The 229,695-nt window shown below is 65.0% G+C and carries 192 protein-coding genes, 1 tRNA gene, 3 pseudogenes and 1 riboswitch (2 of these 197 cut by a window edge); of the genes and pseudogenes, 105 read left to right on the forward strand and 91 right to left on the reverse strand.

Annotated features, from left to right (window positions below):
• The 3 genes from PJW05_RS01695 to ahcY form a co-directional block, all read right to left on the reverse strand.
• A protein-coding gene (locus tag PJW05_RS01695; RefSeq protein WP_271410219.1) for a substrate-binding periplasmic protein crosses the window boundary here: on the reverse strand, positions 1-314 show its 5' end (the start). Its footprint begins 439 nt before the window's first position; only the first 314 of its 753 coding nucleotides appear in the window; the start codon lies at positions 312-314; its stop codon lies off the left edge, out of view.
• Positions 315-425: 111 nt separating this feature from the next.
• A complete protein-coding gene (metF, locus tag PJW05_RS01700; RefSeq protein WP_271410220.1) occupies positions 426-1,271 on the reverse strand; it encodes a methylenetetrahydrofolate reductase [NAD(P)H] in 846 nt (281 codons plus the stop codon).
• 98 nt (positions 1,272-1,369) lie between these two features.
• Positions 1,370-2,779, reverse strand: coding sequence for an adenosylhomocysteinase (ahcY, locus tag PJW05_RS01705; RefSeq protein ID WP_271410221.1), 1,410 nt, complete (start codon positions 2,777-2,779; stop codon positions 1,370-1,372).
• A 22-nt stretch (positions 2,780-2,801) separates the two neighbouring features.
• A riboswitch (S-adenosyl-L-homocysteine riboswitch) is annotated at positions 2,802-2,891 on the reverse strand.
• Between the two features lie 184 nt (positions 2,892-3,075).
• On the opposite strand from ahcY, the gene PJW05_RS01710 reads away from it, so the two are divergent.
• The 3 genes from PJW05_RS01710 to PJW05_RS01720 all read left to right on the forward strand — a co-directional run bounded on the left by PJW05_RS01710 (position 3,076) and on the right by PJW05_RS01720 (position 5,834).
• A complete protein-coding gene (locus tag PJW05_RS01710) occupies positions 3,076-3,465 on the forward strand; it encodes an acyl-CoA thioesterase (RefSeq protein ID WP_333908716.1) in 390 nt (129 codons plus the stop codon).
• Between the two features lie 179 nt (positions 3,466-3,644).
• On the forward strand, positions 3,645-5,231 hold the full coding sequence (locus PJW05_RS01715) for a methyl-accepting chemotaxis protein (RefSeq protein ID WP_271410222.1): 1,587 nt from the start codon (positions 3,645-3,647) through the stop codon (positions 5,229-5,231).
• 150 nt (positions 5,232-5,381) lie between these two features.
• The gene (locus PJW05_RS01720) at positions 5,382-5,834 is read left to right on the forward strand and encodes a c-type cytochrome (RefSeq protein WP_271410223.1); all 453 of its coding nucleotides are present in this window, start codon (positions 5,382-5,384) and stop codon (positions 5,832-5,834) included.
• Here the strand turns inward: PJW05_RS01720 and ligB are convergent.
• The 4 genes from ligB to PJW05_RS01740 form a co-directional block, all read right to left on the reverse strand.
• Entirely contained in the window at positions 5,828-7,501 is a 1,674-nt protein-coding gene (ligB, locus tag PJW05_RS01725; RefSeq protein ID WP_271410224.1) for an NAD-dependent DNA ligase LigB, read from the reverse strand. The two genes, PJW05_RS01720 and ligB, sit on opposite strands and share 7 nt — an antisense overlap.
• A gap of 475 nt (positions 7,502-7,976) precedes the next feature.
• The gene (metK, locus tag PJW05_RS01730) at positions 7,977-9,167 is read right to left on the reverse strand and encodes a methionine adenosyltransferase (protein WP_271410225.1); all 1,191 of its coding nucleotides are present in this window, start codon (positions 9,165-9,167) and stop codon (positions 7,977-7,979) included.
• Between the two features lie 19 nt (positions 9,168-9,186).
• On the reverse strand, positions 9,187-10,188 hold the full coding sequence (locus PJW05_RS01735; RefSeq protein WP_271410226.1) for an ArsR/SmtB family transcription factor: 1,002 nt from the start codon (positions 10,186-10,188) through the stop codon (positions 9,187-9,189).
• A 77-nt stretch (positions 10,189-10,265) separates the two neighbouring features.
• The gene (locus tag PJW05_RS01740; protein WP_271410227.1) at positions 10,266-11,147 is read right to left on the reverse strand and encodes a LysR family transcriptional regulator; all 882 of its coding nucleotides are present in this window, start codon (positions 11,145-11,147) and stop codon (positions 10,266-10,268) included.
• Positions 11,148-11,257: 110 nt separating this feature from the next.
• Between PJW05_RS01740 and PJW05_RS01745 the strand changes: the two genes are divergently transcribed.
• The 12 genes from PJW05_RS01745 to PJW05_RS26650 all read left to right on the forward strand — a co-directional run bounded on the left by PJW05_RS01745 (position 11,258) and on the right by PJW05_RS26650 (position 23,771).
• Complete coding sequence (locus PJW05_RS01745; RefSeq protein ID WP_271410228.1) at positions 11,258-12,391, forward strand: C4-dicarboxylate ABC transporter; 1,134 nt, start codon at positions 11,258-11,260, stop codon at positions 12,389-12,391.
• A 105-nt stretch (positions 12,392-12,496) separates the two neighbouring features.
• Entirely contained in the window at positions 12,497-14,497 is a 2,001-nt protein-coding gene (gene tkt / locus PJW05_RS01750; RefSeq protein ID WP_271410229.1) for a transketolase, read from the forward strand.
• Positions 14,498-14,595: 98 nt separating this feature from the next.
• Positions 14,596-15,666: an erythrose-4-phosphate dehydrogenase gene (gene epd, locus PJW05_RS01755; RefSeq protein WP_271410230.1), complete on the forward strand. Its 1,071-nt coding sequence runs from the start codon at positions 14,596-14,598 to the stop codon at positions 15,664-15,666.
• Between the two features lie 4 nt (positions 15,667-15,670).
• Positions 15,671-16,834, forward strand: a complete 1,164-nt coding sequence (locus tag PJW05_RS01760) for a phosphoglycerate kinase (protein ID WP_271410231.1) — start codon at positions 15,671-15,673, stop codon at positions 16,832-16,834.
• A gap of 76 nt (positions 16,835-16,910) precedes the next feature.
• Positions 16,911-17,105, forward strand: coding sequence for a hypothetical protein (locus PJW05_RS01765; protein ID WP_271410232.1), 195 nt, complete (start codon positions 16,911-16,913; stop codon positions 17,103-17,105).
• Between the two features lie 45 nt (positions 17,106-17,150).
• Positions 17,151-17,468 (forward strand): MliC family protein, encoded by a 318-nt coding sequence (locus PJW05_RS01770; protein ID WP_271410233.1) that lies wholly within the window; start codon positions 17,151-17,153, stop codon positions 17,466-17,468.
• Positions 17,469-17,618: 150 nt separating this feature from the next.
• Entirely contained in the window at positions 17,619-18,683 is a 1,065-nt protein-coding gene (fba, locus tag PJW05_RS01775; RefSeq protein WP_271410234.1) for a class II fructose-bisphosphate aldolase, read from the forward strand.
• 64 nt (positions 18,684-18,747) lie between these two features.
• Positions 18,748-19,191: a hypothetical protein gene (locus PJW05_RS01780; RefSeq protein WP_271410235.1), complete on the forward strand. Its 444-nt coding sequence runs from the start codon at positions 18,748-18,750 to the stop codon at positions 19,189-19,191.
• An 85-nt stretch (positions 19,192-19,276) separates the two neighbouring features.
• On the forward strand, positions 19,277-19,765 hold the full coding sequence (locus PJW05_RS01785; protein WP_271410236.1) for a YgjP-like metallopeptidase domain-containing protein: 489 nt from the start codon (positions 19,277-19,279) through the stop codon (positions 19,763-19,765).
• A 50-nt stretch (positions 19,766-19,815) separates the two neighbouring features.
• A complete protein-coding gene (locus PJW05_RS01790) occupies positions 19,816-20,571 on the forward strand; it encodes a substrate-binding periplasmic protein (RefSeq protein ID WP_271410237.1) in 756 nt (251 codons plus the stop codon).
• Positions 20,572-20,664: 93 nt separating this feature from the next.
• Entirely contained in the window at positions 20,665-21,666 is a 1,002-nt protein-coding gene (locus PJW05_RS01795; RefSeq protein WP_271410238.1) for a hypothetical protein, read from the forward strand.
• 1,514 nt (positions 21,667-23,180) lie between these two features.
• The gene (locus tag PJW05_RS26650; RefSeq protein ID WP_442969236.1) at positions 23,181-23,771 is read left to right on the forward strand and encodes a methyl-accepting chemotaxis protein; all 591 of its coding nucleotides are present in this window, start codon (positions 23,181-23,183) and stop codon (positions 23,769-23,771) included.
• A gap of 16 nt (positions 23,772-23,787) precedes the next feature.
• Here PJW05_RS26650 and PJW05_RS01805 read toward each other — a convergent pair whose 3' ends face one another.
• Positions 23,788-24,021 carry a DUF1127 domain-containing protein gene (locus tag PJW05_RS01805; protein WP_271410240.1) on the reverse strand — a complete coding sequence of 78 codons (234 nt, stop codon included), beginning with the start codon at positions 24,019-24,021 and terminating at the stop codon, positions 23,788-23,790.
• Positions 24,022-24,208: 187 nt separating this feature from the next.
• On the opposite strand from PJW05_RS01805, the gene PJW05_RS01810 reads away from it, so the two are divergent.
• Positions 24,209-25,624 carry an aminotransferase-like domain-containing protein gene (locus PJW05_RS01810; protein WP_271410241.1) on the forward strand — a complete coding sequence of 472 codons (1,416 nt, stop codon included), beginning with the start codon at positions 24,209-24,211 and terminating at the stop codon, positions 25,622-25,624.
• A 121-nt stretch (positions 25,625-25,745) separates the two neighbouring features.
• Here PJW05_RS01810 and PJW05_RS01815 read toward each other — a convergent pair whose 3' ends face one another.
• Complete coding sequence (locus tag PJW05_RS01815; RefSeq protein ID WP_271410242.1) at positions 25,746-26,201, reverse strand: REP-associated tyrosine transposase; 456 nt, start codon at positions 26,199-26,201, stop codon at positions 25,746-25,748.
• A 144-nt stretch (positions 26,202-26,345) separates the two neighbouring features.
• Positions 26,346-28,523, reverse strand: coding sequence for a YccS family putative transporter (gene yccS / locus PJW05_RS01820; protein ID WP_271410243.1), 2,178 nt, complete (start codon positions 28,521-28,523; stop codon positions 26,346-26,348).
• A 228-nt stretch (positions 28,524-28,751) separates the two neighbouring features.
• On the opposite strand from yccS, the gene PJW05_RS01825 reads away from it, so the two are divergent.
• Complete coding sequence (locus PJW05_RS01825; RefSeq protein ID WP_271410244.1) at positions 28,752-29,495, forward strand: substrate-binding periplasmic protein; 744 nt, start codon at positions 28,752-28,754, stop codon at positions 29,493-29,495.
• 46 nt (positions 29,496-29,541) lie between these two features.
• Here PJW05_RS01825 and dbpA read toward each other — a convergent pair whose 3' ends face one another.
• On the reverse strand, positions 29,542-30,921 hold the full coding sequence (gene dbpA / locus PJW05_RS01830) for an ATP-dependent RNA helicase DbpA (protein ID WP_271410245.1): 1,380 nt from the start codon (positions 30,919-30,921) through the stop codon (positions 29,542-29,544).
• Positions 30,922-31,123: 202 nt separating this feature from the next.
• On the opposite strand from dbpA, the gene torT reads away from it, so the two are divergent.
• The gene (torT, locus tag PJW05_RS01835; RefSeq protein ID WP_271410246.1) at positions 31,124-32,155 is read left to right on the forward strand and encodes a TMAO reductase system periplasmic protein TorT; all 1,032 of its coding nucleotides are present in this window, start codon (positions 31,124-31,126) and stop codon (positions 32,153-32,155) included.
• 677 nt (positions 32,156-32,832) lie between these two features.
• Here the strand turns inward: torT and betA are convergent.
• The 3 genes from betA to betI (PJW05_RS01850) form a co-directional block, all read right to left on the reverse strand.
• The gene (gene betA, locus PJW05_RS01840; protein ID WP_271410247.1) at positions 32,833-34,521 is read right to left on the reverse strand and encodes a choline dehydrogenase; all 1,689 of its coding nucleotides are present in this window, start codon (positions 34,519-34,521) and stop codon (positions 32,833-32,835) included.
• 129 nt (positions 34,522-34,650) lie between these two features.
• Entirely contained in the window at positions 34,651-36,123 is a 1,473-nt protein-coding gene (gene betB, locus PJW05_RS01845) for a betaine-aldehyde dehydrogenase (RefSeq protein ID WP_271410248.1), read from the reverse strand.
• Between the two features lie 46 nt (positions 36,124-36,169).
• Positions 36,170-36,763, reverse strand: coding sequence for a transcriptional regulator BetI (gene betI, locus PJW05_RS01850; protein ID WP_271410249.1), 594 nt, complete (start codon positions 36,761-36,763; stop codon positions 36,170-36,172).
• 286 nt (positions 36,764-37,049) lie between these two features.
• Between betI (PJW05_RS01850) and PJW05_RS01855 the strand changes: the two genes are divergently transcribed.
• Positions 37,050-38,594, forward strand: coding sequence for a BCCT family transporter (locus PJW05_RS01855; RefSeq protein WP_271412161.1), 1,545 nt, complete (start codon positions 37,050-37,052; stop codon positions 38,592-38,594).
• Between the two features lie 103 nt (positions 38,595-38,697).
• Here the strand turns inward: PJW05_RS01855 and betI (PJW05_RS01860) are convergent, their stop codons facing one another.
• The 6 genes from betI (PJW05_RS01860) to choX (PJW05_RS01885) all read right to left on the reverse strand — a co-directional run bounded on the left by betI (PJW05_RS01860) (position 38,698) and on the right by choX (PJW05_RS01885) (position 44,997).
• Entirely contained in the window at positions 38,698-39,291 is a 594-nt protein-coding gene (gene betI / locus PJW05_RS01860) for a transcriptional regulator BetI (RefSeq protein WP_271410250.1), read from the reverse strand.
• Positions 39,292-39,550: 259 nt separating this feature from the next.
• Positions 39,551-40,408, reverse strand: coding sequence for a glycine betaine ABC transporter substrate-binding protein (locus tag PJW05_RS01865; protein WP_271410251.1), 858 nt, complete (start codon positions 40,406-40,408; stop codon positions 39,551-39,553).
• A gap of 149 nt (positions 40,409-40,557) precedes the next feature.
• A complete protein-coding gene (locus PJW05_RS01870) occupies positions 40,558-41,502 on the reverse strand; it encodes a choline ABC transporter substrate-binding protein (protein ID WP_271410252.1) in 945 nt (314 codons plus the stop codon).
• A gap of 36 nt (positions 41,503-41,538) precedes the next feature.
• Positions 41,539-42,426 (reverse strand): ABC transporter permease, encoded by an 888-nt coding sequence (locus tag PJW05_RS01875; RefSeq protein ID WP_271410253.1) that lies wholly within the window; start codon positions 42,424-42,426, stop codon positions 41,539-41,541.
• Between the two features lie 2 nt (positions 42,427-42,428).
• Positions 42,429-43,625, reverse strand: coding sequence for a quaternary amine ABC transporter ATP-binding protein (locus tag PJW05_RS01880; protein WP_271410254.1), 1,197 nt, complete (start codon positions 43,623-43,625; stop codon positions 42,429-42,431).
• Between the two features lie 415 nt (positions 43,626-44,040).
• The gene (gene choX / locus PJW05_RS01885) at positions 44,041-44,997 is read right to left on the reverse strand and encodes a choline ABC transporter substrate-binding protein (protein ID WP_442969202.1); all 957 of its coding nucleotides are present in this window, start codon (positions 44,995-44,997) and stop codon (positions 44,041-44,043) included.
• 318 nt (positions 44,998-45,315) lie between these two features.
• Between choX (PJW05_RS01885) and PJW05_RS01890 the strand changes: the two genes are divergently transcribed.
• Positions 45,316-46,692: an L-serine ammonia-lyase gene (locus PJW05_RS01890; RefSeq protein ID WP_271410255.1), complete on the forward strand. Its 1,377-nt coding sequence runs from the start codon at positions 45,316-45,318 to the stop codon at positions 46,690-46,692.
• A gap of 392 nt (positions 46,693-47,084) precedes the next feature.
• The gene (locus tag PJW05_RS01895; RefSeq protein WP_271410256.1) at positions 47,085-48,182 is read left to right on the forward strand and encodes a GlxA family transcriptional regulator; all 1,098 of its coding nucleotides are present in this window, start codon (positions 47,085-47,087) and stop codon (positions 48,180-48,182) included.
• A gap of 259 nt (positions 48,183-48,441) precedes the next feature.
• On the opposite strand, the gene PJW05_RS01900 is transcribed toward PJW05_RS01895, so the two are convergent.
• The 7 genes from PJW05_RS01900 to PJW05_RS01930 all read right to left on the reverse strand — a co-directional run bounded on the left by PJW05_RS01900 (position 48,442) and on the right by PJW05_RS01930 (position 56,779).
• Positions 48,442-48,687, reverse strand: a complete 246-nt coding sequence (locus tag PJW05_RS01900; protein WP_271410257.1) for a hypothetical protein — start codon at positions 48,685-48,687, stop codon at positions 48,442-48,444.
• Positions 48,688-48,718: 31 nt separating this feature from the next.
• Positions 48,719-49,498 carry an electron transfer flavoprotein subunit beta gene (etfB, locus tag PJW05_RS01905; protein WP_271410258.1) on the reverse strand — a complete coding sequence of 260 codons (780 nt, stop codon included), beginning with the start codon at positions 49,496-49,498 and terminating at the stop codon, positions 48,719-48,721.
• Complete coding sequence (gene etfA, locus PJW05_RS01910; RefSeq protein WP_271410259.1) at positions 49,488-50,720, reverse strand: electron transfer flavoprotein subunit alpha; 1,233 nt, start codon at positions 50,718-50,720, stop codon at positions 49,488-49,490. The genes etfB and etfA overlap by 11 nt, the downstream gene beginning before the upstream one ends.
• A 166-nt stretch (positions 50,721-50,886) precedes the next feature.
• Positions 50,887-52,845, reverse strand: a complete 1,959-nt coding sequence (dgcB, locus tag PJW05_RS01915) for a dimethylglycine demethylation protein DgcB (protein ID WP_271410260.1) — start codon at positions 52,843-52,845, stop codon at positions 50,887-50,889.
• Positions 52,846-53,013: 168 nt separating this feature from the next.
• A complete protein-coding gene (gene dgcA / locus PJW05_RS01920) occupies positions 53,014-55,074 on the reverse strand; it encodes a dimethylglycine demethylation protein DgcA (RefSeq protein WP_271410261.1) in 2,061 nt (686 codons plus the stop codon).
• A 15-nt stretch (positions 55,075-55,089) separates the two neighbouring features.
• Positions 55,090-55,620 carry a DUF5943 domain-containing protein gene (locus PJW05_RS01925; RefSeq protein WP_271410262.1) on the reverse strand — a complete coding sequence of 177 codons (531 nt, stop codon included), beginning with the start codon at positions 55,618-55,620 and terminating at the stop codon, positions 55,090-55,092.
• A gap of 181 nt (positions 55,621-55,801) precedes the next feature.
• On the reverse strand, positions 55,802-56,779 hold the full coding sequence (locus PJW05_RS01930) for a dipeptidase (protein ID WP_271410263.1): 978 nt from the start codon (positions 56,777-56,779) through the stop codon (positions 55,802-55,804).
• Positions 56,780-57,381: 602 nt separating this feature from the next.
• On the opposite strand from PJW05_RS01930, the gene PJW05_RS01935 reads away from it, so the two are divergent.
• Genes PJW05_RS01935 through PJW05_RS01950 form a run of 4 tightly spaced genes read left to right on the forward strand, consistent with a single transcriptional unit; the run spans position 57,382 to position 62,508 of the window.
• Positions 57,382-57,864 (forward strand): formate dehydrogenase subunit gamma, encoded by a 483-nt coding sequence (locus PJW05_RS01935; RefSeq protein ID WP_271410264.1) that lies wholly within the window; start codon positions 57,382-57,384, stop codon positions 57,862-57,864.
• Positions 57,858-59,417: a formate dehydrogenase beta subunit gene (locus PJW05_RS01940; RefSeq protein WP_271410265.1), complete on the forward strand. Its 1,560-nt coding sequence runs from the start codon at positions 57,858-57,860 to the stop codon at positions 59,415-59,417. Before PJW05_RS01935 ends, PJW05_RS01940 begins: the two co-directional genes overlap by 7 nt.
• Positions 59,414-62,290, forward strand: a complete 2,877-nt coding sequence (gene fdhF, locus PJW05_RS01945; protein WP_271410266.1) for a formate dehydrogenase subunit alpha — start codon at positions 59,414-59,416, stop codon at positions 62,288-62,290. Before PJW05_RS01940 ends, fdhF begins: the two co-directional genes overlap by 4 nt.
• Positions 62,287-62,508 carry a formate dehydrogenase subunit delta gene (locus PJW05_RS01950; protein ID WP_271410267.1) on the forward strand — a complete coding sequence of 74 codons (222 nt, stop codon included), beginning with the start codon at positions 62,287-62,289 and terminating at the stop codon, positions 62,506-62,508. Before fdhF ends, PJW05_RS01950 begins: the two co-directional genes overlap by 4 nt.
• Positions 62,509-62,629: 121 nt before the next feature.
• On the opposite strand, the gene PJW05_RS01955 is transcribed toward PJW05_RS01950, so the two are convergent.
• Positions 62,630-63,598, reverse strand: coding sequence for a GlxA family transcriptional regulator (locus PJW05_RS01955; RefSeq protein WP_271410268.1), 969 nt, complete (start codon positions 63,596-63,598; stop codon positions 62,630-62,632).
• Between the two features lie 222 nt (positions 63,599-63,820).
• Between PJW05_RS01955 and choX (PJW05_RS01960) the strand changes: the two genes are divergently transcribed.
• The 4 genes from choX (PJW05_RS01960) to PJW05_RS01975 all read left to right on the forward strand — a co-directional run bounded on the left by choX (PJW05_RS01960) (position 63,821) and on the right by PJW05_RS01975 (position 67,347).
• Positions 63,821-64,759, forward strand: coding sequence for a choline ABC transporter substrate-binding protein (gene choX / locus PJW05_RS01960; RefSeq protein ID WP_271410269.1), 939 nt, complete (start codon positions 63,821-63,823; stop codon positions 64,757-64,759).
• A gap of 73 nt (positions 64,760-64,832) precedes the next feature.
• Complete coding sequence (locus PJW05_RS01965; protein WP_271410270.1) at positions 64,833-65,717, forward strand: 3-keto-5-aminohexanoate cleavage protein; 885 nt, start codon at positions 64,833-64,835, stop codon at positions 65,715-65,717.
• A 125-nt stretch (positions 65,718-65,842) separates the two neighbouring features.
• On the forward strand, positions 65,843-66,808 hold the full coding sequence (locus PJW05_RS01970; protein WP_271410271.1) for an L-carnitine dehydrogenase: 966 nt from the start codon (positions 65,843-65,845) through the stop codon (positions 66,806-66,808).
• A gap of 59 nt (positions 66,809-66,867) precedes the next feature.
• Complete coding sequence (locus PJW05_RS01975; protein WP_271410272.1) at positions 66,868-67,347, forward strand: thioesterase family protein; 480 nt, start codon at positions 66,868-66,870, stop codon at positions 67,345-67,347.
• A gap of 30 nt (positions 67,348-67,377) precedes the next feature.
• Here the strand turns inward: PJW05_RS01975 and PJW05_RS01980 are convergent, their stop codons facing one another.
• Entirely contained in the window at positions 67,378-68,010 is a 633-nt protein-coding gene (locus PJW05_RS01980; RefSeq protein WP_271410273.1) for a response regulator transcription factor, read from the reverse strand.
• Positions 68,011-68,572: 562 nt separating this feature from the next.
• On the opposite strand from PJW05_RS01980, the gene PJW05_RS01985 reads away from it, so the two are divergent.
• Positions 68,573-72,097 (forward strand): ATP-binding protein, encoded by a 3,525-nt coding sequence (locus tag PJW05_RS01985; RefSeq protein WP_442969238.1) that lies wholly within the window; start codon positions 68,573-68,575, stop codon positions 72,095-72,097.
• Here PJW05_RS01985 and PJW05_RS01990 read toward each other — a convergent pair.
• Positions 72,094-73,287, reverse strand: a complete 1,194-nt coding sequence (locus PJW05_RS01990) for an EAL domain-containing response regulator (protein ID WP_271410275.1) — start codon at positions 73,285-73,287, stop codon at positions 72,094-72,096. The genes PJW05_RS01985 and PJW05_RS01990 overlap by 4 nt on opposite strands.
• A gap of 166 nt (positions 73,288-73,453) precedes the next feature.
• Between PJW05_RS01990 and PJW05_RS01995 the strand changes: the two genes are divergently transcribed.
• The gene (locus tag PJW05_RS01995; RefSeq protein WP_271412163.1) at positions 73,454-74,113 is read left to right on the forward strand and encodes a response regulator transcription factor; all 660 of its coding nucleotides are present in this window, start codon (positions 73,454-73,456) and stop codon (positions 74,111-74,113) included.
• Between the two features lie 42 nt (positions 74,114-74,155).
• Here the strand turns inward: PJW05_RS01995 and PJW05_RS02000 are convergent, their stop codons facing one another.
• Positions 74,156-74,476 carry a hypothetical protein gene (locus PJW05_RS02000; protein WP_271410276.1) on the reverse strand — a complete coding sequence of 107 codons (321 nt, stop codon included), beginning with the start codon at positions 74,474-74,476 and terminating at the stop codon, positions 74,156-74,158.
• A 599-nt stretch (positions 74,477-75,075) separates the two neighbouring features.
• Entirely contained in the window at positions 75,076-76,368 is a 1,293-nt protein-coding gene (gene gbcA, locus PJW05_RS02005) for a glycine-betaine demethylase subunit GbcA (RefSeq protein ID WP_271410277.1), read from the reverse strand.
• Between the two features lie 366 nt (positions 76,369-76,734).
• Here gbcA and gbcB point away from each other — a divergent pair, with 366 nt between their 5' ends.
• On the forward strand, positions 76,735-77,838 hold the full coding sequence (gbcB, locus tag PJW05_RS02010; RefSeq protein ID WP_271410278.1) for a glycine-betaine demethylase subunit GbcB: 1,104 nt from the start codon (positions 76,735-76,737) through the stop codon (positions 77,836-77,838).
• Between the two features lie 286 nt (positions 77,839-78,124).
• On the forward strand, positions 78,125-78,730 hold the full coding sequence (gene gstA / locus PJW05_RS02015) for a glutathione transferase GstA (RefSeq protein ID WP_271410279.1): 606 nt from the start codon (positions 78,125-78,127) through the stop codon (positions 78,728-78,730).
• Between the two features lie 159 nt (positions 78,731-78,889).
• Here gstA and fusA read toward each other — a convergent pair whose 3' ends face one another.
• Together fusA and PJW05_RS02025 are read right to left on the reverse strand one after the other, a co-directional pair.
• Positions 78,890-80,935 carry an elongation factor G gene (gene fusA, locus PJW05_RS02020; protein ID WP_271410280.1) on the reverse strand — a complete coding sequence of 682 codons (2,046 nt, stop codon included), beginning with the start codon at positions 80,933-80,935 and terminating at the stop codon, positions 78,890-78,892.
• An 864-nt stretch (positions 80,936-81,799) separates the two neighbouring features.
• Positions 81,800-82,840, reverse strand: coding sequence for a threonine aldolase family protein (locus tag PJW05_RS02025; protein ID WP_271410281.1), 1,041 nt, complete (start codon positions 82,838-82,840; stop codon positions 81,800-81,802).
• Between the two features lie 190 nt (positions 82,841-83,030).
• Here PJW05_RS02025 and PJW05_RS02030 point away from each other — a divergent pair, with 190 nt between their 5' ends.
• Positions 83,031-83,336, forward strand: coding sequence for a hypothetical protein (locus PJW05_RS02030; protein WP_271410282.1), 306 nt, complete (start codon positions 83,031-83,033; stop codon positions 83,334-83,336).
• A 100-nt stretch (positions 83,337-83,436) separates the two neighbouring features.
• On the opposite strand, the gene PJW05_RS02035 is transcribed toward PJW05_RS02030, so the two are convergent.
• From PJW05_RS02035 to PJW05_RS02050, 4 genes are all read right to left on the reverse strand, one after another.
• Positions 83,437-83,856, reverse strand: coding sequence for an acyl-CoA thioesterase (locus PJW05_RS02035; protein ID WP_271410283.1), 420 nt, complete (start codon positions 83,854-83,856; stop codon positions 83,437-83,439).
• Complete coding sequence (locus tag PJW05_RS02040) at positions 83,853-84,416, reverse strand: alpha/beta fold hydrolase (protein WP_271410284.1); 564 nt, start codon at positions 84,414-84,416, stop codon at positions 83,853-83,855. Before PJW05_RS02040 ends, PJW05_RS02035 begins: the two co-directional genes overlap by 4 nt.
• Before the next feature lie 9 nt (positions 84,417-84,425).
• Positions 84,426-84,761: an alpha/beta fold hydrolase gene (locus PJW05_RS02045; RefSeq protein WP_271410285.1), complete on the reverse strand. Its 336-nt coding sequence runs from the start codon at positions 84,759-84,761 to the stop codon at positions 84,426-84,428.
• 75 nt (positions 84,762-84,836) lie between these two features.
• Entirely contained in the window at positions 84,837-84,977 is a 141-nt protein-coding gene (locus PJW05_RS02050; RefSeq protein ID WP_271410286.1) for a hypothetical protein, read from the reverse strand.
• Positions 84,978-85,355: 378 nt separating this feature from the next.
• Here PJW05_RS02050 and glyA point away from each other — a divergent pair, with 378 nt between their 5' ends.
• The 9 genes from glyA (at position 85,356) to PJW05_RS02095 (ending at position 96,344) form a co-directional block, all read left to right on the forward strand.
• Complete coding sequence (gene glyA, locus PJW05_RS02055; RefSeq protein WP_271410287.1) at positions 85,356-86,609, forward strand: serine hydroxymethyltransferase; 1,254 nt, start codon at positions 85,356-85,358, stop codon at positions 86,607-86,609.
• Between the two features lie 68 nt (positions 86,610-86,677).
• Positions 86,678-87,928 (forward strand): sarcosine oxidase subunit beta, encoded by a 1,251-nt coding sequence (locus PJW05_RS02060; protein ID WP_271410288.1) that lies wholly within the window; start codon positions 86,678-86,680, stop codon positions 87,926-87,928.
• Between the two features lie 11 nt (positions 87,929-87,939).
• Positions 87,940-88,266 (forward strand): sarcosine oxidase subunit delta, encoded by a 327-nt coding sequence (locus PJW05_RS02065; protein ID WP_271410289.1) that lies wholly within the window; start codon positions 87,940-87,942, stop codon positions 88,264-88,266.
• Positions 88,263-91,283: a sarcosine oxidase subunit alpha gene (locus PJW05_RS02070; protein ID WP_271410290.1), complete on the forward strand. Its 3,021-nt coding sequence runs from the start codon at positions 88,263-88,265 to the stop codon at positions 91,281-91,283. The genes PJW05_RS02065 and PJW05_RS02070 overlap by 4 nt, the downstream gene beginning before the upstream one ends.
• On the forward strand, positions 91,276-91,905 hold the full coding sequence (locus tag PJW05_RS02075; RefSeq protein WP_271410291.1) for a sarcosine oxidase subunit gamma: 630 nt from the start codon (positions 91,276-91,278) through the stop codon (positions 91,903-91,905). The genes PJW05_RS02070 and PJW05_RS02075 overlap by 8 nt, the downstream gene beginning before the upstream one ends.
• 205 nt (positions 91,906-92,110) lie before the next feature.
• Positions 92,111-92,974 carry a formyltetrahydrofolate deformylase gene (purU, locus tag PJW05_RS02080; RefSeq protein WP_271410292.1) on the forward strand — a complete coding sequence of 288 codons (864 nt, stop codon included), beginning with the start codon at positions 92,111-92,113 and terminating at the stop codon, positions 92,972-92,974.
• Between the two features lie 197 nt (positions 92,975-93,171).
• Positions 93,172-94,371: a formaldehyde dehydrogenase, glutathione-independent gene (fdhA, locus tag PJW05_RS02085; RefSeq protein ID WP_271410293.1), complete on the forward strand. Its 1,200-nt coding sequence runs from the start codon at positions 93,172-93,174 to the stop codon at positions 94,369-94,371.
• Positions 94,372-94,783: 412 nt separating this feature from the next.
• On the forward strand, positions 94,784-95,443 hold the full coding sequence (locus PJW05_RS02090; RefSeq protein ID WP_271410294.1) for a glutathione S-transferase family protein: 660 nt from the start codon (positions 94,784-94,786) through the stop codon (positions 95,441-95,443).
• A 259-nt stretch (positions 95,444-95,702) separates the two neighbouring features.
• On the forward strand, positions 95,703-96,344 hold the full coding sequence (locus tag PJW05_RS02095; RefSeq protein ID WP_271410295.1) for a DUF2780 domain-containing protein: 642 nt from the start codon (positions 95,703-95,705) through the stop codon (positions 96,342-96,344).
• An 18-nt stretch (positions 96,345-96,362) separates the two neighbouring features.
• Here the strand turns inward: PJW05_RS02095 and PJW05_RS02100 are convergent, their stop codons facing one another.
• Positions 96,363-97,262: an acyltransferase gene (locus tag PJW05_RS02100; RefSeq protein ID WP_271410296.1), complete on the reverse strand. Its 900-nt coding sequence runs from the start codon at positions 97,260-97,262 to the stop codon at positions 96,363-96,365.
• A 153-nt stretch (positions 97,263-97,415) separates the two neighbouring features.
• Here PJW05_RS02100 and PJW05_RS02105 point away from each other — a divergent pair, with 153 nt between their 5' ends.
• The 7 genes from PJW05_RS02105 to PJW05_RS02135 all read left to right on the forward strand — a co-directional run bounded on the left by PJW05_RS02105 (position 97,416) and on the right by PJW05_RS02135 (position 103,938).
• Entirely contained in the window at positions 97,416-98,657 is a 1,242-nt protein-coding gene (locus PJW05_RS02105; protein WP_271410297.1) for an HD-GYP domain-containing protein, read from the forward strand.
• A 62-nt stretch (positions 98,658-98,719) separates the two neighbouring features.
• Positions 98,720-99,232 carry a retropepsin-like aspartic peptidase RloA2 gene (gene rloA2, locus PJW05_RS02110; RefSeq protein WP_271410298.1) on the forward strand — a complete coding sequence of 171 codons (513 nt, stop codon included), beginning with the start codon at positions 98,720-98,722 and terminating at the stop codon, positions 99,230-99,232.
• A 59-nt stretch (positions 99,233-99,291) separates the two neighbouring features.
• Positions 99,292-99,975 (forward strand): two-component system response regulator CreB, encoded by a 684-nt coding sequence (gene creB / locus PJW05_RS02115; RefSeq protein WP_271410299.1) that lies wholly within the window; start codon positions 99,292-99,294, stop codon positions 99,973-99,975.
• On the forward strand, positions 99,975-101,405 hold the full coding sequence (gene creC / locus PJW05_RS02120) for a two-component system sensor histidine kinase CreC (RefSeq protein WP_271410300.1): 1,431 nt from the start codon (positions 99,975-99,977) through the stop codon (positions 101,403-101,405). Before creB ends, creC begins: the two co-directional genes overlap by 1 nt.
• A 187-nt stretch (positions 101,406-101,592) precedes the next feature.
• Positions 101,593-102,027 (forward strand): CBS domain-containing protein, encoded by a 435-nt coding sequence (locus PJW05_RS02125; protein ID WP_271410301.1) that lies wholly within the window; start codon positions 101,593-101,595, stop codon positions 102,025-102,027.
• A 231-nt stretch (positions 102,028-102,258) separates the two neighbouring features.
• Complete coding sequence (gene creD, locus PJW05_RS02130) at positions 102,259-103,608, forward strand: cell envelope integrity protein CreD (RefSeq protein ID WP_271410302.1); 1,350 nt, start codon at positions 102,259-102,261, stop codon at positions 103,606-103,608.
• A 12-nt stretch (positions 103,609-103,620) separates the two neighbouring features.
• Positions 103,621-103,938, forward strand: a complete 318-nt coding sequence (locus tag PJW05_RS02135) for a hypothetical protein (protein ID WP_271410303.1) — start codon at positions 103,621-103,623, stop codon at positions 103,936-103,938.
• A 125-nt stretch (positions 103,939-104,063) separates the two neighbouring features.
• On the opposite strand, the gene PJW05_RS02140 is transcribed toward PJW05_RS02135, so the two are convergent.
• The 3 genes from PJW05_RS02140 to PJW05_RS02150 all read right to left on the reverse strand — a co-directional run bounded on the left by PJW05_RS02140 (position 104,064) and on the right by PJW05_RS02150 (position 107,419).
• Complete coding sequence (locus PJW05_RS02140) at positions 104,064-104,687, reverse strand: glutathione S-transferase family protein (protein WP_271410304.1); 624 nt, start codon at positions 104,685-104,687, stop codon at positions 104,064-104,066.
• Positions 104,688-104,783: 96 nt separating this feature from the next.
• Positions 104,784-105,488 carry a 3'-5' exonuclease gene (locus PJW05_RS02145; protein ID WP_271410305.1) on the reverse strand — a complete coding sequence of 235 codons (705 nt, stop codon included), beginning with the start codon at positions 105,486-105,488 and terminating at the stop codon, positions 104,784-104,786.
• Positions 105,485-107,419, reverse strand: a complete 1,935-nt coding sequence (locus tag PJW05_RS02150) for a putative nucleotidyltransferase substrate binding domain-containing protein (RefSeq protein WP_271410306.1) — start codon at positions 107,417-107,419, stop codon at positions 105,485-105,487. The genes PJW05_RS02145 and PJW05_RS02150 overlap by 4 nt, the downstream gene beginning before the upstream one ends.
• Positions 107,420-107,710: 291 nt before the next feature.
• Between PJW05_RS02150 and PJW05_RS02155 the strand changes: the two are divergent.
• Positions 107,711-108,142 (forward strand): annotated as a pseudogene (locus PJW05_RS02155) (response regulator); the annotation flags it as partial.
• A gap of 232 nt (positions 108,143-108,374) precedes the next feature.
• On the opposite strand, the gene PJW05_RS02160 reads toward PJW05_RS02155, so the two are convergent.
• Positions 108,375-110,552, reverse strand: coding sequence for a malate synthase G (locus tag PJW05_RS02160; protein WP_271410307.1), 2,178 nt, complete (start codon positions 110,550-110,552; stop codon positions 108,375-108,377).
• A gap of 307 nt (positions 110,553-110,859) precedes the next feature.
• On the opposite strand from PJW05_RS02160, the gene PJW05_RS02165 reads away from it, so the two are divergent.
• Positions 110,860-111,306: a GNAT family N-acetyltransferase gene (locus PJW05_RS02165; protein ID WP_271410308.1), complete on the forward strand. Its 447-nt coding sequence runs from the start codon at positions 110,860-110,862 to the stop codon at positions 111,304-111,306.
• A gap of 33 nt (positions 111,307-111,339) precedes the next feature.
• Positions 111,340-111,858 carry a glycine cleavage system protein R gene (locus tag PJW05_RS02170; protein WP_271410309.1) on the forward strand — a complete coding sequence of 173 codons (519 nt, stop codon included), beginning with the start codon at positions 111,340-111,342 and terminating at the stop codon, positions 111,856-111,858.
• A 48-nt stretch (positions 111,859-111,906) separates the two neighbouring features.
• On the opposite strand, the gene rarD is transcribed toward PJW05_RS02170, so the two are convergent.
• The 5 genes from rarD to PJW05_RS02195 all read right to left on the reverse strand — a co-directional run bounded on the left by rarD (position 111,907) and on the right by PJW05_RS02195 (position 115,951).
• Complete coding sequence (gene rarD / locus PJW05_RS02175; RefSeq protein WP_271410310.1) at positions 111,907-112,794, reverse strand: EamA family transporter RarD; 888 nt, start codon at positions 112,792-112,794, stop codon at positions 111,907-111,909.
• A 190-nt stretch (positions 112,795-112,984) separates the two neighbouring features.
• Complete coding sequence (locus PJW05_RS02180; RefSeq protein WP_271410311.1) at positions 112,985-113,959, reverse strand: serine/threonine protein kinase; 975 nt, start codon at positions 113,957-113,959, stop codon at positions 112,985-112,987.
• 118 nt (positions 113,960-114,077) lie between these two features.
• The gene (locus PJW05_RS02185) at positions 114,078-114,842 is read right to left on the reverse strand and encodes a TOBE domain-containing protein (protein ID WP_271410312.1); all 765 of its coding nucleotides are present in this window, start codon (positions 114,840-114,842) and stop codon (positions 114,078-114,080) included.
• 64 nt (positions 114,843-114,906) lie between these two features.
• Positions 114,907-115,635 (reverse strand): ComF family protein, encoded by a 729-nt coding sequence (locus PJW05_RS02190; protein WP_271410313.1) that lies wholly within the window; start codon positions 115,633-115,635, stop codon positions 114,907-114,909.
• Positions 115,636-115,657: 22 nt separating this feature from the next.
• On the reverse strand, positions 115,658-115,951 hold the full coding sequence (locus tag PJW05_RS02195; protein WP_271410314.1) for a hypothetical protein: 294 nt from the start codon (positions 115,949-115,951) through the stop codon (positions 115,658-115,660).
• Positions 115,952-116,177: 226 nt separating this feature from the next.
• Here PJW05_RS02195 and bioB point away from each other — a divergent pair, with 226 nt between their 5' ends.
• From bioB to PJW05_RS02260, 13 genes are all read left to right on the forward strand, one after another.
• Positions 116,178-117,236 carry a biotin synthase BioB gene (gene bioB, locus PJW05_RS02200; protein WP_271410315.1) on the forward strand — a complete coding sequence of 353 codons (1,059 nt, stop codon included), beginning with the start codon at positions 116,178-116,180 and terminating at the stop codon, positions 117,234-117,236.
• A 112-nt stretch (positions 117,237-117,348) separates the two neighbouring features.
• Complete coding sequence (gene bioF / locus PJW05_RS02205) at positions 117,349-118,530, forward strand: 8-amino-7-oxononanoate synthase (protein WP_271410316.1); 1,182 nt, start codon at positions 117,349-117,351, stop codon at positions 118,528-118,530.
• Positions 118,523-119,248, forward strand: coding sequence for an alpha/beta fold hydrolase (locus tag PJW05_RS02210; RefSeq protein WP_271410317.1), 726 nt, complete (start codon positions 118,523-118,525; stop codon positions 119,246-119,248). The genes bioF and PJW05_RS02210 overlap by 8 nt, the downstream gene beginning before the upstream one ends.
• Positions 119,241-120,047, forward strand: a complete 807-nt coding sequence (bioC, locus tag PJW05_RS02215; protein WP_271410318.1) for a malonyl-ACP O-methyltransferase BioC — start codon at positions 119,241-119,243, stop codon at positions 120,045-120,047. The genes PJW05_RS02210 and bioC overlap by 8 nt, the downstream gene beginning before the upstream one ends.
• 1 nt (position 120,048) lies before the next feature.
• Positions 120,049-120,744, forward strand: coding sequence for a dethiobiotin synthase (gene bioD / locus PJW05_RS02220; RefSeq protein ID WP_271410319.1), 696 nt, complete (start codon positions 120,049-120,051; stop codon positions 120,742-120,744).
• Positions 120,745-120,807: 63 nt separating this feature from the next.
• Positions 120,808-121,059, forward strand: a complete 252-nt coding sequence (locus PJW05_RS02225; RefSeq protein ID WP_271410320.1) for a hypothetical protein — start codon at positions 120,808-120,810, stop codon at positions 121,057-121,059.
• A gap of 277 nt (positions 121,060-121,336) precedes the next feature.
• Positions 121,337-123,142 carry a phenylacyl-CoA dehydrogenase gene (locus PJW05_RS02230; protein WP_271410321.1) on the forward strand — a complete coding sequence of 602 codons (1,806 nt, stop codon included), beginning with the start codon at positions 121,337-121,339 and terminating at the stop codon, positions 123,140-123,142.
• 164 nt (positions 123,143-123,306) lie between these two features.
• Positions 123,307-124,599 (forward strand): GGDEF domain-containing protein, encoded by a 1,293-nt coding sequence (locus tag PJW05_RS02235; RefSeq protein ID WP_271410322.1) that lies wholly within the window; start codon positions 123,307-123,309, stop codon positions 124,597-124,599.
• A 98-nt stretch (positions 124,600-124,697) separates the two neighbouring features.
• Positions 124,698-126,491: an acyl-CoA dehydrogenase C-terminal domain-containing protein gene (locus PJW05_RS02240; protein WP_271410323.1), complete on the forward strand. Its 1,794-nt coding sequence runs from the start codon at positions 124,698-124,700 to the stop codon at positions 126,489-126,491.
• A gap of 184 nt (positions 126,492-126,675) precedes the next feature.
• Positions 126,676-128,454, forward strand: a complete 1,779-nt coding sequence (locus PJW05_RS02245; protein WP_271410324.1) for an acyl-CoA dehydrogenase C-terminal domain-containing protein — start codon at positions 126,676-126,678, stop codon at positions 128,452-128,454.
• A 125-nt stretch (positions 128,455-128,579) separates the two neighbouring features.
• Complete coding sequence (locus PJW05_RS02250; protein ID WP_271410325.1) at positions 128,580-129,704, forward strand: saccharopine dehydrogenase family protein; 1,125 nt, start codon at positions 128,580-128,582, stop codon at positions 129,702-129,704.
• On the forward strand, positions 129,701-130,171 hold the full coding sequence (locus PJW05_RS02255; RefSeq protein WP_271410326.1) for a DUF2269 family protein: 471 nt from the start codon (positions 129,701-129,703) through the stop codon (positions 130,169-130,171). The genes PJW05_RS02250 and PJW05_RS02255 overlap by 4 nt, the downstream gene beginning before the upstream one ends.
• A 4-nt stretch (positions 130,172-130,175) precedes the next feature.
• Positions 130,176-130,577 carry a DoxX-like family protein gene (locus tag PJW05_RS02260; RefSeq protein WP_271410327.1) on the forward strand — a complete coding sequence of 134 codons (402 nt, stop codon included), beginning with the start codon at positions 130,176-130,178 and terminating at the stop codon, positions 130,575-130,577.
• Here the strand turns inward: PJW05_RS02260 and PJW05_RS02265 are convergent.
• On the reverse strand, positions 130,537-131,187 hold the full coding sequence (locus PJW05_RS02265; RefSeq protein ID WP_271410328.1) for an endonuclease I family protein: 651 nt from the start codon (positions 131,185-131,187) through the stop codon (positions 130,537-130,539). The two genes, PJW05_RS02260 and PJW05_RS02265, sit on opposite strands and share 41 nt — an antisense overlap.
• Before the next feature lie 405 nt (positions 131,188-131,592).
• Here PJW05_RS02265 and PJW05_RS02270 point away from each other — a divergent pair.
• Positions 131,593-131,706, forward strand: a pseudogene (locus PJW05_RS02270) (MOSC domain-containing protein); the annotation flags it as partial.
• A 153-nt stretch (positions 131,707-131,859) separates the two neighbouring features.
• Here PJW05_RS02270 and PJW05_RS02275 read toward each other — a convergent pair.
• Together PJW05_RS02275 and PJW05_RS02280 are read right to left on the reverse strand one after the other, a co-directional pair.
• Positions 131,860-132,654, reverse strand: coding sequence for a carbon-nitrogen hydrolase family protein (locus PJW05_RS02275; protein WP_271410329.1), 795 nt, complete (start codon positions 132,652-132,654; stop codon positions 131,860-131,862).
• 14 nt (positions 132,655-132,668) lie between these two features.
• Positions 132,669-134,351, reverse strand: coding sequence for a flavin monoamine oxidase family protein (locus PJW05_RS02280; RefSeq protein WP_271410330.1), 1,683 nt, complete (start codon positions 134,349-134,351; stop codon positions 132,669-132,671).
• A gap of 370 nt (positions 134,352-134,721) precedes the next feature.
• Here PJW05_RS02280 and PJW05_RS02285 point away from each other — a divergent pair, with 370 nt between their 5' ends.
• The 6 genes from PJW05_RS02285 to PJW05_RS02310 all read left to right on the forward strand — a co-directional run bounded on the left by PJW05_RS02285 (position 134,722) and on the right by PJW05_RS02310 (position 142,300).
• On the forward strand, positions 134,722-136,350 hold the full coding sequence (locus PJW05_RS02285; protein ID WP_271410331.1) for an APC family permease: 1,629 nt from the start codon (positions 134,722-134,724) through the stop codon (positions 136,348-136,350).
• Positions 136,351-136,365: 15 nt separating this feature from the next.
• The gene (locus PJW05_RS02290; RefSeq protein ID WP_271410332.1) at positions 136,366-137,379 is read left to right on the forward strand and encodes an Ldh family oxidoreductase; all 1,014 of its coding nucleotides are present in this window, start codon (positions 136,366-136,368) and stop codon (positions 137,377-137,379) included.
• 47 nt (positions 137,380-137,426) lie between these two features.
• On the forward strand, positions 137,427-138,353 hold the full coding sequence (locus PJW05_RS02295) for a 4-hydroxyproline epimerase (RefSeq protein ID WP_271410333.1): 927 nt from the start codon (positions 137,427-137,429) through the stop codon (positions 138,351-138,353).
• A gap of 58 nt (positions 138,354-138,411) precedes the next feature.
• Positions 138,412-139,359 (forward strand): dihydrodipicolinate synthase family protein, encoded by a 948-nt coding sequence (locus PJW05_RS02300; protein WP_271410334.1) that lies wholly within the window; start codon positions 138,412-138,414, stop codon positions 139,357-139,359.
• Positions 139,360-139,429: 70 nt separating this feature from the next.
• Positions 139,430-141,007 (forward strand): aldehyde dehydrogenase (NADP(+)), encoded by a 1,578-nt coding sequence (locus PJW05_RS02305; RefSeq protein WP_271410335.1) that lies wholly within the window; start codon positions 139,430-139,432, stop codon positions 141,005-141,007.
• Between the two features lie 3 nt (positions 141,008-141,010).
• On the forward strand, positions 141,011-142,300 hold the full coding sequence (locus PJW05_RS02310; protein WP_271410336.1) for an NAD(P)/FAD-dependent oxidoreductase: 1,290 nt from the start codon (positions 141,011-141,013) through the stop codon (positions 142,298-142,300).
• Positions 142,301-142,378: 78 nt separating this feature from the next.
• Here PJW05_RS02310 and PJW05_RS02315 read toward each other — a convergent pair whose 3' ends face one another.
• A complete protein-coding gene (locus tag PJW05_RS02315; protein ID WP_271410337.1) occupies positions 142,379-142,843 on the reverse strand; it encodes an Lrp/AsnC family transcriptional regulator in 465 nt (154 codons plus the stop codon).
• Positions 142,844-143,009: 166 nt separating this feature from the next.
• Here PJW05_RS02315 and PJW05_RS02320 point away from each other — a divergent pair, with 166 nt between their 5' ends.
• Positions 143,010-143,462 carry a hypothetical protein gene (locus PJW05_RS02320; protein WP_271410338.1) on the forward strand — a complete coding sequence of 151 codons (453 nt, stop codon included), beginning with the start codon at positions 143,010-143,012 and terminating at the stop codon, positions 143,460-143,462.
• A 1-nt stretch (position 143,463) separates the two neighbouring features.
• Here PJW05_RS02320 and PJW05_RS02325 read toward each other — a convergent pair whose 3' ends face one another.
• On the reverse strand, positions 143,464-144,576 hold the full coding sequence (locus PJW05_RS02325) for a CapA family protein (RefSeq protein WP_271410339.1): 1,113 nt from the start codon (positions 144,574-144,576) through the stop codon (positions 143,464-143,466).
• Positions 144,577-144,847: 271 nt separating this feature from the next.
• Between PJW05_RS02325 and PJW05_RS02330 the strand changes: the two genes are divergently transcribed.
• Together PJW05_RS02330 and PJW05_RS02335 are read left to right on the forward strand one after the other, a co-directional pair.
• A complete protein-coding gene (locus PJW05_RS02330; protein ID WP_271410340.1) occupies positions 144,848-145,105 on the forward strand; it encodes a DUF2790 domain-containing protein in 258 nt (85 codons plus the stop codon).
• Positions 145,106-145,339: 234 nt separating this feature from the next.
• Positions 145,340-145,540, forward strand: a pseudogene (locus PJW05_RS02335) (alkaline phosphatase PhoX); the annotation flags it as partial.
• Here the strand turns inward: PJW05_RS02335 and PJW05_RS02340 are convergent.
• Complete coding sequence (locus tag PJW05_RS02340) at positions 145,503-146,066, reverse strand: tetratricopeptide repeat protein (RefSeq protein WP_271410341.1); 564 nt, start codon at positions 146,064-146,066, stop codon at positions 145,503-145,505. The pseudogene PJW05_RS02335 and the gene PJW05_RS02340 overlap by 38 nt on opposite strands.
• A gap of 204 nt (positions 146,067-146,270) precedes the next feature.
• On the opposite strand from PJW05_RS02340, the gene PJW05_RS02345 reads away from it, so the two are divergent.
• The 4 genes from PJW05_RS02345 (at position 146,271) to PJW05_RS02360 (ending at position 150,711) form a co-directional block, all read left to right on the forward strand.
• A complete protein-coding gene (locus tag PJW05_RS02345) occupies positions 146,271-147,182 on the forward strand; it encodes a LysR family transcriptional regulator (protein ID WP_271410342.1) in 912 nt (303 codons plus the stop codon).
• Positions 147,183-147,435: 253 nt separating this feature from the next.
• Entirely contained in the window at positions 147,436-148,725 is a 1,290-nt protein-coding gene (locus PJW05_RS02350) for an NAD(P)/FAD-dependent oxidoreductase (RefSeq protein ID WP_271410343.1), read from the forward strand.
• Between the two features lie 53 nt (positions 148,726-148,778).
• Positions 148,779-149,336 (forward strand): helix-turn-helix domain-containing protein, encoded by a 558-nt coding sequence (locus PJW05_RS02355; protein ID WP_271410344.1) that lies wholly within the window; start codon positions 148,779-148,781, stop codon positions 149,334-149,336.
• A gap of 22 nt (positions 149,337-149,358) precedes the next feature.
• Positions 149,359-150,711, forward strand: coding sequence for a glutamine synthetase family protein (locus PJW05_RS02360; RefSeq protein ID WP_271410345.1), 1,353 nt, complete (start codon positions 149,359-149,361; stop codon positions 150,709-150,711).
• A gap of 1,028 nt (positions 150,712-151,739) precedes the next feature.
• On the opposite strand, the gene PJW05_RS02365 is transcribed toward PJW05_RS02360, so the two are convergent.
• Positions 151,740-152,636 (reverse strand): LysR family transcriptional regulator, encoded by an 897-nt coding sequence (locus tag PJW05_RS02365; RefSeq protein ID WP_271410346.1) that lies wholly within the window; start codon positions 152,634-152,636, stop codon positions 151,740-151,742.
• Positions 152,637-152,747: 111 nt separating this feature from the next.
• Between PJW05_RS02365 and PJW05_RS02370 the strand changes: the two genes are divergently transcribed.
• Positions 152,748-153,824 (forward strand): extracellular solute-binding protein, encoded by a 1,077-nt coding sequence (locus PJW05_RS02370; protein ID WP_271410347.1) that lies wholly within the window; start codon positions 152,748-152,750, stop codon positions 153,822-153,824.
• Positions 153,825-153,882: 58 nt separating this feature from the next.
• Positions 153,883-154,845, forward strand: a complete 963-nt coding sequence (gene speB, locus PJW05_RS02375) for an agmatinase (RefSeq protein WP_271410348.1) — start codon at positions 153,883-153,885, stop codon at positions 154,843-154,845.
• Between the two features lie 643 nt (positions 154,846-155,488).
• Here speB and PJW05_RS02380 read toward each other — a convergent pair.
• From PJW05_RS02380 to PJW05_RS02395, 4 genes are all read right to left on the reverse strand, one after another.
• Entirely contained in the window at positions 155,489-156,748 is a 1,260-nt protein-coding gene (locus PJW05_RS02380) for an OprD family porin (RefSeq protein WP_271410349.1), read from the reverse strand.
• A gap of 125 nt (positions 156,749-156,873) precedes the next feature.
• Entirely contained in the window at positions 156,874-158,430 is a 1,557-nt protein-coding gene (locus PJW05_RS02385; RefSeq protein WP_271410350.1) for an acyl CoA:acetate/3-ketoacid CoA transferase, read from the reverse strand.
• Positions 158,431-158,591: 161 nt separating this feature from the next.
• Complete coding sequence (locus PJW05_RS02390) at positions 158,592-159,977, reverse strand: GntP family permease (RefSeq protein ID WP_271410351.1); 1,386 nt, start codon at positions 159,975-159,977, stop codon at positions 158,592-158,594.
• 344 nt (positions 159,978-160,321) lie between these two features.
• Positions 160,322-161,782, reverse strand: a complete 1,461-nt coding sequence (locus PJW05_RS02395; RefSeq protein ID WP_271410352.1) for a sigma-54 interaction domain-containing protein — start codon at positions 161,780-161,782, stop codon at positions 160,322-160,324.
• A 116-nt stretch (positions 161,783-161,898) separates the two neighbouring features.
• Between PJW05_RS02395 and PJW05_RS02400 the strand changes: the two genes are divergently transcribed.
• Complete coding sequence (locus tag PJW05_RS02400) at positions 161,899-162,057, forward strand: YqaE/Pmp3 family membrane protein (RefSeq protein ID WP_003084988.1); 159 nt, start codon at positions 161,899-161,901, stop codon at positions 162,055-162,057.
• Positions 162,058-162,183: 126 nt separating this feature from the next.
• Here PJW05_RS02400 and PJW05_RS02405 read toward each other — a convergent pair whose 3' ends face one another.
• Complete coding sequence (locus PJW05_RS02405; RefSeq protein ID WP_271410353.1) at positions 162,184-163,032, reverse strand: EamA family transporter; 849 nt, start codon at positions 163,030-163,032, stop codon at positions 162,184-162,186.
• A 116-nt stretch (positions 163,033-163,148) separates the two neighbouring features.
• On the opposite strand from PJW05_RS02405, the gene PJW05_RS02410 reads away from it, so the two are divergent.
• Positions 163,149-164,024, forward strand: a complete 876-nt coding sequence (locus PJW05_RS02410; RefSeq protein ID WP_271410354.1) for a LysR substrate-binding domain-containing protein — start codon at positions 163,149-163,151, stop codon at positions 164,022-164,024.
• A 194-nt stretch (positions 164,025-164,218) separates the two neighbouring features.
• Here PJW05_RS02410 and PJW05_RS02415 read toward each other — a convergent pair whose 3' ends face one another.
• The gene (locus tag PJW05_RS02415; protein WP_271410355.1) at positions 164,219-164,677 is read right to left on the reverse strand and encodes a phage antirepressor; all 459 of its coding nucleotides are present in this window, start codon (positions 164,675-164,677) and stop codon (positions 164,219-164,221) included.
• 406 nt (positions 164,678-165,083) lie between these two features.
• On the opposite strand from PJW05_RS02415, the gene PJW05_RS02420 reads away from it, so the two are divergent.
• On the forward strand, positions 165,084-165,581 hold the full coding sequence (locus tag PJW05_RS02420; protein WP_271410356.1) for a DUF1543 domain-containing protein: 498 nt from the start codon (positions 165,084-165,086) through the stop codon (positions 165,579-165,581).
• A gap of 318 nt (positions 165,582-165,899) precedes the next feature.
• On the opposite strand, the gene PJW05_RS02425 is transcribed toward PJW05_RS02420, so the two are convergent.
• From PJW05_RS02425 to PJW05_RS02445, 5 genes are all read right to left on the reverse strand, one after another.
• Positions 165,900-168,440 carry a hypothetical protein gene (locus tag PJW05_RS02425; protein WP_271410357.1) on the reverse strand — a complete coding sequence of 847 codons (2,541 nt, stop codon included), beginning with the start codon at positions 168,438-168,440 and terminating at the stop codon, positions 165,900-165,902.
• Positions 168,437-171,094: a P-loop NTPase fold protein gene (locus PJW05_RS02430; RefSeq protein WP_271410358.1), complete on the reverse strand. Its 2,658-nt coding sequence runs from the start codon at positions 171,092-171,094 to the stop codon at positions 168,437-168,439. The genes PJW05_RS02425 and PJW05_RS02430 overlap by 4 nt, the downstream gene beginning before the upstream one ends.
• 66 nt (positions 171,095-171,160) lie before the next feature.
• A complete protein-coding gene (locus PJW05_RS02435) occupies positions 171,161-171,931 on the reverse strand; it encodes a nuclease-related domain-containing protein (RefSeq protein WP_271410359.1) in 771 nt (256 codons plus the stop codon).
• 167 nt (positions 171,932-172,098) lie between these two features.
• Positions 172,099-173,220: a Fic family protein gene (locus PJW05_RS02440; RefSeq protein WP_271410360.1), complete on the reverse strand. Its 1,122-nt coding sequence runs from the start codon at positions 173,218-173,220 to the stop codon at positions 172,099-172,101.
• Positions 173,221-174,098: 878 nt separating this feature from the next.
• Positions 174,099-175,321, reverse strand: a protein-coding gene (locus PJW05_RS02445) for an IS3 family transposase (RefSeq protein ID WP_271408042.1) whose coding sequence is annotated in 2 segments (ribosomal slippage) — positions 174,099-174,976 and positions 174,976-175,321 — 1,224 coding nt in all. Because the reading frame shifts where the segments join, the coding sequence is not laid out codon by codon here.
• A gap of 618 nt (positions 175,322-175,939) precedes the next feature.
• On the opposite strand from PJW05_RS02445, the gene PJW05_RS02450 reads away from it, so the two are divergent.
• From PJW05_RS02450 to PJW05_RS02465, 4 genes are all read left to right on the forward strand, one after another.
• Positions 175,940-176,983: a hypothetical protein gene (locus PJW05_RS02450; protein ID WP_271410361.1), complete on the forward strand. Its 1,044-nt coding sequence runs from the start codon at positions 175,940-175,942 to the stop codon at positions 176,981-176,983.
• A 7-nt stretch (positions 176,984-176,990) separates the two neighbouring features.
• Complete coding sequence (locus tag PJW05_RS02455) at positions 176,991-178,154, forward strand: hypothetical protein (protein ID WP_271410362.1); 1,164 nt, start codon at positions 176,991-176,993, stop codon at positions 178,152-178,154.
• On the forward strand, positions 178,151-178,837 hold the full coding sequence (locus tag PJW05_RS02460; RefSeq protein ID WP_271410363.1) for a hypothetical protein: 687 nt from the start codon (positions 178,151-178,153) through the stop codon (positions 178,835-178,837). Before PJW05_RS02455 ends, PJW05_RS02460 begins: the two co-directional genes overlap by 4 nt.
• 406 nt (positions 178,838-179,243) lie before the next feature.
• A complete protein-coding gene (locus tag PJW05_RS02465; RefSeq protein ID WP_271410364.1) occupies positions 179,244-184,517 on the forward strand; it encodes a hypothetical protein in 5,274 nt (1,757 codons plus the stop codon).
• 39 nt (positions 184,518-184,556) lie between these two features.
• On the opposite strand, the gene PJW05_RS02470 is transcribed toward PJW05_RS02465, so the two are convergent.
• The 5 genes from PJW05_RS02470 to PJW05_RS02490 form a co-directional block, all read right to left on the reverse strand.
• Positions 184,557-186,221 (reverse strand): hypothetical protein, encoded by a 1,665-nt coding sequence (locus PJW05_RS02470; protein WP_271410365.1) that lies wholly within the window; start codon positions 186,219-186,221, stop codon positions 184,557-184,559.
• 459 nt (positions 186,222-186,680) lie between these two features.
• Positions 186,681-186,977, reverse strand: a complete 297-nt coding sequence (locus PJW05_RS02475) for a LasR-specific antiactivator QslA (protein WP_271410366.1) — start codon at positions 186,975-186,977, stop codon at positions 186,681-186,683.
• A complete protein-coding gene (locus PJW05_RS02480; protein WP_055985363.1) occupies positions 186,974-187,243 on the reverse strand; it encodes a hypothetical protein in 270 nt (89 codons plus the stop codon). The genes PJW05_RS02475 and PJW05_RS02480 overlap by 4 nt, the downstream gene beginning before the upstream one ends.
• 479 nt (positions 187,244-187,722) lie before the next feature.
• Entirely contained in the window at positions 187,723-188,514 is a 792-nt protein-coding gene (locus PJW05_RS02485; RefSeq protein ID WP_271410367.1) for a helix-turn-helix domain-containing protein, read from the reverse strand.
• A 5-nt stretch (positions 188,515-188,519) separates the two neighbouring features.
• Positions 188,520-188,738, reverse strand: coding sequence for a hypothetical protein (locus tag PJW05_RS02490; protein ID WP_017363018.1), 219 nt, complete (start codon positions 188,736-188,738; stop codon positions 188,520-188,522).
• 126 nt (positions 188,739-188,864) lie between these two features.
• Between PJW05_RS02490 and PJW05_RS02495 the strand changes: the two genes are divergently transcribed.
• Complete coding sequence (locus tag PJW05_RS02495) at positions 188,865-189,623, forward strand: hypothetical protein (RefSeq protein WP_271410368.1); 759 nt, start codon at positions 188,865-188,867, stop codon at positions 189,621-189,623.
• Positions 189,624-189,701: 78 nt separating this feature from the next.
• Here PJW05_RS02495 and PJW05_RS02500 read toward each other — a convergent pair whose 3' ends face one another.
• The 6 genes from PJW05_RS02500 to rpsU form a co-directional block, all read right to left on the reverse strand.
• Entirely contained in the window at positions 189,702-190,796 is a 1,095-nt protein-coding gene (locus PJW05_RS02500) for a tyrosine-type recombinase/integrase (RefSeq protein WP_271410369.1), read from the reverse strand.
• A gap of 127 nt (positions 190,797-190,923) precedes the next feature.
• Positions 190,924-191,000 (reverse strand) — tRNA-Ile (locus PJW05_RS02505).
• A gap of 15 nt (positions 191,001-191,015) precedes the next feature.
• A complete protein-coding gene (locus PJW05_RS02510; RefSeq protein ID WP_271410370.1) occupies positions 191,016-194,753 on the reverse strand; it encodes a bifunctional diguanylate cyclase/phosphodiesterase in 3,738 nt (1,245 codons plus the stop codon).
• A 140-nt stretch (positions 194,754-194,893) separates the two neighbouring features.
• Positions 194,894-196,747: an RNA polymerase sigma factor RpoD gene (gene rpoD, locus PJW05_RS02515; RefSeq protein ID WP_271410371.1), complete on the reverse strand. Its 1,854-nt coding sequence runs from the start codon at positions 196,745-196,747 to the stop codon at positions 194,894-194,896.
• A gap of 66 nt (positions 196,748-196,813) precedes the next feature.
• Complete coding sequence (gene dnaG / locus PJW05_RS02520; RefSeq protein ID WP_271410372.1) at positions 196,814-198,790, reverse strand: DNA primase; 1,977 nt, start codon at positions 198,788-198,790, stop codon at positions 196,814-196,816.
• Positions 198,791-198,978: 188 nt separating this feature from the next.
• Complete coding sequence (gene rpsU, locus PJW05_RS02525) at positions 198,979-199,194, reverse strand: 30S ribosomal protein S21 (protein WP_003085057.1); 216 nt, start codon at positions 199,192-199,194, stop codon at positions 198,979-198,981.
• A 206-nt stretch (positions 199,195-199,400) separates the two neighbouring features.
• Between rpsU and tsaD the strand changes: the two genes are divergently transcribed.
• The gene (gene tsaD, locus PJW05_RS02530) at positions 199,401-200,426 is read left to right on the forward strand and encodes a tRNA (adenosine(37)-N6)-threonylcarbamoyltransferase complex transferase subunit TsaD (protein WP_271410373.1); all 1,026 of its coding nucleotides are present in this window, start codon (positions 199,401-199,403) and stop codon (positions 200,424-200,426) included.
• 30 nt (positions 200,427-200,456) lie between these two features.
• On the opposite strand, the gene plsY is transcribed toward tsaD, so the two are convergent.
• Positions 200,457-201,026, reverse strand: coding sequence for a glycerol-3-phosphate 1-O-acyltransferase PlsY (plsY, locus tag PJW05_RS02535; RefSeq protein WP_271410374.1), 570 nt, complete (start codon positions 201,024-201,026; stop codon positions 200,457-200,459).
• A gap of 51 nt (positions 201,027-201,077) precedes the next feature.
• On the opposite strand from plsY, the gene folB reads away from it, so the two are divergent.
• Both folB and folK read left to right on the forward strand, forming a co-directional pair.
• Positions 201,078-201,431, forward strand: a complete 354-nt coding sequence (folB, locus tag PJW05_RS02540) for a dihydroneopterin aldolase (protein WP_271410375.1) — start codon at positions 201,078-201,080, stop codon at positions 201,429-201,431.
• Positions 201,422-201,964 (forward strand): 2-amino-4-hydroxy-6-hydroxymethyldihydropteridine diphosphokinase, encoded by a 543-nt coding sequence (gene folK / locus PJW05_RS02545; protein ID WP_271410376.1) that lies wholly within the window; start codon positions 201,422-201,424, stop codon positions 201,962-201,964. Before folB ends, folK begins: the two co-directional genes overlap by 10 nt.
• Here the strand turns inward: folK and PJW05_RS02550 are convergent.
• The 12 genes from PJW05_RS02550 to PJW05_RS02605 form a co-directional block, all read right to left on the reverse strand.
• Complete coding sequence (locus PJW05_RS02550; protein WP_271410377.1) at positions 201,937-203,169, reverse strand: multifunctional CCA addition/repair protein; 1,233 nt, start codon at positions 203,167-203,169, stop codon at positions 201,937-201,939. The genes folK and PJW05_RS02550 overlap by 28 nt on opposite strands.
• Positions 203,170-203,201: 32 nt before the next feature.
• Positions 203,202-203,711: a hypothetical protein gene (locus tag PJW05_RS02555; protein ID WP_271410378.1), complete on the reverse strand. Its 510-nt coding sequence runs from the start codon at positions 203,709-203,711 to the stop codon at positions 203,202-203,204.
• Positions 203,712-203,775: 64 nt separating this feature from the next.
• A complete protein-coding gene (locus tag PJW05_RS02560; RefSeq protein WP_271410379.1) occupies positions 203,776-205,341 on the reverse strand; it encodes a SpoVR family protein in 1,566 nt (521 codons plus the stop codon).
• Between the two features lie 12 nt (positions 205,342-205,353).
• Complete coding sequence (locus PJW05_RS02565; RefSeq protein ID WP_271410380.1) at positions 205,354-206,625, reverse strand: YeaH/YhbH family protein; 1,272 nt, start codon at positions 206,623-206,625, stop codon at positions 205,354-205,356.
• Positions 206,626-206,720: 95 nt separating this feature from the next.
• Positions 206,721-208,643, reverse strand: a complete 1,923-nt coding sequence (locus PJW05_RS02570) for a PrkA family serine protein kinase (protein WP_271410381.1) — start codon at positions 208,641-208,643, stop codon at positions 206,721-206,723.
• A 287-nt stretch (positions 208,644-208,930) separates the two neighbouring features.
• Entirely contained in the window at positions 208,931-209,260 is a 330-nt protein-coding gene (gene glpE / locus PJW05_RS02575; protein ID WP_271410382.1) for a thiosulfate sulfurtransferase GlpE, read from the reverse strand.
• On the reverse strand, positions 209,253-210,080 hold the full coding sequence (locus PJW05_RS02580; protein ID WP_271410383.1) for a symmetrical bis(5'-nucleosyl)-tetraphosphatase: 828 nt from the start codon (positions 210,078-210,080) through the stop codon (positions 209,253-209,255). Before PJW05_RS02580 ends, glpE begins: the two co-directional genes overlap by 8 nt.
• A 10-nt stretch (positions 210,081-210,090) precedes the next feature.
• Entirely contained in the window at positions 210,091-210,471 is a 381-nt protein-coding gene (apaG, locus tag PJW05_RS02585; RefSeq protein ID WP_271410384.1) for a Co2+/Mg2+ efflux protein ApaG, read from the reverse strand.
• 31 nt (positions 210,472-210,502) lie between these two features.
• A complete protein-coding gene (gene rsmA, locus PJW05_RS02590; RefSeq protein ID WP_271410385.1) occupies positions 210,503-211,309 on the reverse strand; it encodes a 16S rRNA (adenine(1518)-N(6)/adenine(1519)-N(6))-dimethyltransferase RsmA in 807 nt (268 codons plus the stop codon).
• Between the two features lie 114 nt (positions 211,310-211,423).
• A complete protein-coding gene (pdxA, locus tag PJW05_RS02595) occupies positions 211,424-212,422 on the reverse strand; it encodes a 4-hydroxythreonine-4-phosphate dehydrogenase PdxA (RefSeq protein ID WP_271410386.1) in 999 nt (332 codons plus the stop codon).
• Positions 212,423-212,494: 72 nt separating this feature from the next.
• Positions 212,495-213,787 carry a peptidylprolyl isomerase gene (locus PJW05_RS02600; RefSeq protein ID WP_271410387.1) on the reverse strand — a complete coding sequence of 431 codons (1,293 nt, stop codon included), beginning with the start codon at positions 213,785-213,787 and terminating at the stop codon, positions 212,495-212,497.
• Positions 213,768-216,554, reverse strand: coding sequence for an LPS-assembly protein LptD (locus PJW05_RS02605; protein WP_271410388.1), 2,787 nt, complete (start codon positions 216,552-216,554; stop codon positions 213,768-213,770). The genes PJW05_RS02600 and PJW05_RS02605 overlap by 20 nt, the downstream gene beginning before the upstream one ends.
• A gap of 126 nt (positions 216,555-216,680) precedes the next feature.
• On the opposite strand from PJW05_RS02605, the gene PJW05_RS02610 reads away from it, so the two are divergent.
• Genes PJW05_RS02610 through djlA form a run of 3 tightly spaced genes read left to right on the forward strand, consistent with a single transcriptional unit; the run spans position 216,681 to position 219,143 of the window.
• Positions 216,681-217,706, forward strand: coding sequence for an aminoglycoside phosphotransferase family protein (locus tag PJW05_RS02610; RefSeq protein WP_271410389.1), 1,026 nt, complete (start codon positions 216,681-216,683; stop codon positions 217,704-217,706).
• On the forward strand, positions 217,703-218,374 hold the full coding sequence (gene murU / locus PJW05_RS02615; protein ID WP_271410390.1) for an N-acetylmuramate alpha-1-phosphate uridylyltransferase MurU: 672 nt from the start codon (positions 217,703-217,705) through the stop codon (positions 218,372-218,374). Before PJW05_RS02610 ends, murU begins: the two co-directional genes overlap by 4 nt.
• 1 nt (position 218,375) lies before the next feature.
• Positions 218,376-219,143, forward strand: a complete 768-nt coding sequence (gene djlA / locus PJW05_RS02620) for a co-chaperone DjlA (protein WP_271410391.1) — start codon at positions 218,376-218,378, stop codon at positions 219,141-219,143.
• Positions 219,144-219,147: 4 nt separating this feature from the next.
• Here djlA and PJW05_RS02625 read toward each other — a convergent pair whose 3' ends face one another.
• On the reverse strand, positions 219,148-220,161 hold the full coding sequence (locus tag PJW05_RS02625) for an alpha/beta hydrolase family protein (RefSeq protein WP_271410392.1): 1,014 nt from the start codon (positions 220,159-220,161) through the stop codon (positions 219,148-219,150).
• A 136-nt stretch (positions 220,162-220,297) separates the two neighbouring features.
• Here PJW05_RS02625 and PJW05_RS02630 point away from each other — a divergent pair, with 136 nt between their 5' ends.
• The 9 genes from PJW05_RS02630 to trpE all read left to right on the forward strand — a co-directional run.
• Positions 220,298-222,688, forward strand: coding sequence for a PAS domain-containing sensor histidine kinase (locus PJW05_RS02630; RefSeq protein ID WP_271410393.1), 2,391 nt, complete (start codon positions 220,298-220,300; stop codon positions 222,686-222,688).
• Positions 222,685-223,314: a response regulator gene (locus tag PJW05_RS02635; RefSeq protein ID WP_271410394.1), complete on the forward strand. Its 630-nt coding sequence runs from the start codon at positions 222,685-222,687 to the stop codon at positions 223,312-223,314. Before PJW05_RS02630 ends, PJW05_RS02635 begins: the two co-directional genes overlap by 4 nt.
• Before the next feature lie 151 nt (positions 223,315-223,465).
• Positions 223,466-224,575 carry an ABC transporter ATP-binding protein gene (locus PJW05_RS02640; protein WP_271410395.1) on the forward strand — a complete coding sequence of 370 codons (1,110 nt, stop codon included), beginning with the start codon at positions 223,466-223,468 and terminating at the stop codon, positions 224,573-224,575.
• A 49-nt stretch (positions 224,576-224,624) separates the two neighbouring features.
• On the forward strand, positions 224,625-225,656 hold the full coding sequence (locus PJW05_RS02645; protein WP_271410396.1) for an ABC transporter substrate-binding protein: 1,032 nt from the start codon (positions 224,625-224,627) through the stop codon (positions 225,654-225,656).
• A gap of 110 nt (positions 225,657-225,766) precedes the next feature.
• Entirely contained in the window at positions 225,767-227,014 is a 1,248-nt protein-coding gene (locus tag PJW05_RS02650) for an ABC transporter permease (RefSeq protein WP_271410397.1), read from the forward strand.
• Positions 227,015-227,027: 13 nt separating this feature from the next.
• Positions 227,028-227,855 carry an ABC transporter permease gene (locus tag PJW05_RS02655; RefSeq protein ID WP_271410398.1) on the forward strand — a complete coding sequence of 276 codons (828 nt, stop codon included), beginning with the start codon at positions 227,028-227,030 and terminating at the stop codon, positions 227,853-227,855.
• 136 nt (positions 227,856-227,991) lie between these two features.
• On the forward strand, positions 227,992-228,660 hold the full coding sequence (gene rpe, locus PJW05_RS02660; protein ID WP_271410399.1) for a ribulose-phosphate 3-epimerase: 669 nt from the start codon (positions 227,992-227,994) through the stop codon (positions 228,658-228,660).
• Between the two features lies 1 nt (position 228,661).
• Positions 228,662-229,501: a phosphoglycolate phosphatase gene (locus PJW05_RS02665; protein WP_271410400.1), complete on the forward strand. Its 840-nt coding sequence runs from the start codon at positions 228,662-228,664 to the stop codon at positions 229,499-229,501.
• 91 nt (positions 229,502-229,592) lie between these two features.
• Positions 229,593-229,695, forward strand: partial view of an anthranilate synthase component I gene (gene trpE, locus PJW05_RS02670; RefSeq protein WP_271410401.1) — the beginning only. It continues 1,385 nt past the right edge of the window; the window shows 103 of its 1,488 coding nt (coding positions 1-103); it begins with the start codon at positions 229,593-229,595; its stop codon lies beyond the right edge, outside the window.

Raw genomic sequence — 229,695 nt, forward strand, 5'->3', positions numbered from 1 at the left:
AATTCCACCTCCGACAGCGGTTCGCCGGGAAAGGCCATCTGCGTTTCGCGTTCGCGGGTGTGGAAGATGTCCAGCACCGCGTCGGCCTGGCCACTCTCCAGTTCTACCAGGCAGCGCTTCCAGGGCATCAGGTCCCATTGCACGTCGACGCCGAGGCGCTGGAAGACGATGGCGCTGGTCTCGTAGTCCAGGCCCCGTGGCTGGCCGTCTTGCTCATAGATATAGGGCGCCCAGGGCTCGCTGACGATGCGCAGGGGCTCGGCACGGGCGGCCGCGGCGAGGCAGGCGAGGAGGATGAGTAGGAGTGCTGGCATGTGGCCAGATTACGTGGCCGCGCGCGCGATGGGTAGTGAGTCGAAGGTCCAAGGGCCGAAAAGGAAAAAGGCCGGGACACTCTCCGGCCTTTTTCGCCTTCCACACAGGCCTCAACGCGGCAGGTTGAGGTTCTTCCAGATTGCCAGGCTGGGTTCGGCCTGGTTCAGGGTGTAGAAGTGCAGGCCGGGGGCGCCGCCCTGCAGCAGGTCTTCGCACATCTCGGTGATCACCTGCTCGCCGAAGGCCTGGATGCTCTGCACGTCATCGGCGTAGGCCTCCAGTTGCTTGCGGATCCAGCGCGGGATTTCCGCGCCGCAGGCGTCGGAGAAGCGCGCCAGCTTGCTGTAGTTGGTGATCGGCATGATGCCCGGTACCACCGGGATGTCCACGCCCAGCTTGCGCACGCGCTCGACGAAGTAGAAGTAACTGTCGGCGTTGAAGAAGTACTGGGTGATGGCACTGCTGGCGCCGGCCTTGACCTTGCGCACGAAGTTGGCGAGGTCGGACTCGTAGCTGCGTGCCTGGGGGTGCACTTCCGGGTAGGCGGCGACTTCGATGTGGAAGTGGTCGCCGGTTTCCGCGCGAATGAATTCCACCAGTTCGTTGGCGAAGCGCAGTTCACCGCTGGCCATGCCCATGCCCGACGGCAGGTCGCCGCGCAGGGCAACGATGCGCTGGATGCCGGCATCCTTGTAGTGCGCCAACAGGGCGCGCAGTTCGGCCTTGCTGTCGCCAACGCAGGACAGGTGCGGCGCGGTGGGCACCTTCACCTCGCCATCCAGCTGCAGCACGGTCTGCAGGGTGCGATCGCGGGTGGAGCCGCCGGCTCCGTAGGTGCAGGAGAAGAAGTCCGGCTGGTAGCTGGCCAGGTTGCGGGCGGTGGCCATGAGTTTTTCGTGCCCGGCTTCGGTCTTGGCGGGGAAGAACTCGAAGCTGTAACGGCGTTCTTGCGACATGGGTCTTTCCAGGCTCGGGAGCTGTAGGTGGAGGCACTCGTCCATCCACGGCAAAGGACCAGACGGTGGACGGCCCGGAGGGCCGTCCACCGCGCTCATCAGTAGCGGTAGGTGTCCGGCTTGAACGGACCTTCCACGGTCACACCGATGTAGTCGGCCTGCTGCCTGGTCAGTTGGGTGACCACGCCACCGAAGCCCTTGACCATTTCCAGCGCCACTTCTTCGTCCAGTTTCTTCGGCAGGACTTCCACGGTCAGGCGCTTGGCCTTCTCGTCGGCCGGCAGAGCGGCGAATTTCTGCTCGTAGAGGTGGATCTGCGCCAGCACCTGGTTGGCGAAGGAGCCGTCCATGATCCGGCTCGGGTGACCGGTGGCGTTGCCCAGGTTCACCAGGCGGCCTTCGGCCAGCAGGATCAGGTAGTCGTCGTTCAGCGGGTCGAAGCCGTCCTTGCCGGTGCGGTGGATCTTGTGCACCTGCGGCTTCACTTCTTCCCAGGCCCAGTTCTTGCGCATGAAGGCGGTGTCGATCTCATTGTCGAAGTGGCCGATGTTGCAGACCACGGCGCGCTTCTTCAGGGCCTTCAGCATGTTGGCGTCGCAGACGTTGACGTTGCCGGTGGTGGTGACGATCAGGTCGATCTTGCCCAGCAGCGCGGCGTCGACGCTGGCTTCGGTGCCATCGTTCAGCCCGTTCTTGTACGGGGAAACCACTTCGAAGCCGTCCATGCAGGCTTGCATGGCGCAGATCGGGTCGACTTCGGAAACCTTCACGATCATGCCTTCCTGGCGCAGGGACTGGGCCGAGCCCTTGCCCACGTCGCCGTAGCCGATCACCAGGGCCTGCTTGCCGGACAGCAGGTGGTCGGTGCCGCGCTTGATGGCGTCGTTCAGGCTGTGGCGGCAGCCGTACTTGTTGTCGTTCTTGCTCTTGGTCACCGAGTCGTTGACGTTGATCGCCGGGACTTTCAGGGTGCCGGCCTTGAGCATGTCGAGCAGGCGATGCACGCCGGTGGTGGTTTCCTCGGTGATGCCGTGGATGTTCTCCAGCATCTGCGGGTATTTCTTGTGCAGGATCTCGGTCAGGTCACCACCGTCGTCCAGCACCATGTTGGCGTCCCAGGGCTGGCCGTCCTTGAGGATGGTCTGCTCGATGCACCACTCGTACTCCTCCTCGGTCTCGCCCTTCCAGGCGAACACCGGGATGCCGGCGGCGGCGATGGCGGCGGCGGCCTGGTCCTGGGTGGAGAAGATGTTGCAGGAGGACCAGCGCACTTCGGCGCCCAGGGCGGTCAGGGTCTCGATGAGCACGCCGGTCTGGATGGTCATGTGGATGCAACCAAGGATCTTCGCGCCTTTCAGGGGCTGCTGGCCGGCGTACTTGCGGCGCAGGCCCATCAGGGCGGGCATTTCGGATTCGGCGATGATCAGCTCGCGGCGGCCCCAGGCGGCCAGGGAAATATCGGCGACCTTGAAGTCGGTGAAACCGGCAGGCGTCATGACAGCGCTCATGTATGAGTCTCCATTCGTAATGTGCGAATGGGCGCCGTTGATGCGTTGTGGCAACGCCCCATCCGAGCCTGACAGACCTGGCGGCAGGTCTGCTGCAGCGCCCCTCGGACGGGTGGCGGGAACGACCGGACTGCGCCGGCCGCTTGAAAAGCCTGCGGATTATAGCGATGCCGAAGGGTAAGCCCAAGGTTTTCCGTCGCCCGCCCGGGGCCCTATGGCGGTCATTGAAAGTCTTGTCGCGACAGGCCGCGTTCGGGCGGCCATGATGCGGGCATCCGACAGCAGGAGGACACCGTATGAATTTCCACACGCGCAAATGGATCAAACCCGAAGACCTCAACCCCAACGGCACGCTGTTCGGCGGCAGCCTGCTGAAGTGGATCGACGAAGAAGCCGCGATCTACGCCATCATTCAGCTCGGCAACCAGCGCGTGGTCACCAAGTTCATCTCCGAGATCAACTTCGTCAGTTCGGCGCGTCAGAGCGACATCATCGAGCTGGGCATCACCGCCACCGAATTCGGCCGCACCTCCATCACCCTGCGCTGCGAAGTGCGCAACAAGATCACCCGCAAGAGCATCCTCACCATCGACAAGATGGTCTTCGTCAACATTGGTGAGGACGGCCTGCCGGCGCCCCACGGCAAGACCGAGATCACCTATATCAAGGACCGCTTCAGGGAGTAGACCCCTCGCGGGCTTCGCGCCCCGCCATGGTGCGCCCGGGCGGGGCTGACGCCCCGCGGCGGGGCGTCGGGGTCGGGGAATTCGCCTGGCAGGCGCTCAGTAGCGGGCTTGGCCGCCTTCTTGCTGGGCACCGGGCAGCCCCGTGTGATGTTCGGGGCGGGTCCGGCCAGGAGGCACCCATGTCCGCCACATCCCTTTTCGATTCGCTGCTCCGCTCCGTGGGGCTGCGCACCCTCAACCAGCAATTTCTCTTCTCCTACGCACTGATGTTCCTGCTCGCGGTTACCGCCTCGGTGGCGCTGTACCTGAGCATGTCGGTGTCGCCGGAGACCATCAACGTCGCGGGCGCCCAGCGCATGCTCAGCCAGAAGATGACCAAGGAGGCGCTGCTGCTGCGCCAGGGCGCCATCGACAAGGCCAGCCTGGACACCACCTTCGCCCAGTTCGACCAGGCCCATCGCGACCTGCTGCAGGGCAACCCGGCGCGCAACATCAGCGCCATCCAGGTGCCGGCGGTGATGGAGCAGATGCGCCTGGTGGGCCAGCTCTGGGCCGGCTTCCGGCCGCAACTGGAGCGTGCCGCCCAGGGTGCCGACAGCGATCTCGCCGCCCTGGAGCGCGCCTCGCTCGAACTGCTGAAGGAAATGAACAAGGCGGTCGGCCTGATGGCGGCCCATGCGGAGAGTTCGCAGCGCCGGCAGATGTGGCTGGCCTTCGGCTGCGTGCTCGCCATTCTCCTGCTGGTGGTGCTGGGGCGGCAGTTCGGCTTGCGCCCGCTGACCCACCGATTGACGGAGCTGGAAGGCGCGCTGACCCGCGTCGGCCAGGGTGACTTCACCCTGGCATTGGCCGGCCAGCGGCAGGATAACGAGATCGGGCGCATCGTCGCCGGCTACAACCGGATGCGCGAACAGGTGCGCGAGCTGCTGGGCCTGGTCAAGGAGACCGGCGGCCATACCCGCCAGCATGTGGATCAGGCAGTGGCTGCCGCCCATGCCGCCAGCGACGGTGTGCGCCGGCAGCACGAGAACCTGGACCAGATGGCCACCGCGATGAACGAGATGAGCGCCACCGTGGCCGAGGTGGCTCGTCACGCCGCCCACGCCGCGGAGTCGGCGCGCAATGCCGACGGTTGTGCCAAGGCCGGGCAGCGGGCGGTGCAGCGCAGCGCCGACCTGATCGGCGCTCTGTCGAACCAGATGACCGCGAGCGCCGGGCAGATGAATGTCCTGCGCAACGAAACCGAAGGCGTGGGCAAGGTGCTGGAGGTCATTACCGGCATCGCCGAACAGACCAACCTGCTGGCGCTGAATGCCGCCATCGAAGCGGCGCGCGCCGGAGAGGCCGGGCGCGGCTTCGCGGTGGTGGCCGACGAGGTGCGGACTTTGGCCAGCCGTACCCAGCAGTCCACCGGCGAAATCCAGGCGATGATCCAGCGCCTCCAGGGCGGCGCCCAGCAGGCCGTCGCCGCATTGCAGGACAGCAACCAACTGGTGCAGGAGAACCTCAGCCATATCGAGGAAGCCAGCGCGGTGCTTGAGAGCATCGTGGTCGCCGTGGACAGCATCAGCGCCATGAACATCCAGATCGCCACCGCCGCCGAGCAGCAGAGCCAGGTGGCCCAGGATATCGACCAACGGGTGACGGAGATTTCCGGCCTGGCCGAACACAGCCATCACGATGCCCGCAGCGTGATGCAGGCCAGCGAGCGTATCCAGGGGGAGGTGCAGGCGCTGAACGGCCACCTCGACCGTTTCCGCACGTGAGGGGCGACGCCGGCTGCTCGTCCGGCCTCGCCTGCGCCGCCGGTCGGCGGCGCGGCCTGGGCAGTGCGGCAAACTGTCGCCAGGCGCTTGGTATTTGCCGGGCGGGTGGGGATACTGTCGCCCGCCTTCAGCCCTACCCCGTGATTTCCGATGAATGTGAAGAAGCTGCTGATTCTCGCCGCCGCCTGCCTGACGCTGGCCGCCTGCGGCGGGGTGGACCCCAACTCGCCGCTGGGCAAGCGCCAGGCGATCTTCAAGGAAATGCTGCGCACCAGCGAAGACCTCGGCGGCATGCTGCGTGGCCGCATCGGTTTCGACGAACAGCGCTTCGCCACCGGCGCGAGCAAGCTCGACCAACTGTCGCGCCAGCCCTGGCAGCATTTCCCGCAGGTCCAGGAGGGCGACGCCGACAGCGCCGCCCGTGATGACGTCTGGCAGCGCCAGGCGCGTTTCCAGGCGCTGGTGCGCGAGCTGGAGGCCAGCACCGGCCGACTGGCCAGCGCCGCCCAGTCCCGTCCGCTGACTGCCCAGGGCGTTGCCCCCCTGGTGCAGAAGGTGGAAGACAACTGCGAAGCCTGCCACAAGGAATTCCGCGCCTACTGAGGCGCGGTGAAGCCCTCTACACCCTCGGCGCCGAGGCGCTCGGCCAGCTCGCGCACGTCCGGATTCTGGAAGAAGGCCACCAGCCGGCCGGCCCGCGTCGGGCCGATGCCAGTATGCGCCTGCCAGTCCGCCGCGGTCCGCACGCTCAATGACGCCCAGTCTCCCACGAGGACAGCTGGCGTCGTGGCCGGGACGCCCAGTGCCCGCAACCACTGGTCGAAGGGCCGGTGGCGGGCCTCGTCAAAGCGCTGCAGGAGTTGTGCGGCACGGCGGTCGCCGATGCCAGGCCTCCGCGTCAGGGCGCGGGCGTCCAGTTCCAGCCACTCCAGCAGGTTGTCCAGCCCGAGCCGGTCCCAGGTGCCGCGTCCCAGGCCCTTCAGGGCCAGTCCCTTGGGTCCGCTCAACCAGGCCAGGCGGGCGAGGAATTGTTCCGTGCAACCTTCGGTCGGACGGAAGCAGCTGAGGGTGTGATAGCGGCCCGGCTCGGGCGCCAGGACCTCGGGGCGCTGGGTGGCGCGCAGCACCACCGAGTCCAGCCGTGGGATGGTCAGTCCGGCGAGGGCGATGGCGACCTGATCGCCGGGGCGGATATCCAGGCTCCGCCAGCGATCAAGCGAGCCCAGGCCGAGGCGTTGGATGCGCCGGCCGTCGAGCTCCACCGGCGCCAGGCGCAGCAGGGGTGTGACGCGGCCGGTGCGGCCGACCTTGAATTCCACGGCCCGCACTTCCGCCAGCGCCTTGGCGAAGGGGTATTTCCAGGCGATGGCCCAGTTCGGCGGTTCCGCCCTCCAGCGCCGCGCATCCGGCCGTTTGTCCTGGCGGATGACGATGCCATCGCTGGCAAAGGGGAGGGGCGAGCGGTACCAGTGGGCGCGCCAGGCCGCAATGTCCTCGGCACTGCGCACCGGACGGGTCAACGCGGCGGCGCTGTCGAAGCCCATGGCTTGCAGGCCCCGCAGGCGCGCGTCCATCTGGGCGGGTCCGTCCGGCCAGTCCCACACGAACAGGCCGATTCCGGCTGCATCGTGGGGGGCGAGGTCCTGGCGATTGAGCAGGCCTGCGACCTTGCCACGGGCACCGCGGCCACCCTGGGTGGCCTGCACATGAGCGTCCAGCCGCCAGTAGAGCTCCCCTTGCAGCACGCCATCACCGAGGGTCGGGAGCAGGTCGGGAATCGCGGCGATCCGGCGGACGTTACGCGTCCAGTCCTGTCCCTGGTTGCCATCGCCCCGGCTGATGGCCTGTTCCAGCCGTCCCTGCCGGTAGATCAGCGTGACCGCCACGCCATCCACCTTCGGCTGGACCCAGAGGTTGCGCCGTTCGCCCATCCAGCCGCGCAGGTCGTCGATGTCCCGCAGCTTGTCGAGGCCGGTCTGGGCCACGGGATGACGAAGCTTTCCCGGGCTGGCTGCCAGTGGGTCGCGAAGGGCTGGCGCCGCCTGCGGGAAACAGGCGCGCAGACGTTCCAGGCGTGCGCGGGCCTGGTCGTAGAGCTCGTCATCCACCGCCGAGCGCCCCTGGGCGTGATAGGCGAGGTCCCATTCGGCGATCTGCTGATCGAGGCTCGCGAGTTCGGCGCTGGCGCGGTCGATCGGCCAGTCCGGGCAGTCGTCGGCCCGTGCGGCGAGGGCGAGGAAGAGTAGCGAAAGGAAGGTCCAGGTCTTCATGGCGAGCCTCCGTGCTCAGGGGGAAGGCGGCCAGTCTAGGAGCGGGGCTATTGGGCGAGCGCTGAGCGTTTTGTGCGTATCGGCGCTGGGTGCTGTAGGAGGATTGTCGGCGCCTAATGCAAGGCTTGCGGGGTAGGGCATGCGCGCGGGGTTGGAAAGCGTGTGTGAGGCAGCGTGCGACTGGGTGCCACTCTATTCCCAGACCTCTTACCCGCCCGGCGCTGCTAATGAGCGCCGTGCCCCGGGAACAGCGATGGAGCGAGGGAACCCGACGAAGTCGGGCCGAATGTCGGGGCAAGCGTTTTTGGTTACTTTTGCCGCGACTGGCAAAAGTGACTCGCCCGGGAGGGCGAAACAGAAGCCTGAAGCCTACTCGGCAATGAGCCAGAAAACAGAGCCCCGACTCCCCGCACTTCCGAAAGGCGACCAACAAAAAGCCCCGCGCTGGGCGGGGCTTCTTGCATTGCGGCAGGGCTTACAGGCCGGCGGCGGCGCGCAGGGCTTCGGCCTTGTCGGTCCTTTCCCAGGTGAACGCGGTGAAGGTGTCTTCGCCGTAGGTCATCTCGAAGGGGTTGCGGCCGAAGTGGCCGTAGGCCGCGGTCGGCTGGTACATCGGGTGCAGCAGGTCGAGCATCCGGGTGATGGCGTACGGGCGCAGGTCGAAGTGCTCGCGGACCAGTTGGACGATCTTCTCGTCGCTGATCTTGCCGGTGCCGAAGGTGTTGATCGCGATGGAGGTCGGCAGGGCCACGCCGATGGCGTAGGACACCTGGATCTCACAGCGCTCGGCCAGGCCGGCGGCGACGATGTTCTTGGCCACGTAGCGGCCGGCGTAGGCGGCGGAACGGTCGACCTTGGACGGGTCCTTGCCGGAGAAGGCGCCGCCACCGTGGCGGGCCATGCCGCCGTAGGTGTCGACGATGATCTTGCGGCCGGTCAGGCCGCAGTCGCCCACCGGGCCGCCGATCACGAAGGAGCCGGTCGGGTTGATGTGGAACTGGGTGTCCTTGTGCAGCAGCTCGGCCGGAATGGCGTGCTTGACGATCAGCTCCATCACGCCTTCGCGCAGGTCGGAGTACTTCACTTCGGGGTTGTGCTGGGTGGACAGCACGATGGCGTCGATGCCGACCACCTTGCCGTTCTCGTAGCGGCAGGTGACCTGGCTCTTGGCGTCCGGACGCAGCCACGGCAGCAGGCCGGACTTGCGGGCTTCAGCCTGGCGCTCCACCAGACGGTGGGAGAAGCAGATCGGCGCGGGCATCAGCACGTCGGTTTCGTTGCTGGCGTAGCCGAACATCAGGCCCTGGTCGCCGGCGCCCTGGTCTTCCGGCTTGGCGCGGTCGACGCCCTGGTTGATGTCCGGGGACTGCTTGCCAATGATGTTCAGGATGCCGCAGGTGGCGCCGTCGAAGCCGACGTCGGAGCTGTCGTAGCCGATGTCGATGATGACCTTGCGCACCAGCTCTTCCAGGTCGACCCAGGCGGAGGTAGTGACTTCGCCGGCGATGATGGCGACGCCGGTCTTGACCAGGGTTTCGCAGGCGACGCGGGCGTGCTTGTCCTGGGCGATGATGGCGTCGAGGACGGCATCGGAAATCTGGTCGGCGATCTTGTCCGGATGGCCTTCGGACACGGATTCGGAGGTAAACAGGGAATATTCGCTCATCTATCGGTTTTCCTATTCGTTACCGGTGGGTGAGTTCGCTTCTTGAATCCGGCTTGGCGAAGTGCCGAACCTGAATCTGAAAGCCGTTTCGCAAGCCAATGTAGAGGCTCTCGCCGGGCGTGAGCCCCGCGGCATTGGCCCAACGGGCCAGGTCGTCCTGTTCGAAGCCCAACCATAGATCGCCGCAGGCCTCCCTGGCCCAACTCTGGTTGTGGCTGCACAACTCGGTTACCAGCAGGGCGCCGCCTGGCTGCACCCGCTGGGCCAACTGTTTCATCGCGTCGGCCGGCGCGGCGAAATGGTGCAGGACCATGTTCAACACCACGCAGTCGGCGGCCGCCAGTTCGTCGTTCAAGGCGTCGGCCAGTCGCAGCTCGACATTGCCGAGGCCTTCCGTGTGACAGCGCACCCGCGCCAGCTCCAGCATGGCCGGGCTGTTGTCCAGGGCCATGACCCGGCTGAAGCGCCGCGCCAGGTCCGGCAGGAAAGCGCCATCGCCCGGGCCGACTTCCAGCGCCGTGGCGTCGGGTCCGAAGCCCAGGGCGTCGAGCAATGCCAGCACACTGTCACGGTATTGCGGCAATCCTGCGATCAGGTCCTGCTGCGCCTGGAATTTTTCCGCCGAGCGGGCGAAGAAGTCGCGGCTGGCGGCTTCGCGCTGGGCATGCACTTCGGCAATGCGCCCGCCGATCTCGGCCGGCAGCTCCAGTTCGTCCACCTCAGCCAGCAGAGCCGCGTGCAGCGTGCCGCCGACCCGCTCGTTCTGCGCCAGGGCGCGCCGGTAGAAGATCGCGTTGCCTTCACGCCGGGTCGCCACCAGTCCTGCCTGGGCCAGCACCTTGAGGTGGTGGCTCATGCCCGACTGGCCGGTGGCGAAGATCTGCGCCAGCTCCAGTACGCCGAAGGAGTCGTTGGCCAGTACCCGCAGTACGTTCAGGCGCAGCGGATCGCCGCCAGCCTTGCACAGGGCAGCCAGCTCGTCGCTGTCGTCATGGCGGATCTGGGGTACGCGCAAGCTCATAGGGGGCGCAGTCTAGCCCCCGTCACCGGGCGTCGCAATGCCAATATCAAAAAGTTTTGATATTGGCTGATCGGTGGTCAGGCGGGCTGCCGCGCCAGTTCGAGGAAGGCGGCGGGCGCCGGACTGAGGTTCGGACCTGGCCGCCACAGCGCGTGGAGTTCGCGTTCGATGCGCAGATCGCTCACCTCCAGATGCACCAGGCGGCCGCTGGACAGCTCCTCGCGGACCATGTGCGGCGACAGCCAGGCGATGCCGCGACCGTCCCGTACCAGCCGCTTCAACGCCTCGGTGCTGCCGATGGACATGCGCGTGCGCAACGCGACACCCCGCTCGCGGTAGGCCTGCTCGACACTGGCGCGGGTGGCCGAGCCCGGTTCGCGCAGGTAATGGTCCTGGTCGGCCAGGTCCCGCGCTTCCAGGACTCCGCGCCCGGCCAGCGGGTGGCCCGGGCCGGCCACCGGCAGCAGGCGGTCTCGGTCCAGCAGGTGGCTGGCGAAGATGCGGCTGTCGAAGGCGCCTTCGACGAAGCCCAGGCTGATGCGACCGTCCTCCAACTGCGCCGTCACGTCGCGGGTATTGCTGACGATGAGGTCCACCGCCACGGCGGGAAATCGCCGATGGAAGCGCTCGATCAGCGCCGGCAGCAGGTAGCTGCCGAGGGTGGCGCTGGCGCCCAGGCGCAATTCGCCGTCGGCGAGGCTGGCGAACCCGCGCAGGTCGCGTTCGGCGGCCGCTTCCAGGGCAAAGATGCGCTCGGCGTACTGCAGCAGGCGCCGGCCGCCTTCGGTCAGCACGACGCCGCGGGGCTGGCGATCGAACAGGGTGATGCCGATGTTGGCTTCCAGGTCGCGGATTTCCCGCGTCACCGCCGGCTGGCTGATGAACAGCCGGTTGGCGCCGGCGCTGATGCTGCCGCTCTCGGCGACGGCGAGAAAGACCTTGAGGTGATGAAGATTCATAAAGGAAAGGCATGCAATGGATGCTGATTATGTATTTTTCATATAGCACGCCGAGGCCTAGCCTGGCGCTGTCTTTCCCGTCACGGGACCGCCCGACCGGAGCCTCGTTCATGCCGCGCCCCTTCACCCGCCTCGCCGAACCCTTCGCCTTCGTCCGCCAGTTCACCCCGAGTTGGTTCGCGCTGACCATGGGCACCGGCGCCCTGGCCCTGGTGGTGGCCGTGCTGCCCTGGGGCGGCACGCTGGCGCGACGTCTGGGCGAAGGGCTGTGGTTGTTCAATGCGGTGCTCTTCGCCGGTTTCGCCCTGCTGTTCGCCGCGCGGCTCCTGTTGTTCCGCGACACCGTGCGCCCCATGCTGCTGCATCCGGTGCAATCGATGTTCCTCGGCGCCATCCCCATGGGGCTGGCCACCCTGATCAACGGCCTGGTGCTGTTCGGCGAGGCGCGTTGGGGGGAGGGCGCGCTCGCCCTGGCCCACTGGCTCTGGTGGCTGGACGTGGCCCTGGCCCTGGGGGTGGCGCTGCTGGTGCCTTATCTGATGTTCACTCGCCAGGACCATGCCTTGGAAAAGCTCACGGCAGTCTGGCTGTTGCCCATCGTCGCGCCCGAGGTCGCGGCCGCCGCCGCAGGCGTGCTGGCGCCGCGGCTGTTGCCGGAAGCCGCCCAGCCAATGCTGGTGACCGGCTACCTGCTCTGGGGCCTGTCCCTCGCCCTGGCCTTCTCCCTGATCACCCTGGTGTTGCTGCGCCTGGCCCTGCACAAACTGCCGGGCAGCGAGTTCGCCGCCACCAGTTGGTTGCCGGTCGGGCCGCTGGCCACCGGCTGCCTGGGGTTGCTGAGCCTCGGCAAGGCGATGCCAGCGGCCTTCGCGGGAACCCCGCTGGCCGGCGTCGCTGGGGTCGCACGCGATGTCGGTCTGCTTGGCAGCCTGCTGCTGTGGGGCGCGGCGGCCTGGTGGCTGGCGATGGCGCTGTGCTGCACCCGCCGCCACCTGCGCCAGGAGATGCGCTTCAACCTCGGTTGGTGGGGGTTCACCTTCCCGCTGGCGGTGTTCACCCTGGCCACCTTCGAGCTGCAATGGCGCACCGGCCTGGCATTCTTCGGCCCGCTGGGGGCGGCACTGGCCCTGGGGCTGGCACTGATCTGGCTGCAGGTGATGGCGCGCACCCTGGCCGGACTCTGGCACGGCGAATTGTTCCAGGCGCCCTGTCTCGCGGCTGCGACGGGTGTCTCGCGCAGTTGAACGGTGATGCCGCGACCATCTGTGATTGCCCGCGACCTGCCGGCTGGGCGAAAATAGCCGCCTTTTTTCGATTAGCCGTCTATTCAGACCTGCAGGAGATAAGCGATGCCCAGCCGTCGTGAGCGTGCCAATGCCATTCGTGCCCTGAGCATGGATGCGGTGCAGAAAGCCAACAGCGGCCACCCCGGCGCCCCCATGGGAATGGCCGATATCGCCGAAGTGCTCTGGCGGGATTACCTGCAGCACAACCCGAACAACCCCGAATGGCCCAACCGCGACCGCTTCGTGCTGTCCAACGGCCACGGCTCGATGCTGAACTACTCGCTGCTGCACCTCACCGGCTACGACCTCACCATCGACGACCTGAAGAACTTCCGCCAGCTCGGCAGCCGTACCCCGGGCCACCCGGAATACGGTTACACCGCCGGCGTCGAGACCACCACCGGTCCGCTGGGCCAGGGCATCGCCAACGCCGTGGGTTTCGCCATCGCCGAGAAGACCCTGGCCGCCCAGTTCAACCGTGACGGCCACGCCATCGTCGACCACAACACCTACGTGTTCCTCGGCGACGGCTGCATGATGGAAGGCATCTCCCACGAAGTCTGCGCCCTGGCCGGCACCCTGGGCCTGGGCAAGCTGATCGCCTTCTACGACGACAACGGCATTTCCATCGACGGCGAAGTCCACGGCTGGTTCACCGACGACACGCCGAAGCGCTTCGAAGCCTACGGCTGGCAGGTGATCCGCAATGTCGACGGCCATGACGCCGACGAGATCAAGACCGCCATCGAGACCGCGCGCAAGTCCAGCGACCGCCCGACCCTGATCTGCTGCAAGACCGTGATCGGCTTCGGTTCGCCGAACAAGCAGGGCAAGGAAGAGTGCCACGGCGCGCCGCTCGGCAATGACGAGATCGCCCTGACCCGCGCCGCCCTGGGCTGGAACCACGCGCCGTTCGAAGTCCCCGCCGAGATCTACGCCGAGTGGGACGCCAAGGCCGCCGGCGCCGCCCGCGAGGCCGAGTGGAACGAGCGCTTTGCCGCCTACGCCGCCGCCCACCCGGAACTGGCCGCCGAATTCCAGCGCCGCATCAAGGGCCAACTGCCGGCCGACTTCGTCGCCAAGGCTGACGCCTACATCGCCGAAGTCGCCGCCAAGGGTGAGACCATCGCCAGCCGCAAGGCCAGCCAGAACGCCCTCAACGCCTTCGGTCCGCTGCTGCCGGAATTCCTCGGCGGTTCGGCCGACCTCGCCGGCTCCAACCTGACCCTGTGGAAAGGCTGCAAGGGCGTGTCCGCCGAGGACGCGTCCGGCAACTACCTGTTCTACGGCGTTCGCGAGTTCGGCATGAGCGCCATCATGAACGGCATCGCCCTGCATGGCGGCTTCATTCCCTATGGCGCCACCTTCCTGGTGTTCATGGAATACGCCTGCAACGCCGTGCGCATGGCTGCGCTGATGAAGAAGCGCGTGCTCTTCGTCTACACCCACGACTCCATCGGCCTGGGCGAAGACGGTCCGACCCACCAGCCGGTGGAGCAACTCGCCAGCCTGCGCTGCACCCCGAACCTGAACACCTGGCGTCCGGCCGACGCGGTGGAATCCGCCGTGGCCTGGAAGGCCGCCATCGAGCGTAACGATGGTCCGAGCGCGCTGATCTTCTCCCGCCAGAACCTGCCCCACCAGGCTCGCGATGCCGGCCAGATCGCCAACATTGCCCGCGGCGGCTATGTGCTCAAGGACAGCGACGGCGAGCCGGAGCTGATCCTCATCGCCACCGGCTCCGAAGTCGGCCTGGCGGTGCAGGCCTTCGAGCAACTGACCGCCGCCGGCCGCAAGGTGCGCGTGGTGTCCATGCCGTCCACCAGCCTGTTCGATCAGCAGGACGCCGCCTACAAGCAGGCCGTGCTGCCGGTGCAGGTCGGCGCGCGCATCGCCATCGAGGCCGCCCATGCCGACTTCTGGTACAAGTACGTCGGCCTGGAAGGCCGTGTGATCGGCATGACCAGCTTCGGCGAGTCGGCCCCGGCCGCCGCGCTGTTCGAGCACTTCGGCTTCACCGTCGACAACATCGTCGCCACTGCCGAAGAGCTTCTGGAAGACTGAGTAGGATGGGTTGAGCGCAGCGATACCCATGCTGCGTTTCGATGGGTATCGCAGGCTCGACCCATCCTACGGTCCTTCGTTCCTATCGAGAGCGCCCCATGGCCAATCGCCCTTTCAAAGTTGCCTTGAACGGTTACGGCCGCATCGGCCGCTGCGTGCTGCGCGCGTTGCATGAGCGCAGTGGCGGGGCGAGCTTCGAGATCGTTGCGCTGAACGACCTGGCCGACCAGGCCAGCATCGAGTACCTGACCCGCTTCGACTCCACCCACGGTCGCTTCCCCGGCGAAGTGCGGGTGGATGGCGATTGCCTGCACATCAACGGCGATTGCGTGAAGGTGCTGCGCAGCGCGGAACCGGAGGGCATCGACTGGGCTGCCCTGGGCGTGGACCTGGTGCTGGAGTGTTCCGGCCAGTACACCCACCGTCAGCAGGCCGAGCGCTTCCTGGCCGCCGGTGCGCCTCGGGTGCTGTTCTCCCAGCCGATGTCCAGCGAGGCCGACATCGACGCCACCATCGTCTACGGGGTCAACCAGGACAGCCTGAGCGGCGCCGAGAAGCTCGTGTCCAACGCCTCCTGCACCACCAACTGCGGTGTGCCGCTGCTGAAACTGCTCAACGAGTCGGTGGGACTGGAGTACGTCTCCATCACCACCATCCACTCGGCGATGAACGACCAGCCCGTGATCGACGCCTACCACCATGAAGACCTGCGCCGCACCCGCTCCGCCTTCCAGTCGGTGATCCCGGTGTCCACCGGCCTGGCCCGGGGCATCGAGCGCCTGCTGCCGGAGCTGGCCGGGCGCATCCAGGCCAAGGCCATCCGCGTGCCCACGGTGAACGTCTCTTGCCTCGACATCACCCTGCAGACCGCCCGCGACACCTCGGCCGCCGAGATCAACCGCGTGCTCCGCGAGGCCGCCGAGAGCGGTGCCCTGAAAGGCCTGCTGGCCTACACCGAGCTGCCCCACGCCAGCTGCGATTTCAACCACGATCCCCATTCCGCCATCGTCGACGGCAGCCAGACCCGCGTGTCCGGCCCGCGCCTGGTCAACCTGCTGGCCTGGTTCGACAACGAATGGGGCTTCGCCAACCGCATGCTCGACACCGCAGACCACTACCTGCGGGTTTCCGCTGCTTCTCGTCAACATCCAGCCCCCGTGAAGGACTGACCCCATGACCGTGTTGAAAATGACCGACCTCGACCTCCAGGGTAAGCGCGTGCTGATCCGTGAGGATCTCAACGTGCCGGTGAAGGACGGCGTCGTCAAAAGTGATGCGCGCATCCTCGCTTCCCTGCCGACCATCAAGCTGGCACTGGAGAAGGGCGCGGCGGTGATGGTCTGTTCCCATCTGGGCCGCCCCACCGAGGGCGAGTTCTCCGAAGAGAACAGCCTCGAGCCGGTGGCCGACTACCTGTCCAGGGCCCTGGGTCGCGAAGTACCGCTGGTGGCCGACTACCTGGGTGGCGTGGACGTTGCTCCCGGCCAGGTGGTGCTGTTCGAGAACGTGCGTTTCAACAAGGGCGAGAAGAAGAACGTCGACGAGCTGGCCCAGCAGTACGCTGCCCTGTGCGACGTGTTCGTGATGGACGCCTTCGGCACCGCCCACCGCGCCGAGGGCTCCACCCATGGCGTGGCCAAGTTCGCCAAGGTCGCTGCCGCCGGCCCGCTGCTGGCCGCCGAACTGGACGCCCTGGGCAAGGCCCTGGGCAACCCGGCCCGTCCGATGGCCGCCATCGTCGCCGGCTCCAAGGTTTCCACCAAGCTGGACGTGCTGAACTCCCTGTCGCAGATCTGCGACCAACTGATCGTCGGCGGCGGCATCGCCAACACCTTCCTCGCCGCGGCCGGCTACAAGGTCGGCAAGTCCCTCTACGAGGCCGACCTGGTGGACACCGCCAAGGCCATCGCCGCGAAAGTCAGCGTGCCGCTGCCGGTGGACGTGGTGGTCGCCAAGGAATTCGCCGAAAGCGCCGCCGCCACCGTCAAGCTCATCGCCGACGTGGCGGACGACGACATGATTCTCGACATCGGCCCGCAGACCGCCGCCCAGTTCGCCGAGCTGCTGAAGTCGTCGAAGACCATCCTGTGGAACGGCCCGGTGGGTGTGTTCGAGTTCGACCAGTTCGGCAATGGCACCAAGGCCCTGGCCCTGGCCATCGCCGAGAGCCCGGCCTTCTCCATCGCCGGTGGTGGCGACACCCTGGCGGCGATCGACAAGTACGGCGTGGGCGAGCAGATCTCCTACATCTCCACCGGCGGTGGCGCTTTCCTCGAGTTCGTCGAGGGCAAGGTCCTGCCCGCCGTGGAGATCCTGGAGAAGCGCGCCAGCGTGTGACCGTTGGTGGAATCCGCCTAAACCCTGGCAGGCGCCTGCGGTCCCTTTATTGGGGGTGCGAAAAGGAGAGCCTGCCATGCGCTACGCTGCGATTCTGCTGATTGTGAGTGCCACCCTCTGGGGCTGTTCCGGCAAGAGGCCGAGCAGCACCTGCGAGGTGATGAGTCCGCCCCAGGTCATAGTCCCGAGCAACCAGGACGACCAGCGGGTGGAGGCCCAGAGTACGGGTGACCCGACTTTGAGCCGCGAAGGACAACAGCACTGCCCGTGATGGAGCGGTGCCAGGACGGCCGGGGGCATCGGCCAGGAGATGGACATGAAAGGATGGATCGCCCTCGCCGGCATGGCGCTGCTGACCGGTTGTGCCGGCCAGGATGCGCCGCGTGAAGATTGGACCCGCTGGGTCTGCGACAGCCAGGCCGAAGTGCTCTGGCGTCTCGCCGATGCAAACGGGGACAGCGTCGACCTGCGTCTGGGGGGTGGTGATATCGTCCACCGCCTCAAGCGCGAGCCCTCCGGTTCCGGCGCGCTGTACAGCGACGGCAACCTGGCCTTCCACACCAAGGGTGACGAAGGCCTGGTCTACTGGGTGGCAACTGATGACCTGATCGGCCGCGGCTGCAAGGCGCCCTGAACGATCTGCTCGCGAGATCGTTGTTGCGTTTAGGAAAGCATTGATTCTTCCGGAGAGGGCGACCGCTCCTCCCCGGAAACTTGAACCCGGCCTGCCCCTGCGGCAGGCTTTGCAATTTGACAGCCCACCCAATCGGGAGACTGAAACACCATGGCACTCATCAGCATGCGCCAGATGCTGGACCACGCCGCCGAATACGGCTACGGCGTTCCGGCTTTCAACGTCAACAACCTGGAACAGATGCGCGCCATCATGGAAGCGGCCGACAAGACCGATTCCCCGGTGATCGTGCAGGCCTCTGCCGGTGCCCGCAAATACGCCGGTGCCCCCTTCCTGCGCCACCTGATCCTGGCTGCCATCGAAGAATTCCCGCACATCCCGGTGTGCATGCACCAGGACCATGGCACCAGCCCCGACGTGTGCCAGCGCTCCATCCAGCTGGGCTTTTCCTCGGTGATGATGGACGGCTCCTTGCGTGAAGACGGCAAGACCCCGTCCGACTACGAGTACAACGTGCGCGTCACCCAGCAGACCGTCGCCTTCGCCCACGCCTGTGGCGTGTCCGTGGAAGGCGAACTGGGCTGCCTGGGCTCCCTGGAAACCGGCCAGGCCGGCGAGGAAGACGGCGTGGGCGCCGAAGGCATCCTGGACCACAGCCAGATGCTGACCGATCCGGAAGAGGCCGCCGACTTCGTCAAGAAGACCCAGGTGGATGCCCTGGCCATCGCCATCGGCACCAGCCACGGCGCCTACAAGTTCACCAAGCCGCCGACCGGCGACATCCTCGCCATCGATCGCATCAAGGAAATCCACAAGCGCATCCCCAACACCCACCTGGTGATGCACGGTTCCTCCTCGGTCCCGCAGGACTGGCTGGCGATCATCAACGAGTTCGGCGGCGACATTAAGGAAACCTACGGCGTGCCGGTCGAGGAAATCGTCGAAGGCATCAAGTACGGCGTGCGCAAGGTCAACATCGACACCGACCTGCGCCTGGCCTCCACCGGTGCCATCCGCAGCTTCCTGGCCAAGAACCCGGCCGAGTTCGACCCGCGCAAGTACTTCGCCAAGACCATCGAGGCCATGCGCGATATCTGTATCGCCCGTTACGAAGCCTTCGGCACCGCCGGCAACGCCTCCAAGATCAAACCGATCTCCCTGGAAGGCATGTTCCAGCGCTACGCCAAGGGTGAGCTGGTCGCCAAGGTCAACTGATCCTGGCCCTCACGAGGAGCCCCGCCATGCGGGGCTCTTTCGTATCCGGCAGAAGGAGTTTCCGATGCGTCTGTCCCTGATCACGGCTTCGCTGCTGCTCCTCGCCGGTTGCGCGGGCCAGCCGCCGGTGGCGCCCGCACCGCCGCCCGAACCGGCGTCCAGCGATCCGCAGCGATGCCTGGACCGGAGTGACTGCACCACCAAGACTTCGCGCACGTTGATGTTCGTCTTCGACTATGCCGAGGCTGGCGGTGCCCTGGTGCAGCGCAAGGGCGCCTGGCTATTCACACCGTCGGCGGCCAGGGCGGCCGGCTGGCCGGCGCTGAAGATCCGTCTGGCCGACCCGCCGACCGGACGCTTCGAGTTCGCCAGCCAGTGCCCGGCCGGCGATTGCCGGATCAGTGAAGACGACCTGCTGCGGGTCTATCGCAGCTACCTGGCCGACCAGCCCTGTTCCCTGCTGGACCCCAAGGCCCTGGCGCGGTGCATCTCCGCGCCCTCTCCCTGACGCGGAGCGGGGCTCGTGCCCGATTGGGTGACAGCGGACGCGCTCGGGTAGAATGCCGCCTCCTCGCCGTTCAGCCGTTTTCGCCATGACCGATCTCAAGTACCTCCGTGGATACCCCGCCCACCTCCAGGAGCAGGTTGCCCGGATGCTGGACGCCGGCCGCCTGGAGGAGTACCTGACGCGCCGCTACCCGGGGCGGCACGAGGTGCAGAGCGACAAGGCGCTGTACGGCTACGCCATGGCCCTCAAGCAGGAGCACCTGCGCAACGCCCCGGCGCCGGACAAGGTGCTCTACGACAACAAGCTGGATGTGGTGCACAAGGCGCTCGGCCTGAATACGGCGATCTCGCGGGTGCAGGGCGGCAAGCTCAAGGCGAAGAAGGAAATCCGTGTCGCTTCCCTGTTCAAGGAGGCCGCGCCGGAGTTCCTGCGGATGATCCTGGTCCACGAGTTGGCGCACCTGAAGGAACGCGATCACAGCAAGGCCTTCTACCAGCTCTGCGAACACATGCTGCCGGGCTACCACCAACTGGAGTTCGACCTGCGGGTGTACCTGACCTGGCGCGATCTGTAGTGGCGAACGGCTGCTAGGCTCAGGAGAGAAGCCGACCGAGGTCCGCGGGCATGTATCCGGGTTTCCGCACCCTCTGCGTCATTCTCTGGGTGCTGGGCCTGGTTCCCTTCGCCGACGGCCGTGACGTGCTCGCTGTCGGCACTGAGTTCCCCGGTATCTACGTCCTCGACGCGCGGGGCGCGCCCAGCGGGCTGGGCGTCGACGTACTGCGCGTGATCGCCGCCGACCTGGGCACCCGCGTGCGCTTCGAGATCTATCCCTGGGCCCGGGCCCAGAAGCTGGTGGAGGAGGGGCGCGCCGATGTGCTGATCGGCCCCTACCGTACCGCCGCGCGGGAGCGTCGTTTCCAGTTCGCCGAGCCCGGCTTCTACCGCGACAACGTGGTCTTCTACGGTCGCAGCGACGTCGCCAGCCCCTGGGACGGCAGCCCGGCCAGCCTGATCGGGCAGCGCATCGCCCTGATCCATGGCTGGACCTACGGCGAACGCTTCGAGGCCATGCGCGGCCAGCTCGACGTGCATGTGGCGCCGTCCGTGGAACTGGCCCTCAAGCTGCTCCTGGCGGGCCGCGCCGATCTGGCCGCGAGCAACGAGCGCGACTCCCGGCCGCGCATCGAGGCACTGGGCATCGCCGGCCAGGTGCGCCGCCTCTCGCCGCTGATCGACACCCAGGTCGGCTACTTCGCCTTGCCCAGGGACGCGTCCCATCGCCAGCTGCGCGAGGACATCGGCCGGGTGCTGCGGCAGATGCGGGCCGACGGTCGGCTCGCCAGGCTGGCCAAGCCCTACGCGATCGAGCTGCCCTGAGTGCATCGCCACGGAAGCCGTCCCGCGCATGGCCGGCCTGCGGCGCCAGGGCGCGCACCTATACTCAGGCTACCGTTGCCGTCCGGGTGATCCATGCGCCGACTACCGCTGCTCTGCCTCGGCCTGTGCCTGGCCCTGACCCCGCTCACCACGGCTGCCGAGCGATGGCGGGTGGCGGTCGCCGAGGTGCCGGGGCTGGCTGAAGCGGATGGCAGCGGGCCGCTGCCGGAGTTGCTCCGGGCCCTCGACCAGCAGTTGCCCGATATCGAGTTCGAGTTGCAGATCACCCCTTTCGCCCGCACCTTCCATCTGCTGCAGCACGGCCAGTGCGATTTCCTGGTGCCTTTCCTCGGCGACCTGCCGCGCCTGCCGTCGGGCGTGCGCTATGGCTCGGGCGACCTCTGGCAGGTGCGCTTCGGTTTCTACACGCGACGCGCCAGTGCCCTGCACGTCGACCAGTTGCTCGACCCGGCCCATGTGCTCAGCGTCGAGCGGCTGGCCGCCAGCGGGCTGGACGCCGGCCAGCGCGTGCAACTGCAGCCGCTGCTGGGGCGCAGCTGGCGCCTGGATGAGTTGCAGGAGCAACTGGCCGCGCCGACCGTGAGCCCGGCACTGCGTGACCTGGCCTATCCCTACCGGGTCGAGACCGATCGCGCCCACGCGCCCTGGCTGGGCTTCCCGGCGTTGTCCGGCAACAGCATCGAGAGCAGCCTGCAGAAGCTGGTGCGGGGGCGCATCGACGGCTACGTCTTCGCCGTCAACGAAACCGACCGGGAGATCGACCGCCTGGGGCTTCGCGAACAGCTGCGCGCAGGACTTCGGCCTCTATCCGGTGAAGTGGCTGGTCCCCGACAACGCTCGTGGCGCCCTGGTGGACAGACGCTTGCTGGAAGCCTTGCGCAAGCTCCAGAGGGAGCCCCGGTTCCGCCGCCTGCAGGCGCCTCTGGACGGGCCGTCCGTCGACTGGAAGCCCTGGCCCTGATACAGCCAGGCGACATCCTGAGTCGAGTTCGGGACTGCCCCCTTCTGTCTTGTGGCACAAAGCTACTACTCTTCGACGCTTGGCTCCCCGTTCCAGGGGAGGTTCCCACCTAAAAGAACAATGCCGGACGCTTCGCCCGGGAGATCACCGCCCGCCTGGCAAGGATGACCGGAAGCAGAGGAAGGTCGCGATGACAGCTTTGCTCACGCCGGGGGTACGTCTACTCGAGCGCTTCAGTTTCGCCCGCAAGTTCCAGTTGCTCTTCCTGCTGTTCGTGCTGCCCCTGGGGTACGCCCTGGTGGTGATCGTCGGTGACTATCGTGCCCGCCTCGCGGTGGTGGACGGCGAGCTGAGTGGCCTGCGGGTGGTAGAGACGCTGTCGGCCGTACAGCGCGAACTGGATGCCCAGCGCTTCCTGCTGGCGCGCTTGCAAGGCGGCGACGAAAGCGCCCGAGCGGCACTGGAGCAGCGCGCCGGTGCAGTCGGCGAGACGCTGGAACGGGTGGCCGGGCAGCTTGCGGCGGAGGGCATCGCCGGGCAGAGCCGGGCGCTCTTCGAAGAACTCCAGGGGCGCTCCGCCCACGTGGAGCCGGGCAGCGTGCTGGGCCTGGCGCTGCCCGATGCGCTGGAGCGCTACCAAGGGGCGTTGCAGGTGCTCCAGGCGCTGCGCGAGCAGGTCGCCACCGATTCCGGGCTGATCCTCGATCCCTGGCTCGACACCTACCTGATGATGGAGCAGCTCACCAGCGTGCAGCCGCGCCTTCAGGAGGCCCTGGGCAGTTTCGCCAGCAACGGCCATGGCGCCCTGGTGGCGCAGCATTTCACCCTGCAGAGCCGGGTGGCCCTGCGCGACCTGCGCCGTGCCTTGGGCGAGACCGCGCGCCAGCTGCGCAAGGCGCGCAACGCCCTGACCCAGACGCCGGGGGACATGAGCGCCCTGGACACGCCTTTCGCCGCGGCGGACGAGGGCATGGCCGGATTCCTCGCGCAGATCGACAAGCAGGTGTTCGACTCCACCCCGTTCACCCTGACGCCGGCCGTCTTCGTCGGCCTGACCGACGATCTGGGCGGACGCCTGCACGGGCTGCAGCAGGCGCTGGCCCAGCGCATGGCGTCGCGCCTGGGGGAATACCGCGCCCAGGCGCTGCACAGCATGGCTGAGGTGATCGGTGGCTTCACGCTGCTGACCCTGCTCGCGCTCTACATGCTGCTGTGCCTGAACCAGGCGATCCGGCGGGGCACCGCGAGCATCACCGAGGCGGCGCAAGGGTTGCGCGGCGGTGACCTGCGGGTGACGGCGCGGGTCCATGGCCGTGACGACCTGGCGACTATCGCCGATGCCCTGAACGCCGCCCTGGCGCAGTTGCGCGAATCCCTGCTGGGGGTCAATCGCGAGAGCGAACAGTTGGGTGGCACGGTCGAACAGCTCAGCAGCCAGGCCCGGGACACCCTGGTGTCGGTGGAGCAGCAGCAGGGACAGGTCAGCCAGATCGCGGCGGCGGCCACTCAACTGGCCGCCACGGCCCAGAACGTGGCGGAAAGCTGCGAGGACGCCGCTCGCGATGCCCTGCACACCCGCGAGATCGCCATGCAGAGCAACCAGCGCAGCGCGCGCACCAGCGCCAGCATGAACCAGCTCAGCGACAACCTGGGCAGTAGCGTCGCCGCGCTCCAGCAGCTGCGCGACCAGGCGCAGCAGATCAATCGCGTGGTGGACGTGATCAAGGGCATCGCCGAGCAGACCAACCTGCTGGCGCTGAATGCCGCCATCGAAGCGGCCCGGGCCGGCGAGCAGGGGCGCGGCTTCGCCGTGGTGGCCGACGAGGTGCGCAGCCTGTCGCGGCGCACCCAGGACTCCACCGCGGAGATCGGCCAGACCGTGGGCGCCCTGCAGGCAGTGGTGGGGGAAACCGTGGCGCAGATCGAGGCCGCCTTCAGCCAGGCCGCGGGGGATGTGGATAACGTGCTGGCCATGGGCGCCGACCTGGCCGGCATCGCCGAAGCGGTGCAGCGGGTCAGCGACCGCCTGGCGCAGATCGCCGCGGCTTCCGAACAACAGGCCGCCACGGCGGATGAGGTGAGCGGCAGTATCCAGCAGGTGGACCAGGCGGCCGCCCTGTTGCTGCAGGGCGCGCAATCGGTGCAGGAGGCGGCCGAGCAATTGCAGCACGGCAGCCAGGCCCTGAACCGCAATACCGGCCGCTTCCGCCTGGCGTGAGGCTGCGGCCGCCGCGTCAGACCTTCCAGAACGGCTTGAGCGCCTCCGCCCGCGCCTGTTCGCGGGTGAGGCCGATGTCCTTCAGGGCCCGTTCGTCCAGTTCGAGCAGCCTGCGGCGCGTGTGTAGGCGCATCCAGAAACGGTCCCAGCGATTGCCGGGCATGGCCGGCGCCACGGAGATGGGTGCGTATCGCTCCTGTTCCAGTTCCTGTGCGTAGAGAGTCAGGCGTGCATCGCTCAGGCCGTTCATCGTGGTGGTCCTCATGCCCTGTGGTGGATCGGGGTGGAACCATCATCGCCGTCGGCCTGATCGCAATACAGATTCACGATCTGTATATTTTTTTCATACAGATTGCGTGGTTTCCTATCTGAATCCTCCGTTTCAGGGTCATCTGTACTGGTTCTGATGCGGTTGTCTGTCGATTCGGGAGACTGTCATGAAGCTCTACATCAAGCTGGCCGAGACCCTGGGCGAACGCATCGAACAGGGCTACTACCGTCCCGGCGACCGCCTGCCGTCGGTGCGTGCGCTGAGTGTGGAGCATGGCGTGAGCCTGAGCACGGTGCAGCAGGCCTATCGGATTCTCGAAGACGGTGGCCTGGCCGAGCCGCGACCGAAATCGGGCTACTTCGTCCCACCCCGGCGGCAGACCCCGGCGCTTCCGGCCGTCGGCCGGGCGCCCCAGCGGCCGGTGGACGTTTCCCAGTGGGACGACGTGCTCGACCTGATCAAGCGCAGCGCCAGGGATAATGTGGTGCAGCTCGGCCGCGGCATGCCGGATATCACCAGCCCGACGCTGAAGCCCCTGCTGCGCAGCCTGGGCCGGATCAGCCGGCGCCAGGACGGCTGCGGCCTCTACTACGACAGCATCCATGGCACCGAGGCGCTGCGCGAGCAGGTTTCGCGGCTGGCGCTGGATTCCGGGTGCCAGATCCCGGCCAGCGATATCGTCATCACCACCGGCTGCCACGAGGCGTTGTCGGTGGCCATCCGCTCTGTCTGCGAGCCCGGAGATATCGTCGCGGTGGACTCGCCGAGCTTCCACGGCGCCATGCAGACCCTCAAGGGCTTCGGCATGAAGGCCCTGGAACTGCCCACCGACCCGCTCAACGGTATCAGCCTGGAGGCGCTGGAGATGGCCCTGGAGCAATGGCCGATCAAGCTCATCCAGCTCACCCCCAGTTGCAACAACCCCCTCGGCTACATCATGCCCGAGGCACGCAAGCGCGCCCTGCTGACCCTCGCCCAGCGTTACGACGTGGCGATCGTGGAGGACGACGTCTACGGCGATCTCGCCTATCAGTACCCGCGTCCGCGTACCATCAAGTCCTTCGACGAGGACGGCCGTGTGCTGCTTTGCAGCTCCTTTTCCAAGACGGTGGCGCCGGGTATCCGCGTCGGCTGGATCGCACCCGGCCGGTACTTCGAACGCGCGCTGCACATGAAGTACATCTCCACCGGCGCCACCGCCACCCAGCCGCAACTGGCGCTGGCCGAGTTCATCGGCGAAGGCCATTACGAGCCGCACCTGCGGCGCATGCGCAGCCAGTACCAGCACAGCCGCGACCAGATGATCGACTGGGTGATGCGCTACTTCCCCGAAGGCACGCGCGCCAGCCGGCCCCAAGGCAGCTTCATGCTCTGGGTGGAGCTGGCCGAGAGTTTCGACACCCTGCGCCTGAACCGCGAGCTGCTGCCCAAGGGCGTGCAGATCGCCGCCGGCAGCATCTTCTCCGCGTCGGGCAAGTACCGGAACTGCCTGCGGATGAACTACTCCGGCAAACCCTCCCCGGCCATCGAGGCGGCGGTAAGGACGGTGGGGGAGACGGTGAAGGGGATGATGGGAGAGTAGGGAAGTAGGAGTGCCCTTTTGTGGGGGCGAATTCATTCGCTAGGGCCGCATAACGGCCGTGGGCCTCTCGGGGGCAGACCTTCGGTCTGCTGAGCGAATGAATTCGCCCCCACAGGAGCCGTCATAACCATCGAGCATCCCAGAACGGATATTCACCGATCCGCTCCACCAGGCCTGCCCGCAGTGGGTTGGCCACTATGTAGCGAGCGATCTTGCGGAGGTCCTCTTCCCGTCGTATCGCATGGTCGTGGAACCCCTTCTGCCAAATCGACCGGCTGTTCGGCAGCAGGAGTCCCAGTTGCCTGGCAGTACGACCCTTGAACACCTTGACCAGGGTGGACAGGGCCAGCGGTCCGTTTAGCTGCAGCAACCAGTGCAGGTGGTCGGGCATCAACACCCAAGCGAAGGAGTCGAGCAGATTCTGCTCCTGCAAGCGGCGCATTTCGGTGATGACCAGACGAGCCATGGTGAAGTCGCGGAACAGGGGGAGCCGCCCTTCCGTGGTGGTGGTGATGTGGTAGATCTGGCCGGTGCGTGATACCCGGCCCTTGAGAAGATCGTCGCTCGGCATGTCCATTGCCTCCTGATATCGAAGGCAATGACTTTAGGTGGCTCGTGCTGGTGTCGGTGTTGCGGGTGTGAGTCGGACGGATCGCCTTCTGCTGTGGGAATCCATTCGCGAATGAATTCGCTCCCACAGGGGAGCGCCTAAGGCACTCGCCTACACCACCTTCCCCGCATTCAACAAATGCGCCGTCAGGGTCCGCAAGGCCCCCAGTTGCCGGCAGATCAGCCCCAGCTCGGTCTGTACCAGCCGGGGGCGGTCGTCGAGGTCTTCCGGGAGCTGCTCCAGGGCCTTGGCCAGGGCGTCTTCCTCATCGCGGTGGATGCTGATCGGGCGCCGCTCGCTCAGGCCCTGGGCGATGCAGTCGAGGCTTTCAGCGATCTGCTCGGCGGCCTGTTCGGACAACGGCGTGAGGGCCTCCCCCGGCTGGTCGCTGCGGTGTGCGCCGAGGGCCGAGAGGTAGCTGAGGAGGGTGTGGGAGAGCACCAGGAAGCGGAAGCCGATGTCCGCCTCCTTCCGGAAGTGGCCAGGCTCCATGAGCATGTTGGACAGCGTGGTGGACAGCGCCGCGTCGGCGTTGTGGGCGTTGCGTCGGGCCAGGCGGTAGGCCAGGTCGTCACGCTTGCCGCCGACGTACTGCTGCATGATCTGGCGCAGGTAGCGGCTGTTGCAGGTGAGGGTATTGGCCACCACCTGGTTGAGCCGCCGGCCCTGCCAGTCCGGGAGGATGAAGATCACCGCCAGGCCGGCGATCAGCGCGCCGATCAGGGTATCCACCAGGCGCGGCAGGAACAGGCCGTAGCTGTCGCCGATCTGGTTGAAGCAGAACAGCACCAGCAGGGTCATGGCGGCGGTGGCCAGGGTGTAGCGGGTGGCGCGGGTGGCGAAGAACACCACCCCGGCCACCACGGCGAAGACCGACTGCACCAGGGCGCTGGGGAACAGGTCGAACAGCGCCCAGCCCAGGGCCAGGCCGAGCAGGGTGCCGGCTATCCGCTGCACCAGCTTGCGGCGAGTGGCGCCGAAGTTGGGCTGGCAGACGAAGACCGTGGTCAGCAGGATCCAATAGCCCTGCTCCGGGTGGATCAGGTGCAGCACCCCGTAGCCGGTGGCCAGCGCCAGGGCCATGCGCAGGGCGTGGCGGAACACCGGGGAGGTGGGCGTGAGGTTCTGCCTGAGGCGCTCCCAGACATCCTTCAGGCCTTGCGGCGAGCGGTCCAGCAGGCTGGTGTCCTGGGCCTCGGCAAGGGCGTCCGGGTTGCTGGCATCGATGAGCAGGCGGTCCAGGGTGGCGAGGTTACGCGCCAGGGCGCTGAGCGAGCGCAGCAGGCCGCGCCAGGCCGGGTTGCTCTGGACGCGCAGGTGCTCGAGGGAGGTGTTCAGGTCTTCCAGGGCCTGGGCACCATCCAGGTAGTCGAAGGGCTGGCGCATGCGGATGGCCCGGCCGAGGGCCTGGCAGGCGCCACCCTGCTGGCGCAGCAGGCGCTGGCAGCGGAACAGCACGTCGCTGTGGAAGAAAGCTTCGGCGAGTTCGTTGTAGGGGTGGTGGGACGAACTGGCGCGTTCGTGGATGTCCTGGGCCAGAAAGTAGAGCTTGAGGTAGCGGTTCACCTTGGGGCCCGGCCGGCCGTTGCCGACCCGGTGCAGGATGATTTCCTTGGCGGCGTTGAGCGCCGCCACCACCCGGCCGTTCTGCCGGGCCAGTTCCAGGCGGCGGGCCTCCACGTCGAGCTGGCGCACCGGTTCCAGCAGCGCGGATTTCAGTTTCAGGTACTGCCCCAGCTCGCGGAACAGCCTGGCCAGGCTCTGCTGCACCGGCTGATGGGTGAAGAGCGCCTGCCAGAGCACCGAGAGCAGGCCGTACCAGGTGGCGCCGGCCACCAGCAGGGCGGGCTCCTGCCAGAGGTTGGTGGGCGCGCCGCCGCGCTGGTCGACGCCGATCATGGTGTAGATGGAAAGGATCAGGGTCGCCGAGGCGATGGTGGCATAGCGCTCGCCGAGGGCGCCGAGCATGGTCAGGCCGAAGCTGGCCAGGGCCAGGGCGCCGACGAAAAGCCAGGGATAGGGGAACAGCAACTCCACCGACAGCGAGGCGATGCTGAAGCAGCCGAGGATCACCAGCAGCGCGGTGAGGCGGCCCTGCCAACTGTCGTCGGTTTCCGCCAGGGCGCTGGCGATGATGCCGAGGAAAAGCGGGATCAGCAGGTCCAAGCGGTCCTGCTGCCAGCACAGCGCCATGCTCCCGGTCAGGGCAATGAAGACGCGCAGGCTGTAGCTGAACTTGTCCACCGCCCAGAGGCGGCGCAGCGTGTGAACGAATGGAGTCGAGGGCATAGGGGCCTTGTGGGCGGATGTCCGGGGGCGGCAGTGCTGCCGGCTACAGCCTAAGGGGTGTGAAGGGCGCTGTCAGCCGCCCTGTCGCTTTCGATGCCTGGGCGCGATGGCGTTGCGCGGTGCGGACGAAAATCAGGTACGGAAGTACCCATTCCCTCTGGTGAGGCTGCCGGATTTGAGGCAGGCTTGGGACTCCTGTTGGCCAAACCTGATCTCGGATGCCTACGCATGAGACGACGCTGTGGTTTTGCCTTGTTCGCCTTGCTCCTCGCTTGCGCGGGTGCCCATGCCGAAACCCTGCGCATGGCCGCCGACGTCTGGCCGCCCTTCACCGACGCGCGATTACCCGGCAATGGCCTGGCCGCCGAACTGGTGAGCACCGCCCTCAAGCGCGCCGGGCACCGCGCCGAGTATGTCGAAGTGCCCTGGGCGCGGGTCTTGCGCGGGGTCCAGGTAGGTGAGTACGACCTTGTCGTCAGCGCCTGGTACAGCGAGGAACGGGCGCGCTTCGGCCAGTTTTCCCAGCCTTACCTGACCAACCGTGTCCTGTTTCTCAAGCGCAAGGGCACGGTCGTCGACTACCAAGGGCCGGAGGATCTGAAGCGCTACAGCATCGCCGTGGTGCGCGGCTACAGCTATCTGCCGAGCTTCGATGCCGATACCACCCTGAACAAGGTGCCGGTGATGGGCTTCCCCATGGGCGCGCGGATGCTCGCGGCCGGCCGGGTGCAGTTGACCCTGGAAGATGAACTGGTGGCGCGCTCCTACCTCAACCGCGAGCTTTCAGGCATTCGCGAGCAGCTGGAGTTCCTCCCCCGGCCGCTCAGCGAGAACGGCCTGCACATCCTGGTGCGCCGTAGTCATCCACGGCATCGGCAACTGGTGGAGGCGTTCGACCAGGCCATGCAGACCATGCGCGAGGATGGCACCTACCAGGCGATCTTCGCCCGCCACGGTCTGCCCAGCCCCTGACGGGACCCCCTGCGCGTAGCGCGAGAGGTCCTGTATCCGGCTCGCGTCAGATGATGCGGACCTTGTAGGAACGTCCCTTGATCTTGCCTTCGCTGAGGCGCTTGAGCGCTTGCTTGGCGATGCCGCGCTCGACGGCGACGAAAGCCTGGAAGTCGAAGATGGCGATCTTGCCCACCTGGCTGCCGGGAATCCCCGCTTCGCCGGTGAGGGCGCCGACGATGTCGCCGGGACGCAGCTTCTCTTTGCGGCCGCCGTTGATGCACAGGGTGGCCATGGGCGGCAGCAGCGGTTCGCGGTTCTTCACGATCAACTCGTCGAGGCGCTGCCAGTTCAGCGGGGCCTGCTGCAGGTCCTCGATGGCCTGGGCGCGGCTGGCCTCGGCCGGGGCCACCAGGCTCAGCGCCAGGCCTTTCTCGCCGGCGCGGCCACTGCGGCCGACGCGGTGGATGTGCACCTCGGGGTCGCGGGACAGTTCGACGTTGATCACCGCTTCCAGCGCGGCGATGTCCAGGCCGCGCGCGGCGACGTCGGTGGCCACCAGCACGCTGCAGCTCTGGTTGGCGAACAGGGTCAGTACCTGATCGCGTTCGCGCTGCTCCAGATCGCCGTGCAGCGACTGGGCGGAAACGCCGTTATCGCGTAGATGGGCCTCCAGTTCCTGGCACTGCTGGCGGGTGTGGCAGAAGGCGGCGCAGGACTGCGGGCGGGTGCTCTGCAGCAGGCGCAGCACGGCGTCCATGCGTTGGCGCGGATCGATCTCGTAGAAGCGCTGTTCGATCTGGCTGTCGTCATGCAGGGCTTCTACCTGTACCTGCTGCGGGTCGCGCATGAAGGTCTTGGCCAACTGGGCGATGCCGGCCGGGTAGGTGGCGGAGAACAGCAGGGTCTGCCGACGCGCCGGGAGCTGCTGGATGATGTCGGCGATGCTGTCGTAGAAGCCCATGTCGAGCATGCGGTCGGCTTCGTCCAGCACCAGGGTGTTGAGGCCGTCGAGCACCAGGGTGGCCTTGCGCAGGTGTTCCTGGACCCGGCCCGGGGTGCCGACGATGACGTGGGCGCCATGCTCCAGCGAGCCCACCTGCGGGCCGAAGGGCACGCCGCCGCAGAGCGTCAGTACCTTGATATTGCCGTGGCCACGGGCCAGGCGGCGGATTTCCTTGGCCACCTGGTCGGCCAGTTCGCGGGTGGGGCAGAGCACCAGTGCCTGGCAACCAAAGAAACGCGGGTTGAGCGGCTCCAGCAGGCCGATGCCGAAGGCAGCGGTCTTGCCGCTGCCGGTCTTGGCCTGGGCGATCAGGTCGCGGCCCTTGAGGATCAGCGGCAGGGCCTGGGCCTGGATCGGCGTCATGTCGCGATAGCCCAGGGTTTCCAGGTTGGCCAGGGTATCGGCGGAGAGGGGCAGGGTGTCGAAGGCGGTGCTGGTCACGGGAAAGGCCTGGGAGTCGAAATGGCGCGCAGTTTAGCAGGCCGGCGCGCGTCACCCCGGTCACTCGTCGCGATCGCCTTGCCAACCTGGGCGGCGACCGGCTCGCGTTCCGGCCAAGCCGGCGCCGGGGCAACTGGCGTCGGCCTGCTAGGCTTGCCACTATCCGAACTTCTCCGCCCTGCCTTGGAATAGGACTGTTCCCATGCGGACCCTCTGCGCGCTGCTAATGAGCTGGCTGAGCATCGCACCCTGCCTGGCGGCGGAGTGGTTTCCCCTGCGGGTCGAGGTGGAAGGCCGGGAAGCCAGCTACCGGCCGCTGAGCGGTGCGAGCAAGCCCTGGCGCATCTGCGCGCTGTTGCCCCATGGCATGGACCGCTACTGGTGGGGGGTGGCCTGGGGGCTGGACGAGGAAGCCCGGCGCCAGGGGGTTCATCTGGGCGTGTACGAGGCCGGGGGCTACCAGTTCCCCGACATGCAGCGCGCGCAGTTGGCCCGCTGCATCCAGCTGGCCGCCGACGCCTATGTGGTCGCCGCCATCAGCGCCGAGGGGCTGTGCGACGAGATCGCCCTGCTGCGCCGCGACAAGTTGCCGGTGATCGACCTGATCAACCGCGTCGACTGTCCTGACATCAACGCCCGTTCCCAGGTGGATTTCGCCGACATGGCCAAGGCGGCCGTGGCCTATATCCGCCAGCACAGCCAGGGGCGTCCGCTGCGCGTGGGCTGGCTGCCGGGGCCGCGTGACGCCGGCTGGGTGGCCGATGCCGAGCGCGGCCTGGCCGAGCTGGACGCGGGCAGTGGCCTGACCCTGGTACCCGGCGGCTACGGCCCGGTGGACCGTTCCACCCAGGCGGTGCTGGTGCGCCAGCTGCTGGCCCGCGAACCGGCGCTCGACTACATACTCGGCAATGCCGAGGCGGCCGCCTTCGCCGGGCAACTGGTGCGTTCCTCCGGTAGCCGCTACCAGGCGCAGGTGGTGTCGCTCTATGCCACCGAGCGGGTGCTGGAGGCGATTGCCGACGGTACCGTGCTGGCCGCGCCGACGGACTCGCCGGTGATCCAGGCGCGGGTGGCGATCGACCTGGCGGTGCGCGCGCTGGAGGGCAAGTCGTTGCCGGAGCGGGTCAGTCCGAAGATCGAGGTGATCGACAGGGACAACCTGGAACGCTTCGATATCAGCCACCTGATGCCGCCCAGCGGGCATTGGATGATCCGCCAGGAGCTGCCGGAGTAAGGCAACTGGCGGTTCGATCGACCTTCAATCGCGCTCGGGCAACGCCGGTTTTGCGAATCCATTGGCTATGTCTGCGTTAAGTATTGCTAGCAGGTCTGGCGCCCAGCTGATTTCCGAGTTCCGCTGAGGTTTCTGGTTTCGTCCCCCCGGACGAGTCACTTTCTCAGTCGCCGAAAGGAACCAAATGGCTTGCCCCTGCATCCGGGTTTGGCTTCGCCAAACTTCCCTCGCTCTATCCTTGCGCCGGGGGCACGCCTCTCGCGGCATCCATGCCGCTCGTCCCCCTGACTCGCTGCGCTCGCCCTTCGGGCCAGCCTTCGGCTGTTACTTCGCTGCGCTCCGTTTTGCAACGATTCCGCTCGGCCTCCTGAAGGGGCGGGGTCGCTGCCCCACCTTTCTCTGCTTGGTGTCAGACCGCTGGTGGCTTCAGGACTGTTTGTGCCTCGCCAGCGCGAGTCACCCCTCTACCTCTGGGAGAGGGGCGGGCCGCGTTCGGATGAGGGCTGTGTCAGGCTGGCGCGGAGGCCTGAACGAACCGCGCTAGAGCCCTCCGTCTGAAACCACAACTGCTAACGCGAACATAGCCAATTCATTCGCCCCTGCGGATGCCAGTCTTCCGTCGAAATGAAAAAGGCCCCTGGCGCATCGCACCCGGGGCCTCGTCATCACGCGCCCGGTCAGACTTGACGCAGCGGGGCGCCACGCACCGGTTTGTCGCCGGCCACGTAGTAGCTGGCGGTGCTGCGCGGCAGCGGTTTGCGGTTGCGGATTTTGTCGGCGATCTTCTCGGCAATCATGATGGTGGTCGCGTTGAGGTTGCCGGTGATGATCTCCGGCATGATCGACGCGTCCACCACCCGCAGGCCTTCCATGCCGTGCACGCGGCCCTGGCCATCCACCACCGCCATGTCGTCGGTGCCCATCTTGCAGGAGCAGGACGGGTGGAAGGCGGTTTCCGCGTGGTTGCGGATGAACTCGTCCAGCTCGGCGTCCGACTGCATGTTCACCCCCGGGCTCAGTTCGCGGCCACGGTACGGGTCCAGGGCCGGCTGGGCCATGATCTCGCGGGTGAGGCGTATGCCGTCGCGGAACTCCTGCCAGTCCTGTTCGTGGGACATGTAGTTGAACAGGATGCTCGGGTGTTGGCGCGGGTCCTTCGACTTCAGGTGGATGCGGCCGCGGCTGGGCGAGCGCATGGAGCCCATGTGCGCCTGGAAACCGTGTTCCTGCACACCCTTGCTGCCGTTGTAGTTGATCGCCACCGGCAGGAAGTGGAACTGGATGTTCGGCCAGGCGAACTCCGGGCGGGTGCGGATGAAACCACCGGCCTCGAACTGGTTGCTGGCGCCGAGGCCGGTGCCGAGGAACATCCACTCGGCGCCGATCGCCGGCTGGTTCCACCACTTGGTGGCCGGGTAGATGGACACCGGCTCCTTGCAGGCGTACTGCAGGTAGAGTTCGAGGTGGTCCTGCAGGTTGGCGCCGACGCCCGGCAGGTCATGTACCACCGGCACGTCGAGGTCGCGCAGCAGGGACGCCGGCCCGACGCCGGAGCGTTGCAGCAGTTGCGGCGAGGCGATGGCGCCGCTGCACACCAGCACTTCGCGGCGGGCATGGGCGGTGATCGGGTTGTCGCTGTTGCCACGCAGGTAGGCGACGCCAATGGCACGCTTGCCGCTGAACAGGATGCGGTCGGTCAGGGCATGGGTGACGATGGTCAGGTTGGGGCGATGGCGCGCCTGGTCCAGGTAGCCGCGGCCGGTGGCGGCACGGCGGCCTTCCGGGGTCACGGTGCGGTCCATGGGACCGAAGCCTTCCTGCTGGTAGCCGTTGAGGTCCTCGGTGCGCGGGTAGCCGGCCTGCACACCGGCTTCGACCATGGCGTGGAACAGCGGGTTGTTGCCAGCCTTGGGCGTGGCGACGCTCACCGGGCCGTCGCCGCCGTGGAAGTCGTTCGGGCCGATGTCGCGGGTTTCCGCCTTGCGGAAATAGGGCAGGCAATCCAGGTAGGTCCAGTCTTCCAGGCCCGGCGCCTTGGCCCAGCCGTCGAAGTCCAGGGCGTTGCCACGGATGTAGCACATGCCGTTGATCAGCGACGAGCCGCCCAGGCCCTTGCCGCGGCCGCATTCCATGCGGCGATTGTTCATGTAGGGCTCCGGATCGGTCTCGTAGGCCCAGTTGTAACGGCGTCCCTGCAGGGGGAAGGCGAGGGCGGCGGGCATCTGGGTACGGAAGTCCAGGCGGTAGTCCGGGCCGCCGGCTTCCAGCAGCAGCACGCTGACATCGGCGTCTTCGGTCAGGCGGGTGGCCAGGACGTTACCGGCGGAGCCGGCGCCGACGATGATGTAATCGAATTCTTGGGACATTTCACTTACCTGCTAATGGACCCGGATGGTTCCGGGGCACGGCATCTCTCTTCCCCGGACTGCAGCCGGGTTGCCAGGGCCGGCGTCGAGCCGGGGCCGGGGGCGCGTCTGCACCCCCGGCGGCACCGGTCAGAACACCGAGTAGTAGTCGCCCATTTCCACTTGCACGGACTTGATGCGCGTGTAATGGGCCAGGGTGGTCAGGCCGTTCTCGCGGCCGACGCCGGACTGCTTGTAGCCGCCCACCGGCATTTCGGCGGGGGACTCGCCCCAGGTGTTGATCCAGCAGATACCGGCTTCCAGCTTGTGGATCACGCGGTGGGCGCGGGCCAGGTCGCGGGTGACGACGCCGGCGGCCAGGCCGTAGTCGGTGTCGTTGGCGCGGCGGATGACTTCTTCCTCGGTGTCGTAGACCAGGATGCTCATCACCGGGCCGAAGATTTCCTCGCGGACGATGGTCATGTCGTCGGTGCAATCGCTGAACACGGTGGCCGCCACGTAGGCGCCCTTGGCGTATTCGCCGTCGGTGACGCGCTCGCCGCCGATCAGCAGGCGCGCGCCTTCCTTGCGGCCGGCCTCGATGTAGCCGAGCACGCTTTCCATGTGGGCGAAGCTGGTCAGCGGACCGAAGTTGGTGGTGGCGTCTTCCGGGTTGCCCAGGCGGATGCGCTTGACGCGCTCGACCACTTTCGCTTCGAAGCGGGCCTGCAGGGCGCGCGGCACGAACACGCGGGTACCGTTGGTGCAGACCTGGCCGGAGCTGAAGAAGTTGGCCATCACGGCGATGTCGGCGGCGCGGTCGAGGTCGGCGTCTTCGAAGATGATCAGCGGAGACTTGCCGCCCAGTTCCATGGTCACTTCCTTCAGCGAGGAGCTGGAGGCGCTGGCCATCACCTTCTTGCCGGTGGAGGTGCCGCCGGTGAAGGAGATCTTCTCGATCAGCGGGTGCTCGGTCAGCCACTGGCCGACTTCGCGGCCGCTGCCGGTGAGAACGTTGAATACGCCGTCCGGCACGCCGGCTTCGGTGTAGATCTCGGCCAGTTTCAGCGCGGTCAGCGGGGTGACTTCGCTGGGTTTGAAGATCATGGCGTTGCCGGCGGCGAGCGCAGGGGCGGATTTCCACATGGCGATCTGCACCGGGTAGTTCCAGGCGCCGATGCCGGCCACCACGCCCAGGGGCTCGCGGCGGGTGTAGACGAAGCTGGTTTCGCGCAGCGGGATCTGCTCGCCTTCGATGGCGGGGATCAGGCCGGCGTAGTACTCGATCACGTCGGCGCCGGTGACGATGTCCACGGCCTGGGTTTCGGCCAGCGGCTTGCCGGTGTCCAGGGTTTCCAGCGCGGCCAGCTCATCGTTGCGCTCACGCAGGATGTCGACGGCGCGGCGCAGGATGCGCGAACGTTGCATGGCGGTCATCGCGGCCCAGACTTTCTGGCCTTCGACGGCGCTGGCAACGGCGCGTTCGACGTCGTCCTTGCTGGCGCGCTGGACGTTGGCCAGGACTTCGCCGTTGGCGGGGTTGATGGTCTCGAAGGTGGCGCCGCTGGTGGAGTCGACGTAGCGACCGCCGATGTAGAGCTTCTGTTCTTCGAATCGGGCCATGGGGGGGTCCTCTCTAGGTCTTGTGTTCGCAAGGCGGCCGGGCGGATCAAGCCGCCTGCTTGGCCAGTTGTTGATCAAGGAATTCGTAGGCGAGCCGGCGTGCCTGCTCGGTATCGAAGGTTTCGCCGGACAGCGCACCGCGCAGCCAGAGGCCGTCGATCAGGGCGGCCAGGCCGCGGGCGGCGCTGCGGGCGCTTTGTGCATCGAGCTCGCGGCTGAACTGCCAGCAGAGGTTCGAGTAGAGGCGCAGGTCGTTGATGCGCTGCAAACGGCGCAGGGCCGGCTGGTGCATGCTGCTGGCCCAGAACGCCAGCCAGGTCTTCATGGCCGGACCGTTGACCTGGGACTCGTCGAAGTTGCCGTCGATGATGGAGCGGATGTAGCCGCGTGCGCTGTCGTCGCGCATGGCTGCGCGGCGCCTGCGCACCGCCGCCTGCAGGTCGTTCATGAGGAAACGCATGGCGGCTTCCAGCAGCCCGTTCTTGTCCTGGAAGTAGTGGCTGATGATGCCGTTGGAAACCCCGGCGAGCTTCGCGATGTAGGAAATGCTGGCGTCGCCCATGCCGACCTGGTCCACCGCCTCGAGGGTGGCGTGGATCAGTTGGGTCCGCCGCAGGGGCTGCATTCCAATCTTGGGCATGGGTTTCCTCCTTTTCCGGGGGCATTCCGGACGGGTTGAAATCCAGCCTACTTTAATTTGATTGATCGTTCAAACAACAAAGAATAAGCTGCGCACCATGAAGCGGGATGCGGCAGTTCGCCGCACCCGTTCCAGGGCCTTCGGCCGGCGCTGCCACTCGTCGCCGACCGGGGGTGCGGGACTGTCGTTGCGCCGCACAGGCGCCTGCTTTCACTGCCCAGGGAATTTCCCAATGAGTAAAGCTCCAACAACAATCAAACCTGAGAAGGTGCGCCTGAATCCGGTGGTGTTCTTCGGATCCACTGCGCTCATCCTGCTTCTCACGGTTGCCTTGATCGCGTTCCCGGAAGAGGCCGGCAGCGTGCTCGGCGAGGCCCAGGCCTGGCTGTCGCGCAGTTTCGGCTGGTACTACATGCTGGCCATCGGCGCCTACCTGTTCTTCGTCCTCTACGTCGCCTTCTCGCGCTTTGGCCACCTGCGACTGGGGCCGGACGACAGCAAGCCGGATTTCAGCTACGGCGCCTGGGCCGGCATGCTGTTCTCCTCGGGTATCGGCATCTCGCTGCTCTATTTCGCGGCCTCCGAACCCATCGACCACCTGTTCAACCCGCCGGAAGGCGAGCCGGGCAGCCAGCAGGCCGCGCGCCAGGCGCTGCAGCTGACCTTCCTCCACTGGGGCGTGCATGGCTGGGCCATCTATGCGCTGGTGGGCCTGGCGGTGGGCTACTTCGCCTACCGTCACAACAAGCCGTTGGCGTTGCGTTCGGCGCTTTATCCGCTGTTCGGCGAGCGCCTGATGAAGGGCTCGGTGGGCAACGCGGTGGATTGTTTCGGCATCTTCGTGACCCTGCTGGGCCTGGTGACCAACTTGGGCATCGGTTCGCTGCAGGTCTCCTCGGGCCTGGAATACCTCTTCGGCCTGCCCCATAGCCAGGGCGCGCTACTGGCGGTGATCCTGGTGATGAGCGCGGTGGCTACCCTGGCCGCGGTGTCCGGCATCGAGAAGGGCATCCGCCGTCTGTCCAACCTGAACATCATCCTGTTCAGCGGCCTGCTGGTGTTCGTGCTGCTGGCCGGCGAAACCCTGCACCTGCTCAACGGTTTCGTGCAGAACCTGGGCGACTACCTCAACGGCCTGGTGCTGAAGACCTTCGACCTCTACGTGTACACCGGCCAGTCCGGCAAGAGCGAAGAATGGATGGGCCTGTGGACCCTGTTCTATTGGGCCTGGTGGATTTCCTGGGCGCCCTTCGTCGGCATGTTCGTGGCGCGTATTTCCCGTGGCCGCACCGTGCGCGAGCTGGTCAGCGGCGTGCTGCTGATCCCGCTGGGCTTCACCCTGGCCTGGCTCTCGGTGTTCGGCAACAGCGCCCTGGACCTGGTCATGAACCAGAACGCCGCGGACCTGGGCAAGGCGGCGCTGGAACAGCCGGCGATGTCCATCTACCTGCTGCTGGAACATTACCCCTGGGCCAAGGCGGTGATCGGCCTGTCGATCTGCGTCGGCTTCGTACTCTTCCTCACCCCGGCCGACTCCGGTTCGGTGATGCTGGCCAACCTGTCCCGCGAGGAAGGCGACCTGGACGAGGACGCGCCCAACTGGCTGCGGATCTTCTGGTCCGTGGTGGTGACCCTGGCGACCATCGGCCTGCTCTTCGCCGGCAACTTCACCGCCATGCAGACGGTGGTGGTGCTGGCCGGCCTGCCGTTCTCGGTGGTGCTGCTGCTCTACATGTTCGCTCTGCTGAAAGCCATGAAGGCCGACCTGGCGGCGCAGCAGTCGGCGCCGGCGGCGACCCAGGTGGTCGAACTGCGAGGCGAGGCGGCCTGACGCGACCCTTGGCTGCAATGAAGAAGCCCGGTCCCAGGACCGGGCTTTTTCTTTGTGGGAGCGAATTCATTCGCGAATGAACTCGCTCCCACAGCAGAGGGGATCAGGCCTCGGCCTTCGCCAACTGCTGGTCCAGGTAGTCGTAGGCGAGTTGCAGCGCCTGCCCGACGTTGAACGCATCGCCCGACAGCGCGCCGCGCAGCCACAGGCCGTCGATCAGCGCGGCCAGGCCGCGGGCGGCGGAGCGCGCCTGGTGCCGGGGCAGGGTCCGGCGCAGCTCGCAGCAGAGGTTGGAGTAGAGCCGGTGGTCGTTGATCCGCTGCAGGCGGCGCAGCGACGGCTGGTGCATGCTGGCGGCCCAGAAGGCCAGCCAGGTCTTCATGGCCGGGCCGTTGACCTGGCTGTCGTCGAAGTTGCCGGCGACGATGGCCCGCAGGTGCTCGCGCGGCGAGTCGTCGCGCAGGGCGGCGCGGCGCTGGCGCACGGCTGAGCTGAGCGCCCCCATCAGATGGCGCATGGTGGCTTCCAGCAGACCGTTCTTGTCCCGGAAGTAGTGGCTGATGATGCCGTTGGAAACGCCGGCGATGCGGGCGATATAGGCAATGCTGGCATCGGCCAGGCCCACCTGGTCGACGGCTTCGAGGGTGGCCTGGATCAACTGCGAGCGGCGGATCGGCTGCATTCCGACCTTGGGCATCGGATATTTCCACCATTTTGTGTGGGAATCGGGAGCGCGCAGTCTAGGGGGAAATTGATTGATCGATCAATTGATGGGGTTTATCGGGGCGGCGAGGCTCCAGCTGTAGGAGCGATTTCAATCGCGAAAGGGACGCTCAGCGACCCCAGCCTTTCCGGGGCAGGCCTGCGGCCTGCATCGCGATTGAAATCGCTCCCACAAAAAGCAGAACGCCCCCGCGGGCGGTGGCCGGCGGGGGCGTCGGGGGCGAGGTGGCTGGTTACTTCAACCACTCCTCCACGCGCTGCGGGTTCTTGGTGATCCAGTCCTTGGCGGCCGCTTCCGGCTTGGCGCCTTCGCGGATGGCCAGCATCACCGAGCCCACTTCTTCGCCGCTCCAGGAGAATTTCTTCAGGAAGGCGGTGGCGTCGGCGGCCTTGGCTTCCAGGCCCGGATTGACCACGGTGTCGACGTGCTCGTCATCGCCGTAGACCTTTTTCGGGTCTTCCAGGAAGCGCAGCTTCCACTTGGCGAACATCCAGTGGGGAATCCAGCCGGTGACCACGATGGGTTTCTGGGCCTTCTCGGCGCGGGTGAGGGCGGTGGCCATGGCCGGGCCGGAGCTGGGCATCAGCTTGATGTCCAGGTTGTACTGCTTGATGGCGTCCTCGGTGCGGCGCATCACGCCGGCGCCGGCATCGATACCGGTGATCTTGCCGTCGAAGTCGGCCTTGTAGGTGTTCAGGTCCTCGATGGATTTGGCTTTCACATAGTCGGGCACGATCAGGCCGATCTTGGCGCCCTCGTAGTTGGAGCCGAGCACCACCACCTTGTCCTTGAGCTTGGCGTAGTACTCGCCGTGGGTGGCCGGCAGCCAGGCGGAGAGGGTGGCGTCCAGGTCGCCGCGGGCCACGCCCTGCCACATGATGGCCGGCTCGACGGGCTTCAGCTCGACGTCGTAGCCGAGCTTCTCCTTGAGGATCTCTCCCGCCACGTAGGTGGCGGCGACGCTGTCGTCCCAACCGTTCACATAGCCGATCTTCAGGGTCGGTTTGTCGGCGGCCTGGACCATGCCCACGCCGAGGGCAAGGGTGGCGACACCGAGGGTCTTGAGACAAAGGGATTTCAACTTGCGCATACGTATTGCTCCATCAGGTGGGATTGGCAGCTAACTACGTGGTCGATCACCCGTTCTGAGGCGGGTGTCGCGACTGTGCCGCTCGCGGCCCGTCACCGGGCCACGATTGGCGAATTGCAAGGGAACAGGCCCCGCGAGGGGGCCTGAAATTACAGGCCGATGTGTTTTTTCACGGCGGCGGCGCCGTCCTGGCCATCGAAGGTGGTGACGCCGGCGAGCCACTTGTCCAGCGCGGCCGGGTTGGCCTTGAGCCAGTTGGCGGCAACCTTCACCGGGTCTTCCTTCTCGAGGATCTTCTCCATCAGCTGGCTTTCCATCTGCACGTTGAATTGCAGATTGTTCAGCAGCTTGCCGACGTTCGCGCAGCGTTGCTCGTAGTCCGGCGGTACCACGGTGTAGACCTTGGCGGCGCCGTAGTCCGGGCCGAACACATCGTCACCGCCGGCGAGGTAGGTGAGGTCGAACTGGGTATTCATCGGGTGCGGTGCCCAGCCGAGGAACACCACCGGCTCCTTCTTCTTCACCGCGCGCTGCACCTGCACCAACATGCCCGCTTCGGAAGACTCGACCATACGGAACTCGCCCAGACCGAACTGGTCGCCCTTGATCATCTTGTCGATCAGCAGGTTGCCGTCGTTGCCGGGCTCGATGCCGTAGATCTTGCCGCCCAGCTGCTCCTTGAACTTGGCGATGTCCTGGAAGCTCTTCAGCCCGGCGTCAGCCGCGTAGGTGGGGACCGCCAGGGTGTACTTGGCGCCTTCCAGGTTGGGGGTCGGCAGTACCTTCACGCCATTGTCCTTGGTGAAGGGTTCGATCACCGCGTCCATGGACGGTGCCCAGTAGCCGAGGAAGACGTCGATCTGCTTGTTCTTCACGCCGGTGAAGGCGATGGGCACGGAGGCCATGATCTTGCGCGGGGTGTAACCCAGCCCCTCGGTCAGCACCATGGCCACGCCCGTAGTGGCGGCAATGTCGGCCCAGCCGATCTCGGCGAAGCGGACCTGCTTGCAGCTCTGCGGTTCCTGGGCCCAGGCACCCTGGGCCAGCGCGCAGGCCAGCAGGCCCAGTGCCGCCACTTTTTTCATTCTTTTCATTCGCGACTCCCTGAACGTTGAAAGATGAAGCGTCGGTTATTGCACTTGCTGCCGCTGCAGCTTGGCGCTCAGCCAGCCGAAGGCCTTGCTGCGCGTCGAGGTTTGAGGCGTCCCGAAGCTTTCGGTGATGCGGTCGAGGATGATCGCCAGCAGAACCACGGCCATGCCGCTCTCGAAGCCCAGGCCGATATCCAGGCGCTGGATACTGGCGAGCACGTCGTTACCCAGGCCGCCGGCGCCGACCATCGAAGCGATGATCACCATGGACAGCGCCATCATGATGGTCTGGTTAACGCCGGCCATGATCGACGGCATGGCGTTCGGCAGCTGCACTTTGTATAGCAGCTGCCAGCTGGTGCAGCCGAAGGATTGGCCGGCTTCGACGATTTCCTTGTTCACCTGGCGGATACCGAGGCTGGTCAGGCGCACTGCCGGCGGCATGGCGAAGATCACCGTGGCGATGATGCCGGGCACGCGGCCGAGGCCGAAGAGCATGGCTGCCGGGATCAGGTAGACGAACGCCGGCATGGTCTGCATGAAGTCCAGGATCGGCCGGATGACGACCGCGACCCGTTCGCTCCTGGCGGCCCAGATGCCCAGCGGAATACCCAGCAGCAGGCTGATCAGGGTGGACGAGAAGGTCAGGCCAAGGGTGACCACCGTCTGTTCCCAGAAGCCGGTCAGCACGATCAGGATCAGCGAGGCGGCGGTGAAGGCGGCGAACTTGGCGCCGATGCGCCAGAAGCCCAGGCCCACGAAGATGGCGATGATCGCCCAGGCCGGCGGCCAGAGCAGGAAGCGTTCGATCAGCTCGGAGAAGCCGCTGACCACGTTGCCGACGCTTTCGAAGGCGCCGCTGTAGTTCTCCAGAAGATGCTGGACGACATCATTCACCCAGCTGCCCAGATCCAGTTTTTCGCTCATCGTCATTCTCCCCGCAGGCGGCTCAGCAGGCGGCCTTTGCTGATCGCGCCGCTATAGCGGCCACTCTGGTCGACCACCGGGATCGGCCCCTCGTTGATCACCAGACGCTGGATGACGCTGTCCAGAGGCAGGTCTTCCGGCACCGGATCGATGTGCTTGAGCAGGCCCTGCTCCAGGTCCAGGGTCCGGCCGCCTTCTACCAGCAGGGCGATCTTTTCCAGGCTGATGGAGCCGCGGAAGTTGTTCTTCTCGTCGACGATGAAGGCGTAGTGCTTGTCCATGGCCTGCAGCTTCTGGCAGACGGTCTGGGCATCCGGCGCCTTGCCGTTGTGCACGAACAGCGGAACGCTGTCGGACTTGAGCTGGCCGGCGGTGAGGTAGCGGCTGGTGTCGACGGTGTTGAAGAAGTTGCGCACGTAGTCGTTGGCCGGGTTCTCGATGATCTCCTGGGGCGTGCCCACCTGGATCAGCTTGCCGCCTTCCATGATGCCGATGCGCGAACCGATGCGCATGGCTTCCTCGATATCGTGGGACACGAAAATGATGGTGCGGCTGTGCTTCTTCTGCAGGTCCAGCAGTACGTCCTGCATCTCGCGGCGCTTGAGCGGGTCGAGGGCGGAGAAGGCCTCGTCCATGATGATCATCGAGGGGTCGACGGCCAGGGCGCGGGCCAGGCCGACACGCTGCTGCATGCCGCCCGAGAGTTCGTGGGGATATTTGTGGGCGAAGCTGGCCAGGCCGACCTGCTCCAGCACTTCCATGGCGCGTTGCTCGCGTTCCTTCCGACTCTTGCCGGCCACTTCCAGGCCGAAGGCAGCGTTGTCCAGCACACTGCGTGAAGGCATCAGGGCGAAGGACTGGAACACCATGCTCATGTCGCGGCGGCGCAGGTCGATCAGTTGCGACTTGGGCAACTTGGCGACGTTCTGGCCGTCGATGAAGACATCGCCAGCGGTGGGCTCGATCAGTCGGTTGATCAAGCGGATCAGGGTCGACTTGCCCGACCCGGACAGGCCCATCAGCACGAAGATCTCGCCTTCGTTGACGCTGAAGGACACGTCGCTGACGCCGATCACTGCGCCTTTTTCAGCCAGGATCTTTTCCTTGCTCCAGCCTTGCTTGAGTAAATCGATTGCTTCTTGTGGTTGTTGCCCGAAAACCTTGTAGAGGTTTTGAACCACGATCTTTCCAGACTGCATGGGATAGTTCCCCTTCAGTAGACATCCAGGTCAGCTACACGGAGCCAGAACCGGCGCTCGACGACGCACAGCCTGGTGATGCCGACTGTCTTGCCTGTGTGGATAACAATGTTTCGAGAACCTGACAGCCCTCTGGCAGTGTTACGAAACCCATTCCCTGGGCGGGTTCAGCACCTCGGCCAGAGGTGCGCGTACTTCCGAAATTTCTTATTAGGCCGACCTCTGCTCGGGGGGAGGTCGCCGCTTCTGTTCTTCGGTCCGCAGCGGAGTGCTCGCGGTCTGTCGGCCCACGGGAGCCGACAGCGACGAAATCGGGTGTCTCAACGATAAAGCCTTGAGGCCTTGGCAATTGTCGGTTTACGACGTTCATATGTTGGGCGACGACATGGCGTATGGATATCGCGGATGCACCGTTTCACGGCGATTTGGCCGGGACCAGGGTCGCCGGCAGCGGGCCGCCGTCGCGCGCGGTAACGCCGCGCAGCCAGGCGGTGAGGGTGTCGGGATTGGCTTTCAGCCAGGCCTTGGCCTCGCGTCGGCGGTTGGTGCTCTGATTAAGTATGGCCTCCATCAGATGGTTCTCCATGGCCAGGCTGAATTTGAGGTTCTGCAGCAGTCGCCCGAGGTTCGGACACTCCTGGACCAACCCCTTGCGTACGTTGGTGTAGACGCTGGCGCCACCGTAGTCCGGGCCGAACCAGTCGTTGCCGCCGGCGAGGTAGTGCATCTTCAACTGGTTGTTCATCGGGTGGGGTTCCCAGCCGAGGAATACCGCCCACTGGCCGAGATGCTCGGCACGCTTGACCTGGGCCAACATACCACTCTCACTGGATTCCACCAGTTGGAATTCGCCGAGGCCGAAGGCGTTGCCGTCGATCATCTTGCGGATCAGTTGGTTGCCGTCGTTGCCGGGCTCGATGCCGTAGACCTTGCTGCCCAGCTGTTCCCTGAACGTCGACAGGTCGGCGAAGCGCTTCACGCCGCCGTCCCAAGCCGCCTGGTTCACCGCCAGGCTGTACTTGGCCCCGGTGAGGTTGGCGCCCAGGGTTTCCACCGTGCCCTTCTCCAGGTAAGGGCGGATGTCCTGCTCCATGCTCGGCATCCAGTTGCCGAGGAACACATCGAGTTTGCCGTCTCCAAGGGCCTTGTAAGTGTCGGGCACCGACAGGCGCTTGACCTTGGTGACGTAGCCGAGCTCGCTCAGCACATGGCGGGTGACGGCGGTTGTAACGGTGATGTCGCTCCAGCCGACGTCGGCGAAGTGCACGGTGGAGCAGCGTTCGGGGTCGGCGGCGGCCAGGGCCGGCTGGCTGGCTAGAGAGGACGCGGCCAGCAGCATGGCCGCCAGCAGAGCAGTGGTGGGTCGAGTCATCTGGAGGGTCCGTCCACAGCAGGATTCATTGTCGTTATCCGGGCTCGCGTGGCTGTCCGACTGCTGCAGGCCCCGCCTCCGGCGCCTGGATCATGCGTGCCTGGCGAAGCGTCTGACTACCAACCCGGTCGCAGGTAGAACGTATCTGTCGCGCGTGGATGTCGCGTCTGTCGGGGGCGAATAAGTTCGTACCGGGTTCCCGACACCTCCGGCACCGGCCACGACGTATTTGGATACGAGCAAGTCGGTGTGGGAAGTACCCACCCCGGCGAAATGTCGATGATGTGCGCCAAGAGTGAACCCTACCGGAGTTGCCCCGTGGCTATCAGCGTGTTCGACCTGTTCAAGATCGGTATCGGCCCCTCCAGTTCGCACACGGTGGGTCCGATGCGGGCGGCGGCGCTGTTCGCCACGGCGCTGCGCGAGCGTGGCCTGCTGGCGCGGGTGCGGCGGGTCGAGGTGCGCCTGTACGGCTCGCTGTCGGCCACCGGGGTCGGCCATGGCACCGACCGCGCCACCCTGGTGGGGCTGATGGGCGAATGGCCGGACCGGGTGGACCCGAAGCAGATCGGCCCGCGCGTCGAGGCCCTGAAGGCCAGCGGCGAACTGTTGCTGGACGGCACCCATGCGGTGCCCTTCGACTGGTCGCGCGACCTGCTGCTGCTAGACGAGAACCTGCCCTACCACCCCAACGCCATGACCCTGATCGTCTTCGACGAGGCGGGGGAACTGCACCGCGACACCTACTACTCCATCGGCGGCGGTTTCGTGGTCGACGAAACCCAGGCCCGCGCCGGCCAACTGGACCAGGACGCCACCCAGCTGCCCTATGACTTCTCCAGCGCCGAGGAATTGCTCGAACTCTGCCAGCGCCATGGCCTTCGTGTGTCCGAGCTGATGCTGGCCAACGAGAAGGCCTGGCGCAGCGAGGCGGAAATCCGCGCCGGGCTGCTGAGGCTGTGGGACGCCATGCAGGAATGCGTAAACAACGGCCTCGGCCAGGAAGGCATCCTGCCCGGCGGGTTGAATGTGCGCCGGCGCGCGGCGAAGCTGCACCGCAGCCTGCAGGAACTGGGCAAGCCGAACGTGATCGGCTCGACCATGAGCGCCATGGAGTGGGTCAACCTCTACGCGCTGGCGGTGAACGAGGAAAACGCCGCCGGCGGGCGCATGGTCACCGCGCCCACCAACGGTGCGGCAGGGATCATCCCGGCGGTGCTGCACTACTACATGCGCTTCAACCCCGAGGCGAACGAGGACGACGTGGTGAACTTCTTCCTCGGCGCGGCTGCGGTGGGAATCCTGTGCAAGAAGAACGCCTCGATTTCCGGCGCCGAAGTGGGTTGCCAGGGCGAAGTGGGTTCGGCCTGCGCGATGGCGGCGGCGGGCCTGGCGGAGGTGCTGGGGGCGACCCCGGCGCAGCTGGAGAATGCGGCGGAGATCGGCCTGGAGCACAACCTGGGGCTGACCTGCGACCCGGTGGGCGGGCTGGTGCAGGTGCCGTGCATCGAGCGCAACGCCATCGCCGCGGTGAAGGCGATCAACGCGGCGCAGATGGCGCTGCGTGGCGACGGCGAGCATTTCATCTCGCTGGACCGGGTGATCCGCACCATGCGCGATACCGGCGCCGACATGCATGACAAGTACAAGGAAACCTCGCGCGGCGGCCTGGCGGTCAGCGCCATCGAGTGCTGACCCGGCATCGCCCGCTTCGTCCCTCGGCGCCCCGCCATGGTGCGCGCCGAGGTGAAGGGAGGCGTGACCATCAGGTCACTATCTGAACCGTTCGTCTGTTACTGAAGGTGCTGCCCGGCGATACGGGGTGACAGGCACTGACGAACGCAGTGCTACCGAAGTCCACAGGCCCCGGCACACGCGGGCTCTGGCGGTCGCAAACAGGATGATTCTGTCGCTCTCGCCTAGGCCTGCTGGCACGGGCCTTGGATGAATTGAAGCGTTTTTAGTTGAACGACCAATCAAACTAGGCACGGCGTTTGCCTAGATTTGGAATCTCCCGGATTGCCGTACCGGGCCATAACAAAAAGCTCCGAAATGGGGCTCCCGTGCCTAGCCTGAGGGTTTCGCTGATGTCACAGTTCAACCAAGGGGCCCAGCCCCAGAACCGTGTCCCCCAGTCCATCGGTTTCCTGCTGCTGGACAACTTCACTCTGATTTCCCTGGCATCCGCGGTGGAGCCGCTGCGTATGGCCAACCACCTCTCGGGCCGTGAGCTTTACCGCTGGTACACCCTCAGCCAGGACGGCCGGCCGGTCAGCGCCAGCGATGGTCTGCAGATCACCCCCGACAGCGGCCTGGACAGCGCCCCGGCGCTGGACGCCGTGATCGTCTGTGGCGGCGTCGATATCCAGCACAGTGTCAGCCGTGAACATGTGCACTGGCTGCAGGTGCAGGCCCGCCAGGGCCGTCAGCTGGGCGCCGTGTGCACCGGCAGTTGGGCGCTGGCCAAGGCCGGCCTGCTCGACGGCTTCGAGTGCAGCGTGCACTGGGAATGCCTGGCGGCCATGCAGGAAGCTTTCCCGCGCGCGGGCATCAGCACCCGCCTGTTCTCCATCGACCGCAACCGCAACACCTCCTCCGGCGGCACCGCGCCCATGGACATGATGCTGCACCTGATCGCCCGCGAGCACGGCCGCGAGCTGGCGGCGGCCATCTCCGAGATGTTCATCTACGAGCGCATCCGCAACGAGCAGGATCACCAGCGCGTGCCGCTCAAGCACATGCTCGGCACCAACCAGCCGAAGCTGCAGGAAATCGTCGCGCTGATGGAAGCCAACCTGGAGGAGCCCATCGACCTCGACGAACTGGCCTGCTACGTCGATGTTTCGCGTCGCCAGCTGGAGCGCCTGTTCCAGAAGTACCTGCACTGCTCGCCGTCGCGCTACTACCTCAAGCTGCGCCTGATCCGCGCGCGCCAGCTGCTGAAGCAGACCGCCATGTCGATCATCGAGGTGGCCTCGGTGTGCGGTTTCGTGTCCACCCCGCACTTCTCCAAATGCTACCGCGAGTATTTCGGCATCCCGCCGCGCGACGAGCGCGCTGGCCAGAATGCCAATGTGCTGGCGGTTATGCCGGTGCCGGACGAGCTGGTGCGTGCGCCTTCCACCGCCGGCGTGGCCCTCAGCCGCGCCCAGGGCGAGTCCACGTTTGCCAGTGTGAGGCTGTGAGCGGAACACCCAATTGCCCCCTCTCCCTCTGGGAGAGGGTTGGGGTGAGGGCCTGTGGGTAATGCAGGGACCTGAAGGACCGCCATCGCGAATGAGTTCGCTCCCACAAGGATCGTAGATCGGATGAAATTCGGGGAAATTCCAACCGCTGCTCCCGGATTGCATCCGTGCCACAGGCTATTCGTTCAGCCTTCAGCACTTCCGGTCTCGTAGGAATGAAAAAGGGCGCCAATGGCGCCCTTTGTCGTTTCCGTAATGCTCAGCGCGGCACCAGGGCCGGCAGCAGGGTCCGGGAAATGGCTTCGCGCACTTGCGGCAGCAGCGTGGCGCTGCCGCCCAGCAACTCCTCCACCAGACGCCGCAGGGCCACCGCGCGCTCCGGGCTGAGGCCGCTCACTGCCTGCTCGCACGCCTGCTCGGCGCTGACCCCCGGCGGGATGCTGATACCCAGCGCCACCAGACGCTCACGAAAGTCTTCCTGGTCGATCAGATCGGCATGCATCATCGCGCTATTCCTCTGCATTGGTGCCGCGCGATCAGCGCAGCACACCCTCTTCCAGCAACAGTTTGAAGATAGCTTCGGCGCCTGCCTGCGGCGAGACGTCCTTGAGCACCTGGCCGCCGCCGCCGGACGCCTTGGCGGTAGCCGCCTTCATCCGTTCGGCGCCAGTCTTGGCCTTGATCACCTTGAGCCGCTTGGGGCGCGGGCGGGCGGGCTGCAACTGGGCCTCGGCGAACAATACATCTTCCACCAGCTCCACGTCCTCAGCCTCGATGCGGCCGCGTCGGGCCGGGCCGAAGGCGCTCTGGCGCGCCGTCGGCGCGGCGTTGTCGACGCTGGCGAGGAACGGCAGGCGCACCTTCAGGCGGCGCCTCTGGCCACGGGGCAGGGCCTGCAGCACCTGGGCCACGCCATTCTCCACCTTCTCTACTTCGGCCAGGCCCACCACCAGCGGCCAGCCCAGGCGCTCGGCCAGCAGGTAGGGCAGCATGCCGGAGCCTTCGCCGGTTTCCGCCTGGCTGCCGGTGAGCACCAGCTGCGCGCCGCTCTCGCGGAGGAAGTCGCCGATGGGCGGCAGGGCGTCGTCCTGCGGTCCCTGTTCGAGGACGATGAGTTCCTCCAGGCCCATGCCCAAGTAGGCGCGCAGCGCCTCTTCATGGGGGTCGCCGGCATGCACTACGCGCAGACGCGGGCCGGCCAGGCGCAGGCCCAGCTCCACCGCGCGGGCGTCCTGGTCGGCGCGGCGCGCGCGGCCCGAGGTCGGGTGCGCGCCGATGGACACCAGGCTGACGATCTTCAATGCGTCATGCGGCATCACGTGCCCCTCCCTGACGGTATTCGTTGGCCAGTTGGATCAGGGCGGCGAGGATCGCGCCGGAGTCGCCGATCACGGAAAGATCGGCGCGTTTGATCATGTCGCAACCCGGGTCCATGTTCACCGCCACCACCTTGTCGCAGGCACCGATGCCCTGCAGGTGCTGGATAGCCCCGGAAATGCCCACCGCCAGGTAAACCCGCGCGGTGACCCAGGTACCGGTGGCGCCCACCTGGCGGTTGCGCGGCATGAAGCCGTCGTCTACCGCCACGCGCGAGGCGCCTTCGGTGGCGCCGAGGGCGCCGGCGGCCTGATGGAACAGGTTCCAGTCCTTCACGCCGTTGCCGCCGGAAAGGATGAACTCCGCTTCGGCCATGGGAATCTGCGCCGGGTCCACGGCCACCGGGCCGAGGTCCTCGATGCGTGGCAGGCTGTGGGCGATGCGGGTGGACAGTTCCAACTCGCGGGCTTCGTGGCGGGTTTCGCTGACCGGCTCGGCGCATTCGGCGGCGGCCAGGATCAGGCGCGGCACGGCGCGTACCAGGTCTTCGCGGCCCGCGCCGGCACGGCCTGTGGCCTGCTCGTTGGCCACTTGCCAGACGCGCGTGGCCGGGCGCTCGCCCAGCTTGGCGGCCAGGCGGCGGCCCAGCTCGCCGCCGCCGGTACGGCTGTCGGGCAGCAGCCAGTGGCGGGGTCTCAGCTGGCTTTCCACCGCGCTCAGCGCCAGTACCCGGGCCTCCGGCGAGTAGCCGTCGAATTCGTCGCCGTCGATGCGCAGGATGCGGTCCACGCCAGCGGTGTCGAACGCGCTTTCCTTGTCCTCGCCGAAGAGCACGGCGACCACCGCGCCTTCGCTGCCGGCCAGCTTGTTGGCCAGGCCGAGGAGGTCCTTGTCGTGGCTGGAAAGGCGGCCGCCGACCATGTCCGGCACCACGCAGATGTGGAAGACCGGTTGTTCGATGACATGCAGCGGCAACTGCACCACTTCAGTGGCGGTGCTGCGCTTGCCCGCGGTGCCCTGCTGGGCGCCGCTGCGGTCGATGCGCTTGAGGCCGTTGGGACCGATGAAGCCGGCCGCGGCGGCGTGGGGATTCTTGCGGATGATGCCGTTGGGGCCCATCCAGCTCGTCTGCCCCTGGGACTGCATGGCGGCATGCAGCGGGTGCAGGCGGTTGCGGGCGATCCACTCGGCGCGCGGGTCGCGGCGGATGATGTCGCTCATGCACAGGTCTCCATGGCTGCACGGATAACTCCCTCTCCCTTTGGGAGAGGGTTGGGGTGAGGGATGGTGGGCGTTCTGCGGAGGCCTGAGGCATCCCATACCCCCGACCCCTCTCCCGGAGGGAGAGGGGAGACAAGCAGAGAACGATCGGAGCTGAACGCCTTCATCACGCCACCTCCACGGCAGCTTTAGCCGCCGACGGCTTTTTTGCTTCGACCGGCACCTCGATCAGCACGTCGGCCACCAGTTCGGCAATGTCCTTGATCTCCGGACGCGGCGCCACGACACCTTCGAGCATCGCGGTGCATTGCGGGCAGCCCACGGCCACCAGTTCGGCGCCCGTTTCCTTGATGTCCACCATGCGCATGTCGGGAATCCGCTGCTTGCCGGGGATATCGGTGATCGGCGCGCCGCCGCCACCGCCGCAGCAACGGGAGCGGAAACCGGAGCGCTGCATTTCCTTCACCTCGATGCCGATGGCCTTGAGCACAGCGCGCGGTGCTTCGTACTCGCCGTTGTAGCGGCCGAGGTAGCAGGGGTCGTGGTAAGTCACGCTGCCGCCCTTGTGTTGGCCGAGGTTGAGGCTGCCGCCTTGCACCAGCTCGTTGATGAAGGTGCTGTGGTGCAGGACCTGGTAGTTGCCGCCCAGTGCGCCGTACTCATTCTTCAGTACGTGGAAGCTGTGCGGGTCGCAGGAAACGATCGTCTTGAAGCGGTACTGGTTCAAGGTGGCGATGTTGCGCTTGGCCAGTTGCTGGAAGGTCGCTTCGTCACCCAGGCGACGGGCCACGTCGCCGCTGTCGCGCTCTTCCAGGCCGAGCACGGCGAAATCGACGTTGGCGGCCTTCAGCACTTTCACGAAGGCGCGCAGGGTGCGCTGGTTACGCATGTCGAAGGCGCCGTCGCCGACCCAGAACAGCACCTCGGCCTGCTTCTTCTCGCTCATCAGCGGCAGGTTCAGGTCCGCTGCCCAGTTCAGCCGGCCGCCAGGGGCGAAGCCGCCGGGGTTGTCGGTGGCGATCAGGTTTTCCAGTACCTCGGCGCCCTTGTTCGGGGTGGCGCCCTTTTCCAGGGTGAGGTGGCGGCGCATGTCGACGATGGCATCGACGTGCTCGATCATCATCGGGCACTCCTCGACGCAGGCGCGGCAGGTGGTGCAGGACCAGAGGGTGTCCGCTTCCACCAGGCCCTTGCCACCCTGGACCACGATCGGCTGGTGCGGGCCGCCGGCGTGTTCGCCAAGCGGAATGCCCGGGTAGGGGCTGCCGGCGAACTTGGCGTCGTCGCCGCCGGCCAGGCCAATGACCATGTCCTGGATCAGCTTCTTCGGGTTCAGCGGCTGGCCGGCGGCGAACGCCGGGCACACCGCTTCGCACTTGCCGCACTGCACGCAGGCGTCGAAGCCGAGCAACTGGTTCCAGGTGAAATCGGTGGGTTTCTCCACGCCCAGCGGCGCTGCGGGATCGCTCAGGTCCAGGGCCTTGAGGCCGGTGGAGCGGCCGCCGCCGAAGCGCTCGGCACGGCGGTGCCAGGCCAGGTGCAGGGCGCCGGCGAAGGCGTGCTTCATCGGCCCGCCCCAGGTCATGCCGAAGAACAGTTCAGACACGCCCCAGGCCACGCCAATAGCCAGGATGCCGGCGAGCAGCCAGCCGCCGAAGCCTTCCGGCAGGATGCCGGCCACTGGCAGGGTGGCGATGAAGAAGCTCGCGGAGAACATCAGCAGGCTCTTCGGCAAGCGATTCCACGGGCCCTTCGACAGCCGTGCCGGCGGGTTACGGCGGCGCTTGGCGACGAACAGGGCGCCGACGAACATCAGCACGGTGGCCGCCAGCAGGGCGAAGCCGAGGATCTTGCTGTGCAGGCCGAAGCCGTGCACGACGATGGCCAGCAGCGCAGACAGCACGAAGCCGCCGGCGGTGGCCACGTGGGTCTTGGACATGTACTTGTCGCGCTCGACCACATGGTGGAGATCCACCAGGTAGCGACGCGGCATCTTCAGCAGGCCGCCGATCCAGTCGACCTTGGACGGCCGGCCCCGGCGCCACATGAAGAAGCGCTTCGCGGCGCCCAGCACGGCCAGCGCCAGGGCGGCGAAGAGCAGGAGGGGGAGAAGGGTGTTGAGCATTCTTTCTGGTCTCCTTGCAGGGACCGAATGGATAACGCCGAACCAGCTCCCTCTCCCCGTGGGGAGAGGGTTAGGGAGAGGGGGACGCCGGAAGCGCGGAAGCCGCCGGATTACCCTCTCCCCCCGCCCTCTCCCGCAAGCGGGAGAGGGGGCCGTCCGTGTGTGGGCTTAGAAGTCCTTGCACAACCGCAAGGCGTCGTAGATCGCCGCGTGGGTGTTGCGCTGGGCCACGCAGTCGCCGATGCGGAACAGCAGGTAGCCGTCGCCGGGCTCGGCGAGGCAGGGCTGCGGCTTGATGGCGAACAGCGCCTCGACGTCGATCTGGCCCTTGTTGCGTGAACCGTCCTTGAGGGCGTAGTACAGCGTCTCGTCCGGGCGCACGCCGTTCTCGATGACGATCTGGTCCACCACGCGTTCTTCGCGGGCGCCGGTGTATTCGTTCTCCAGCACCGCCACCACCTTGTCGCCCTCGCGGTAGACCTTTTCCAGCATCAGGTCGCCGGTCATGATCACTTCCTTCGGGTACATGCTGCGGTAGTAGGTGGGGAAGGTGGTGCCGCCCATGGCGATGCCCGGCTTGATGTCGTCGGTGACGATTTCCACCTGGGCACCCTTGTCGGCCAGGTAGTCCGCCGCCGACATGCCTCCGAACTCGCAGATGGTGTCGTACACCAGCACGTTCTTGCCCGGTGCCACGCTGCCGTCGAGGATGTCCCAGCTGCTCACCACCAGGCCTTCGGCCGCGCCCCAGTGCTCGTTCTGCTCGATGAACGGGTGGCCGCCGTTGGCCAGCACGACGATATCCGGCTTGAGGTCGAGAATGGCCTCGGGATTGGCCGCGGTACCCAAGCGCAGGTCGACGCCGAGGCGGGCGATCTCCAACTGGTACCAGCGGGTGATGCCGGCGATCTGGTCGCGCTGCGGGGCCTTGGCGGCGATGGTGATCTGGCCGCCCAACTGGTCCTTCTTCTCGAACAGGGTGACGTCATGGCCACGCTCGGCCGCCACGCGGGCCGCTTCCATGCCGGCGGGGCCGCCGCCCACCACCACCACCTTGCGCTTGACGCCGGTGGTCTTCTCGATGATGTGCGGAACGCCCATGTACTCGCGGGAGGTGGCGGCGTTCTGGATGCACAGCACGTCCAGGCCCTGGTACTGGCGGTCGATGCAGTAGTTGGCGCCGACGCATTGCTTGATCTGGTCCACCTGGCCCATCTTGATCTTGGCGATCAGGTGCGGGTCGGCGATGTGGGCGCGGGTCATGCCCACCATGTCCACGTAGCCGCCTTCGAGGATGCGGGTGGCCTGGTTCGGGTCCTTGATGTTCTGCGCGTGCAGCACCGGCACGTTGACCACTTCCTTGATGCCGGCCGCCAGGTGCAGGAAGGGCTCCGGCGGGAAGCTCATGTTGGGGATCACGTTGGCCAGGGTGTTGTGGGTGTCGCAGCCGGAACCCACCACGCCGATGAAGTCGATCATGCCAGTGTCGCTGTAGTACTTGGCGATCTGCTTCATGTCCTCGTGGGACAGGCCGTCCGGGTGGAATTCGTCGCCGCAGATGCGCATGCCGACGCAGAAATCGTCGCCCACTTCGGCGCGCACGGCCTTGAGCACTTCCAGGCCGAACTTCATGCGGCCCTCGAAGGTGCCGCCCCATTCGTCGCTGCGCTTGTTGACGCGCGGGCTCCAGAACTGGTCGATCATGTGCTGGTGCACGGCGGACAGTTCGACGCCGTCCAGGCCGCCTTCCTTGGCCCGGCGTGCGGCCTGGGCGTAGTTGCCGATCACCCGCCAGATCTCTTCGACCTCGATGGTCTTGCAGGTGGCGCGGTGCACGGGCTCGCGGATGCCGGAGGGCGACATCAGGGTCGGCCAGTTGAAGCCGTCCCAGCGCGAGCGGCGACCCATGTGGGTAATCTGGATCATGATCTTGGCGCCGTGCTTGTGCATGGCGTCGGCCAGGTTCTGGAAGTGCGGGATGATCCGGTCGGTGGACAGGTTCACCGAGCTCCACCATTCCTGCGGGCTGTCGATGGCGACCACCGAGGAGCCGCCGCAGATGGCCAGGCCGATACCGCCCTTGGCCTTCTCCTCGTAGTACTTCACGTAACGCTCGGTGGTCATGCCGCCGTCGGTGGCGTAGACCTCGGCGTGGGCGGTGGACAGCACACGGTTGCGGATGGTGAGTTTGCCGATCTGGATCGGCTGGAACATTGCTTCGAATGCCATGACCCTTTCCTCGCCTTACAGGGGTTTGACGATGAACAGGCCGTCGTCGTGGCCTTCTTCCGAACCGCTGTAGACCTGTTCGGCGACAGTGCGGACGCTGCTGCCACGGGCCGCGAGAATCTGGTCCATGGCGCCGGCGAACCAGCCGGTGAACATGTAGTCGACCTTGCGGCCCACCTTGCCGTACACGTAGACGAAGGCGGAGTGCTTCAGGCGTACCTGGGCGGTGCCCTTGTCGAGGTCGATGGATTCGATCTGGAACAGGCCCCAGCCGCGCTGGGACAGGCGCTTCATGTAGTGCTCGAACACCGCCACGCCTTCCAGGCCATGGCATTCGGCTTCCTTCTCGCACCAGTGCCAGGCGGATTTGTAGCCGGCCTTGTAGAGGATCTCGGCGTAGCGCTCCGGGCCCAGCTCGGCTTCGATGCCCATGTGGTTGTTCACGAAGAAGTGACGGGGCACGTAGAGCATCGGCAGGGCGTCGGTGGTCCAGACACCGGTTTCGCTGTCGACTTCGATGGGCATTTCGGGGGCGTGTTTGGCCATGTTGTTCTAGCTCCGGAATTCGATGTTCAAGGTGCGCTGGGGCTTGCGTAGGTTGGTGCCGAGCCTGCGAAGCCCAACACTGGGCTCGCAGAGGCGGCCAGCGGCGTTATCGGGTTGTTCGTGCGGGGCCTTGGGCCTCGTTCCTCGGCGCCAACCTACCGGGCGCCGAGAGAGGGAGCGTTTATTCGCCCCAGACGTCCTTGAGTACGCGGACCCAGTTCTCGCCCATCACCTTGCGCACCACGCGCTCGGGCATGCCGCGCTTGAGCAGGGTTTCGGTGAGGTTGGGGAACTCGCCCACGGTGCGGATGCCCAGCGGGTTGACGATCTTGCCGAAGTTGGTCAGGCGGCGGGCGTAACCCTTGTCGTGGGTCAGCCACTCGAAGAAATCCTTGCCATGCCCCTGGGTGAAGTCGGTGCCGATGCCGATGGCGTCCTCGCCGACGATGTTCATCACGTACTCGATGGCCTCGGCGTAGTCGTCGATGGTCGAGTCGATGCCCTTGGCGAGGAAGGGCGCGAACATGGTCACGCCGACGAAGCCGCCGTGATCGGCGATGAACTTCAGTTCTTCATCGGACTTGTTGCGCGGGTGTTCCTTCAGGCCGGACGGCAGGCAGTGGGAGTAGCAGACCGGCTTCTTCGATTCGAGGATGACCTCCTCGGAGGTCTTGGAGCCGACGTGGGACAGGTCGCACATGACGCCGACGCGGTTCATCTCGGCGACGATCTCGCGACCGAAGCCGGAGAGGCCGCCGTCGCGCTCGTAGCAGCCGGTGCCCACCAGGTTCTGGGTGTTGTAGCACATCTGCACGATGCCCACGCCGAGCTGCTTGAAGACTTCCACGTAGCCGATCTGGTCCTCGAACGCATGGGCATTCTGGAAGCCGTAGAGGATGCCGGTCTTGCCCAGCTCCTTGGCCTTGCGGATGTCGGCGGTGGTGCGCACCGGGATTACCAGGTCGCTGTTCTCGCGGATCAGCTTGTTGCTCGCGGTGATGTTGTTCACCGTTGCCTGGAAGCCTTCCCAGACCGACACGGTGCAGTTGGCCGCGGTGAGACCGCCCTTGCGCATGTCTTCGAAGAGTTCGCGGTTCCATTTGGCGATGATCAGACCGTCGATGACGATGCTGTCGGCGTGCAGTTCGGCTGGGCTCATCAGGCTGTCCCCTGTTATCCATGCGCCGAATCTTCTGCCGGCGCTTTGGGGGGAGCATATCCCCGGGGAATTCGGCGCTATCGCGCAAAAGCGACCGGGGTATTGCCGAAAGCGTCAAGCCGGTCGCGAATGGGTAAGCGGGGTTCGGAACCGCCGCTCTGGTGGGGCCGGCGGAGGAGGTGGGACTGAGGCTTGTGGGGGCGAATTCATTCGCTAAGCAGGCCGCAGGCCTGCCATCTGGTCGGAATTGGGGCGGCTGCGCCACCCATGGCGATTGAAATCGCCCCCACACAAGAGCCGCAGGTCCGTCCCCTGCCAACTCCTGATCCGAACTGCCTATAAAGAAGGAACCGGAGTCCGATTTCCCGCCCCGGCGTCCAAGGTCGGTTTCAGAATGCGCAGGGTCGTTCGGGTGAAATTTCCGAATGACAAGGATGGCAAGCTCCCCCAATGCCCCTACAAGTGCGCGAAGACGCCCGGCCGGGGCGCACAAGGACGGCCGCCAGCGAGGCCACGCATCCGTGACGTGGCGGGTGAGCCGCAGCCGACGACCTCCGGACGACCGGCATCGGTCAATTGTCCGTGACCGTGAGGAATGCTGTATGTCTGATGAGACGCTTCATCTGCCACTGATCCAGAGCGTGCTGGAGCGCGAGAAGGACACCGCCGGTGCCCTGCTGCCGGTCCTCCACGCCATCCAGGACGGCGCCGGGTATATCCCCGATATCGCCATCCCCGAGATCGCCCACGCCCTCAACCTCAGCCTGGCCGAGGTGCGCGGAGTGATCAGCTTCTACCACGACTTCCGCACCACGCCGCCGGCACGCCACACCCTGCGCCTGTGCCGCGCCGAATCCTGCCAGAGCCTGGGCGCCGAGCGCCTGGCCGAACAACTGCGCGAGCAACTGGCGCTGGACGACCACGGCACCAGCGCCGACGGCCGGATCAGCCTGCGGCCGGTCTATTGCCTGGGCGCCTGCGCCTGCTCGCCGGCCCTGGAACTGGACGGCCAGCTGCATGCGCGGCTTACCCCCGAGCGCCTGCGTGCGCTGGTGAACGGCTGCCTGGAGGACGGGACATGCTGAGGCTGTGCATTCCCTGCGATTCCGTGGCCCGCGCCGTGGGCGCGGACGAGGTGGCCGTGGCGCTGGCCCGTGAGGCCGAAAAACGGAACCTGCCGCTTGAAATTAAACGCACCAGCTCCCGTGGCCTTTATTGGCTGGAGCCGCTGCTGGAGCTGGAAACCGACGAAGGCCGCCTGGGCTTCGGCCCGCTGGCCGTCGAGGACGTGCCTGCGCTGCTGGATGCCCTGTGCGACGAGCCAGGCCGTCACCCGCTGGCACTGGGGCCGGTGGAGGCGATTCCCTACCTGAAGAGCCAGCAGCGCTTGCTCTTCGCCCGCGCGGGGATCACCCGGCCGCTGTCGCTGGATGACTATCGTGCCCAGGGCGGTTTCGAGGGGCTGACCCGTGCGATCGGCCAGAGCGGTGACGAGATCGTCGCCGCCGTGCTGGATTCCGGCCTGCGTGGCCGTGGCGGCGCGGCTTTTCCGGCGGGCATCAAGTGGCGCACCGTGCGCGGCGCCGTGGCGGAACAGAAATATGTGGTGTGCAACGCCGACGAAGGCGACTCCGGCACCTTCGCCGACCGCATGCTGATGGAAGGCGACCCCTTCCTGCTGATCGAGGGCATGGCCATCGCCGGCCTCGCGGTGGGCGCCACCTACGGCTACCTCTACGTGCGCTCCGAATACCCACAGGCGGTGCAGACCCTGCGCGAGGCGATCGACCTTGCGCGCGAGGCCGGCTATCTCGGCGCCAATGTCGGCGGCAGTGGCCGGGCCTTCGACCTGGAAGTGCGGGTCGGGGCCGGTGCCTATATCTGCGGCGAGGAAACCGCGCTGCTGGATTCCCTGGAAGGCAAGCGCGGCGTGGTCCGCGCCAAGCCGCCGCTGCCGGCGCTGGAGGGCCTGTTCGGCTTGCCGACCCTGGTGCACAACGTGCTCACCCTGGCCTCGGTGCCGGTCATCCTGGCCCGTGGCGCCCAGTACTATCGCGATTTCGGCATGGGCCGCTCCCTCGGCACCATGCCCTTCCAACTGGCTGGCAACGTCCGCCACGGCGGCCTGGTGGAACGCGCCTTCGGCCTGACCCTGCGGGAATTGGTGGAGGGCTACGGTGGAGGCACCGCCAGTGGCCGGCCGCTCAAGGCCGCCCAGGTGGGCGGCCCGCTGGGGGCCTGGGTGCCGCCGGCGCAGTTCGATACGCCGCTGGATTACGAGGCCTTCGCCGCCATGGGGGCCATGCTCGGCCACGGTGGCGTGGTGGTGGCCGACGACAGCCTGGACATGGCCCACATGGCGCGCTTCGCCCTGCAGTTCTGCGCGGAGGAGTCCTGTGGCAAGTGCACTCCCTGCCGCATCGGCTCCACCCGTGGCGTGGAAGTGGTGGACCGCCTGCTGGCGGCGACCGACGCCGCCGCGCGGGACGAGCAGGTGATCCTGCTCAAGGACCTCTGCGACACCCTGACCTATGGCTCCCTCTGCGCCCTGGGTGGCATGACGGCCTACCCGGTGACCAGCGCGCTCAAGCATTTCCCCGCCGACTTCGGTCTGGAGACCTCGGAGGCCGACCAATGATCAACCTCTTCGACCCCGCCAGCGACATCGACCTCGGCACCCCGGCTCGCGAGAGCGAGGTGCAGGTCAGCCTGACCATCGATGGCCGCGAGATCAGCGTACCCGCCGGCACTTCGGTGATGCGGGCCGCCGCGCTGCTCGGCACCACCATTCCCAAACTCTGCGCCACCGACAGCCTGGAAGCCTTCGGCTCCTGCCGCATGTGCCTGGTGGAAATCGACGGCATGCGCGGCTACCCGGCTTCCTGCACCACGCCGGTGAGCGAGGGCATGGTGGTCCACACCCAGACACCCAAACTCGCCACCCTGCGGCGCAACGTCATGGAGCTGTACATCTCCGACCACCCGCTGGACTGCCTGACCTGCTCGGCCAACGGCAACTGCGAGCTGCAGACGGTGGCCGGCCAGGTGGGCCTGCGCGAAGTGCGTTACGGCTATGAAGGCGCCAACCACCTGGACGAGCAGAAGGACGTCTCCAACCCCTATTTCGACTACGACCCGAGCAAGTGCATCGTCTGCAACCGCTGCGTACGCGCCTGCGAGGAAACCCAGGGCACCTTCGCCCTGACCATCAGCGGTCGCGGTTTCGAGTCGCGGGTGGCAGCGGCCGGCGGCGAGGACTTCCTCGACTCCGAATGCGTCTCCTGCGGCGCCTGCGTGCAGGCCTGCCCGACCGCCACCCTGATGGAAAAGAGCGTGGTGGAAATGGGCCAGCCGGAGCGCAGCGTCATCACCACCTGCGCCTACTGCGGGGTGGGATGCTCCTTCCGCGCCGAGATGAAGGGCGACCAACTGGTGCGCATGGTCCCGGACAAGAATGGCCAGGCCAACCATGGCCATTCCTGTGTGAAAGGCCGTTTCGCCTGGGGCTACGCCACCCACCCGGACCGCATCACCAAGCCGATGATCCGCAAGCACATCAGCGATCCCTGGCAGGAAGTCAGCTGGGAAGAGGCGGTGAACTACGCCGCCGGCGAGTTCCGCCGCATCCAGCTCAAGTACGGGCGCGACTCCATCGGCGGCATCACCTCCAGTCGCTGCACCAACGAAGAGACCTATCTGGTGCAGAAGCTGGTGCGTGCCGGCTTCGGCAACAACAACGTCGACACCTGCGCGCGGGTCTGCCACTCGCCCACCGGCTACGGCCTCAAGCAGACCCTGGGAGAATCCGCCGGGACCCAGAGCTTCGACTCGGTAATGCAGTCCGACGTGGTGCTGGTGATCGGCGCCAACCCCACCGACGCGCACCCGGTGTTCGCCTCCCAGCTCAAGCGCCGCCTGCGCCAGGGGGCGCGGCTGATCGTCATCGACCCTCGACGCATTGACCTGGTGAACTCGCCCCATGCCCGCGCCGAGCTGCACCTGGCGCTGCGTCCGGGCACCAACGTGGCCATGCTCAACGCCCTGGCCCACGTGATCGTCACCGAGGGCCTGGTCAGTCAGGACTTCGTCGATGCCCGTTGCGAGGCGGCCGACTTCGCCCGCTGGCGCGAGTTCGTCGGCAAGCCGGAGAACTCGCCCGAAGCCATGGGGCCGATCTGCGGCGTATCGCCTGACGATATCCGCGCTGCCGCGCGGCTCTACGCCACCGGCGGCAACGCGGCCATCTACTACGGCCTGGGCGTGACCGAGCACAGCCAGGGCAGTACGGCGGTAATGGGGATCGCCAACCTGGCGATGGTCACCGGCAACATCGGCCGCGAAGGCGTTGGCGTGAACCCGTTGCGGGGGCAGAACAACGTGCAGGGCTCCTGCGACATGGGCTCCTTCCCCCACGAGTTGCCGGGCTACCGGCATGTTTCCAACGAGGCGGTGCGCAACCAGTTCGAACAGGCCTGGGGCGTCACCCTGCAGCCCGACCCGGGCCTGCGCATCCCTAACATGTTCGAGGCGGCCCTGGCCGGCAGCTTCAAGGCGCTCTACTGCCAGGGCGAGGACATCGCCCAGAGCGACCCCAACACCCAGCACGTCACCGCCGCGCTGTCGGCCATGGAATGCGTGGTGGTGCAGGACATCTTCCTCAACGAAACCGCCAAGTTCGCCCACGTGTTCCTGCCGGGCAGTTCCTTCCTGGAGAAGGACGGCACCTTCACCAACGCCGAGCGGCGCATCTCCCGCGTGCGCAAGGTGATGGAGCCGCTCGGCGGCAAGGCCGACTGGGAAGCCACCGTGGCCCTGGCCAATGCCCTGGGCTACCGCATGGACTATCGGCACCCGTCCGAGATCATGGACGAGATCGCCCGCCTGACGCCGACCTTCCACAACGTCAGCTACGCCGCGCTGGATCGTCACGGCAGCCTGCAATGGCCCTGCAACGAAGCCGCGCCGGATGGTACGCCGACCATGCACATCGACGCCTTCGTGCGTGGCAAGGGGCGCTTCATGCTCACCGGCTACGTGCCCAGCGAAGAGAAGGTCAACAGCCGCTACCCGCTGTTGCTGACCACCGGGCGCATCCTCAGCCAGTACAACGTTGGCGCCCAGACGCGGCGCACCGACAACGTGGCCTGGCATGAGGAGGACCGCCTGGAAATCCACCCGAGCGACGCCGAAAGCCGTGGCATCGCCGAAGGCGACTGGGTCGGCGTGGGCAGCCGCGCCGGCCAGACGGTGCTGCGCGCCAAGGTCAGCGAGCGGGTGGCGCCGGGGGTGGTTTACACCACCTTCCATTTCCCCGAGTCGGGGGCCAACGTCATCACCACCGACAACTCCGACTGGGCCACCAACTGCCCGGAATACAAGGTCACGGCAGTGGAGGTCACACGGGTCTACCAACCCTCCGAATGGCAGAAGCGCTATCAGCAGTTCAGTGACGAACAGCGGCGTCTGCTGAAGGAGCGTCGCAGGACGGAAAAAGCGGAGGCACGCCGATGAGCACCGACAACCTGATCAAGATGGCCAACCAGATTGCCCAGTTTTTCGCCAGCGAGCCGGACCGGGAGCAAGCCGTGAAAGGCGTGCAGCAGCATCTGCAGAGCTTCTGGACCCCGGCCATGCGCATCGAACTGATGGCCTGGCAGGTGGAACACCACGGTGAGAGCCTGCACCCCCTGGTGCAGGCCGCCCTGGCGGAGCAGGGCAGGGCGGTGTAGTCGACTGAGGGGGCTCTTCTTCCTTGTGGGGGCGAATTCATTCGCTGTGGGCAGCGCAGCTGCCCCCCTGCAAGGTCAATGGCAGGCCTGCGTCCAGCATGGCGAATGAATTCGCCCCCCATCACCCCATCCGCTGTACCACCTCCTGATCCGGATGCTCGTGCCGGTCCTGGCTGGGGCGGGTGGCGAAGCGCGCACGGTAGGCGCGGGAGAAGTAGGAGGAGGACTCGAAGCCACAGGCCAGTGCTACTTCCAGCACGCTCATGTCGGTCTGGCGCAGCAGTTGGCGGGCCTTGTCCAGGCGCAGGCCGAGGTAGAAGTTCGACGGTGTTTCCTTCAGGTGCAGGCGGAACAGCCGTTCCAGCTGGCGCGGGGTGACGTTCACGCGCTCGGCCAGTTCCCGCGAGTTCAGGGGTGTCTCGCTGTGCCGCTGCATCTCGCCGATCACGTGCACCAGCTTCTTGTTGTGCACATTGAAGCGGCTGGCGATCTGCATGCGCTGGTGATCCTGCTGGGTGCGGATGCGGCCGAGCACGAACTGTTCGGACACTTGCAGCGCCAGGGCTTCGCCGTGGGCGCGGGCGATCAGGGTGAGCATCAGGTCGAGGCTGGCGGTGCCGCCGGCACTGGTGATGCGCCGCCCATCGATCTCGAAGAGTTCCTGGGTGACGGCGAGCGTCGGGTAGCGTTCCTGGAAGGCTTCGATGGCTTCCCAGTGCAGGGTGAGGCGCTGCCGGGAGAACAGCTCGGCCTCGGCCAGCACGAAGCTGCCGGTGTCGATGCCGCCCAGCAACAGGCCATCGCGCTCGGCACGGTGGAGCCAGTGGGCCAGGCGCGGGCCGAAGCTGGCCAGTGGTTCGAAACCGGCCACCAGGAACAGCGCATCGCCCTCGGCCGGCGTCTCCAGCCCCTCATCCACGTTCAACGACATGCCGTTGCTGCCCGCCACCGGGCCGCCATCCAGGCTGAGCAGGCGCCAGCGGTAGAGTTCGCCGCGAAAACGATTGGCCACGCGCAGCGGCTCGATGGCCGACATCAGGCCCATCATGGAAAAGCCCGGCAACAGGAGAAAGCTGAAGGTCTGGGACATGGACGCTTTCCGCGAAAGGGATAAGGCACTAAAAGACACTGTGTTGATGAGTGCAAGAAAGGTGGTCGTTCCTGTTCAACAGGTGGTCGCTTTAGTTCGAATCGACACGGGTCGGGCTGCGTAATTTGTGTCCATCGGGCCACCGTGGTGCCCGACAACGGAAGGGGCCGCCCCCGGCCCCTGAACAACAAATACAACCGTTTGGCCGCAAGGGGAGCATCGATGAAACGTCTTACCGCATTCGCAGGTTGCTGTCTGTTCGCCCTGTCCAGCACCGCCGCACTCGCCGCCGAAGACGCCAGTTGCCAGAAGATCCGCGTGGGCGTGGTCGGCTGGACCGACGTTGTCGCCACCACCGCTGTCGCCAACGAACTGCTCGGCAGCCTGGGTTACCAGACCACCCAGACCCAGGCTTCGCAGCAGATCATCTTCGCCGGCATCCAGAAGAATCAGATCGACGTCTTCCTCGGCTACTGGAAGCCGATCATGGATGACAACATCAAGCCGTTCCTGGCGTCCAAATCGGTCAAGGTCGCCGCCGAGCCGTCGCTGAACGACGCCATCGCCGTGCTCGCCGTTCCCACCTACACCGCCGAACAGGGTCTGCGCACCTTCGCCGATATCGCGAAGTTCAAGGACCAACTGGATGGCAAGATCTACGGCATCGAGTCTGGCTCCGGCGCCAACACGGCGATCCAGAAGATGATCGACACCAACCAGTTCGGGCTGGGCGGTTTCAAGCTGATCGAGTCCAGCGAGGCGGCCATGCTCACCGCTGTCAAGCGCGCGGTGAAGAACAACAAGCCGGTGGTGTTCTTCGGCTGGAAGCCGCACCCGATGAATATCCAGATGCCCATCACCTACCTGACCGGCAGTGAAGATGTGTTCGGCCCCAACGACGGCGCCGCTACCGTTTCCACCGTCACCGCCCCCGACTTCGCCCAGCGTTGCCCCAACGCCGATCGCCTGCTGGCCAACCTGCGCTTCACCAGCGACCAGGAAGCCCAGCTGATGCAGCCGATCATGGACCGCGAAGACCCGGCCAAGGTCGCCCGCGAATGGCTCAAGGCCAATCCGGAAGTGGTCAAGGGCTGGCTCGCCGGGGTGACCACCTTCGACGGCAGAAACGGCGTCGACAGCGCCCTCGCATCGCTCAAGTAACGCACCGCAACGCCCAGTGCGCGGGTACGCCCGCGCACGGCCTCCGATCGCCTCGCAGAAGGATGAAACAACCGTGAACCATGAAGTCATAGTCACCTGTGCCGTCACCGGCGCCGGCGATACCGTCGGCAAGCACCCGGCCATTCCTGTCACCCCGAAGGAAATCGCCGCCGCCGCCATCGAGGCCGCCAAGGCCGGCGCTACCGTCGCCCACTGCCACGTGCGCGATCCGAAGACCGGCAAGCCCAGCCGTGACGTGGCGCTGTACCGCGAGGTGGTCGAGCGTATCCGTGAAAGCGACACCGACATCATCATCAACCTCACTGCCGGCATGGGCGGTGACCTGGAGATCGGCAAGGGCGAGCAGCCCCTGGAGTTCGGCACCGGTACCGACCTGGTCGGCCCGCTGGAGCGCCTGGCCCATGTCGAGGAGCTGCTGCCGGAAATCTGCACCCTGGACTGCGGCACCCTGAACTTCGGCGATGGCGACTTCATCTACGTGTCCACCCCGGCCCAGCTGCGTGCGGGGGCCAAGCGCATCACCGAGCTCGGCGTGAAGGCCGAGCTGGAAATCTTCGACACCGGTCACCTCTGGTTCGCCAAGCAGATGCTCAAGGAAGGCCTGCTGGAAGACCCGCTGATCCAGATCTGCCTGGGCATCCCGTGGGGCGCACCGGCCGACACCACCACGATGAAGGCCATGGCCGACAACCTGCCGGCCGGCATTACCTGGGCCGGCTTCGGCATCGGCCGCATGCAGATGCCGATGGTGGCTCAGGCCATGCTGCTGGGCGGCAACGTGCGGGTGGGGCTGGAGGACAACATCTGGCTGGATCGCGGCGTACATGCCAGCAACGGTCAGTTGGTGGAGCGCGCCATCGAGATCATCGAGCGTCTCGGCGGCCGCGCCCTGACGCCGGCCGAGGGCCGCGAAAAGATGAAGCTCAAGCGCCGCTGACTGTCTCCCCTCTCCCTCCGGGAGAGGGGGCGGGGATGAGGGGCAGCAGTTCGCACCCGACCGCCCCATAGCGCACCCACTGCCATTTCCCGGATTGCATCCGGGCTACAAGATCAGGAGCCACCATGTCCTTCGTCACCCGGATCAAGACCTTCGCCGCCCTCGGTAGCGGCGTCATCGGCAGCGGCTGGATCGCCCGCGCCCTGGCCCATGGCCTCGATGTCGTCGCCTGGGACCCGGCACCCGGCGCCGAGGCCGCCCTGCGGGCGCGCATCGCCAACGCCTGGCCGGCCCTGCAGAAGCAGGGGCTGGCGCCCGGCGCGTCCCAGGACCGCCTGCGCTTCGTCGAGACCATCGAAGAATGTGTGCGCGATGCCGACTTCATCCAAGAGAGCGCGCCGGAACGGCTCGACCTCAAGCTCGACCTGCACGCGAAAATCAGCGCGGCGGCGCGGCCCGATGTGATCATCGGTTCCAGCACCTCCGGCCTGCTGCCCAGCGAGTTCTACGCCGACTCCCGCCATCCCGAACGCTGCGTGGTGGGCCACCCGTTCAACCCGGTCTATCTGCTGCCGTTGGTGGAGGTGGTCGGGGGTGAGCGGACTGCGCCCGAGGCCGTGCAGGCGGCTATCGAGATCTATACCGCGCTGGGTATGCGCCCGCTGCATGTGCGCAAGGAAGTGCCGGGCTTCATCGCCGATCGTCTGCTGGAAGCGCTGTGGCGCGAGGCGCTGCACCTGGTCAACGACGGCGTGGCCAGCACCGGCGAGATCGACGACGCCATCCGCTTCGGTGCCGGGCTGCGCTGGTCCTTCATGGGCACCTTCCTCACCTATACCCTGGCGGGCGGCAATGCCGGCATGCGCCACTTCATGGCCCAGTTCGGTCCGGCCCTGCAATTGCCCTGGACCTACCTGCCGGCGCCGGAACTCACCGAAACCCTGATCGACCGGGTGGTGGAGGGGACGTCCGAGCAACAGGGCTCGCGCAGCATCGCCGAGCTGGAACGCTATCGTGACGACTGTCTGCTGGCGGTGCTCGGTGCCATCAAGGACACCAAGGCAGCGCACGGCTTCGCTTTCGCCGATTGACCGTCAGCCGGGCCTCACAGGCCCGGCGCCAGGCCCGAACCCAGCACCGGAGCGCATGTATGCCCACCGCCCTGACCACGTACCGTACCGCCATCCTGCCCGATTGGGTGGATTACAACGGCCACCTGCGGGACGCCTTCTACCTGCTGATTTTCAGTTACGCCACCGATGCGCTGATGGACGGGATAGGCCTCGACGAACAGGGGCGCGCCGCGACCGGCCACACGCTGTTCACCCTGGAATGCCACCTCAACTACCTGGCGGAAGTTAAGTTGGGCGCCGACGTGGAGGTGCGTACCCAACTGCTCGCCCATGACGCCAAGCGGCTGCATATCCACCACGGGTTGTACCGGTGCGGCGAGGAAGAGCTGCTGGCGGCCAGCGAACAGATGCTGATGAACGTGGAGGCCGAATCGTCGCGCTCGGCGGTCTTTGCCGCTGCCGTGGCGGGCAGGGTCGAGGCCCTGGCGGCGGCTCATTGCGAGCTGCCGAGGCCTCGGCATGTGGGCTGTGTGATAGGTCTTCCGCCGCCTCGCTGAGGCGGCGTCGGCCGGGGGATGCGTCGTGGCTCAGGTCGAGGGCATCACGTAGCGGCGGGCAAAGTCGATCAGATCGACCTGGTTGCGGGTTTTCAGCTTGTCCATCAAGCGGGATTTGTAGGTGCTCACCGTCTTGTGGCTGATGAACAACTGCTTGGCGATTTCCTGGTTGTTCTTGCCATTGGCCAGGTTCTGCAAAACCGCCAGCTCGCGGTCGGAGAGGGTATCCAGCAGATGGCTGTCGCTGGAACCGCCCGACTGGGTGTTGGCAGGCAGGTGCACGGTGCTGGGGAACAGGCTGTAGCCGGAAAGTACCGAACGCACCGCGGAGATCAGGCTGACCGCCTGTTCCTGCTTGGACAGGTAGCCGGTGGCGCCAGCCTGAAGGCAGCGGTTGGCATAGAGCGACGCCGGCAGCGACGTCAGCACCAGTACCTTGAGGTTGGCGTCCATTCCGCTCAGTCGTCCCAGGACTTCCAGGCCATCGAGCTTGGGAATGGCGATGTCCAGAATCACCAGGTCCGGGCGCAGCGAGCGGGCCAGGCTCAGGCCCTCGACGCCGCTTTCCGTCTCACCGACGACGTCATAGTCTTCCCGCTCCAGCAGGACGCGGGTGGCGAACCGAATCATCGGCTGGTTATCGATCAGCAATACTTTGTTCATCCGTAACTTCTCCTTTATCGGCCACCCTTCGTGTGCCCAGGGTTTCTGTTTCCTGGGAACTTCCGTTGGGCGTCGTGAGTTGAGTGCTGACAGCCGGAGACGCGTTTTCGAGAAAACCTGTGCGCCTGTCTAATCGGACAAGTTGGTTTCCGTGGGGTTTTTCGTCAGAATCTGGCACGTTCCAAGTTGGAAAAGTTCAGACGCTCGACTTGAAACTTCCATGTACTGTCGGAAAAAGTGCGTTGGCCAGCAGGTAATGCACTTCGGCAATCAGCATGTATGTAGGGCTGGAAGTATATTTCCGAGCCTGGTGCCCAGGCGGTTTATGGGAAGTTTCCTACAGGACATGTAGGCGAAGGAGTTGCCGCCGATTTGCGGCCCATCGTGAGCGGGGCTTCGATTGATGTTGTTGACCTTCTTGTCCATGGGGTGGTCCCCATCGCCGCCCGGCCTGCCCTGGCTCGCGGTGCTTGTCCGGGCTTTCTGCTTGTCCTGCCTGCTGGCGGTCGCGCCGGAACTTTTCGCGGCACCGGAGCCGCCGGCCCGCTTCCTCTCCAGCCCGATGGTGGTCGACCACCGGGACCTGTCAATCGCCGAGGAAGACTGGCGCTGGCTGCGGGAAAAGCGCGAGCTGGTGATGGGCATCACGGTCCGGGACCTCGAACCGCTCGAGATCAACCAGCACGACGGCGCCTACGAGGGCATCGTTGCCGACGCCACCATGCTGGTCGGGAAGCTTCTGGGATTGCAGGTGCGCTTGCGCGAGTACCCGGATCGGCAGGCGCTGCTCGACGCATTGCTCAGGCGCGAAGTGGACATGGTCGTCGGCCCGCAAGCGGAAGGCACGGGAAGGCCCGTTGCCCACAGCCGCCCCATGATCACCGACCGCCTGGCGCTGTTTCGCCGCTACAAGGACGCCGGTCCCTTCCCGCAGGACCTGGCGGGCGTGAACGTGGCGGTGACGGCAGAACATGCGCCGCTGCTCGCCCGGCTCTATCCGACGGCACACCGGCTGGATGCCGCGTCCATCGACGAGGCGATGGCGCTGGTCGCGTTCGGCCAGGCCGAGTTGTTGCTGGGAGACTTCCTCCTGGTGTCCTACCGGGCCAATCGCATCTTCAACGGGCTGGTCGAGTTCGAGCGTTTCCCCGAAGGCGCCGATACCAGTCTGGGTTTCATGGTACGGGCGGAAAACCAACGCTTGCTGCACAGCCTGGACGGTGCCCTGCGCGCCGCCGGCCGGACCTGGATGGATGACATCGTCCGTGGCTGGGTGGGCAGTGGGCTGATGCCGCTCAGTCGACCGCTGCCGCTGACGCCGGCCGAATCGAACTGGGTGAAGCGCAACCCGGTGGTGCGCCTGATGATCGGCGACGACCTGGCCCCAGGGGCCTATTTCGACGACCAGGGCCGGTTCCGTGGCTTCTTCGCCGACCTGCTGGACGTGGTGCGGTTGCAGACCGGCCTGCGCTTCACGGCCGTCAGCGGTCCGAGCAGTGCCGCCCGACAGATCGAGAGCCTGCTGCAGGGGCGGACGGATCTGGCGATCCTCAGCGCGAGCCGGACGCGCGAGGCGCGCATGCGCTTCACCCGCGCCATCGCCCGCGTGCCCTTCGCGCTGGTGGGGCGCGTCGATGCCGCACCGCCCTCCGCCACGTCGGAAAAAGTGCGTATCGCCCTGGCCAAGGGAAACGTGGCTGAAGCCGAGCTGAATGCGGCGTATCCGGGAAGCCAGTTGATCGAGTCGGATTCCACGCCGGACTCCATGAACCTGGTGGCGGCCGGGCGGGCGGACTATGCGCTGGTCGCCATGCCCATGGCGCGCTACTACCTGGCGAACCTGTTCAGTGACCGGCTGTCGATCGTCGCCATGGCGAATATCAGGCCGGCGACCCTCAACTTCGCTGTCGGCCGGGACGATGGCGAACTGCAGTCGATCATCGACAAGGTGCTGGCGAGTCTGCCGCCGGGAGAGCTCAATGCCATGGCCAGCAACTGGCGCGCCATGCCGGGCAGGAGCCCGCAATCCTGGCGCGACTACGGCACGGTGATCCAGCGGATCGTCCTCGCCGCCGGCGTAGTGCTTCTGTTGGCACTGGCCTGGGTCCTGCGCCTGCGCCGCGAGGTGCGTCGGCGACAGCTCGCCGAGCGGAAGCTCAACGATGAGCTGCAGTTCGTCGCGACCCTGACCGACAGCATGCCGCCACCTCTCTACGTACGGGATACCGAGGGACGTCTGCTGTCGTGCAACCGCAGCTACCTGGCCAGTATCGGCCTGCCGCTGGAGGCGGTGCGCGGTCGCACCGCGCTCGACCTGCCAGCCGACGTATTCGAGGCGGCGCCGGAGTTCCATCGCCTGTATCTGCGGGCCATGGCCGAGGGCGGCATGATTCAGGGCGTGCATGCGATCCGTCAGGGTGATCGTGAGCTGTGGATCGACCACTGGGTCCAGCCCTTCCAGGATTCCGCCGGCACGCTCAAGGGCGTGATCTGCGGCTGGCTCGACATCACCGAGCACCGCCGCCTGGTCGCGGAACTGGAGGCGGCGAAGAACCTGGCGGACGAGGCCAGCCGTGCCAAGACCACCTTCCTGGCGACCATGAGCCACGAAATCCGCACCCCCATGAACGCGGTGATCGGCATCCTCGAATTGGCACTGAAGCGGGCCGGCGACCGCCCCATCGACCCGTCCAGTATCGAGGTCGCCTACGGGTCGGCGCGCAGCCTGCTGGCGCTGATCGGCGACATCCTAGACATCGCCCGCATCGAGTCCGGCCGCCTCAGCCTCGCGCCGCACCGGGCCAACCTGCGTGAACTGGTGGAGTCGGTGGCGCGGGTGTTCGACGGGCTGGCGCGGCAGAAACGGCTGAGCCTGGTGCTCGAGATCGATTCCAGCATCCAGGGCGATGTGCTGGTGGATGCCCTGCGTTTCAAGCAGATCCTTTCCAACCTGGTCAGCAACGCGATCAAGTTCACCCGCGAGGGCAGCGTCCGCCTGCAGATCGAGGGCGAGGCGCTGGAGGATGGACTGCTGCGCGTGCACCTGCGCGTCGAGGACACCGGCATCGGCATCTCGGCGGACGACCAGAACCGCCTGTTCCGGCCCTTTGCCCAGGTGGAGCGGGGCTATCACCAGACCGAAGGCACCGGCCTGGGGTTGGTCATCAGCCGTTCCCTCTGCGAGATGATGGGTGGCCGTCTGAACCTGTCCAGCGCCCCAGGCGAGGGCACTCAGGTTGACGTGGAACTGCGCCTGCACCGCCTCGATCCGGTCGACGAGCCGGGTCGTGCCGAGCCTGCCGCTGCATCGCTGCCGCGCCGGCTGCGGGTGCTGGTGGTGGACGATCACCCGGTCAACCGGCAGATCCTTGCCCAGCAACTGGGGTATCTGGGGCACGAGGTGATGGAGGCGGAAAACGGTGTGGAGGCCCTCGCGGCCTGGCAGTCGCAACCTTTTGATGTCGTCGCCACGGATTGCCATATGCCGCGGATGAGCGGCGCCGACCTTGCCCGTGCCATTCGCGCCGAGGAGGCGGAGGGCGCGCGAGTACCGGCGCTGATCCTCGGGTTGACCGCCGATGCCCAGCCGGAAGAAGTCGAGCGCGGCATGCAGGCGGGCATGGACGACTGCCTGATCAAGCCCATCGGGCTCGATCTGCTGGAGGAGAAGCTCCGGGCCGCTGCGGGCGGCGAGCCTGTGGTCGAAGCGGAGCCGGCGCAGCCTGAGGCCGAGACTGGGGCCCTGTTCGACCTGGCGCCGTTGACACCCCTTACCGGCGGCGATGCGAGCCTGATCCGCAACCTGGTGAACGAACTGCTGGAAACCAACCGGCGGGACCTGGAACCCTTGGCCGTCCTGGCCGAACAGGGCGACGCCCCGGGCCTGGCGGAACTCGCGCACCGGCTCAAGGGCGCGGCGCGGGTGGTCAGGGCGGAGCCCCTGATCGCCGCATGCGTGAGCCTGGAGCAGGCTTGTCGGCAGCCGGTCCCGGAACCTGAGTCCCTGCGCCGGGACGCCGACGCCTTGCGCCAGGCGATGCTCGAACTGGAGCGTGGATTGCTGAGGCGGATGGCCGAGGAGGCTTAGTGAAGAGCGGGGCGGGATTGCTTGCTCAGCAGCGCGCTGAAACTGTCGCGGTCCATCGGCCGATGGAAGAGGAAGCCCTGGGCCACCCGGCAGCCGAATGACCTGAGTCGCTCGCGCTGCTCGATGGTTTCCACGCCTTCCACCACCAGGGTCATGCCCATGGCGTTGGCCAGGGCCACGGCGCTGCCGATGACCGCGCCGCTGCGTGGCTGGTTGTCCAGTTTGCGGACGAAGGCGGCGTCCAGCTTGAGTTGGCTGAAGGGCAGTTCGCAGAGGCGGTCGAGGGAGGAGTAGCCCGCGCCGAAGTCGTCCATGGCCAGTTCGCAACCCATCAGGCGCAGCCGCACCAGGTTTTCCAGGCTGGCGGCCGGGGCCTCCAGCAGGCCGGTTTCGGTCAGCTCGAAGGTCAGCCCCGAACCCGGCAGACCAGTGGCCTCCAGGGACTTTTCGATGCGTTTGACGAGCGCGTGGTTGCTCAACTGCCGGGGCTGGAGGTTGAAGGCGAGGTTCACTTGGCGGTTGCCGAGGCTGAGAGCCTGCTGCAGGGCCAGACCCTGCTCGAAGAGCTGCCAGAACAGGCGGTCCATCAGGTCGTTGGCTTCCATCAGCGGGAGGAACTGCGATGGCGGCAGCAGGCCGCGCTGGGGGTGGCGCCAGCGCGCGAGGACCTCGGCGCCCAGCGTGGCCCCGCTGTCCAGGCACACCTTGGGTTGGTAGAACGCCTCGAACTCGCCGCGTTCCAGGGCCTGGAAAATGTCCTCCAGGCCGGGCGCCTCGGCATCCTGGCCGGGGCGGCGGCAGTCGCTCGCATGGGGATGGCGCCCGATCAGCGTGGCGGCGCGTTCGAGGTCGAAGGGCTTGCCCAGGTCGCCGAGGAAGTTCAGCCCCAGGCAGCGGGTCATGGTGATGGTTGCCTGGCGCAGTTCCGGTGCCACTTCGCTGCTGAGGATCACTGAGCGGATGACGCCGGCCTGGCTGGCATGGCGCAGAAAGGCCAGGCCGTCCATGCCCGCCATGCGCAGGTCGCACAGGACGACGTCGACGCCGCCGCAGGCTTCGAGCCGGGCCAGGGCCTCGGCGCCATCGGCGGCTTCGTGGATGCGTTCGAGCCCCAGTTGGCGCAGGGCGGTGACGGCGATCAGGCGCTGGAAGGGTTCGTCTTCCAGAACCAGGATGCTCAATTGCTTCATGAGAGGCTCGACAGGATTTCGGAGAAAGATCAAGTTACTGAGGACCGAGGCGTCTAAGCTAGGCGACGTTTCGTAGGAATTTGTAGGAAAATTCACAGGCGATAGCTCTTCGTCACTTTCCAGGGCTGCGTCAAGGATGCCCATGTCCACTGGTTTCGAGGTTGCAATGAGAAGTGCCCTGATAGTCGATGATCATCCGGTCATCCGCATGGCGGTCCGGATGTTGCTGGAGCGCAACGACATCGCGGTCGTCGGCGAGGCCGACAACGGCGTCGATGCTCTCCAATTGATCCGTCAGCATGAGCCGGACATCGTCATCCTGGATATCGGTATCCCCCGGCTCGACGGTCTCAACGTCATTTCGCGCATTCGCTCCCTGGGCCTCGACAGCGATGTGCTGGTGCTCACCTCGCAGCCGGCGGAGAGCTTTTCCCAGCGCTGCTTCCAGGCTGGCGCCAAGGGATTCGTCAGCAAGGAAGAGGACTTGCAGAACCTGGTGACCGCCATCAACGCGATCAGCGCCGGTTTCACCCTCTTCCCCTCGACGGGTCAGTCCGGCGGTCCCCTGCCCGTGAGCAGCGAGGCCGAGCTGGTCGGGCGTCTGTCCAACCAGGAGTTGATGGTGTTGCAGTACCTGGCCACGGGGCTCTCCAACAAGGAGATCGCCGAGCGCATGCTGCTCAGCAACAAGACCGTCAGCACCTACAAGACGCGGATACAGCAGAAACTCAACCTCAACTCGCTACTGGAACTGGCCGAGTTCGCCCGGCGCAACAACCTGGGGATGGAGCAGGCGGGAGACGCCCCGTCACCCGCCTCGAGCTGACGTCACCCGGCGTGGGCCATCGCGACCTTGCTCAGCGGCCCGTCAGTTGAAGGAGATTGTCACCACGCCGGCCGCCACCGCGCCGCTCTTCTGATAGCTGACTGGCGTAAAGGTCACCGAGCGGGTGTCGGCGATCCCGGCACAGGTACCGTTGCTGCCGGGTACCGCACCCGCCTGGACGGGGCTGCGACCATCCTGGCGACCTGCGTGGCGAGACCACTCGGCGGTGGGGAGGTCGCAGGAGCCGACGACGATTTCACCAGTGAAGCGGATAACGCCGCTGATGCTGTTCGACCCGCTTGCGTGTGCGGCTGATGACGCGATGGCGAGGGTGATCACCGCTGCGATCTTCTGGATTCTCATCTTCCATTCTCCTGGGTGGTACGCATCGATCCGGCCGCGTCCTGGTCCGCGCAGTGCGGAATGCGCCCGCTGGACTACAGGCCGCCGGCTTGCTTGTGTGGCCCGATCCGGGTCGAAATGATTGATATCACAATGATGGCCAAATGGAATCGTTCGGCCATTTATTGGCCCTGTTCGGCCACTGTTGTGCTGAGCGTTTCAGTCGTCCTTTCCTACTTCTTTGCAGATATCGGTCGATTTCTTCGTGATCCTGCGAATGCTCACGCCAGAATTCGGACGTTTCCTCAGAAGATTGCGAGGATTTTCTTATTAATCTGTAAGTAAGCAGAGAAATATCCATTTCTCATCTCAGTAGATTCCTAAAGACGTGTAGGAGAATTCCTTATCTTTTAGGGCGCTTCAGGGCCAGCAAGGAGGTGTCGGCTGGAGCGGCAAAAAAAAACCCCCGTCGGGGCCGATATCCCGATGGGGGCGAGGGTGGTCCTTGGGGACCTCAGTGTGTGCGTCTGTACCAGGCGCCGAGCAGGCTCGACGCCAGTCCGTAGATGGTCAGCAGGATGGCGAAGGCCAGGCTCAGGGACATGGCCGCGCCTGCCGGGTCATTCGTTGCCGACCTGGCGCAGCCGAGTGGCCGGGATGTCGCCGAGGTTGTTGAGCATCCGCTCGCTGTACCAGTCGAGGAAGTTGATCACGCCGAACTCGTAGGTTTTCGAGTAGGGGCCCGGCTGGTAGGCGGTGGAGTTGATGCCGCGCTGGTTCTCTTCGGCCAGGCGGCGGTCCTGGTCGTTGGTGGCGTCCCAGACTTCGCGCAGACGGGCCACGTCGTAGTCCACGCCTTCCACCGCGTCCTTGTGTACCAGCCACTTGGTGGTGACCATGGTTTCCTGGGCGCTGATGGGCCACACGGTGAAGACGATCAGGTGGTCGCCCATGCAGTGGTTCCAGGAGTGCGGCAGGTGGAGGATGCGCATGGAGCCCAGGTCGGGGTTCTTGATGCGGCCCATGAGCTTCTTGCAGCCCTGCTTGCCGTCCATGGTCATGGACACGGTGCCGTCGAGCAGGGGCATGCGCACGATGCGGTTGCGCAGGCCGAAGCTGGCGTGGGCGTAGGGGATCTTCTCCTCGTCCCAGGCTTTGGTGCACGCGGCGACCTGGTCCTTGAACGCCTGGCTGGCGCGCGGGTCGGTGACGTCGTCCCATTCCAGCAGGGTCTTCAGCAGTTCCGGGTGCGAACCGTTGCAGTGGTAGCACTCGCGGTTGTTTTCGAGCACCAGCTTCCAGTTGGCGGCTTCCTTGAGGGTGGTCTGCACCGCCACCTTGGTGTTCTCCATGTCGTAGGGCTCCATGTAATGAGCCAGGGTGGAGAGGAAGTCGTCGATGGCCGGCGGGTTTTCCGACAGGTTGATGAAGATGTAGCCACCGGCGCTCTTCACGTGCACCGGCTTGAGACCGTACTGCTTCATGTCGAAGTCGGCGCCCATCTCGGTGCCGGCGAACAGCAGGCGGCCGTCCAGCTCGTAGGTCCACTGGTGATAGGGGCAGACCAGCTTGGCGACCTTGCCTTTCTCGCTGACGCACAGGCGCGAACCACGGTGGCGGCAGACGTTGTGGAAGGCGTGGATCTGCCCTTCGGCGCCGCGGATGACGATGATCGGGTTGTCGCCGATCTGCAGGGTCAGGTAGTTGCCCTTGGCGGGAATCTCGCAGGTCATGCCGGCGATCAGCCATTCCTTGTGGAAGATCTCCTGCATGTCGATCTGGAACAGGCGATCGTCGTTATAGAAAGGCTGCGGCAGGGAGAAGCTGTGGTCGCGTTCGCGGAGCATTTCGGCCGTGGCCTTGCGTGCGGGTTCGAGCGGATCGCCCAGGCTCAGGGTGGAAGTGACGTCCATCGGTAACTCCTCAATGGCTGGTCGCGCTGGCGACCGCCGCAAATAAGTGGCTGTTTCGGTTGTCACGCAAGGCGGCGTGACCTGCCCCCTCGTTGCTCGCCTGCCGATTGGCTGCCCTGCTGCGGGTGCGAGGGTGGTTCGCTCAAAGACCCTATGGTTCGGCTGGCGTTGAGTGTGCTGACGTGCAGAGGTACGACCTTATCCACGGGCGACATGGGAACATCCGTTTCCGACGCCGGAGGCCCGGTGGTTGCTGGCAGGTCGCGATGAGCATGTGAATGTCGCAGACAGGTAAACGGGGCGTTTTTGCGTTAATCACAATCCGCCGCAATAGGCCGATATCCGGCCGCGCGCGGAGTAGCGTCCATGACCAACAATTTCCTCAATCCCATCACGACCCAGACCTGGACCAACGGCCGGCACATGGTTCGCTGCGTCAAGGCGATCCAGGAAACCTGGGACGTGCGCACCTTCTGTTTCATGGCCGACCAGCCGATGGTGTTCTTCTTCAAGCCGGGCCAGTTCGTGACCCTGGAGCTGGAGATCGACGGCCAGCCGATCATGCGTTCGTACACCATCTCCAGCTCGCCGTCGGTGCCATACACCTTCTCCCTGACCATCAAACGCGTACCGGGCGGCAAGGTGTCCAACTGGCTGCACGACAACCTCAAGGAAGGTGACGTGATTCCGGTGCACGGGCCGGTCGGCCAGTTCAACGCCATCGACTTCCCGGCCGAGAAGGTGCTGTTCCTGTCCGGCGGCGTCGGTATCACCCCGGTGATGTCCATGGCGCGCTGGTTCTTCGATACCAGCGGCTCGGTGGACATGGTGTTCGTGCACAGCGCGCGCACGCCGAAGGACATCATCTACCACCGCGAGTTGCGCCACATGGCCTCGCGCATCAGCAACTTCAAGTTGCACCTGATCTGCGAGAAGTACGAGATCGGCGAAACCTGGTCCGGCTACCGTGGCTACCTGAGCCGGGCGATGCTCGACCTGATCGCCGGCGACTTCATGGAGCGCGAGATCTTCTGCTGCGGCCCGACGCCGTACATGGCTGCGGTGAAGCGCCTGCTGGAAGCCGCCGGCTTCGACATGAGCCGTTACCACGAAGAGGCCTTCGGGCCGACTCCGCCGGAAATCCGCCAAGAGGTGAGGGAGCACGCCGCCGAAGCGGCCGAGGCCGCCGCCGAAATACCGGCCGCCGCCATGAACCTGGTGGAGTTCACCAACACCGGCAAGAGCATCCGCGTCGCGCCCGGAGAAACCGTGCATTCGGCCGCGGCCAAGCTTGGCCTGCACATTCCCAAGGCATGCGGCATGGGCATCTGCGGCACCTGCAAGGTAATGAAGACTGGCGGCGAGGTGGAGATGGATCACAACGGCGGTATCACCGACGAAGACGTCGCCGAGGGCTACATCCTGTCCTGCTGCAGCATTCCCAAGGGGGATGTGGCCATCGACTATTGATGGTTTTCTGAGCAATCCCCGCCAGCCCGCGTGCGCCGCGGGCTGGCGCCATCTGTCCACAGCTTGTGGACGCCGTGGTGCACAGTAGTTGTGCGCAACTTACTGAAATCGCTGAAAAAATCGCCAACTCCAGAGCGGCCGCGCAGTATGCGGGCGGGCGCCAGGGACGAACAGCTTGTCCACAGGCTGGTCCACTGATCGTGGGGGCAACTCGGCTCGCTATGCTTGTTCGAGCGATCCCCACCGACGCGCCGCATCCCCGCGACCCACCCGAGGAGCCCACGCGATGAAACTCTACTACTCACCCGGAGCCTGTTCCCTTGCCGTGCATATTGTCCTGCGCGAGATCGGTAGCCCCTTCGAGTTGGTGAAAGTCGATCTAGCCGCCCACAAGACCGCGGACGGTGGCGACTACTACCGCAGCAACCCCAAGGGGTATGTGCCGCTGCTGGAGCTGGACAACGGCCAGACGCTCAGCGAAGGGCCGGTGATCTGCCAGTACCTGTGCGACCAGGCCGGCCGCACCGACCTGATGCCGGTCGCCGGCACGCTGCCGCGATACCGCGTCATGGAATGGCAGGCGTTCATCGGCAGCGAGCTGCACAAGAGCTTAGGCGCGCTGTTCAACCCCGCGCTGGACGACGAGGCCAAGGCGATCCATGCCGGCATGGCGCACCGCCGCCTGCAATGGACATCGGAGCAGTTGCGCGGGCGTGACTACCTCACCGGCACTGATTTCACCGCAGCGGATGCCTACCTGTTCACGGTTGCCAACTGGGCGGGCTTCCTGAAGATGGATATCGCCGATTGCCCGGAAGTCCAGGCCTTCCTGGGACGCGTCGCCACCCGCCCGGCCGTGCAGGAGGCGCTGAAGGCTGAGGGATTGGCCTGAGTCCGAGTCGGCGTTTGCGGATGCTGGCTTTTGTGGGGGCGATTTCAATCGCTGTGCAGGCCGGAGGCCTGCCGTGCGGTAAAGCCGGCGGCAGCTGCGCTGCCCCAAACGAAAGAAATGGCCCCCGCAGGTAACGTCCAAGGAGGCCCTGCGGCGCCTTCAGTCCTCCTCCTGCTCCGCCTTGTAGGCTCCGGCCAGTCGCTGCTGCACGTCCTGCGGCGCGGCGGCGTAATGGCTGAGGACCATGCTGAAGGCGCCATGGCCCTGGGTGATGGCCTTGAGGCGACCGGCGTAGCCACCCAGCTCGGCCAGCGGCACCTGGCCATGGATCAGCGCCAGGCCCTGGGACAGGGATTCGGTGCCGGTCACCTGGCCGCGACGGCCGATCAGGTCGGTGGTGATATCGCCCAGGTTGGTCTCCGGCGACGTGACCTCCACCGTCACCACCGGTTCCAGGACGACCTCGCCGGCGGCACGCAGGGCATCGAGCATGGCTTTGCGTCCGGCGGCCTGGAAGGCGATGTCCTTGGAGTCCACCGGGTGATGCTTGCCGTCGTGGACAGTCACCTTCACGTCCGCCACCGGCAGGCCGGCCAGGGGGCCGCAGGCCAGCACCGAGCGCACGCCTTTTTCCACCGAGGGAATGAACTGTGAGGGAATCACCCCGCCCTTCACCTCATCGAAGAACTCGAAGCCGCTGCCGCGTGGCAGGGGCTCGATGCGCAGGAACACCTCGCCGAACTGGCCGGCGCCGCCGGTCTGCTTCTTGTGCCGGCTGTGGCCGTCGGCCGCGCGGGTGAGGGTTTCGCGGTAGGGCACCTTGGGCGGGCGGGTCTCCACCTCCAGCTTGTAGGTGCCGCTGATGCGGTCCAGCAGGTAGCGCAGGTGCAATTCACCCATGCCGCGCAAGACGGTTTCCTGGGTGGAGGCCTGGTAATCCAGCTTCACGCAGGGGTCTTCGGCCTGCAGTCGGCTCAACACCTCGGCGATGCGCTGTTCATCGCCCCGGCGCCTGGCCTCGATGGCCAGGCCTTGCATGGGCGCGGGGAAGTCCAGTGGCTTGAGGTGAATCTGGTCCTCGTCGTGGGAGTCGTGCAGGACCGAGTCGAACTCCACCTCGTCCACCTTGGTCAGGGCGCCGAAGTCGCCGGGAATCAACCGGGTCACTTCTTCGTGGCGCTTGCCCTGCAGGCGCAGCAGGTGGCCGAGCTTGAAGGGTTTGCGACCGTCACCGACGAACAGCTGCATGTCCCGCACCAGGGTGCCCTGGTGCACTCGGAACACGCCGAGCTTGCCCACGAAAGGGTCGATCACCACCTTGAACACATGGGCCAGCACATGCTGCTCCGGGTCCGGACGGGAACGGAACGCCTTGGCGTCGGCCCCCTCGCCCTTGAGGAACAGCGGCGGGTTGCCTTCGGTGGGGTTGGGCGCCAGCCGCGCGAGGATATCCAGCAGCTCGGCCACCCCGGCGCCGGTGCGCGCGGACGTGAAACACAGCGGGATCAGGTGCCCGTCGCGCAGCGCCTGCTCGAAGGGTTCGTGCAGCGCTTCGGGGGCGATCTCGCCCTCTTCCAGGTAGCGCGCCATCAGCTCCTCGTCCACTTCCACGACCTGGTCCACCAGCGCCTGGTGGGCTTCGGCCACTGAGGAGAAGTCGGCCTCGCCATCCGGCGCGAAGAAACAGTCCACGACCCGGCTGGCGTTGTCCGCCGGCAGGTTCAGCGGCAGCACCTCCTTGCCGAAGGCTTCCCGCAGGTTGGCGAGCAGGGTGGGCAGGTCGATGCGCTCGGCGTCGATCTTGTTCACCACCAGCATCCGGCACAGACCGCGCTCGGCGGCCATGGCCATCATGCGGCGTGTGGTCAGCTCGATGCCGTTCTGCGCATTGACCACTACCAGCGCGGTTTCCACCGCCGCCAGGGCGGCGATGGACTGGCCGATGAAGTCGGGAAAGCCGGGTGTGTCGATCAGGTTCAGTTCGGCGCCGCCGTGGCTGCAATGGGCGAGGGCGGATGCCAGCGAGTGGCGGTACTCGCGCTCCAGCGGATCGAAGTCGCACACCGTGTCGCCGCGCTCCAGGCTGCCGGCGTTGGGAATCGCGCCGCTGCGCTGCAACAGGGCTTCGGTCAGGCTGGTCTTGCCGCTGTCACCGTGGCCGACCAGGGCGACCGTGCGAATGGATTCCACCGAGTAGTTCGCCATGAGCACCTCCGCGCGCTGGGGTGTTTCCAGTATAGGCAGGCACCCCGGGCCTGCCCTGGAACTCGGGATTTCGATGTAACCAGTTGATATCGCTCGAAAAATGTACGATTTCCGGGAGCCCGCGCCAATCCTGGCGCGGGAGCGGGTCTATACAGCTTGTCCACAGAAGACTCCACCGGGTTTGTGGGTAAGGATTGGGTTTTCCACCGCGAGTCGGCGATCCCAGGCAGCGAAACGGGCTTGGAGGCCGGCGGATCGGTAAATGACCGTTGCGCTGTACAGCCCGTATTTATTGGGTCCAACAGAGTTGCCAACGGCTTTTCCACAGGGATTTGCACGGATTTTGTGAGCAGATTTCTGGCGGGAGGACCACTTTCCCCACGAAACAAGCTGAAAGCCAGGAATAACGGGGGGATGGCTATACAAAGCCGTCAACAGATTGCCCACAGTGTTATGCACAGGGTTTGGGGGTAATCCGTTGGCTTTCAGGTTTTGCTCAATAAATGATCAGCGCCCTGTATCGCAGGAGAGACAAGGCCTGCGGGAGGTTTTCCACAGCTTGTGTACCTTTCCCTGCACAGAAACTGTGTGAAGAAATGGCAAGTCGTTGAAAACGATCAGAAAATATCCAGATGGCTGGAGGCCGCGAACGGCGCGCGCCCTGGCCGTGGCTCTACAGTTTGTCCACAGCTTGATCCACGGAAACAGGGGGTAAGGCGGGGGATTGGGGGAAATGCTTCACCTGTGGGGGCGATTTTAATCGCTATGCAGGCAGCGGGCCTGCCCGCTGGGATGCCCGAGGGGCAGCAACGCTGCCCTTAGCGAATGAATTCGCCCCCACAAGGGGTGAGGCTTGGTGCGGGATCAGGCCCCCATGGCCGCGCGGATATCCGCGGCCAACTCACGCACGCGGTCCATCTCGGTGTCCCAGGAGCACATGAAGCGTGCGCCGCCGGCGCCGATGAAGGTGTAGAAGCGCCAGCCCTTGTTGCGCAGGTACTCCAGTGCCGGTTCGGACATCTGCAGGAACACGCCGTTGGCTTCCACCGGGAACATCAGACTGACGCCCGGCACGTCGCTCACCAGTTCGGCCAGCAACTGGGCGCAGGCGTTGGCGTGCTTGCCGTAGTGCAGCCAGGCGCCGTCCTGCAGCAGGCCGACCCAGGGGGCGGCGAGGAAGCGCATCTTCGAGGCCAGTTGGCCGGCCTGTTTGCAGCGGTAGTCGAAGTCCTCGGCCAGTTCGCGGTTGAAGAAGAGAATGGCCTCACCCACCGCCATGCCGTTCTTGGTGCCGCCGAAGCAGAGTACGTCCACCCCGGCCTTCCAGGTCAGGTCGGCCGGCGAGCAGCCGAGGAAGGCGCAGGCGTTGGCGAAGCGCGCGCCGTCCATGTGCAGGTTCAGGCCCAGCGCCTTGCACACCTGGCTGATGGCGCGGATTTCCTCGGGACGGTAGACGCTGCCGACTTCGGTGGCCTGGGTCAGGGTGACCACGCGCGGCTTCGGATAGTGGATGTCCTGGCGCTTGAGGGCGATCTCGCGGATCGCCTCGGGCGTCAGCTTGCCGTCAACGGTTTTCGCCAGCAGCAGCTTGGAACCGTTGGAGAAGAATTCCGGCGCGCCGCATTCGTCGGTCTCGACGTGGGCGGTCTCGGAGCAGATCACGCTGTGGTAGCTCTGGCACAGGGATGCCAGGGCCAGGGAGTTGGCGGCGGTGCCGTTGAAGGCGAAGAAGACTTCGCAATCGGTCTCGAACAACTGGCGGAAGTGGTCGGCGGCGCGAGCGGTCCACTGGTCCTCGCCGTAGGCGCGCTCGTGGCCGCGATTGGCCTCGGCCATCGCGGCCCAGGCTTCCGGGCAGATACCGGAATAGTTGTCGCTGGCGAATTGCTGGGTCTGGTCGGTCATGTCCTGGTCCTTCTGTCCGTTCGCCTGCAGGCACAGGCGCATGGGGCCTAACTTTACGCCAGGTTGCCGTCTCGGGGTTCGCTCGTGGCGACATCCTTTTCTGTCTGCGGCGCCTGGTCAGCGCGAGGGAACTCAGGCTGCAGATGCCACCTCAGAATTCAAGAGCGCGCCCACCCCGCCAGGAGGTCCCATGATGCGTTATCCGACCCTGATCGCTTTTTTTGCTCCCGTGCTGATCGGCCTACCGGTGCTTGCCGCCGAATGGCCCAGCGGTGAGCGCGAGAATTTCATTCAGGAGTGCAAGACCAGCGCCCAGGCCAATGTGCCCGCAGCCAAGCTGCAGCGTTACTGCAGCTGCGCCGCCGACGGCGTCAGCCGCGAGTTCAGCAGTGCCGAGCTGCAGGAACTGAAGGGCCAGAAAACACCGCTGCCGGAGCAGACCCATCAACGCCTGGTCAAGGTCTCCCATTCCTGCCTGAGCCAGCTGAACGACTGAGCGGAATTTGACCAGCCTGCCGCAGCCCGCGCATTCCCTGGGCTGCGGGGCCGATCCCACAGGTTGTCCACGGGCCGGTCCAGGGTTTCCGTGGGTAATCCTAGGCGGGCTCCAGCCAGGCCAGGGCCCGCTCGCGAATGTCCGTGGGGAAGGCGCGTGCCTTGCGCGCCCGGGTGTCCAGGTGGACGCCCACCAGGGTGGTGACGGCGGCGATCTCGCCGGTTTCGTCGTTGCGCATCTCGTGGCGGAAGCGAATGGACTTGTCCTTCATCTCCAGCACCTGGGAGTGGATGGACACCACGTCGCCGGCGTGCAGCTCGCGGCGGTATTCGATCTGCTGCTCCACCGCCGCCATGCCGGCGTTCTCCTCGCGCAGGCGCGAAGGCGCCAGGCCCAGCAGGGTGAACAGTTGCCAGGTGGCTTCGTCGAACTTGCCGACGTACCACATCACGTTCATGTGGCCCATGTGGTCGCAATGCCAGGGGTAGACGGCGCCGCGGTAGGTCAGGGTGTCGCTCATGTCAGGCATGCCTCATGTTGCGGGGAGTGATTGAAGTCCGTGAGGACCCGGGGAAACTGGTTGATGACGATGGACAGATGGCCTTCCTGTGGAAAAAGTCGCAGGGTCGCGCGGGGGAGTCGCGCCTGCAGGTGGCGGCCCATGGCCGCCGGCACGTGACGGTCCATGCCGCTCTGGTAGAGGTGCACCGGCACCTGGATCGCCTCCAGGGCGAAGGGACGCGGCGCCGCGATCAGACCGGCTTCCGTGCAGGCGCCACGGATGCCCTGGCGATAGGCCTCGGCCAGGAAGGCCGCGAAGTCGTCGGCCGCCGCCGGACTGGCGTCAAGCACGCGCCGGTCGGGCTCGGCCAGGAGCTTCGCCAGGGCCTTCAGCGCCCGCGCCGGGTTGCTGCGGAACATCAGCCGGTCGAGGGCCAGCAGCGGGCTGGCGAGCGACGGATGCAGGCGCGCCAGGCCGAACATCAGCCGCAGCGCCGGCAACTGCGTCGCGCGCAGTTCGGGGAGGTCCATCGGCCCCATGCCGGCCAGCAGCCCGACATAGTTCAGCCGGGTGCCCAACTGGTGGGCTCAGGCCAGGGCGTAGGGCCCGCCGCAGGACACCCCCAGCACGCCGAAGCGGCCATGGCCGAGGGTATCGGCCATGAAGGCCATGTCGTCGGCCCAGTCGAGGATGCTGCGGCCGGGATGGTCGTCGGACCAGCCGAAACCCGGCCGTTCCGGCGCCACCAGGCAGACGCCGGCGGCCAGCGCCTGTTCGTGGTGCAGCGCGGCCTGCAGGCGACTGCCGGGAAAACCGTGGAAGTAGTAGAGCGGGCGGCCTTCGTCGGCGCCGTAGAGCTGGTAGGCCAGGATGCGGCCGTCGGGCAGCCGCAATCGCCGAGGCCGGGGATCGGGTCGAGTCATGAAGGTTCTCGGAAATGGTCGGCGCGTGACTGGAATCTTGCGCCCGGTTCTCTGCTGGTCAAGATTTGAACGCCCTCATTTATACCAGCGTCCCTGCGGCGCGGCGGCACGGGTTACAAAATTTAATCGCGCGTTTAATTTTTTGGGCGTTTTTTGAACAGCCCTTGCCTGGCGAGCGCTGCGGGCCTGCACCGCCGCATGGTTCGCAGCGGTCATCGGTGCCTTCTCCACGGCATCGACTGTCGCTTTTGGGCATTGGCGGTGAAGCGAGCGTCGAAACGCCGTGCTGTCTTTTTCCGGGGGGCGGCGTGGCAATGGGTCGCTGCCGGTGATCGGCTCACGCCCATTGCAGCCCCGGACCGTCGGCGTCCCCGCCCCCTATCCCGGAGGCGCTAGAGAGACCTCTGGCCGTTGGATGGTTTTACGTCGTTGCCTGGGTAGGTTTGGGCATTTACACGTCGCAAACAGGCAAACGGGGCGTCGGACTAACTCGCACAATCGGCCGCAACAGGCTGGCACCGACCGTATTTCAGCGGATGGCGCGAAGCCCCCAAAACAACAGAGACGACAGCGGGTTGTCGCAGGAGATCATCGATGTTCAGCAAGCAAGACCAGATCCAGGGTTACGACGACGAACTGTTCAGCGCGATTCAGGAAGAAGAACGTCGCCAGGAGGATCACATCGAGCTGATCGCCTCGGAGAACTACACCAGCAAGCGTGTGATGGAGGCCCAGGGCAGTGGCCTGACCAACAAGTACGCCGAAGGCTACCCGGGCAAGCGCTACTACGGCGGTTGCGAGTTCGTCGACAAGGTCGAGCAGCTGGCCATCGACCGCGCCAAGCAGCTGTTCGGCGCCGACTATGCCAACGTCCAGCCGCACTCCGGTTCCCAGGCCAACAGCGCCGTGTACCTGGCCCTGCTGAATGCCGGTGACACGATCCTCGGCATGAGCCTGGCCCACGGCGGCCACCTGACCCACGGTGCCAAGGTGTCGTCCTCCGGCAAGCTGTACAACGCCGTGCAGTACGGCCTGGACACCGCCACCGGGCTGATCGACTACGACGAAGTCGAGCGCCTGGCCGTCGAGCACAAGCCGAAGATGATCGTCGCCGGCTTCTCCGCCTACTCGAAAACCCTGGACTTCCCGCGCTTTCGCGCCATCGCCGACAAGGTGGGCGCGCTGCTGTTCGTCGACATGGCCCACGTCGCCGGCCTGGTCGCCGCCGGCCTGTACCCGAATCCGCTGCCCTACGCCGACGTGGTCACCACCACCACCCACAAGACCCTGCGCGGCCCGCGCGGCGGCCTGATCCTGGCCAAGGCCAACGAAGAGATCGAGAAGAAACTCAATTCCGCCGTATTCCCCGGTGCCCAGGGTGGCCCGCTGATGCACGTGATCGCCGCCAAGGCGGTGTGCTTCAAGGAAGCCCTGGAGCCCGGCTTCAAGGACTACCAGGCCCAGGTGATCAAGAACGCCCAGGCCATGGCCCAGGTGTTCGTCGAGCGCGGCTACGACGTGGTCTCCGGCGGCACCGACAACCACCTGTTCCTGGTCAGCCTGATCAAGCAGGGCAAGACCGGCAAGGAAGCGGACGCCGCCCTTGGCCGCGCCGGCATCACCGTGAACAAGAACGCCGTGCCCAACGACCCGCAGTCGCCCTTCGTGACCTCCGGCGTGCGCATCGGTACCCCGGCCATCACCAGCCGCGGCTTCAAGGAAGCCCAGAGCACCGAACTGGCCGGCTGGATCTGCGACATCCTCGACCACCTCGGCGATGCTGATGTCGAGGCCCAGGTGGCCAAGCAGGTCGCCGGCCTCTGCGCCGACTTCCCCGTGTACCGCTGAGTCAATTCACCCTCTCCCCCGGCCCCTCTCCCACATGTGGGAGAGGGGAGTAGAACCAGGAGCATTCCATGCAACGTTATTCCGGCTTCGGTCTGTTCAAGCACTCCCTGAGCCACCACGAGAACTGGCAACGCATGTGGCGCAACCCGACGCCGAAGCCGGTTTACGACGTGATCATCGTCGGCGGTGGCGGCCACGGCCTGGCCACTGCCTACTACCTGGCCAAGGAGTTCGGCGTGAAGAACGTCGCCGTGGTGGAGAAGGGCTGGCTGGGCGGCGGCAACACCGCGCGCAACACCACCATCGTCCGCTCCAACTACCTGTGGGATGAGGCGGCGCAGCTGTACGAGCACGCCATGAAGCTCTGGGAAGGCCTGTCCCAGGACCTGAACTACAACGTGATGTTCTCCCAGCGCGGCGTCTACAACCTCTGCCACACCCTGCAGGACATGCGTGACTCGGCGCGCCGGGTCAACGCCAACCGCCTGAACGGCGTGGACGGCGAACTGCTGGACGCCCGGCAAGTGGCCGAGGAGATTCCCTACCTCGACTGCAGCAAGAACACCCGCTACCCGATCATGGGCTCCACCGTGCAGCGTCGCGGCGGCGTGGCCCGTCACGACGCCGTGGCCTGGGGCTACGCCCGTGCCGCCGACGCCCTGGGCGTCGACCTGCTGCAGAACACCGAAGTGCTCGGCTTCCGCAAGCAGGATGGCGCGGTGATCGGTGTCGAGACCAATCGTGGTTTCATCGGCGCCAAGCGCGTCGGCGTGGTCACCGCCGGCAACTCCGGGCACATGGCCAAGCAGGCCGGCTTCCGCCTGCCGCTGGAGTCCCACCCGCTGCAGGCGCTGGTCTCCGAGCCGATCAAGCCGATCATCCACAGCGTGATCATGTCCAACGCCGTGCATGGCTACATCAGCCAGTCCGACAAGGGCGACCTGGTCATCGGCGCCGGTATCGACGGCTACAACGGCTACGGCCAGCGCGGCTCCTACGGGACCATCGAGCACACCCTGCAGGCCATCGTGGAGATGTTCCCGATCCTCTCCCGCGTGCGCATGAACCGGCAGTGGGGCGGCATCGTGGATACCACCCCGGACGCCTGCCCGATCATTTCCAAGACCCCGGTGAAGAACCTGTTCTTCAACTGCGGCTGGGGCACCGGCGGCTTCAAGGCCACCCCCGGTTCGGGCCATGTCTTCGCGGCCAGCCTGGCGCGTGGCGAGATGCACCCGCTGGCCAAGCCCTTCTCCATCGACCGTTTCCACACTGGCGCACTGATCGACGAGCACGGCGCCGCTGCCGTGGCTCACTAAGGAGACCCGCCATGCTGCACATCTTCTGTCCCTACTGTGGCGAGCTGCGCTCCGAAGAGGAATTCCACGCCAAGGGCCAGGCGCATATCCCGCGCCCGCTGGACCCGAATGCCTGCACCGACGAGGAGTGGGGCGACTACATCTTTTTCCGCGACAACCCGCGCGGCATCCACCACGAGTTGTGGGTGCACGCCGCTGGCTGCCGCAAGTACTTCAACGTCACGCGCCACACCATCAGCTACGAGATCCTCGAAACCTACAAGATCGGTGAGAAGCCCTCTGTCACCGAAGCCAACGTCGGCGAGAAGAAAGCCGCGACCGCAGGAGTAACGGCATGAGCCAGGTCAACCGTCTTCCCAAGGGCGGCCGCGTCGATCGCAGCCAGCCGCTGACCTTCACCTTCAACGGCCAGAACTATCAGGGCTATGCCGGCGACACCCTGGCCGCCGCCCTGCTGGCCAACGGTGTGGATATCGTCGGCCGCAGCTTCAAGTATTCCCGTCCGCGCGGCATCGTCGCCGCCGGTGCGGAAGAGCCCAATGCCGTGCTGCAGATCGGCTCCACCGAGAGCGCCCAGGTGCCCAACGTGCGCGCCACCCAGCAGGCCCTGTACGCCGGCCTGGTGGCTGCCAGCACCAACGGCTGGCCGAGCGTGAACAACGACGTCATGGGCATCCTCGGCAAGGTCGGCGGCGGCATGATGCCGCCCGGGTTCTACTACAAGACCTTCATGTATCCGCAGAACCTCTGGCTGACCTACGAGAAGTACATCCGCAAGGCCGCCGGTCTCGGCCGTGCGCCGCTGGAAGTCGATCCGGACATCTACGACCACCTGAACCAGCACTGCGACGTGCTGGTGGTCGGCGCCGGCCCGGCCGGCCTCGCCGCCGCCCTGGCCGCCGGCCGCAGTGGCGCCCGCGTGATCCTCGCCGACGAACAGGAAGAGTTCGGCGGCAGCCTGCTGGATACCCGTGAAACCCTGGATGGCAAGCCCGCGGCCCAATGGGCGGCCCAGGTCATCGCCGAGCTGGAGAAACTGCCGGAAGTGACCCTGCTGCCGCGCGCCACGGTGAACGGCTATCACGACCACAACTTCCTCACCATCCACCAGCGCCTGACCGACCACCTGGGCGAAGTGGCCCCCCGTGGCCAGGTTCGCCACCGCGTGCACCGCGTCCGCGCCAAGCGCGTGGTGCTGGCCGCCGGCGCCCACGAGCGTCCGCTGGTGTATTCCAACAACGACGTGCCGGGCAACATGCTCGCCGGCGCCGTCTCCACCTACGTCAACCGTTACGGTGTGGCCCCGGGGCGCCAGCTGGTGCTGTCCACCAACAACGACTACGCCTACCGCGTGGTGCTGGACTGGCTCGACGCCGGCCAGCAGGTGGTGGCCGTCGCCGATGCGCGCAGCAACCCGCGCGGCACCTGGGTGGAAGAGGCCCGCGCCCGTGGCGTGCGCATCCTCACCGGCAGCGCGGTGGTCGAGGCCCGCGGCAGCAAGCGCGTCACCGGCGCGCGTATCTGCGCCATCGACCTGAACAGCCACAAGGTCACCAGCCCCGGCGAAGTGCTGGACTGCGACCTGATCGTCAGCTCGGGCGGCTACAGCCCGGTGGTACACCTGGCCTCGCACCTGGGCGGCAAGCCGGTCTGGCGTGAGGACATTCTCGCCTTTGTGCCGAGCGAAGGCGGCTTCCAGAAGCGTCTCTGCGCCGGCGCCGTGAATGGCGTGTTCGGACTGGGCGACGCCCTCGCCGACGGTTTCGAGGCGGGCGCCAAGGCCGCCGCCGAGGCCGGCTTCAAGGTGGTCGAAGGCAGCCTGCCGAAGACCGAGAAGCGCAAGGAGGAAGCCACGCTGGCGTTGTTCCAGGTGCCCCACGACAAGTCCACCGCCCGTGCGCCGAAGCAGTTCGTCGACCTGCAGAACGACGTCACCTCCGCCGGCATCGAGCTGGCCACCCGCGAGGGCTTCGAGTCGGTCGAACACGTCAAGCGCTACACCGCGCTGGGCTTCGGCACCGACCAGGGCAAGCTGGGCAACATCAACGGCCTGGCCATCGCCGCCCGGTCGATGGGCATCAGCATCGCCGAGATGGGCACCACCATGTTCCGCCCGAACTACACCCCGGTGACCTTCGGCGCCGTGGCCGGGCGTCACTGCGGCGCGCTGTTCGATCCCAAGCGCTACACGGCCATGCACCGCTGGCACCTGGAGCAGGGCGCGGAGTTCGAGGACGTCGGCCAGTGGAAGCGCCCCTGGTACTTCCCCAAGCGCGGCGAAGACCTGCACGCTGCCGTGGCCCGCGAATGCAAGGCCGTGCGTGACAGCGTGGGCATTCTCGACGCTTCGACCCTGGGCAAGATCGACATCCAGGGCCCGGACGCCCGCGAGTTCCTCAACCGCGTCTACACCAACGCCTGGACCAAGCTGGACGTGGGCAAGGCCCGTTACGGCCTGATGTGCAAGGAAGATGGCATGGTCTTCGACGACGGCGTGACCGCCTGCGTCGGCGAGAACCACTTCATCATGACCACCACCACCGGCGGCGCCGCCCGGGTGATGGAATGGCTGGAGATCTACCACCAGACCGAATGGCCGGAGCTGAAGGTGTACTTCACCTCGGTGACCGACCACTGGGCCACCATGACCCTGTCCGGACCCAACAGCCGCAAGCTGCTGGCCGAGGTCACCGACATTGACCTGGACAAGGATGCCTTCCCCTTCATGACCTGGAAGGAAGGCCTGGTGGGCGGCGTGCCGGCGCGGGTGTTCCGCATCTCCTTCACCGGCGAGCTGTCCTACGAGGTGAACGTGCAGGCCGACTACGCCCTGGGCGTGTGGGAGCAGATCGTCGAGGCTGGCAAGAAGTACAACCTGACCCCCTACGGCACCGAGACCATGCACGTGCTGCGGGCCGAGAAGGGCTTCATCATCGTCGGCCAGGACACCGACGGTTCGGTGACCCCGGACGACCTGAACATGGGCTGGTGCGTCGGCCGCAACAAGCCGTTCTCCTGGATCGGCTGGCGTGGCATGAACCGCGAGGACTGCCTGCGCGAGGACCGCAAGCAATTGGTGGGCCTCAAGCCCGTCGACCCGAACCTGGTACTGCCGGAAGGCGCCCAGCTGGTGTTCGATCCGAAGCAGTCCATCCCGATGAAGATGGTCGGCCACGTCACCTCCAGCTACATGAGCGCGGCCATGGGCTATTCCTTCGCCCTCGCCGTGGTCAAGGGCGGCCTGAAACGCATGGGCGAGCGCGTGTTCGCACCGATGGCCGATGGCAGCGTGATCGAAGCCGAAATCTGCAGCTCCGTGTTCTATGACCCGAAAGGGGATCGCCAGAATGTCTAACGTGAACGTCTACAAGCAGCGCCCCGACAACGCCCGTGGCGAATCGCCGCTGCACCACGCCGGCCTCGACGAGCTGGCACGCAAGGGCAAGAGCAGCGCAGGCGTGGTCCTGCGCGAGAAGAAACTCCTCGGCCACCTGGTGATCCGTGGCGACGCCAAGGACCCGGCCTTCGCCGGCGGCGTGCACAGCGCCCTCGGGCTGGAGCTGCCCGTGGCCCTGACCCTGGTGGCCAGCGGCGACAGCTCGCTGCAGTGGCTGGGCCCGGACGAATGGTTGCTGATCGTGCCCGGCGGCACCGAGTACGAAGTGGAGCAGCGCTTGCGCAAGGCCCTGGACGGCCAGCACATCTCGGTGGTCAACGTCAGCGGCGGGCAGACCCTCCTCGAACTCTCGGGGGCCCACGCCCGCGACGTGCTGATGAAGTCCACCTCCTATGACGTGCACCCGAGCAACTTCCCGGTGGGCAAGGCGGTGGGCACGAACTTCGCCAAGGCAGGCGCGGTGATCCGCCACACCGGCGAGGACACCTGGGAACTGCTGATCCGCCGCAGCTTCTCCGACTACCTCTGGCTCTGGCTGCAGGATGCCAGCGCGGAATACGGGTTGGCGGTGAAAGCCTGAAGAAATAGCCCCTCTCCCTCTGGGGCGAGCAGGCACGCTGTTGGAAGCACCGCTTCCTGTGCCTGCGAGCGACCATACGCGAAGCGTTTGGGCCGGGGCGCGGAGCGGGGGCTGGGGTGAGGGATGCCCCGTGCCACTCGGACTTTCCCTCACCCCCGGCCCCCCTCCCGAAGGGAGAGGGGAGACAAAACATCGGAGTCCGCATATGAGCCGCACCCCCGATACCTGGATTCTCACCGCCCAATGCCCGAGCGTGCTCGGCACGGTGGACGCGGTGACGCGCTTTCTCTTCGAGCAGCGCTGCTACGTCACCGAACACCATTCGTTCGATGACCGGCTGTCGTCGCGCTTCTTCATCCGTGTCGAGTTCCGCCAGCCGGACGACTTCGACGAGCAGGCGTTTCGCGCCGGCCTCGACGAGCGCCTGGCGCCCTTCGACATGCAGGTTGAACTGACCCCGCCGGGATATCGCGCCAAGGTGGTGTTGATGGTGTCGAAGGCCGATCACTGCCTGAATGACCTGCTCTATCGCCAGCGCATCGGCCAATTGGAAATGGACGTGGTGGCGGTGGTCTCCAACCACCCCGACCTGGAGCCGCTCGCCCGCTGGCACGGCATTCCCTACCACCATTTCCCCCTCGACCCCAACGACAAGCCGGCCCAGGAGCGCAAGGTCCTCCGGGTGATCGAGGAAACCGGCGCCGAACTGGTGGTGCTCGCCCGCTACATGCAGGTGCTGTCCCCGGAACTGTGCAAGAAGCTCGACGGCTGGGCGATCAATATCCACCACTCGCTGCTGCCCGGCTTCAAGGGGGCCAAGCCCTACCACCAGGCCTACCAGAAGGGGGTCAAGCTGGTGGGGGCCACGGCGCATTACATCAACAACGACCTGGACGAGGGGCCGATCATCGCCCAGGGCGTGGAGTCGGTGGACCATGCCCACTACCCCGAAGACCTGATCGCCAAGGGCCGTGACATCGAGTGCCTGACCCTGGCCAAGGCGGTCGGCTACCACATCGAGCGGCGCGTGTTCCTCAACGCGAACCGCACAGTAGTGCTTAACGCCTGACCTCGTATTTCCCGGATTGCATCCGGGCTACCCGGCCCTGCAGCCCGGATGCAATCCGGGACGGATCGGACCTTTTTCACGGAACCCGCCCTGCCAGGTTTCACCGGCGGGTTCCGGCAACAGACACAAGCTCCAGTGCAAGGCCGCGTGGCCGTGGGCCACGCCTTTGTATCCACAACAACAACGGAGAATTACGCATGTCTGGTAATCGTGGTGTCGTTTATCTCGGTGCGGGCAAGGTCGAAGTGCAGAAGATCGACTACCCGAAGATGCAGGACCCTCGCGGCAAGAAAATCGAGCACGGGGTGATCCTGAAGGTGGTGTCCACCAACATCTGCGGCTCGGACCAGCACATGGTGCGCGGCCGTACCACCGCCCAGGTCGGCCTCGTGCTCGGCCACGAGATCACCGGCGAGGTGATCGAGAAAGGCCGTGACGTGGAAAACCTGCAGATCGGCGACCTGGTTTCCGTGCCCTTCAACGTGGCCTGCGGCCGCTGCCGCTCCTGCAAGGAAATGCACACCGGCGTGTGCCTGACCGTCAACCCGGCTCGTGCCGGCGGCGCCTACGGTTACGTCGACATGGGAGACTGGACCGGCGGCCAGGCCGAGTACGTGCTCGTCCCTTACGCCGACTTCAACCTGCTGAAACTGCCGGATCGCGACAAGGCCATGGCGAAGATCCGTGACCTGACCTGCCTCTCCGACATCCTGCCCACCGGCTACCACGGTGCGGTCACCGCCGGCGTTGGTCCGGGCAGCACCGTGTATGTCGCTGGCGCCGGCCCCGTGGGGCTCGCCGCCGCCGCCTCCGCCCGCCTGCTGGGTGCTGCGGTGGTCATCGTTGGCGACCTCAACCCCGCCCGCCTGGCCCACGCCAAGGCACAAGGCTTCGAGATCGCCGACCTGTCGCTGGACACCCCGCTGCATGAGCAGATCGCCACCCTGCTGGGTGAGCCGGAAGTGGACTGCGCGGTGGATGCCGTGGGCTTCGAAGCCCGTGGCCACGGTCATGAAGGCGCCAAGCACGAAGCCCCGGCCACCGTGCTGAACTCGCTGATGCAGGTCACCCGCGTGGCCGGCAAGATCGGCATCCCCGGTCTTTACGTCACCGAAGACCCGGGTGCGGTGGATGCCGCCGCGAAGATCGGCAGCCTGAGCATCCGCTTCGGTCTCGGCTGGGCGAAATCCCACAGCTTCCACACCGGCCAGACCCCGGTGATGAAGTACAACCGCGCCCTCATGCAGGCCATCATGTGGGACCGCATCAACATCGCCGAAGTGGTCGGCGTGCAGGTCATCAGCCTGGACGACGCACCGCGTGGCTATGGTGAGTTCGATGCCGGCGTGCCGAAGAAATTCGTCATCGACCCGCACAAGACCTTCAGCGCGGCCTGAGTCGCCGTCCTACCCCGACGCCGTGGGTGTGACAGCCGCGGCGTCTGTTCCTCAAGGAGCCTTCGGGCTCCTTTTTTTGGTTTTTTCGGGTTTTCGGGGATGTGCAGTCAGCACCGGATTGCCGTGTCTAGGTAGGATGGGTTGAGGTACGAAACCCATGCTGTCGAGTCGTCAGGACACCCGCAGACCTTGCTTCCAGTACCGATGAACGTCGGAGCGCAAAGCGATTGGGACTTGGGGGCATCAAGCCGAGCGCTGCCAATCCAAGACGCTCACACACATTTACGCCCGCTGAACTCTTCATCGCGTACGTACCTTCTGATTGATGCACTTGCCCCGTTGGGAAGCGTTTCTCGCATGTGCAGAAGAGCCGATAGTGTCCTCCTTGATAGGGACATCCAAAGGAACGGTTATGTACCGTCTTTATTACTCACCGGGCGCCTGCTCACTGGCGGCCCATGTGGTGCTTGAAGAGTTGGGGTTACCATTTCAGCTGGAGTTACGCTCTGCATTGAAAGGCGTTGGGACTCAGACACCTGAATACTTGTCGATCAACCCCAAAGGCCGAGTTCCCGCGCTGCAATCAAGTTCCGGGAGTATCGGCGGCTTCAGCGGTGTCCTGACCGAGCTGCCGGCCATATTGCTTTTCCTTGCTTTTCAGCATCCCGAGAGCAATCTCGCTCCACGCGAGCCCGGAGCGTTGGCACGTTGCGTCGAGTGGTTGAACTGGTTGTCGGGAACTGTGCATACGTTGGCATACGGCCAGATCTGGAGGCCTCAGCGAGTCATTGAAGATCCTGCGTGCTATCCCGATATCGTGGCCAAGGGAATGAAGAATGTCGCGCGGGACTACGCCTTCATCGAGCACCAATTGAAGGTGATGCCACTCCCTGAAACCTACACCATTGTTCATCCCGTGCTTCTGGTGTTCTGGCTTTGGGGTAAATGGATCAATCTGGATATGAACGGTGGGTATCCGGTGTGGGCTCAAACCATTCGCACTGTCATCGAGCGACCGGCTGTTAGACGAGCATTGGCGACTGAAGGTATTGATTTGAGCTTGTTCGCTTGATTTGAGCTGTCCCGACGCTATGCGCTGGGGTCCGACGTTGCAACTTCCGAAGTTGGCCTTGGCTTATGAACGCGCGTCACAAGGCGAGCCAGCCGCCACTGATGGGTATCGCTTCGCTCAACCACATCCTACGACGGTACGCTTTCGTGCCGACGGGATGCCGGGAACACTTCCGCCCTTCGCGCAGTCATATGGCCGAGCCTCCGCTCACCGGCCGGTACGCAGTGTTCCGGCGCCGCTCATTCCTCGAGGTCGACCTATGCACACTCCCCGAAGCCTGACCCTGGCCGTCCTGCTCAGCCTGGCCGCCAGCCCGGTGTTCGCCGTTTCCCTGGGCGATGTCGTCGCCGCGGCTGCCGTAAGCGGTGCGGGGAGCCATGAGAACGCCGGGGCGGGCATCGCGCCGGCGGAATCGGCAGCGCTGCTCGCGCAACTGGGTGGCCAGTTGCAGATCACCCCGGAGCAGGCATTGGGCGGCTTGACCGCATTGTTCGGTGTGGCGCGCAACAACCTGCCGGCCGATCAGTTCGCCCAACTGGACCAGGCGGTGCCGGGCGTCGGCCTGCTCACCGATCCCAATACCCAGGGATTGCTGAGCAGCCTTGGCGGCCTGCTCGGCCAGCAACCGGGCAGCGTCCTCGGCGGGCAACCCGGCGTGCTGGCGGGGCAGCAGATGAACAGCATGACCGACGTGAGCCAGGCCTTCGGTTCGCTGGGCATGGAGAGCAACCTGATCAGCCAGTTCGCGCCGTTGATCCTGTCCTTCCTCGGTCAGCAGGGCCTGGCCGAATCACTGCTGCAGAGCCTCGGCAGCCTCTGGCAATGGAGTGTGCCGCAGGTGCCGTCGAGCCCGGCCGTTCCGGCGGGCCAGGCGGTGCCGGTGAACGGCCTGTCCACCTGAGCCGGCGGCACGGCCCGCTCAGCGGGTCCCGCCCAGTTCGGCGCGCAACTGGTCGATGCGTGCGTCCTTCTCCTGCCAGAGCCGGCTGACCCAGGCCTGCACGTACTGGCGGAATTCCCCGTCGTTCTCGTAGTCGCCCTGCCACAGGGCGGGGTCCAGTTCGCGGGTGTGAATGTCGACGATCACCCGTGGCACCCGGCCGGACAGCAGCGCCCAGAAGCCGGGTACGCCCCGCCCCGGGTAGACCAGGGTAACGTCGAGGATCGCATCGAGTTGCTCCCCCAGCGCCGCCAGGACGAAGGCGATGCCACCGGCCTTGGGTTTCAGCAGGTACTGGTAGGGCGAACCCTGGTTGGCGTGCTTGACCGGCGTGAAGCGGGTGCCTTCCAGGTAGTTCACCACCGTTACCGGCATGCGCTTGAACTTTTCGCAGGCGGCCCGGGTGATTTCCAGGTCCTTGCCCTTCATCTCCGGGTGTTTGTCGAGGAAGGCCTTGCTGTAACGCTTCATGAAGGGGTAGTCCAGGGCCCAGAAGGCCAGGCCGAGGAAGGGTACCCAGATCAGTTCCTTCTTCAGGAAGAACTTGAAGTAGGGCGCCTTGCGGTTGAAGGCCTGGACCAGCGCCGGAATGTCCACCCAGGACTGGTGGTTGCTGATGACCAGGTAAGAGGTGTCGTTGCGCAGCCCCTCGCCGCCGCGGATGTCCCAGTGGGTGGGGGTGAGAGTGGCGAAGACGCGCTTGCAGTTTTCCGCCCAGGCTTCGGCGACCCACATCACGCCCTGGGAACAGGCGTCGCGCAGGTGCTGGCCGGGCAGCACGAGCTTGAGCAGGGCGATGGCCAGCATGGGGCCGATCAGGATCAGGGTGTTGAGCAGCAGCAGCAGGGTAGTGGCGACTCCGGTCAGCAATGGCCGCATGGGTCCTTGGCTCCTCGTCCTCTGGTGTGCGCGCCATGATACGCAGTCGCCGTCCATGCGACGAGCGGTCGGCCCGGCCTACCGACGCTTGTCTGCGCGTGGGCGGGCTGGATTATGCTGTCGCCCTGATATCGCCTGCCTTGCGAAGCTGCCGTGCTGAAACGAATAGCCGTGACCGATCTGCGAATCGGCATGTACATCCAGGAGCTCTGCGGTTCCTGGATGGACCATCCGTTCTGGAAGACCAGCTTCCTGCTGGGCAATGCCAAGGATCTTCAGCGCATCCTCGACAGCGCCGTGGGCGAGGTCTGGATCGACACCGTCAAGGGCCTGGACGTGGACAGTGGCGAAAGCGCCGAGGAGGTCGAAGCCCAGGCGGAGAGTCGGCTGCAGTCGGCGGACGACGAACCGCCGCTGGCCTTGGACGGCGTGACGGTCAGCCTGGACGAGGAGATGGGCCGCGCCCTGCGCCTGTGCGCCCGCTCCAAGCAGGCGGTGATGGCGATGTTCACCGGCGCCCGACTCGGCCATGCGCTGGAGCTGGCCCAGGCTGCCGCCCTGGTGGAGCAGATCACCGAGTCGGTGATCCGTCACCCCAACGCCCTGATCAGCCTGGCACGGCTGAAGACCAGCGATGAATACACCTACATGCACTCAGTGGCGGTCTGCGCCTTGATGGTGGCCCTGGCGCGCCAGCTCGGCATGGCCGAGGAGCGGGTGCGCGATGCCGGCCTGGCCGGGCTGCTCCACGACATTGGCAAGATGGCGGTGCCGCTGGAACTGCTGAACAAGCCCGGCAAGCTGTCCGATGGCGAGTTCGCCGAGGTGCGCAAGCACCCCGCCGCCGGTGCGCGCATCCTGCTGGACAGCCGTCAGGTCGGCGCAAGCGTGCTGGACGTCTGCCTGCACCATCACGAGAAGTACGACGGTTCGGGTTATCCGCACCGCCTGGTGGGCGAGCAGATCAGCCTGTTGGCGCGGATGGGGGCGATCTGCGACGTCTACGACGCGATCACCTCCGACCGCCCCTACAAGAAGGGCTGGAGCCCGGCCGAGGCGGTGCGCAAGATGGCCGAATGGACCAAGGGCCATTTCGATCCGCACCTGTTCCAGGCCTTCGTCAAATCCGTCGGCATCTACCCCACCGGCTCCCTGGTGCGCCTGGAGAGCGGCCGTCTCGGCGTGGTGCTGGAGCAGCACCCGCAGTCGTTGCTGACGCCCTGGGTGAAGGTGTTCTTCTCGGCGCCGTCCAGGGTGCCCATTCCCCAGGAAGTGATCGACTTGTCCCAGGGCGACCGCATCGTCAGTCGCGAGTCGCCGGACGACTGGGGCTTCAAGAAGCTCGATGAACTCTGGAGCGGTGTGACGATAGGACGCGGCTCCTTGTTCGACTGATTCCGAACCATCGGCCGCCCGGCCAGTCCCAGAACCGTACCCCTCGACCAGGAGAGACTGCGTTGAAACCCCTGATTGCCCTGCTCGCCCTGATGGCATTGCCCGCCGTCGCCGCCCAGGAACCCACCCTCTACGGCCGCTACGAATATGTACGCCTGCCGGAAATCGGCCAGACCTTGAAGGCCAAGATGGACACCGGCGCCCTCACCGCGTCGCTGTCGGCCAAGGACATCGAGCGTTTCCAGCGTGACGGCGAGGACTGGGTGCGTTTCCGTCTGGCCGCCAAGGGGGCCGACAAGACGCTGTTCGAGCATCGGCTGTCGCGCATCAGCAAGATCAAGAACCGCGCCGACGAACTGGGCGACGAAGACGAGGCGCCCGCGGCGGAGATTTCCAGGCGACCGGTGGTGGACATGGAAATGTGCCTGGGCGGCATCAAGCGCACAGTGGAGGTCAACCTCACCGACCGTTCCAGCTTCAACTACCCGCTGCTGATCGGCGCCAATGCGCTGCGCGAATTCAAGGCCGCCGTGTATGCCGGCAAGAAATTCACCGCCGGCAAGCCGCAGTGCTGATTGACGGGGGATCGGGGCATGGGGCAATTTCGGCGTCATTTGAATGAGCCGGGACGCCCATGCCCCACATCCTCATCGTCGAAGATGAAGCCGCCATCGCCGACACCCTGGTCTTCGCCCTGGAGGCCGACGGCAACGCCACCACCTGGTTGAGCCTCGGCGGCCCGGCGCTGGAATTGCTGCGTCAGCAGCCGGTGGACCTGGTGATCCTCGACGTCGGCCTGCCGGACACCAGCGGCTTCGAACTGTGCAAGGCACTGCGGCGTTTCTCCGAGGTGCCGGTGCTCTTCCTCACCGCGCGCAATGCCGAGATCGACCGCGTGGTGGGTCTGGAGATCGGCGCCGACGATTATGTGGTGAAGCCGTTCAGCCCACGCGAGGTGGCGGCCCGGGTGCGTGCCATCCTCAAGCGCACCGCGCCACGCGATCCGGCGCCCGCGTCCGTCGCCGGACCTTTCCAGGTGGACGGCGAACGGGTGCGCATCCACTACCACGGCCAACCGCTTGGCCTGACCCGCCATGAGTTCCGCCTGCTCCAGGCGCTGCTGGCGCAGCCCGAGCGGGTGTTCAGCCGCGAACAACTGCTGGACGCCCTGGGCGTGGCCGCCGATGCCGGCTACGAGCGCAACATCGACAGCCACATCAAGAGCCTGCGCGCCAAGCTGCGCCAGGTGGCGCCGGCCGCCGAACCCATCCAGACCCATCGCGGCCTGGGCTACAGCTACGCGCCGGACAACGCCTGATGCCGCTGGGCATTCGCATCTTCCTGGCCTACTTCCTCTTCGTCGGCCTGGCCGGCTGGTTCGTGCTCAGCACGGTGATGGATGAAATCCGCCCCGGCGTGCGCCAGTCGACCGAGGAAACCCTGGTGGACACCGCCAACCTGCTGGCGGAAATCCTCCGTGACGAGGTTCGCGCCGGCACCCTGGACCAGGGCCGCCTGCCTGAGCTGCTGCGGGCCTACGGCGAGCGGCAGCCCGAAGCGGACATCTGGGGCGTGCGCAAGAACCGGGTCAACCATCGCATCTATGTCACCGACGACAAGGGCATCGTGCTGCTGGACTCCAGCGGCGCGGCGCTGGGCCAGGACTACTCGCGCTGGAACGACGTCTACCTGACCCTGCGCGGCCAGTACGGCGCACGTTCTACCCGTGAGGACAGCAACGACCCGGATTCCTCGGTCATGTACGTGGCCGCGCCGATCCGCGACGGCGAGCGGATCATCGGCGTCGTCTCGGTGGCCAAGCCCAATGCGTCCCTGCAACCTTATATCGAACGCTCGCAGACGCGCCTGACCTGGCTCGGTGTCGGCTTGATCGGCCTTGGCCTGCTGGTCGGCGGGTTGCTGTCCTGGTGGCTCAGCGGCTCCCTGCGACGCCTGCGCGACTATGCCCAGGCGGTGAGCGAGGGCCGGCGTGCGGAGCTGCCGCGCATGAGCGGCGGCGAACTGCGGCAATTGGCGGATGCGGTGGAGCGCATGCGCACGCAGTTGGAGGGCAAGGCCTACGTCGAGCGCTACGTGCATACCCTGACCCACGAACTGAAGAGCCCGCTGGCGGCCATTCGTGGCGCCGCCGAATTGCTGGAAGGCGACATGCCGGCCGAACAGCGGCAGCGCTTCGTGGCCAATATCGCCGGCGAGGGCGAACGCCTGCAGCAGTTGATCGAGCGCCTGCTCAACCTGGCTCGGGTGGAGCAGCGCCAGGGCCTGGAAGAGCGGGTGCCGGTGTCGGTCGGCGAGCTGGTCGACACGCTGCTGCAAGCCCAGGCGGCGCGCATCGAGTCTGCCGGCCTCAAGGTGGAGAACCGGATTGCACCGCAGCTGTGCGCGCTCGGCGAACGTTTCCTGCTCAGCCAGGCATTGGCCAACCTGCTGGACAACGCCCTGGACTTCACTCCGCCCGGCGGCCTGCTGCGCCTGGACGCGCGGCGCCACGGCGACTGGCTGGAACTGCGGGTGTTCAACCAGGGCGAGCCCATCCCCGCGTTCGCCTTGCCGCGCCTGACCGAGCGCTTCTATTCCCTGCCACGCCCCACCACGGGGCGCAAAAGCACCGGCCTAGGCCTCAATTTCGTGCAGGAAGTGGCCGGGCTCCACGGCGGCGAACTGCGGGTCGCGAATGCCGAGGGCGGTGTGCAAGCCTGCCTGCGACTTCCCTGCGTCGCGGATTGATACGTGCTCGCCGCCCGGCGATGCCTGCCCGCTCGGTCATCGGCTATACATTGACCAGGACGGCGCCCCGGAATTTCGGTGGGCGTCGCCACCTTGTCATGAGGTTCTGGCCTGATTCTTGATGCGGCACTTTTGCACCGCGCCGAGCTTCGACTACAAGAAACACTGTCCCCCCAGGAGCTGCCCGATGAAAACCGTCGCCGAGATTCTCAGAGCCAAGCCCCACACCCAGCTGTTCAGCGTCGAGCCCACGACCACCGTTCTGGAAGCCGCCCTGATGATGGCCGAGAAGGACATCGGCGCCCTGGTGGTGATGCAGGGCGGGGAACTGGTGGGCATCGTCACCGAGCGCGACTTCGTGCGCCGCGTCGCCGCCCTGGAGCGTTCGGCCTACGCCACCACCATCGAAGAAGTGATGACCTCCAACCTGTTCGTGGTGACCCCGCGGGACAGCAACCAGTACTGCATGCAGCTGATGACCGAGAAGAACCTGCGCCACCTGCCGGTGCTGGACGACGGCAAGCTGGTGGGCCTGCTCTCCATCCGCGACCTGGTGCGTGACATCACCGCCGAACAGGAAAGCCTGATTCAGCACCTGGAGCAGTACATTCGCGGGGCTTGACCGGCTTTTCTACCGAAAGAGGCCCCGTAGGAGCGAATCCATTCGCGAAAGGGACGCGCCGCGTCCCCAGCAACAGCCGGGCAGGCGTCGCCTGCCATCGCGAATGAATGCGCTCCCGCAAACGGACGCATCTGCGTCGCACCCAATCCCCACACAATCTCCACAAAGCCCCCATAACCCCACCCCAGGCGATGCCCAGACTCTCCCCATCCCCACACAAGGAGAGTCGCCATGACCCGCACCCTCGGTTTCAAGCTGGGCACCATTGCCCTGCTGATGCTGCTGTTGATGATCCCCCTGATGCTGATCGACGGCCTGATCGGCGAGCGGCAGGCCGCGCGCAATGGCGTGCTGGCCAACATTGCCCAGAGTTCCAGCTACAGCCAGCGGATCACCGGCCCCCTCCTGGTGGTGCCCTACAAGCGCACCGTGCGCGAGTGGAAGACCTACGAACAGACCGGCCAGCGCCATATGGAAGAGCGCGAGGTGAGCGGCCGTCTGTACTTCCTCCCCGAGCGCTTCAACCTCACCGGCAACGTCGACACCGAACTGCGCGCACGGGGCATCTACAAGGCGCGGCTGTACAAGAGCGACAACCAGGTCAGCGGGCAGATCCTGGTGCCGGCCCACTACGGCATCGCCGAAGGCCTGGAGGATTACCGCTTCGAACAGCCCTTTCTGGCGGTGGGCATCAGCGATATCCGTGGCATCGGCAATGCCCTGAAACTGCGCCTGAACGGCCAGGAGCTGGATTTCCAGCCCGGTAGCGGGGACCGTCTGCTGAATGGTGGCGTGCATGTGCCGCTGGCGCCGCTGCAGGCCGGCGTGGTGCAAAGCCTGGAGTTCGCCTTCAACCTGAAGTTGCAGGGCACCTCCAGCCTGAGCGTGACTCCGGTGGGGCGCGATTCGCGGGTGGCGCTGAGTTCGTCCTGGCCGCACCCGAGCTTCATCGGCGAGTTTCTCCCCAGCGAGCGCAGCATCGACGCCAAGGGGTTTTCGGCGACCTGGCAGACCAGCTTCTTCGCCACCAACCTGCAGGAGGCGCTGGCCGAGTGCGTCGCCACCCAACGCTGCGACAGCTTCTATTCGCGGGACTTCGGCGTGAGCTTCGTCGATCCGGTCGATCAGTACCTGAAGACCGACCGTGCGATCAAATACGCCCTGCTGTTCGTGGCTCTGACCTTCGCCGGCTTCTTCCTGATGGAAGTGCTCAAGCGCCTGGCCGTGCACCCGGTGCAGTACGGCCTGGTGGGCCTGGCCCTGGCGTTCTTCTACCTGTTGCTGCTGTCCCTCTCGGAACACCTGGAATTCGCCCTCGCCTATGCCATTTCGGCTTCGGCCTGCGTGGCGCTGGTGGGCTTCTACGTCAGCCACGTGCTGCACAGCTGGCTTCGCGGCGGCGGCTTCACCCTGGGCCTGGCGGCGCTTTACGGAATGCTCTACGGCCTGCTCAGCGCCGAGGACTATGCGCTGCTGATGGGCTCGCTGCTGGTGTTCGGCCTGCTGGCCGGCGTGATGGTGCTGACCCGCAAGCTGGACTGGTACGGCGTCGGCCGCGCCCAGCCGGCTGGCGGCAACTGAGGAGGATCGGCAATGCGCGTACTGATGCAGTTTGGCGGTTGCTGCCTGCTTGGCCTGGCGGTGGCGGTGCTGGTGCTGGGCGGCCTGATGTTCGCCGGCGCCTTCGGCCTGATCGAGCTCTGGCTGTTCACCGGCAAGCCAGTGGCCAGCCTGGCCCTGTGGCTGCTGCCGGGCGGCTTCTGGGAGGGACTGACCGGCGTGGTGGAGGCCACTCGCAATTCGGCGGTGCGTTCCTTCCTCGAACTCTGCGCGGCCCTGGGCCAGGGGGCGCTGCTGCTTGGCGCGGGTTTCTTCCGCCTTTGGTATGGCTACGCGGGAGGTGCGCAATGAAGCGGGTGGGCTTGCGCGAGGAACAGGCCGCCGGTGCCGAACTGGCGGCCAGGATCAACCGCTTGTTCCGTAGCCCCCGGTTGCCTCCGCCGCCCCCCGCACGGTGAAGCGCTTGCGGTGTTCGATCAGGGCGCCGGTGCGGTGGCCTTCACCGAGGGCCGCTGGCTGGCGACGGTGTACCAGGCGGCGAGTTTCGGACAGTCGCGGCGCCAGTTCAGGTCGGGCATGCGGAAGTCCAGGTAACCCAGCGCGCAGGCGGCGCTGATGGCGGCGACGTCGAACGCCTCGTCCAGTTCGTCGGCGGCCTGTTCGAAGCTTTCCAGGGCGCGCTCGATCTTGCCGCACTGGCCCAGTACCCAGTCGTCCCAGCGCTTGTCTTCCGGGCGCAGGAAGGTTTCGTAACGCACCAGGATGGCGGCATCCAGCACGGCGTCGGCCAGGGAGGCCAGGGTCAGGCGGCGCCAGCGCGCCATGCCGTCTCGGGGAATCAGCGGCGTGCCGCCGTGCTGGTGATCGAGGTAGTCGAGGATCACCCGGCTGTCGTGCAGCACGCTGCCGTCGGCCAGTTGCAGGGCCGGGATCTTGCCGGCCGGGTTGAGTGAGTTGAGTTCCGCGCTGGGGTTTATCGGCGTCAGGGTGATGCCGTGAAGCTGGACGAGGTCGAGCTGTCCGGTTTCGTGGAGCAGCACCATGACCTTGCGCACGTAAGGGGAGGTGGCTGAGAAGAACAGGGTCTGGCGGGTGCTCATGGGTGTCCTCGGCGGCTTCGGCGGGGCAATGGGGAAATGGGGCCAGTTATACCGCATTGGCAGGGGGCCGGGCAGGTGCCTGCCTGCGGGGGCGTTTCAGAGCGCCGGAGCGTGTTGCCGACGCTGCCAGCGGGCCAGTGCAGACGCCAGTGCGGCGGGGCTTTCCAAGCCTTGGCGACGGGCGCGGCTGAAGAGGATGAGGGCGATCTCGGCAGTGACCAGGGCGTCGGCGCTGGCGTTGTGGCGTTGCTGCACCTGCAGCCCGAAATACGCCACCCACTCATCCAGCCCGCCGTTGCGAATGCCCGCCTCGGGGCACAGCATGGGTGCGAGTTCCGCGATGTCGAGAAAACAGTGGCGCAGGCGGTGATCGAGGTCCTGCTTCAGCGCGCGGCTCAGCATGCGCTGGTCGAAGGTGGCATGGAACGCCAGCAGCGGGCTGCCGCCGAGAAACTCCATGAAGCCCAGCAAGGCCTCGGCCGGCTCCACGCCGGCGGCCAGTTCGCTTGGCGCGATACCGTGGATCAGCACGCTGGCGCTGAGCTTGCCGGTGTCGCGCTGCAGGGTGCATTCGAACTGATTGCCGAGGTCGATGGCGCCATCGGCGATGCTCACCGCGCCGATGGACAGCACCAGGTCGCGGCTCATGTTCAGGCCGCTGGTTTCCAGGTCCAGGACCACGAAGCGCTGCTCGCGCAGGGGGCGCTCGTCCAGCGGCTGGGGTTCGGGCAGGCGGTCGCGGCGGGCGGCGAATTCCGCATCCAGGGGCGTGCGGCGGGTGAACCAGGGAAAGCCGTTCATAGCTGATAACGTAGCGCCAGGCTGGATTGCAGGCGCTGGGCCTGACGGAAGGACTCACGCAGGATGCGCCGGTCCAGGTGGTTGAGGGTGTCCGGATCGAGTCGGTTGGAGTAGGGCAGCCCCTGCCGTGCCTGGTGCTGGTGCTGCTGCATGCGGATCAGTTGGATGAAGTGGTAGGCCTCTTCATAGGCGGCGCCATCCTGCTCATCCACCACCTCGCGCGCGACCAGTTGGCGCAGGCGTTCCAGCGTGCCGCAGGCGCTGATGCCGTGGGCCAGTGCGAGCAGCCGGGCGCCGTCGACGAAGGGCGTCAGGCCCTGCACCTTGAGGTCGAGGGTGTCCTTCTCGGCGCCCTTGCGGGCCACTACGAAATCACGGAAGCGGCCCACTGGCGGGCGCTGGCGCAGGGCGTTTTCGGCCAGCATGCGCTGGAACAGGCTGTTGTCCGCCACCAGGACCAGCAGCTCACGCTGCAGCATCTCGCACCCGTCGGCGGGCCCCCAGACGGCGCGCAGGTCGAAATAGATGGAGGAGCCCAGCAGGTTTTCCGGGGTCGCCTCGCGGACGAAGCTGGCAAAGCGTCGGCTCCATTCGTTACGCGACAGGCACAGCTGCGGATTGCCGGCCATGATGCCGCCCCTGCACAGCTCGAAGCCGCAGCGGGCCAGGGACTGGTTGATGCGTTCGGCCAGCGGCAGCAGCTTTCCGCGGATGGCGGCGGCTTCCGCCGCGTCGCTGGCCTCGAAGAGGATGCCGTTGTCCTGGTCGGTGTGCAGGGTCTGCTCGCTACGGCCTTCGCTGCCGAAGCAGAGCCAGGTGAAGGGGATGCCGGGGTCGCCCATCTCCTCGATCGTCAGCTCGATCACCCGGCACACCGTGTGGTCGTTGAGCAGGGTGATGATGCGGGTGATCTGGGTGGAACTGGCGCCGTGGGCAAGCATGCTGTCCACCAGCCGCTGGATCTCGCCGCGCAGGGCGGCCAGGGTCTCGACCCGGCCGGCGTGGCGAATGGTGCGCGCCAGGTGCACCAGGTCGACGCGCTGCAGGGAGAACAGGTCGCGCTCGGACACTACGCCCAGCAGGCGTTCGTCGCTGACCACGCAGACATGGGCGATGTGTCGCTCGGTCATGGCCAGCGCCGCGTCGAAGGCACTGGCCTCCGGTGGCAGGTGGAAAGGCGCCTGGGTCATCAGCTCGGCGATGGGCTGGGCGAGGTCGGCGCTGGCGTCGGCGATCACCCGGCGCAGGTCGCGTAGGGTGAAGATACCCAGCGGCCGCTGCCTGGCGTCGACGACGACGATGCTGCCCACTTGCTGCTCATGCATCAGTCGAACCGCTTCGCGCAGCGGCAGTTGCGGCCGGCAGACGATGGGCTGGCGCACCGCCAGCTCGCCCAGCCGGGTGTCCAGCGAATATTGGGCACCGAGGGTTTCCGCCGCGCGCAACTGCACCTGCTGGTTGACCTGGTCGAGCAGGCTGCTGACCCCGCGCAGGGCGAAGTCGCGGAACGGGTTGGAAAGGGCGAACAGCTTGACGAAAGCGGCCTTGCCCAGCAGCAGGCAGAAGCTGTCCTCGCCTGCCAGGTGCTCGGTGCGGGTGGCGCGCTCGCCGAGCAGGGCGGCCAGCGGGAAGCACTCGCCGCTGGCGATCTCGAAGGTGGTCTCGGTACCGCGTCGCGCGGAGTGTGGCCGTTCCCCCACCACGCGGCCCTGCTTGACGATATAGAAGTGCTCCACCGGCCCGTCCTGGGGCTTGATGATGGACTCGCCGGCGGCATAGAAGCGCAGCAGGCAGTGTTCGACGAGGAAGGCGAGATGGGCACTTTCCATCTGATTGAAGGGCGGAAACTTCTGCAGGAACTCCATGGTGCCGTGGATGTTCTGCATCACCGCCTGCTTGCCGGCCTGGGCAAAGGCGTCTGCCTTGTTCATGGACCTGCCTGCTGGTTCTTGTCAGGGGATTCATGCTGCGCGCGGCAGCCCATCGTACAAATTGGACGTAAGTCTAAAGGAGGCTGCCGATGACGCAGGGAAAAGTGTGACGCTGTTCTCAAAAGTGCTGTTCGTCGGAAATGCAAGGCTAGGACGCTACCGTTCGGCGGAAGCCGCATTCCGCACGGGAACTTGATTGCACTTTGCCTATCGGAGCTGCGAGCCCCGTGCTAAAGCTAGAGATACGGGGAGTTGGGCCTGCCAGGGCGGCCCCGTTTCGAGGACAACCCCATGAGCTACGGTGACCTGCTGAGCGACGCCGAACTGCAAGCGCTGGACGAGGTCATGCGCGTTCCCAGCGCGCCGCCCAGCGTTCTGCTGGTCGACGACGACGAGGCCGGACGTGATGCCCTGGCCGATGAACTGGTTGCCCAGGGCATTCCCTGCATCACCGCCGAAAGCGGCGAACAAGCCCTGGCGCTGCTGGTCACGCGGCCTTCCATCGGCCTGTTGATCACCGAACTCCACATGCAGTGCGGCAGCGGCCTGGAGGTGGTGCGCCAGGTGCGCCAGTCGGCACGGGCGAGCCTGCCGGTCATCATCATTTCCGGCGATGCCGACGTGCAGGACGCCATCGAGGCGATGCATATGAAGGTGGTCGACTTCCTGCTCAAGCCGGTGGACCAGGGCCGTCTGGTCAATCTGGTGCGCAACGAACTGGGTGCCCCGCCCCAACCCAAGGCGCCGCCGCCCCAGGTGCGGCCCAGGCCGGCTAAAGCGAAAGCCAAAGCGAAGGTTATCGCGCTGAAAAGCGCTTGAAGGAACCGCCAGGGACAGGCGGTTTTTTATGCCTTCGGGAAGCGGTCGCCCGGATGAAATCCGGGCGACGATCTTGCGGAACTGACAGCTCGAAAAAGAAAAACCGCCCCGTAGGGCGGTTTTTCATGGGCGGGTCTTACAGACCGTTCTTCGCCTTGAACTCGCGGCGACGACGGTGCAGGACCGGCTCGGTGTAGCCGTTGGGCTGCTTGGTGCCTTCCACCACCAGTTCCAGCGCGGCCTGGAAGGCCACGTTGTCGGCGAAGTTCGGCGCCATCGGGCGGTACAGCGGGTCGTTGGCGTTCTGCCGGTCGACCACCGCGGCCATGCGCTCCAGGCTCTCGACGATCTGCGCCTGACTGACCACGCCATGGCGCAGCCAGTTGGCCAGCAGTTGGCTGGAAATGCGCAGGGTGGCGCGGTCTTCCATCAGGCCGACATCGTTGATGTCCGGCACCTTGGAGCAGCCGACGCCCTGGTCGATCCAGCGCACCACGTAGCCGAGGATGCCCTGGGCGTTGTTGTCCAGTTCGTTCTGGATCTCTTCCTGGCTCCAGTTGGTGTCCGGCGCCAGCGGGATGGTCAGGATGTCATCCACCGAGGCCGGGACGCGCTTGGCCAGTTCGGCCTGACGGGCAAACACGTCGACCTTGTGATAGTGCAGGGCGTGCAGGGTGGCTGCGGTGGGCGACGGTACCCAGGCGGTGTTGGCGCCGGCCATGGGGTGGCCGATCTTCTGTTCCAGCATGGCCGCCATCAGGTCCGGCATGGCCCACATGCCCTTGCCGATCTGCGCTTTGCCCTGCAGGCCAGTGGCCAGGCCGATGTCGACGTTGTTGTTCTCGTAGGAACCGATCCACTTTTCGGTCTTCATGGCGCCCTTGCGCACCATGGCGCCGGCTTCCATGGAGGTGTGGATCTCGTCACCGGTGCGGTCGAGGAAGCCGGTATTGATGAACACCACGCGCTCGGCGGCGGCCTTGATGCAGGCCTTGAGGTTGACGGTGGTGCGGCGCTCTTCGTCCATGATGCCGACCTTCAGGGTGTTGCGCGGCAGGCCGAGGACGTCTTCGACGCGGCCGAAGATCTCGGTGGCGAAGGCCACTTCCTCCGGGCCGTGCATCTTCGGCTTCACGATGTACATGCTGCCGGTGCGGCTGTTCTTGCGGCTGGTGTTGCCCTTGAGGTTGTGCAGCGCGATCAGGCCGGTGAACAGGCCGTCCTGGATGCCTTCCGGGACTTCGTTGCCGGCGGCGTCGAGGATGGCCGGGTTGGTCATCAGGTGACCGACGTTACGCACGAACAGCAGGGAGCGGCCGTGCAGGGTCAGTTCGGAACCGTCGGCCTTGGTGTAGACCCGGTCCGGGTTCATGGTGCGGGTGAAGGTCTGGCCGCCCTTGCTGACTTCTTCAGCCAGGTCGCCCTTCATCAGGCCCAGCCAATTGCGGTAGACCACGACCTTGTCGTCGGCGTCCACGGCGGCCACGGAGTCTTCGCAGTCCATGATGGTGGTCAGCGCGGACTCCATCAGTACGTCTTTCACGCCGGCGGCATCGGTCTGGCCGATGGGGCTGGACGGGTCGATCTGGATTTCGAAGTGCAGGCCATTGTGCTTCAACAGCACGGTTTGCGGCTTGGCGGCGTCGCCCTGGAAGGCGATGAACTGGGCGGCATCCTGCAGACCGGCTTCGCTGCCGTTCTTCAGGGTGACGACGAGTTGGCCGTTCTTCACCTGGTAGGCGGTGGCGTCGACGTGGGAGGCGCCTTGCAGCGGCGCAGCTTCGTCGAGGAAGGCGCGGGCGAAAGCGATCACCTTGTCGCCACGGACCTTGTTGTAGCCCTTGCCCTTCTCGGCGCCGCCTTCTTCGCTGATGGCGTCGGTGCCGTAGAGGGCATCGTAGAGCGAACCCCAGCGAGCGTTGGCGGCGTTCAGGGCAAAGCGTGCATTCATCACCGGCACCACCAGCTGCGGGCCGGCCATGCTGGCGATTTCTTCGTCGACATTCTGGGTGGTGGCCTGGAAGTCGGCCGGTTCCGGCAGCAGGTAGCCGATGTCCTGGAGGAAGGCCTTGTAGGCCACGGCGTCATGGGCCTGGCCGGCGCGGGCCTGGTGCCAGGCGTCGATCTTGGCCTGCAGTTCGTCGCGTTTGGCGAGCAGGGCTTTGTTCTTCGGAGCCAAGTCGTTGATGACGGCTTCCACACCGCCCCAGAACGTCTCGGCCGCAATGCCGGTTCCGGGGATGGCTTCGTTGTTCACGAAGTCGAACAGGACTCTGGCGACCTGAAGGCCACCGACTTGAACGCGCTCAGTCATTGCTTGCCTCACTCTGCTCAATATCCGCTCGGACCGGGGGTTTCCCTTCTTGTAGTCCGAAGCGCGGCATACTACATGAAGCCGTCGTGAAAATCAGTGGGGTCGCGTCGCTATGCGACTAAAAGCTGCTTTACGGTCACAACGGCAGGCAGAATGTTCGCAAAAAACTGGCGTATTGTTCCAGTTAAATCTGAAAAATGTACACGATGATTTTTTCAAAAGAACTGCGACAGGCCGTCGCACGGCGCTGAGGGCGGGTTTTCGGGGCTTTCCTATACTCCTGCGAACCCGTCCCCGGAGTTCTTCCATGCCTGTACATGCGGCCACCTTCGCCGATCTGGACGATCTCGCCCGGCTATTCTCCGGCTACCTGGATTTCTACCAGGTGCCCAGGGCGCAGGCGGATATCCGCGCCTTCCTCGAACAGCGTCTGGTGCGCGGTGACGCGATCCTGTTCATCGCCCGTGACGATGCCGGCGCGCCCCTCGGCCTGACCCAGCTCTACCCCTATCACTCGTCGTTGGCCCTGGCACCGGCCTGGTTGTTGAGCGATCTTTATGTAGTGCCCGCCGCTCGGCGGCAGGGCGTTGGCGAAAAGCTGATGCACGCCGCCCGCGCCCATGCCGAGCGCACCGGCGCCTGCGGTATCCAGTTGGAAACCGCGAAAACCAACCTGGCTGGCCAGGCGCTTTATGAACGGTTGGGCTACAAGCGGGACGACGTGTTCTACACCTATTGGCTGAGCCTCGCCTGAGGCGGCGCCCTTTGCCCACATGAGGAGTCGAGCGTGGATCATCTGGTATTGACGGTCATCGCGGCGGACCAGCCCGGTCTGGTGGAACGCGTCGCGCAATGCATCGCCGCCCATGGCGGCAACTGGCTGGAAAGCCGCATGTCGCGCATGGCGGGGCAGTTCGCCGGGATATTGCGGGTCGCGGTTGCCGCCGAAGGCCACGACGAACTGGTGGAAGCGCTGCAGGGGCTGAGCGCCCACGGCATCCGCGTGATGCTGGCACAGAGTGGCATCGAGCCGTCCTGCACGTGGAAACCGATCCGGCTGGATCTGGTGGGTAACGACCGCCCGGGCATCGTCCGTGACATCACCCGGTTGCTGGCGGAACTGGGGGTCAACCTGGAAAGCCTGGTGACCGAAGTGATGCCGGCGCCGATGAGCAGCGAGCCGCTGTTCCACGCCGAAGCGCTGCTGGCGGTGCCGCTGACGCTGTCACTGGACACCTTGCAGGCGAAGCTTGAAAGCCTGGCGGACGAGTTGATGGTGGAGCTGAACCTGCACCAGGAGAAGTGAAGCGCCACGGTGGAACTCCGCGAGGCGACGTTCCACCGTGGGCGGGATTCAGGCCCGGCGTCGCAGGGTGAGCCAGACGTCGACGCTGTAGACGGCCAGACCTGCCCAGATGAAGCAGAAGGCCAGCAGCTTGCTCGGGTCGAAGTGTTCGTCGAACAGGAAGATCGCCTGCAGCATCACCAGGGTCGGCGCCAGGTACTGGAGGAAGCCCAGGGTGGTGTAGGGCAGGTGGCGTGCGGCGGCGTTGAAGCACACCAGCGGTACCAGGGTGATGGGGCCGGCGGCGATCAGCCAGAGGGACTCGGAACTGCCCCAGAAATCGCCCTGGGCCGACAGGGCGGCGGGGTGCAGCAGCAGCCAGCCGATGGCCAGGGGCAACAGCAGCCAGGTTTCCACCACCAGGCCGGGTAGCGCTGCCACCGGGGCCTGCTTGCGGATCAATCCATAGAAGCCGAAGGTCAGCGCCAGGGTCAGGGACACCCAGGGCAGCGTGCCCACCTGCCAGATCTGCTGGGCCACGCCGACGGCCGCCAGCAGCACGGCGATCCACTGCAGGCGGCGCAGGCGCTCGCCGAGGAGCAGCATCCCCAGTAGCACGTTCACCAGCGGGTTGATGTAGTAGCCCAGGCTGGCTTCCAGCATCCGTCCGTTGTTCACCGCCCAGACGTACACCAGCCAGTTGCCGGCGATCAGCAGGCCGCTGGCGGCGAGCACGCCGAAGCGCTTGGGGTTTTCCCGCAGTTCGCGGAGCCAGCCGGGGTGCTTCCACACCAGCAGCAGCGTGGCGCCGAACAGCGCGGACCACAGCGCACGGTGGACGATGATCTCCAGCGCCGGCACGCTCTGGATGGCTTTGAAGTAGAGCGGAAAGAGTCCCCAGATGATGTAGGCGGAGAGCCCGAGGATGTACCCGCGGCGCGGGTCGGCGGTGGCCATGGAGTGTCCTTGCTTAGGCAGCTAACGAGTGGTCGGACATTCTAGTGGGCGCCGCGCAGACTTGTCTGTGCACTCAGGTTCTTCCAAGGGGCTGCGCAAGCGAAAGGCGTAAGGGCTTCTTTACGACAGGGTGTGGCTTGCCTTGTGTGGGCGATTTCAATCGCCAATGAATTCGCCCACCGGATCGGATTCAGAACAGCTTCAGCGGCTCCTCGTCCAGCGCCGCCAGCTGTTCCCGCAGGGTGAGGATCTGATCCCCCCAGTAGCGCTCGCTGCCGAACCAGGAGAAGTGCATGGGGAAGGCCGGGTCGTCCCAGCGGCGGGCGATCCAGGCGCTGTGGTGCATCAGGCGCAGGGCGCGCAGGCCTTCGACCAGTGGCAGCTCGCGCGGGACGAAGTCGTGGAATTCCTGGTAGCCGTCCACCAGCTCGGCAAGCTGGGCGAGGCGCTCATGGCGCGTGCCGGCCAGCATCATCCACAGGTCCTGTACGGCTGGGCCCATGCGGCAATCGTCCAGGTCCACCACATGGAAAACCTCGTCGCGGCACAACAGGTTGCCCGGATGGCAGTCGCCATGCAGGCGGATCGGCTGGTAAGGCACGCTGGCGAACAGGGCGTCCAGGCGCTTGAGCAAATCGCGGGCCACCGATTCATAGGCGGGCAGCAGGCTGCGGGGAATGAAACCACCCTCCAGCAGGGTGGCCAGGGACTGGTGGCCAAAGTTGTCCACCGTCAGGGTTTCGCGCTGTTCGAAGGGGCGACTGGCGCCCACGGCGTGGAGACGGCCGAGCAACTGGCCAAGGCGGTAGAGCTGGTCGAGGTTGCCCGGCTCCGGCGCACGGCCGCCCCGCCGCGGAAAGAGGGCGAAGCGGAAGCTCCCATGTTCGAACAGGCTTTCGCCATCCCGTGCCAGGGGAGCCACCACCGGCACCTCGCACTCCGCCAGCTCGGCGGTGAAGGCATGTTCTTCGCGGATCGCCGCGTCGCGCCAGCGGTCCGGCCGGTAGAACTTGGCGATCAGCGGTTCGCCGTCCTCGATGCCCACCTGGTAGACGCGGTTCTCGTAGCTGTTCAACGCGAGGATGCGTGCGTCGCTGAGGAAGCCGAGGCTTTCCACGGCATCCAGTACCAGGTCGGGGGTAAGGTCATCGAAAGGGTGGGACATGGGGCGCTCCGGCAGTCAGGCGCCCAGTCTATCCCCAATGGCCGGCTGCGCGGCGGAATCGCTGCGTCGTGAATGGCTTCCGGGGCTCATTGACCGCTCGCTCGACCGGTGGCGTCGTTCAGAGCGCTGTACCGAGCAGCACCTGCCCCGGCGCGAACTGTGCCCGCACCGGGTCGCCGCTGGCGAGGCCGAGCTGTGCCAGGCGCTCGGGCTCGACCAGGGCGCAGAGGGTCTGGCCGTGGGGGAGGGCGATGCGCACTTCGCTGGGGCCGTCCTCGGCACCGAGGATTTCCACGATGCGGCCCTGCAGCTGGTTGAGCGTTTCGTCCGCCGGCGCGGAAAGTGGCTGCAGGCGCAGCCAGCCGGCCTTGATCAGTGCCACGACCGAGCGTCCGGCCGCCAGTTCCAGCTTCTCGGTGCTGTCGTGGGTGATCTGCGCCAGCAGCGGCATACCGCCGGCCAGTTCGATCGTGACCACGTCGTTGCGGCCCCTGGACTCGATGGCGAGCACCCGCCCGCTCAACTGGTTGCGCGCGCTGGTGCGCAGCATCAGGCGGCCCAGCAGCTCCAGGTCCTGCTCGCTCTCGGCGCTTTCCAGCAGGCGCGCCTGCAGGCTTTCCAGGCGTTTGTAGAGGGCCAGCAGGCGTTCGCCCTCGGCAGACAGTCGCGCACCGCCGCCACCCTTGCCGCCCACCATGCGCTCCACCAGGGGGCGCTCGGCCAGGTTGTTCAGCTCATCGATGGCATCCCAGGCGGCCTTGTAGCTCAGGCCCGCGGCCTTGGCGGCGCGGGTGATGGAGCCCTGCACGGCGATCTGCTCCAGCAGCGCCAGGCGCTGTGGGCGACGGGTGAGTTGCTGGGTGAGGGCGCTGGTCAGGCTCATGGGCGGGCGCTTGTCGAGAGGGCTGGCGCGCAGGCTGCGCTCGCTGCTTTCCAACGTCAAGCCTTCAGGTGTCGCCCGGCTTGGGCGTGCGCGCCAGGCAGTAGACATCCACCCGCGCTGCGCCCGCACGCTTCAATGCGCGGGCGAGGACGTGCGCGGTGGTGCCGGTGGTCAGCACGTCGTCGACTACGGCCAGGTGAAGGCCGCGGACGTTGACGCCGGCGTCCAGGGCGAAGGCCCGGCGCAGGTTGCGGCGGCGGGCGGCGGCATCCAGGTGTTGCTGGGGCGGGCCGTCTTCCACGCGCCGCAGCCAGTCGGCCTGCACGGGAATCCCCAGCGTGTCGCCCAGCCAGCGGGCGAGCATCTGTGCCTGGTTGAACCCCCGCTGGCGCAGGCGCCTTGCCGCCAGCGGCACCGGCAGCAAGACGTCCGGGCGCGGCAGGCCGTCGTTGAAGGCCTGTTCGAGATGCTGGGCCAGCAGTTCGCCCAGCAGCCGGCCGAGGGGCCAACGCGCCTGGTGCTTGAAGCGGGTGATCAGGCTGTCCACCGGGAATCCATAGCGCCAGGGAGCCTCCACCCGTTCGAAGGGTGGCGGCCGTTTCAGGCAGTCGCCGCAGGGCAGGCCGCTGGTCGGCAAGGGCAGCGCGCAGTTGACGCAATGACCGGCCAGCCAGGGCAGCTCGGTCTCGCAGTCGGCGCAGATGGGCAGGTCGCCACCCTCGCCGTGGCAGAGCAGGCAGCGTGGTGTCTGGCGAAGCCAGGCCGGCCGCAACCGGGCGAACAGCGTGAGCATGATCCCCTCCCTGGGACATGGTTCAGACGATCAGCCAGCTCATCACCACCAGGCCGAGGAAGGTCAGCACCAGGCCGCCGATGAGGGATTTGCGGAGGAGCGCGCGGATGCCGCTGTAAAGCAGGAGCAGCCCGATCACCAGCAGGATCAGGCTGATGAGGGAAAGGTCCATGCCGATCGCCCGTGCCAGGCCGTTGAGAAAGTCGTCGATGGCCTGGCCGATCCCGCCCAACAGGCCGGAGAGCAGGTCGACGACGAAGCGGATGGCGGTGCCGATGATCCGCCCGAGCCACTCGAAAAATCCTTCTGTACGCATTGCGAAATGGTGCTCCTTGAACGGTGAGGCTGCCTGGATTGGAGTTTCGCCGGCGTTTCTGGTTCAGTGTGTTGGTTGACGATTAATTGATCAGATGTCGACCTGTGTCGCAATCATGGTTGACAGCGTCACAGCTCCACATATGATGCCCTAAGCCTGAATTCCCGGATTCCCCGTCCGGGTATCCCTGACAAGAGGCGCCGTCCAAGCGTCGAAGGAAACCTCCATGAGTGCAACCGCATCCCTCGCTACCCGTCATGACTGGTCCCTCGCCGAGGTGAAGGCCCTCTTCGAGCAGCCGTTCAACGACCTGCTGTTCCAGGCCCAGACCGTTCATCGTGCGCACTTCGACCCGAACCGGGTGCAGGTTTCCACCCTGCTGTCGATCAAGACCGGCGCCTGCCCGGAAGACTGCAAGTACTGCCCGCAGTCCGGCCACTACAACACCGGCCTGGACAAGGAAAAGCTCATGGAAGTGCAGAAGGTCCTGGAGGCCGCTGCCGAAGCCAAGGCCATCGGCTCCACCCGCTTCTGCATGGGCGCCGCCTGGAAGCACCCGTCCGCCAAGGACATGCCCTACGTGCTGGAAATGGTGAAGGGCGTGAAGAAGCTCGGCCTGGAAACCTGCATGACCCTGGGCAAGCTGACCCAGGAGCAGACCCTGGCCCTGGCCGAAGCCGGCCTGGACTACTACAACCACAACCTCGATACCTCGCCGGAGTTCTACGGCAACATCATCACCACCCGCACCTACAGCGAGCGCCTGCAGACCCTGGCCTACGTGCGCGAGGCGGGGATGAAGATCTGCTCCGGCGGCATCCTCGGCATGGGTGAGTCGGTGGACGACCGCGCCGGCCTGCTGATCCAGCTGGCCAATCTGCCGGAGCATCCGGAGTCGGTGCCGATCAACATGCTGGTCAAAGTGAAGGGCACTCCGCTGGCCGAGGAGAAGGACGTCGATCCGTTCGACTTCATCCGCACCCTGGCCGTGGCGCGGATCATGATGCCGAAGTCCCATGTGCGCCTGTCCGCCGGTCGCGAGCAGATGAACGAGCAGATGCAGGCCCTGGCCTTCATGGCGGGCGCCAACTCGATCTTCTACGGCGAGAAGCTGCTGACCACCAAGAACCCGCAGGCGGAGAAGGACATGCAGCTGTTCGCCCGCCTCGGCATCAAGCCCGAAGAGCGCGAAGAGCACGCCGACGAAGTGCACCAGGCCGCCATCGAACAGGCCCTGGTGGAGCAGCGCGACTCGCAACTGTTCTACAACGCCGCTTCCGCCTGACGTCCCGTCTGGTGGATGGAGAACGCGCCATCCACCCTACGCAGAACCCGACCTCTTCGTAGGGTGGATAACCCGTTTGCGGTTATCCACCAGCTACCGGTGATCCATTCCGATGTCCTTCGATCTCGCCTCCCGCCTCGCCGCCCGCCATGCGGACAACCTCCATCGCCAGCGCCCGCTGCTGGAAAGCCCGCAGGGCCCCGTGGTGGTGGTGGACGGCCGGCCCATGCTGGCCTTCTGTTCCAACGACTACCTGGGCCTGGCCAACCATCCCGAGGTGGTCCGTGCGCTGCGCGATGGCGCGCAGACGTGGGGCTCCGGTGGTGGCGCCTCGCACCTGGTGATCGGCCACAGCGGCCCGCACCATGACCTGGAGCTGGCCCTGGCCGAATTCACCGGCCGGCCCCGCGCGTTGCTGTTCTCCACCGGCTACATGGCCAACCTGGGCGCGGTCACCGCGCTGCTGGGCAAGGGCGACACCGTGTTGGAGGATCGCCTCAACCACGCGTCCCTGCTGGACGCCGGCCTGCTCTCCGGGGCGCGCTTCTCGCGCTACCTGCACAACGACGTCGACAGCCTCGCCAGCCGCCTGGAGAAGGCCGAGGGCAATACGCTGGTGGTCACCGATGGCGTCTTCAGCATGGACGGCGACCTGGCGGACCTGCCGGCCCTCTGCGCCGCGGCGAAGGCGCGTGGTGCCTGGGTGATGGTGGACGACGCCCACGGTTTCGGCCCGTTGGGCGCCACTGGCGGCGGCATCGTCGAGCATTTCGGCCTGGGTCAGGACGATGTGCCCGTGCTGGTGGGAACCCTGGGCAAGGCCTTCGGCACCGCTGGCGCCTTCGTCGCCGGCAGCGAGGAACTGATCGAGACGCTGATCCAGTTCGCCCGCCCTTACATCTACACCACCAGCCAGCCTCCGGCCGTGGCCTGCGCCACCCTCAAGAGTCTGGAGCTGCTGCAGCGCGAAAGCTGGCGCCGCGAACACCTGAACGCGCTGATCCGCCGTTTCCGGGCTGGCGCGGCCGAGATCGGCCTGACCCTGATGGACAGTCCGACACCCATCCAGCCCATCCTGATCGGCGACAGTGCCCGTGCCCTGAAACTGTCCGCCCTGTTGCGCGAACGCGGCATCCTGGTCGGCGCCATTCGCCCGCCCACTGTGCCGGCCGGCAGCGCGCGACTGCGCGTCACCTTCTCCGCCGCTCACAGCGAAGAACAGCTTGAATCCTTGTTGAGTGCCCTGGCCGAATGCTGGGGAGTGCTGGCCAGGGAGGAAGCCGCCCATGCGTGAGCGTCTTATTCTGCTACCCGGCTGGGCCATTGGCCCGGCCGCCCTCGAGCCTCTGCGCGACGCCTTGCTGGAGCTCGCACCGCATGTGCACGTGGAAATCGAGCCCTTGCCCGCCCTGGAGCAGGCCGGCGCCTGGCTCGACGAACTGGACGCGCGCCTGCCCCAGGACTGCTGGTTGGCCGGCTGGTCCCTCGGCGGCATGCTGGCCGCGCAGTTGGCCGCGCGCCGCGGCGATGCCTGCCGTGGCCTGATCGGCCTGTGCAGCAATATGAGCTTTCGCGACCGGGACGACTGGCCCTGCGCCATGTCCGGCGACATCTTCGCGGCGTTCCACGAGGCCTGCCGCCTCGATCCGGCGCAAACCCTCAAGCGCTTCACCATGCTGGTGGCCCAAGGGGCGCGGGATGCCCGCACCCTGGCGCGCCAACTGCAGGTCACCCAACTGCCCACCGAACCGAAAGTACTGGATGCCGGCCTGCGCCTGCTGGACGTGTTGGATGTCCGCGCCGCGATCCAGGGCTACGCCGGGCCGCAAATGCACCTGTTCGCCGGCCGTGATGCGCTGGTGCCGGCCACGGCCGCCGATGCGCTGCTGGAGTGGTTGCCGGACGTGGAGGTGCAGGTCTTCGCCGAGGCCAGTCATGGCCTGCCGCTGGAGCGGTCGGACGAGGTGGCGGCGGCAATCCTCGATTTCATGCGCGAGGGTGGCGATGACTGATCCGCGGATTGCCGAAGGCCCTCTGCCGGACAAACGTCAGGTCGCGGCTTCGTTTTCCCGTGCGGCGGCCAGCTACGACAGTGTCGCGGCCCTGCAGCGCGCGGTCGGCAATGAGCTGCTGCGCCGCTTGCCGGACGGTTTCGCGCCGCAGCGCTGGCTCGACCTGGGCTGCGGCACCGGCTACTTCTCCCGCACCCTGGCCGCGCGCTTCCCACAGAGCGAAGGCCTGGCACTGGATATCGCCGAAGGCATGCTGCGCCACGCCCGGCCCCTGGGAGGCGCGCGTCGGTTCGTGGCTGGGGACGCCGAGCACCTGCCGTTGGCCGGCGGCACTCAGCAACTGATCTATTCCAGTCTCGCCGTGCAATGGTGCGCCGATTTCGCCGCCGTGCTCGCCGAGGCTCGCCGCGTGCTGCAGCCGGGCGGCGTGTTCGCCTTCAGCAGCCTGTGCGTCGGCACCCTGCAGGAACTGCGCGACAGTTGGCAGGCGGTGGATGGTTTCGTCCACGTCAACCGTTTCCGCCGCCTGGAGGACTACCAGGATCTCTGTGCCGCCAGTGGCCTGCTGCCGCTGGACCTGGGCAGTCAGGCCGAAGTGCTGCACTACGCCGACCTGCGCACCCTGACCCATGAACTCAAGGCCCTTGGCGCCCACAACCTCAACCCAGGCCGCCCCGGCGGGTTGACCGGGCGAGCACGCATTCTCGCGCTGGTGGAGGCCTACGAGCGCTTCCGCCAGCCCCAGGGCCTGCCGGCCACCTACCAGGTGGTCTACGGCGTACTGAAGAAGGAAGACTGACATGGCGGCGGCCTATTTCGTCACTGGCACCGATACCGAGATTGGCAAGACCACCATCGCCGCCGGCCTGCTGCATGCGGCGCGTCTGGCGGGTCTGTCGACTGCCGCGGCCAAGCCGGTGGCCTCGGGCTGCGAGGAAACCGCCGCGGGTCTGCGCAACGGTGATGCCCTGGCGCTGCTGGACGAGTGTTCGTTGCCATTGGCCTACGACGAGGTCAACCCGCTGGCCTTCGCCCCGGCCATCGCGCCGCACCTCGCTGCCCGAGAGGCCGGTGTGGTGCTGGATATCGAAGCCCTGGTGGCGCCGGTGCGCCGGGTGCTGGCCAAGGGGGCCGATTTCTGCCTGGTGGAGGGCGCTGGTGGCTGGCGCGTTCCCCTGGCCGGTTCCGCCAGCCTGTCCGACCTGCCCATCGCCCTCGGCCTGCCGGTGATCCTGGTGGTGGGTGTGCGCCTGGGCTGCATCAACCATGCGCTGCTGACCGCCGAGGCGATCCGGCGCGACGGGCTGGCCCTGGCGGGCTGGGTCGCCAATCTGGTGGACCCGCATACCTCGCGCCTGGAGGCGAATCTCGCCACCCTGGCCGAGCGCCTGCCTGCGCCTTGCCTCGGTCGCGTTCCACGCCTGGACGAGGCGGCTCCAGCGGCGGTGGCGCGTCATCTCGACTTGTCGCCGCTGGTGACGTTCGTCTCGCAGTGATTGCGTATTGCCATGCCGGCTGCTTCAATTGCCGGCACTCTCCTATCTGCTTCGGTATCCACCATGGAAATCCAGGGTAGTGCCTTCAGCGCCGGCCTCGGCGCGATCCAGTCCGGTCAGCGCCGCCTCGACCAGGCCGCTGGCGAGATCGCCAGCGCCAACGTGCCTCCCGCCGACGCATCGACACAGCATGGCGCCGAGCTCGCGGGCAATCTGGTCGAGCTCACGGTGGCCAAGCTGCAGACCCAGGCTGGAGCCAAGGTCGTCGCAACCGCCGACGATGTCCTCGGCACCCTGATCGATACCCACGCCTGATCCGCGCGGCCGCCATCGCGGCGGCTCTGCCCCCGGCCTCCCGGCACCCTGCCCCCCCTGCTGCTCAGTTTCTTGATCTTTACTGTCTCAAGGCAGGGTTTTCTGCTGCCTGCCAGGGACATGTGACCGGCCGGTCGGGCGGAGCGCTTGACAGGGCATTGGCGTAAACGTATGTTTCAAACGCCTGTTTGATTGCTGTCGCAATCACCACCAGATGCCGCAAGCGACCGGCGCTCCGGTCAGCTGAACTAGGAACCCACCGCAGAGGTTTACCGCTATGCCTGATTACAAGGCCCCCTTGCGTGATATCCGCTTCGTTCGTGACGAACTGCTCGGCTACGAAGCGCACTATCAGAGCCTGCCTGGCTGCCAGGACGCCACCCCGGACATGGTCAACGCCATCCTCGAAGAGGGTGCCAAGTTCTGCGAGCAGGTGATCGCTCCGCTGAACCGGGTGGGTGATACCGAGGGCTGCACCTGGAGCGAGACCGGTGTGAAGACCCCCACCGGCTTCAAGGAAGCCTACAAGCAGTTCGTCGAGGGCGGCTGGCCGAGCCTGGCCCATGACGTCGACCACGGCGGCCAGGGCCTGCCGGAGTCCCTGGGCCTGGCCATCAGCGAGATGGTCGGTTCGGCCAACTGGTCCTGGGGCATGTACCCCGGCCTGTCCCACGGCGCGATGAACACCCTGTCCGCCCACGGCACCGACGAGCAGAAGCACACCTACCTGACCAAGCTGGTGTCCGGCGAATGGACCGGCACCATGTGCCTGACCGAGCCGCACTGCGGTACCGACCTGGGCATGCTGCGCACCAAGGCCGAGCCCCAGGCCGACGGCTCCTACAAAGTCTCCGGCACCAAGATCTTCATCTCCGCCGGTGAGCACGACATGGCCGACAACATCGTCCACATCGTACTGGCCCGCCTGCCCGACGCACCCGCCGGCACCAAGGGCATTTCCCTGTTCATCGTGCCGAAGTTCCTGCCCACCGCCGATGGCGGCGTAGGCGAGCGCAACGCCGTGTCCTGCGGTTCCATCGAGCACAAGATGGGCATCCACGGTAACGCCACCTGCGTGATGAACTTCGACGGCGCCACCGGCTACCTGATCGGCCCGGCGAACAAGGGCCTGAACTGCATGTTCACCTTCATGAACACCGCTCGCCTGGGTACCGCGCTGCAAGGCCTGGCCCATGCCGAAGTCGGTTTCCAGGGTGGCATCAAGTACGCTCGCGAGCGTCTGCAGATGCGTTCCCTGACCGGTCCGAAAGCGCCGGACAAGGCCGCTGACCCGATCATCGTCCACCCGGACGTCCGCCGCATGCTGCTGACCATGAAGGCCTTCGCCGAAGGCAACCGCGCCATGGTCTACTTCACTGCCAAGCAGGTGGATATCGTCAAATACAGCCAGGACGAAGAGCAGAAGAAAGCCGCTGACGGCCTGCTGGCCTTCCTGACCCCCATCGCCAAGGCCTTCATGACCGAAGTGGGCTTCGAGTCCGCTTCCCACGGCATGCAGATCTACGGCGGCCACGGCTTCATCAGCGAGTGGGGCATGGAGCAGAACCTGCGCGACTGCCGCATCTCCATGATGTACGAAGGCACCACTGGCGTTCAGGCCCTCGACCTGTTGGGCCGCAAGGTCCTGATGACCCAGGGCGAGGCGCTGAAGGGCTTCACCAAGATCGTGCACAAGTTCTGCCAGGCCAACGAAGCCAACGACGCCGTCAAGGAATTCGTCGAGCCGCTGGCCAAGCTGAACAAGGAGTGGGGCGAACTGACCATGAAGGTCGGCATGGCCGCCATGAAGGATCGCGAGGAAGTCGGTGCCGCTTCGGTGGACTACCTGATGTACTCCGGTTACGCCTGCCTGGCCTACTTCTGGGCCGACATGGCTCGCCTGGCCGCCGAGAAGCTGGCCGCCGGCGAAGGCGATGCCGCCTTCTACAAGGCCAAGCTGCAGACCGCGCGCTTCTACTTCCAGCGCATCCTGCCGCGCACCCGCACCCACGTGGAAACCATGCTGTCCGGTGCCAGCAACCTGATGGACCTGGCCGAAGAAGACTTCGCCCTGGGTTACTAAGGTTCAGCGCTGCACGAAGAGCCCGCCATCCGGCGGGCTTTGTCGTTTCCGCTGTCGGTGTTGTGCAGAAGTTCGCAGTGACTGTTCGTGCGCCTGCCTCATGGCTGTGCAATCATATCGCCACCTCGATTTTTCCCCGTCTTTCGACTCCCAGGATCAGACCCGTGCGGCCTCGTGCGTCCTATCGCCTCAGCCACTTCCTGCCTCCGTTGCTGCTGGTGGTCGGGGGCGGGGTGCTGGGCTCGCTGTCCGGGATGAACGAGTTCTTCACCTCCCTGTTCAACGTGCTGCCCACCCTGCTGCTGCTGTTGGGCGGTGCCTTCTGCTCGGCCTATGGGCGGGTGCGCCAGGTGGCGCTATTGCTGGTGGTTTACCTGGCCTATTACCAGCTCGATACCCAGGTCGACCATTACCAGGCCGAGCACGTGGTGCGGGAAGACGCTGGGTTGGTGTTCCACCTCTGCAGTCTGCTGCTGCCCGTGCTCTACGGTTTGTACGGCTGCTGGGAGGAACGCACCCACCTGCTGCAGGATTTCGTCGCCCGTGGTGCGGTGCTGATCGCGGTGATCGGTGTGACGCTGGCGCTTGCCAGCAGCTACCCGGAAGCGCTACTGGGCATCATCGGCAAGGTTCATTGGCCCTGGCTGCACGGCGGCTGGATGACCCTGGTGCAGCTCGCCTACCCGGCCTTCGCCCTGGCACTGGTGGCCCTGCTGACCACCTATCTGCGCCAGCCACGCCAGCAGCACGCCGCACAGCTGCTGGGGCTGTTGGGCCTGTTGTGGATGTTGCCCAAGGTGTTCCTGCTGCCCCACGCCCTGCATGTAATGAGCAGCATGGTGATGCTCGCCCTCACCGCCTCGGTGGCTCACGAGGCCTATCAGATGGCCTTTCGTGACGAGCTTACCGGCTTGCCCGGCCGCCGCGCGCTGAACGAGCGCTTGCGACGCCTGGGCCGTAACTATGTGCTGGCGATGACCGACGTCGACCATTTCAAGAAATTCAACGACACCTACGGCCACGATGTGGGCGATCAGGTGCTGCGCCTGGTCGCCAGCCGCCTGCGCAAGGTGGGCGGGGGTGGCAAGGCCTACCGCTATGGTGGCGAGGAGTTCACCATCCTCTTCCCTGGCAAATCGGTGGAAGATTGCCTGCCGCACCTGGAGGCGGTGCGCCAGGCCATCGAGGATTACCAGATGCACCTGCGTGACTCGTCCAGCCGGCCGAAAAGCGATGACACCGGGCGCGCCAAGCGCGGTGCCGCCGGCGGGGCGACGGTTTCGGTAACCATCAGCATCGGCGTCGCCGAGCGGGATGCCGAGCAGCGCACCGCAGAAGAGGTGATCAAGGCCGCCGACCAGGCGCTCTACAACGCCAAGAGCGCCGGCCGCAACCGGGTCTTCCGGCATGGCGAGAACCGTCGTGGGGCGGTGAGGGTGAAGCGCGCCGCGGTCTGACGGGGTCGGTTATGACGCTGCATTCAGCAGCGGCAGCGTCGTTGTGAGGGGCGTGCGAGCGAAGTAGGTTCGCCGGATACCCCCCAAGGAGATCTGCCATGCCCGACTACAAGGCCCCCCTGCGCGATATCCATTTCCTCCTCGATGAAGTCTTCGACTTTCCGGCCGCCTATGCGGCCCTGGGTGCCAGCGACGCCACACCGGACATGGTTGCCGCGATCCTCGAGGAAGGCGCCAAGTTCTGCGAACAGGTGCTCTCGCCGATCAACCGATCCGGCGACGAAGAGGAGTGCCAGTGGCGCGAAGGCGTGGTGACCACACCCACGGGCTTCAAGGAAGCCTTCGCGCAGTATGTGGAAGGGGGCTGGAACGGCCTGGCGGCGGACCCGGCCTACGGTGGCCAGGGCCTGCCGCACTCCCTCGGCCTGATCATCAGCGAGATGGTGGCTTCGGCCAACCAGTCCTGGGCCATGTACCCGGGCCTGACCCACGGCGCCATGTCGGCCATCCATGCCCACGGCAGCGAAGAACAGAAACAGACCTACCTGACCCGTCTCACCGAAGGCCGCTGGACCGGCACCATGTGCCTGACCGAACCTCACTGCGGTACCGACCTCGGCATCATCAAGACTCGCGCCGTACCCCAGGCCGACGGCAGCTATGCGATCTCCGGCACCAAGATCTTCATCTCCGCCGGCGAGCACGACATGAGCGAGAACATCGTCCACCTGGTGCTGGCCAAGCTGCCCGATGCCCCTGCCGGCACCAAAGGCATTTCCCTGTTCATCGTGCCCAAGTTCCTCCCGGCGGGTGACGGCATCGGCGAGCGCAACGCGGTGGCCTGCGGGTCCATCGAACACAAGATGGGCATCAAGGCGTCGGCCACCTGCGTGATGAACTTCGACGGCGCCAAGGGCTTCCTCATCGGCGAAGCCAACAAGGGCCTGAACTGCATGTTCACCATGATGAACCATGCTCGCCTGGGCACCGGCATGCAGGGCCTCTGCCTCGGCGAAGCCAGCTACCAGGGGGCCGTGCGCTACGCCAGCGATCGCCTGCAGATGCGCGCCCTGACCGGGCCCAAGGCGCCGGACAAGGCGGCCGACCCGATCATCGTCCACCCGGACGTGCGCCGCATGCTGCTGACCATGAAGGCGTTCAACGAGGGCAACCGCGCCCTGGCTTATTTCACTGCCCAGCAACTGGACATCGCCCATCGCAGCGACAGCGCCGAACAGCGCGAGGAAGCCGAGAACCTGCTGGCCTTCCTCACGCCCATCTGCAAGGCCTTCATGACCGAATCCGGCCTGGAAGCGACCAACCTCGGCATGCAGGTGTTCGGCGGCCACGGCTACATTCGCGAATGGGGCATGGAACAGCTGGTGCGCGACTGCCGTATCGCCCCCATCTACGAAGGCACCAACGGCATCCAGGCGCTCGACCTGCTGGGCCGCAAGGTACTCGGCAGCCAGGGCAAGCTGCTGCGTGGCTTCACTCGGCTCATCCACACGTTCTGCCAGGCCCGGGCCGAGCACCCGCGACTCAAGGTCCAGGTGGCCGAACTGGCTCGGCTCAACCAGCAGTGGGGCGAACTGACCCAGAAGGTCGGCATGGCCGCCATGAAGAACCCGGACGAAGTGGGCGCCGCCGCCCTGGATTACCTGATGTATTCTGGCTACATCACCCTGGCCTGGCTCTGGCTGCGCATGGCCCTGGTGGCGGACGGCAAGCTGCAGGCCGGCGAGGGCGACGGAGCCTACTACCAGACCAAACTGGCGACCTGCGATTTCTACTTCAAGCGCCTGCTGCCGCGTACCGAGGCCCACCGGGCGGCGGTGGAGGCGGGCAGCGATTGCCTGATGCAGCTGCCGGCGGAGCACTTCTACCTGTAAACACCGATGAACGGTCTGAGGCCCGCCCCGTGCGGGCCTTTTGCCACGTATCGCAATGCGTGACTTTGTGTGGATATATGGTCACTAAATGACACTATGTCTCCAAAAAGTTGTTCATGTACACTCCGGGGCTATTCGTGAAACCGGCCCCTTGGCCGCCTGTGAGTGATTGCGAGGTTTGCACATGGCTGACTACAAAGCGCCCCTGCGCGATATGCGCTTCGTCCTCAATGAAGTCTTCGAGGTTGCCAAGCTCTGGGGCGAGCTGCCGGCCCTGGCAGAAGTAGTGGACGCCGATACCGCCTCCGCCATCCTGGAAGAGGCCGGCAAGGTCACCGGTGGCGTGATCGCCCCGCTGAACCGCAGCGGCGACGAAGAAGGCTGTCAGTGGAAGGACGGCAGTGTGACCACTCCGGCCGGTTTCCCCGCAGCCTACAAGACCTACGCCGAAGGCGGCTGGGTCGGCGTGGGCGGCGATCCGGTCTTTGGCGGCATGGGTATGCCCAAGGCGATCTCCGCCCAGGTGGAAGAGATGGTCCACTCGGCCAACATGTCCTTCGGCCTGTACCCGATGCTGACCGCCGGCGCCTGCCTGTCGCTCAACGCCCACGCCAGCGAAGAGCTGAAGGAAAAGTACCTGCCGAACATGTACGCGGGCGTTTGGGCCGGCTCCATGTGCCTGACCGAGCCCCATGCCGGCACCGACCTCGGCATCATCCGCACCAAGGCCGAACCCCAGGCCGATGGCAGCTACAAGATCAGCGGCACCAAGATCTTCATCACCGGCGGCGAACACGACCTGACCGAGAACATCATTCACCTGGTGCTGGCCAAGCTGCCGGACGCGCCGGCCGGTCCGAAGGGTATTTCCCTGTTCCTGGTGCCCAAGGTGATGGTCAATGCCGACGGCTCCCTGGGTGAGAAAAACGCCGTGTCCTGCGGCTCCATCGAACACAAGATGGGCATCAAGGCCTCCGCCACCTGCGTGATGAACTTCGACGGCGCCACCGGCTGGATCGTCGACGCGCCGAACAAAGGCCTGGCTGCCATGTTCACCATGATGAACTACGAGCGCCTGGGCGTCGGCATCCAGGGCCTGGCCGCCGGCGAGCGTTCCTACCAGAGCGCCCTGGAATACGCCCGCGAGCGCATCCAGAGCCGCGCGCCGACCGGCCCGGTGGCCAAGGACAAGGCGGCCGACCCGATCATCGTCCACCCGGACGTACGCCGCATGCTGCTGACCATGAAGGCGGCCAACGAAGGCGGCCGTGCCTTCTCCAGCTATGTCGCCATGCAGCTGGACACCGCCAAGTACAGCGAAGACCCGGTCGTGCGCAAGCGCGCCGAAGATCTGGTGGCCCTGCTCACGCCGGTGGCCAAGGCCTTCCTCACCGACCTCGGCCTGGAAACCACCGTGCATGGCCAACAGATCTTCGGCGGCCACGGCTACATCCGCGAGTGGGGCCAGGAGCAACTGGTGCGCGACGTGCGCATCGCGCAAATCTACGAAGGCACCAACGGCATCCAGGCCCTCGACCTGATGGGCCGCAAGGTGGTGGCCAGTGGTGGCGCGTTCTACGAGCAGTTCTCCAACGAGATCAAGGCGTTCGTGAGCGGTGCTTCCACCGAGCTGGCCGAGTTCACCGAGCCGCTCAAGGCCGCCGTGGCCAACCTGGACGAACTCACCGCCTGGGTGCTGGATCGCGCCAAGAACAACCCGAACGAGATCGGCGCCGCCTCGGTCGAATACCTCCACGTGTTCGGCTACACCGCCTACGCCTACATGTGGGCGCTGATGGCGCGGGCCGCCCTGGGCAAGGAAGGCCAGGACCCGTTCTACGCCAGCAAGCTCGGCACCGCGCGCTTCTACTTCGCCCGCCTGCTGCCGCGCATTCACTCCCTGACCGCCTCGGTGAAGGCCGGCAGCGAGTCGCTCTACCTGCTGGACGCCGAGCAGTTCTGATCGGCCCCCCGCAAAACATGAAGCCCCGCAGATGCGGGGCTTCTGTTTTTCTGGGGATTCTTTGGCGAAGGAAGCGCAGCCCAACGCGCTGGATTACCATGTGCCGCTACACAAGGAGGTGATAGATGGCGCGGGTGCTGATTCTCGGTGGGTACGGCAATTTCGGTAAGCGAATTGCCGAGAACTTGGGCAAGGCTCATCCGGGGCTGGAGCTTGTGATTGCCGGACGCAGCCTGGGGCGCGCGGCAAGACTCTGCGCCGAGCTGGCGCCCAGCGGAGCGGCGCGAACCCGTTTCCAACCCGCGCGGCTAGATATCGCCTCTCCCGATTTCGCCACGCAACTGGCGGCTCTCGCGCCAACCGTCGTCATTCACACCAGCGGGCCTTTTCAGGGGCAGGACTACCGTGTCCCTCGCGCCTGCATTCGCGCGGGCGCCCACTGCATCGACTTGGCCGATGGCCGCCGCTATGTCTGCGATATACGTGCGTTGGACGACGAGGCTCGGGCGCGGGATGTACTGGTTGTCAGTGGCGCCAGTTCGGTCCCGGGCCTGTCATCCACGGTAATCGACCACTTCCGTGGTGACTTCTCGCACCTCGAGTCGATCGACTTCGCCATCGCCCCCGGCAACAAGGCCGAAGTGGGAGAGGCCACCCTCAAAGGCATCCTCAGCTACACCGGCCACCCATTTCCAGTACTGATCGATGGCCATTGGCGGGCGCGCCGTGGCTGGATGGATGCGCGTCGCGTCGACTTCGGCGATCCCGTGGGACGGCGCTGGCTGGCCAATATCGACATCCCTGACCTGGAACTCTTTCCCGAGCGCTATGCCGGCGTGCGCAGCGTACGCTTCCAGGCCGGCCTCGAGCTGCCACTGCTGCACCATTGCATGGTGGCCATGGCCGCCGCGACGAAGGCGGGTCTGGTGGCCGACTGGTCGCCCTGGGCGGCGGCCATGCTGAAGGCTCGGCAGCCCTTGATGGCCTTCGGCACGGATACGGGCGGCATGCGTATCGAACTCGAAGGACGCGGGCATGACGGCCGGCCGAAGCACCTGCTCTGGACGCTCTACGCCGAGCGGGGTGTTGGTCCTTACATCCCGACGTTGTCGGCGATCATCCTGGCGAACAAGCTGCTGCGTGGCGAACTGATGGCGCGCGGCGCGATACCCTGCCTGGGGCTGTTCGACCTGGCGGACTTCGATGCGCAGGCCGCACCACTTGGCATCTATCATCGAGCCGCCCCATGAGTGCCTACCTGTTGCTGAAGTACCTCCATGTGCTCGGCGCCACCGTGCTGATCGGTACCGGCGGCGGCATCGCGTTTTTCATGCTGCTGGCGTCCCGCAGCGGCGATTCGCGCCTGATGGCCGGCACTGCGCGCCTGGTTGTCATTGCTGACTGGTTTTTCACCGCACCGGCGGTGCTGCTGCAGTTCGCCAGCGGGGTCGCGCTCATGGAGGTCACCGGCTATCGCTACGACTCGCCATGGTTCATCGCGGCACTGGCGCTGTTTCTCTTCATCGGTGCCTGTTGGTTGCCGGTGGTGGCCATTCAGTACCGTCTGCGCCGCAGCGCCGAGGCCATGGTTGCCGGGGCGTCCGACGCCGAGCTGCGCAAATGGATGCGGCGCTGGACTGCGTTAGGCATCCCGGCCTTCAGCGCCATCTTGTTGCTGCTCTGGCTGATGGTCGCCAAGCCGTTGTCGGTGGTCTGATGCCATGAATGCCTGGATGCTTGCCCGCTACTCGTTGGTCTTTCTCTGGTTGGCCACCGCCCTGGTATCGGTCAGCAGTGGCCGGGATATCGGTTACGAGGTTCTGGCGGGTGCCGGGATCCAGGGCGCCTTGGCCGATTTTTGCCTGTATGGCGGCGCAGGGTCGGATCTGTTCATCGGGCTCTGGCTCCTGAGTGGGTGGGCGCAACGGGTGTGTCTGCAAGTACAAGGCGCGGTAGTACTGCTCTACAGCCTGCTGCTCAGTCTGATCGATCCGGGTTTCTGGGGGCATCCATTCGGACCGCTGACCAAGAATCTACCCGTGCTGGCGCTGATTCTTCTGCTGTACCAGCGGGAGCGTGGCACTACGGCTGCAGTGAATCGCCCAGGGTCGGATCGTCGATAAAACGGTTGCGGTTGCCCTGCAGGGTTTCGATGCGGTTGTTCCGCGCGCGCTCGTCGTCGTCCACCGGGTCGAGGCGGTTCCACTGCTGGAACATCTGCAACTGACCGACGATGGGCAGTCCGTACTCCGTGTGCATGTAGAAGATCGCCCGGGCCACGTTGCCTTTGGCGGCGTCGCGGGGTTCCACCAACTGGTAGGCGGATTTGAAGTCGCAGTCGGCCAGCGTCGCTTGCCCGCCCTCGCCCACGTCGCCGAACAGCGCGTTGCGGCGCGCCAGTTCGATGCGCGACTGGTCCGGGTACAAGTTGTGCAGGTCGGACAGCATGTAGGGGTATTGCGGGTTGGCAACCTGGCACTGGCTGTCGGTGACGCAGCGCAGGGCACTCTTGATCTGCCTGGCACTGTACACCGGGCTGGCGCTGAGCAGGCCGCCAGGGGCGCTGAACGCCTTGCCGCAATACAGGGTGGTGCCGCCGCCGGCGTAGAGCTGTTGCCAGAAGGCCTGTTCGACAGCGGCCTTGGGGTCGGCCAGACGGTCCTGGCCACCAGCGAAAGCGAAACCGACGGCAAGGGCCGCCAGGCAGGGAAGGGCAGTAAGGACTGGGCGCATGGTCATGACCCTGGGACCGCCGTGTCGGGGCCTGTTGTTCTTGTAGGACAAAGCGAGTCTAACAATACCGCCAGGACCCAACCAAGGCCAACCGATCGCTTGCTTGGTCGTGCCGGGAGCCAGCACTAACCACGGCGCGGCTAATGACCAGATCGTGTAGGCATTGGCTTACATACACTGACGGTTATAACCCCTTCCGAGGGCTCTGGCCCGGGACTAACCTTCACAGCATTGGACGTCGCGCAGGAAGCGCACTGCAAAACAGGGATACGCCGGATTTCCGCCAGGATGGCGGTTGGATCAGGGATGTCGGTACACAGTCTGCAAGACCCCGCTTAGGCGGGGTTTTTCTTTTTCCGCGGTTCGCTTTCGTGCGGCAACCGTCTCTTACAGAAGGCCTTCCTTCGCGCCCTGCACCACTATCCGGCAGAACACTACGCCTTCCGGCGCACGCGTTTCCCTCATCTCGACTGGCAGACACCGAGCTTCGGTGAAAACCTGTCCACCTTCGGCCTCACCGGGCCCCATGCGGTGTTGACCTGAGGGGGCGGGGGGAACAGGTGTAGGAGCGATTTCAATCGCGAAAGGACCGCAATGCGGTCCCCCTGCAGAGTGGGTCGGACCTTCGGCCCGATTCGCGAATGAATTCGCTCCCACAAGGGGGGATTGGGCTCAGGCCAACGGCCCGTACAACTCCTTCCGCCGGTCCTGCAGGTAGGTGATGCGCGCCCGCGATGCTTCCAGCTTGTCGCGCTGGAGGTCGGCGTAGGCCAGGGTTTCCTCGCGGCCGCACACCGCTGCCTGGTCGCCGTCCGGTGTGCTCACGCTGGACAAGCCGCAATAGCGGATTTCGCCTTCGCCGCCGCAGTAATTGGCGTAGGCCAGGTAGCACTGGTTCTCGAAGGCACGGGCGCGCACGAGCACTTCGCAGACGAAGTCGAAGGGTTCCATATTGGCCGTCGGTACCAGCACCAGGTCGGCGCCGGCCAGGGCCAGGCGGCGGACGTTCTCGGGGAATTCCACGTCGTAACAGATCAGCAGGCCCAGCTTCCAGCCGTTGAGTTCCAGCAGCGGATACTGGTCGTTCCCGGCGCTGAACATGCCCTTGTCCAGCTCGCCGAACAGGTGGGTCTTGCGGTAGTTGCCGAGACTCGCGCCCTGGGCGTCGATCAACTGCACCGAGTTGAACAGCACGCCGTCCGCGCCGCGTTCCGGGTAGCCGTAGAGAATGGCGATGCCATGCTCGCGGGCGATCCCCGCTACCCGCTCGGCCCAGGGCCCGTCAGAGGCCTGGGCGAGGCTGGCGACCGCGTCGCGGCCGATGTTGTAGCCGCTGATGAACATCTCCGGGCTGACCAGCAGCGCCGCGCCACGGGAGGCCGCCTCGGCCGCCCGCTGCTGCAGGCGTTCGAGGTTGGCGGCCGGGTCGCGCGGCAGCGGTGGGCACTGGTAGAGGGCGATGCGCATGGGGTTCTCCTCGGTCAGTCCGGCAGGGCGATGGGGCCGAGTTCGGCGAAGCAGTCGCCCGGGCCGGGGTTGTCGGCGGGGGTGCGGCCACCGAAGTGCTTCATGATGCCCCAGACGGCGTTGAGCGAGGTCTGCACTGCGCCTTCCACCCAGGCCGGGGTCCAGGATACGTCGTCACCGGCGATGAAGATGCCGCGCTGCTCGGCGGGCATGTCGTCCTGCATGAAGTGCGCGTACATGCGCTGGTTGTAGCGGTAGTGACCCGGCAGCGCACCCTTGAAGGCGCCGAGGAAGTGCGGGTCGGATTCCCAGGAAATGGTGATGGGATCGCCGATGATGTGGCCGGCGATGTCCACGTCCGGGTAAATCTTCTTCAGCGCGTCCAGGGCCAGCTTCACGCGCTTCTCCACCGGGTGCGGGAGCATCTTCAGGGCATCGCTCATCCAGGAGTAGGACAGGCAGATCACCCCCGGCTTGTCGTCGCCGTTGTCGAACAGGTAGGTGCCCCGCGTGAGGCGGTCGGTCAGGGTCATGCTCAGGGTGTCGCGGCCGGTCTCCGGATTCTTGTCCTTCCAGAATGGGCGGTCGACCATCACGAAGGTCTTCGACGACTGCATGTAGCGGGTGCGGTCCAGGGCCATCCACATCTTCTGCGAGAAGAGCGATTCCTCGCACTCGATCTGCGTGGTCAGCAGCCAGCTCTGGCAGGTGGCGAGCACCGCCGCGTAGTGGCGGGTATCGCCCCAGTTGTCGGTCACCGCCAGGCGGCCATCGGCGGCGCGGGCGATGCGCTTCACCCCCGGGCGCGGTGCGCCGTTGTGCAGCGAGGCCAGGCTGGTGCCCGCCGGCCAGTGCGCGCATGTTTCCGGGACGTGACGCCAGATGCCCATCGGCACCTGCTGCACGCCGCCGACGACCAGGTGCTGGTTGTCGTCGCAGGCGGTCATCACCACGCGGAAGATTTCCAGCATGGAGTTGGGGAAGTCCGAGTCCCAGCCGCCGGTGCCGAAGCCCACCTGGCCGAACACCTCGCGGTGGTGGAAGGACAGCCTGGCGAAGGCCTTGGAGCTGGCGACGAAGTCGTAGAAGGTGCGGTCGTCCCACAGCGGCACCAGGGTGTTCCACAGCTCCTTCAGGCGCTTCACGTCGCGGTCGCGAATGGCCTGCTGGATGTCGCCGAAGCGGGCGCCGTCTTCCAGGGCGTCGGCCCAGGCGTCGGCCACTTCCTGGAACAGCGCCGGCAGGTCCGCCATCTTCTCGGCGTAGTAGGTCTTGCCCTCGATATCGATCACCGTGCTGCCCGACGCCGGGGTCAGCGGGTTGGGGAAGGGCTGGGTCTTCAGGCCGAGCATGTCCACGTAGTGGTAGAAGGCGGTGGAGGAGGCCGGGAAGCGCATGCCGCCCAGCTCGGCGATGATGCCGTCGGTGCCTTCGAAGGTCTGCGAGCGCAGGCGTCCGCCCATCTTCGAGGCTTCGTACACCACCGGCTTGAGGCCCAGTTTCATCAACTCGTAGGCCGCCACCAGGCCGGCGATGCCGGCGCCGACTATCGCCACTTCGGCGCCTTGCTGTTCGGCGGGAATGCTGCCCAGGCCCGACGGGTGCTGGATCCAGTCATCGAAGGCGAAGGGGAAGTCCGGACCGAAGATGGTGATGGGTTTCTTGCCGTCGGCGGGGTGGCGATCGTTGTTGTTCATGGCGGACCTTGAAGGCTTGTGGGAGAGCGGCCCTGGGGGCGCGGTAGAGCCATTCTAGGGAGCGTTGGTTTCGTCCATAAGATGCAGAGTGTCGTCATTTGGTTGGGTTGGCCTGCAAAGTGACGATAAGTGACTGCTGAGTGACGAAAGCTCTCTGCATTTCACGCCTACAGGCGCGTCCCGCGGAGAAGGGATGACGGCCGCCCGAGCTGTGCTTATTTCGTCGCGCGTACCACGGAAAGGCATCAAGCGCCCCACTGCCCCGTCCCTCCACTCTATCGCCATCGCACCGGTCTTCGAGCTCGAAGAGCCGAACGACTTCAAGTGGCACCTCACCAGCCCATCCAAAAACACACAAGAAGGCTACGCCATGTCAGGAAAGTTCAAGAAGCAACTCTCGTTGATGGACCTAACCTTTATCGGACTGGGAGCCATCTTCGGCTCCGGATGGCTGTTCGCGGCCAGTCACGTGTCCGCCATCGCCGGCCCGGCAGGGATCGTTTCCTGGTTCCTCGGCGGGTTCGCCGTGCTGTTGCTGGGCATCATCTACTGCGAGCTTGGCGCGGCGCTGCCGCGTGCCGGAGGGGTGGTGCGCTACCCGGTGTTCTCCCACGGCCCGCTGCTCGGCTACCTGATGGGGTTCATCACCCTGATCGCCTTTTCCAGCCTGGTGGCGATCGAAGTGGTCGCCTCCCGACAGTACGCGGCGGCGTGGTTTCCGGGCCTGACGAAGGCGGGTTCCAGCGATCCGACCTTCCTCGGCTGGCTCGTGCAGTTCGGCCTGCTGTGCCTGTTCTTCTGGCTCAACTACCGCAGCGTGAAGACCTTCGCCCGGGCCAACAATCTGGTCAGCGTGTTCAAGTTCATCGTGCCCCTGCTGGTGATCGGCGTGCTCTTCGGCTTCTTCAATCCAGAGAATTTCGACGTCCAGGGCTTCGCGCCCTTTGGCCTTTCCGGTATCGAGATGGCGGTGTCGGCCGGCGGGATCATCTTCGCCTACCTGGGGCTCACGCCGATCATCTCGGTGGCCAGCGAGGTGAAGAACCCGCAACGCACCATCCCCATCGCGCTGATCCTCTCGGTGCTGCTCTCCACCGCCATCTACGTGCTCCTGCAACTGGCCTTCCTCGGCGCCGTGCCCACGGAAATGCTGGCCAACGGCTGGGCCGGCATCTCCAGGGAGTTCGCCCTGCCGTACCGGGACATCGCGCTGGTCCTCGGTGTGGGTTGGCTGGCCTACCTGGTGGTGGCCGATGCGGTGGTCTCACCCAGCGGCTGCGGCAACATCTACATGAATGCCACCCCGCGGGTCGTCTATGGCTGGGCGCAAACCGGCACCTTCTTCAGAATCTTCACCCGCATCGACGAACAGTCCGGCATTCCGCGCCCGGCGCTCTGGCTGACCTTTGGCCTGTCGGTGTTCTGGACGCTGCCGTTCCCTTCCTGGGAAGCCTTGATCAACGTGGTGTCGGCTGCCCTGGTACTGAGCTACGCGGTGGCCCCGGTGACCGTCGCCGCCCTGCGTCGCAACGCCCCCGACTTGCCGCGCCCGTTCCGCGTCAGGGGCATGGGCGTGATGGGGCCGCTGTCCTTCGTCATTGCCGCGCTGATCGTCTACTGGTCGGGCTGGGGCACCGTGTCCTGGCTGCTGAGCCTGCAGATCCTGATGTTCGCGATCTACCTGCTGTGCTGGCGCTTCGTACCCCGCGAGCACCTTGGCCTGGCCCAGCAGGCGCGTTCGTCGGCGTGGCTGATCGGCTTCTACGCCATCACCCTCCTGCTTTCCTGGCTCGGCAGCTTCGGTGGCCTGGGCGTGCTCGGCCATCCGTTCGACACCCTCGCCGTGGCCGCCTGCGCGACCGGGATCTACTACTGGGGCGCGGCGACCGGCGTGCCCGCCGAACTGATCCGCCTGGGTGGCGAGGATGAAAGCGAAGAGGGCGTCGACACCGAGATCGGCCGGCAGCCCGCGCCCGCCCACACCCAGGCCTCGTCCTGAACAAGGAGTACGGACATGAGCGACCTCATCAACCTCGGCCTCGACCAGGTCCATGCACTCGCGATGCGCGCATTGACCCACAACGGCATGGGTGAAGATCACGCCCGGGCGATTGCCGAGACCATCACCCAGGGGCAGCGCGACGAGTGCCACTCCCACGGCCTCTACCGCGTGCTGGTGTGCGTGCATTCGCTGCGCTCCGGCAAGGTCGACCCCCTGGCTCAGCCGACGCTGAGCCAGCCCGCCCCGGCAATCGTCAGCGTCGATGCCCATCAGGCGTACTCGCTGCTGGCGTTCCAGAAGGGCCTGCCGAAGCTGGTGGAGCAGGCGCGTGAGCTGGGTGTCGCGGCACTGGTGATCCGCAACTGTTTCCACTTCTCCGCGCTCTGGCCGGAGGTCGAGGCCATCGCCGCGCAGGGACTCGTCGGCATCGCCATGACGCCCAGCCACGCCTGGGTTGCGCCGGAGGGCGGCCGCAAGGGCGTGTTCGGGACCAACCCGCTGGCGTTCGCCTGGCCACGCCAGGGGCGGCTGCCCTTCGTGTTCGATTTCGCCACCAGTGCGATCGCGCGCGGGGATATCGAACTGCATGCCCGCCAGGGCAAACCCATTCCCCTGGGCTGGGGCCTGGACGCCGATGGCCTGCCGACCACCGATGCGCGCGCCGTGCTGGAGGGGGCCATGCAGACATTCGGCGGCCACAAGGGATCGGCGCTTGCCGCCATGATCGAACTGCTGGCCGGTGCACTGATCGGCGACCTGACCAGCGCCGAATCCCTGGCCTTCGACGCCGGCGCCGGCGCCACGCCCCGCCATGGCGAGCTGCTGCTGGCCTTCGATCCGGCACGCTTCCTCGGCGACGCGTGGGAAGAGGGCCAGCGGCGCGCCGAGAAGATGTTCGCCGCCATCACCGACCAGGGCGCGCGCCTTCCCTCGGAACGTCGCTTCACCGCACGCCAACGCAGCGAGCGCGAAGGCGTCTGGGTGGAGCGGGCTTTGCTGGACGACATCCAACGGCTGATGGCCTAGGCCTTGCCGCACCGAATCTTCCCCCTGCCCACCCAATGGACCAGCCAATGAAACGCATCCATGTCATCGACTCCCACACCGGCGGCGAGCCCACTCGCCTGGTGATGAAAGGCTTTCCCGAGCTGGCCGGCAGCACCATGGCCGAGCGGCGCGATGCGCTGCGCGAGCGGCATGACCACTGGCGGCGTGCCTGCCTGCTCGAACCGCGGGGCAACGACGTGCTGGTGGGTGCCCTGTACTGTCCGCCGGTATCGCCGGGTGCCACCTGCGGCGTGATCTTCTTCAACAACACCGGCTACCTCGGCATGTGTGGTCACGGCACCATCGGCCTGGTGGCGTCCCTGCATCACCTGGGGCTGGCCGGTCCGGGCGAACACCGGATCGACACCCCGGTCGGCACGGTCAGCGCCACCTTGCACGAAGACGGCCGCGTGACCATCGGCAATGTGCCGGCCTACCGCTACCGCCGGCAGGTGGCCGTCGAGGTCCCCGGGCACGGTCGTGTCCTTGGCGATATCGCCTGGGGCGGCAACTGGTTCTTCCTGATTGCCGAACATGGCCAGCGGCTGCGGCTCGACAATGTCGAGGCGCTGTCGGCATTCACCTGGGCGACGCTCAAGGCTCTGGAGGCACAAGGCATCCGCGGCGAGGGCGGGGCCCTGATCGATCATGTCGAACTGTTCAGCGACGACGACCAGGCCGATAGCCGCAACTTCGTCATGTGCCCGGGCAAGGCCTACGACCGCTCGCCCTGCGGTACCGGAACCAGCGCCAAGCTGGCGTGCCTGGCGGCCGATGGCGTCCTGGCCGCGGGCGAGACCTGGACACAGGCCAGCATCACCGGCAGCCGATTCGAAGGCCATTACGCGTGGGAGGGCGAACGTATTCGCCCCTTCATTACCGGGCGCGCCTTCCTGACTGCCGACAGCACGCTGCTCATCGACGAGCAGGACCCCTTCGCGTGGGGCATCTGAGCCGCCCCGCGCCTTTCCTTCCCTTGCATCCGAATCACTGCGCCAAGGAGCCAGAACAATGAACGACAACATCTTCACCGGCTGCATTCCCGCCCTGATGACGCCCTGCACCGCCGAACGCAAACCGGATTTCGACGCCCTGGTCGCCAAGGGGCGCGAACTGATCGATATCGGCATGAGCGCGGTGGTGTACTGCGGCTCCATGGGCGACTGGCCGCTGCTCTCCGAAGCCCAGCGCCAGGAAGGCGTGGCCCGCCTGGTGGCGGCCGGCGTCCCCACCATCGTCGGCACCGGTGCGGTGAATACCCGTGAGGCGGTTTCCCACGCGGCCCACGCCGCCAGGGTGGGCGCCCAGGGCTTGATGGTGATTCCGCGCCTGCTTTCCCGCGCCGCGTCGCCGGCCGCGCAGAAAGCGCACTTCTCCGCCATCCTCGAAGCCGCCCCGGCCTTGCCGGCGGTGATCTACAACAGCCCCTACTACGGCTTTTCCACGCGCGCCGAGCTGTTCTTCGAACTGCGCCGCCGGTTCCCCAGCCTGATCGGTTTCAAGGAATTCGGCGGGGCCGCTGCAATGCGCTACGCGGCCGAGCACATCACCTCCCAGGACGAGGGCGTCATCCTCATGGCCGGTGTCGATACCCAGGTGTTCCACGGCTTCGTCAACTGCAACGCCACCGGTGCCATCACCGGCATCGGCAACGTGCTGCCGCGCGAGGTGCTGCAACTGGTGGCCCTGAGCAAGCAGGCCGCCCAGGGCGATGCCCGGGCCCGACGCCTGGCCGGCGAGCTGGATGCGGCGCTGACCGTGCTCTCGTCCTTCGACGAGGGCTGCGACCTGGTGCTCTTCTACAAATACCTGATGGTGCTCAACGGCGATCAGGAATACAGCCTGCACTTCAACGAAACCGACGTGCTCAGCGATTCCCAGCGCCGCTACGCCGAGAACCAGTACGCGCTGTTCCGTCAGTGGTACGCCAACTGGTCGGCGCAGTTGAACATCGCCTGATCCCCATCTGCCCCGGGGCGGCGCGTCTTTTGACCGCCCCGGGGCCCACCTCGCACATTCAGGAAGCACCATGACACTGACAGGCAAGATGCTGATCGGCCAGCAGGCGGTAGCCGGTGATCGCGAGGCGATCCGCGGCCTCGATCCCGCCACCGGCAACCGCCTCGAACCTCCCTATGCCGGTGGCGGCGACGCGCAGGTGAACCAGGCCTGTGCCCTGGCCTGGGCCGCCTTCGACAGCTATCGGGAAACCTCCCTGGCGAGCCGCGCCGGATTCCTCGAGGTCATTGCCGACGAGATCGAAGGCCTGGGCGATGCCCTGATCGAGCGCGCCATGGCCGAGACCGGCCTGCCGAGGCCGCGTATCCAGGGCGAGCGCGGTCGCACCTGCCAGCAGCTCCGCACCTTTGCCCGTACCGTGCGGGCGGGCGAGTGGCTGGACGTACGGATCGATACAGCCCTGCCCGAACGCCAGCCCCAGGCGCGCCCGGACCTGCGCCAGCGCCAGGTGCCCCTGGGGCCCGTGGCGGTGTTCGGTGCCAGCAACTTTCCCCTGGCCTTCTCCGTCGCCGGCGGCGACACCGCCTCGGCGCTGGCGGCCGGCTGTCCCGTGGTGGTCAAGGCCCACAGCGCCCATCCCGGCACCAGCGAGCTGGTAGGGCGGGCCGTGGCTCGCGCCGCGCAGCGCTGCGCAATGCCCGAGGGCGTGTTTTCGCTGCTGTTCGGTTCTGGCCATGAAGTAGGCATCGCCCTGGTCAGCCACCCGCACATCAAGGCGGTGGGCTTCACCGGCTCGCGTCGGGGTGGCCTGGCCCTGTGCCGAGCGGCCCAAGCCCGGCCGGAGCCCGTTCCGGTGTATGCGGAGATGAGTTCGCTCAATCCGGTGTTCCTGTTTCCCGCGGCCTTGCAGGCACGGGGGGAGGCGCTGGCGCAGGGGTTCGTCGCGTCGCTGACCCAGGGCGCCGGCCAGTTCTGTACCAATCCGGGCCTGGTGGTCGCGCGGCAAGGCGCGCCACTGGATGCCTTCGTCGCGGCGGCCGCCGGGCACCTGAACGGCAGCCCCGCGCAGACCATGCTCACTCCGGGGATATATGAGGCCTTCACGGCGGGCGCCGACGCGTTGGCCCGGCACGCCCAGGTACAACGGGTGGCGTCCGGATTGCCGGGCGACGGCCCCAATCGCGGCCAGGCGCAGCTGTTCGTCACCCAGGCTGAAGCCTTTCTGGCCGACCCGGCCCTGCAGGCGGAGGTCTTCGGTGCGGCCTCGCTGATCGTGCAATGCCGCGACGACGCGCAGATGCGCCAGATCGCCGAACAGTTGGAAGGCCAGCTCACCGCGACCCTGCATCTGGACGATGCCGATCTTGACAGTGCCAGGGCCTTGCTGCCGACCCTGGAGCGCAAGGCGGGTCGCCTGTTGGTCAATGGTTGGCCGACGGGGGTCGAAGTCTGCGACGCCATGGTTCACGGCGGGCCATTCCCGGCCACCTCCGACCCGCGCAGCACCTCGGTCGGCACCGCCGCCATCCGGCGCTTTCTGCGCCCGGTCTGCTATCAGGACTTCCCGGACAGTCTGCTGCCCGCCGCGCTCGGGCAGGGCAATCCGCTGCGCCTGCGCCGTCTGCTCGATGGCGAGAGAGAGGCCTGACCCATGCCGAACGCCCACGTTTCCAACGGGCCGGGGCCCGCGGACGATGTCCTGGTGGTCGGCGCCGGCATCATTGGTGTCGCCTGTGCCCTGCACTTGGCTCGGCAGGGCCGGCGCGTGCGGGTCGTCGACCAGCAGGCGCCGGGGCAGGGTGCCTCTTTCGGCAACGCCGGACACCTGGCGACCGAACAGGTCTTTCCGATTGCCGACCTGTCCATCCTCAAGGGCCTCCCGGCGATGCTCATGGACCCCATGGGCCCGCTGCGCATTGACTGGCGCTACCTGCCACGGGCCTTGCCCTGGTTCCTGCGGCTGCTGCTGAACTTGCGCCCGGCGCCGTTCCAGCGCACGGTCGCCGGTCTTCGCGCACTCAACGAAGGCAGCCTGGAGGCCTGGCGGCGGCTACTGGCGGCAATCGAGCGTCCCGGATTGCTGCAAGAGGACGGTTCCCTGCTGGTGTACGAGCGCGCCGAGTCCCACCAGGCCCTCGCCGCGTTGCAGGCGCGTCTGGGCGGGCAGGGCGTGCCGGTGGACGAGTGGGACGCCGGGGCCGTGCATCAGGCCGCGCCGCAGTTGAGCGAGCGGATACGCGGCGGACTGTTCTTTCCGCGTACCGGACACTTCATCGACCCCTACCGGGTGGTCCGCGAGCTGGTAGAGGCCGCCAAGGCGATGGGCGTCCGGTTCCACCGGCAGCGGGTGAGCGGCGGTCGCCTGCTCCCGGACGGTGTGACGCTGAGCACCGATGCGGGTGCCCTGCGGGGTCGTCAGGTGCTGATCGCCTGTGGCGCGCATTCGGCCGACCTGACCGCGATGCTGACTGGCACGCGGGTGCCGCTGGATACCGAGCGCGGCTATCACCTGATGCTGCCCCATGAGCAGGGGCGACTTCCCTTCGCCGTCACCTCGTTCGAGCGCAGGTTCATCATGACCCCCATGAGCGATGGCCTGCGCCTGGCCGGCAGCGTCGAATTCGCCGGTCTCCAGCGGCCGGCGAACATGGCGCGCGCCTGGCAGTTGCACCGCCTCAGCGACGGCCTGTTCAGCCGCGCGCTGAATGTGGAGGCAGCCACGCCCTGGATGGGCTTCCGTCCCTCCCTGCCCGACTCGCTACCCATCATCGACCGGGTGTGCGAGGGCCGGGTACTGCTCGCCTTCGGCCACCAGCATCTTGGCCTGACCCAGGCCGCGATCACCGCCGAACACATCGCCCGGTTGGCCTTGCTGCCGGCAACGACCGGTGCGTCACAGGCTGCTCCGGACCTGGCGCCTTATCGGCTGAGTCGTTTCTGAACGCGGGCCGCGCGTGCGATCGCGGCCATGCCCAGGGGCCCGCTCGCGGCGCGCCGGATTTCGCAGGCAGGTAGGTGGCTACGGAGGCGGCGCCAATGGCTGGCCGCGATCGATCTTGCAGCTGAGGATGATCGACGTGGTGGTCTTCTCCACGCCCTCGACGCTGCCGATCTGGTCGAGCAGTTCGTCGAGGCGCTCGGGCGAGTCGGCGCGCAGCCAGGCCACGTAGTCGAATTCGCCACTCACCGCGCAAAGCACCTGCACCTCCGCCATGCCGCTCAGGCGGCGCAGCACGTCCTTGCCACTACGTGGCTTCACGGTGATGCCGACATAGGCCTGCAGGCCGCCATCGGCGACACGCTGGCCCAGGCGCACGCCGTAGCCGGTGATCACTCGGGCCTTCTCCAGCCGCGCCAGGCGCGAGGTCACCGTGGTCCGTGCGATGCCCAGTTGCCGGGCCAGCATGGCCACGCTCTCACGGGCGTTGAGCTGCAGGGCGGCGAGCAACTGGCGGTCGATTTCATCGAGGGGCAGGTCGGACATGGATGGGCTCGACAGGGAATGGAAGTGCGGAGCGCAAGGCTACCTGAAGCGCGGCGTACACGCCCACTGGTCGGCACCGGCATCGTGAAGGTTCGTGCGGAACCAGACTGAACGGGACACGGTCCCACGGACCGTTCCCATTCATCCAGCCGGGAGTCTCTTGACCATGAGCCCCATCTTTCAGTGCCGCTTGACCCTGCTCGCGTCCCTGGTCTGCCTGCCCGTCTTCGCCGAAACCGTGGTTCCGCTGCAGGGGCAGACCCCGCAACAGATTCAGCAGGACATCGCCAACTGCCAGGCCCAGGCCGGCAGCACCCCCTCCACCACGACCAGCACAGCCCAGGGCGGTCGCGTACGGGGTGCCGCCACCGGCGCGGTGGCGGGTGCCGCGGTTGCGCAGTCGCGCAGCAACGACTTCGACCGGATCGGCGACGACCTGCAGGAAGAATATCGCCAGGAGCGCGCCAAGGACGCCGCCGTGGCCGGGATGGTGGTCGGTGGCTCGCGCCAGCGCCAGGAGCGCCGTCAGGACCGCCGCAACAACGAGCAGGCCAGCGCCAATGCGTCCTCGGCCTACACCAGTTGCCTGCAGCAGCGCGGCTACCAGGTGACGCCCTGAGCTACCAGCTCAACGCGAAGCTGTGATCGAAGGCGGGCTGGAGGTGGCAGCCACGGTGGCAGCATTCCCGTTCGAGGGTCTCGAACAGCCAGCGGCGCTCATCGGCATCGGCGCGACCGAGCTGGAAGCGGCGGATATGGGTGGGCACCAGCTCCAGGGTGAGCAGGCGCCCGTCGGCGGCCAGGGTGGGGAAGTAGAGCAGGCCCAGTTCGCCGTGGAACACGCCATAGTCGCGGATGCCTTCGTAGTCGTTCAGCAGGTCGCCGCAGCCGTAGAGAATCAGATGCTCGCGGTACAGTTCCAGGCCCTTGATATGGTGCGAGGAATGCCCGTGTACCAGGTCGACGCCGGCCTGATCGATCAGGCCGTGGGCGAAGCGCTGTTGCTCGGGTGAAATCTCGAAGCCCCAGTTGCCTCCCCAGTGAATCGAGGCGATGACCCGGTCCCCCGGCCGCTTGCAGGCGTGGATGCGTTCGGCCAGGCGGTCCAGCGTCGGCCGCGACAGGTCTGGTAGCCAGGCGACACCCGAGCGCCGTCCAGTGGCCGCCCAGCTCGCCGGCACGCCGCAGTCGGGGGTGCAAAGCCCGAACACCAGGAGTCGCGAGCCATCGTTCAGGGGTAGCGCTGCGGGCGTCTCCGCCGCTTGCAGATCGCGACCGGCGCCGCAGACCTGGACCCCGCCGCGCGCCAGGGTTGCCAGGGTGTCCAGAAGTCCGGCGCGGCCCCAGTCCAGCACATGGTTGTTGGCCAGTACGCAACAATCGATGTCTGCCGCGAGAATGGCCGGCACATTGGCCGGACTCATCCGGTAGTTGATGCCCTTGGCCTCCGGCTGGCCGCGCCGGGTCACCGCGGTTTCCAGGTTGACCAGGCGCACCTGGGGCTGGCGCCTGTGGATTTCCGCCAGTGCGTCGCCCCAGATATAGGCGTAGTCGACGGGGCGGGGCAGGGGGCCGTGCAGGCCTTCGGCAAGACGCACGTAACCACCGGCATCCTTGAGGTACGGCTCGTACAGCCTGGGGTCGCCGGGATGCGGCAATACCGCGTCGATTCCGCGCGCGGTCATCAGGTCGCCGGCGAGAAACAGTTTTAGGCTCTGGCTGGCAGCGGGCATCGGCCACCTCCCGGGGATCAGCAACAGCGTAATCCTGGGACGGCTCGATTGGCAGCAGGCGGCCTCACCTCCGGCCTGTCGCTCCGGATGCGCCCGCAATGCGGGGGCGGGCATGACCGCCGGTCGATGGGGATTGTTACGCGCCACGGAAAAGCGCTTTCAGCGAAGCCGCCTTTTTCCCGCGCCGTGCCTGGAGTCGAATAGACGCATGGGCCAACCAGGCATCCCCAACCGATGCCGAGGCCTCCCCAGGCAAAACAGGAGATTCACCATGAACCGTGCCATCGTCACCCGTACCGGCCTGCTGCTCGCCCTGCTGGCCAGCGGCAGCGTCTTCGCCGCCAAATCCGCCGATACCGTGCCTTACCGCTACGGCATGCCCCTGGACATCGCCCGCGTCATTTCCATCGACGAGCCCAACCCGCTCACCTGCGAAACCATCCAGGCGAAGATGACCTACGTCGACACCTCGGGCGAAAAGAAGTCCGTGACCTACCTGAAGGAATCCAGCGCCTGCGCCAGCAGCTGATGCCACCTGCGCGCCTCAGCCCCCGAAGCGCCGCCGCAGGGCGCTGGGCGAGAGTCCGCTCCGACAGTCAGTCGCGCAGCCGAGCCAGCAGGCTCACCCGGGCGTCGAGAACGCCCCTCCGCAGTAACGCCGACAACCCCGCCTGAACACGCCTCCACCGCCTGACCGGCTCATTCCACGGCCTGGAATGAGCCGCTGTCATCAGCCGGAAACCTGCACGCACTCGAATAACACCTCGGCTGCAACCAGTTGCTCTGTGCCGACCCGGCCACTCGCGAAGTACGCCGCTTCCTGGTGGGGCCGCGTGGCTGCGAAATCACCGGGATCGCGTTCACGCCGGACGGGCGCACCCTGTGGGTCAACGTCCAGCACCCGGGCCTCAGCTATCCCGCCGGCGTCAGTTCATCTGCAGCTTCTTCAACGCCTCGCAGCTCGGCGCGTACTGCCGGTCGCAGGCGCTCTGGAACAGCGCGCGGGCCTGGTAGGGGTCGCGTTTCAGACCCTCCGCACCCTGGGCGTACATGCTGCCGAGCACGTGCTGGGCCATGGCGTTGCCGGCGGCCGACGCCTGGCCAAGGTACTTGTGCATGGCGCGCTGGTCGGCGAAGGCCGGGTCGGTGCGGCCGGTGTAGAGGAAGGCGAGGCTGAAGGCCGATTGCGAGTGGCCCTTGTCGGCGGCCTGCTTCCACCAGTACTCGGCCTGCTTCAGGTCTTTCTGCGGCTTGCCGACGAAGTACAGGCTGCCGAGCTGGTACTGGCTGTCGAGGTCGCCGCGCATGGCTTGCTGGCGAATCCGCTCGAACTCGCTGGCCTGCTGGTCCTGCTGGTCCTGCGGGGTGGCGGCGGGTGCCGGCGGCTGGCCGGCGGGCGGTGGGGCAGGTTGTTGCTGCTGGACACAGGCCCCGAGCAGCACCAGTGCGGCGATACAGGCGAGGCGCGGCAAGGCGCGTTGGATGGACATGGGCTGATGTCTCTCTGGTCAGGACAGGGAGGAGGGTAGTTGCCTGAGTGGGCGGCGTCACCCAGTCAGCCGGAGCGGATTCATCCGCAAACAAGCCGCAAAGCAGCCCCTTCAATCCCCCAGGCCTGGTGAAACGGAATTCTGCGCTCGACTCATGCAGGAAAAACCCGTATCAAGCCAGGGATATTTGCTCTGGAGTCACGAATGAAAACCACCCTGGACGAACTGCAAGCCTTCACCACCGTGGTGGATACCGGCTCCATCACCGCGGCCGCCGAGCAGTTGGCGCAGACCGCTTCCGGCGTCAGTCGCGCCCTGAGCCGGTTGGAGGACAAGCTTGATGTGACGCTGTTGCGCCGGACCACCCGGCGGCTCGAACTGACCGAGGAAGGCGAGGCCTTTCTCGCCCAGGCCCGTCGCATCCTTGCCCAGGTGGAAGAGGCGGAAGAGCAGATGGCCCTGCGTCGGCAGAACCCCACCGGACGCCTGCGGGTCAATGCCGCTTCGCCGTTCATGCTCCACGTGCTGGTGCCTCTGGTGAGCGGTTTTCGGGAGCGCTTTCCGGCGATCGAGTTGGAGCTGCACAGCAGTGAACAGATCATCGACCTGATCGAGCACCGCACCGACGTGGCCATCCGCATTGGCACCTTGCGCGACTCCACCCTTCACGCGCGGCCGCTCGGCAGCAGCCGCGTGCGTGTGCTGGCCAGCCCCGCCTACCTGGCCGCGCAGGGCCGACCCGAGAGCGTCGACGCCTTGCGGCAGCACAGTCTGCTGGGCTTCACCCAGCCGGAGGTCCTGAACGATTGGCCGCTGCGTCATGCCTTGGGGGACAGCCTGTCCATCGAACCGGCGATCAGGTCGTCCAGTGGCGAGACCTTGCGCCAACTGGCCCTGTCCGGCGCTGGCATCACCTGCCTGTCGGATTTCATGACCCAGGCCGACCGCGCCAGCGGCAGCCTGGTCCAGTTGCTGACCGACGATACCGTCGAAGTGCGCCAGCCCATCCATGCCGTCTATTACCGCAACACCGCCCTGGCGTCTCGCATCGCCTGCTTCCTCGACTACGTGACCGAATGCCTGAAACAGCAGGAATGGGCGATGCGCAGCGCCTGACGTCCCTTGTGGGGGGCGAATTCATTCGCGAAACGGGCCGGCCACCTCCCTCTCCCCCGGTTCCCCTCCTGAGGGGGCGGGATGACGCTGGACCTGCCCGTCCGTAATTTTCATCACCGTGCCCGGAAGTCCTCCAGTAAACACGGCATTCCTTTGTGTTTCTGTTGCTTATTTCAAACGGCCTGCTTGGCTTTATGAATTCTACAGTGTAAATTTTCATGAAATTTAAATTGAAGAAATTCACGAGGCTCCCATGTTCAAGCAGTCCGCCCAGCATGTCGGCACCTACTACGCCCGTACCTACCCCGGCAGCATTCCCCTGCGCCCGATCCAGGCTGGCAGCGAGGACACCGATGTCCTGATCATCGGCGCCGGCTTCAGCGGGTTGCACACCGGCTTGCGTCTGGCGCTGGCCGGCAAGCGTGTGACCCTGCTGGAGGCCAGCCGCGTGGCCTGGGCCGCTTCCGGGCGCAACGGCGGACAGGCGCTGCTGGGCTGGTCTTGCGACATGCCGCCGCTGGAAAAGGCCCTGGGCCAGGAACGTACCCGCCGCCTCTGGGACAGCATGCGCTGGGCCGCCACCGAAATGCGCGAACTGCCGCAGCGCCACGGCTTCGAGGTGGACTACCGCGTCGGCAGCCTGTGGACCGCGGTCATGGAACGCCGCGTCAAGCTGCTGGAAGACGCCCAGCACGACGCCATCCACAAGTGGGGTTACGACGCGATGCGCCTGATCGGCCGCGACGAGCTGCCCGAGTGGATCGCCAGCCCACGCTACCGCGCCGCCCTTTATGACCCGGAAGCCGCTCACCTCAACCCGCTCAAGCTGGCCCAGGGCCTGGCCGCCGCCATCGAGGCCGCCGGCGGGCGCATCTACGAACAGAGCCAGGTGCTGGAGTACCGCCAGACACCGTCCGGCTACGTGGCCCGCACGGCTCAGGGCGAGGTGCGTGGCGACATCCTGGTGCTGGCCTGCAACGCTTACGTCGACGGCCTCGACCGCCAGCTCTCCAGCCGGCTGCTGCCGGTGGGCTCTTACCAGGTGGCCACTGCGCCGCTGGACCCGGAGCTGGCGCGCTCGCTGCTGCCGCGCAACAGCTGCGTGATCGACAACCAGTTCGTGCCCGACTACTTCCGCCTCACCCCCGACCATCGCCTGCTGTTCGGCGGCGGCTGCACCTACCTGGGCGGTCTGCCCAAGGACGTGCCGGCGGCCACCCGGCCCTACCTGGAGCGGGTCTTCCCGCAGCTCCAAGGGGTGGACATCGAGTTCGGCTGGGGCGGCCACATCGACGTCAGCATGAAGCGCACCCCGGACATCGGCCGCGAAGGCTCGCGCTACTGGCTGCAAGGCTTCTCCGGCCACGGCATCCTGCCGACCCTGGCCGGCGCCAGGGCAGTGTCCGACGCCATCCTCGGCGATCACGACCTGCTCGATCTTTACCAGGCCATCGGCAATCCGCGCTTTCCCGGCGGCTCGCTGCTGGCCGCGCCGCTGGAGGCGGCGGGCAAGGCCTATTACCGGCTGCGCGATGTCATTTGACTCTCCCCCAGCCCCTCTCTCGCAAGCGGGCGAGGGGTGCCCAAGGAGCCCCCGTGGACAAGCAAGAAGAAATCGAAAGCCTCGCGATCCTCATCCGCGACCTGCGCAAGCACAAGAACGTGACCCTGGGCGACCTGGCCGCGCGCATCGACCGCTCGGTGGGCTTCCTGTCCCAGGTGGAGCGCGGCCTGTCGCGCCCGACCGTGGCCGACCTCACCGCCATCAGCGAAGCCCTGGGCGTGCCCACCACCTACTTCTACAGCCTGGAAAAGCCCCGCGCGCGGCCCTGGGTGACCCGTCCCGGCGAGCGCCGCACCCTGTACTACGCTGGCGGCATCACCGACGTGCTGGTCTCGCCGAACATGTCGGCCGGCTTCTCCATGCTCGAAAGCTTCCTCGAACCCGGTGCCACCAGTGGTGAAGGCCACCTGGACGACAGCTCCGAGCAGGGCGGCTTCGTCCTCGAAGGCGAACTGACCGTCTGGTACGGCGAGGATGCCGAGCCGGTGACCCTCCGGCCCAACGACAGCTTCCAGCTGCCGCCCCATGCCCAGTTCCGCTACGCCAACCTTTCCGACCAACCCACGCGAGTCCTCTGGGTGTTCACATGACCCGGCTCGCAGGACCGCAGCGATGACAACAACAAACCCGTACCCCGACCTGCTCAGCGAAGTGCGCGCCTTCCGCGCCCGGCACCCGGACATCCGCTATGTCGACCTGATCTGCCTGGACATTCCCGGGCACTTCTACGGCAAGCGCTACCCCATCGACATGCTGGAAAAGGTGGCCGCCGGCAGCCCGCTGAAGCTGCCGCAGAACTGCGTGCTGCTGGGCACCCAGGGCGGGCTCTACCCCATCGGCGACTATTGCTTCGCCGACGGCGACCCGGACGCGCCGCGCCGCCTGGTGCCCGGCACTCTGGTACCGGTGCGCTGGGAGCAGGAGCCCCTGGGGCAAATGCTGATCACCTCCGACGGCACCGAGGCACCCATCGAGTTCGAACCCCGCGAAGTACTGGCGCGGGTGCTGCAGCGCCTGGAGAAACGCGGCATCCGCCCGGTGGTGGCCTTCGAGCTGGAGTTCTACCTGTTCGACCGCAAGCTCCGGGACGGCCGGCCGCAATTCCCGCGCGACCCGCTCTGCGAAGACGAGGACGACCAGCCGAACATGCACATCGAGCGCCTCTCGCGCTTCTCCAGCGTGCTGCATGAAATGGTCGAGGCGGCCAACGAGCAGGGCGTCGCCGCCAACGTCATCACCGCCGAACTCGGTCCAGGCCAATTCGAAATCAACTTCGGCCACTGCGAGGACGGCCTCCGGGCCGCCGACTGGGCCGCGCTGTTCTGCCGCAGCACCCGGGGCGTCGCGCTCAAGCACGGCCAGCGCGCCAGCTTCATGAGCAAGCCCTATCTGGACGCGCCGGGCAGCGGCATGCATGTGCACGTGAGCCTCTACGGCCGTGAGGGCCACAACCTGCTGGCCGCCGACGACCAGCGCCCGCTGCGTCATGCCGTGGCCGGCTGCCTCGACCTGCTGCCCCACTGCATGCCGATCTTCGCCGCCAACCACAACGCCTTCCGCCGCTATGGCGCCATGGTCAATGCCGCCAGCCGCGCGAGCTGGGGTTTCGAGGATCGCGATGCGTGCATCCGCATTCCCGAGTCCGACGGCCGCAACCTGCGCATCGAACACCGCCTGGCCGGCGCCGACGCCAACCCCTATCTGGTGCTGGCCGCCATCCTCACCGGCATGGAACACGGCCTGGATGCCGCCCGCGAACCCATCGCCCCGCTGAACGAAGACCGCGGCAGCGGCATCGACTTCCCCACCGACATGCTCACCGCCGTCACCGCCATGCGCGGCCACCCGGTGGTGAACGAAGGCCTGGGCAGCGAATTCGTGATGGTCTATTGCGAGAACAAGCGCCAGGAGTACCTGGACTTCATGAACGAGGTGAGCGCGCGGGAGTACCGCTGGTACATGTGATCGCCGAGACGTGGCGCATGTGTGGACCACGCTTCACCGGTCCACCATGCGAGGCTCGGCTGGGCCCGCTGGTGGATGAAAAGAGCGTCATCCACCCTACGGCAGGACTGCGTCCTGCATTCGCGAATGAATTCGCTCCCACAAGGTTCGCGCGGAGCTGTGTGGGATGGCGTAGAGCGGAGCGAAACCCATCACGTGGACCACGCTTTATCGGTCCGCCCTGCGGGTCTCGGGTGGACACCGCTTGTGGATGAAAAGAGCGTCATCCACCCTACGGCAGGACTGCGTCCTGCATTCGCGAATGAATTCGCTCCCACAAGGTTCGCGCGGAGCTGAGTAGGATGGCGTAGAGCGGAGCGAAACCCATCACGTGGACCACGCTTTATCGGTCCGCCCTGCGGGTCTCGGCTGGACACCGCTGGTGGATGAAAAGAGTGTCATCCACCCTACGGCAGGACTGCGTCCTGCATTCGCGAATGAATTCGCTCCCACAAGGTTCGCGCGGAGCTGTGTAGGATGGCGTAGAGCGGAGCGAAACCCATCACGTGGACCACGCTTTATCGGTCCGCCCTGCGGGTCTCGGCTGGACACCGCTTGTGGATGAAAAGAGCGTCATCCACCCTACGGCAGGACTGCGTCCTGCATTCGCGAATGAATTCGCTCCCACAAGGTTCGCGCGGAGCTGTGTAGGATGGCGTAGAGCGGAGCGAAACCCATCACGTGGACCACGCTTTATTGGTCTGCCCTGCGGGTCTCGGCTGGACACCGCTGGTGGATGAAAAGAGCGTCATCCACCCTTGGCAGGACTGCGTCCTGCATTCGCGAATGAATTCGCTCCCACAAGGTTCGCGCGGAGCTGTGTAGGATGGCGTAGAGCGGAGCGAAACCCATCACGTGGACCACGCTTTATTGGTCCGCCCTGCGGGTCTCGGCTGGACACCGCTGGTGGATGAAAAGAGCGTCATCCACCCTACGGCAGGACTGCGTCCTGCATTCGCGAATGAATTCGCTCCCACACGTACACACCCTCAATCCCCGAACACCGCCAGCAGATCTTCCTCGAACGCCACCTGCGCCTCGCTCGGCTGGCGTCCGCGGTGGCGGGCGAGGTGGAAGGGCACCTGGTAGCCGGCCTGATCCGGCAGCAGGGCGCGCAGGTGCCCGGATGCCTCCCAGGGTGCGGCGACATGCTCGGGCAGGTAGCCGATATGCGCCCCGGACAGGATGAATGCCAGGCTGCATTCCACCTGTTCCGTGCGGGCGCTGCTGGGGCCGCTGGCGAAAGGCTGGCGGGCTTCCTCGAAGCGATACGGATGCTGCACCAGGTCGCAGGCGGCGAGGTCATCGAGGCGGATCGCGTCGTGCCCGAACAGTGGGTGCCCGACGCCGCAGAACAGCTGCTGCCGTTCGCTGAACAGCGGCTGGTAATCCAGCGCCGCCTGGCCTCGAGAGAAATAACCAATGGCCAACTGCAACTGATCCTGCAGCAGCCGCCGCTCCAGTTCGGCGGGCATGGCACTGATCAGCTCGAACTGCACCGCCTGGTTGCGCTGGCGGAAGCGCCCGATGGCCGCGCCCAGGCGTTGCAGCACCTGGTTGTCGAGGGCTTCGGACAGGCCGATGCGCAACTCCCCGAGCAGCAGGTCGGCCATGCCCCGCGCCTCGCCCTTGAAGGTTTCGATGGCGCCGAACAGTTTGCGCGTGGCGGCGAGCACCTGCTCGCCCTTGGGTGTCAGGCGAAAGCCTGCCTTGCCGCGCTCGCACAGGCGGAAGCCCAGGCGCGTCTCCAGCTTGGCCATCTGTGTGCTGATGGTGGACTGGCCGATGCCCAGCTCACCCTGGGCCGCGCTGAAGCCGCCGCTTTCCACCACCGTGACGAAGAGGCGCAGCAACTGCAGGTCGAGGTCATGGAGCTGGCTGAGCATGGCGGCACCAAACATTGATGTTCGTAGATGCCAAAGTAGAACACTTCATATTTATCCAACGCAAAGCCCGGCGCAGCATGGCTCCACCTGCAATCCCCCCAGGAGCCCACCATGCGTTTTCCCTTGCTGCTCGCCGCCCTGTTCGCCTGCACCGTGCAGGCCGAAGACAAGGCGTTGAACCTTTACAGTTGGTCCGCCTACATCCCGGAAAAGGCGCTGCAAGGCTTCAAGGACGAAACCGGCATCGCGGTGAAATACGACATCTTCGACAGCGCCGAAGCCCTGGACGCCAAGCTGCTCACCGGCGGCAGCGGCTATGACGTGGTCTTCCCCGCCAGCAGCGGCCTGGCCCGCGCCATCCAGGCCAAGGCGGTGCAGCCGGTGCAGCGCGAGCGCCTGACGAACTTCGCCAACCTCGACCCCGAGCTGCTGGCCAAGCTGGCCAGCGTCGACCCGGACAACCGTTTCGGCGTGCCCTACACCTGGGGCACCGTGGGCCTGGGGATCAACAAGGACGCGGTGACCAAACGGATTCCCGATGCGCCGCTGAACAGCCTCGACCTGTTGTTCAAGCCCGAGTACGCCAGCCAGCTCAAGGACTGCGGCATCGCCGTGATCGACTCGCCCCAGGAAGTCATCAGCATTGCCCTGCATTACCTCGGCAAGGACCCCTACAGCACCGACCAGGCCGACCTGAAGGCGGCCCAGGCACTGTTCGCCAAGCTGCAGCCCAACGTGCGCTACGTCGGCGCCGGCAAGCACATCAACGACCTGGCCAAGGGGGAAATCTGCCTGGCCCTGACCTACAACGGTGATGCCGCCATCGCCGCCGACCAGGCGCGCCAGGCGAACATGCCCTTCGAGGTGATCTACCGCATTCCCCGCGAAGGCACGCTGATCTGGTTCGACACCATGGTCATCCCCGCCGATGCGCCGCATCCCCAGGCCGCCCACGCCTTCATCGACTACATGCTGCGCCCGGAGGCCATCGCCGAACTGACCAACAACCAGTTCTTCGCCAACGCCAACCAGGCCGCTGCGCCGCTGCTGGCGCCGGAGGTGGCCGGCGATCCGGATATCTACCCGAGCCAGGCCGTGCGCGACCGCCTGTTCAGCGAGCAGATCCAGTCGCTCAAGGACCAGCGTGCGCGTACCCGCCTCTGGACCCGTTTCCGCACTCAGTACTGAGTCGCCACCAGCCCCTCCTCCAGACAGAGAGAGGGGAGCCAAACCGATGGAGCCCGACATGGACCACGCCTACGACAACGACCAGGCCATTACCCGCGACAGCCTCTATGGCACTGCCGCCGAAGCCACCTACGCCGGCATCACCAGCTTCATGCGCCGCCGTTACAGCCGCGACCTGCGGGGCGTCGACCTGGTGGTGAGCGGGGTGCCCTTCGACACCGCCACCACCAACCGCCCCGGCAGCCGCTTCGGACCGCGCGCCATCCGCGCCGCCTCGGTGCAGATGGCCTGGGCCCGCCACTACCCCTGGGAGTTCGACCCCTTCGAGCACCTGGCGGTGATCGACTACGGCGACTGCGCCTTCGACCATGGCACCCCGCAGCACACCCCGGAAAGCATCCAGGCCCACGCTGCACGCATCCTCGAATCGGGCGCCGGCATGCTCACCCTGGGCGGCGACCACTTCATCAGCTACCCGCTGCTGAAAGCCCACGCCGCCAGGCACGGCCCGCTGTCGCTGATCCACTTCGACGCCCACAGCGACACCTGGCCGGACGAAGAGGTGCGGCGCATCGACCACGGCACCATGTTCTACCACGCCGCCCGTGAGGGCCTGGTGGACCCTGCGCGCTCCGTGCAGGTGGGCCTGCGCACCACCAACGACGACGTGATGGGCTTCCAGGTGCTGGACGCCCGTGAGGTGCATCGCCAGACGCCGGAGCAGATCGCCGAGCGCATCCGCGCGCGGGTGGGCGACTACCCGGTGTACCTGACCTTCGACATCGATTGCCTCGACCCGGCCTTCGCCCCCGGTACCGGCACGCCGGTCTGCGGCGGTCTCACCAGCCACCAGGCCCTGGAAATCCTCCGCGACCTGCGCGGCATCAACCTGGTGGGCATGGACGTGGTGGAAGTGGCGCCGCCCTACGACAACGCCGAAGTCACCGCCCTGGCTGGCGCGACGCTGGCGATGGAGATGGTCTGCCTCTACGCCGCGCGGCATAAGTTGGGGATGCGCTGAGGGCTTTTCTGAGAGGGGGCGGGGGGAGAGGGCGCCGCCTGTAGGGTGGATGGCGCTTTTTCCATCCACCAGCGGTGCCCAGCCCCGCTGCGAGCGGTGGACCGGAGAAGCGTGGTCCACCCTACGACCTGTAAGCCGTGCGGCATAAGCTGGGGATGCGCTGAGGGCTTTTCTGAGAGGGGGCAGGGGAGAGGGCGCCGCCTGTAGGGTGGATGGCGCTTTTTCCATCCACCAGCGGTGCCCAGCCCCGCTGCGAGCGGTGGACCGGAGAAGCGTGGTCCACCCTACGACCTGTAAGCCGCGCGGCATAAGCTGGGGATGCGCTGAGGGCTTTTCTGAGAGGGGGCGGGGGAGAGGGCGCCGCCTGTAGGGTGGATGGCGCTTTTTCCATCCACCAGCGGTGCCCAGCCCCGCTGCGCAGGGTGGACCGCAGAAGCGTGGTCCACCCTACGACCTGTAAGCCGTGCGGCATACGTTGGGGATGCGCTGAGGGCTTTTCTGAGAGGGGGCAGGGGAGAGGGCGCCGCCTGTAGGGTGGATGGCGCTTTTTCCATCCACCAGCGGTGCCCAGCCCCGCTGCGAGCGGTGGACCGCAGAAGCGTGGTCCACCCTGCGACCGGTGTTCAGCCGGACTGCGCTGCCCTCACCACAACGCCAGCGTGTAGCTGAGGATCAGCCGGTTCTCGTCGATGTCGCTGCCGAAGTTGCTGCGTGTGGTCGCGTTGCGCCATCTGAGGCCGAGGTTCTTCAGCGGCCCGTTCTGGACCACGTAGGCGATGTCGGTGTTGCGCTCCCACTCCTTGCCTTCGCCGGTTGCCCCACGCAGGTCGACGTTGTCGCCGGAGAGGTAGCGGGTCATGAAGGTCAGGCCGGGAACCCCCAGGGCGGCGAAGTTGTAGTCGTAGCGCGCCTGCCAGGAGCGTTCGTCCTCGTTGCCGAAGTCGTTGATCTGCACCAGGTTGACCAGGTAGGCGTCGGTGCCGCTGATGTTCGCGAAGCCGGTGTCGCCGCTCATGCGCTGGTAGCCCAGGCCGAAGGCGTGGCCGCCGAGGGCGTAGGTGAACATCGCGCCGAAGGCGTCGTTATCCACGTTGCTGCCGCCGTCGTCCTGGCTGTGCGCCCAGCGGATGTCGCTCTTCAGCGACTGGCCTTCGGCGATCGGCAACAGGTGGTTCAGGGTCAGGTAATGCTGCTGGTAGACGCCATCCAGAGCGCCGTAGTGGTACGCGGTACTGAGGCTGGGCGACCACTTGTAGGTCGCACCGGCGAAGTCGAAGCGGTCGCTGGTCTTCGTCCGGCCCAGCACGATATTGCGGTTGCCGCCGTTGAACACGGCCATCTCCTCGTTATCCGAGGAGTTGCGCAGGTTGATGCGGTCGAAGCGGCCGAGGTCGAGGCTGAGGTTGTCCACTTCGGCCGAGTTCGCCCAGGCGCCACGGAAGGTCTGCGGCAGCAGGCGGCTGTCGTTGTGCAGCGCCACCGGCAGCTTGGGCAGCAGGGTTCCGACCTTGAGGGTGCTCTGCGAGGCCCGCAGCTTGGCGGTCAGGCCCAGTTCGCCGTATTCGTCCTGGGCACGGTTGGGCTTTTCCCGGTCGGACTTCAGCAGGCCGGTGCCGGCGCGATCCGGGCTGGAGTCCAGCTTCACCCCCAGCAGGCCGAGGGCATCCACGCCCACGCCGACCGTGCCTTCGGTGTAGCCGGATTCATAGCGCAGCAGAAAGCCCTGGGCCCATTCCTCGGCCTTGCTCTGGGCGGCGCCGTCCTGGCGGAAATCGCGGTTGAAGTAGAAGTTGCGCAGCTCCAGGCTGGCCTTGGAGTCCTTGATGAACTCCGCGCTGACCGGGCCGCAGAAGGTCAGGGCGCTGACGCCGCAGAGGGCGAGGCTGAGGGTGTTGCGATCCATGGGTATTCCTCTTCTTGTTGTTGTTCGGGCACAGCGGTATCCGCTCCGGCGTCGAACGCCGAAGGCGGAAGGAATTGAAAAAAAGACGCGGACCCAGGACGGGCCCGCGTTATCACGCACAATCGTTACGGGGCGATCAGCTCGCGCAGCCCAAGGCGCGCCTCGCGGAACAGCCGCCCGTCCATCAGTCTGGGTTCGCGCACGATGGGGCGGAAATCCATCCGCGCGAGGATGTCCTGCTCCAGGTCCACGCCCGGGGCGATTTCGATCAGCTCCAGGCCCTCGCGGGTCAGGTGGAATACGCAGCGTTCGGTGATGTAGAGCACCGGCTTGCCCGACTCGGCGGCCAGGCGGCCGGCGAAGGTGCGGTGTTCCACCTGGTCGACGAACTTGCGCACCGCGCCGTCCTGCACGATGCGCAGGGCGCCGTCTTCGATGCGGATGTCCTGCGCCCCCGCGCTGAAGGTGCCGACGAAGACCACCGCCTTGGCGTTCTGGCTGATGTTGATGAAGCCGCCGGCGCCGGCCAGGCGCGAACCGAAGCGCGAGACGTTGAGGTTGCCCTCGGCGTCCGCCTGCGCCAGGCCGAGGAAAGCGATGTCCAGGCCGCCGCCGTCATAGAAGTCGAACTGGTAGGGCTGGTCGATCAGCGCGGCGTGGTTGCTTGCCGCGCCGAAGTCCAGGCCGGAGGCCGGCACGCCGCCGATTACACCCGGCTCGGCGGTCAGGGTCAGCAGGTCGATCACGCCTTCCTCGGCCGCCACCGCAGCCACCCCCTCGGGCATGCCGATGCCGAGGTTGACCACCGCGCCTGGCCGCAGCTCCAGGGCGGCGCGACGGGCGATCAGCTTGCGCAGTTCCAGCGGCATCGGCGCCAGGCTGTCCACCGGCACCCGCACCTCGGCGGCGAAGGCCGGGTTGTAGGTGGTGGCGAAGGTCTGCTGGTGGTTCTCCGGGCGCGCCACCACCACGCAGTCCACCAGGATGCCGGGAATCTTCACCTCCCGTGGGTTGAGCGAGCCGCGTGCGACCACGCGCTCCACCTGGGCGATCACCAGGCCGCCGGAGTTGCGCGCGGCCATGGCGATGGCGAGGCTCTCGATGGTCAGCGCCTCGCGCTCCATGGACAGGTTGCCGTCTTCGTCGGCGCTGGTGGCGCGGATCACCCCGACGTGAATCGGGAAGGCCTTGTAGAACAGGTAATCCTCGCCCTCGATGGGCAGGCGCCGCACCAGCTCCTCGGTGGTGCGCGCATTGAGCTTGCCGCCGCCGAACGCGGGGTCGACGAAAGTGCCGAGGCCGACCTTGGACAACTGCCCGGGCTTGCCGGCAGCGATGTCGCGGAACAGTTGCGAGATCACCCCCTGGGGCAGGTTGTAGGCCTCGATGCGGTTTTCCACGGCGAGCTTCTGCAGGCCCGGCACCAGGCCCCAGTGACCGCCGATCACCCGGCGCACCAGGCCTTCGTGGGCCAGGTGGTTGAGGCCGCGACCCTTGCCGTCGCCTTGCCCTGCCGCATACACCAGCGTCAGGCCCTGCGGCGCCTGCTCGGCGGCGAAGCGCTGTTCCAGGGCGATGGCGATTTCCTCGGCGAAACCGATGCCGACGAAGCCTCCGGTGGCCAGGTTGGCGTTATCCGGGATACGGGCGACCGCGTCGGCGGCGCTCATTACTTTGCTCATGGTCGTCCTCGAGCGTTGAATCTACGTTCAGGGTTCAGCTTTTCCTGTGGGGGCGATTTCAATCGCTACGGGGCGCGAAGCGGCCCCAAGAGAGCCCGTGGCAGACCTGCGGTCTGCTTAGCGAATGAATTCGCCCCCACATCGCCAGGCACAGGCCTGGATCAGAAGCTCCCGAACAGGCTGCCCAGGGTGATCACCACCCCCAGCGCCATGAGCGGGAAGACCACCGTGTTCATGAAGATGAACCGATAGGAATCGCGGTGGGTCAGCTTGCAGATGGCCAGCAGCGAGATCACCGCGCCGTTGTGCGGCAGGGTGTCCATGCAGCCTGACGCCATCGCGGCGACCCGGTGCAGCAGTTCCGGGTTGATGCCGGCGACGTTGGCCATTTCCAGGTACTGCGCGCCGAGGGTCTTGAGGGCGATGGACATGCCGCCCGAGGCCGAACCGGTGATGCCCGCGAGAATGTTCACCGCCACCGCCTCGGACACCAGCGGGTTGCCCGGCACGCTCAGCACCAGGTCGCGGATCACCACGAAGCCGGCCAGGGAAGCGATCACCGTGCCGTAACCCACCTCGGAGGCCGTGTTGAGGATCGGCAGCATGGAACCGAAGGTGCCGTCGTTGAGGCTCTGCCGCAGGTCGGTCCAGCGCTTCCAGTGCAGGCCGACGAGCAGCAGCACGGCACTGCCGAGGGCGATGATGATGGACCAGATACCGATGACCGACTTGGCGTCCTGCAGGCCGCCGAACTCCGGCTTGGCCAGGTAACTGGTGTCCAGGGACGGCAGCACCTGCTTGGCCATCACGAAGTTGAGGGCGATCACCAGCAGGATCGGCAGCAGGGCCAGCCAGAAACCGATGGCGGGAACGCCGGCCTGCTCCTGCGCATCGTCCTTGTGTACGCCGTAACCTTCGCCGGCGGCCATCAGCTTGCGTGCCTGGGCGGACAGCCACCAGCTGCCGAGGCCGAGCATCATCAGGCCGCCGATCAGGCCGAGGATGGGCGCAGCGAAGGCGTCGGTGCCGAAGAAGGGGCTGGGGATGGCGTTCTGGATGGCCGGGGTGCCGGGCAGCGCGGTCATGGTGAAGGTGAAGGCGCCGAGGGCGATGGCGCCCGGCAGCAGGCGCTTGGGAATGCCCGCCTCGCGGAACAGCGCGGTGCCGATGGGGTAGACGGCGAAGGCCACCACGAACAGCGACACGCCGCCATAGGTGAGCAGGCCGCAGGCCAGCACGATGGCCAGGATGGCGCGCTCGCGGCCGAGCCGGGCGACGATGCCATGGGCAATGGCGCGGGCCGAGCCGGAATCGTCCATCAACTTGCCGAAGATGGCGCCGAGCATGAACAGCGGGAAGAACTGGATCAGGTAGCCGCCCAGGGACTTCATGAAGACCTGGGTGTAGGTCGGCAGCATCAGCGCCGCGTCGCCGGCGAAGAGCACGGCCAACAGGGCCATCAGGGGAGCGAGGATCAGTACGTTGATGCCTCGGTAAGCGAGGTACATCAGCAGAGCGAGCGAAATCAGGATACCTAGGGTGCCCATGGGGACTTCCTTCTTGTTGTTGTAATCCGCCGCGTCGAGGCGGCTTGTGGAACGGCTAGAGCGAAAGCCGTGCCAGGACGCGCCTTGGGTTGGCAAAAGGCTCTGGGGCGGGCATTGCCGGCCATTCAGGGGATAAACCGGGTGTCCACATTTTTGGACAGTGTCCAGTTTTCTGGTCGGTGTGGAGTTGGAGTGTCCAGACGGTTAGACGATCAGAAAGCCTCGTTCGTAGGAGCGAATTCATTCGCGAAGGGTCGCGCAGCGGCCCCGGTCACATCCTGGGGCAGGTCTGTGACCTGCATTCGCGAATGAATTCGCTCCCACAGGTTTTTCCCGCAAGCCCCTTACAACCCATGCGCCTGCAACTTGTTGTACAGGCTTGCGCGGGCGATGCCGAGGCGTTCGGCGGCCTGGGTGCGGTTGCCGTTGCAGGCGGCGAGGGCGGCGAGAATGGCCTGGCGTTCGGCGGCGGCCAGGCTCTCGGCCAGGGGGCGGACCTCTCCGCTGACGGGCGCTGGCGCTGGCGGCATCGCCGGCGCGCTGCCGGCGGGCATCGGATTCACCAGCAGCGCGCGCAGGGCGTCCGCGCCGAGCGGGTCGGCGTCGCTGCTCATCTGCGCTCGTTCCAGCAGGTTGCGCAGCTCGCGCACGTTGCCCGGCCAGGGTTGCGCCTGCAGCAACTGCAGGGCGTCCTCGGCCAGTTCCAGCGGCGGCAGGCCGGAGCGGCTGGCGATATCGTCCAGCAGGTGCTCGATCAACGCCGGCAGGTCTTCGCGGCGCTCGCGCAGAGGCGGCAGGCGCAGGGCCAGCACGTTGAGCCGGTAGTAGAGGTCCTCGCGGAACTGCCCGGCGGCCACCTTGGCTTCCAGGTCCACGTGGGTCGCGGCAATCACCCGCACGTTCAGCGCCTTCACCTGGTTCGAGCCCAGCGGCTCCACTTCCTGCTCCTGCAGCACGCGGAGCATTTTTGCCTGCAGCGGCAGCGGCAGGTCGCCGATTTCGTCGAGGAACAGCGTGCCGCCATTGGCCAACTCGAACTTGCCGGCGCGCGCACGCTTGTCGGCGCCGGTGAAGGCGCCGGGAGCGGTGCCGAACAGCTCGGCCTCCACCAGGGATTCGGGAATGGCCGCCACGTTCACCGCGACGAAAGGCCCGTTGGCGCGCAGCGACAGGTTGTGGATGCCCTGGGCCAGCAGCTCCTTGCCGGTGCCGGTTTCGCCGCGCAGCAGCACCGTGGCGTCCAGTTGCGCGGCTCGCCGCGCCTGGCGCTTCACCTCGCTGGCGGCGGCGCAGGTGCCAATGAACCCGGCGATGGTGTAGCGGGCGCGGCGCGCCCTGGCCAGCTCGCGCTGGGTGGCGGCCAACTGGGTCTGCAACTGGTTGTACTTGGCCATGACCGGCTGCAGGTGGCGGGCGCGGTCGAACAGCACGAAGCCCAGGGCACCCACCAGGGTGCCGTCCTCATCGCAGAGGGGGATGCGCGTGACCACGAAATGCTCGTCGCCGAAGGCCATCAGGTCGAGCATGCTCGGCTGGCCGTTCTGCACCACCTCGCGCAGGCGGCTGGCCGGCAGTACCTCCTCGATCTCCTTGCCGAGCACGCTGCGCGCGTCCCGGATGCCGAGCTTTTCCGCGTACTTGTCGTTGATCCAGACAATGCGCGCCTGGCGATTCACCGCGATGGTGCCTTCGCACTGGGCGTTCAAGTGGTCGAAAAGCAGCGGCATGGCCACTTCGCGGAAACGCTCGGGGGAAACACCGATGACCAGTCCGTGCTGGTCGAGGTCTTCGCTGGCGATGGGCATGGCAGGGCATCCGGTGGAAACATCAGGCGGCGATTATGGGGGTGTGCCGCAATGAACGCCTAGTCAGTGGGAATGTCGGTTACCAGGCCGATGATCTTTCCTGAAAGGAGCTTCACATGGACCTGATCCGCATCCTCATCGCCATCCTCCTGCCGCCGCTCGGCGTGTTCCTCCAGGTCGGGTTTGGTGGCGCCTTCTGGCTGAACATCCTGCTCACCCTGCTGGGCTATATCCCCGGCATCGTCCACGCCGTGTACATCATCGCCAAACGGTAGAGCGCCCCAAAGAACAACGATTGATGGGTTTCGCAGGCTCGCGGAACGCCGCCCGACCCATCCTACAACTCAGCGTCTGTTCCGTAGGATGGCGTAGAGCGAAGCGAAACCCATCGATCCGGGGCATCAATCCACCATCTTGATCAGCAGGATACCGGCCGTGACCACGCAGGCGGCGACGATGCGGCGGATGCCGAAGGGCTCCTTGAACACCAGGCTGGCGATGACCGCGGCGATGATCACGCTGCTCTCGCGCAAGGCCGCGACCTTGGCCACGTTGTCCAGGGTCATGGCGAACAGCACCAGGCCGTAGGCCACGCAGTAGTTGAAGCCGCCGAACAGCCCGATGCGCCAGTTGTCGCGAGCGAAGCGCAGCACCAGCGGGCCCCGGCGCATCCAGGCCAGCACCGGAATGGTCATGCTCTGCATCAGCGTCAGGTAGACCACGAACTGCAGCACACCGTCGGCGCGGCGCACGCCCTGGGCGTCGATCAGCGTGTAGAGCGCAACCCCGGCGCCGGCCAGCGCCGCGCAGCCCAGGGCCTTCAGCGCGTTCGATTCCAGGCGGGTGGAGAGCAGGCTGAGGATGCCCAGGGAAATCAGCACGATGCCCAGCAGCATGGCGCCGGACAGGTGCTCGCCGAACACCAGCCCCGCGCACAGCGCCACCAGCAGCGGCGGCAGGCCGCGCACCACCGGGTAGACCTGGCCGAAATCGCCGTAGTGATAGGCGCGGATCAGCAGCAGGCGGTACAGGGTGTTCACCACCACCGAAAGACCGATCAGCCCCCACACCACCAGCGGCGGCGGGCTCACCAGCGGCAGCAGCGCAATGCTGAAGCAGAAGGCCACGCCGTCCACCAGCGCCATCGATGAGAGGCGGTCGCTGCCGGACTTGATCACCGCGTTCCAGCTGGCGTGCATCAGGGCGGACAGCAGGACCAGCAGGGTGGCGAGGTCGGTATCGCTGAACAAGGGAAACTCCGGCGGAAGTGCGGCGGGATCAATGGAGCCTAGCCTGCGGTTTCATCTAATCATCATTCAAATCGTTTATCGTTATCCGCCGGATAAGTCCTGCTGATGGAGTGGCCATGAACCTGTTCCAGCTCCGTGCCTTCGACGCGGTGGTCCGCGAGGGCAGCTTCACCCGCGCCGCCGAGCGCCTGTGCATCAGCCAGCCGGCGGTGACCGGGCACATCAAGGCACTGGAAGAGCATTACCAGGTGCGCCTGCTGCGGCGTTCCGCGCGCCAGGTGGAGCCCACCGAACTGGGTCGCGACCTGGCTGCCATCAGCCACCAACTGTTCGCCCTGGCGGAACAGGCCGAAGACCTGCTGGACACCAGCCGCGCCCTGGCGTCCGGCCGCCTCGACCTTGCCGCCGACAGCCCGCACCTGGTCATGCCGCTGCTGGCGCGGATGCGTGAGCGTCATCCCGGCGTGGCCATCAACCTGCGCCTGGGCAACACCCAGGAAACCCTCGCCGCCCTCAACGGCGAGCGGGTGGACCTGGCGCTGGTCAGCGACCTGACCGAACGCCCCGGCCTGCGCCTGCAACCCATAGGCGAGGCGCGCCTGTGCCTGCTGCTGCCGGCGGGCCATCCGTGGATCGGTACGCGCGAGGAAGTCGCGCTGCACGCGCTGCGCGGCGAAGTGCTGCTGCAACGCGAGCCCGCCTCCCTGACCCGGCGCACCTTCGAGAAGGCCTGCAGCGAACAGGGCCTGGAACTGCGCGCGGCGCTGGAGCTGAACAGCCGCGAAGCGGTGATTGAAGCTGTCGCCGCCGGGCTGGGGCTGAGCATCCTCTACTCGCTGGAGGTACCGCGCGACCCCAGGGTGGCGGCCTTGCCGCTGAAGGGCGAAGGACTGGTGAGCCGGCACTACCTCGCGTGCCTGGAGAGCTACGCGGAGCTGCGGGTGGTGAAGGCATTCTTCGAGTTGGCCGGCGACCCCCCCGCCACGCCCTGAATACGTAAGGTGGATGACGCTTCTCCCTCCACCCTCGGCGCCATGCCGGTGAAGCGGGGCCCGCACTCACCGCCGCTCCTGGATTCCATTCGGGCCACGATCCGGCCGGCTGCGCCGAGAGGCCCCTTTCTTGGGGGCCAAGAGCAAGTCCACGTTCTACGAACGTGGATGTTTACTCGTGCAGGAACAACGGGCTACGGCGTCTTGCCCTCGAACAACTCCGCCACGTCGGCTACCCGCACCCACTGCCGCCCCTGCCACTCCATCAGGCTGTACTCCTTGCCCCGCCATTCCACCCGACGCTGCCGGGGCAGGTGAGGGCTGGCCGCCGAGCGCAGGGCAGGCACCACTTCGCCGGTGAACCACTGGCGAAGGCCTCGATTCTCCGGGTGGTAGAAGTTCACCTTGAGCAGCTCGCAAACGGCGCTTTCGCTGATCAGCAGCTCCCACTCCACGTCGCCCTGGTGATTCTCCAGACGCTCCCGGCGCCATTGGTCCGGGTCCAGCTTGCGGGGCAGGTGTTCATCGAAATGGCGGTTGGTCAACGGACCCAGGTCGCGGGCCACCACCCAGACCTGATCGTCGATCAGCAGGGCGCGAAACGCACGGTGGTGGCGGTGGAAAACGCTGGGAACGTAATAGTCGTGGGACATGTGCAGACTCCTTCCTGGTAAGGGGAGCCGCCACCGGATCCTTGTTGCGTGAGGGTGGCGGACCGTACGAGGTGTGGAATGCCGGCACAAAGTTAAACCGGAGGGCTTGCGCCCGCCTCGCACGGTCCGCCATAGACCGCCAGGATTGTCGAATGAAACGTCCATTCGCTGACCCTGCTTATGGCGTATGTGTCTCAACTTTGTGCTCGGGATTCCACTCCCGGCCGCAGCCGGAGCTGCGACGGGGGGAGACGCTACAGACGAGCCTTGTAGGCCGGCAATGACGAGCCGGAGTAGGAGTTTTCGGAAGAAGCATGACGCGGAATCCCCCGCATCCGATGCTAAGATCGCCACCCGCTATGTATGGATGTATATAGCGATCAGCCATGAAACCAAGGAGACAGACATGTTGTACGTGGTGATGCTGGGCGGCCGACACCCCCGCGCCAAGATCGAGGTGCACGACGTGGTATTCGCCATCGCCGACACGCTCGAAGGCACCTACCCGCAACTGCGCGAAGGCTGGTTCGGCGCCCCGGCGGGCCTGCACATCGACGCCTGGATGGCCGTCGACGGCGTGGCAGGCTACCGCGTGACCTTCACCGACCAGGCCCCCGCCGGCGGCGACCCGCGTCTGTTCTTCATCAACCTCGGCGGCTACGAAACCGGCGTTTTCGGCGAAGCCCACAGCTACCTGCTGGTCGTCGCCCGCGACAAGGCCGACGCCAAGGCCCAAGGCAAACGCCAACTCGCCGAACTCGCCTGGGCCAAACCCCACACCGACAACCTCCACGACGTGGACGACTGCATCCCGCTGGACTGCGTGGCAGGGCGCTACATACACCTGATCGAAGGCGAGAACGCCGGAGTCGCGTGCGGCAGCGATTACATCGTGCTGTCGTGAACAACGGCCCGGAAACGCAAAAGCCGCGCACTGCGCGGCTTTTGATTTGGTGGGCCCACACGGACTCGAACCGTGGGCCACAGGATTATGAGTTGCCTCGAAACGCTGCAAGCCCAGTAAAACCGTGAGTAGCTCAGTGCAAGTAAAATAAGCTGAAGGCAGCGTCGTTACTGGGATTGAGCGAAATTTTGCAAAAGCGATAGAAGCTAGGCACTGTACCGCCAGTGTACTGTTTTTTGTACCGTGAAACGGTCAGGTGCTAGGCGTCTCATACCGTTGACCGACTGGCGGGTGTGGCCTCAAATCTGTGGCTAATCCTTAACCCAGAAATGGGTCATGGAAGCGATACGCCCGGCCACGCTCATTGACTGGAGCTAGAAGCGCCAGTGCCGCGTGGTCGCTAATGCCTTGATTACGCAAAGCTACGTATAGCTGGTAGAACTCACCGTTCAAGTCCCCCGCGAAAATACCGGGATCGTCCGAACCGAGAGAAACCATAATTTCTGGATCTCCTTCTTGCACAAAGCCCGGCGCTCGCATCCAGCGCAGAGAGTGATGCTCGCTAAAGCTGTTGTACTGACTGATGCGGACATTGCTCGATGGCAGTGTTTCGATGATCACGTTTCGGCGAGCGACCTCATGCATTAAGGCCTGCTGGAGATGCAGATAGGTGGCTTCATCGAAGTAGGCTGCGTCAACGCTCTGCAGTGCCTCACTGCGCTCCCACAGTTCTCGGTCGCTAACCCATTCCCACAGCAGCTTTAAGTGTTGAGGGCTGCGGCGTTTCGCATCCAAAACCCTTTGTGCTTCACTCTGCCAGAGGTCACTCAACGGAGTTATGTCAGCTGACCAGTCCGTTTCTAAGGCAGCTTGTACAAAACGGATGTTTAGATGCCTTAGCGCCATGGCGGCGTCTAGTGAGGTACAGCTGATATCTCGGCGGAACACCTCGCCGGCGCACTTGGCCAAATCGTCTGCCACGCGAGCGGTTGTGGCCGCTGCGCAAGGCACGGTACGCAGCAGACGCCAAGCGGCCAGCAAATCCAGCATCCACTCGCCTTTTTTGACCACCAACTGTCCCGGCATACGCTCCAGCCAAAGCCGGGGAGAAATACCCATCGCAGTGCCGTGGCCGATGCGGTCACCATCACGAAGGTCAAGAAGCTCCAGTGCGTCATACATGGTTCTCAGCCCACTCAAAAGGTGCGCAAAATCCTCGCCTGCATGATAAGTGCGGTGAGTTAGGCCAGCCCGATTGCACACGCGATAGCAACTGGCAAATATCTCCGGAGGTGCGTGCAGCTCATTCGCGGCGGCGTCTATTCCACGCACCCAGGTCCGCAGGCGTGGCCAACGAGCGAGGCATTCAAGCAACACATTAGCTGCAAGCTCCAGTTCCTGACGTTGCTTATAAAAGCGGTACGGACCTGCCTTCCGACCAGGCGCCCAAGATTTTTTGATGAAATGTACAACCAGAGCAAGACGGTGATGCGACCGATCAAGGGGGGACGTTTTACGAAAATGTTCTTCCAGTTTTTCCAACAGCTCACCAAGCTTGTGAGGCACTAGATTTTCGCTATGACCCTGCGGGTCTTGATTGTGTAGGTAACGCCAGTAGCCGCCCAGAACAGCTTTGAGCAATTGGTAATTCTTGCGCAATGTGTCTTTAGGAGAGAGTCGTCCTTCCAAGTAGGTAGTGCGGCTTACATTCTGCGCTCTGCCATGTATCGCCCAAAATCGAGGCAGGTAGTCTTCCTCTGCGGGGTCTCGCAACTTGTTGTAAGTAAATTTCTGAAATTGATCGAAGCCAAATTGCTCCTCGCTTTGTACCAGAAGGCGGTAATGTTGGTTCTGGAGCATTAGATAAGTATGGAACATGCGCTCAAGAGCCACGCTGGGTTGACTCTTGAGTTTTAGTAAAAGCTGTTGCATCCAATACAACTCACTCGCCGTGCAGCTTTGTACGGAGAGCTGCAAGTGCGCCGACGCTGGGAGCGGGACATCCCTCTGCAAGCTCTCGTCTTCCATCAGTTCGGAGAGATCGTGGGGCAGTTGGACATCGGCGTTGAGTGTGTCGGTCGCTGCCGCAACCAGCCACTTTCTCAAGCGGCCTGCCGCCACTAGTTGACGGTGCAACTCAGCAGGTGAGAGGTCCGGGTTGATCGATCGCGCCAACTCGCGCACTGCTGTGGCGTCGGCGGCGTTGGGGGTGTGCCACTTTAGGCTGAAGTCCTTTGTTTCTTGCTTAGGCGCGCGAAGGGCGCGCAGCCAGCAATTCTCCGCATGGGTGCTGCCGTTGAGATGCAAGTGCGTTTCGTGCAGCCCTTCACGCCCTAAGTAATCTTCTACTAAGGGGTCGTATGGGCTAACGACAGACAAATTCTTGCTGGCCCAAGTTTGCGGGGGTTCCCAAGGCCATTGTGTGTGCTTCTCAGTTGTTCCCCTCGCAGGCGGCTGCGCCAAGAGCTGTGCCGCCGCCAGCAAGGGGAGCCCCGAAATACGACTTACGACGCTTTGCTGCCAAGCACCGAATTTCTGTTGCTTTACATGCAAGCTCCAGTGCCTTTGTTCTAAAAACTCATCGGCCATTGCCTGCAGCGCACCTAAAAGCAGCCCTGTGCTGCCTCTGTTCGTCGACTGCTGTGCCAGCAGATGCCAGCTATGTCCAAACACGTGATCCGGCAGGCGTGCCGACCAGGGCAGATACCCCAGATAGACCGCCTCACGTAGGTCGATCAAGTTCAGGTGCTGGTTAAACGGCTTACGCCGCACCAACGCAAGTACTTTGTAACTGGAGAGGAACGTCGTGCCTATCTGAGCAATAACCGAGGCAGGCTGTTCATGTGTGTCGTTCTTCAAGACTCTACGGACTCCTCATCAGCGCTGTCTTGAGGGAGGCCGCTGGAAGTAAATTTCTTCCATTTTGTGCCGGCAATATATGTTTTGTTGATCTTGTTCCAAGTTTTGGTAGGGCACATCAAATCTTTAGCCTGAAGCACTGAATCCCCAAGTCTAGAGCCGTTTAACTCATCTTGCGCAACCAGTGATGTTGGGTGGCAGGAAAGAAGACCATCAACTAGCTCCTTCGATTTGGCGGTTGCCTGCAACAGTCCTAAGAGTAAGGGGCAGGTGGCTATAAGGTAGGTTAGGGGGAGCTTTTGGTGAGACTCCTTAATGTCCTTGAACTTCTCAATAAAAGCTTTGCCAGACGTCAGAGGGTTAGTGCGATCTAATGCAGAACTGCTCTCAGTGAAGCCCGCGCTGCTGCTTAAATGGTAATCTCGCTCCTCGATATAGACAGCATTGATGACGCACAGCGCAAAGAGCTCCATCAGGCCGGCTGTCCCCGTTGACATCGAGGAGACCCTCGGTCTATTGGCGTCACACACTTTCTCTAGACTGAAATACAGACGAGTCCAGATCTTGCCAATCAATACAGCTGATGGGTTCAGCTGTTTACGAACTCCTACTGTTATAGCCAACCAATGCTTGATTGATGCTTCAAGCGTGGAGAGCTTTCCTGCGTCCTCCGACGCATCTTGCTCGAGCTCTTCCTCATCTGCCGCGTCAGCTTCCCACTGTGGTCGGGATACGCTCAGCGGGGGGAACGGTTTGGGTAATACGCTCAGGACAGGGTATTGGCCATCTTTCGGTTGAAGCGAGAGTAACCGGGCGATGAGGCCAAGGATGTTGTAGATCGATGCATAGGTCCTAGTTGATGTCCCCGATACGTCCACAAGGCTTAACGCGAAAGCCGGAAGTTCAGGGCATTCTCTGATGACGCTAGCCGCTGCTTTATAGCCCGATTCGCTCTCAAGGGGGGCATGGTCAGGCTTACCCTTGTTGAGTCCAATAATGCCGGAGTAGACCAGTGGGCTCTTTGGGTTAGCTCCATGAGGTGCGGAAAAAATTGCCACAGCATGACGGGCCCAGTTGAGTGCGTCCTCTTTGCGACCAATGCCCATATATTGTTCGAACTGTATGCGAAGGCTCTGGCGAGCTTCTTCGGTCTGAAGGTCTTTACCCTTGCGCCGTAAAACCTGCCCGAATAGCGCCACGCTACCGGGGGCGGCCAGCATGTAGTCGATTAGCGCCGCTGGTTTTTCCGCACACAGGCGGGTTACATCCGCTGAAAGCGCCGCAAAGCTGTTCTTGAGATCGGCGTCACTTGGCTGGGGGCGGAGGTACACAGCCGTGTCGAAGTCACCATCGCGGACTGCCAAGTCGAAAACAGCCTTGGTAAGTGCAGGTAATTCGTGAGCGGCGATGGCGTCAACATCCACACCGAATTTATACAAACTACCCAGAGCCAACGCGCGCAAGCTCTCGCTCAGGGCTTCGGACAGTTCTAGGTCCCATGTATCGGTTTGATCATTTGCGCCTTCTGATGTGAGGTAGGGCGCGCATCGCGACATTACCTGAAGCACCGAGCGCAAGGGCTGTTTAAGTAAGAACTCTTGATAGAGCTCAAGATCGCGTGGATTTTTGATTCGCAGGCCGCGCCGGATCAAGGTACTGACTAATTCTTTGGCAGTTAACTGCTTGTCCCATTTGGAATGGGTCAGCCGGAACCGATTTTCATCGTGTTGAAGCAGATTCCACAGTGGGCGCAATTGTAAGCGACGGTGCATGGGGAAAAGCTTGAGCAGATATTGGTCTTCTAAGTGGTCGACCATCTTATGGCGCTGATCCGCACGTTCTTTCCCCTGGCCGTGCTTAGCATCACCCAAGCTGTCGTAAAAATGGTCTCTCACCATCAGCGAGTACAGCTCAATATCGCCAGTAACCAGGACCACAAGGCTTGGAGTATCAAGGTATTTGCGTATGCATTCGAGCACGCTGCGTGCGTGTTGCGCATGGGTATCGGCGTCGTCGAAGGCGAGGACGAGCGCATCGGCATCTAGAATCGTGCAAGCCAACTCGAGCAGCTCATGGAGGCTTTTGCGTAGCTCCGTACTGTGTCCTGCGCGCTCTAATCCCCATTCAAAAAAGAGCTCTGGATCTAGATCCTGAAGCTGGTCGTGGTTCGAGCTAAACAGGCTCAAGCCACCAGCGAGCTTTTTGAACTGTTCGCGGAAGCGCTCGATAAGTTGCTCCCCAGCCAAACTGGCGCCTTTTCTAAAGCTCGTAATGCGGTCTTTAAGGGCCTTCAGGATGCTTAGCAGGATGATTTCACTACGCTCAATCCGGCTCGGATCGATATAGGCCAGAGGGCTGACGTTTAGCCCGATCTTTTCATTGCCTAGGGCATGAAAAGCGCTTTGCAAGAAAGTGGACTTGCCCGCGCCGCGGGTGCCATCAATGAAGTAAACCAGCCCGCTGCCAGGAGGGGCGCTACCTACCGCTCTGGTTGGCAGTTTCCTCTGGAAACTCTCCAGATCCGCGGCAATGCGCTGTCTTAGCTTGTTGTAGCTCTGATGCTGAACGAGTTGGTTCACTTCAAGTTTTGCATTAGTGTCGCTGTGATCGAGATCGATGATGATCGTGGTCGGGCTTCCGGCTGATGCGGTCATGTACGTCCTTGGAAATGTCTTGGTTACGAAAAAGGCCAGAGCGTCCTGCGTATCAGTGGATTGCTATTAAAGTCTCTGCATGGTTTTGCATTTGGGGAAGGTTGAACAGCCCCAGAATTTTTGGCCGGCATTGGCCCCTGTTTTACGGATGCGAACAATCATAGCGCTACCGCATTTCGGGCATTGCCGTTCGGCTGTCGGATCACTCCGGCGCTTGAGGTTTTGCACATGCTCGCGGTGGGTGGCGAGGCTAGATGCGCGGCGGCCGGTTTGCAGGGCGTGCAGCATGGCGTCGACTTCAGACGCGCTGAATACCTGCTGCTGGAATGACTGGATATAGCGGATAAAGCCAATGCCCTGGGTCACGTTGGCCGGCACTTCGGTCTTGAAGGTGCTGCCGCCGACAAAGGTGATGACCGAGTGCAGGTGCTCGGGGCTGACGCCAAGGGTGGTTTCCAGGGCTTTGAGGTGTTTGTAGTTCTGCCGCAGTGGGTTCTGAAATTTGATGCTGCGTTTGGGAAACTTCTGCGTCCACTGCGCTTGCTTCTCGCCACCGAAGATCCAGCCACTCATGTTCTTCGTTTCAAGCACGAAGATGCCATAGGGCGAGAGGAATACGTGGTCGATCTGCGTGGTGCCGTCCGGCGTGTTCAGGGTGACGTTGTGCAGGCGGCGGTAGGTCTGCTTATCCAGCTGCCAATGGGCGAACAGGCGTACCAGCAGTTCACCGATCTGCCCTTTGGCCCAGGGCGATTTGAGCAGGCCGATCAGCAGCGCTGCTGGGATGAACCAGGTCAGCATGCCCCAGACCTGGGCGACTATCGGGCTGTAATCCATTTTCTTCCTTGAGCCGAACTGCTTAATGGAGAGGCGAGCAGGTGTGCCGAAATCCAGACGCCTGGCACTGAGCCGATAATGGCCAATTGCTTTCGAGTGCTCAAGGGGATCGCGACCATTGTCCTATGGTGCGATGACGCACCAAGCGCTGATGAGCTCAGCTCAGCTCAGCGTGCTATCTGGTAACGGGTGCTGCGCCCGCCACCGGGCAGTCGCTCGATGCAGCCCTTTTCCAGCAGGTCGCTCAGGTGACGGGTCGCGGTGGCTTTGGATACCTTGGCTACGGCCTGGTACTGGGCGGCGCTGATACCGTCCTCGAAACCGCGCTCGCCGCCATCGAGCAGGCGGTTAAGTACTTTGATCTGCTCCGCTGATAAGTTTTGGCTGCGGTGTGCCTGCCAGAAGCGCGCCTTGACCAGTACGCGGTCGATGCGAGCAAGGGCTTGCTCCAGGCTGTTGAGCAGCGTTGCTAGAAACCACTGCAGCCAGGCTGTGATATCCAGGGTGCCTTTCTGGCTGGCTTCGAGGATGCGGTAGTAACCGGCGCGGTCGTCGAGGATGCTCGCAGACATCGCATAAAAGCGTATGGCCTCGTGTTCGACCTGAGCCAGTGCAAGGTCGGTAATGGCGCGCGTGAGGCGCCCGTTGCCGTTATCGAAAGGGTGCAGGGTAACGAACCAGAAATGGGCGATGCCGGCGCGCAGAAAGGGATCTAGGCTGGCATCCCTGCGGCTGCTCTCGAACCATGCGAGAAAGTCGGCCAATTGCGCTTCCAGCCCTGCGCGCGGAGGCGCTTCGAAATGTACGGTCGGTTGGTCGATGCGACCGGAAACCACCTGCATCGGCTCTTCGCCGCGCAGTGTGCCGATGTACAGAGGTCTAGCCAGAAGTTGGTCATCGCTGGGGAATAGCCAACGGTGCCAGGTAAAGAGTCGCTGTTCATCTAGCGGTTGTTGATGCGCATGGGTGGCATCGAGCAGCAGTTCCGCCAGGCCTTCGGAGCGCGAGGTGGTACGGCCTTCTTCGTTCAACCCCAAGCGCCGCGCAAGTGATGAACGCACCGAACCGACATCCAACTGCTCACCCTCTATGGCAGAAGAGGTGACGATGTTCTGCAGCATGGCATCCAGGCTGCTCTGCACTTCGGTGTCACTGCCCACCGCACCGAGCATTCCCAACAAACGACCCTGAGCCTGGCTGCATGCTCGCAACAGCGGGGCGAGCGCTTCGGCTTGCCAACTGAAGTGCGGCCAATCGGGCTGCTGCCAGATCCAGAGCGGGTCATTCATAAGGGTTGTTCATCAGTGAGCCGATTAACGAGCCTATTCGGCTCATGAAGTGAGCCGATAATGCCGCCTATTCGGCTCACTGTCTAATTCTCAAGCCGGGCTTGCTAGGCAGATGAGCGCTTCTGATCAGGGTTGTTGCTCGCGCGCTTTTTTCAGCGTTTCAGAAACATCGGTGAAAGAGGTCATTTGTAGCTCTTGGGCTACAAAATGGCGCAGCCCGAGCTGTCTTGTAGCTCAAGGGCTACAAGCTTCCAGGCATGGCTCTGTGTCTGCACCGGTTTCCGCTTGTAGGTTCGGTTACCGATGCCTGTTCCAAGCTGATCGCAATGAGGAGTGTTAGGCACGCGCCAAAGCCAGAACTGGCGGGAGTTTGCGCTGTGCACGGCACGCCTCTGCATGCATTGAGTGCCGTCTCCAACCCCCGTGCAGACTGCTTTTCGGGCCAACGAAGTGCCGCCACCTTTTATCTTGCCCTCCAACTTTTCCGTATACTCCAAGCTGCTGGGTAGGGTAATGATGCAGAGGGAATGGAGGGCTCTGCCTTCGAGAGTGGTGGGCGAGGGCAAGTCAACGGTACCCGGCTGGACACGCCATCGACATCAACACCGACGCAATAACGATTGCTCCGTCGACACGAGTTTGGCCGCAAGGGCAGCGCGCGAACGACCACAACGTCGACAGGCACTAGGCTGAACAGGCGACAGTCGAATGAGTTGTTGCTGAGCAGTAACCACGTCTCGTTAACCAAGCGCTGACGAGTACCTCAGCACAGCCGCGCGCGACTTAGGTGATGCTAGGTTATTGTCTGGTCACAACGACACCATCGGCGCGCATCTGGCTGTGGACTTGCCCCTATCAAACCGGACACCGGCACCCCGTTAAGTTGATGCCTCAGCCAAGCGCCTGAACTCGCGAGGCGAGCGGTAGTTCAGTGCGCTGTGCGGATGTTCCTCGTTGTAATGCTCGAAGGCGATGGCCAGGTTGCGCAGGGCCGTCGCCCGATCGGGCTTGGGCATGTGGCGGATGTAGTCGCGCTTCATTGTCTTCACGAAGCTCTCCGCCATGCCGTTGCTCTGCGGGCTGCACACCGGGGTTGTCAGGGGCAGCAAACCGATCTGTCGGGCAAAGGCCCGGGTCTGTTCGGCGGTATAGGCCGAGCCGTTATCGCTCAGCCATTGCACCGGCGACGCCGGCAGCTCGCTACCGAAGCGTTGCTCGATGGCTTCCAGCATCACGTCGCGGACATCGTCGCCACTGTAGCCGTTTGGGCTGGCTACCCAACTGATGGCCTCGCGGTCGCAGCAGTCCAAGGCGAAGGTCACGCGCAGTTTTTCGCCGTCCTCGCAGCGGAACTCGAATCCATCCGAACACCAGCGGGTGTTGCTCGTGTCCACGGCAACACGACCTTCGTGACGCCGCGCTACACCCGGCTGTTTACGCCGCCGCTCTAGCAACAGATCGTGGTCACGCATGACGCGGTAAACCCGCTTCACATTGACCGGTGGCTGGGCCTGCTGCTCATGCTGCCGACGCAACAGACCCCAGACCCGGCGATAGCCGTAGCTGGGCAACGTGCCGACGGCCTGCTTGATCTGCTCGACCAGGGCCGCATCGTTGAGCGTCCGGCGACGACGCGGCTGCAGCCCCGGAACAGGCTGTTTGAGTCGAGCCGTCAATTGCGAGCGCGCCACACCGAGACTCTCACTGACCGCTTTCACTGGTCGTCCCCCGGCAACAAGGGTGAGTGCGCAATCCATTTTCGCGAGCGGGCGATCTCCACCGCTTCCTTGAGTATCTCGGCTTCCATGGTTTTCTTGCCCAGCATCCGTTGCAGTTCGCGGATCTGCTTAAGGGCATCGGCCAGCTCGGAAGCAGGCACCACCGCTTCACCGGCACTGACCGCCGACAGGCTGCCGTCCTGGTAGAGCTTGCGCCAATGGAACAGCTGGTTGGGATTGATGCCGTTGCGCCGGGCCACCACCGAGACACTTTGTCCGGGCTCCAGGCTCTCGCGCACCATAGCCAGTTTCTCCTCGACGCTCCAGCGGCGCCGCCGCTCCTGGCCGAGCACTTCGATGGTCTTGTCTTTGCTGGTAGTCATAAACACAGTCGTTTGCCTATCCCTTATGGTAAGGGGGAAACGGTGTCCTGTGTTTCAAGGGGCTCGTTCAACCGCAGAGGGGATGGTAGTGATCGGGCGCTCCAAGGACCTTACGCAGGAGCAGAAAGATACCTTAATGATCAATAACGCGAGGTCCAACGTTAAGATTCTCACCTACGATGATCTTCTGGAGCGCCTCCAGTGCTTGATCGAGGTGCTCGACAAGTAATGATTGAAAAACAGGTCCGGTCTAGCTTGATCTTCAATGCACCAACCCTCCCTTTGTGCGCGAACGTGCGATTCAGTTGATGCGGAGCTTGGCGACTTGCTCGTCAATTTACTGCACTGAATTGGTCCGGAATCCTGGTAGCTCCTTATCTTGAGCTGTCAGTCGCCTAGTGATTGAGTTGCAGGGTGCAGCACTTTGCGACGATTCCCTTTCGTCCGGGAGCGATTCATCCTCTGCTGGTTGACGAGTGCCTGATGGCCGGGCACTGAGTTTTACGGTACTTTGTGCTGGCATGAGGCCATATCCACAGCAGGACGCACCTCCACGGCTCGGACCAATAGCTCCTGCCGATACCGTTCCTGCGAATTCATTTCGTGACAGGAACGACTATGTCAGGCGGCGAAACCGAAAAAATTGCGAAGCTCGCGGAGCTCGTTTCCAATGACATCTTCAACTTCTTCAGGTGGACGAGAGAGGGGCCAGCTAACCTCAACTTCGCCTGTGTGAAGAAGGAGACTCACGCGCCCTTGAAGAAATCCGAGCACACGCATCCGGCTGACGTGGTGTTCAAGTACGCAGATCCTTACTTGAATAAAGCCATCTACCTTCATACCGATTTGAAGAGCTATGCAGTTGGCTCCATTACTCTGGACTCGATCAAGAAGGCCTTGAAGTCCCTGGGTAAGACAATTGACTGCGCTCGCGCTTCGTCGGAATGGCAGACTCGCTACCATTTGGCTAAGCGTGAGAAGTATGAAATTCGTGGGATGCTTTTTGTCTATAACCACGATGACGAGTACGACAAGAATTTCTACGATCACTTCAAGGATTACAAGGGTGAGAATCTGCACATCAAAGATTCTCAGCAGGTTCATATCGTTGAACCTTCATTGATCAATTATCTGAAAACGCTGCAGCTAGATGTAAACAATCTCAGGGCGGAAGGTAAATTTCCGAGAGACAATTACACCTTCTACTACCCCGACCTCGTCTTGCACAAGGCCAGTGGTGAATACTGGGAGCGTGCGGCCACCGCAGAGCTGATTGCCTCGCCGTATATGATCATTCACCACAAAGAGGTGATCTCATACTGCGAGAAAGCCAAGGAACTGGCTGAAACTTATAGCGAAGGCTATCTGATCTATTATCGCCGCGATGGCAGCACCGAGATTGAGTTCAGATACCTCTTTGACGCGCTATCTAGATTTCAGATCCTCAATGCCAACAAGGACTTGAAGATTCGAATCAGGGTTGCCAATCGCCACCATAACGGCAGCATCATGAGCAATTTTAATGCTGCCATCAACAGCTACGTGACCGAGTGGGGCGAAGACGAAAACCGCAAGCGGAAACTGCAGGCGATCGAACTGGAGATCGTGAATCACGCGGTTCCGAACTATAAGCCAGAAGTAATCGGATGGGAGCGAGACTGACATGAGAATGGGTAGTTTGTACTTTGCATCCGACAAGGCGATCTACGATGCGCTCACGCAGCGAAGCCTGACAAGCGCTGAACTCCGGAGGGTCTTCCTCTCGAGGGGGATCGTTATTTCCAATGAGTCGGACAAAAAATTCCTGGCCAATCGATTCAGTGCCCTGTTCCACGACTACTACGACTATCGGAATCTGTCTCTCCTGGTGGGGGGGCGTGACAGTCGTGAAAAAACCACAAATGTGGTCGTCACGACAGCGGTCACTAAAGACCAACTGACCGAGGCTCTCACCTCTGTCAAGGAATGGCTGGAGGATGACCAGCACGAGCAGGCGGAGGTGGCCGTTCATGGTGATCATCTCAAGCTCACCGTCAAATACCAGAAGCTCGATCTGAGCCAGGCAGAGTTTCGCCAGGTTGTTGAGAAAACGGCGGAGGTGATCCTTGAGAAGCAGGGCAGTGGCTGGAAGATCACTGGCCCAATGAACGACAAGTTCAAGGACATCACTGATCAGTTGTATTCCCAAATCGAGATCGTCACCGATCAGGACGTGGCGACCCGAACCATCTCCTTGGAAGCGATCCCTGATGCGGGCACCAGAACGAATTTCCTTCGCAGCTTGATCCGCAATCTCAAGGACATGGAGGTGGTCGATGTGGTCGACGTCTCCACATTCAACCCCAAAGACCAAGAAGATGATGACTTGGATCTTAGTGACGACGCGCTAGTGATCGAGGACTCGATTGAAGTTGAGTCAGAGAATGAGGGCGAGGAGGGGGACCCTGAAGTCGAACTGGCCAAGCCGCAGCCAGAAGCCAGAGTTCACAAAATCATCCGCATCGACAAGGCGTCCCTGAAAGGTAAGGGTGTTTTGGAGTCGAAGCAGTTGCTTGAGCTTGAAGGTCATGGGTTCTATTTGTGGAAGATTCGGTGGAAAGCTCGTGAGAAACTCGTTGGAGCTGAGCTCGTTCTCTTTGAGGCTCAGTTTGGTAACCAGGCCAAGTACTGTGACTTCTCCTATATCGTCAAAGGTGTCTACAACTACAACAACGGGAAATACGCGAAGAACCTAGTACGTGCCGAGCCTGTGTTTGAGCAGAAGCTCAAGATCCGCTTGGAGGAAGCGGCGCAGAAGACCCTGGATGACATCGAAAGGAGTCTGACGACATGAAGTCAAAGCGGCTGAAAGTTTGGGTTCTGACCGCTCGCATTGACTTTCAGACCCTTGTGCATGGGCTTCGACAGCAGCCGTTCAACGACCAGAGCCGGGTCGGTGTCGAGGCTATTGAAATCCTGGATGACAAGGCCGCCTTTAGGTACCACGAGCAGCGGGATATCACCCAGTCGTTCACGAACCCTCTGGGCGAAACAGTCGAGTCTAGTTACTCGACTTTCATCAGCTTCGACATGGTGTTTGAAATGCTTGGGCCGAATCGGTATTCGATCTGCATGGGGGCGCCACCGAAGGATCTGAAGCCGTTCGTGGAGCTCATCCGAGTTGCAACCGGGACGAACTTCGCGCTGGAGATCGTGAAGCCGGACATCTCTGCGATCTATCAGCAACTCAAGGCTGACAAGCGCTTCACGAGAGTGATGGCTAAGCGGATCGTTTCTGGGGCGGTGACGTTTGATATCGAAAGCAGCTACCGAGTCGATATAGCATCCACGGGGAATGCGATGACGAAGTTGTTGGAGATCACGGGTGGCCGCACGGCGCCGATCGACAAGATCAAAATCGTCTACACGTACGACTCAAGGCCTATTCAGCTTGAGCTCTCGCGCTCAGGTTCGATTGCCGTGTCATGGAGTGATGAGGAGCACCTGCACCTACTGACAGGTCTCTTGATCCAGTAGATAGGTAGAGGCTACGAGAGGTCGAGCGGGATTGGTCAAGCCTTTCTCGGCTGGCTTGGCGCTTTGGGGGCATTCCCCGGCTCCGCCCATACATCCTTGACTGCCAGTAACCAGAAAGGGGGGCGGATTTATATTCTTTAGTGTCCCCTTTGGCTGTGGATTCATCCGGTGGATGCACACACTAGATTCTGGGTAACCAGGGGTTTCGGGTCTTTACCCAGGTCTAGACAGCAGGTGCAGTAGCTTAGGCGCCGCTTCTGCGCCACAGTTTGCCGATGCAACTCAGTGGTACTGAGCTAGAAGTCGGGTGGGTTATGGCGTGCCTCAAGCCCATCATAGGGCTGCGAAGGCCTGCCCCTGCTGTTCGCCGATAGATATGACACAGCTACAACCATTCGGAATGCTAATGGCCTCTTCTAAAAGCACATCAAAGTCGAAGGCGTCTCGCAGCAGCAGTGCGAAACGCGAGCACGCGACGCTGCGTTCGATGAGCGGCGCCGGGTTCGAGTTCGAGGATCTTATAAGTGCCTGGCAGTTAGTGAAGGCCCTGTCAGGGGAACGGGCACCGGGTATCGGCGGCGTGGTCACGCAGGTACAAGCCCAAGTCTCGACCTTGGGGTGGCGCATCGACGACCTGCTGCTGACGGCTCAGACGGCCGGTGCCCCGAGGCGGCTAGCGATCTCAGCGAAGGGAAATGTGCAGGTGACCGCGGCGGGCCTTCCCGCTGACTTTGTGACGCGCTCCTGGGATCAATGGCGTGACCCGCAGGGACCCTTCAGCCGAGTTGGTGATGGGCTCGCGTTGGTGACGATCGGAACCGACCCGGCGTTCGACCCGGCGTGGCGCGAGGTGAAAAACGCGTGCAGCGGTACGGATCCGGCACTCGCTTTGAGCCGCATCCGCAGTAATACGAGGCAGTCGCGCGTCTTCAACAGCGTCCAGAAGCCGGGTAGCGCATCCGATGAAGAGACCATTGAGCTCATTCGTAGCCTACACGTGCTGCCGACTGACTTTCAGTTCGCGCACTCTGAGACCGAGGCTCAGGCTATCACCCAATGCCGTCGCTTGCTCGCGTCTGGCAGTGACGACGAAGCGCAAACTCTCTGGAAGGAGCTCGTCAACGTCGCGAAAGAGGTGCGCCTTCGCAGCGGTACCATCACCGTCCCGGAGCTGTTGTCATTGCTCCGGGGCCAGTTTGGCCTCCGTCATCACCCAGACTTTGAGCGTGATTGGGAGACGCTCTCCAACATCACCGCGGATCAAAAGGCGCGGATAGAGACGGAGCTGCCATCAGGCTATGCCGTTTCCCGTACGGCGGAGAAAGCGTCGCTCCAGGCAGTGTTCGCCGAGAACCCGATCACGGTGGTATTCGGGGAGTCGGGCTCGGGCAAGTCAGCGCTGGTCAAGTCGGTGTTGGACGGCGCGTACTCATCTTGGAACCAGGTGTGGTTTGGTCCGGAAGATCTTAAGACGGCGCTCAGCGCGGCGCGCCGCAGCGCCCTTCCCCTGACGCACGAACTTTCGCTTGTGCTGAACGCCACGGTGAAGCCGCAGAACGTGCTGGTCATCGACTCTGCGGAACGCATCGAGGCCGGCGAGCTCGTCGTCATCCGCCAGTTGCTTCAAGCTATCCTACCGAATGACGGCGAAGAGACCGAGGCTGCGTGGCGGGTCGTCATCGTCACGCAGACGCAGAGTTGGATCGAAGGTGAAGAGACGATGCTCGGCGGGCGGAAAGCGCATTTGGTCGAGGTCGAGGCTCTCAAGAGCGATGCTGTGAAGTTGGCGCTTCTGCCGTCGCCCACCTTGGGCTGGTTGGTCGCTCATGACGACACCATTGCGGCGCTGACGAACCTGCGGACACTGGCCTGGGTCATCAAGGCGGGGGCGGCGCTGGGGGCGAGCGCCGGTGGACTGGCGTCTCACACCGCCATCGCCGACCGGCTTTGGAAGTATTGGACAAAGGACCGTGCCGACGTGGAGGCGCTGATGATGCGCCTCGCCCAGCGAGAAGCTTCGTTCGAGCGCAGCTTCGCGCTGAGCGACTTGGAGCCGGCGGACACGACGACGTTTGCGCATCGGCCCGACGAGCTTCCGCTGCGCCTGAACGAACGGACCAACCGCGTCGAGTTCGAGCATGATCTCGCGGCGGATTGGGCGCGTTTCCAGTTCCTGAAGCAGATTTGGACGGACACGGCGCAGTGGGCCGCCCTAGCGGGCAATCCGCTCTGGACTAACGCGCTCCGGATGTTGGGCCAGCTCTTGCTGCGGCAGCCGGCTGAGACTTGCACGGCCTGGGACGTCGCCTTCGGCTCCGCAGAGGCCGCCAAGAACGAACTGGCGGGGGATGTTCTCCTTGATGCGCTCTGCTTGGACCCCGACGCCGAACGCCTTCTGAATGAACGCGTCGACCTTCTGCTCGGCAACGGCGCGAAACACTTCACGCGACTGCTTCTACGCTTCCATCACATCGCAACGGTTCCAGTCGGCGGCGGAATGGGACTGAGCGCAGCGGTCGGCTTGTACATGGATGCGCAGTACCGCTCGATTGTCTTCGGCCGTTGGCCACCTGTTCTGCGCTTCCTCATCGCCCAGCGGGAGCGACTGGCTGGGCTGGTTTCATCTGCTCTCGCGAAGGTCATCGAGACCTGGCTGACGAAAACGCCACACACGCTGAGCAGCGGCAATCCGATGCCTTTCCGCCGGGAGATGGCGGAGATGGCGCTCGCCATGGCTCGGACTGTGCAAGTCGAGAAGGGCCACGGCGCAATGTACCTGACGCGTGAGCCATTGCTGTACACCGCACCACTGGCTGGCGTGGCCGACCTGCCGACCGAAGTCGGGAACTGGGCGCTCGAACTCGCGGGACGCCAAGAGGTGGACGCTGATGTTAAACGGCGCATTGCCGAAGTTCAGATAGAGAAGGCGAAGGTGCACTCAGAGCGTCTGAAGACCGATGCCAAATACAAGGCGTTGCACGAAGAGCGGAAGCGGATACCACCCTCCCTCGGATCTTTCCGAGAGAGATTGCCGCCTTGGCCGTTAGGAGCCAGAGAAAAGGTCGACATGGATTTTCGGATCGCGTGCATCAAGGAGAACGGCATCCAGCCTCTCATGCGTGCGCAGCCTGAGCTGGCCGCCGAAGTCCTACTCGCGCTCATCATAGAAGACCAGCCGGAACAGGAGTATGGGGCTGGCCGGCTCGAAATAGACCTCGGTCTCGAATACCCCGAGGATGCTTACCCGACGGCTTTCTGGAAGAGCCCGTTCTTCCCTTTTTTGCAGTTAGCCCCGGAAACGGCTCTCACCTCGCTCATCGCGCTAGTGAACTTCTGCACGGAGCGCTGGGTCGCCGAGGTGATGAAGGGACGCGCCGGTGAGGCACCCGGGGTAACACTGCAATACGCGGACGGGTCGGATAAGACCTTCCCCGGCTGGTGGCAGGTTTTCGGCTGGCCGCAGTCCAATGACTCGATGCGCAACGGGAATCTGTTCTGCGCTCTCGATGCATTGGAGCGCTGGCTTACGTTGCGGCTCGACGCGGATGAGGACATCACCGTGGATATCGAGAGGATACTTCGGGAGGGGAACTCCGCATCTCTCGTCAGCGTGCTCCTCAACGTCGCCAAGTATCGGCCGTCGTTGCTGACGGGGCCTCTCTCGGCCCTGATTACATTCCCGAACCTGTTCTATTGGGATAGCGCCCGCGTGGAGCAGGTTGGCTATAACTTCATCGGTTGGAGCTGGCTCCGAGGCGGCCAGGCGATGTTTGACTTCGCCCGTGATTGGGTCTTAGCGCCCCATCGCCAGCAGAAGTTCCTCCATGTCGTTGTCGAACTCCTCCTGACCGACGACGACGTTGCGCGGCGCCTTCAAGCCCTGCTTCCGACCTGGGCGCTGCCTGATGACCCGAAGGAGGCATTGGAGTTCAAGCTGTTATTCGCCGCGCTCGATCGAGCCAACTATCAGACCGTCACCGACCCAACGACGGGCGCGCAGACTCAAGGTCTTGTCTACCCAGATGAGCTGCGCCTTGAAGTGCAATCGTGGCAGACCGACAGCGCGCCAACCCTCGCGTACCTGCTCGTGCCGGACCGGTGCGACCAGCGGCTTCGGGGCGGCCAGCTGCTCAACGACGATGAGGCTGCGTACCTCTTCAATCTGCTCCAAGAGTGTGAGGCTGGAGCGGAAGGCGAAGATGAGGACGCAAAATCAAATTGCCGTTTCGCTGCGGCCGGCACGCTCGTCGCATTGGGAGGTGCTTGGCTTGTCCAGAACGCCGAAGCGCAGAAGCACGTGTTCCAAGTGGTGCGCGCCGGTGTGGCAGCGGTCGCGTCGACAGGAGAGGAGATTCGCGGACGACGCATGGGGAGCTTACGCAATGAGCTTAAGTTCGTCGCCTACGCGGTCATGCACTTGTGGCTCGCCGATGAAGATGGCGTTCAGGAGTGGGAGACCGCCGTCCTGCGCCTGCTGACGAGCGGCGACACGCGAGCGGCTGCAGTTGTGGTCGGCGTTGCTTATGCCAATCGAGAGCAGCTTGGTACCGCGTGGTGGCGACTGCTCCGTGCCGGGCTCTTCTGGTCAAGCCTCATCATGCTCGCTCCGCACCACGGCGATGACGACGCTGCGGAGCACGCCTGGAAGGTGTGGCTAGCGCGGTTGCGGCGCTTTCCGCTTCGCGGATCGAACTCAACGCCGGATGACCTCGACTTCAAGCGTGTCGTTGTGGGCCAAGAACGTCTGGACTACCTGCGAAGGATGCGGCTTTACAATGCCGGCAACAAGACTTGGCGCGGGAAACCGAAGCGCGAACGGGGCGGTTCGCTAGATAGTCACTTCCTTGGAGTCCTATTCAACTGGCTCATCGAAGGCGATGGCACTGGCAATCGCGACCTCGACACGCGCTTGGCGCTACGCATCTGGGACTACGACGCCAAGCGCGCCAAGGTGTGCGAAAAGAAGGAAGATGGCGAATACGACTTGCCGAGCCAGAACCTCGGCTACGACACCCTACAGAGGCTCGGAGCCCTGGCGATCGCGGCGCCCGAAGGGGAAGATCGAATGGTTTGGGAGCCTGTTCTCTCCCACGGCCCGGCCGCGCACTACGCGCTGCAGCACTTCATTCGCGGTTTATTCCTGCGTCTCGGGAAAGACGACGACCCGGTGGCATTCGAGCGCGTCTGGCGGGCCACTGCGGAGTACGGCCTCGCAGCCAATTGGTCTCAACCTGGCCTTTGGTTCTACGGCGAGCGCCTGATTTGCGACTTGCTTGGCTTCGGGAGCGAGGATGCATTGTCCCGCCTGCACCCAGGCGCGTCTTTGCGGATGAAGGATCTCTACAAACGTTGGGCCGCTGCGCACCTGGCTCACTACGAAGAATGCGTGACCCGTTTTTGCCACTTCCTGACGACAGAGTTCGGGGCACCACTTCGGTTAGACGGACTTTGCTGGCTCGCCGCTATGCTAAAAAAAGGCGAGCCTTCTCGCAGCTGGTATCGCGAGGGGACGCGCGACGCATTGGTGCATCTGGCGGCGTCGACATTAAGTTCCGACTCGCTAGTTTTGTCGCAACACGCTCAGGCGCGACAAGGGCTTGTCGAGATTGCAGCCGCACTTGCAGCGATGAATATACCGGCCGCCCTTGCTCTCCAAGAGCGCATTAAACAGCTGCGATAGCTGCCGAAGACAGGCTATCTTGGTCAGCGTCACGAGGAATTAAACAGTCGTCTGAGGTGGCAAAGCAGCATATGAATTGGGTGCCCGAGGGCTTGCAGGGGGCGGAGCCTCCACAGAAACTTCCTTCAACCTAGCTTTTGCTTTGTCGGCCTTGCGCTGATCGCGCTTCAGCGCTTCTTCAAATTCCTGCATCGGGTGCGTCACGAAATGTTGCCTGTACGCTTTTAACAGACCTACGTCATTGCTGGCCACAGCTTGGGCCAGGACATAGTCGGCATCACGCAGATGGATGTTCAGTTTTGGGCTCTTCGCCTGTGCAGCCCTGACCATTGCAATCGCATTTTCGGAGAACTTGCCGCTCGTCCAGAGCTCGTATTTTTGGGGGATGCCGGCCCACTCCGGGTGCGTTTTCACAAAGCCTCGGATGACAGGGATGCGTTTGTTGAGCCACTTCTCTACTTCGTTGTCACTCAGCGTGCTGATCGGGTGTATCCCTTTGCATTCGATGAATACGACCTCATGATTCGGTCGCTGAGCTAGGACATCGATCTCCGCTTCTGCACCAATCGAATCTTTGACGATCCGGTTCATCTCTTGGAAATATCCTAAAAACGTGGATTTCGCGATTTGGGCTACAGCGAACTCGAATAGGCTCCCGCGCAATGTTGATGCAGCGCCTTCGATCCGGGATAGGTCGTTGAAGATCTTATCGAGCGCTTCCGGGTTTTGGATGAGCTTCGCTGTGTCGGTCAGCACCGCACAGAGATTTTTCAGCGCCAGTGCCACGTCACGGCCAAAAAGGCTTTCAGTGGTTGCAGGGATGACGCCCTTCTCCTTGAGAAGGGCGAAGGCTTCGTTGTCATAGCTTTCAGCGACGAAAACCTGAAGGCATTTACCCACTTTCCTGATACTGCGGAGAGTGACGCATTTGTTGATGAATCCTGCCAGTTGATCAACGGTCACCCTGCCAGCTAGGGCTAGATCACAAACGAAGAAGCCGGGTTTCAGCGTAGTGTTAACGTACTCTCGCATCGGAAATAGATAAGAGGGACCCGCCAAGTCCCAATTGAAGGTCCCGACCTTGGGTAATGCCTCTAAATCCTCGTCCTCGCGGGTTTTCACTGAGTCGTAGCTGACCATCCCCAAATTGCGCGACCACTCCTTTACCGCCAACAGCGTGATCTTTTCGGCGATGAGACGGCCTTTCATCTTTGCCCACACAGAGGGCACGTCGAGCATCTGGTGATGATCGCATCTCACCACACATGATTCCCCGCCCGGCATTACCACCTCTTTCACGAGAGTCGCTTTCACAAGTCGCTCTAGGAGGCTTTCTGCTGAAACGTGCTTCTTCTGTGCAACGGGGGCGCCACAGGCGATAAGGAAATGCGCTCGGGGCATCAGATTGCCTCGAAGCGCAAGGGCCTGTAGCGCGGCAAAGTACGTGCTCCGCGTTTTCTTCAGGGCCGCAATCAGGTTATTGAAGAAGAACGGAGATCCATATTCTTCCTGAAGGTAAATGAAGCGTGCGCGATGTGGAAAAATAATGTGGTTTAGCCGGTTCACGCCAGGGCAACCCCGCTCGACACGCTTCCTAGCTGCCTCAGCACTCAAACCGTATTTTGTCTCTAGCAGCTTGGACAAATCGCTGCTGAGCATGGGGCCATTTTGCTTCAGGAGGTCAATAAGTGCGGTGTCAGCCATCGTCGTTCTCCTTGGATGTCACACAGCGCTATTTATACTCCTTGTAAACAAGGCACCGTACCCCTTTTCGAGCCATTCATTCGGCTTAGAAAAACCGGGCCTTCCGGAGGGGCGAAACAAGATTTTCGCTAAAAATGTCACAATGCTATTTCAGGCGGGAGGGAAACATACCGCCACGTCTTCGGCGTCGCCGATTGGATTTCGGCGGATAATCGGTTTAATCGCATTGCTCGAAACACCAAGAAAGCAGCGTGCGGGCGCCCTTGAAGAGGACGGTCTGCAGCCAAGAACTGTGTGGGGAAGAGTCTCGATACCCATCCTTAGTGAACTGATTGACGACCGGCCGCTTCTGCGCAGTTCTCGGTCTATTTCTGAACGTTCGAGCGGAGGGCGTTCCTATGGCAAGCTGGCATGTTACGGTTCGCGTGAGCCAGCAAGGCCGGCTCACGACCATCTGTTCTATAACATCAGGGAAAGGGATTTCTCCGAGTGGCTGCGGCATCTTTGAGTGCCTATACGCTGGTGGACGCGGCTGAGGAACCCTACTTCGAAGGCTCTCCGTTCTATTGCGCGTGGCAGCAGGTCTCGTTCGGCAATCATGACTGCCCAGAGCCAGCCGGTACGAGCATTATCAAGCCAGCTCTGGGCCAGTTTGGCCCCCTGGTTGAATGCTTCGCTGCAGTCCGACGCCCAGGTGATCTCCACGCCTGGGTGGCCGTCGTGAGGTGGAAGGCATGTCTTTACGCCTTTGCTCATCTCGCACCTCCTCGCGCCTCGGATAGGGCTCGGCGATAGAGCACGACCATCTCATCGAGCAGATCCAGAGCTGAGTAAGCAGCGATACGCACGCGCAGATCTTCCGGCTGCAGCCCGTCTGGCTCTGCCAGTTGATCCAGCAGATTACCAAGCATGACACCGCGAAGTTCAGCTGCTGCTTCGGAGGGTAGGGGAGAGCGTTCGGATTCATGCAGCGGGCTTCGCTGCAGTGGAAAAGGTACGACGCAGGATTCGAACTCAGCCATGGCGCACCTCAAGGTCAGAGGTGTGCAGCAGCACCAGAAGCCCAAGGCGGAGCTCTCGGGTAAAAAGGGGGTAGCGCATTTTCCTTATGCTCCTCGGTTTGATTAAGGAGCTGCCACCCACCGTTCTGACGCAGTATGGTGGCAGACCGTACGGGGGTCAGAAACCGGTAACCGAGGGAACCGGCCAGGCAAAAGCCTGCCCCGCACGGCCTGCCATAGAAAAGCGATAGCAAACACTGGAGTATTTGCCGCTTCGCCATGACGCAACCGCGCCCTCGATTAATCGGGTTCTGACGCCCGGTCGTGGGATTTACCACGACGGGCGCACTCTAGCCCGAGGGTTTCACGATGGCAACCAACTGTGGCGTAGGGGATATTTGTGAGGGGCTAAGTGCGGGCTTAGGCGATTCAGTGAGCTTCCGTCGGCGCACATTGCAAATCGAGACGAGAAACTGGTCGTCAGGTGCCTCGCAGCCGGTTTAGCCGCAGTCTTTGGCGATTTGGTGGTCGGTGGGGCACCACCTACTGTTCACGGACGAAGTGACTAGACGGCGACTAAAGGTCTTCTGGGCAATGCGCTGAGCGTCTTCCGTCGAGATTCCGCCTTGAGTCAGGCGTTTCACATAGTCCGCTTCCGACAGCGCTGGTGCATTCTGTGGACGCATGTGGCTCCCTGTCCGGCGAATGACAGCTCTCAACCAGCGCGATGGGGAAGTACGGATGGCTCCCTTGACCAGCGCGTTCAAAAGCTGGGAAGTGATCGCTTCCTGTTGATCAGCAGGAGCGGAGCTGATCAGCAGGGCGACCTGTTGACTCTCCGATGCACTCAGCCGCGTCAGTTTTGCCGTGCGGCTTACTGATGATTCATTTGAGGGTTCATATGGTGGTTCTAGGGGTGACATAGCTATGTCACCCTCCCCCTGACATAGCTGTGTCACCCCGGGGGTGACAGTGGTGTCACCCACCCTGGCGATGTCATCGGCCGGGGGTGACAATTTGTCGGGGTAGGTCAAAGCGAGTGTGTAGCCGTTAGAAACCTGCCGGCCGCTGGCATCGAATCGAGCGTCCTTCTTGAGCAGACCGGCAGCCAGCAGGGTTTTGATAGTGCGTTGGACGGTGCGCTCCGAAGTGCTGCACTTCGCTGCAATCGTCTTCATCTTCGGCCAGCAGTAGCCGTGATCATCTGCGTTATCAGCGAGCGCCATGAGGACTAGCTTCGGCACAGGCGGGAGCGGCTGCTCCCATGCCCAGTTCATGGCTTTGATGCTCATAGCTATCAGGCTTCTTCGATGACGCGAGCGACTGCAGAGGTTTTGAAATAGATCCGTCGGCCGATCTTGACCTTGCACGGGCGTAGCTTCGCGGACAGCTCGTTGTCGCCGCTCAGGGATATCCTCAGGCCGTTTTTACTGCGATGTAGCACCTCTGCGAGCTGCTCCAGGGAAAGCAGTGGTGAGCCTCCGTAGCGGTTCAGCAGGGTTTCTTCGACTGTCATCTTGCGACTCCTTGTATGGCTTGCGATACACTGCGCTCATTACGCGAAAAAGGCGTAAGAGTCCTAAAAAAATACTAAATGTCCATATTTTAGACATTTAGTCCTTTTTATGATCGAAGGCTTACGATGTCAAGCACGATTGAAGACCGCGTCATTCTGATTCTGAAGGAGCAGATGACTCCGGCTGACCTTGAGAGCCTGAAGGGGCACGAAGGGCCGTTCTCAGCGCTGCTCAGCCTGTGGAGTCAGCCGCCGTACGCTGGTCGCGGCTTCTGGGAAAAGCTCTCCCAGCTCACAGGCATTCCGTCTGCCCGGTGGCGTAGTGCGTTCTCGCGCAAGCAGAAACCGACCTCAGCCATGATCGAGTCGGTTGCCCACCTGTGGCCGAAATATGCGTTCTGGCTGGTTACTGGCGTGACCGATGCGGCCAATGGTCATGTGGCGCCATTAACGGCGCTGACCTTCCCTGAGTTTCTTCATGCGGAGCAGCCTGGTGCTGATGCGTATTTCAGCAAGGCCATTGCCCTGGCAAAGCGACTGTATGAAGAGGGTGAGGTCGATCTGGAGAGCGATGAAGCGCGTCTTGCGGCAGTTGAGAGGACGCTTCCCTTTTCGCATTGGGTTGGGAGTGATCTGGTTGACGTGGCTTATCGACTGGCGGCCAGCGATGAGTACCAGGAGCTTGTCAGGGCTTGGGAGGGCCGAGAAGAGTCTCGTGCTGAGTATGTTGGTCGGGTTCTAGGCACTGATCGCCCGTGGGAGCGGCAGTTGGAAGAGAGGAAATCTCTAGGCCTCACGTCGGCCCCAGTATACGGACAAGACCCTCGCGTCACGCACCAGAGCAGCTGGGATCTTTTCTACAAGCCAGACAACGACGATGCCTGAAGGCTGGTGACTGGAGCTGGGGCAGTTTCATGCTCTCAATGAGGTCGCTGAAAAACGCCCCGACTGCGTGGTTTTTGATCAGTTGTCAGAAGTTTGCTTACTGCGCCTGGTCGTTTTCCTCTCCAGCTTATCCAGCTTGCTGACAAGGTCCTCAGCGCGCAGGTGCGTGTAGCGCTTGAGCATCTGCATCGACTTGTGGCCGCTGATGGCCGAGACCTCCTGATCGGATAGGCCACCTTCGACCAGTCGGCTGACCGCCTCATGACGTAGATCGTGGAAGCGCAGATCGGGCATTCCAAGCTTCTTCTTCAGCAGTCCCCAGGTTTTGGTGAAGGCATAGGGGCGACGTTTATCGTCCTTACCTGGTTCACCGAAGAACACCAGATTGCAGTCTTTGGGGCGAACAGGGTTCTCCAAGGCGGCCCTGAATGTTTCGGTTGCCAGCTTGGTAAGGGGAACGGTGCGAGCACTGTCGTTCTTGGTGTCTGCGAGCCGCACCACGCGCTTTTTCAGGTCTACCTGATGGCAACGTAGGCCGGTTATCTCCGACGACCTCATGCCCGTTTCCAAGGCGATTTGGACGATCCAGCCTAGCATGGGGTTGCTGTGGCTGTTCACCGCAGCGAGCAGACGCTTTTCTTCCTCGGCGGACAGTCGGCGGTCTCGACCGTCTCCAGGGCTCGGCTTGCGGATATTCAGCACCGGGTTGAAGGTAAGGCCCAGGCCCCATTCCTGAATAGCTACCGTGAAAAGGTGGCTGAGAAGGGCTAGCTCAAGCCGCACGGTATTGTTGCTGGTGGGGAGGCCGCGCTTGCTCAGGGTGCCGAGCCTTGTGTCGCGGTACTTGGCGATGACTTCAGCGGAGAGGGCGGCCATGGAGTATTTGCCCAGGTGCTGGATCAGCTGCTTGGCTTTGGTGGCTTCGGCTTTGCGTGTAGTGGGCTTCTTGCTGGGCGTCACCTCGGACAGGTAGCGCTCTAGAGCTTTCTCCAGCGTCATGCGCTCGGAGCCGCTGCGCTGGATATACACGCCGCGCACCATTTCGTCTTCGGTGCGGCGTGCCCAGTCTTCGGCGTCGCGCTTGGTGCGGAAGGTTTTGGCGTTGGTCGGCCAGCCCGTTTTTCGGACTACGGCCTTCCATGTGCCGGCAGGGGTTTTGACGATTGTTGCCATCAGATAAGGACTCCAAAGGCAGACTGGCTAACCAGTACTGTACCGATTTTGTACCTTTGGACCATGGGCTGATCCAGATGCCACAACCCTGAAAAGCTTAAAGCCGCGCAGTGCGCGGCTTTGAAGGTGGTGGGCCCACACGGACTCGAACCGTGGACCAAAGGATTATGAGTCCTCTGCTCTAACCGACTGAGCTATAGGCCCCAGAAGGCCGGCGGATTATACAGGCGCCTTTTGTTGGGCGCCAACCGCGGGCAGGGGGCTGAGGAATTTTCGCTCGAAGGTGTCGGCGGGCAGGGGTGAGCTGACGATAAAGCCTTGAATCTGCTCGCATCCTTCGGCGGCCAGGAAGTATTCCTGAGCCTTGGTTTCGACGCCTTCGGCGATCACCGTGAGTTGCAGGCTACGGCCGAGGGCGATGATGGCGCGGCTGATGGCGGCGTCGTTGGGGTCGTCGGGCAGGCCCTGGACGAAGGACTTGTCGATCTTCAGCACGTCCAGCGGCAGGCGTTTGAGGTAGCTGAGGGAGGAGTAGCCGGTGCCGAAGTCGTCGATGGCCAGTTGCACGCCAAGGGCCTTGAGGCTGTGCAGTACGCAGAGCGCGTCTTCGGCCTGGCTCATGATGAAGCCTTCAGTGATTTCCAGCTGCAGGCGCTGGGGCTCCAGGCCAAGGTCCCGGAGCAGGCGTTGTAGGCGTTCCACCACGTGCGGTTGGCGCAGTTGGGCGCCGGCCAGGTTCACCGAGAGAGGGCCGAAGGGGGCGTGGCCTTCCTGCCAGCGCTGCATTTGCCGGCAGGCGTGTTCCAGCACCCAATCGCCGAGGGGGAGGATGAGCCCGGTCTCTTCGGCCAGTGGGATGAAGCGCTCCGGGGGGATTTCGCCGAGCCGTGGGTGAACCCAGCGCACCAGGGCTTCGGCGCCCACCAGGGTCTGTTGCGGCAGGCTGAGCTTGGGCTGGTAGCTCAGGGACAGTTCGTTGCGTTCCAGGGCGCGGCGCAGTTCGGTTTCCAGGGCCATGCGCTCGGTGGCCTGGCTGGTCAGGTCGTGGGTGTAGAACTCGAGGCGATTCCGGCCGCGCGCCTTGGCCCGGTACATGGCGGCGTCGGCGTTCTTCACCAGGGTGGCGACGTCCTGGCCATGTTCCGGGAACAGGCTGATGCCGATGCTGGCGCTCATGAAGAACTCGTGCGAGTCGGCGCGGAAGGGGGCTGCGAAGCAGGTCAGCAGCTTGTTGGCCACGGCTTGGGCATCGCTGGCGCTGTGCAGGCCGGGCAGCAGGATGATGAATTCGTCGCCGCCCAGTCGGGCCACGGTGTCGATGTCGCGCAGCTGTTCGCGCAGGCGGCTGGCGATGCCTTTGAGCAGCAGGTCGCCCACCGGGTGGCCGAGGCTGTCGTTGATGTGCTTGAAGCGGTCGAGGTCGATGAACAGGACGGCGCCGTGATGGTTGTCCTGGGTGGCGTCGGCCAGGGCCAGTTCCAGGCGGTTTTCGAACAGCAGGCGGTTGGGCAGCCCGGTGAGGGGGTCGTGGTGGGCCTGGTAGTCGAGGCGGGCCTGGGCGTGCTTGAGCGGCGAGATGTCGGCGAACACGCCGACATAGTGGGTGACTTGGTCGTGCCGGTCGCGCACGGCGCTGATGGTAAGCCACTCGGGGTAGGGATCGCCGTTCTTGCGGCGGTTCCAGATTTCGCCCTGCCAGTGCCCTTCGCGTTCCAACTGGTGCCACATGGCGGCATAGAAGGCGCTGTCGTGCTGGCCGGAGGCGAGCAGGCGCGGTGACTGGCCGAGTGCCTCGCTTTCGCTGTAACCGGTGATTTCGCTGAAGGCACGGTTGACGGCGGTGATGCGTTGTTCGGTGTCGGTAATCATTACGCCTTCGGCGGTGCTTTCGAACACGGTGGCCGCCTGGCGCAGTTTTTCCTGCATCTGCTGGCGTTCGGTGACATCGCGGGCGATGGTCAGCATGCAGGGTTCGCCGCCGATGGGGATCGGCTGGGCGGAGAGTTCGCAGATGCGCACTTGTCCGCTCTTGGTGCGGACGGCGGTGGTGAAGTGGTGCAGGCTGCCCTGGTCGCGGATCAGCTCGATCATGTGCCGGCGATCGGCCGGGTTGGCCCACAGGCCGAGGTCGAGGGTGGAGCGGGCGGCGATTTCCTGCTGGCTGTAGCCGGTGATGCGGCTGAAGCCCTCGTTGGCTTCCAGCAGCAGGCCGTCGCTGATGCGGGTGATGAGCAGGCCGTCGGGGGAGGCGTGGAAGGCCCGGGCGAACTTTTCTTCGGACACCTGCAGCAGTTGCTGGGTCTGCTTGACCAGGGTGACGTCGCGGACCACCACGACCAGCGCCGGAGTGTCGTCCAGGTCGATACTCTGGGCGGAGATGAGGCCCGTGAAGATTTCGCCGTTGGCGCGGCGGAAGGGCATTTCCAGGTTGTGCAGCGGGTTGCCTTGTTGCAGCCGTTGGAGGAGTTTCGGGCCGATACCGGGCGTGCCCCAGATGTCGAGCTCGGTGGCGGTGCGGCCGAGGGCCACATCGGCCGTGATGCCGATCTGCTGCTCGAAGGTGTGGTTGACCGCCAGCAGGCTGCCATCGGCGCGGCGGGCGATGACGATGATGTCCGGGCAGTTGTGGAAGACCGAGGCGAATTTCTCTTCGGACAGGCGCAGGGCCTGCTCGGTCTGTTTGGCCTCGGTGATGTCGATCATAAGGCCGCGCATCATCTGGGTCTCGCCGTGTGGCACGAGGGTGATGATGTCGCGCACCCAGAGCGCCCGGCCATCGGCCGCGATCATCCGGTAGTCGAGGCTGTGGTCGCGGCCGGCGGCGGTTTCCGCTTCGCAGAAGGCGCTGGCCCAGATGACGTCGTCGGGGTGCAGCGTGCGCTTCCAGAAGCCGGGTTCCAGCCAGTCGTTGAGGGGATAGCCGAGCAGGCGTTCGGCGTGGGGGGAGACATAGGTGAAGCAGTAGTCCTCGATGCGCATTTCCCAGGCGATGGCGTTGAGGCTTTCCACCATGCCGCGGTAGTGCTGTTCGCTGCTGCGCAGCTCTTCCTGCAGGGCAACGCGGCTGGCCATTTCGTTGCTCAGGCGGCGGTTGATGCGAATGACGACGGTCAGCACTCCGGCCACCAGCAGCAGCGCGGGCAGGCCATAGAGCAGGACGGGCTTCCAATCGGGGCGCCGATAGAGGGCGCCGCCTACCCAGCGTTCCTGAATGGCGTCGGCTTCTGCGGGGGTGATGTCGGCGAAGACCTTGTCGAGGATGCCGGCCAGGATCGGCTGATCCTTCGGCGTCGCCATTGCCAGTTGGTAGCGGTAGGGCGTTTCACCGCTGATGCTGACGCCGTCGAGTTTGAGCTGGCGCAGGCTCCAGACGCTGGAGGCGAGGTCGCCGACGAAGGCATCCACCTGGCCGGTGGCCAGGGCCTGGAGGGCGGCGGCGACGGAAGGGTAGGTCTGCAGGCTCAGGTCGGGGTGCCGGCTGCGCAGCAGTTCGTGGGGCGCGTAGTCGGTGACCACGCTGACGCGCAGGCCATAGAGGGCCTTGATGTTGCCGGGCTGCGGGCCGTGGGTCTGGGACAGGATGACGATGGGGAAGTCGAGGTAGGGGCGGGTGAAGTTCAGGTACTGCTGGCGCTCCGGGGTGGACATGACGCCGGGCAGCAGGTCCAGGTCGCCCGCGCGGGCTTGTTGCAGGACTTCGCTCCAACTGCTGGGTTCGACGGGGGTGAGTTTTACGCCCAGCCGCTGGCGCACCTGTTCGATGTAGTCGGCGGCCAGGCCCTGGTGCCGGCCCTGCTCGTCACGAAATTCGAAGGGCGGCCAGGAGGCGTCGATACCGAGGCGCAATTCGTTGTGCCGTTCGAGCCAGGCCTGTTCTTCCGGGGTGAGCGTCAGGGCGCCGGCCGGAAAGACCCAGAGTGCCAGCCAGAGCATCAGTAGGGCCCGCGCTCGCGCCATTGGCGGCCTCACACCATGAAGAAATGTAGACCGAAGTGTAGACGTGGCCGCTTGCCATCTGGAAGTGGCCGGCTCAAGGTCGCGGCTGTCGTGGGTGTGGAAAAGAAAAACCCCCGGCTGGCCGGGGGTTTTGCTATCGCTTACTCGTCGAGGAACGAGCGCAGGTGCTCGCTTCGCGACGGGTGGCGCAGCTTGCGCAGCGCCTTGGCTTCGATCTGGCGGATACGTTCGCGGGTCACATCGAACTGCTTGCCGACCTCCTCGAGGGTGTGGTCGGTGTTCATGTCGATGCCGAAACGCATGCGCAGGACCTTGGCTTCACGGGCGGTGAGGCCGGCCAGGACTTCGCGGGTGGCTTCCTTGAGGCTTTCCACGGTGGCTACGTCGATCGGGGACTGCATGGTGCTGTCCTCGATGAAGTCGCCCAGGTGCGAGTCCTCGTCGTCGCCGATCGGGGTTTCCATGGAGATCGGCTCCTTGGCGATCTTCAACACCTTGCGGATCTTGTCCTCAGGCATTTCCATGCGCTCGCCAAGCTCTTCCGGCGTGGGCTCGCGACCCATTTCCTGCAGCATCTGGCGGGAGATGCGGTTGAGCTTGTTGATGGTCTCGATCATGTGCACCGGGATACGGATGGTGCGCGCCTGGTCGGCGATCGAGCGGGTGATCGCCTGGCGGATCCACCAGGTGGCGTAGGTCGAGAACTTGTAGCCGCGACGGTATTCGAACTTGTCCACCGCCTTCATCAGGCCGATGTTGCCTTCCTGGATCAGGTCGAGGAACTGCAGGCCGCGGTTGGTGTACTTCTTGGCGATGGAGATCACGAGACGCAGGTTGGCCTCGACCATCTCCTTCTTCGCCCGGCGAGCCTTGGCTTCGCCGATGGACATGCGACGGTTGACGTCCTTGATCTCGTTGACGGTCAGTTCGACTTCCTGTTCGAGATCCACCAGCTTCTGCTGGTTGCGCTTGATGTCGTCCACCAGCTTGCCGATGGCCTCGGCGTACTTGGCCTTGCCCTTGGCCAGGCCGTCGGCCCAGGCGAGGTCGACTTCATTGCCCGGGAACAGGCGCAGGAAGTCGGCGCGCGGCATGCGGGCGTCACGTACGCAGAGCTGCATGATGGCGCGTTCCTGGGCGCGGACGCGGTCCAGGGCGCTGCGGACTTTCTCCACCAGGGCGTCGAATTGCTTCGGTACCAGCTTGATCGGCATGAACAGCTCGGCCAGGGCCAGCAGTTCTTCGGTCGCCTGCTTGCTGCTGCGGCCGTGCTTCTTCAGGGCCTTCTTGGCTTTCTCGAGCTGGTCGGAGACGGCGGTGAAACGGCGCAGGGCTTCTTCCGGGTCCGGACCGCCGTCGCCTTCTTCCTCGGCGTCGTCGCCGTCGCCTTCTTCGTCTTCTTCGTCGTCCTTGTCCTTGGCGGACGCGGTGTCGTCCTTCAGGTCCACGGGCTCGACTTCTTCGGCCGGCAGGGTGCCGTCATCCGGGTCGATGTAGCCGCTGAGAACGTCGGACAGGCGGCCACCTTCGCTGGTGATGCGCTGGTATTCGGCGAGGATGCCATCGACGGTACCGGGGAAGTGCGCGATGGCGCTCATCACCTCGCGGATGCCTTCCTCGATGCGCTTGGCGATTTCGATCTCGCCTTCGCGGGTCAGCAGTTCCACGGTGCCCATTTCACGCATGTACATGCGCACGGGGTCGGTAGTGCGGCCGATATCTGTCTCCACCGCGGCCAGGGCGGCGGCGGCTTCTTCAGCGGCGGCTTCGTCGGTATCGGCTTCGGCCAGCAACAGGGCATCCGCATCCGGGGCACTCTCGAATACGTTGATCCCCATGTCGTTGATCATGCGGATGATGTCTTCCACCTGTTCCGGATCGGAAATATCCTCCGGCAGGTGGTCGTTGACCTCCGCGTAAGTCAGGTATCCCTGCTCACGACCGCGGGCGATCAACTCTTTGAGGCGAGACTGCTGTTGCGCTTTTCCGGACATAGCACCCTATCCACTTAGGTCTTGGCGGGCTGAAAACAAGCCGAGGATTATACCTGATCCGGGGCCTTACGCGCCAGTTGAGGTCGGAGTCAGGGGAGACGTGTTGCGGCTGAGAAGGTCGCGCAGCTGATCTTTTTCCTCTGCGCTGAGTTCGCTTTGCCGTGCTTTCCGCAGCAGATTTTCCAGGCGGCGTTCCCGCTGGCGAGCCGACAACCTAGTTATAGTGTCGAAAAACTGTTGTTCAAGGTTGTCGTCGGAAATCAGCCATTCCTTTTCCGCCAGCGCCCGCAGTAGACGGCCCTGTTCGGTGCCGTGCCAGCGGGCGATCAATTGCAGCGAGCGCAGTTTCGGATTCTTCTGGACGGCCTCCACCAGCGACACCATGAGCTGGGCGTAGGTGTCGTCTTCAGCCGCGAAATGGCTGGCATCCTCCACTTTCTGCGCCAATGACGGATGGTGCAGCAGGGTGCGCAGCGCGGTCAGGGTGGGCGATTCCACCTTCACTTCGGTGCGCGGTGGGCGCTTGAAGTCGTCGCGGCCCTTGTTCCACTTTTTGCCGTCCTTCTTCCAGTCGTCCTTGCGCCGCTCCTCCTTCTGCCAGCTGCCCTGCGGAGCGGCCGACTGCTCGAAGTAGTGCGAGTGGTCCGGTTCGAACTGTTGGTTGTCGTAGCCGGAAAAGGACTCGTAATAGGAATCGTCCGAGTGGTCGGGGTTGCCGCTGCCGACGTTGGTCGACGCGCTTCGAGCGAATTGGCCGAGAGCTTCGCTATTGAGGCCGGTGATCTCGGCCAGGCGCTGGCGCATGAGAACCTTGAGGTTGGCGCCAGGTATGCGCTCGATCAGCGGTGCGGCCAAGGTCGCCAGGTGGGCCTTGCCCTCCAGGGAGGTCGGGTCGGCTTCCAGGGTTAATTGCTGGAAGAAGTAGTCGGCCAGCGGTTGGGCGTGCTGGGTGATGCGTGCGCGGAAGGCGTCGGTGCCTTCCTGGCGGACCAGGCTATCCGGGTCTTCGCCTTCGGGCAGGAACAGGAAGCGTGCGCGGCGGCCGTCTTCGAGGGCTGGCAGGGTGGCTTCCAGTGCGCGCCAGGCGGCCTTGCGACCGGCCTGGTCGCCATCGAAGCAGAACAGGATGTTCGGCACCAGGCGGAACAGGCGGCGGATATGTTCCTCGCTGGTGGCGGTGCCCAGGGTGGCGACGGCGTTGCGCAGGCCCTGCTGGGCCAGGGCGATGACGTCCATGTAGCCTTCGACGACCATGATCTCGTCGAGGTTGCGGTTGTGCTTGCGGGCCTCGAACAGCCCGTAGAGCTCCTGTCCCTTGTGGAATACCGGGGTCTCGGGAGAGTTCAGGTACTTGGGCTTGTCGTCGCCCAGCACCCGGCCGCCGAAGGCAATGATGCGGCCACGGCTGTCGCGGATCGGGAACATCACCCGGTCGCGGAAGCGGTCATAGCGCTTGCCGGTCTCGGCGTTTTCGATCAGCAGGCCCGCGTCGATCATGTGCTTCTGCTGCAGGCTGTCGCCGCCCATGTGCTTGAGCAGGTTGTCCCAGCCGGGCGGGGCGAAGCCCAGGGCGAAGTCGCGGGCAATCTCGCCGGACAGGCCGCGGCCTTTGAGATACTCCACCGCGGCTTTGCGGGTGGGGTGCTGTTTCAGGGCGTGGCGGTAGTAGTCCGATGCCGCCGTGAGCAGGGCGTAGAGCGGTGAATCCGTGGGTTGGCGTGGCCGGTTGCTGCGGCCGCCGTCTTCCCGCGGAACGTCCAGTCCGGCGCGCTTGGCCAGTTCCTCGACCGCCTGGGGGAAATCCAGGTGGTCGTGGTCCATGACGAAGCCAAGGGCATTGCCGCCGGCGCCGCAGCCGAAGCAGTAGTAGAACTGCTTGTCCGGGCTGACGCTGAAGGACGGGGTCTTCTCGTTATGGAAGGGGCAGCGCGCGGTGTAGTTCTTGCCGGCCTTTTTCAGCTGCACGCGCGCGCCCACCACTTCGACAATGTCGGTGCGGTTCAGCAGGTCGTCGATGAAGCCTTGGGGGATCAGGCCGGCCATAGGGTGCTCGGGGTGCGGGACGGTTCAAAGCATACGCGCGCCAGGTTGAAGGCGACAGGCGGGTGCTCGATGCCGGAATGCAAAAAACTCCGCCATTCGCCAAGGCGAAGCGGAGTTCTCATGTGCTCACTATGCACTCGCCCGGCCAAGGCCGGGCGATGCTTGAGCGTGCGGCGGAGCCTGTTAACTCAGTACAGGCGCTCGCGGCGGCGCTGCTCGCGCTGCACTTTCTTGGCGTGACGCTTGACCGCGGCGGCGGCTTTGCGCTTGCGCTCGGCGGTGGGCTTCTCGTAGAACTCACGGCTGCGGACTTCGGCCAGTACGCCGGCTTTTTCGCAGGAGCGCTTGAAGCGACGCAGGGCTACGTCGAAGGGTTCGTTCTCTTTAACTTTGACGGCTGGCATCCAGGTCGTACCTTCATCAATTACCGAATGGTCGACGCATTCCGGCAAAAGCTGGCTCGGTGGCGCGTCGGATTTCAAGGGCTGCGGATATTAACGCCTCAGTCCATGGAATGCAAAGCCTTCAGTCGAAAACCGCTGGTCGGCACGAGGGGCGGCGATTATGATTCGCGCCTTCTTCTTTGGCCAGGCCATAAAGGCTCATACCCATGCTAGTGCTGGGGTTGGAAACCTCCTGCGACGAAACCGGCGTCGCTCTATACGACAGTGAGAAAGGCCTGTTGGCCGACGCGCTGTTCAGTCAAATCGACCTGCATCGGGTGTACGGCGGTGTCGTGCCCGAACTGGCGTCCCGTGATCACGTCAAGCGCCTGCTGCCGCTTCTGCGCGAGGTGCTGGACGAGTCCGGCCGCACGCCGGAGGACATCGACGGTATCGCCTACACGGCCGGTCCCGGCCTGGTAGGGGCGCTGCTGGTGGGCGCTTCCTGCGCCCAGGCACTGGCCTTCGCCTGGGGAGTGCCGGCGCTCGGCGTGCACCATATGGAAGGGCATTTGCTGGCGCCCATGCTGGAAGAGCAGCCGCCGCAGTTCCCGTTCGTCGCCCTGCTGGTTTCCGGCGGTCATACGCAATTGGTGCGGGTCGATGGTATCGGCCGCTACCAGTTGCTTGGCGAGTCGGTGGATGACGCCGCCGGTGAGGCGTTCGACAAGACGGCCAAGCTGATCGGCCTCGGCTACCCCGGTGGTCCGGAGATCGCCCGCCTGGCGCAGAGCGGCACGCCCGGCCGCTTCAAGTTCCCCCGGCCGATGACCGACCGTCCTGGCCTGGATTTCTCCTTCAGCGGTCTCAAGACCTTCGCCCTCAATACCTGGCAGCAGTGCCGCGAGGCTGGGGACGACGGCGAGCAAACCCGTTGCGACATCGCTCTGGCCTTCGAGCAGGCGGTGGTGGAGACTCTCACCATCAAGTGCAAGCGCGCCCTCAAGCAGACCGGCCTCAAGCGCCTGGTGATCGCTGGCGGTGTCAGCGCCAACCACTCGCTGCGCCAGTCCCTGGGCAAGATGCTGGGCGAGTTGAAGGGTGAAGTGTTCTATGCGCGGCCGCGCTTCTGCACCGATAACGGCGCGATGATTGCCTACGCCGGGTGCCAGCGTCTGTTGGCCGGGCAGCAGGAGGGGCCGGCGATTGCCGTGCAGGCGCGTTGGCCGATGGAGCAGTTGCCCGCTGTCTGATGGCTGCCTGAGCTGTTTTCATCCAGCCATTCAGAAATGCCGTTCGCGTCCGGCGAAAAGGTCGCGTAGATTGCCGCGATGGCGCCAGACGATGAGTCCGGTCAGAACGGTCATCGGCAGGAGCGCCCCGGGCTGTTGCCAGGCCAGCAGCGGCAGGGTCAGCGGTGTGGCGATCAGGGCCGCCAGCGAGCTGGTGCGGGTCAGGTAGAAGGTCAGCAGCCAGGTGCAGATGGCCAGCAGGGCGGCCGGGGGATAGAGCCCCAGCAGCATGCCGGCAGCGGTGGCGACGCCCTTGCCGCCACGGAAACGGAAGTACAGCGGATACAGGTGACCGACTACCGCGGCGAGGCCGATCCAGGCCTGTTGCTGGGTGTCGAAACCGCAGAAGTGGGCGACCAGTACCGGCAGCAAGCCCTTGAACAGGTCGCCGAACAGGGTCAGAACCGCCAGTTTCTTGCCCGCCACCCGCAGCATGTTGGTGGCGCCAGGGTTGCCGGAGCCCTGGGCACGTGGGTCGCCCGTGCCGAACAGACGGCTGAGCAGAATGGCGAAGGACAACGATCCGAGCAGGTAGGCGAGAGTCGCCAGCAGCCAAAACATGGTATCCATTCCGGGGCGAGGAAGTCCCGATTCTAGCGGGGCAGCACTGACGTGGACACGGTTTTCATCGAGGGTCTGGAGGTTGACACCGTAATCGGTGCCTACGATTGGGAACGCAGCATTCGCCAGTGCCTGCGCTTGGACCTGCAGTTGGGCTGGGACAACCGTCCCGCCGCCGAGAGTGATGACCTCGACAAGGCGCTCGACTATGCCGCCGTTTCCCAGCGCATCCAGGCCTTTGCCGCCGAAGCCCAGTTCTTGCTGGTGGAAACCTTTGCCGAGCGTCTGGTCGCCGCATTGATGGCCGAGTTCGGCATCCCCTGGGTCCGCCTGAAACTGCACAAGCCCGGCGCCGTCCCAGCGGCCAGCAGCGTTGGCGTGGAGATCGAGCGCGGATGTCGCTGACACGCATCTATCTTGGCCTCGGCAGCAATATCGAGCGCGAGCGCAACCTGACCGCAGGGCTCGAAGCCCTGGCTGGCTTCCTGCGTGAGATCGAGTGCTCGCCGGTGTTCGAGAGCCTGCCCGTGGGCATCAAAAGCGGGAATTTCTTCAATTTCGTGGTGACCGCCCTCACCGATCTGCCTTTGCACGAGCTGGATCGCCGACTGAAGGTGATCGAAGCGGACAACGGCCGTTATGCGCCGGGACGCAAGGGCCTGCCGCTGGATATCGACGTGTTGCTGTATGGCGATCGCGTGGGCAATTTCGACGGCCTGGTGCTGCCGCGCCCGGAAATCCTGAAGAACGCCTTCGTGCTCTGGCCCCTCGCGCTGCTGGCGCCCGAGGTGCGGCATCCGGGTGAAGGGAGCACCTTCGCTGAGCTCTGGGAGCAGGCGGCCATCGCGCAGTCGCTCTGGCCGGCATCCTTCAGCTGGCGAGGCGCGGAGCTGACTCCGGCCGCCCTGCGTCAGGCCTTTCCGCTGGCTTCCTTGTAAGCCTTGAGGGCTTTGAGGCGCTCCAGCTTGAGTGCCTCGCCCAGTTCGGCGCCCTTCAATCCCTTTTCCAGCAACGGCTGCACCGCCACGGCGCGGGCGGTCGCTGCTGCGCCGAGCAGGTAGGCGGCCTGGGGATACTCGCGCTGTTCCAGACCGGTGCGGCCACGGGCGTCCATCTCACTGGCCGCGACGAACTCTTCGAAGCGCTGCGGCCGCCGGTAAACATCGAAGCTTTGCAGCAGCTCCAGGAGCGTCGAGGCGCGCAGTTCCAGGGCGCGATGGGCGTGGGTGTGGTACTCACCCACCAGTAGCGCCAGTTCCTGGCAGTCGCGCGGCGCCTTACAGCGTTCGTTGACCGCCTTGATCAGCTTCAGGCCGCGCTTTTCGTGGGCGATATGTTGCGGCCATTCCGTTTCCGGGGTCAGGCCCTTGCCCAGGTCGTGGAGCAGGCAGGCCCAGCGTACGGTCAGCGGCTGCCGGTGTTCGGCGCACTGGCGCAGCACGGCCAGTACGTGGATGCCGGAATCCACCTCGGGATGGTGCTTTACCGGTTGCGGCACGCCGAACAGGCGGTCCACTTCGGGCAGCCAGGCCGCGAGGGCGCCGCAGTCGCGCAGCACCTGGATGAAGACGTCCGGGCGCGGCTCCATCAAGGCGCGGGAGATTTCCTTCCAGCTGCGCTCGGGCGTCAGGGCATCCAGTTCGCCGGACTCGGCAATCTGGCGCATCAGTTCGAGGGTTTCCCCGGCCACCCTGAAACCCAGCGGCGCGTAACGCGCGGCGAAGCGCGCCACGCGCAGCACGCGCAACGGGTCTTCGGCGAAGGCGGGGGAAACATGGCGCAGCAGCCTGGCTTCGAGGTCCTTCTGGCCGCCATAGGGGTCGATCAGGTTGCCGTGGTCGTCCTCGGCCATGGCGTTGACAGTGAGGTCGCGGCGAATCAGGTCCTGTTCGAGGGTAACGTCCGGGCTGGCGTAGAAGGTGAAGCCGCCATAGCCGCGACCGCTCTTGCGTTCGGTGCGCGCGAGGGCATATTCCTCACCGCTCTGCGGGTGCAGGAAGACGGGGAAGTCCGCGCCCACCGGGCGAAACCCCTTCTCCAGCATGTCTTCGGCGGTGGCGCCGACCACGACCCAATCGTTCTCGGACGCATCGCGCCCCAACAAGCGGTCGCGTACCGCTCCGCCCACTCTGTATATCTGCATGGCTTGCCTCCGTGGCTGCGGAGGATAGCAGCCTAGCGGGCTGCGGGGACCTGTTCGACCAGTGCATGTACCGCGCGCTCCAGCAGTTCGGTGCTGTCCCACGCGGGGCTGAGTCCGGTGCTGGCCACGCCTTCCCAGAGCACCTGGCCGGTGGGGGCGGTGAGGCGCAGCCGCAGGGTGCCGGTTTCATCACGCAGGCGATGAATGGCCTGGTAAGGGCCCAGCGGGACAGGCGGCGCCTGGTCGACCTCGAATTCCAGTGGCTGGTCGGCCACTGCCAGCCAGTAATAGACCCGCACCTGGGCCTCGCGGGCGCTGTGATAGCCGCGTTCTTCCAGACCCTGGCGAATCAGCGGAGCGAGTTGGGCGTAGCGTTCCCGGTGAGGCAGTTCGCCGGCTACCGCCTGTTCCGGTGAGATCAGTTCGAAGCTGTTGCGGCCGGCCAGTTCGTGCCTGGCCGGTTGCAGGATGCGGATCTGCGGTACGGCAGTGGAGCAGGTGGCCAGGGCGAGGCACAGCAGCAGGACGAGGAACAGGCGCATTTGAGGGCGGCTCCCATCAGTGGGAACCGCATGCTCGGCGTCCGCCGAGCATGCGGTCAACCGATCAAATGGGTGGAATGATCAGGTCCAGGCGCGGGTATTCCCCGTCCTCAGTGCGTTCCCCCTTTGGGGGGACGTGGTGACTCCCGGTGATCTGTTCACCGTGGCGGGTTTCCAGGTGGATATCGAAGCCCCAGAGGCGGTGCAGGTGCTTGAGCACTTCCTGGGTGGACTCGCCCAGGGGTTTGCGGTCGTGCTGCTGGTGGCGCAGGGTCAGGGAACGGTCGCCACGGCGGTCGACGCTCCAGATCTGCACGTTGGGTTCGCGGTTGCCCAGGTTGTACTGGGCCGCCAGGGTCTCGCGGATCAGGCGGTAGCCCTGCTCGTCGTGGATGGCCGGTACCAGCAGTTCGTCCTTCTGGTCGTCGTCGAGGACGCTGAACAGCTTGAAGTCGCGGATCACCTTGGGCGAGAGGAACTGCAGGATGAAACTCTCGTCCTTGAAGCTCTTCATGGCGAACTTGAGGGTGGACAGCCAATCGCTGCCGGCGATGTCGGGGAACCAGTGGCGGTCTTCTTCCGTCGGCTCCTCGCAGATTCGGCGGATGTCGCGGTACATCGCAAAGCCCAGCGCGTAGGGGTTGATGCCGCTGTAATAGGGGCTGTCGAAGGGGGGTTGGTAGACCACGCTGGTGTGCGACTGCAGGAACTCCATCATGAAGCCGTCGGTGACCAGGCCTTCGTCGTAAAGGTCGTTGAGCAGGGTGTAGTGCCAGAAGGTGGCCCAGCCTTCGTTCATTACCTGGGTCTGGCGCTGTGGGTAGAAGTACTGGGCGATCTTGCGCACGATGCGCACTACCTCCCGCTGCCAGGGCTCCAGCAGCGGGGCATGTTTCTCGATGAAATAGAGGATGTTTTCCTGGGGTTCGGCCGGGAAGCGCTGGTTGTCCTTCTCGCCGCCTTTGCCGGCGCCCTTGGGAATGGTGCGCCAGAGGTCGTTGATCTGCTTCTGCAGGTGTTCTTCGCGCTCCTTCTGGCGGCGCCGTTCTTCTTCGGCCGAGATGGGATAGGGGCGCTTGTAGCGGTCGACGCCGTAGTTCATCAGGGCATGGCAGGAGTCCAGCAGGTCTTCCACGGCGTCGATGCCGTGGCGTTCCTCGCACTGGTTGATGTACTGCTTGGCGAACACCAGGTAGTCGATGATCGAACTGGCGTCGGTCCAGGTGCGGAACAGGTAGTTGCCCTTGAAGAAGCTGTTGTGGCCGTAGCAGGCGTGGGCAATGACCAGGGCCTGCATGGTGATGGTGTTCTCCTCCATCAGGTAGGCGATGCAGGGGTCGGAGTTGATCACGATTTCGTAGGCCAGGCCCATCTGGCCCCGCGAGTAGCCTTTTTCGGTGGCGAGGAAGTGCTTGCCGTAGGACCAGTGGTTGTAGCCGATGGGCATGCCGACTGACGCATAGGCGTCCATCATCTGTTCGGCACTGATCACTTCGATCTGGTTCGGGTAGGTGTCCAGCGCGTAGCGCTCGGCGATCCGGCTGATCTCGCGGTCATAGGTGCGGATCAGGTCGAAGGTCCACTCCGACCCGGTCGAGATGGGCTTGCGTTCCTTCTTGCTGGCAGTCATGTCACGCCTCCCTCAGGTCACGAGCCTGCGCTGGAACAGCTCGCGGAACACCGGATAGATATCTGACGCCGAGACGATCTGTTGCTGGGCGAAGGTATCGTCGAACGCTTCGCAGACCTGTTCGTACTCGTACCATAGCGCCTGGTGTTCGCGCGGGGTGATCTCGACATAGGTGTAGTACTGCACGAACGGCATGATCTGCTTGATCAGGATATCCCGACAGATGGGTGAGTCGTCGTTCCAGTTGTCGCCATCCGAGGCCTGGGCGGCATAGATGTTCCATTCGTTGATGGGATAGCGCTCGGCCATGATCTCCTGCATCAGCTTGAGCGCGCTGGAAACGATGGTCCCGCCGGTTTCCCGGGAGTAGAAGAACTCTTCTTCGTCCACTTCGCGGGCGCTGGTGTGGTGGCGAATGAATACGACCTCGATCTTGTCGTAGTTCCGCTTGAGGAAGAGGTAGAGGAGGATGAAGAAGCGCTTGGCGATGTCCTTGGTGGCCTGGGTCATGGAGCCTGAGACGTCCATCAGGCAGAACATCACGGCCTTGGAGGACGGGTTGGGCTGCTTGACCAGCAGGTTGTACTTGAGGTCGAAGGTGTCGAGGAAGGGAACCCGCTCGATCCGGGCGCGAAGCTTGGCGATTTCCGCCTCAAGCTCCTGAATATCGCCGAAGTTGTCCGGTTCTTCGCGCTTGAGGCGCTCAAGCTCCGCCTTCGCCTCCTTGAGCTTTCCGCGGCTGGAGCCGGACAGGGCGATGCGCCGGGCGTGGGCCGAGCGCAGGGTGCGGACGATATTGATGCGCGACGGGTTGCCTTCGTTGCTGATGCCGGCGCGCACGGTCTTGAAGGTGTCGGCGCCGCTGAGGTGGCGCTTGACCAGGTTGGGCAGTTCCAGGTCCTCGAACATGAAGTCGAGGAATTCCTCCTGGGTGATCTGGAAGACGAAGTCGTCCATTCCCTCGCCCTGGTTGCTCGCCTTGCCGCCACCACGACCGCCGCCGCCGCCCTGGGGGCGCGGGATGCGGTCACCGGTGGTGAATTCCTTGTTGCCGGGATGGACTATGGTCTGCCGGCCGCCACGGCCGTGGTGCAGGACAGGTTCGTCGATATCGCGGCCGGGAATGCTGATCTGCTCGCCATGCTCCATATCGGTGATGGAGCGGCGGCTGACCGCCTCCTCCACGGCCTTCTTGATGTGCTCGCGGTAGCGGCGCAGGAACCGCTGGCGGTTCACCGTGCTCTTGTTCTTGCCGTTCAAACGCCTGTCGATGACGTAGCTCATAGGCCCCTCCGGGGAGCTTCAGACTGCAAGGCGCGGAGGACACCGTACGGGACGGCGCCTCCGGGCGTGTTCCAGGCTTGCAGCTTGAGACTGTTTTACTGCGACTTGCGTACCCGCAGGTACCATTCGGACAGCAGGCGTACCTGTTTCTCCGTATAGCCGCGCTCGACCATGCGTTTGACGAAGTCGTTGTGTTTCTGTTGCTCCTCCTTGCTGCCCTTGGCATTGAAGCTGATGACCGGCAGAAGGTCCTCGGTGTTGGAGAACATCTTCTTCTCGATGACCACGCGTAGCTTTTCGTAGCTGAGCCAGCTGGGGTTCTTGCCGTTGTTGTTGGCCCGGGCGCGCAGCACGAAGTTGACGATCTCGTTGCGGAAATCCTTCGGGTTGCTGATGCCGGCCGGCTTCTCGATCTTCTCCAGTTCCTCGTTCAGGGCCACGCGGTTGAGGATCTCGCCGGTTTCCGGGTCGCGGTATTCCTGGTCCTGGATCCAGAAGTCCGCATACAGCACATAGCGGTCGAAGATGTTCTGGCCGTATTCGCTGTAGGACTCCAGGTAGGCGGTCTGGATTTCCTTGCCGATGAACTCGATGTAGCGCGGCGCCAGGTATTCCTTGATGTAGCGTAGGTAGCGCTCGCGCATCTCGGCCGGGAACTGTTCCTGCTCGATCTGCTGTTCCAGCACGTAGAGCAGGTGCACCGGGTTGGCTGCCACCTCATGGGGGTCGAAGTTGAACACCTTGGAAAGGATCTTGAAGGCGAAGCGTGTGGACAGGCCGTTCATGCCCTCGTCCACGCCGGCCGCGTCGCGGTACTCCTGGATCGACTTGGCCTTGGGATCGGTGTCCTTCAGGTTCTCGCCATCGTAGACGCGCATCTTCGAATAGATGTTGGAGTTTTCCGGCTCCTTCAGACGCGACAGCACGGAGAACTGCGCCAGCATGCGCAGGGTGTCGGGAGCGCAGTGGGCATGGGCCAGGGAGCTGCCGATGAGCAGCTTGTCGTAGATCTTGATTTCGTCGGCGACCCGCAGGCAGTACGGCACCTTGACGATGTAGATCCGGTCGATGAAGGCCTCGTTGTTCTTGTTGTTACGGAAGCTGTGCCATTCCGATTCGTTGGAGTGGGCCAGGATGATGCCGCTGAACGGCAGGCCGCCCAAGCCCTCGGTGCTGTTGTAGTTGCCTTCCTGGGTCGCGGTCAGCAAGGGGTGGAGCACCTTGATCGGTGCCTTGAACATCTCGACGAATTCCATCAGGCCCTGGTTGGCCCGGCAGAGCGCGCCTGAGTAGCTGTAGGCGTCGGCGTCGTTCTGCGGGAATTCTTCCAGCTTGCGGATATCCACCTTGCCCACCAGGGAGGAGATGTCCTGGTTGTTCTCGTCTCCGGGCTCGGTCTTGGCGATGGCGATCTGGTTGAGGATCGAGGGGTAGAGCTTGACCACGCGGAACTTGCTGATGTCGCCGCCGAACTCGTTGAGGCGCTTGGTGGCCCAGGGGGAGATCACGGTGCGCAGGTAGCGCCGCGGGATGCCGTACTCCTCTTCGAGAATGGCGCCATCCTCGTCGGCGTTGAACAGGCCGAGAGGCGATTCGAACACCGGGGAGCCCTTGATGGCATAGAACGGCACATGTTCCATCAGTTGCTTGAGCTTCTCCGCCAGGGACGACTTGCCGCCGCCTACCGGGCCCAGCAGATAGAGGATCTGTTTCTTCTCTTCAAGGCCCTGGGCGGCGTGGCGGTAGTAGGCAACGATCTGGTCGATGCATTCTTCCATGCCGTGGAAGTCGGCAAAGGCCGGATAGCGGCGGATCACCTTGTTGGAGAAGATCCGCGACAACCTCGGGTCCAGTGAGGTGTCGAGCAGTTCCGGGTCACCGATGGCCATGAGCATGCGTTCGGCGGCGGTGGCGTAGGCGCTGCGGTCCTGTTTGCACAGGTCCAGGTACTCCTGAAGGGAATATTCCTCTTGGCGAGTCGCTTCGAAGCGTTGTTGGAAGTGGCTGAAAATGCTCATGACGTCACCTCGCTGGAAACAGGAAGCCGGCGCGGGGTCGGTTGTGCGGGTGCGGGCAGTCAGCCGAAGAAGGTCTGCTGATGAAAGTCCCCCAGAACACCTGAATGGTCGCTGCCGATGGCCCGGAACCGGTGTGCCGGCTCTCCCCTTTTTTGGATGGCCTGAGCTAAGAGTAGTTCGTTATCGGCAAGGTCAAGCATGACGGAACCATAACAGGGGATTACCGTCCGTCGGGGAAGTGCGGCCAAGCCAGTGATGGCGCGGGGTTGCGCCTCACCGAAAAAATTTTACTCGACGCTGCCCTGGGCGACTTCCCCGGGATAGACGCTGCGCCACAGTTCGAAGCCGCCGTCGAGGCTGTAGACCTCGGCGAACCCCTGGTGCGCCAGGTAGGCGGCCGCGCCCTGGCTGGAGTTGCCGTGGTAGCAGGCGACGATCAGTGGCTTGTCGAAGTCGGCACGGGCGATGAAGTCGGCCAGGGAGTAGTTGTCCAGATGGTGCGAGCCGCTGATGTGGCCGAGGGCGAAGCTCTGCGGGTCGCGTATGTCCACGACCACGGCGCCCTGTTCGCGCAGGGTCTGGGCTCGTTCAGGGGCGATGCGCTGGAATTCACTCATGGCGGTTCTCCTCGCAGCTACAGCTGATGCGCCGGCCGCTGTCGATGTTCAGTAGGGTCATGGCGCCGCCCCAGACACAGCCGGTGTCGAGGGCGAACAGGCCGGGCTCGTTGCACTTGCCTTCCAGGGCTGCCCAGTGGCCGAAGATGATCTTCTGCCCGTGGGTCTTGCGTCCGGGGAAGCTGAACCAGGGGGCGAAGCCGGGCGGCGCGGTGTCCAGTCCCTCCTTGGACTTGAGGTCCAGGGTGCCGTCGGCCTTGCAGAAGCGCATGCGGGTGAAATAGTTGGTGATGACCCGCAGGCGCGTGACGCCGTGCAGGTCGCCGTCCCACTTGGCGGGTTCGTTGCCGTACATGCCGTCGAGGAACAGCGGCAGACGGGCATCATCCCGCAGGGCCTCTTCCACTTCCGCAGCGCGCTTGAGCGCTTTCTTCAGCGTCCACTGGGGCGGGATGCCGGCGTGGACCATGACAAGGTCCCGCTGCTCGTCGTAATGCAGCAGCTTCTGGTGACGCAGCCAGTCCAGCAGTTCGGCGCAGTCCGGGGCTTCGATTATCTCGCGCAGGGTGTCGGCCTTGCGCAGCCGCTCGATGTTGTTGGCCACCGCCAGCAGGTGCAGGTCGTGGTTGCCCAGGACACAGACGACCGACTCGCGTATGGAATAGAGGAAACGCAGGGTCTCCAGGGATTTCGGGCCGCGATTGACCAGGTCGCCTACCAGCCAGAGCTGGTCGCGCCGGGGGTCGAAGCGGACTTGCTCCAGCAGGCATTTCAACGGGTCCAGGCATCCCTGGAGATCGCCGACCGCATAAGCCGTCATGCGGGAGCCCTCAGTGCAGCGAGCCGGGAACGGCCAGGCGGAAGGGCGCGATGATGGCGTCGAAGCGTTTGCCGTCGTCGGCGACCATCTGATAGCTGCCTTGCATGCTGCCGACCCGCGTGGCCATCACGGTACCGCTGGTGTAGGTGTGGCTGGCGCCGGGTGCGATCAGCGGCTGCTGCCCTACCACGCCGGCACCGCGGACTTCCTGCACATGGCCGTCGCCATCGGTGATCACCCAGTGGCGGGTCAGCAGTTTGGCCGGCAACTCGCCGTTGTTCTGGATGGTCACGGTGTAGGCGAAGGCAAAGCGGTTCTCGTCCGGCTGCGACTGCTCCGGGAGGAAGCGGGTGGCGACGCTGACGTCGACCTTGTAACGGGGATCGGACACGCGAAAGCTCTCGAGTAGCTGGAAATGGAGTCTAGGGCTTGGGATCGGCGGCGGCCAGTTGATCGGCCAGGCGGACGAAGGCAGCCAGATCGAGCTGCTCCGGACGCAGACTGCCGTCGACGCCCGCCGCTTCGATGGCAGTGGCGTCCAGCAGGCCCTTGAGGGTGTTGCGCAGGGTCTTGCGGCGCTGGTTGAAGGCTTCGCGGACCACGCGCTCCAGCAGGGCGGCATCCTTGGCCGGATGCGGCAGGATCTCGTGTGGCACCAGGCGCACGATCGCGGAGTCCACCTTGGGCGGGGGGTTGAAGGCCCCCGGGCCGACGTTGAACAGGTGCTCCACGCGGCAGTGATACTGGACCATGATCGACAGCCGACCCCAGTCGCCACCGCCGGGTTCGGCGGCGAGGCGCTCGACCACTTCCTTCTGCAGCATGAAGTGCATGTCGCGGATCAGGTCCGCGTGGTCGAGCAGGTGGAAGATCAGCGGGGTGGAGATGTTGTACGGCAGGTTGCCCACCACCCGCAGGCTGTGGGGCTCGGCGTCGAGCTGGCGGAAGTCGAATTTCAGGGCATCGCCCTGGCTCAGGCGGAAGTTCGGCAACTGGCCGAACTTGTGCTGCAGGATGGGGATCAGGTCCAGGTCCAGTTCGATCACATCGAGCTGCGCGCCGCTGGCCAGCAGGCCTTCGGTGAGCGCGCCCTGACCCGGTCCGATCTCCAGCAGACGCTCGCCGGTGCGTGCATGGATGCTGCGCAGGATGCGGTGGATGATACCGGCGTCGTGCAGGAAGTTCTGGCCGAAACGCTTGCGCGCGCGGTGTTGGTAGTGTTCGGACATCGAAGGCTCCAGGCCTTGGGCCAGGCCGCGGAGCCTGGCGTGGAAACGTGAGTCGCGCAGTTTATCAGGCGCCGGCCCGCGCCGCCTAAGGCTGGGCCGCGAAAGCGGCGCGGCTCATTGGTTCCGCTGCTGCGCGGCGGCCATCTGGTAAGCGGTCTCCAGGGCGACTTCCAGGCTGCCGCAGTCAATGCGGCCGCTGCCGGCCAGGTCGAGGGCGGTGCCGTGGTCCACCGAGGTGCGGATGATCGGCAGGCCCAGGGTGACGTTCACTGCCGCGCCGAACCCCTTGTACTTGAGCACCGGCAGGCCCTGGTCGTGGTACATGGCGAGCACGGCGTCGCAACGATCCAGGTGCTTGGGGGTGAACAGGGTGTCCGCGGGCAGCGGGCCGATCAGGTCCAGACCCTCGGCGCGCAGCCTATCCAGGGTCGGCTCGATGACGTCCAGTTCCTCCCGGCCCAGATGGCCGCCTTCGCCCGCATGGGGGTTGAGGCCACAGACCAGAATGCGCGGACGGGCAATGCCGAATTTGTTCACCAGGTCTGCATGCAGGATGCGGGCGACTCGTTGCAGCCGCTCGGGCGTGATGGCGCTGGCGACATCCTTGAGCGGCAGGTGGGTCGTTACCAGCGCCACGCGCAGGCCGCGAGTGGCCAGCATCATCACCACCTGGCGAGCGGCGGTCAGCTCGGCGAGGAATTCGGTGTGGCCGGAGAAGGCGATGCCGGCTTCGTTGATCACGCCCTTGTGCACCGGCGCGGTGATCATCCCGGCGAAATGCCCGTCAAGACATCCCTGGCCGGCGCGGGTCAGGGTTTCCAGCACGTAGTCGGCGTTCTGCGGGTCGAGCTGGCCGGGCGTCGCTGCTGCGCGCAGGGGGGTGTCCCAGACATAGAGACTGCCGGCGGGCGCCGGAGCGTCCGGCAGGCTCGTCGGGGCCACTTCAATCAGTTGGATGGACAACCCCAGCTCGATGGCGCGCTGTTCGAGCAACGGGCGACTGGCGATGGCGATCAGGGCATGGGGCTGGGCGGAGCGGGAGAGCAGCAGGCAAAGGTCAGGGCCGATGCCGGCGGGTTCACCTGGGGTGAGGGCGAAGCGGAGAGGGGTCATGGCGAGTCCTGTACAGGGGCCGATACGCTGGCGGCGATTGTACCGCCAGCGCGTGGCCGAGACTCGCCGGGATTACAGCTTGGTTTCGACGTAGGCCTCGTCGCGGATCTGGCGCAGCCAGGCCTGCAGTTCTTCGTCGTACTTGCGGTTGCGCAGGATGTTCATGGCCTGCTGTTCGCGGAATTTTTCGCTGCTGTCGGTGGCGCGGCGGCCCAACACTTCCAGCACGTGCCAGCCATAGGGGCTCTTGAACGGCTTGGACAGTTTGCCGGCCGGGGTCTGCGCCATGACCTCGCGGAACTCCGGAACCAGGGCATTGGGGTCGATCCAGTTCAGGTCGCCGCCGTTGAGGGCCGAGCCGGGGTCTTCGGAGAAGCTCTTGGCCAGTTCGGCGAAGTCCTCGCCGGACTGGATGCGCTCGTAAAGGCGCTGGGCCAGGCGTTGGGTGTCGGCTTCGCTGCGGATCTCGCTCGGCTTGAGCAGGATGTGGCGGACGTGTACTTCGTCGCGAACCAGGGTGTCGCCACCGCGCTTGTCCAGCAGTTTGAGGATGATGAAGCCGCCCGGCGTGCGCACAGGCTCGGTCACCTGACCCGGCTGCAAGGCGCCAATCATGCCGTCGAAGGGGGGGGGCAGCTGGGCAGCCTTGCGCCAGCCGATCTCACCGCCTTCCAGGGCGGTTTCGCCGGCGGAGCGCGAAATGGCCAATTGGGCGAAGTCGGCGCCCTGCTGGAGCTGCTGGTACAGCTCCTGGGCCTGGCGCTCGGCGGCCTGAATGGTGCTGGGCGAAGACGCTTCCGGCACCGGGATCAGGATGTTGGCCAGGCGGAACTCTTCGGAGAGTTGGATCTTGCCCATGTCGGAGGCGAGGAAGTTCTGCACTTCCTGGTCAGTGACCTGGATTCGCTCGGCCACACGGCGCTGGCGCACGCGACTGATGACCATCTCGCGGCGGACCTGGTCGCGGGCGTCGTCGAAGGACAGGCCGTCACGGGCAAGGGCGCCGCGGAACTGCTCGACCGTCATGCCATTGCGCTGGGCGATGGCTTCGATGGCCTGGTTCAACTCTTCGTCGGCGATGCGGATGCCGGAACGGTCGCCGATCTGCAGCTGGATGTTCTCGATGATCAGGCGTTCCAGCACCTGTTGGCTGAGCACGTGTTCGGGTGGCAGCGAGGCACCGCGCTTGGCGATGGTCTGCTGCACTTCACGCAGGCGCTGGTCCAGCTGGCTCTGCATGATCACATCGTTGTCGACGATAGCGACCACGCGGTCGATGGAGCGAACCTCGGCGTGCGCGATGCCGCCGAGGAGAAGGGCACCCAACAGCAGCGGGCGCAGACAATCAGAGAGCTTGGTCTTCACGTTCACGGTAACCTTGAATGCCTTTTTCCAGGAAGCCTTCGGCCTTGTTGCCGACGATGCCGCCGAGGCCCTTGAGGACGATTTGCAGGAAGATCCCGCGGTCGCCGCTTTCGTTGGTCGGGTCAGGAGTCTGGTCGAACTCGTCGTAGTCGACCCAGTAGCGGTTGATCAGGCGCAGCTTCCAGCAGCAACTGTCGTACTCGAAGCCACCGAAGGCTTCCAGGGTACGATTGCGGCTGTAGTCATATTGCCAGCGGGCCAGTGCGCTCCATTGCGGGACGATCGGCCAGATGACCGAGAAGTCGTGCTGGCTGATCTTGTAGTAGTCCTTGATGAAACCCGGAGTGCCCGGGGTGCCGAAGTCGCTACCGCCCACAACCCAGTTACCGGTGGATTGGTCGTAGCGGACGGTGTCATTGCGGTAGCGATAGCCGGCGTTGACCACCTTGTTCGGGTTGTCCTCGGGCTGGTAGTGGAACATCGCGCTGCCGGAGCGGGTGCGGTGGGTATCCGGATCCCAGTTGAAGGTGGAGCTCAGGCGCCAGTCGCGATTGAAGCGATACAGGTAGTCAAGGGCGTAGGGGGAGACCGAGGCCTTGTAGTCCGCCCGGTCTTTCATCGGCGCGGTCCCCGGGCGTCCGCTGAAGCTGTCCGGCAGGGTCACTTCGCGGTCCTTGAAGTAGAAGGCTTGGCCAATGCTGAACCGCTGGCGCTCGAATCCGTTGGACTCGATCCAGCGGTTGGTCACGCCCAGGGACAGCTGATTGGTATCGCCAATGCGGTCGCGCCCGGAGAAGCGGTTATCCCTGAACAGCGATGCGTAGCTGAACGAAGGCTCGCCAGTGTCGAACACCGGAATATCGGTCTGGTCCTCTTCCGGAACGTAGAGGTAGTACAGGCGTGGTTCCAGGGTCTGGGTGTAGTTCTTGCCGAAGAACTGGGTCTTGCGGTCGAAGTAGAGGCCGCTGTCGACGCTGTAGATTGGTACCTGACGGTCCTGACTTCCGTGGAATGTCTGTTCTGCCAACAGGGTAGTCTTGCCGCGCTGGTCCAGGTCCAGGTCGTACTGGGTATAGGCATACTTGACCTGCGGCTTGAGGAAGCCCCAGGTCCAGTTCATCGGCAGGCTGACGCTCGGTTCCAGGTGGGTTCGATCGCCATTGGCGCGTGCCAGCCCGCGTAGGTTGTTGTCGTTCCAATTCGAGGTATTGCCGTCGATATCGGTGAACAGTCCATCGCGCAGGTTACGGTCGAAACGCACAAACTCGGTGCTGTAATCGAAATTCAGGCCGCCGGGTTGGAAGGGTAGCTTGCCATCCAGGGTGATCTGCGGCAGGCGATCGTACGGCGTGATGTCGGAAATGGTCGCCAGCTCATAGGCATGGGCGTTCAGACGGGCCGTATAGGTGTCGCCGCGATAGGTCAGGGTGCCGCGCTGGTTGACGTAGGTGGGGGTGTCCACACCCAGGTCGGTGTCCAGGTCGTCGAAATAGTACGGGTCGCTGATGTCGGTGTAGTCGACCTCGGCCAGCAGGCGCGAGTCCAGGCCGCCGGTGTGCTTCCAGGTGTACAGCCAGCGCTTCTTCTCGTACTCGGACATGAGCTTGCGCTCGTCCTCCTGGTCGTCGAGGTAGGCCGCGCCCAGTTGGCCCTCGCTGCTGCGGGTCAGGTAGCGGAACTCGCCTTCCATCATCAGGCCGCGCTTGGCCATGTAGCGCGGGTACAGGGTGGCGTCGTAGTTCGGCGCCAGGTTGAAGTAGTACGGCGTGACCAGCAGGAAGCCGGTGTCGGTGCTGCTGCCGATGGTCGGCGGCAGGAAGCCGGACTGGCGACGGTCGTCGATCGGGAAATAGATGTACGGGGTATAGAACACTGGAATGTCCTTGACCCGTAGGGTGACGTTGGTCGCGGTGCCGAAACCGGTGGCCGGGTTCAGCTTGATGTTGTTGCCCTTCAGGTGCCAGGCGTTGTCGCCCGGTTCGCAACGGGTGTAGGTGCCGTCCTTCAGGCGGATGATGGCGTCTTCCTGGCGCTTGGCGTAGAGCGCACTGCCACGGGTATGGGACTGGTGCAGCACGTACTCGGCGTTGTCGACCCTGGCTTCGCCGTTGTCCAGTTGCAGCTCGGCGTGATCGCCGACCACCAGGGCGCCTTTGTCGCGCAGCTTGACGTTGCCGACCAGCTCGCCACGGTTTTCCGCCTGGAGCAGGTTGGCCTCGTCGGCTTCCACCTGCATGCTGCCCTGGCGCAGGACCACATCGCCTGCGAGGGTGGCGATCTGCTTTTCCTGCTCGTAGCGCGAGGCCTTGGCGGAAATGTAGGTGGGGGCGTCTTCCAGTGGCGTGTCGTCTTCCATGCCCGGACGCGGCGGCTCGATATAGGCGCCGGCGCAGTACGGGCCGGCCTCGGCCAGTTGCGAGGGGGTGAGCTTATCGCGCGGGACCCAGTCGAGGTGGCTGTAGTCGGCACTGCGGGACGCCAGGCCCTTGCCTCCGGCTTCGGTGACCAGGGTGGTCTTGCCGCCTTCGGTGGCCTGGGGGGCAGTGCCGATGGTCGAGCTTACGGCGCTGTCGCTGTGCACCGGGCGCGGTGGCAGGCTGTCGGCGCTGGCCTTGGGCGAGCAGGCCCAGCCGCCGGTGGCGGAAGGCTGGCAATCGAATTGCTCTGCAGCGATGACGAATGAGGTGGCTACTGGCTGGAGGGCCAGCAGGCTGCCGGTCACCAGCAGGGGGAACTTTCTACGAAACGCGGGGGATCTTACTGCCATCTTGTTAGTCCGGGCTTCCTGCGCGCCTTCGGCCCGCTGGGGCCGCACGCCTCTCGATGGGCTGAAAAAGATGCTGGATAATAAAGCATGACCCGCACAACGGCTAGCGCCGCCGGAGACCACCCGATGCATCACGAAGACCTGCGCCTTCAGCAGCTGAGCCAATGGCTGGACCAGCAGTTGCCCACCCTGTTCACTGCCCAAGGCTGGGGCACCGTGCCTGCTGCCAGGCTGATTCCAGCCAGTAGCGACGCCAGCTTTCGCCGGTACTTTCGCTGGGAAGCCGAAGACCGCACCCTGATCCTGATGGACGCCCCGCCGCCCCGCGAAGACTGCCGCCCCTTCGTCAAGGTGGCGGGCATGCTCGCCGAAGCCGGCGTGCATGTGCCGCGCATCCTGGCGGCCGATGTGGAACAGGGCTTCCTGATTCTTGACGACCTGGGACGCCAGACTTACCTCGACGTCATCGATGCCGACAACGCCGACCCGCTGTTCGACGACGCCCTCAAGGCCCTGCTGACGTTCCAGAAGCGCAGCCTCGACGTACCCCTGCCGAGCTATGACGACGCCCTGCTGCGTCGCGAGTTGCAGCTCTTTCCCGAGTGGTACCTGCAGCGCCATCTCGGCATCGAGCTGGGGGGCGAGCGCCTGGCCGCCTGGCAGCGCATCTGCGACCTGCTGATCGGCAGCGCCCTGGCCCAGCCCCAGGTGCTGGTGCACCGCGACTACATGCCACGCAACCTGATGCTGAGTTCGCCGAACCCCGGCGTGCTGGATTTCCAGGATGCGGTTTACGGCCCGGTCACCTATGACGTGACCTGCCTGTTCAAGGACGCCTTCCTCAGTTGGCCCGAGGAGCGCGTGAGCGGTTGGCTGGAACGCTACTGGGGTTTGGCCCGCGAAGCCGGAATTCCGGTGCAGGCCGATTTCGCCGAATTCCGCCGCGCCAGCGATCTGATGGGGGTACAACGGCACCTCAAGGTCATCGGCATCTTCGCGCGCATCTGCCACCGCGACGGCAAGCCGAAGTACCTGGGCGATGTGCCGCGCTTCTTTGCCTATATAAAGGCAGTGATCGAGCGCCGGCCCGAGCTCGCCGAACTGGGTGAGTTGCTCGCCGGGCTGCCGCAGGACGAGGCCGCCCGCCCATGAAGGCCATGATCCTTGCCGCGGGCAAGGGCGAACGCATGCGCCCCCTGACCTTGCATACCCCCAAACCGCTGGTGCGCGCCGCCGGTACGCCGCTGATCGAGTTCCATCTCCGTGCCCTCGCGCGGGCCGGTTTCAGCGAGCTGGTGATCAACCACGCCTGGCTCGGCCAGCAGATCGAGGACTACCTGGGCGATGGCGCGCGATTCGGTCTGTCCATTCGTTACTCCGCCGAAGGTGAGCCGCTGGAAACCGGCGGCGGTATCTTCCGCGCCTTGCCGTTGCTGGGGGACGAGCCTTTCCTGGTGGTCAACGGCGATGTCTGGACCGACTTCGATTTCAGCCGACTGCGCCAGCCACTGGCGGGCCTCGCCCATCTGGTGCTGGTGGACAACCCGACGCATCATCCGCACGGCGACTTCCATCTGGCCGACGGCCGGGTCAGTGATGCGCACAAGGGTGAGCCATGCCTTACCTACAGCGGCATCGCCGTACTCCATCCGCGCCTGTTCGAGGGCTGTGAGGCGGGCGCCTTCAAGCTGGCGCCGTTGTTGCGCCAGGCCATGGCGGCGGGGCAGGTGAGTGGTGAGCACCATGCCGGGCGCTGGGTGGATGTCGGCACCCACGAACGCCTGGCGGACGTCGAGCGTCTGCTGGCGGTGGGGGCCTGAATTGGTCTGGCCGGCTACCCTGATCGGCGTCGCCGCGGGCTTCGCGCTGGCCAGCATTCCGGGTGCCTTGCTCGGCGGCTTGCTGGGGCACGTGCTTGACCGGCGCCTGCGGCTGGATTCCTGGAGCGCCCTGCGGGCCCATATGCGAGGCTCTTCCGCCATCGAACCGCAGGACCTGCTGTTCGTTCTTCTTGGCCGGCTGGCCAAGAGCGACGGTCGCGTGCAGGAGGCCCATATCCAGCAAGCGCGATCCGAGATGAAGCGCATGGGGCTGGATGAGGCCGGTACTCGTCGTGCCATTGCCGCCTTCCAGCGAGGCAAAGCCGGTGGCGACAACCTGCAGCCCTGCCTGCGCAGGCTGAGGGACGAGCGGCCGGCGGCTGAACGCCTGCTGCGCAGTTGCTGGCAGATGGCGGCAGCGGATGGCCGGATCGGTCCGCACGAACGCAAGCTCATCCTGCAATGGGGGCACTGGCTGGGGTTTGCCGCATCCCGGGTGGAGGCCCTTGGTGCTGGCTACGACACGCCTCGGGGGCTGCCGTCCAAACCGGGCAACAGCTACAAGGATGCGCTGACCCTGCTGGGCGTGACCGCCGATTGCGAGCCGGCGGTGATCAAGCGTGCCTACCGTCGCCTGCTCAGCCAGAACCACCCCGACAAGCTTGCGGGTTCAGGCGCCAGTCCGGCCGTGGTCCGCGCCGCCACCGACCGAACTCGCGAGTTGCACAGTGCCTACAACCTGATCCGCGAACGCCACGGCTTTCGCTGACGCTTCAATCGTCCTTCGGTGTCGCGCCGCCTTGCGCCTCCAGGTGCAGGCTGAGCCAGCCGCGTATGCGCCGGATCAACTGTTCCTGTTCGGTGGCGGGATCGGCCGGCAGGCCCTTCATGGCGATCTGGATGTAGGCCGGGTGCTTCTGGCGCTTGCTGGCATGCAGGCGGCGCAGGGCGGCGTCGCGGTCGGCCGGCTGGTCCTTGTAGTAGAAGTCGCCGGTGGCCAGCTTCAGCGCGGGCAGCGATTCCTCCAGCGGCGGTTCATAGCCGGCGGGCAACTCGGCGGCGACCAGCAGCAGGTTGCGCACGTCCTGCGGTTCCTGGGTGGCGAGGAACTGCGTCGCCCAGTAGGCGCCGGTGCCATGGCCCAGCAGCACAATGGATTTCGGTTGCTGCTCGCGGGCGAACGCCAGTGCCGCTTCGATGCGCGCGAACACCCGCTCGGTCTGGGTTTTCTGGATGGCGTCGCGGGACAGCGGCGGCGGCGCCGGGTCGGTACTGGGTTCGGCGCTGCCGGCCTGTTCGGTGGTGGACGGACCTTCTTCCTCGGCCTTTTCCGGGCTGACCGCGGGTTCGGCCTTGGTTGCTTCCTCGGCCTTCGGTGGCCGGGGCGGCGGCGGGTCGCCGCTTGGATCAGGCAAGGTCAGGGCCAGCGTGCTCCAGCCGGCGTTCGGCAAGCGTCGCCGCAGCGGGCCTACGGCTTCCGGCCAGTCGGCGGTTTCGCCGTCGCCGGGGAGGAGGATCACCAGGCCTTTGGGGGTGCCGACATTGGCGGGTTGCCAGAGCGCGAGGACAGGTTCCGTGCCGGCCTTGAGCTGCTGTTGTGCCCGCTGGGGGAGCTGACGCTCCAGGCCGCTGGCCTCCTCTCGGCTGCGTTCTTCCAGGGGCGCGCGTTCCACCAGCGGTGCGTGCTCCCCGGGGGCCGTGGCCCCTTCCTCCGCCAGCAGGGCAGGGGAGGCGAGCAGCGGGGTGAGGCAAAGGGCCGCAAGGATTGGGCGAAAGGCGCGAAGCATCGGTGCTGGTCCTGGTCGAGCTGGGAAGCTGGAGCCTAATGGCTCGCCGGGTTTTTGTCAGGCCGAGCCTTCGCATGGTGCGCCGTGGCTGGAGTAAGGTATGTCGGCTGTTTCCCTCCGTTGCGGTTGGCTTTCGATGATCCGAGTGCTGCTTTCCCTGTTGTTCGCCGGTTGCCTGGCGCTACCCGTGCTGGCGGCGCCGCGCTCGCTGTCCCTGGACGAGGGGCAGCGGCAATGGCTCGACGAGCATGGCCAGCTGCGCGCGGGGGCCGTCCTGCAGGCGCCTTATGTCCAGTTGGACCGGCGCCTCCAGCAGTTGTCGGGGGCCAATGTCGAGCTGATGAACTGGCTGGCCAAGGCCATGGGCGTGGAACTGGTCTGGCGCACCTACGACAGCCTGGGCGAGTTGGAGCAGGCGCTGCGTGCCGGGCAGATCGACCTCGCTCCAGGGCTGGTGCAGACGCCTGCCGGCCTGCGCCTGTGGCTGTTCTCCGATCCCTACCTGCGTGTTTCACAGTTGCTGGTGGGCGAGCGAGAGGGCAGCGCGGCGGTGGACCTGGAGCAACTGGACGCCACCTCCCCGGTCGCCCTGCGCCAGCCCAGCGCGGTGGCCGACTACCTGCGCTCGACCTACTCCAATCTCAACCTCAAGCCCATGGCCAGCGAGCGCCAGGCCCTGCAGGCGCTGCTCGCCGAGCAGGTGCGCTATGCCGTGCTGGACGAGGCACAACTCAGCCGCCTGTCCCGCGAGCAGGAGTTCGCCGGGCTGGCGGTGGTGGGCGACATCGGCTTTTCCCAGCTGTTGCGTGTGGCTTCGCGGCGTGACTGGCCGGAGCTGGCGGCGATCATCGACATCGCTCTGCTCAGCCTGCCGCCGAAGGACCTCGACCAGCTTCGCGAGCGCTGGCTGCAACCCAAGTATCCGCGCCTGCGCGATTCCGCCAGCTTCTGGCGGAGCTTCAGCCTGTTGCTCGGCATGTTGCTGCTGGCGGCGGCGGCCATCATCACCTGGCTGCGGCGGCAGCGGAGCCGGCTGGAGCGGCAACTGCTCGATGCCCGTCACGCGCTGCAGCTTCGCGACGCCGCCGAGGAGGCCTTGCGCCTCACCCAGTTCTCCATCGACCACAGCACCCTTGGCATTCTCTGGGTGAACTGGGACAGCCACGTGCGCTACGCCAACCGCGCCGCCGAACAGATGCTCGGTTATGCACCGGACGGCCTGGCGGATCGCCCCCTGGCGGATGTTCAGCCGGAACTGGACATGGACCGCTGGCTCAACCTCTGGCGCCGCGCGCGCAACAGTGACGAAGGGCCGCTGAGCTTCGAGACCCGCTGCCGGCGCCTCGACGGCCGCTGGCTGCCGGCGGATGTGTCGCTGAGCTTCCTGCGTTTCGGCACTTCCGAGTACCTGGTGGTGTTCCTGGCCGATGCCACCGAGCGGCGTCGCGCCCGCGAGGCCCTGGAGGAAAGCGAGGCGCGGCTCAAGGGCATCGCCTCCAACGTACCCGGGCTGGTATTTCGCCTGGAGCGGCCGAGGGCCGGCGCGCCGACCGATTTCGCCTTCATCGGCGAAGGCAGCGAGGGGCTGGTGGGCTACAGCGCCAGCGAGCTGCTGAGCACCGGGCGCGGCATTCGCGGCCTGGTGCATCCGGACGATCGCGACGAGTACTGGGCAAGCCAGCTGCAGGCACTGGACGGCGAGCGCGATTGGCATTGGCAGGGGCGCATCCTTACCCGTGACGGCCAACTGCGCTGGGCGGACATCAAGGCAAGCGCGCGGCTCTTCGAAGACGGCCGCGCGGTCTGGGACGGCGTGGTCTGGGATATCACCGACAACAAGCAGATCGAGCTGGAGCTGGCCGCTTCCCGCGCGCAGTTGCGCGAGCTGGCGGCGCACCTGGAAAGCGTGCGGGAAGAAGAAAAGGCGCGTATCGCCCGCGAGGTGCACGACGAACTGGGCCAGGTGCTCACCGTGCTCAAACTGGAGACTTCCATGTGCGAACTGGCCTTCGCCGGCCTCGATGTCGGCCTGCGCGAGCGGCTGGAGAGCATGAAACGTCTGATCGCCCAGCTCTTCCAACTGGTGCGCGATGTGGCCACCGCGCTGCGACCGCCGATCCTCGATGCCGGTATCGCCTCGGCCATCGAATGGCAGGCCCGACGCTTCGAAGCACGCACCCAGATCCCCTGCCTGGTGGAGGTGCCCGAACAGCTTCCGCCGCTGTCCGACGCCAAGGCCGTGGGCCTGTTCCGGGTGCTGCAGGAGGCGCTGACCAACGTCATGCGCCATGCCGAGGCGCATACTGTGGACGTTCGCCTCTATGAAGAAGACGGCATGCTTTGCCTGCGCATCAGCGACGATGGACGCGGTTTCGATACCGGCGCCGGGCGTGGCAGTTCGTTCGGCCTGGTGGGCATGCGCGAACGTGTGCTGATGCTGGGCGGCAGCCTGCAGATCGACAGCCAGCCGGGGGAGGGCACCAGCCTTTGCGTGCGCGTGGCATTGGATAAGGAGAAAGTGGCGTGATCCGAGTACTGGTGGCCGAAGACCACACCATTGTCCGCGAGGGCATCAAGCAGCTCATCGGCCTGGCCAAGGACCTTTGCGTGGTTGGCGAGGCGGCCAACGGCGAGCAACTCCTGGAAACCCTGCGCCAGACACCCTGTGAAGTGGTGCTGCTGGACATTTCCATGCCCGGCGTCAACGGCCTCGAAGCCATTCCGCGCATCCGTGCCCTGAGCAATCCGCCGGCGGTGCTGGTGCTTTCCATGCACGACGAAGCGCAGATGGCCGCGCGGGCGCTGAAGATCGGCGCCGCCGGCTACGCCACCAAGGACAGCGATCCGGCGCTGCTGCTCACTGCCATCCGCAAGGTGGCCGCGGGCGGCCGCTACATCGACCCGGAGCTGGCCGACCGCATGGTGTTCGAGGTGGGGCTGACCGATGCCCGCCCCGCCCATACCCTGCTTTCAGAGCGGGAGTTTTCGGTGTTCGAGCGACTGGTGCGTGGCGATGGAGTGAACGAAATCGCCCAGCAACTGGCTGTGAGCAGCAAGACCGTGAGTACCCACAAGGCGCGTCTGATGCAGAAGCTTGGCCTGCACTCGGTGGCCGACCTGGTGAAGTACGCCGTGGAGCACAAGCTGCTTTGAATGTCTGATTGTTTCGCTATTGTTTGTAGGGCAATCCCTACAATTAATAGTCTCTAAGCCTTATAGCAATCTCTCATACCGCCCGATTTGCGTGCCTTGCCGCCTTCTCTAGGCTTTTGCCTACGGCAGACACAAAAACAAAGGTGCGGTTATGGCCGAGACACAAGGCAGCGACATCCTGGTCAGCTTTCGCGGCGTACAGAAGAGCTACGACGGCGAGACCCTGATCGTCAAAGACCTCAACCTGGACATTCGCAAAGGCGAATTCCTCACCCTGCTCGGGCCGTCCGGCTCCGGCAAGACCACCAGCCTGATGATGCTCGCCGGGTTCGAAACCCCCACCAGTGGCGAGATCCTCCTGGCCGGCCGCTCCATCAACAACGTTCCCCCGCACAAGCGCGACATCGGCATGGTGTTCCAGAACTACGCGCTGTTTCCGCACATGACGGTGGCCGAGAACCTGGCCTTCCCGCTGTCGGTGCGCGGCATGAGCAAGACCGACGCCAGCGAGCGGGTCAAGCGCGCGCTGTCCATGGTCCAGCTGGACGCCTTCCGCAACCGCTACCCCGGCCAGCTTTCCGGTGGCCAGCAGCAGCGTGTCGCCCTGGCCCGCGCGCTGGTGTTCGAACCCCAGCTGGTGCTGATGGACGAACCTCTCGGCGCCCTCGACAAACAGTTGCGCGAGCACATGCAGATGGAGATCAAGCACATCCATCAGCGCCTGGGTGTCACCGTGGTCTACGTCACCCACGACCAGGGCGAGGCCCTGACCATGTCGGACCGCGTGGCGGTGTTCCACCAGGGCGAGATCCAACAGATCGCCCCGCCGCGCGAGCTCTACGAGCTGCCGAAGAACACCTTCGTGGCCAACTTCATCGGCGAGAACAATCGCCTGACGGGGCAACTGGAAAGCCGTGAAGGCGACAGGTGCGTCGTGCGCCTGGCCCGTGGCGAGAAGGTCGAGGCCCTGGCGATCAGGGTCGGTCAACCGGGCGAGCCGGTGACCCTGTCGATCCGCCCGGAACGCGTGCGCCTCAATGGCCACAGTGAAAACTGCGTGAACCGCTTCTCCGGGCGCGTCGCCGAGTTCATCTACCTGGGCGACCACGTGCGCATTCGCATGGAGGTCTGCGGCAAGCCCGATTTCTTCGTCAAGCAACCCATTGCCGAGCTCGACCCCGCATTGGCGGTGGGCGATGTGGTGCCGCTCGGCTGGCAAGTGGAGCACGTCCGCGCACTGGACCCGCTGTTGGCGGAATGACGCGGCGGCGCCAAGGCATTAGCAACCCTGCACTGTGGAGAAAATAAAAATGTCGAAATCCCTGAAACTCACCGCCATCGCCCTCGGCATGGCCTGCGCCGCTCAGGCCCTGGCGGCAGACCTGACGGTGGTGTCCTTTGGCGGCGCCAACAAGAATGCGCAGGTCAAGGCGTTCTACGAGCCCTACCAGCAGAGCACTGGCAACAAAATCATCGCTGGCGAGTACAACGGCGAGATGGCCAAGGTGAAGGCCATGGTCGACACCAACAGCGTCTCCTGGAACCTGGTGGAGGTGGAGTCCCCCGAGCTGTCCCGCGGTTGTGACGAAGGCATGTTCGAGGAACTCGACCCCGCCCTGTTCGGCAAGGCCGAGGATTTCGTGCCCGGTGCCATCCAGCCTTGCGGCGTCGGCTTCTTCGTGTGGTCCACGGTGCTGGCCTACAACGCCGACAAGCTGAAAACCGCTCCCACCAGTTGGGCCGATTTCTGGGACGTGAAGACGTTCCCCGGCAAGCGCGGCCTGCGCAAGGGCGCCAAGTACACCCTGGAATTCGCCCTGATGGCCGACGGCGTCAAGCCGGCCGATGTCTATACCGTGCTCGCCACCAAGGAAGGCCAGGACCGCGCCTTCAAGAAGCTGGACGAGATCAAGCCGAGCATCCAGTGGTGGGAAGCCGGCGCGCAGCCGCCGCAGTTCCTGGCCTCCGGCGACGTGGTCATGAGCTCCGCCTACAACGGTCGCATCGCCGCCGTGCAGAAGGAGAGCAACCTTCAGGTGGTGTGGAACGGTGGCATCTACGACTTCGACTCCTGGGCCATCCCGAAGGGCGCCAAGGATGTCGACAAGGCCATGGAGTTCATCGCCTTCTCGGTCAAGCCCGAGCAGCAGAAGATCTACTCCGAGAACATCGCCTACGGTCCGGCCAATACCCAGGCCGTGTCGCTGCTGGACAAGGGCCTGCTGAAAGACATGCCGACCACGCCGGAGAACATCAAGGACCAGGTCGCCATGAATGTCACCTTCTGGGCCGACTACGGCGAGCAGCTGGAACAGCGCTTCAACGCCTGGGCAGCCAAGTAAGGCTGCGTGAATCCCCCTCTCCTTCCAGGAGAGGGGCTTGGGGGGGAGGGGCCCGCTCCTCACCCCGGCCTTCGGGCCGCAAGTCCTATCCTGTTCCAACGGAGTTCGCCATGGCCACTGCAGTGCCCCTGAACGAGGTCGCCGGCCCCAGCCTTAAGCAGCGCCTCGCCAAAGCCGAGCGGATGAACCGCCTGAAGTCCCAGGCGTTGATCCTGCCGCTGCTGATCTTCCTCCTGCTGACCTTCCTGGTGCCCATCTGCGCGCTGCTCTACAGGAGTGTGAACAACCCGGAAGTGGTCGGCTCCATGCCGCGAACCGTCGACGCCATCGCCGCCTGGGACGGCAAGGCGCTGCCCGCCGAGCCGGTGTACAAGGCCCTGGCCGAGGACCTCGCCGCGGCGCGCAAGAACCAGACCATCGGCGACCTTTCCAAGCGCCTGAACATGGAGCTGGCCGGCTACCGCAGCCTGATGGCCAAGACCGCCCGCGCCCTGCCGTTCAAGACCGAGCCGGCCGCCTACAAGGACGCGCTGGAGTCCCTGGATGAGCGCTGGGGCGACCCGGCTTACTGGCAGGTCATTCGCCGCAATACCAGCCACGTCACCCCCTATTACCTGCTGGCCGCCCTCGACCATCGCATCGATGACCTCGGCGAGCTGGCGCCGGCCACCCCGGACCAGGCCATCTACCTGGACATCTTCGCCCGCACCTTCTGGATGAGCGCGGTGATCACGGTGATCTGCCTGCTCCTGGCCTACCCGCTGGCCTACCTGCTGGCCAACCTGCCGACCCGGCAGGGCAACCTGTTGATGATTCTGGTGCTGCTGCCGTTCTGGACCTCCATCCTGGTCCGGGTGGCGGCGTGGATCGTGCTGCTGCAGTCCGGCGGCCTGATCAACGGCGCCCTGATCAAACTGGGGCTGATCGACCAACCCCTGCAACTGGTGTTCAACCGTACCGGCGTCTACATCGCCATGGTGCACATCATGCTGCCGTTCATGATCCTGCCGATCTACAGCGTGATGAAGGGGATTTCCCCCAGCTACATGCGCGCGGCGATCTCCCTCGGCTGCCACCCGTTCGCCAGCTTCTGGAGGGTGTACTTCCCGCAGACCATGGCCGGCGTCGGCGCCGGTTGCCTGCTGGTGTTCATCCTGTCCATCGGCTACTACATCACCCCGGCGCTGCTGGGCAGCCCGAACGACCAGATGGTCAGTTACTTCGTCGCCTTCTTCACCAACACCACCATCAACTGGGGCATGGCCACGGCCCTGGGCGGCATGCTGCTGTTCGCCACCCTGGTGCTGTACGTCGTCTACACCTGGCTGGTGGGCGCCGGCCGCCTGCGTCTTGGCTGAGGAGAACAAGAAAATGCTGAGTCCCTACATGTCCCCGGTCGAACGCCTGTGGTTCTACAGCCTGCGCGGCCTCTGCGGCCTGGTGCTGCTGTTCCTGATCCTGCCGGTGCTGGTGATCATCCCGCTGTCGTTCAACTCCGGCACCTTCCTGGTTTACCCGCTGCAAGGCTTCTCCCTGCGCTGGTACGCCGACTTCTTCAATTCGGCGGAGTGGATGCGCTCGTTGACCAACAGCCTGATCGTCGCCCCGGCGGCTACCGTGCTGGCCATGGTCTTCGGCACCCTGGCGTCCATCGGCCTGACCCGTGGCGAGTTCCGCGGCAAGGCGCTGGTCATGAGCCTGCTGATCTCGCCGATGGTGGTGCCGGTGGTGATCATCGGTGTCGCCGCTTACCTGTTCTTCGCGCCGCTGGGCTTGGGCAACAGCTACATCTCGCTGATCCTGGTGCATGCCGTGCTCGGCGTGCCCTTCGTCATCATCACCGTGTCGGCGACCCTGCAGGGCTTCAACTACAACCTGGTGCGCGCCGCCGCCAGCCTGGGGGCGCCGCCGCTGACCGCGTTCTTCAAGGTGACCCTGCCGCTGATCGCGCCGGGGGTGATCTCGGGCGCGCTGTTCGCCTTTGCCACCTCGTTCGATGAGGTGGTGGTGACCCTATTCCTCGCCGGCCCCGAGCAGGCCACCCTGCCGCGGCAGATGTTCAGCGGTATCCGCGAGAACCTCAGCCCCACCATCGCCGCCGCCGCGACGTTGCTGATCGGCTTCTCGGTCGCCCTGCTGCTGGTGCTGGAGTGGCTGCGTGGCCGCAGCGAGCGCCTGCGCACGTCGATGCCCGAATAAGCCCCGCCCTTCCGCCCGCCCGCTCCCCGTGCGGGCGGGTTCTTTTTTCCCTTGCCCTCAGTCATCGGTCGAATCGCCGCGCGCTATCCATCCCGGCTACAATTCGCGCCACCGTGATTCTGCCCTGAGGTCAGCCATGCAGCCCTTCGCCATCGCACCGTCGATCCTTTCCGCCGATTTCGCCCGCCTGGGTGAGGAGGTGGAGAACGTTCTCGCCGCCGGCGCCGACATCGTTCACTTCGACGTGATGGACAACCACTACGTGCCCAACCTGACCATCGGCCCCATGGTCTGTTCGGCCTTGCGCAAGTACGGCATCACCGCGCCCATCGACGCGCACCTGATGGTCAAGCCGGTGGACCGCATCATCGGCGACTTCATCGAGGCTGGCGCCACCTACATCACCTTCCACCCGGAAGCCTCCGAGCACGTCGACCGCTCCCTGCAACTGATCCGCGACGGCGGCGCCAAGTCGGGCCTGGTGTTCAACCCGGCGACCCCGCTGGACGTGCTCAAGTACGTGATGGACAAGGTCGACATGATCCTGCTGATGAGCGTCAACCCCGGCTTCGGCGGGCAGAAGTTCATTCCAGGGACCCTCGACAAGCTGCGTGAGGCCCGTGCATTGATCGACGCCTCGGGCCGTGACATCCGTCTGGAGATCGATGGCGGCGTCAACGTGAAGAACATCCGCGAGATCGCCGCAGCCGGGGCCGACACCTTCGTCGCCGGGTCCGCCATCTTCAACGCGCCCGACTACGCCGAAGTCATCGCCGCCATGCGTGCCGAACTGGCCCTGGCCTGATATGAGCGCCTTGCAGCAACTCTTCGAGGGACAACTGCCACGCCTGGTGATGTTCGACCTGGATGGCACCCTGGTGGACTCGGTCCCGGATCTGGCGGCCGCTGTCGATCGCATGCTGGGCGCCCTCGGCCGTCCGGCGGCGGGTGTCGAGCGGGTCCGCGAGTGGGTCGGCAACGGCGCCCGGGTGCTGGTGCGTCGCGCCCTGGCCGGTGATATCGACCATGCCGCCGTGCACGACAGCGATGCCGAGCGCGGACTTGAACTGTTCATGGAGGCGTACGCGGACAGTCACGCCCTCACGACGGTCTACCCGGGAGTGACGGAAACTCTCAAGTGGCTGAAGAACAAGGGCGTGGAGCTGGCGCTGGTCACCAACAAACCCGAGCGCTTCGTCGCACCGCTGCTGGACGAAATGAAGCTGGGCCGTTACTTCCCGCTGATCATTGCCGGCGACACCCTGCCGCAGCAGAAGCCCGATCCGGCCGCGCTGCTCCATGTGATGCACATGACCGGGGTCGGTCGCGCCGAGGCGCTGTTTGTCGGCGACTCGCGCAACGACGTGCTCGCGGCCAAGGCCGCCGGGGTGAAATGCGTGGCCCTGAGCTACGGTTACAACCACGGTCGGCCCATCGCCGAAGAGGCGCCGGCCCTGGTGGTGGATGACCTGCGTGAGCTGCTTCCTGGCGGTTGCGCCGCTTACGACGCTGCGCTAATGTCGCCGGACTCCTCCGACAATCCGCCTCAACGAGACGCAAACGTGGTGGTTCCCAGCAAGCATTGGCTCGAACGAGCAGGAATGAAGATCATCAAGGCTGTCGCCCGTTGGCGCTGGCGCGCCTGAATTCATTCTGGCCGGATGCTCCGGCGCGCTTGCACACCGATGTTTTCATCTCAAGGAGTCCCCAGCGGACTCCCCGCCCACGAGGCTGATCATGACCCGCGAAGAATTCCTGCGTTTGGCCGCCGAAGGCTATAACCGCATTCCGCTTGCGTTCGAGACCCTGGCGGACTTCGACACCCCGCTGTCCCTCTACC

Origin of the sequence: Pseudomonas sp. Q1-7 (assembly GCF_028010285.1) — a bacterium.
Classification (GTDB): domain Bacteria; phylum Pseudomonadota; class Gammaproteobacteria; order Pseudomonadales; family Pseudomonadaceae; genus Metapseudomonas.

Bases quoted from the DNA above. Each gene is read 5' to 3' on its own strand.
- metF (WP_271410220.1), bottom strand. From the start codon at position 1,271: ATGTCGCAAGAACGCCGTTACAGCTTCGAGTTCTTCCCCGCCAAGACC.
- ahcY (WP_271410221.1), bottom strand. From the start codon at position 2,779: ATGAGCGCTGTCATGACGCCTGCCGGTTTCACCGACTTCAAGGTCGCC.
- PJW05_RS01710 (WP_333908716.1), top strand. From the start codon at position 3,076: ATGAATTTCCACACGCGCAAATGGATCAAACCCGAAGACCTCAACCCC.
- PJW05_RS01715 (WP_271410222.1), top strand. From the start codon at position 3,645: ATGTCCGCCACATCCCTTTTCGATTCGCTGCTCCGCTCCGTGGGGCTG.
- PJW05_RS01720 (WP_271410223.1), top strand. From the start codon at position 5,382: ATGAATGTGAAGAAGCTGCTGATTCTCGCCGCCGCCTGCCTGACGCTG.
- ligB (WP_271410224.1), bottom strand. From the start codon at position 7,501: ATGAAGACCTGGACCTTCCTTTCGCTACTCTTCCTCGCCCTCGCCGCA.
- metK (WP_271410225.1), bottom strand. From the start codon at position 9,167: ATGAGCGAATATTCCCTGTTTACCTCCGAATCCGTGTCCGAAGGCCAT.
- PJW05_RS01735 (WP_271410226.1), bottom strand. From the start codon at position 10,188: ATGAGCTTGCGCGTACCCCAGATCCGCCATGACGACAGCGACGAGCTG.
- PJW05_RS01740 (WP_271410227.1), bottom strand. From the start codon at position 11,147: ATGAATCTTCATCACCTCAAGGTCTTTCTCGCCGTCGCCGAGAGCGGC.
- PJW05_RS01745 (WP_271410228.1), top strand. From the start codon at position 11,258: ATGCCGCGCCCCTTCACCCGCCTCGCCGAACCCTTCGCCTTCGTCCGC.
- tkt (WP_271410229.1), top strand. From the start codon at position 12,497: ATGCCCAGCCGTCGTGAGCGTGCCAATGCCATTCGTGCCCTGAGCATG.
- epd (WP_271410230.1), top strand. From the start codon at position 14,596: ATGGCCAATCGCCCTTTCAAAGTTGCCTTGAACGGTTACGGCCGCATC.
- PJW05_RS01760 (WP_271410231.1), top strand. From the start codon at position 15,671: ATGACCGTGTTGAAAATGACCGACCTCGACCTCCAGGGTAAGCGCGTG.
- PJW05_RS01765 (WP_271410232.1), top strand. From the start codon at position 16,911: ATGCGCTACGCTGCGATTCTGCTGATTGTGAGTGCCACCCTCTGGGGC.
- PJW05_RS01770 (WP_271410233.1), top strand. From the start codon at position 17,151: ATGAAAGGATGGATCGCCCTCGCCGGCATGGCGCTGCTGACCGGTTGT.
- fba (WP_271410234.1), top strand. From the start codon at position 17,619: ATGGCACTCATCAGCATGCGCCAGATGCTGGACCACGCCGCCGAATAC.
- PJW05_RS01780 (WP_271410235.1), top strand. From the start codon at position 18,748: ATGCGTCTGTCCCTGATCACGGCTTCGCTGCTGCTCCTCGCCGGTTGC.
- PJW05_RS01785 (WP_271410236.1), top strand. From the start codon at position 19,277: ATGACCGATCTCAAGTACCTCCGTGGATACCCCGCCCACCTCCAGGAG.
- PJW05_RS01790 (WP_271410237.1), top strand. From the start codon at position 19,816: ATGTATCCGGGTTTCCGCACCCTCTGCGTCATTCTCTGGGTGCTGGGC.
- PJW05_RS01795 (WP_271410238.1), top strand. From the start codon at position 20,665: ATGCGCCGACTACCGCTGCTCTGCCTCGGCCTGTGCCTGGCCCTGACC.
- PJW05_RS26650 (WP_442969236.1), top strand. From the start codon at position 23,181: ATGAACCAGCTCAGCGACAACCTGGGCAGTAGCGTCGCCGCGCTCCAG.
- PJW05_RS01805 (WP_271410240.1), bottom strand. From the start codon at position 24,021: ATGAACGGCCTGAGCGATGCACGCCTGACTCTCTACGCACAGGAACTG.
- PJW05_RS01810 (WP_271410241.1), top strand. From the start codon at position 24,209: ATGAAGCTCTACATCAAGCTGGCCGAGACCCTGGGCGAACGCATCGAA.
- PJW05_RS01815 (WP_271410242.1), bottom strand. From the start codon at position 26,201: ATGGACATGCCGAGCGACGATCTTCTCAAGGGCCGGGTATCACGCACC.
- yccS (WP_271410243.1), bottom strand. From the start codon at position 28,523: ATGCCCTCGACTCCATTCGTTCACACGCTGCGCCGCCTCTGGGCGGTG.
- PJW05_RS01825 (WP_271410244.1), top strand. From the start codon at position 28,752: ATGAGACGACGCTGTGGTTTTGCCTTGTTCGCCTTGCTCCTCGCTTGC.
- torT (WP_271410246.1), top strand. From the start codon at position 31,124: ATGCGGACCCTCTGCGCGCTGCTAATGAGCTGGCTGAGCATCGCACCC.
- betA (WP_271410247.1), bottom strand. From the start codon at position 34,521: ATGTCCCAAGAATTCGATTACATCATCGTCGGCGCCGGCTCCGCCGGT.
- betB (WP_271410248.1), bottom strand. From the start codon at position 36,123: ATGGCCCGATTCGAAGAACAGAAGCTCTACATCGGCGGTCGCTACGTC.
- betI (WP_271410249.1), bottom strand. From the start codon at position 36,763: ATGCCCAAGATTGGAATGCAGCCCCTGCGGCGGACCCAACTGATCCAC.
- betI (WP_271410250.1), bottom strand. From the start codon at position 39,291: ATGCCCAAGGTCGGAATGCAGCCGATCCGCCGCTCGCAGTTGATCCAG.
- PJW05_RS01865 (WP_271410251.1), bottom strand. From the start codon at position 40,408: ATGCGCAAGTTGAAATCCCTTTGTCTCAAGACCCTCGGTGTCGCCACC.
- PJW05_RS01870 (WP_271410252.1), bottom strand. From the start codon at position 41,502: ATGAAAAGAATGAAAAAAGTGGCGGCACTGGGCCTGCTGGCCTGCGCG.
- PJW05_RS01875 (WP_271410253.1), bottom strand. From the start codon at position 42,426: ATGAGCGAAAAACTGGATCTGGGCAGCTGGGTGAATGATGTCGTCCAG.
- PJW05_RS01880 (WP_271410254.1), bottom strand. From the start codon at position 43,625: ATGCAGTCTGGAAAGATCGTGGTTCAAAACCTCTACAAGGTTTTCGGG.
- choX (WP_442969202.1), bottom strand. From the start codon at position 44,997: ATGACTCGACCCACCACTGCTCTGCTGGCGGCCATGCTGCTGGCCGCG.
- PJW05_RS01895 (WP_271410256.1), top strand. From the start codon at position 47,085: ATGTCACAGTTCAACCAAGGGGCCCAGCCCCAGAACCGTGTCCCCCAG.
- PJW05_RS01900 (WP_271410257.1), bottom strand. From the start codon at position 48,687: ATGATGCATGCCGATCTGATCGACCAGGAAGACTTTCGTGAGCGTCTG.
- etfB (WP_271410258.1), bottom strand. From the start codon at position 49,498: ATGCCGCATGACGCATTGAAGATCGTCAGCCTGGTGTCCATCGGCGCG.
- etfA (WP_271410259.1), bottom strand. From the start codon at position 50,720: ATGAGCGACATCATCCGCCGCGACCCGCGCGCCGAGTGGATCGCCCGC.
- dgcB (WP_271410260.1), bottom strand. From the start codon at position 52,845: ATGCTCAACACCCTTCTCCCCCTCCTGCTCTTCGCCGCCCTGGCGCTG.
- dgcA (WP_271410261.1), bottom strand. From the start codon at position 55,074: ATGGCATTCGAAGCAATGTTCCAGCCGATCCAGATCGGCAAACTCACC.
- PJW05_RS01925 (WP_271410262.1), bottom strand. From the start codon at position 55,620: ATGGCCAAACACGCCCCCGAAATGCCCATCGAAGTCGACAGCGAAACC.
- PJW05_RS01930 (WP_271410263.1), bottom strand. From the start codon at position 56,779: ATGAGCCCAGCCGAACTGCACGCCGACAGCATCGTCATCGACGGTCTG.
- PJW05_RS01935 (WP_271410264.1), top strand. From the start codon at position 57,382: ATGTCTGATGAGACGCTTCATCTGCCACTGATCCAGAGCGTGCTGGAG.
- PJW05_RS01940 (WP_271410265.1), top strand. From the start codon at position 57,858: ATGCTGAGGCTGTGCATTCCCTGCGATTCCGTGGCCCGCGCCGTGGGC.
- fdhF (WP_271410266.1), top strand. From the start codon at position 59,414: ATGATCAACCTCTTCGACCCCGCCAGCGACATCGACCTCGGCACCCCG.
- PJW05_RS01950 (WP_271410267.1), top strand. From the start codon at position 62,287: ATGAGCACCGACAACCTGATCAAGATGGCCAACCAGATTGCCCAGTTT.
- PJW05_RS01955 (WP_271410268.1), bottom strand. From the start codon at position 63,598: ATGTCCCAGACCTTCAGCTTTCTCCTGTTGCCGGGCTTTTCCATGATG.
- choX (WP_271410269.1), top strand. From the start codon at position 63,821: ATGAAACGTCTTACCGCATTCGCAGGTTGCTGTCTGTTCGCCCTGTCC.
- PJW05_RS01970 (WP_271410271.1), top strand. From the start codon at position 65,843: ATGTCCTTCGTCACCCGGATCAAGACCTTCGCCGCCCTCGGTAGCGGC.
- PJW05_RS01975 (WP_271410272.1), top strand. From the start codon at position 66,868: ATGCCCACCGCCCTGACCACGTACCGTACCGCCATCCTGCCCGATTGG.
- PJW05_RS01980 (WP_271410273.1), bottom strand. From the start codon at position 68,010: ATGAACAAAGTATTGCTGATCGATAACCAGCCGATGATTCGGTTCGCC.
- PJW05_RS01985 (WP_442969238.1), top strand. From the start codon at position 68,573: ATGGTGGTCGACCACCGGGACCTGTCAATCGCCGAGGAAGACTGGCGC.
- PJW05_RS01990 (WP_271410275.1), bottom strand. From the start codon at position 73,287: ATGAAGCAATTGAGCATCCTGGTTCTGGAAGACGAACCCTTCCAGCGC.
- PJW05_RS01995 (WP_271412163.1), top strand. From the start codon at position 73,454: ATGAGAAGTGCCCTGATAGTCGATGATCATCCGGTCATCCGCATGGCG.
- PJW05_RS02000 (WP_271410276.1), bottom strand. From the start codon at position 74,476: ATGAGAATCCAGAAGATCGCAGCGGTGATCACCCTCGCCATCGCGTCA.
- gbcA (WP_271410277.1), bottom strand. From the start codon at position 76,368: ATGGACGTCACTTCCACCCTGAGCCTGGGCGATCCGCTCGAACCCGCA.
- gbcB (WP_271410278.1), top strand. From the start codon at position 76,735: ATGACCAACAATTTCCTCAATCCCATCACGACCCAGACCTGGACCAAC.
- gstA (WP_271410279.1), top strand. From the start codon at position 78,125: ATGAAACTCTACTACTCACCCGGAGCCTGTTCCCTTGCCGTGCATATT.
- fusA (WP_271410280.1), bottom strand. From the start codon at position 80,935: ATGGCGAACTACTCGGTGGAATCCATTCGCACGGTCGCCCTGGTCGGC.
- PJW05_RS02025 (WP_271410281.1), bottom strand. From the start codon at position 82,840: ATGACCGACCAGACCCAGCAATTCGCCAGCGACAACTATTCCGGTATC.
- PJW05_RS02030 (WP_271410282.1), top strand. From the start codon at position 83,031: ATGATGCGTTATCCGACCCTGATCGCTTTTTTTGCTCCCGTGCTGATC.
- PJW05_RS02035 (WP_271410283.1), bottom strand. From the start codon at position 83,856: ATGAGCGACACCCTGACCTACCGCGGCGCCGTCTACCCCTGGCATTGC.
- PJW05_RS02045 (WP_271410285.1), bottom strand. From the start codon at position 84,761: ATGACTCGACCCGATCCCCGGCCTCGGCGATTGCGGCTGCCCGACGGC.
- PJW05_RS02050 (WP_271410286.1), bottom strand. From the start codon at position 84,977: ATGACCGCTGCGAACCATGCGGCGGTGCAGGCCCGCAGCGCTCGCCAG.
- glyA (WP_271410287.1), top strand. From the start codon at position 85,356: ATGTTCAGCAAGCAAGACCAGATCCAGGGTTACGACGACGAACTGTTC.
- PJW05_RS02060 (WP_271410288.1), top strand. From the start codon at position 86,678: ATGCAACGTTATTCCGGCTTCGGTCTGTTCAAGCACTCCCTGAGCCAC.
- PJW05_RS02065 (WP_271410289.1), top strand. From the start codon at position 87,940: ATGCTGCACATCTTCTGTCCCTACTGTGGCGAGCTGCGCTCCGAAGAG.
- PJW05_RS02070 (WP_271410290.1), top strand. From the start codon at position 88,263: ATGAGCCAGGTCAACCGTCTTCCCAAGGGCGGCCGCGTCGATCGCAGC.
- PJW05_RS02075 (WP_271410291.1), top strand. From the start codon at position 91,276: ATGTCTAACGTGAACGTCTACAAGCAGCGCCCCGACAACGCCCGTGGC.
- purU (WP_271410292.1), top strand. From the start codon at position 92,111: ATGAGCCGCACCCCCGATACCTGGATTCTCACCGCCCAATGCCCGAGC.
- fdhA (WP_271410293.1), top strand. From the start codon at position 93,172: ATGTCTGGTAATCGTGGTGTCGTTTATCTCGGTGCGGGCAAGGTCGAA.
- PJW05_RS02090 (WP_271410294.1), top strand. From the start codon at position 94,784: ATGTACCGTCTTTATTACTCACCGGGCGCCTGCTCACTGGCGGCCCAT.
- PJW05_RS02095 (WP_271410295.1), top strand. From the start codon at position 95,703: ATGCACACTCCCCGAAGCCTGACCCTGGCCGTCCTGCTCAGCCTGGCC.
- PJW05_RS02100 (WP_271410296.1), bottom strand. From the start codon at position 97,262: ATGCGGCCATTGCTGACCGGAGTCGCCACTACCCTGCTGCTGCTGCTC.
- creB (WP_271410299.1), top strand. From the start codon at position 99,292: ATGCCCCACATCCTCATCGTCGAAGATGAAGCCGCCATCGCCGACACC.
- creC (WP_271410300.1), top strand. From the start codon at position 99,975: ATGCCGCTGGGCATTCGCATCTTCCTGGCCTACTTCCTCTTCGTCGGC.
- PJW05_RS02125 (WP_271410301.1), top strand. From the start codon at position 101,593: ATGAAAACCGTCGCCGAGATTCTCAGAGCCAAGCCCCACACCCAGCTG.
- creD (WP_271410302.1), top strand. From the start codon at position 102,259: ATGACCCGCACCCTCGGTTTCAAGCTGGGCACCATTGCCCTGCTGATG.
- PJW05_RS02135 (WP_271410303.1), top strand. From the start codon at position 103,621: ATGCGCGTACTGATGCAGTTTGGCGGTTGCTGCCTGCTTGGCCTGGCG.
- PJW05_RS02140 (WP_271410304.1), bottom strand. From the start codon at position 104,687: ATGAGCACCCGCCAGACCCTGTTCTTCTCAGCCACCTCCCCTTACGTG.
- PJW05_RS02145 (WP_271410305.1), bottom strand. From the start codon at position 105,488: ATGAACGGCTTTCCCTGGTTCACCCGCCGCACGCCCCTGGATGCGGAA.
- PJW05_RS02150 (WP_271410306.1), bottom strand. From the start codon at position 107,419: ATGAACAAGGCAGACGCCTTTGCCCAGGCCGGCAAGCAGGCGGTGATG.
- PJW05_RS02160 (WP_271410307.1), bottom strand. From the start codon at position 110,552: ATGACTGAGCGCGTTCAAGTCGGTGGCCTTCAGGTCGCCAGAGTCCTG.
- PJW05_RS02165 (WP_271410308.1), top strand. From the start codon at position 110,860: ATGCCTGTACATGCGGCCACCTTCGCCGATCTGGACGATCTCGCCCGG.
- rarD (WP_271410310.1), bottom strand. From the start codon at position 112,794: ATGGCCACCGCCGACCCGCGCCGCGGGTACATCCTCGGGCTCTCCGCC.
- PJW05_RS02180 (WP_271410311.1), bottom strand. From the start codon at position 113,959: ATGTCCCACCCTTTCGATGACCTTACCCCCGACCTGGTACTGGATGCC.
- PJW05_RS02185 (WP_271410312.1), bottom strand. From the start codon at position 114,842: ATGAGCCTGACCAGCGCCCTCACCCAGCAACTCACCCGTCGCCCACAG.
- PJW05_RS02190 (WP_271410313.1), bottom strand. From the start codon at position 115,635: ATGCTCACGCTGTTCGCCCGGTTGCGGCCGGCCTGGCTTCGCCAGACA.
- PJW05_RS02195 (WP_271410314.1), bottom strand. From the start codon at position 115,951: ATGCGTACAGAAGGATTTTTCGAGTGGCTCGGGCGGATCATCGGCACC.
- bioB (WP_271410315.1), top strand. From the start codon at position 116,178: ATGAGTGCAACCGCATCCCTCGCTACCCGTCATGACTGGTCCCTCGCC.
- bioF (WP_271410316.1), top strand. From the start codon at position 117,349: ATGTCCTTCGATCTCGCCTCCCGCCTCGCCGCCCGCCATGCGGACAAC.
- PJW05_RS02210 (WP_271410317.1), top strand. From the start codon at position 118,523: ATGCGTGAGCGTCTTATTCTGCTACCCGGCTGGGCCATTGGCCCGGCC.
- bioC (WP_271410318.1), top strand. From the start codon at position 119,241: ATGACTGATCCGCGGATTGCCGAAGGCCCTCTGCCGGACAAACGTCAG.
- bioD (WP_271410319.1), top strand. From the start codon at position 120,049: ATGGCGGCGGCCTATTTCGTCACTGGCACCGATACCGAGATTGGCAAG.
- PJW05_RS02225 (WP_271410320.1), top strand. From the start codon at position 120,808: ATGGAAATCCAGGGTAGTGCCTTCAGCGCCGGCCTCGGCGCGATCCAG.
- PJW05_RS02230 (WP_271410321.1), top strand. From the start codon at position 121,337: ATGCCTGATTACAAGGCCCCCTTGCGTGATATCCGCTTCGTTCGTGAC.
- PJW05_RS02240 (WP_271410323.1), top strand. From the start codon at position 124,698: ATGCCCGACTACAAGGCCCCCCTGCGCGATATCCATTTCCTCCTCGAT.
- PJW05_RS02245 (WP_271410324.1), top strand. From the start codon at position 126,676: ATGGCTGACTACAAAGCGCCCCTGCGCGATATGCGCTTCGTCCTCAAT.
- PJW05_RS02250 (WP_271410325.1), top strand. From the start codon at position 128,580: ATGGCGCGGGTGCTGATTCTCGGTGGGTACGGCAATTTCGGTAAGCGA.
- PJW05_RS02255 (WP_271410326.1), top strand. From the start codon at position 129,701: ATGAGTGCCTACCTGTTGCTGAAGTACCTCCATGTGCTCGGCGCCACC.
- PJW05_RS02260 (WP_271410327.1), top strand. From the start codon at position 130,176: ATGAATGCCTGGATGCTTGCCCGCTACTCGTTGGTCTTTCTCTGGTTG.
- PJW05_RS02265 (WP_271410328.1), bottom strand. From the start codon at position 131,187: ATGCGCCCAGTCCTTACTGCCCTTCCCTGCCTGGCGGCCCTTGCCGTC.
- PJW05_RS02275 (WP_271410329.1), bottom strand. From the start codon at position 132,654: ATGCGCATCGCCCTCTACCAGTGCCCACCGCTGCCGCGCGACCCGGCC.
- PJW05_RS02280 (WP_271410330.1), bottom strand. From the start codon at position 134,351: ATGAACAACAACGATCGCCACCCCGCCGACGGCAAGAAACCCATCACC.
- PJW05_RS02285 (WP_271410331.1), top strand. From the start codon at position 134,722: ATGTCAGGAAAGTTCAAGAAGCAACTCTCGTTGATGGACCTAACCTTT.
- PJW05_RS02290 (WP_271410332.1), top strand. From the start codon at position 136,366: ATGAGCGACCTCATCAACCTCGGCCTCGACCAGGTCCATGCACTCGCG.
- PJW05_RS02295 (WP_271410333.1), top strand. From the start codon at position 137,427: ATGAAACGCATCCATGTCATCGACTCCCACACCGGCGGCGAGCCCACT.
- PJW05_RS02300 (WP_271410334.1), top strand. From the start codon at position 138,412: ATGAACGACAACATCTTCACCGGCTGCATTCCCGCCCTGATGACGCCC.
- PJW05_RS02305 (WP_271410335.1), top strand. From the start codon at position 139,430: ATGACACTGACAGGCAAGATGCTGATCGGCCAGCAGGCGGTAGCCGGT.
- PJW05_RS02310 (WP_271410336.1), top strand. From the start codon at position 141,011: ATGCCGAACGCCCACGTTTCCAACGGGCCGGGGCCCGCGGACGATGTC.
- PJW05_RS02315 (WP_271410337.1), bottom strand. From the start codon at position 142,843: ATGTCCGACCTGCCCCTCGATGAAATCGACCGCCAGTTGCTCGCCGCC.
- PJW05_RS02320 (WP_271410338.1), top strand. From the start codon at position 143,010: ATGAGCCCCATCTTTCAGTGCCGCTTGACCCTGCTCGCGTCCCTGGTC.
- PJW05_RS02325 (WP_271410339.1), bottom strand. From the start codon at position 144,576: ATGCCCGCTGCCAGCCAGAGCCTAAAACTGTTTCTCGCCGGCGACCTG.
- PJW05_RS02330 (WP_271410340.1), top strand. From the start codon at position 144,848: ATGAACCGTGCCATCGTCACCCGTACCGGCCTGCTGCTCGCCCTGCTG.
- PJW05_RS02340 (WP_271410341.1), bottom strand. From the start codon at position 146,066: ATGTCCATCCAACGCGCCTTGCCGCGCCTCGCCTGTATCGCCGCACTG.
- PJW05_RS02345 (WP_271410342.1), top strand. From the start codon at position 146,271: ATGAAAACCACCCTGGACGAACTGCAAGCCTTCACCACCGTGGTGGAT.
- PJW05_RS02350 (WP_271410343.1), top strand. From the start codon at position 147,436: ATGTTCAAGCAGTCCGCCCAGCATGTCGGCACCTACTACGCCCGTACC.
- PJW05_RS02360 (WP_271410345.1), top strand. From the start codon at position 149,359: ATGACAACAACAAACCCGTACCCCGACCTGCTCAGCGAAGTGCGCGCC.
- PJW05_RS02365 (WP_271410346.1), bottom strand. From the start codon at position 152,636: ATGCTCAGCCAGCTCCATGACCTCGACCTGCAGTTGCTGCGCCTCTTC.
- PJW05_RS02370 (WP_271410347.1), top strand. From the start codon at position 152,748: ATGCGTTTTCCCTTGCTGCTCGCCGCCCTGTTCGCCTGCACCGTGCAG.
- speB (WP_271410348.1), top strand. From the start codon at position 153,883: ATGGACCACGCCTACGACAACGACCAGGCCATTACCCGCGACAGCCTC.
- PJW05_RS02380 (WP_271410349.1), bottom strand. From the start codon at position 156,748: ATGGATCGCAACACCCTCAGCCTCGCCCTCTGCGGCGTCAGCGCCCTG.
- PJW05_RS02385 (WP_271410350.1), bottom strand. From the start codon at position 158,430: ATGAGCAAAGTAATGAGCGCCGCCGACGCGGTCGCCCGTATCCCGGAT.
- PJW05_RS02390 (WP_271410351.1), bottom strand. From the start codon at position 159,977: ATGGGCACCCTAGGTATCCTGATTTCGCTCGCTCTGCTGATGTACCTC.
- PJW05_RS02395 (WP_271410352.1), bottom strand. From the start codon at position 161,782: ATGCCCATCGCCAGCGAAGACCTCGACCAGCACGGACTGGTCATCGGT.
- PJW05_RS02400 (WP_003084988.1), top strand. From the start codon at position 161,899: ATGGACCTGATCCGCATCCTCATCGCCATCCTCCTGCCGCCGCTCGGC.
- PJW05_RS02410 (WP_271410354.1), top strand. From the start codon at position 163,149: ATGAACCTGTTCCAGCTCCGTGCCTTCGACGCGGTGGTCCGCGAGGGC.
- PJW05_RS02415 (WP_271410355.1), bottom strand. From the start codon at position 164,677: ATGTCCCACGACTATTACGTTCCCAGCGTTTTCCACCGCCACCACCGT.
- PJW05_RS02420 (WP_271410356.1), top strand. From the start codon at position 165,084: ATGTTGTACGTGGTGATGCTGGGCGGCCGACACCCCCGCGCCAAGATC.
- PJW05_RS02430 (WP_271410358.1), bottom strand. From the start codon at position 171,094: ATGACCGCATCAGCCGGAAGCCCGACCACGATCATCATCGATCTCGAT.
- PJW05_RS02435 (WP_271410359.1), bottom strand. From the start codon at position 171,931: ATGGATTACAGCCCGATAGTCGCCCAGGTCTGGGGCATGCTGACCTGG.
- PJW05_RS02440 (WP_271410360.1), bottom strand. From the start codon at position 173,220: ATGAATGACCCGCTCTGGATCTGGCAGCAGCCCGATTGGCCGCACTTC.
- PJW05_RS02450 (WP_271410361.1), top strand. From the start codon at position 175,940: ATGTCAGGCGGCGAAACCGAAAAAATTGCGAAGCTCGCGGAGCTCGTT.
- PJW05_RS02455 (WP_271410362.1), top strand. From the start codon at position 176,991: ATGGGTAGTTTGTACTTTGCATCCGACAAGGCGATCTACGATGCGCTC.
- PJW05_RS02460 (WP_271410363.1), top strand. From the start codon at position 178,151: ATGAAGTCAAAGCGGCTGAAAGTTTGGGTTCTGACCGCTCGCATTGAC.
- PJW05_RS02465 (WP_271410364.1), top strand. From the start codon at position 179,244: ATGGCCTCTTCTAAAAGCACATCAAAGTCGAAGGCGTCTCGCAGCAGC.
- PJW05_RS02470 (WP_271410365.1), bottom strand. From the start codon at position 186,221: ATGGCTGACACCGCACTTATTGACCTCCTGAAGCAAAATGGCCCCATG.
- PJW05_RS02475 (WP_271410366.1), bottom strand. From the start codon at position 186,977: ATGAGCAAAGGCGTAAAGACATGCCTTCCACCTCACGACGGCCACCCA.
- PJW05_RS02480 (WP_055985363.1), bottom strand. From the start codon at position 187,243: ATGGCTGAGTTCGAATCCTGCGTCGTACCTTTTCCACTGCAGCGAAGC.
- PJW05_RS02485 (WP_271410367.1), bottom strand. From the start codon at position 188,514: ATGAGCATCAAAGCCATGAACTGGGCATGGGAGCAGCCGCTCCCGCCT.
- PJW05_RS02490 (WP_017363018.1), bottom strand. From the start codon at position 188,738: ATGACAGTCGAAGAAACCCTGCTGAACCGCTACGGAGGCTCACCACTG.
- PJW05_RS02495 (WP_271410368.1), top strand. From the start codon at position 188,865: ATGTCAAGCACGATTGAAGACCGCGTCATTCTGATTCTGAAGGAGCAG.
- PJW05_RS02500 (WP_271410369.1), bottom strand. From the start codon at position 190,796: ATGGCAACAATCGTCAAAACCCCTGCCGGCACATGGAAGGCCGTAGTC.
- PJW05_RS02510 (WP_271410370.1), bottom strand. From the start codon at position 194,753: ATGGCGCGAGCGCGGGCCCTACTGATGCTCTGGCTGGCACTCTGGGTC.
- rpoD (WP_271410371.1), bottom strand. From the start codon at position 196,747: ATGTCCGGAAAAGCGCAACAGCAGTCTCGCCTCAAAGAGTTGATCGCC.
- dnaG (WP_271410372.1), bottom strand. From the start codon at position 198,790: ATGGCCGGCCTGATCCCCCAAGGCTTCATCGACGACCTGCTGAACCGC.
- rpsU (WP_003085057.1), bottom strand. From the start codon at position 199,194: ATGCCAGCCGTCAAAGTTAAAGAGAACGAACCCTTCGACGTAGCCCTG.
- tsaD (WP_271410373.1), top strand. From the start codon at position 199,401: ATGCTAGTGCTGGGGTTGGAAACCTCCTGCGACGAAACCGGCGTCGCT.
- plsY (WP_271410374.1), bottom strand. From the start codon at position 201,026: ATGTTTTGGCTGCTGGCGACTCTCGCCTACCTGCTCGGATCGTTGTCC.
- folK (WP_271410376.1), top strand. From the start codon at position 201,422: ATGTCGCTGACACGCATCTATCTTGGCCTCGGCAGCAATATCGAGCGC.
- PJW05_RS02550 (WP_271410377.1), bottom strand. From the start codon at position 203,169: ATGCAGATATACAGAGTGGGCGGAGCGGTACGCGACCGCTTGTTGGGG.
- PJW05_RS02555 (WP_271410378.1), bottom strand. From the start codon at position 203,711: ATGCGCCTGTTCCTCGTCCTGCTGCTGTGCCTCGCCCTGGCCACCTGC.
- PJW05_RS02560 (WP_271410379.1), bottom strand. From the start codon at position 205,341: ATGACTGCCAGCAAGAAGGAACGCAAGCCCATCTCGACCGGGTCGGAG.
- PJW05_RS02565 (WP_271410380.1), bottom strand. From the start codon at position 206,625: ATGAGCTACGTCATCGACAGGCGTTTGAACGGCAAGAACAAGAGCACG.
- PJW05_RS02570 (WP_271410381.1), bottom strand. From the start codon at position 208,643: ATGAGCATTTTCAGCCACTTCCAACAACGCTTCGAAGCGACTCGCCAA.
- glpE (WP_271410382.1), bottom strand. From the start codon at position 209,260: ATGAGTGAATTCCAGCGCATCGCCCCTGAACGAGCCCAGACCCTGCGC.
- PJW05_RS02580 (WP_271410383.1), bottom strand. From the start codon at position 210,080: ATGACGGCTTATGCGGTCGGCGATCTCCAGGGATGCCTGGACCCGTTG.
- rsmA (WP_271410385.1), bottom strand. From the start codon at position 211,309: ATGTCCGAACACTACCAACACCGCGCGCGCAAGCGTTTCGGCCAGAAC.
- pdxA (WP_271410386.1), bottom strand. From the start codon at position 212,422: ATGACCCCTCTCCGCTTCGCCCTCACCCCAGGTGAACCCGCCGGCATC.
- PJW05_RS02605 (WP_271410388.1), bottom strand. From the start codon at position 216,554: ATGGCAGTAAGATCCCCCGCGTTTCGTAGAAAGTTCCCCCTGCTGGTG.
- PJW05_RS02610 (WP_271410389.1), top strand. From the start codon at position 216,681: ATGCATCACGAAGACCTGCGCCTTCAGCAGCTGAGCCAATGGCTGGAC.
- murU (WP_271410390.1), top strand. From the start codon at position 217,703: ATGAAGGCCATGATCCTTGCCGCGGGCAAGGGCGAACGCATGCGCCCC.
- PJW05_RS02625 (WP_271410392.1), bottom strand. From the start codon at position 220,161: ATGCTTCGCGCCTTTCGCCCAATCCTTGCGGCCCTTTGCCTCACCCCG.
- PJW05_RS02630 (WP_271410393.1), top strand. From the start codon at position 220,298: ATGATCCGAGTGCTGCTTTCCCTGTTGTTCGCCGGTTGCCTGGCGCTA.
- PJW05_RS02640 (WP_271410395.1), top strand. From the start codon at position 223,466: ATGGCCGAGACACAAGGCAGCGACATCCTGGTCAGCTTTCGCGGCGTA.
- PJW05_RS02645 (WP_271410396.1), top strand. From the start codon at position 224,625: ATGTCGAAATCCCTGAAACTCACCGCCATCGCCCTCGGCATGGCCTGC.
- PJW05_RS02650 (WP_271410397.1), top strand. From the start codon at position 225,767: ATGGCCACTGCAGTGCCCCTGAACGAGGTCGCCGGCCCCAGCCTTAAG.
- PJW05_RS02655 (WP_271410398.1), top strand. From the start codon at position 227,028: ATGCTGAGTCCCTACATGTCCCCGGTCGAACGCCTGTGGTTCTACAGC.
- rpe (WP_271410399.1), top strand. From the start codon at position 227,992: ATGCAGCCCTTCGCCATCGCACCGTCGATCCTTTCCGCCGATTTCGCC.
- PJW05_RS02665 (WP_271410400.1), top strand. From the start codon at position 228,662: ATGAGCGCCTTGCAGCAACTCTTCGAGGGACAACTGCCACGCCTGGTG.